Genomic DNA, 230,686 nt, shown 5'->3' with positions numbered 1-230,686 from the left:
CTACTACTACTAAAGTCAAATTTCAATGCTGGTGTTAGATATTTAATGAACTGACTTTTTTCAGAAATCTTTTCTTTTAAAAGGATTCTTCTTAATAAATCAAAAAGAGCTTGAATACCAACTGTCTTAAATATATATGATTTTGAATCAAAATCCTCCCACAAAGTTTCTTTTACAGCTGAAAGATAGTTATTTATAATTTCGTAAATATAATCATCCTTTTTATTTAAATACTCATTTCTTAGAGGGGATTTATCAGATTTGAATTTTTCAACCATACTTCTTGAGCGTTTTCCCCAAATATTTTCTTGAGCCATTTCAACCCTGTCTCTTTTTGGATTTGAAGTAATTAGACTAAGAATACCATCAACTATAGTTGCTGTTGATATTGTCCATTCAATTTCTTTTTGGAAAATTTGTTTTTTTAAATCCTTATCAATTTTTGGTGCAATTTTGATATGACCTGAAATAGGACTCTCTTTAAAATTTAATTTACGAGTATAGTATACTGCAAGTTTCTCAGGAGTCCATGTATGTTGAGGCTCATCATCAACATTAAAACCAAATTGTTCCAATGCTAAACTCTTATCAACTCTTTTTTGATTACCATTAATTGTTGCAAATAAAAATGCCTGATAGGAATTAGGTAAATCGAAAAAAATAGAGCAAGGTAAATCAACATTTAATCTAGATTTATTTGTTAAATACTTATCTTCAAAACCTTTTAATCTATGTTGACCATCTATTATTGATGCTAACTTAGCATCCGAGGGTATTATTATTTTAAATAAATTCCCTTCGACTTGTTCGAAGGACCATCTAATTTCTTCATTTTCTATTATCTCGCCATCCTCATTATAATTTGCACCTAAAATTATTGCATTTGGAAAAGACATTTCAACTGAATCTATATATCTACCTATCTCTTTCAGTCTTTTATCATCGACTTTTCTTTGATTCCCTTGAAGTTTACCTTTTTCATCAACATATTGTAACTGCTCAGAAAATGAAATTTTAAGCAAATCTGTAGCTGATATTGAAGTTACATAAAAATCACAAAGTGGCTGTGAAACTCTAATTGCGTATAATTCTTTAAAACTCATAGTATACCTCCTATTGGTGAAAAATTATTCGATTTTGACGCTTGAAGTTTTACATAAAACCATGCTGCCCAAGCTATAACAGTAATATATTTAGCATACTTAAGTGCTTCATCTATACTTGAATTTTTTATCGATTTTAATGATACAAAAACTAGGAATCCTGTTCCACAAATCAAAAATAATATTGCAAAAAATTCAAGTATATTATTACTATATTCACCTGTTCTGAAAAATAAAAATAAAACTCTATCTATAGTAGCTATTAAAAAAATTCCTAAAGAATAAGTCAATAAATTACTTGGTAATGTTTTGAAAGTTTCATCTGAAATTCCATCTAAATTGTAATTGTCAATTGCCATAGGTAACCAAATCCCCAAAGAACTTAAAAAGGCAATTGCAAAAATGAAATACGCTATTGTAATAAATATATTTTTAGTTTTATCTCCCATCTCATTATGCTTTAAAAAGCTCCCCAACCTTAAATTCTTTAAGATTAGAAACCAATTGATATTTTTGAATTTTTTCCATACTCGATTTAAGCTTCAACGCTTCTTTGTCACCAATTCCTAAGAACTTTTGCATCATTTTTAAGTTGGTTTTGTCTTTAATGTCAAACAAAAAGGCTGTTTCACACATACTACTAAAGTCAAATGAAGGCTGATTGAATTCTTCAATTCCTTGTGACAATAAAACTACAGAAACTCCTTTTGAACGAATTTCACGCAATATCTTTTCTAATAAATCTTGTGATTTCTTTTCTTTGAAAATAGTATGAGCTTCGTCTATTAACAATACATAACGCATCCCTTGATAGTTGCCTTCAATTGGGGCATTATCCATATTCATAAACGTATTATAGATATAATTGATGATTAAAAACACCGATGTAAATCGAACATTTTTTGGCAAGTCTCCAGAAAGACTTAAATAATAATTAGAGTTCAAGAAACTATTTTTACTGTCTGCTTTAGTTTCAAATAAATCCAATTCACTTAAACTTTCTAATATTTCACGTAAGGTACTTGCTTTATCTCCTTCGTATTCTAATACCTTTTCATAAATCTCTTTGAATGAAGGATATTCATTCCCTTTTTTGCTATTGAAAACATCACGGGTGGCATCTTTTAAAGTTTGTTGTTGGTTTTTACCAATGTTACTATAACTAGTGATAATATCTACAAACTTGTTAATCCCCATAATTTTATTCTTTTCATTGATGTTGTCAATAAAAGATAATGGGTTTACTGGAAAAGGTTTGTGTGGTGCTTTAATCAATTCACAGTTAGTTGAATTAAAAAACTCACTGTTCTTTTTCTCATCCTCTTCAGTTATTCCTTTGAAATCAAGAAATATAAAGTTCACCTGTCCTTTACTTTCCTTAACTACTTGTTTTAAAAGAGAATTTGCAAAATATGTTTTTCCTGTTCCTGAATTTCCTGCTACTGCTATATGCGCATTATTATGAATTGAAGTGTCGTTTAAATAGAAATTAATTTCTTCCTCTTCAAATGATTTACCAACTAAAATTTTGATGCTTTCAGCAAAGTAATCCTTGTTAACGATTCTGTTTTTTCTCGTATGTTCATCAAAAATGATGGCATCATTTGAAACTTGACTCTCTTCTAATTTTTCAATTCCTGTTTCAATATGTTCTAATAGAAAATCTAAACCTGAATAGTTTTTATTGTCTTCAAAAAGTTTATTCATCAAAGTTAAACCATGATCAATATGCATTTTGATATATTTTCCAATATCCTTATCTGTTTTGTAAAGTCCGTAATGCTGACAAATTAAAGCAATGTAATACTCTCTATATTTTCCAAATAAAATATCATCTTTATATTCTTTCCCTTTACTATCAAATAGATCTTTTTCTAAATCTAATTTAATATTTTTTGAGATAGAGTATGAGAAAGCGATTCTAGAAACAACATTTTCAGTTCCTAAATTAAGTCTTCTTGTAAGTTCTTGGACAACTGCTTTATTTGCCTCTGATGTTCTAATATTAATTAGCATTGTTATACATTTTATTGTATGTTGAAATAAAATCTTTTGGTTCTAGAGGTAAGAATTCACTCTTATCTTCATGAATGTTATTGATTAAGAAAGTTTTTGCAATATTATTCGATAAAATATTGTATTCTTTCTCAGTAAGCTCTTTGTTAATCAATGGGAAAATAACAACTTGATCTGAAATGTTAGGATAAAAATACTTAACAATATTTTCCGCATGTTGTTCATCAAATTTCTGCATTGGGGAGTCAATAAATACTGGGAATTGAATATCACTTTCTTCAACTAGAGCGCGTAGTAAAGCAGTTGCATACATCTGCTGTTCACCTTTACTTAAAGACTCTTTTTTAATCTCTTCACCACGAACATTTTTTAAAACGATATCAATAGTGTCACCAATGATTTCAACTTCAACTTTCTTAACAAATCCTTTTTTGTGTAATAAGGTTTCTAATCCTTCTAAAATCTGTTTTTCAAGAGATTCTTTTTTCTTCGATTTGAATTTTTCAATAAAATCCTTAAGCTGACCAATATTCCTTGTAATCAACTCATCTTTAGCTTTATTCTTTTCAGAAACATTTAGTTTTTTAGAAAGTTCTTCGATTCGTTTTCCTTTCTGAGTTCGTTCATTAATAAATTCACCAATTTCTCTATTTAATGAATCTATTGTAGCATCAATTCCAATAATTTCTTTATCCAACAACTCTTTTTGATTTCTAAACTCAGTAATCATTGGACTTTCTTGATTGGTCTCCGCATCTCTAATTTTTTTACGAATCGAATTCAAATCATTTCTGGTTTGGTTGTATTCAGAAGTGATACGTTTAAACGATTCTTTGAAAGAGTACTTAATGTTATTTAGTAATGCTTGTAATTCATTTTTTTCTGAATCAGAAAATTCTAAAAGCATTTTAAAATCTGTCGGTAAATCAGGAGTATCAGAGAAAAAGTGTTTTCGAATTAATTTTTCGAAAGCATCTGCGAAATAACGTTCAACCTTGTAATCAATTACCAAATCTTCAGGCTTAGGTTCTTTGGTCAGATCGGTTAATATTTTATTAGTAACTCCTTTTACGTTTTCATCTTTAAATTTTGCAGCCTTAAAGTTTGTTTCATTTTCTAATTGGTCATTAACTTCAAGGAACTTTTCTCCTGCAATAGCAAAAGGAATGATATCATAGGATTCCTTTAATTGATTTTGAAGTTCGTTTTGTCTTTTAGTTAATTCTTCCTCTTGATTTCTTAATTCATGAAGTTCCTCTACAGTTATTAAACTTCCTGATTTAATTAGCTTTTCTTGAATATCTCTTGACTCTTTATTTTTTTCACTACGCTTTTCACGTAATTCAGCTATTTTAGTCTCGTTATCTTTAATTTTATCATCGCAATTTTGATGTTCTGCTTCTAAAATACGAAGTTGACTTTTTTCAGTAGCACTTGCAGTATCTTGTCTTAACTTCAGTTGTAAACCCTCTAGTTCCCCTTTCAAATCCTCATATTTCTTTATTCCTAAAACTTCAGAATAAGCTTTGCTCAACTTTCTTTTTTGTTCTGGAGTATTTACTTCTGCAAGACTTACAATTTTTTCTGCATCAAAAAAGAAAAATTTTGCAATTTCAATTGGCATAATAAATTCACGAATAAAAATTTCAGGTCCTACTTCCTTAGCAATTTCACTTGGATAACCATCAATTAAAACTTCAACATCTTCTGATGAACTTGTTTTAGCATTATAGCTTCTTTTTATTCTAATTTCTTTACAAGGTACTTCTGGTATGTTGACATTTGTGAATGTAATAGATACATGAAAGTTATAGTCGTCCTCAGATTTAGCTAATCTATTAAGAGAATTTCCAATGTATTTTCCATAACCACCTTGGTCGTCGATTTCTTTTTTGTATATATCATCAACATCTTGCATTTGTCTACCATACAAACACCATACCAACGACATTAAAAAAGTCGTTTTACCAAACCCATTCCTTCCGCTTACAACGAAAATATTTTTATCATCTATGTTAGATAAATCAATAAGATTAGACCCTTTATAGATTCTAAAATTATTTAATTCTATTTCTTTAATTGTCATTTTAATTATTAGATTTTTTATCCGATTCAAGATACTGGTCAAGTCTATTTTCGATATCAGCTTGTAAACCTCGTTTACGAATCATTAAGGTTTTTGTTTTTTGTAATGCCAACAAATCTTGAATTAAGTCAACATCTTTCTGTTCATTTTTACAAGATTCTTTCAATAAGTCAGATTCTTGTTTGAATTTTTCTTCTTGTTTACTCATATCGATTTTAGTTTTGTAAATAGAATTATAAATATCCGATACCCTTGTTTTAAAGAAACAGTCTCTATACCAATAATACTGTATTAAAACCATTTCCTGATGTGTAATTAATTCTACACCTTCTTCTTTTTGAATGTTTTTCTGCGCTTTTAAAATTCTGGTCAATATTTCAACCCTTGTATTAAAAGTATAAGGCCCCCAAAGGTTTTCAGATATTGTTTTGTTTCTTCTCTCTTTTTGTCTATATTTTTCTGGATTGTCTCTAGTTTCAACTAAAAAATTTCTAATTTCCATTAATGGAGACATCCACTCCTCTCCATTTTCAATTAGTCCTTCCATACTTTTATCTTTATTGACAACAGTACATGTCCAACATCCAAATCTACTATTACCACAACTAGGAGTTGATTCATCAATAACTAATGGACAATCTCCAGCATTAGCATTCCTATACAAAGTGATTAACTCTTTGTTCGTTCCTCCCCATGGTGGTGGCACTTGATTTAAATATTGCCATAATTCATTTGTTGTAACATCTTTTATTGGAGCATAAACATAAGAATTTGGTAATTGATGTTTTCTTAAACGTTGACCTTTTACCTCGTGTTTTTTTATAGAAGCAGCTCTAGCAGAACTTTCAGCACTTCTAGTTCCTAACAAAATTATCGCTTCACCATTTTCATTAATCTTTTCAGTGATAAATTTTGTTGTTGGGTTAATTTTTAATCTTTCGGTACACCATCTATAAAATTTATTCGGTGCAGGATATCCTAATCCAATTAATTTAACCCAGAAACTATTTTCTAATTCAGGTGTAGTTTGATGCACTGTTATTGGCAATTCATAATGAACTGCAGCTTCTTGTATTTTGGATAAAGTCGAATTGATAAATTTTACAATTCTTGGATTTTCAACTAAAGTATCATTACATACAATATAAATTCTTCTAGTTTGCCTTAAAAAAGGATCAATCTTTAACAGAGATCTCCAAACAACCTGAAGCAACATTGTACTATCTTTCCCTCCACTAAAGCCAATAATCCATGGTCTTTTTGAATCATCAAATAGAAATTGATCAATTATTTCATTCTCTAAGTAATTTAGGTCTAATGCCATTTATTTTAATTGAGATAAATTTATTTGTATGTTGTTATTTTTTAAATCATCACTTTAATATGAAAGTATAATATTAAAATAAATGATAAAATTCTTATATTAGTTTTAAAAGAAAAATTTATTCAAAAATATGAAAAAAAATATAGTTTAAGCTATTAAAAACAATGTTTTTTCTTATGTTTTCAATACTTATTGTCAATTCCTCCTCAAAAATTCAAATTTATAGATAAATTAAAATCTAATTTTACGGATAACCGTAAAGTGTAAAAATAATAGTCATTCCCTAAAAAATCAAAACCCCAACAATAAACGTGTTAGGGTTTTCTATACAATGAAATTGAATTAGTATCAGTTATAGAGGTAAATTAATAAATGAGTAGATTTTTTATTTCCCGATACAGAAATTCGCGAAAATATTCCCAAGCAACTCATCATTCGTGACTTCACCTGTAATTTCCCCAAAGAAGTGTAGGGCCGAGCGGATGTCAATCGCAATTAAATCAGACGATAAGTGCGATTCCAAGCCCCATTTTACCTTCTGAATTTCTTCCAAAGCCTTTAATAACGAATCATAATGACGCGTATTGGTAACAATCGTCTCGTTGTTTCGTAACGCACCCGTGTTGACAAAAGAAAGTAACGTGTTTTTAAGTTCGTCAATACCAATTTTTTGTTTCGCAGAAATAAAAATAGTCGAAAGTTGCACGTCAAAAGTCGAAAGTTGTTCTTGAATACTTTTCACATCTTCCTCAGACAATAAATCTACTTTATTGATAATAGCGACGATGGCTTTAGTAGGATATTTGTTTTTTACCTTTTCAATTTCAATTTTCAGATTTTCTATACTGTCAGCAGTGAACTGTGAACTATCAACTAAAAACAGCACCACCTGCGCCTGTTCCATTTTTTCAAACGTCTTCTGGATTCCAATACTTTCCACCACATCCTTCGTTTCACGAATCCCGGCCGTATCAATAAAACGGAAGCCAATACCGTTAATCACCAATTCGTCTTCAATAGTGTCTCGTGTCGTACCCGCAATGTCCGAAACAATCGCACGTTCTTCGTTCAATAAGGCATTCAATAAGGTCGATTTCCCCACATTTGGTTCGCCTACAATCGCAACCGGAATCCCGTTTTTAATCACGTTCCCCACCGCAAAACTGTCAATTAAACGTTTTAACACAAACTCAATGCGGTTTAGCAATTCATGAAACGCCGAACGATCCGCAAACTCCACATCTTCTTCTGCAAAGTCTAATTCCAGTTCAATCAACGAAGCAAAATTCAACAATTCCTCACGCAATTTGGCAATTTCATTACTGAACCCACCGCGCATTTGTTGCATGGCAATTTGGTGACTCGCCTCATTGTCGGAAGCAATTAAATCGGCTACCGCTTCCGCCTGAGATAAATCGAGTTTACCGTTTAAGAAAGCACGTAACGTAAATTCACCCGCCTGAGCCATTTTCGCACCTTTACGAAGTAAAAGTTGAATAATTTGTTGCTGAATAAAAGTAGAACCGTGGCAAGAAATTTCCACCACATGTTCACCCGTATAAGAATTCGGTCCTTTAAAAATTGAAAGCAACACTTGGTCATAAATTTTACCTTCCGAAACAATATGCCCCAAATGAATAGTATGCGTACGTTGCTTGCTTATGTCTTTACCTGAAACCGATTGAAAAACTTCCGCAGCAATAGAAATTGCCTCTTTTCCAGACAAACGAATAACCGCAATGGCACCTGCACCCGAAGGCGTCGCTAACGCAACAATAGTATCTTGTGGAATCATAATGACCAATTTTTTTGCAAAGATACTTCTTTAGTTAGTAGTATAGAATAATTCGGGAATCAATTTTTTTTAGGAGCAGGAGAGTGGTGCTTCAAAGAAGTCCAGTCCCGCTTTTCGCTTTTACACGGTAACCGCTTCAATCGGGGCTATAGTTGGAAAGTAGTTTATTAGTATGAATTTTTAACTTATGAATTAACCAAAATATTTTAAACTAAATTTTACTGAAAATGATTTGCATTTTGGGCAAAATAAAGGTTTATTTCGTTCTAATTCTCCTCCACAATTACAAGTTGGAAGTTCTACACTTCTTTCTATGTTATGAAACTTTCCACATGATTGACATTGGTAGCCTTCACTTAATCTTGTATAAGAAGCAACCATTTCTGTATGATAACATTTTAAACAACTAAATTCTCCAATTGAACCCATTTTAGAAAATGTTAATCTATGGTCAACTAAAACCAATTCATTAACATAAGGTTTATTGTTTTCTATTGTTGGTGTCCAATCTAGTTCTTGTTCAATCAGATTTCTGTATTTGGTTTTAACTTGTTTAGGTGCATTTCTAATATATTTTTCTGCAAGTTCTTTTTTTTTACCTGCTAAATTTTTCAAATATTCGATTCTTTCGTTTGGATTTACATTTACAGTTTCATCCTTTTCGTTATTAAAACTCCATTTCTCAGGTAAATCTGTCCATATGATATTTTTAATTTTCTTTTCGCTTGACCAGTTTCTGATTTCTTCTTTAAACTTGAAATCTTCACAGTGAAATTCATCGGTTTCCGCTTTGTAAAAACCAATATCTTTTTTGTTACATCCTTCTCTTTTTCTTAAATTTTCAATAGCCTCTTCAAAGGTTAATTTCATATTAGCAAATGTGTAGAAAGTTTTATTGAAAGTACCATTTTCAGTAATAACTAATGTCAATCTACCATTTTTTGAAATCCTTGCAAATTCAATGGGTAAAACTGGACCGTCATAAACCCAACCTAATTGTTTATTATATTCTAAATCTTTAGGGTCCCAAATTAAAGAACCCCATGCTAAAATTGCGGTTAGTTTTGACATTGTTATGATTGTTTACAAATGTGGTTGAATTTTGAAATGAAGTTCTCTCTTAATACGCATGCTGGAATCCCATCGAAATTACCTCCATTTACTATTGTTTTTTTGTAATTTTCAATTAATAATTTTAAATCTCTTTGGAAATTTTCTCTGTAAATAATTTTTTCCTCTTTCTTTTCTAAATATGATAATCCTGTTTTATCTATGTCTTTTCTGATTTTCCACTTATTTTTTGTTTGTGTTTCGTGTAATAAAGCGCAACGAACATTCCAAAAAAACTTATCACCTTCAATATTATATTTTTGAAAAACACTTCTATTTTTGAAAAATGAAATAAAGACGCCGACATTTTTTATAGGGTCTTTTGTTTTTTTTAACAGCCCAATATCTGAATTTGTTATTACAACATTATTTCTCTTCCACTTATTCTCTTCATTTATCCAGCCATTTACAAAACTTTCAATCATTTCAATAAGTGAACATTGTAAATTAACTACAGCAAAACCTTCTCCATTGTTAGATTTTATATTTAAAATAGTATCTATAGGCTTTAAATATCTTGTGCAAATTCGTAATTCAAAAAAATCGTATGCCTGATCCCAATAATGATTGTAATTGGGTTTGAGTTTTTTCTTAGTTTTTTCCCAATGTTTAATAGTTAAGTTCCCTGCAATTTTTATGTCACTCATTTTTAATTTCTTTTAAAACTTCTTCAATTAAAACATCATCAACATATTCTTTTATCGTATCCCATATATATGGTGATGATTCTATTTTTTCTGCAAATTGATGAATTATATCAATAGTCCATGTTACACTTTTGTTATTACTTAAAGCCGGCCAATCCCAATATTTATCAAATATTTCAATTTCATTACTTGATAAAATTATCCCTGAATTACTTGATAAACCTTCAAAACCTCCAGGCCAGTAACCCCAAAACCATTTATCTAAATATCTCTCAATTAACACTTTAGTTAATGGAAGTTTAGTGTTTCTTGATATTGTGGAACTAAATGGAGTATTAGGGTGGAAGTGCCAGTTTTCTCGATATTTTTCTATTAAACTTTCTGACCAAGGTAAAGATTCATTGGAACTTAAATAACCCCAATCCCATTTGTCATAATATTTTTCAATTAATTCAACTGTCCATGGTAACGACTCATTTCCGCTTAAACTCTTCCAATCCCATTTGTCAATATAAGTTTCAATTAACTCTATTGACCAAGGTAAAGACTCATTTCTACTTAACCAATACCAATCCCATTTATCAATAAATATTTCTATAAGATGTGATGACCATGGAAGATTTTCATTTAAACTTAACCAATATGAATCCCATATGGTTATATATTTTCTGATTAGCCCTATGGACCACGGAAGATTTCTATTTCTACTTAAATTGAAGTTCCAATCCCATTTGTCTTCATATTTTTCAATTAAATTAATTGTCCAAGGTATGCTTTCACAACAACTCAAAAAGCCCCAATCCCATTTGTCTTTATATTTTTCTATTAAATTAATTGTCCAAGGTAAACTTTCATTCCAACTTAAATTTTGCCAATCCCATTTATCTGTAAAGTTTGAAATTAATTCAAGCGACCATGGTAAGTTTTTATTTCTACTTAATTCTTCCCAATTCCATTTGTTTTCAAATTTTTGTATTAATTCAATTGCCCATGGAATACTATTATTTTTACTCAATTTATCCCAATTCCATTTATTTTCAAATTCTTCTATTAATTCAATCGACCAAGAAATTTTTTCATTTTCACTTAAGTAATTCCAATCCCAGTGATTATCAAATTTTTGTATTAATTCAATTGACCAAGGAAAATTCTCATTAAAGTTTAAAGTATGCCAATTCCAACTTTTAACATATTTTTCCAGAAATTTTATATTTAGTGGATAATAATAACTTATGAGATTGATAAAAAGACTTGGGTTTTTATTAAATATTTCCTTTACCAATTTTCTATTTTGATTAAGAGTAAGTTTTTTGGTAATATCAAGAACTATTCCTGTTTGGTTTAGAGCTAAACTATTGTTTAAAGGTATTAATCTGTTGTTCTCCATCTTTCAAATCTTTTAGTTCTTTTTGTAATAATTCTTTATTTTGTTCAAAATAAATATCCCAGTCGTTAATGTTTATTATGCTTTGGTATGTTTTACTTTCTTTTAGATCTTTTAAATTTTTCTCTAATTGAGTCAGTTTGTTTTTTAGTTGAATCAAAGTTTTTCTTAACCGTTCTTTATCACTGATTTTACCACTTACATTTGGCTGTAAAATTCCTTTTTTTAAATTTTCTAAAATTTCAGTTACCCGTTTAATATCGTTTTTACTGTTGGCTTCATTAAGTTCTTTAAATAATTCCTCTGCTTGTTGCTGTATTTCAATAGGTTCATTAATGAACTTGTCAGGATGACATAAAATAGAAGCATTTTTGTAAATCCTTTTTAACTCTTTTTTTTCCTCAATAGTTATTTCAAAAACTTCTTTTTGTATTTCGTTTTTATAATAATTATTATAATTGTTGAAATCTTCTTCTGCTTCTTTAAATTTTTCTTTTTGGTCTTTAAAAAGTGTCTTTTTTAAATTTAATATTTCTAAAATAAGGTCTCCTAATTCTAAGGTATGACGATGATTGAATACATTAATTGTTTTTTCTATATCAAATTTTTCATTTTCAAAAGCATTTATTTCATGCTCCAAAAGTTTTATTTCTAACTTTAAACTTGAAATTTCGGGATCATCCCAAATTATTAATTGTTGAAAGTTTGAGATATATTTTTGAATTAATTCAATTGCTGTTGAGTATTCTTTATTGGTTAAACTATAAAAAATAGATTCTAAGTCTTCATTAATTGAAAGCTCTTTTAATTTTTTTGTGTTAGTATCTATTTCTTCAACTTCCTCTAAAACAATTAAATTTTTGATTATTTCTAATCGTTTGATAATTTTATCAATGGATAAATCAAAATTTATATTTTCAGTTTTTGGGTAATATTTTTTTACAATTTGCTTAAATTCATTTACAAATTGATTTGCAAGTTCATAATCTTGAGAGTGAATAATGATGTTTTCAAAATTATTTTCTGCCTTGTAGCTCCAATTGTAAGATCCTGTAATAACCGTGTTGTAATCAATTACACAGAATTTATTGTGCATTAATTCAGTGTCTCCGTTTCCTACTTTGTAAATCGATGCTTTCTTATTAGTTAATAAATCAAAATCTACGTATGAATTATTATTGATTTCATCATTTGAAATGATAATTTGAATTTTGCATTTTTCAGATTTAATAAGCAGTTTGTTAAATATATTTTTGTTAGTAAACCACGCAACAGCTATGTAGATAGAATCTTCTGCTTTATCTATTTCTTTGATTATTCTTTCTGCAATGTTTTCAAAAATAGCTTCTGTTTGCATAAATTCATTTGTAATAATTTTCTAAAAATAAAAAATAATTGAATATAATTTAAATAAAAAAACCACAATTACGCAATTCGTTCTTGTGGCTTTTTAAGTAAGGGTTGGTTTAGTTCTTTATCTATTTAAAGATTTAAAGTATCCTAGAAACAAAGTTCCAATGATACAGAAAATTAAAGATTAATTGTTAAGCATTACAGGCATAACAAGCATAGTAACTGTTTCGCCTTCGTCTAATCCATCAATAGGGGTTAAAATACCCGCACGGTTAGGTAACGACATTTCTAATTGAATTTCATCGCTGCTTAAGTTGTTTAACATCTCTTGTAAAAAACGTGAGTTGAATCCAATTTGCATGTCATCGCCTTGGTAATCACACGTTAAACGCTCATCTGCTTTGTTTGAGTAGTCGATATCTTCGGCAGAAATGTTTAATTCTGTTCCAGCAATTTTTAAACGGATTTGGTGTGTTGTTTTATTAGCAAAAATTGCCACACGACGTACTGAGTTTAAAAACTGAGTTCTACCTATAATTAATTTATTCGGGTTTTCTTTAGGGATTACCGCTTCATAATTTGGGTATTTACCATCGATTAAACGACACGTTAATACATAATTATCAAACGAGAAAGTCGCATTCGAATCGTTGTATTCTACTTTTACTTCTGCATCAGAAGCTGCTAAAATTCCTTTTAAGATATTCAATGGTTTTTTAGGCATAATGAACTCAGCCGATTGCGACGCTTTTACATCGGTTCTAGCATATTTCACTAATTTATGTGCATCAGTTGCAACAAAAATTAATCCTTCTGTTGAGAATTGGAAGAAAACGCCACTCATTACCGGTCTTAAATCGTCGTTTCCTGTAGCAAATATGGTTTTTCCAACCGCGTTAGCTAACACTTCAGCCGGAATAATAGTTGATGAAGGGTCTTCTAAAACTACAGCCTTAGGAAATTCTTCTCCAGCAGCATACGCAATGGCATATTTACCTGAGTTAGAACTGATTTCGACAGTATTGTTATCTTCTACAGTGAACGTTAAAGGTTGCTCAGGGAAAGTTTTTAAAATGTCTAATAATAATTTAGCTGGTATAGCTACACTTCCCGTGCTATTCGATTCAATTTCTAACGTGGCCGACATTGTCGTTTCTAAGTCAGAAGCCGAAACTTTTAACTGATTATTATCTAATTCAAATAAGAAATTATCAAGAATAGGTAAGGTATTACTTGAGTTAATCACACTTCCTAAAACTTGTAATTGTTTTAGTAAATAAGAGCTAGATACAATAAAATTCATCATCTTCATAATTTTAGACTTCACAAATATATTCGTTTACAACAATATCTGAAAAAATAGTTATTAACATCTATTTGCTGTATTTTTTCTTTCTTAAATAGGTAAATACAAATCCGAATGCGGCTAAGATAACTATTGGTAATGCAACAGTTAGCATTTGAGTAAAGGTATAATTGTCATATACTTTTTGCTTGTCTAGCATAGGCAAACGAATTTCTTTACTTCTAATGTTAATAAGTCCGGTATCATCTAACAAGTAATTTACACTGTTTAGCATAAATTCTTTGTTTCCAAACATTAAATTCGTCCATTTATCAAAACCTAATTCCAACGGCATTCCTCTATCTAATTGGTTTTTAATAACATCTCCATCCGAAATAACAATCATTTTCGTAGGTGCACTGTGGTCTTTGTAATCGGCTTCTTTAAAAGGTAAAACCCGATTTTTATACATAGACGTAAATGAACCTTCTAATAAAACGGCTAAAGGAATAAATCCGCCATTTGTATAGTCTTTTGGAGACGTTTCTTCGGTAACCATTCCTAAATTAATTGGGAAAGGCAATCCAATGGTTTTAGAAAATTGAGAACTTTCTAATAGAACTGTTTTTTTAACCCCTCCATTAAGCAATTCAATAGGAGAAGCAAATTCAAATTTCACGCCTTCAATGTTTTTAGCAATGGGATGGGTTGACGTAGAATAAACAAAAGGAGAAAAACGCCATGGATATTGTTCTTTTTGGGATTCACTTCCTTGATTTCCTGAGTATAAAACAATCGGAGCACCTTGTTCGTCTTTGATGATTTGTGGGTTAATTCTCAATCCGTATTTAAAGAACATATCGGTTAAATTCAAATCACGATTCACGGCTAAAGTACTTCCCGAAGCGTTGTATAAACTGTCCAATTCCGCTTGTACCGGTTCTACCAACCATAAAGTTTTACCCCCTTTCATGATGAATTGATCCAACACTTGTTTTTCTTCATCAGAGAATTTCTCCGTAGGTTTAGCAATAATCGCTAAGTCGTATTCTTTTAAGGCTTTTAGTGTTTCATTCGGTTGTTTGGCAACCGAATCTAATGTGATGGGTCCGATGTAATAATTCTCACGTACCGATTTTAAGAAATCAGCAATAAACATATCTTCCAGCTCACCATTACCTTTAATAACTGCAATTTTCTTTTGCTTTTCTTTGGATACTTTATTAATGGCGTCTGCAAACGCATATTCTAAATGTTGCACGGAACTCACCACTTTTTGTTCCGTAGAAGCCCCCATCATGTTTTTCAACAGTTGTACTTTAGCACCTTTGTCGCCATAATTCGCCAAGGCCCATGGGAAAACCACTTCTTGGGTTTGTTTTCCTTTTTCTTCTAAAGTTACGTTAATTGGTAACATACCTTTGTCGTAGAACTTTTTCATGGTAGCTACGCGTTCTTCTTCTTTTTCAATCGGATTGACAAATTGAAAAGTGATGTTGGAGTTGTAGGCACTAAATTCTTCTAACAACTGTCGTGTTTCGGCTTGTAGTTTTTTGAATTCACCAGGGAAATTACCTTCTAAAAACACATCAATGATTAAAGGACTGTCCACGCCATCAATAATGTTTTTGGTCGTTTCAGATAAGGTATAGCGTTGGTCTTGCGTTAAATCAAAACGTTTGTAAATATAATGGCTAGCGAAGTTTAAAAGGAATAATCCAGCCGCTAAAAGTCCTAATTGTTTTAAATTATTTTTCTTTGACTGTTTCATTATGCTTTTAAAGATTTTAATTGATATACTGTAGCGGCCATAAACAATACGGTAATACTAATAAAATATACAATATCACGGGTGTCAATTACCCCGCGGCTCATACTTTTAAAGTGAAAATCCATTCCAAATGAAGCTACAAATGAATTGAAGTTTCCAAATAAATTGGCCAATCCATCAAACCCAAAATAGAAAAAGAAACACAAAAATACGGCTACAATAAACGCCACAATTTGATTGTCTGATAAGGTTGAAGTAAATATTCCAATAGCGGTATAACCTGCAATTAAAAACAATAATCCAAAATACGAACCAATGGTACTTCCGTAATCAAATTCACTTTGTGCTAAGGTAAAATCAGAAATAATAAACACATATACTAAAGTAGGAATAATGGCAATGATGATTAATAAAAATGCCCCAAAGAATTTACCGTTTACAATTTCCCATAAACTCAAAGGTTTGGTAAAAAGGATTTCTAAAGTTCCTTGTTTTTTCTCATCCGAAAAACTTTTCATGGTTACCGCCGGAATTAAGAAAATTAAAATCCAAGGCGCCAATTTGAAAAACGGACTCATATCGGCAAACCCCGAGTTAAGTATATTGAATTCGCCTTCAAAAACCCAAAGAAATAGTCCGTTTAACAACAGGAAAATAGCAATCACTAAATACCCTATTGGAGAACCAAAGAATGATTTTATTTCACGTAATAAAAGTGCTTTCATTTAGTAAAGTATAATTTGCGTAAAAGTATAAAAAAGATTCATATAAGTTGGTGTTTACAACCAGACGATTCGTTATAAAAATCTTAAATTCAACATGGAGGTAAAAAATTAGTCTAACGTAACCAATTTATCTACACTCCAAGCCTCTGGTTTGTCGCTAAACAAAGCTTTGGTAAAGGCCCAAACTTCTTTGAATAAATCGGAATTTCTATAGTTTTCCAAGCTTTCTTCTTTATCCCAATAACTGTAGGTAAAAAATATTCTTGGGTCCTCTTTATCACGATACAATTCTAAGAATTGATTGCCTTCAAATCCTCTAATGTGATTTTTTACTTCGTGAAAATTTTCTAAAAACGCCTCAATTTTATCCTCTTGAAAACGCATTTTAACGATTCGTACAAACATAGTTTTTCTTTAAGTCTACTACTTCAATTTAATTAATTCTTTCTTTCTATTCAAATTCAACCGTTACCACATCTCTAAAACGAAGACCTAAAAGCGAAGAAGCAGAACCAATTGATTCGGGATTACTTTTGTAAATGGCGATTTCTAAAAATCCGGCTTCATTGAAGATGGCTAAAGCATTTCCTTCGTGAGATTTCAATGAAATTTGGTCGTTTTTCTTAAAATCGGTATAGCTTTTCCTGATTTTATCAATTTTTTTATTGAAAAATCGAAGGCTTGCATTTCTTCCTTTTGCTAGTTCTTCTACTTGTTTTTGAGAAATATTGGTCACACAATTTCCAAAATCATCAATATACACCACATTACCTTTGATGAATTGTTGGTTTTCATCTACAATTACATTCAAACGATACAATTGTTTCACTTCCTCAATTTCTTTTCCAATAACGGTTAAGGCGCCACCTTTAGCCAAATGTGCCGCTACAGCAGCAAAAACATCCAAATCACTAGAGCCATTGGGAATGCGGTCGTGAATGTTAATTTGAACCATTTTATCTGCCTTCATTTTACTCGTTAAATGTCCAAAAACCCCATTATCTGCCCCAATAAAATAATGTCCGTCATACAACAGTGCCACATGATTCGTGTCTTGTGTTTGGGCCGCATCTACTGCCATAACATGTACTGTACCTTTTGGAAAATGATGGTACGAAACCTCTAGCAGATAACTGGCATCAAAAATATTGAATTTGGAAACGAAGTGCGAAATGTCAACGATGTTCACTTCTGGGAATTGGGAATAGATTTTACCTTTTAAAATCCCAACATAATGGTCTTTTAATCCAAAATCAGAAATAAGCGTAATTATTGACATCGTATTGTTTATAACTTCTTTTAAAACGAAACTTTGTTTTTGTTATATTTGAGTGATACAAAACTACTCTTTTTTTTATAGATATAAAACAATTAAAATTATTGCCTTTGAACGAAAGAATTATTGAATTAGAAAACATTGCACCTAAAGAGTTTTGGGGCGCACATGATAGTCACTTAGAATCGATAAAAAAATACTATCCTAAATTAAAAATTGTGGCACGCGGAACCACGTTAAAAGCTTTTGGTGAAGAAGAAATATTAGATGAATTTGAAACCCGTTTCCGTCGATTAATGACGCATTTTTCTCGATTTAATCAAATTGACGATAATGTAATTATGCGTGTTATTGAAGGCGATGCCCAACAAACAGGTGTAATGGATTCCAAAGATGAAATTTTGGTTCATGGTCTAGGAGGTAAATTAATCAAAGCCATGACGCCGAATCAACAAAAATTAGTTGAATATGTGCGTAAAAACGATATGGTGTTTGCAGTGGGGCCTGCGGGTACAGGGAAAACCTATACTGGTGTGGCTTTAGCCGTAAAAGCATTAAAAGAAAAACAAGTTAAACGAATCATTTTAACCAGACCTGCCGTTGAAGCAGGGGAGAACTTAGGTTTTTTACCGGGTGATATGAAAGAAAAATTAGATCCGTATATGCAACCATTATATGATGCGTTACGCGACATGATTCCGCCACAAACACTTGAAGATTATATTTTAAAAGGAATTATTCAAATTGCTCCGTTGGCTTTCATGCGTGGGCGTACGCTCGATAATGCTTTTGTGATTTTAGATGAAGCTCAAAATACCACCCATTCGCAAATGAAAATGTTCTTAACGCGTATGGGAAAAAATGCCAAATTCATAATCACCGGTGATCCCGGTCAGGTGGATTTACCAAGACGAACCATTTCAGGGTTAAAAGAAGCTTTATTGGTGTTAAAAGATGTGGACGGAATTGGAATTATTTATTTAGATGATAAAGATATTGTGCGTCACCGTTTAGTGAAGAAAATTATTGATGCATATAAAAGTATAGAGAATCAAGATTAATGAAAAAGTTTTGTTTAGTTGCTTTTGTAGTAGCTCAATCGTTCTGGGGTCAAAGTCAACAATTAAAGTTAGAAGATATCATGAAAGGTGATGCCTTTGTTGGGTTTCAACCTGAAAATCACCGATGGTCGGTTGATGGTGAAAAAGTTTATTTTGAATGGAATCCGAATAAAGAGTGGGGGAACAGTACTTATTTCTGGAAAAAGGGAATGAAAAAACCCGAGTTGGCTTCCAATGAAGAAGCGTATTTTTCGAAAATGCGTTTTCAAAAAGGATGGGATGCCACTACCTTTTATTATTTGGATAAAGGAATTTTGTTTTCTTACGATAGTAAATCTAAAGTAAAAAAGAAACTCTTTCAACACCCAGATGGAATAGCAAGTTTTGTTCTAGGTATTGAAAAAGGTGTGTTTTTTTTAGAGCAAAAAGGCAATTTTATTCAGTTCAATAGTAAAGAAGGAAGCGTATTGCAATTGACTAATTTCTTTAAAATTAAAGAGCCCAAAAAAGAAGAGGCGTCGACTTCATTTTTAAAAGACCAACAAAAAGAGTTGTTTCAATACATCAACGACCAAGAAGCAAAAAAAATATGGCAGGAAAGTAAAACGAAAGACTTGCCTAAATTAGCACCAAAACCACAGTATTTCAATAAGTTACAATTGGTGAATTGGGCGATACATCCAAAAGGTAAATTCGTTACTTTTTCTTCTTATAAAGAACCAGAAGTAGCGGCAGAAAAGATGGAAGTTTTTATTACGGCCGATGGCTATAATGCTTCGCGTGATACTAAGGAGAAGGTTTCTACCGAAAATATTTTTGAAATGAAATATGGAATTTACAATGTAGCTAAAGATACCTTGTATTATATGGATTTTTCAAAATTATCGGGGGTAACCAAATTTCCCGAATACTATAAGGAATATGAGAACTTAAAACAGGAAAAAGAGAAGGTTAAAGAATTGTATATAGACGAAACCTTGTTTAATGAAACAGGAACGTATGCTGTACTTTCTTTAAGAAGTATGGACAATAAAGACCGATGGCTGATTTCTGTTGATTTATCCAATAATACTTTTACTGAAATTGATCACCAGCACGACGAAGCTTGGATTGCCGGGCCGGGCATCCCTTCGTATTCGTTTTCAAATGGAACGTTAGGTTTTTTAGGTGATAACGAAACGGTTTATTTTCAATCGGAAAAGACAGGCTATTCGCATTTGTATACCTATCAGTTGTCAACTAAAACGAGTAAAGCCTTGACTTCAGGGAATTGGGAAGTACGCCAAGTTGTGTTATCGGCAGATAAAAAAAACTTTTACATCTCAGCAAATAAAAACCATCCAGGTAACCGAGAATTCTATAAATTGGCAATTGCAGAAGGTAAGCTTCAACCTATCTTGACTCAAGACGGAGCGCATGAAGTTAAATTGAGTCCCAATGAACAATCCCTTGTAGTTCGTTATTCGTATAAAAACCAACCGTGGGATTTGTATTGGAGTTCCAATGTAACGAATGCCAAATTACAACCGATTACACAATCACAATCAGCAGAATTTAAGCAATACAATTGGAGAACTCCTGAGGTAATTTCCTTTAAAGCACAAGATGGAAAAGACGTGTATGCGCGAATTTACCAACCCAAAGCGGAAGTAAAAAATGGAGCAGCAGTTATTTTTGTTCATGGAGCGGGTTATTTGCAAAATGCACATAACTTTTGGAGTAACTATGTGAGAGAATATATGTTCCATAATTTATTAGCTGATAAAGGTTATACTGTCTTAGATATTGATTATCGTGCGAGTGATGGGTATGGAAGAGACCACAGAACGGGAATTTACCGATTCATGGGTGGAAAAGATTTGTCGGATCAAATTGATGGTAAAAAGCTATTGGTTTCTAATTACGGAATTGATTCGAAACGAGTTGGAATTTATGGTGGTTCGTATGGCGGATTCATTACCTTAATGGCTCTATTGACTCAACCCGACGAATTTAAGGCCGGAGCAGCCTTGCGTTCGGTAACCGATTGGGCACATTACAACCATGGCTATACAGGTAATATTTTGAATTTCCCTGAAACCGATCCGGAGGCGTATAAAAAAAGTTCTCCTATTTATTATGCTGAAAACTTAAAAGGAAATTTATTGATGTTGCACGGTATGGTCGACGACAATGTGGAATATAAAGATATTGTTCGATTGAGTCAACGCTTCATTGAATTAGGGAAAAAGAATTGGAGTTTGGCTTCGTATCCTATAGAAGCCCATGGGTTTAAAGAAACTTATTCGTGGATTGATGAATACGGACGCATTTTAGAACATTTTGAAACGTATTTAAAAAAATAATATAAAATAAGTTAAGGGTTGCAATTCTCTAAAAAGAGGCTACCTTTGCAAAAACAACAACAACACAACATAATGAATACAATTACGACGACCCAATTCAATTTCACTGGTCAAAAATCCGTTTATAGAGGAAAAGTTCGCGAAGTATACAACATCAATGACGATTTATTGGTAATGATTGCTACTGATCGTTTGTCGGCTTTTGATGTGGTGATGCCTAAAGGAATTCCCTATAAAGGTCAAATCTTAAACCAAATTGCCACTCGTTTCATGCAATTAACGGAAGATATTGTTCCGAATTGGTTAATCGCAACACCCGATCCAAACGTGGCAGTCGGACATTTATGTACGCCTTTTAAAGTGGAAATGGTGATTCGTGGTTATGTTTCTGGGCATGCCGCACGTGAATATGCTGCTGGTAAACGTGTATTATGTGGTGTTACACTTCCTGAAGGATTAAAAGAAAACGATAAATTCCCTACGCCAATCATTACGCCAACGACTAAAGCAGACAATGGGGAACATGATATGGATATTTCAAGAGAAGATATCTTAGCCAAAGGGATTGTTTCTGAAGAAGATTATAGTGTATTAGAAAATTATACGAGAGCGTTATTCCAACGTGGAACCGAAATTGCCGCTTCAAGAGGCTTGATTTTAGTAGATACGAAATATGAATTTGGTAAAACTAAAGACGGAAAAATCGTGTTGATTGACGAAATTCATACACCGGATTCTTCGCGCTATTTTTATGCTGAAGGCTACCAAGAAAGACAAGATAGAGGAGAAGCACAAAAGCAATTGTCTAAAGAATTTGTACGTCAATGGTTAATTGCTAACGGATTCCAAGGTAAAGAAGGACAACAAATCCCTGAAATGACCGACGAATACATTGCAACGGTTTCTGAACGTTACATAGAATTATACGAAAACATCATTGGTGAAGCTTTTGTGAAAAGTGACATCACGAATATAGAAGCCCGCATTTTAGAAAATGTAGAAAACTATTTAAAGAATAGATAAAATAAAAAGCCTAACGTGAGTTAGGCTTTTTTGTTTAATTATTTTGATAAATTATTTTTTTAAATGATTGTATTACAGTTGCTGTTGTTATGCTATGTGTTATTTTTCTTCTAAATTATCAATTGACATTTGGAAGTATTTCGATGAATCATCTTTACTTTCAATTCCATAAGAATATAAACCAAAACCTTTTACATAATATGATTTTTTGTTTAACGTTTCATTTCCATATTCAATTCCATTTTTTTTATAAAGAGTTTTAATTTTTGTTTCAGTTACAAGTGCTTTATGTTCTAAACCATCAATATTTATTATTGTATCGTATAGAAATTTTTCTTCTTGATCGACCAAAACCTCTCTATACTTACCATTATATAAAATCTTGGAAATCCTTTTCCCTAGTTCGCTTCCATCATCAATTATTTTGTTTTCGATGATTTTACCTTTAAGTATTTCATATTGTGTTTTATAAAGTAGATTAAAATTATAGATTTCTAATAATCCACCTTTAAGAGTTGTTTTGATAGAGTCTGTTTTAATGCCATTGCAATACTCTGATTTTACCAGAAATTGCTCTTTTGAATTATTTATAATACTTAAATTAACAACTGAATTTTTTTTATGAAGTGAGCCAACTCTATAATAGTTGAATTGTTTTCCATTTCCAATATTTTCAATTGGATAAAGATATTCGATTGGAATAAAATTTTCCTTTTCTTTTTTGCTACAACTTAACAATACAAAAAATAATATGTAAATAAAATAATTTCTCATAATTGGTTCTTTGTAGAGTTTCTTTACATGTTGTATAATGTTCCCAGGCTTAGCGAGGTGGCGAAATTTGGAATCTATTATTTTATTTCATCCGTTCGCCTTTCAGCCTCCGGGCTATCAAAGATAAAATTTCTTGCGGAAAATAAACAAGAATTTACGACAAATTCATACACGAGTGAAGCAAATGCTAGAGGAATCATGCCAAAGGCCTGTTGTGTTCATTTTTATTTCCACTGCTTGTTTTTTAAATTCGTTTTTTTATGAATATAATTGGTATTTAGTATAAGTTTATTTCCTTTTACTACGATTTTGTAATCAGTCAGAAATTCTGGAATTGCATTAATGTTTAAATCTTTTATCAAAATTTCTATATCATTATAATTCGAGTTATCAATTTTGATTGTTTCATTTTGTCCTAAAAACTTGTAATGAACATTTTTTAAAGATTTAGTTTCAAATTCAGCAATTCCATACTCATTCGTCGCAATTCCAGATACTTTGTCATTAATTTCTACACTTGCAAATCCAAGAGCACCATTTTTGTCAGATATCTTTATTCTAACCTTTCCATTTAAATCTGGATTTATTTTTCCTTTATAGGTTGTTTTTAAAATTTCTGGTTGGTTATATGTATTTAAAACAATTGTATCATTCGAAATAGTATTCCAAGTACCTTTTATAACATTTCCGCCACCAACATCCATAAAAATGAAGTACTCAAAAGTATTGTCTGCTTTTAATTCTATTTGAGTGCAAGCAAAGTAACTTTTTCTGCACTTTCCATATAAACCAACAAATGATTTATTCGTTGTACACGAACTTAAAAAAGTTAATAATAAAATCAGTTTAATATATTTCACGATTTGTTTTTCAAAATGACGCACAACCTTACAGCGATTAGTTCAGTAGCGGCTGTGTGAATGATTGTTTCTTGCCAAGTTAAGATTTTCCAGCGGAAAATCGAAAGTGATTTTAAAAGTAAAAGTTGCTATTGTGTCAAACCGTTGTTAGGGACAGTTTTTAATATAATCGTTGAAAGTGAAATATCTTTCTATATTTCCATTAGAATCAATTTTAATGTATTTGTTTTGGTTGTTGATTAATTCCGATAAGATTTTGTCTTGATATTCAATAGGAGCAGCTTTTTTGATTAATTCAAATGTCATTTCTTTAGAATCTAAAGTAAAACAACATTCACCATCATCATGAGTAGATAATTTTCCGATTCCAATAATTTCAATTTCACACTGAATTATATCAATGTAATCTCCGTTTTCTAAAAAATTAACGAATTCCACAATACTTTCAAGTTTAGGAATGTCATTTTCTGTTGCGAATCCAATTTTTTTATAGTTTGTTGCTCCAAATTCCTCAAACTTTATTTTTAAATTTTTGTCAAGCAATTTTATTCCATCCAAAGTTGAAAACTCACCAAAATATATTTCATATTTATTGTCTTTTTTGGTGAGCAAATATACTTTTGGGTGTTTCATAATCATATTTGTGTTTCGTAGAGTAAAATTCCCTATAACGTTTCGCTGCTAGCCGATTGTGGCGATTCTAGCGAACTGCGTACTGTCTGCTAAGATAAACTTTTTACATGAAAAAAGAAGTACAACTCAAGAAAAACCAGCCATAGCGGCTAACAGCTGTTAGCGGTAGTATTTTTAAAAAGGTAAATCTTTATTTTTGTCTTTTCCAACAATTTTCGGACTATCTAATTCATCAAAAATTGTCTTCAATGTTTCATCAACCTTATAATAGCTGTTTTTTGCAAGTAAATAAACTTCATAAAGAGTTTTATAATCCTCTTCATTAACGTTGAAAAAATCTCTTTCAATTATTTCTCCATTTTCATTTAAAATTGCTAAGTCAACAAAGAAACCTTGTCCGTCTTCCCAATTGTCAGTAACAATAGCTCCTTTCTGCAACTCTAATTTAAATTCAGTATCTCGACTTGTTTTTGTCCAAATAGCTTGACCTGATTCAGTTTTCTTTTTGAGCTTGTCAATTAATATTTTAATATTTTCTGATATCATTTTACTTCAAATTTAAGTTTGTTTTCGAATTCAGTTATAGTTGTTGATAATTCTTCTAAATTACTGTTCAATTTAGAGAAATTTAGTCCTTTTTTCCTTCCTATTAAAAAATCATTTAAATTATTAATGTCTATGCTAATATCGGTAATGTTTTGATTATAAATGTTAGTTTCTGTATAAATATTTAATTCAGAATTATATTTTATTTGAATTAATATAGACTTTAAATCTTTCATTCTAATGAGCGCAACTTCATGTTTGCCATTTATATTTGAAGTCTGAATTTCTTGAATAATCTTAATTGCTTTTGAAAGTTCAGAAATTGAGAGTAATTGATTTATTTTATTTAGAGAATTTTCGACAGCGATTTTTGTCTGTTCGTTTGTTAATTTCAAACTGATGATTTGTATGTAAGCAATCCATAATCCAAAAATTGATGCAAATGTTCCAAATAGTGTAAAGAAGTTTACAATTGTTTTGTCTTTATCTTCTAAGGAAAACATAAATAATGATACAATTATTACGGTTCCTATGATAAAGTAAAGTATTGTTTTCTTCTGATTTTCTGTTAATTTCATCTATTTATACTTTGGTTGTCTAAATATTACCGCTAACTAGTTTATATGCGAAATAAATCCATCCCTTTTGTTCTAAATCAGTAAGATAAACGATGATTTGTAATTTATTTTGCTTCACATTATCCCAAAAATACAAAAAAAACAAACAAAAAATTATTTCTTGTAGTAAATTATTAACAAAGATTTCAATATCAATTTCAACTACAATGTCAATGTCAATTGCAATTTCAAAAGCAATAGTAAATTCAATAACTAACGAGCATAAAAAAGCCTGAAGTAGTTCTAATCCAGGCTTGTTTTTATTTTTAGATGGGTTTCAAGTTTCGACTTTCAACTTTTAACTTTCGACTTTCGACTTTCGACTTTCGACTGCTTACATTACTTACGTAACAACTCTTTCACTACAGTTTCGGCTGCGTGTAAACCAAATAGGGCAGGCATCCAACTGTTGGTACCGTAGAATGATTTTTTAAAGTTGGTGCCGTCCGTAGTTTTTAAACTGGTTTCATCAGGATGTTCCAACGAGTATACGGCTTTTACACCACTAGAAATACCTTCTTTCTTTAAACGCTTGCGTATGTTTTTAGCTAACGGACAAACTTCGGTTTTACTAATGTCGCGCACCACAATTTTTTGAGACAATAATTTGCCTCCTGCGCCCATATTACTAATTACCTTCACCTTTTTGCGTTTGGCTGCTACAATCAGGTTTAATTTAGGTGTAATGCTGTCAATACAGTCCAAAACGTAATCAAACTCAGGGGTAACAATTTCAATAGCACGTTCAGGGGATAAAAACTCTTCTACACGCGTCAAATTCAATTCTGGGTTAATATCCATTAAACGATCACCTACAATTTTTACTTTTGGTTGCCCCACCGTACTGTGTAACGCAGGTAATTGACGGTTAATATTGGTAATGTCAACAATATCGCCATCAACTATCGTCATGTTGCCCACGCCAGCACGTGCTAAAAATTCAGCCGCAAACGAACCTACACCACCTAATCCAACAACCAATACTTTTGCGTTTCTTAATTTCTCTAATCCTTCCGGCTTGAATAATAATTCAGCTCTTTCTTGCCACTTTGCCATTTTTCATCTTATTAGTAATTAGTAACTAGTGAATGTTAATTAGTTTTGTTTTTCTAATATCAATCACAGGTTCCTAAATAATTTTTCTATTTTCTTTAAACTTCAACATCCAACATCCAACATCTAACATCCAACATCCAACATCTAACATCCAACATCTAACATCCAACATCTAACATCCAACATCTAACATCCAACATCTAACATCCAGCATTTAACTAAACACTCGAACATAATTCTCCCAAACAATCGCTTGCATTTCTTCTACAGATATGTTTTTGCATTGTGCTGCAAAAGTATAAACTTCTTCCAAACTTTCCGCAATTGTATCCGTTTCTAAAAATATTTTTTCATTTGGAATTTGAGCAAATACTTCTCGTAAATCAGGGTTACGTAATAAGTATTTTCCAAACGACAAATAGAAATCCTGCTTCAATAATTGTTTGGCAACTTGTTCATTTTTTGAAAACCCATGAATGATAAAAGGGCAGGTGAGACCACTGTTTTTTTTGCTCGAAATGACTTCATCAAACGAAGCGACACAGTGCAAGATGACCGGCTTCGAAAACGACTTGTTGAGGTCTAATTGTGCCTCAAAAACCGCTATTTGGCTACTATAGATTTTTTCTATACGTTTATCTAATCCACACTCTCCCAATGCAATACATTCATTTGTTGAAAGTTTTGATTTAATTATTTTTAAATCTTCCTCTAAACGACTTTCTTCTAAATACCAAGGGTGAATTCCGATAGAATAAGTCGAAAATCCTTCCTGAAAATCGTGCGGATATTGATTGACGATTTCAATTGTGTTGGATAAATTTCTAGAAGTATGTGTGTGTAAATTGACGTATTTCATAGGGTCGGATTTTTAACAAAAATATATAATTTTTAATTGATGATAAGTTGCCTTGGCTTTTGTAAATTTGTAACTCAAACTATACTATGATTTTAAAAGCACTACAAGCCTATTTGAACAACTTTAGAGGGTTCTCTAGAGAAATCTGGATTCTTACCTTAATTACCTTTATCAACCGCGCAGGAACGATGGTTTTACCGTTCTTGTCGAAGTATTTGCATGAAGATTTGCATTTTTCATTGTCGCAAGTGGGGACTATTATGGTGTTTTTTGGTATCGGATCAATGTTGGGCTCTTGGCTAGGTGGAAAATTATCCGACACGATTGGTTTTTATAAAATCATGATATTTAGCTTGTTGACTAGTGGCGTGTTGTTTTTTGCTTTGCAATACGTAACCTCGTTTGAGGGTATGTGCATCAGTATGTTTGTGATCATGACCATTGCCGATATGTTCCGACCTGCTATGTTCGTTTCGTTAGGTGCGTATGCGAAACCTGAGAACCGAACTCGAGCGTTAACTTTGGTGCGATTGGCGATTAATTTAGGTTTTGCTGCGGGTCCCGCCTTAGGTGGTTTAATCATTATGAATATCGGTTACAAAGGACTTTTTTGGGTAGACGGAACTACCTGTATTATAGCTATTTTGATATTCTGGCTTAAAGTAAAGGAGAAAAAGAAATCGACCTATCAAGATACCGAACATCCGGGTGAAATTTTAGTTGATTCGGTGTTTAAAGATAAAGTGTATTGGATCTTTTTAGTTTCGACATTGATTGTTGGAATCATGTTTTTTCAATTGTTTACAACCGTGCCTGTGTACCATAAAATGCAATTTAATTTAACCGAATTACAAACCGGTTTATTGTTGACCTTAAATGGGGTTTTGGTTTTTTTCTTAGAAATGCCGATTGTGAATTATATTGAAAAAAATAAAGTCGATAAAATCAAAGTCATCATTTTTGGATGTTTGTTCATGACCATTAGTGTCTTTTTATTGCTTATCAATTTTTGGTCGGGCGTTCTTGTGGTTATGATGTTGTTCATGACCTTTGCTGAAATGTTTTCTTTTCCGTTTTCCAATAGTTTTGCTATGAGTCGCGCTCCAAAACACCATCAGGGAAGGTATATGGCTATTTTTACAATGACCTATAGTTTGGCACATATAGTAAGTGCTAAAGTCGGATTTACAATAGTAGAATGGTATGGTTATCAAGCCAATTGGATGTTTATGGGTGTACTTGGAATCATTGGCACTTTATTAGGGATTTGGGTGCTTAAATTGGTCGACAACGAATTCAAACTAAAAAATTAGTTGAAAAACTATAAAAATAGTTTGTTAACTAAAAATATAGTTGTATGTTTGTATAACTAAAAAAGTAGTTATGCAAAAATTGACCAACAAAGAAGAAGAAGTAATGCATATTTTATGGCGATTAAAAAAAGCCTTTGTAAAAGATGTATTAGCAGAAATAACGGAAGACAAACCGCACTACAATACTTTGTCGACTATCATTAGAAATTTAGAAGAAAAAGGATATGTGTCTTATGAGGCTTATGGGAATTCGCATCAATATTATCCCATCATAGCCATTGAAGATTACAGAAAGACCTTTATGAAAACGGCGATACAGAATTATTTTGATAATTCGTATAAAAACTTGGTTTCTTATTTTGCTGAAGAGGAAAAAATTTCAGCTGAAGAACTACGCGAGATACTTTCCATCATTGAGCAAAAGAAGTAAGTATGCATCCGCTGTTTGAATATCTATTGAAGGCTAACGGACTATTGATCTGTTTTTACCTGTTGTATAAGTTTTTATTGGCTAAGGATACCTTTTTCCAATTTTCTAGATATTATTTGCTAGGAGGGATTGTTGTGTCGGTTGTTTTGCCTTTTATTACATTTACAAAAATCCAATACATAGAAGTAAAAGAGGTTTTGATGCCTAAATCCGCTTCAACTGAAACAGTAAATTTTGTTCCAGTGACTTCAGTAGAACCTGTTCATTCCATCAATTGGGAAACCATTATGCTGTTCGCTTATGGGGTAATTGCCTCAATTTTAATACTTAAACTCCTAATAGGTTTAGGAAAGCTTTTTTCGGTAATTAATCAATCTGAACGAATCGAAAAGCAACGCAAAACCTATTTACAATCGCACTTGGTGCAATCGCCATTTTCATTTTTTAATTACATCGTGTACAATCCTGAACTGATCAATCAGGACGAATTAGAAGCGATTTTATTGCATGAAGAGGCGCATTCGAACCAAAACCACAGTGTCGATACCTTATTAGTTCAATTCATTACAATTTTCTTTTGGTTCAATCCAGTGGTTTGGCTGTATCAAAAGAGTGTGGTTCAAAATTTAGAGTTTTTAGCCGATGAAGCTGCCATTGCACAAGTAAAAGACCGAATCGTCTATCAAAAAGCGATGTTAAAATTCAACACTAAAACAGCTAGTTTTGTTGCCAGCAATTCATTCAATCAATCATTAATCAAAAAACGAATCGTTATGTTAAACAAAAAGCAAACCAGCAAGAAAAATGTTTGGAAATACGGATTAATTCTTCCCGTATTAGTTGGATTTATGTTATTATTTCAAGTAAAAACAGTTGCGCAAGAAGTAAAATCAAAAGGGAAATCGAAAAAAACGATTACCAAAGAAGCACAACATGAGAAAGAAATTGAAACAAAAATTATCATTAATGAAGAAGGGAATACAGAAATGGATTCTGTAAAGAAAACAAAAACAGTAATTTACAAAACCAATTCAGATGAAAAACTGTTAATTGAAGGTAAAACACCAGTTATAATTGTGGATGGAAAAGAAATTCAAGAAAGTGAATTGAAAAAAGTATCTCCAGAAAAAATTGTGACTGTAGATGTAATAAAAGGTAATCAAGCTGTGAACAGATTTGGAGAAAAAGGTAAAGACGGCATTGTAGTTATTGAAACGGTGAAAAACATTCAAGGAAATGAAGTAAAAGTACGCTCAGAAAACAAAGTTATTCAATTAGATAATGGAGATGGAGTAGTAATTTATGATAAAAATAAATTGAAATTACCAGGTCAACCTACAATAGTTGTTGATGTTTCCAATGTTGAATTATTTGTTAATGATGTAAAAAAGGAAGCATCAGAAATTAGTAAAATCACTCCAGAATCGATTAAAAACATAAATGTATATAAGAATACAGATAGTAAATCTAAAATATTTATTACAACTAAATAATTCTTATAAATAACAAAAAAACTGCTTTTAAAGCAGTTTTTTTGTTAAAACACGTTAATTAACATTTTTTTTATTTTTGTATTCCAAAAGAACAATAAATTTGAATCGTAATCAAAAATCAAAAAATATGAACATGAAATCATTACTAATCAGAAGTTTATTTGTGTTTTCATTGAGTTTATTTATCCCAACAACTACTCAGGCACAAAACGACAATTTACAAAAATTAGCCGTTAAACGTAATAACGGTTTTGAATTGCGTATCGATAAAAATATGACAGATGAAGACTTGAAGAAAGATGAAGCCGATGCTAAAAAATTTGACTTTGAGGTTTCTTTTTCTGGTGTAAAAAGAAACGATAAAAAAGAAATTACGGCGATTAAAATTGCGTACAAAGATAAAAATGGCAATTCTGGAAACTACAATGTAGCCGATGAAACCCCAATTGCTCCCATTTCAATTAAAAAACAAGTGGATGCTCGTGGTAAAGGCTTAATCAATATTACTTCAGGAGCAATGAATGGTCCATTTGGTGATGCTTTTGCATGGAATGGCAATGGAATGGGGAACATGTTTAATGATGATATGTTTCAAAATTTAGATAACGATGTAATAAAAAATCTTTTAGATAAACAACAATTTCAATTTAACGAAGATTTTAATTTTGAAAAATTAGAAGAGTTACAAAAAGGTCTAGGCGAAGGAAATGGTATGTCGCGTTCATTTATTTTTAAAGATGGAAAAATGATGGGTGATAATCCAGATATGAAGTTAGAAGAGGAGCAAATTGAAGATGATGGTACGGTGACTAAGAAATATTCTGATGGAAAAGGCGGTACTATGATTATTAAAGAGAAAAACTTTAGTAGCGATAAAGAAGGCGATTTGAATGAATTGGATAAAATGAAGAAAGAGAATAAAATTCAAATTGAAAAAACCATCAAAATAGGTGATGATACTAAATCAGAACTTGAAAAATTAAAATCGGAATTAGAAAAAACAAAAACCGATTTAGAAAAATTAAAAACGGATTTGAATTCAGATAAAGGTTCTAAAGGACCAAAAGGAAAAAAATAAGCTGCTTTACTAGCTGAAATAAAAGGCTGTCCAAAAAGTTATGAAATTGTCATTCCGAATTCATTTCGGAATCTATAAAAATAATGAATACATGTTTTTATAGAAACTGAAACAAGTTCAGTTTGACAATAGCATTTCTTTCTGGACAGCTTTATTTTATAAATCTTCTCTTAATTTAAGGATTGTACCGGTTTTAAAGCGGATGGCATCAGCTAATTCAGGATTGGCATTTAGAGATTGTCCAAAGGAAGGAATCATTTCTTTTATTTTATGTTGCCATTCAGGCGAATCCATTTGTGTTGGAAAACAACGATGAAGTAAATCAAGCATAATAGAAACAGCAGTTGAAGCGCCAGGAGAGGCTCCTAACAATACGGCTAACGAACCGTCTGTGGCATTCACTACTTCCGTCCCAAATTCTAATTTGCCTTTACCGTTTTTGTCTTTCTTAATCACTTGAACTCGTTGACCTGCCGTTTCTAAAGTCCAATCTTCCGCTTTAGCACTCGGAACATAGTCACGCAAAGCTTTCATTCGGTCATCAGAAGATTGAAAAACTTGTTCAATTAAATATTTTGTCAATGGAATATTATTAATGCCTGCAGAAACCATCGGTTTAATATTGTCTAATTGAATGGATTTTGCCAAATCGAAATACGAACCTTTTTTTAAGAATTTAGTTGAAAATCCGGCATAAGGTCCAAATAAAAGCGCTTTTTTTCCATCAATAATTCGAGTGTCAATATGAGGAACCGACATAGGTGGTGCGCCTACAGCCGCTTTTCCGTAGACTTTAACCCGATGTTTTTCAATTACTTCGGGATTGTTACATTTTAGCCATTGACCGCTTACAGGGAATCCACCAAAACCTTCACCTTCAGGTATATTCGCTTTTTCTAAAAGTAGAATAGAGCCTCCGCCGGCCCCAATGAAAACAAATTTTGTTTTTATCCTTTTTTTATGGCCTGTGGCTACATCTTTCACTTTTACCCGCCACTGGTTGTCATCTTTCTTTTTCAATCCTTTCACTTCATGGTTAAAGTGTAATGTAACACCTTCTAATTGTTCTAGGTATTTAAAAATACTACGGGTTAAAGCACCAAAATTCACATCAGTCCCATATTTCATAGAAGTAGCCGCTACTTTTTTAGTACTTTTTCGTTCTTCCATTAGTAGAGGTGCCCATTCTTTGATCAGATTGCAGTCTTCAGTATATTCCATTTCCTTAAAAAGATGGAATTTTTGTAAAGCATCAAACCGTTTTTTAAGGTATTTTACGTCTTTTTCACCCCAAACAAAACTCATGTGAGGTACATGTTTGATGAAACTTTCAGGATGTTGTAAAATTCCATTTTCGACTAAATAAGCCCAAAATTGACGGGAAACTTCAAAAGATTCTACAATTTTCTCCGCTTTAGAAGTATCAATCGTTCCATCGGCCAATTCAGGAGTGTAATTTAATTCACAAAACGCAGCGTGGCCGGTACCAGCATTATTCCATGCGTCTGAACTCTCAGCTGCTGCGATGTCTAATCGTTCAAAAATTTCAATTTTTAAATCGGGTTGCAATTCTTTTAATAAGAGTCCCAATGTGGCGCTCATGATTCCGGCACCAATTAAAACAACATCCGCTTCTGATCTTTGAATATCTTTTGTCATACCTAAAAACGTTTCTTTTGCAAATTTACGATGTAATTGTCTTAAAAAAACCTTAATATTCAGGTGGTTAGTTGCTTATTTGTATTTTTATGATTTTCTAAAAAAGCGGTGAAGATTATTTTAGGATGTAAAATATTTAGCGACAAAAGGTATTAATATTGTAAAGGGAATTATAATAAGTTAAAAAAAAATCATTCTGTTTTAGAATGATTTTTTGATACGGTCTAAATCGCGTTTGGTATCACGTTCTTTCATGGTTTCACGTTTGTCGAAGTTCTTTTTACCTCTACAAAGTGCAATTTCCAATTTTGCTAACCCTTTGTCTGTTGTAAAAAGTCGTAACGGAACAATAGTTAAACCTTTATTTTGAACGTCTTTTTCCAGTTTTTTTAGCTCTTTTCTGTTTAAAAGTAACTTTCGTTCACTTTTGGCTCTATGGTTATAATGTGTTCCATAGGCATATTCTTCCACAGTTGAATTGATGACAAACAATTCACTACGGTCGTTAAATTCACAAAAAGCCTCGGCGATAGATGCCTTTCCTAAACGAATTGATTTGATTTCGGTACCAGATAATACAATACCGGCATCGTATTTATCTAGGATTTCAAAATCAAATTTGGCTCTTTTATTTAATATGTTTACATTTTTTTGCATAACGAAGCAAATTTAGAATTTATTTTTTATTTCAATTGCATTATTTTTTTGAATTTATTTGTTAAAATTGGAATGAATTTTGTAATTTTAGTACACTTAACCATTAAACTAATTAGTATTACGTATGAGCGATTTCCAATTAATTGAAAAAGAAGTAGTTGAAGGATTGAAATTTCCTGCTGAAGAAGTATTAACAGAAAAAGAAGATATTTTACAAAGAAAATCAGATTTAGATCGTGCCATGACACTTGGAAATTTGGAACATGTAAAAATGAAAATCTATTTTGAAGACGATGCTTCAAAGAAAATGGTGGAAACTACAGTTTGGGGAATTACAAATGAACGAGTAATTCTTAAAAAAGGAGTGGTGATTCCTATTCACCGTGTTCATAAGATTGTATAACTTTAAATAAAATAAAATGAGAAAAGTATTAGTAGTTTGTTTGACCATGTTGTTGTCATTAGGAATGATGGCTCAAGAAACACAAACGAAGAAGAAAGCTACAAAGAAAGTTGAAAAAGCTGAAAAAACGAAAGCTGAAGTAAAAGAAAAAGCTAAAAAAGAGGCGACTTCAACCAAAGAAAAAGCTAAAAAAGAAACAGATAAGGCTAAAACGAAAGCTAAAGAATCTAAAACAAAAGCAGAAGCTAAAGTAAAAGATAACAAAGCTTCAGCAACTGGAGAAGCCAAATCCACAGCAGGAAAGACTAAAGCTGATGCTAATAAAGCTAAGGCGAAAGTTAAAAAAACAGCTGCTGAAGAAAAAGAGGATATGAAAGAAACTGCAGCTTCAAAAGCAGCAGAAAAAACAGTAAAAGATAAGGTTACTGGAGAATACAAAGGTAAAAAAGTATTTACAGGACCTAGAGGCGGTAAGTATTATATCAACAAAAATGGTAATAAAACTTATATTAGCGATAATAAATAGTAGAAAGCACCTCATTGAGGTGCTTTTTTATTATTTAATTTTTTGTTGATGAAAAAATAATGATAAATGCAACTTAAAATTGTAATTTTGGCACTTTTAAAATTTGTGTATCAATCATGTATAGATTACTAGCCAAGATTAATAAGTTACTTTTACCTAGCTTTACCAAGCAAAGATTAGATTTAGCTAAAGCACCTAAATGGAAAAAAGCCATCATTGCCTATCGTTATTTTGTAACCTGTAAAGCTCTAGATGAATCTAATAAGTAACAGCAGCAAAAATATCTTTTTCTGCTAATTTTTCTCTTCCATTTAAAAAAGATAGTTCCATTAAGAAATTAACCTGAACTATTTCGCCTCCTAATTGTTCAACTAATTTACAAACTGCTTCAGCGGTGCCTCCGGTAGCTAAAACATCATCGTGAATGAGTACTTTATCTCCAGGCTGAATAGCGTCTACATGAATTTCAAGACTGTCAGTGCCATATTCTAGGGCATAAGATGCAGATATGGTTTTATAGGGCAGTTTTTTGGGTTTACGAACTGGTACAAAACCAGCATTTAATTTCTGAGCCATTAATATTCCAAAAAAGAAACCACGGCTTTCTACACCAATAACTTTATCTATTTTTTTTTCAATTAAGGAATTTGTTAATGAGTCTAAACAAAATTGTGTTGCTTTTGGATTTAATAATAAAGGCGTAATGTCTTTAAATAAGATTCCTTCTTTAGGAAAATTAGGTACATCTCTGAAAAAATCTTCAATTTTCATTCTTATAAAGTTATTTTTATTGAAAGGTTAAATATACATAATGTTGATTTACAATAGGATGATTAAGGGTAAATATTTTTATTTAATTTTTTATATAGAAATTTTTGGATTGAATGTATTTATTCCTATATTTGCACCCACAAAACAAAGGCCTCGTGGCGCAACTGAATAGCGCATCTGATTACGGCTCAGAAGGTTACAGGTTTGAATCCTGTCGAGGTCACGACTACTTCAAAGCTCGAATAACTATTCGAGCTTTTTTTATGTTTATTTTTGATGTTTTCGCGCTTGTTGTAGTATTTTGAACTTAACGTCATCATAAATTGCGCCAATAAAAAGTAGAGATGCGGCTAGAGTTAGCGTGTATAATTTAATTTTTGAATATAGTATACCGCTTAAAAGACCTCCAAAAAAGAAAAAACTAATAATGGTTAATCTTAGTTTTATAGTTGATATTAACACATTTTGCTGCTCTTTCTGTTTATAAAAGATCATTTGTGACAGTTCAATTCCTAAATCAGTAAATAAACCCGTTAAATGTGTAGTTCTCACTGTAGCATTTGAAATTTTGGTAACAAGTGAATTTTGTAACCCCATGGAAAATAATAATAAAAAAACTAAAATTTCTGGGTTATAACTCATTAAATTAGAGCCAAATAATGACACAAACAATAAAATCATACTCTCAAAAACTACAGGTACTAAATAAGAAACATGTACATGATGCCTTTTTTTAGTCATGTATTCTATTAAAAAGCTTGAGGTAAATGATCCAAGAAAAAAACAAAAAATGTAGATGAAATAAATAAAACTTTTCAAGAAGTTCAGTTTGAAAACCTCATCTACAAAAAAGGCAAAATGCCCAGTAATATTTGTTGTTAATCGTTGAACAGCTAAGAACCCACTAACATTTACAATTCCAGCCACGAAAGATAGTAATGAGGCTATTTGTAAATTATGTTTTAATGTTCTAGATTTTCCTTGATGTCTAAACACAAAAATGATTTTTTAATTTCATACTTAAATGTAAGCAAAAATGATGAAATAAAAAAACACCTTTCGGTTTTAGATATTAAGTGAGGTTAAAGAACGCAAAATTGCTTGTTAAAGATGTTTTAAAAAAAAACAAAGTTCTATATAATCAAACCTTTAATTTTTTACATTTCTTATAACGATTTACATTTCATAAAATTCTATAGGTAAGGCATCGGGATCTGCAATAAACGTAAATCGTTTTCCTGTAAATTCATCAATACGAATGGGTTCTGAATGAATATTATTTGAATTTAAATGATTGATTATGTCGTCTAAATTTGAAACTTCAAATGCCAAATGTCGTAATCCACAAGCTTCGGGTCTAGAAATACGTTTCGGTGGATTTGGAAATGAAAATAATTCAATACAATAATTTCCATTCAATGCTAAGTCTAATTTGTATGATTGTCTTTCCTTACGATATACTTCTTGAAGGATTGTTAAGCCTAGAATTTTTGTATAAAAGTGTTTTGATTTTTCATAATCAGAACAAATGATGGCTATATGATGTACTTTATGGAACATGTTTTTACAGAATTTATTCGATCAAAACTAGTTTAAAGTGATGGAATAGTTTTACAATGTTTTGTTAAACTTTTGCTATTTAATTTGTACCTTAGTTCATGCAATTAATTAAAAGAATATGTCACAAAATACAATTGAAACTACAACTGAAAAGCCAACAGATAAGAATCAAAAATTATTTTTAAGTCTTTTATTAGATGGAATTGGAATGATTTCTTACAGTGTTCCTGTTTTTGGAGAATTTTCAGATGTAATATGGGCTCCCTTATCTGGAATACTATTACTTTTAATGTATAAAGGTACTGCAGGAAAAGTTGCAGCATTATTTGGTACTGTTGAAGAAATGATTCCGTTGACAGATGTTATACCAACTTTTACACTAACCTGGTTCTATACTTATATCATTAAAAAAGGTGAAGGACAATAAACAAAAAAGGCGATTTGTAAAAATCGCCTTTTTTTATTTTAATTATTAGGATATACTTTTAAAGCTTCTTTTAAAATTTGAACGGATTTAATTAAATCTTCTTTTTTCAAAACGTAAGCTATTCGCACTTCATCAAGTCCAACTCCTGGAGTAGAGTAGAAGCCTGCAGCTGGAGCTACCATTACCGTTTCACCATTGAAATTATATTCTTCTAACAACCATTGAGCAAAATCATCAGCATTTTTTACAGGTAATTTAGCAATACAATAGAAAGCACCTTTTGGAGTTGCAATGGTAACCCCTTCAATTTTATTCATTTCTTCAACTAATGTGTCTCTACGGTCTTTATATTCTGTAATCACTTCATCAAAATAACTTTGTGGTGTGTCTAAAGCAGCTTCACTAGCAACTTGAGCATAGGTTGGCGGACTTAAACGTGCTTGAGCAAATTTCATTGCTGTTGCCATAAATTCTTTGTTTTTAGAAACAACACATCCAATTCGTGCACCACACATACTGTAACGTTTTGAAACTGAATCAATCATAATCGCATGTTGTTCTAAACCTGGAATATTCAATACAGAATAATGTTTTAATCCATCATAGGCAAATTCTCTATATACTTCATCGGCAATTAAGAATAAGTCGTGTTTTTTAACAATTTCAGCTAATTTTTCAATTTCTTCCTTTGAATATAAATATCCAGTTGGATTTCCAGGATTACAAATTAAAATGGCTTTTGTTTTAGGTGTAATTAATTTTTCAAAAGCTTCAATTGGAGGTAATGCAAAACCAGTTTCTATACCAGACATTACTGGAACCACCGTAACACCACTCGCTGTAGCAAATCCATTATAATTAGCATAAAACGGCTCAGGAATAATTACTTCATCTCCTTGATCTAATGTTGAACCTAAAGCAAATAATAACGCTTCTGAACCACCTGTTGTAATGATAATATCTTCAGTATTTACAGGTAATCCATGGCTTTTATAATAGTTAGATAATTTTGTTCTATAACTTTCAAAACCTGCACTATGGCTGTATTCTAAAACTTTAATGTCAAAGTTTTTTACCGCTTCTAGTGCTACTTCAGGTGTTTTAATGTCAGGTTGACCAATATTTAGATGATAAACTTTTGTTCCTCTTTTTTTAGCTCCTTCAGCATAAGGAACTAATTTTCTAATTGGCGACTCAGGCATTTGTTGCCCTTTGTTTGATATTTTTGGCATAGCTATGTTAATTTGAATTGCAAATTTACAATTTATTTTCTTTAAAAAACACTACTTAAAACTAAGAATTTATTAAAAATCAGTTCCTTTTTTGTTAGTTTTTTGTAGAGTATCTGATATGATTTGTCAATCACCTTGTTTGTTTTAAGATGGAAAGAAAATGCTTTAATGAATATTTTATCAATACGTTAATTTTTGGTTTAATTATTGTGGTTAATTTATTCTTGTTAAATAAGTAGTCAATGTAGTTATATAAAACCTAGAAGACTTAAAATAAAATTTTAATTTTCTTCGAATACTATTTAAACTTCGATGTAGATTTTATCTTAAATGATGTGTTAAATTTAACAAAATAGTGATTTAATTGTTGTAATTTTAATAAAAAGGATTCGTTATGAAACGACTATTAACATTGATGTTTACTTGTTTTTTTTCTTTAGTTAACTTTTCTCAAGTAAAATGGGAATTTGCTAAAAATAAAGACAAGGTTTCAATTCCATTTACATTGGTAAACAATTTAATAGTTGTGAAAGCTAATCTAAATAATACAGAATTAAATCTTATAGTCGATACAGGCTCAGGTTTAAATATTTTATTTAGTTTCCCTGAAAAAGATAGTATCACTTTTAAAAACACATCAAAAATTAGAATTACAGGTCCAGGTATCAAAGAACCTATGGATGCTTACATTTCTAAAACAAATAAACTTCAATTGAAAAATTTATCTACTCAAAATTTAGATGTTATCTTATTATTGCAAGAAGATTTTCAATTGTCTACTTCTGTCGGAATTCCTATTCATGGTATATTAGGAGCAGATTTTTTTAAAGAAAATATAGTTGAAATTCAATACGATCAAAAAAAAATTAATGTTTTTAAAAAAGAAACAAAAAGAGTTACTGCAATAAAAAATGAGTACAAACAATTACCCATTAAAATTAAAGTAGACAAACCCTATTTACCTATTGAAATTTCATTAGATGTCACACAAAAACAAAGTTTAGAATTACTTGTAGATACAGGACTTTCTGATGGAATGTGGATTGTTGAAAATAAATTCAATTTTATTGGAATCACAACCATAGCGGATTATTTAGGAACGGGGTTGGGAGGCGATATTTACGGTAAAAGAGCTAGATTCAATTCCTTAACCATAGCAGATTTTATTTTAGAAAAGCCAATAATTTCATTTCCAGATTCAATTGCTTTTGCAAATAAAAATTTATTAATTGAAAGAAATGGATCTTTAGGAGGTGGGATTTTAAATCGTTTTTCAGTATTGTTCGATTATAAAGATGAAAAAATGTATTTGAAAGCGAATAGTAAAATTTCAAACCCATTTTATTATAATATGAGTGGGATAAACATCCATCATGCCGGTTATGATGTGGTTGAAGAAAAAATAAGAATTGAAGGAAGTGTACAAGTAGTAAACTTAAATGAAAATATTTTTATAGATTCGGCTCATAGATTTAATTACGTCTTAAAACCTGGATTTGAAATTTCTCATATTCGTTTAAATTCTATTGCAGATCAACTAGGGTTAAAAGTAGGAGATAAGCTGGTAAGCGTAAATAATAAATTGGCTTCAGCCTATACGATGAATCAATTGACAGAATTGTTTGAAACCGCTTTCGATCAAGAAATAACAATTGAAATCGATAGAAAAGGACTAAAAAAAATAGTAAAATTTATTCTTAAAGAAGAGATATAAAAAATCCCGAATACATCGGGATTTAAATATTATAATCTTGGACCTTCTTTTTTCTTTTCCAGTACACTTTTTTCTTCTTTCACAATAACTAAACCTTTAATTCGCAAGGCAATCATCCCACTTTCTTTATTAATTGCATTGGTAGTAACAGTTATGGTTTTGCTGATTGGACCAGGATTCATATTGTATTGTACTTCTATAGTACTTGTAGCTCCTGGTGCAATAGGTTCTTTTGGAAAACTTGGAACAGTACATCCGCAACTACTTTTAGCATCTTTTATAACCAAAGGTTCATTGCCTGTATTTGTAAATTCAAAAATACGTTTTCCACTGTCTTCTCCTTTAACTACGGTTCCATAATTAATAGTTTCTTCCTTAAATTCAATTTTTGCTCCATTTTGCGCAAAAGAAAGCATTCCAGTGATGAAGAAAATTAATAAAAGTATATTTTTTTTCATTTTTTGTTAATTTGAGTTTGGTAAAAATAATTTTTTTTGAGTTACCAACAAAACCTAAATTCATTTTTTTTATTCTGTTGATATAACTACTTTTGCATAAATAAATACAAAAAGTGTACCAAAGTAATCGACATATAAAAAGCAATTTTTTCTTGATTCTTCAAGAGCGAGTCAACAATGTCTGTTTGTAATCCATCTATTTGCTTTGTAATGATTAGAATGGATTTCTCTTATTACGTTTAAGTAGATAAGTTAATTTTTGTAAGCATTTTTAATAACATACTAGAGTTTAAAATACAATTAAACTTCTAACTTCAAATTTCAAACTTTTATATGATACCAGCACAATTCGATGCCAAACAAGTAGAAAAAAAATGGTATGACTATTGGATGAAAAACAAGTATTTCCATTCAACTCCAGATCATAGAACTCCCTATACTATAGTAATTCCGCCACCGAACGTAACAGGAGTGTTACACATGGGGCATATGTTAAATAATACGATTCAAGATGTATTAATACGTCGTGCTCGTTTAAAAGGCTTCAACGCTTGTTGGGTGCCTGGAACCGATCATGCTTCCATTGCAACTGAGGCTAAAGTAGTAGCTAAATTAAAATCGGAAGGAATTAATAAAGCAGATTTAACTCGTGAGGAGTTTTTAAAGCATGCGTTTGATTGGACCGAAAAATACGGTGGAACCATTTTAGAACAATTAAAACAATTGGGTTGTTCTTGCGATTGGGATAGAACTAAATTTACTATGGATGACGATATGTCGGCTTCTGTTATTAAATCGTTCGTTGATTTATATAACAAAGGCATGATTTATCGCGGTTACCGTATGGTAAATTGGGATCCTGAAGCAAAAACGACTTTGTCTGATGAAGAAGTAATATACGAAGAAAGACAAGGTAAATTATACCATTTAAAGTATCAAATCGATGGAAGTGAAGAGTTTGTAACCATCGCAACTACTCGTCCTGAAACTATTTTAGGTGATACTGCAATTTGTATTCATCCTGAAGATGAACGTTATTTCCATTTAAAAGGGAAAAAAGCGATTGTTCCTATTTGTAACCGTGTAATTCCTATTATTTTCGACGAATATGTGGATAGGGAATTTGGTACGGGTTGTTTAAAAGTTACACCAGCTCATGATGTAAACGATAAAACACTAGGAGATAAACATGGATTAGAAATTATTGATATTTTCAATGAAGACGCGACTTTAAATTCATTCGGCTTGCATTATGAAGGTAAAGATCGTTTCGAAGTTCGTACAGCCATTGAAAAAGAATTAGAATCAATTGGTGCTTTAGCAAAAGTTGAATTGCATACTAACAATGTGGGGACGTCTGAAAGAACAAAAGCAGTAATCGAACCAAGATTGTCGGATCAATGGTTCTTGAAAATGGACGAGTTAGTGAAACCTGCTATTAAAGCTGTTTTAGAATCCGATGAGATTAAGTTACATCCCTCTCGTTTCAATAACACCTATGCACATTGGTTAAATAATATCCGCGATTGGAATATTTCTCGTCAATTGTGGTGGGGCCAACAAATTCCTGCTTACTATTATGGTGATGGAAAAGAAGATTTTGTTGTTGCTGAGACTATTGAAGACGCTTTGGTTTTAGCTAAAGAAAAAACGAACAACCAAGAACTAACAACCAATAACCTAAAACAAGATCCAGATGCATTAGATACTTGGTTTTCCTCTTGGTTATGGCCAATTTCTGTTTTTGGAGGTATGATGGATCCAGAAAATGAAGAATTCAAGTATTATTATCCAACTAATGATTTGGTTACAGGTCCGGATATTTTATTCTTCTGGGTAGCCCGAATGATTATTGCAGGATATGAATATACCGGTGAAAAACCGTTTTCAAATGTATATTTAACTGGATTGGTACGTGATAAACAAGGCCGTAAAATGTCAAAATCCTTAGGAAATTCACCAGAACCACTAGGATTAATTGAGAAGTTTGGTGCTGATGGAGTTCGTGTTGGATTGTTATTGAGTTCATCTGCAGGAAATGACATTTTATTTGATGAGGAATTATGTAATCAAGGTAAAGGTTTTGCGAATAAAATTTGGAATGCTTTCCGTTTAATTAAAGGATGGGAAGTAGCGGATATAGCGCAACCAGAATCCTCTAAAGTTGCCATTGAATGGTACGAAGCTAAATTGCAAAAGACGTTAGTTGAAATTGAAGATAACTTTGACAAATATCGAATTTCAGATGCTTTAATGGGAATTTATAAATTGGTATGGGATGATTTCTGTTCTTGGTTTTTAGAAATGATTAAGCCAGGATATCAACAACCTATTGATACAACAACATTCAATAAAGCAATTGAAATGTTAGAAGCTAATTTGAAATTATTACATCCTTTTATGCCGTTCTTAACGGAGGAAATTTGGCAGTATATTGCCGAAAGAACTCCAGAAGAAGCTTTAATTATAGCCTCTTGGCCTGAAATGAAATCTTTTGATGAGAAAATAATTTCGGATTTTGAATTGGCAACTGAAGTAATTTCAGGAATTCGAACTATAAGAAAAGACAAAAATATTCCGTTTAAAGAAACTATTGAATTAAAAGTAGTTAATAATGAAAAAGCATCAACTCATTTTGATGCAGTAATTATGAAATTAGGAAATATTGTTGATTTAGAATATGTAGGTGAAAAAGTAAATGGTGCTTTATCGTATCGTGTAAAATCAAATGAATATTTTATTCCTGTTGGTGGAAACGTAGATTTAGAAGCTGAAATTGCTAAATTAACGGAAGAATTAAATTATACGAAAGGTTTCTTACGCTCAGTTCAAGGAAAGTTATCGAATGAAAAATTTGTTAGCGGAGCTCCAGAGCAAGTAATTGCAAATGAGCGTAAAAAAGAAGCTGATGCATTAGCTAAAATAGCCACTCTAGAACAAAGTTTAGCAAGTTTACAATAAATAAAAAATCCCGAGTGTAATCTCGGGATTTTTTTTACTCATTTTTTATAATTAATGTTGAAGGGATATCGGATAACCAAAGACTTTTGGTGTCAATTAAGTTTTTCCAACTTTCAATTCCAATTAACATTAAATCTTGTTTTTTTAAAAAGGTTTTGTCAATGGTTTTGTCTTCAATTAAAGCAACATGATTGGGTGCAATTTGTTCTATCAAGCGGATTTGTTCTTTTATTTGAGGATTACTCTTAATATGTCCGCCTATATCATGAAAAATTACTTGTGAATCATTGTTTTTGATGAATTTTTGAGCAAATTGAATTAAAAATACATCATTTTGATTAAAAATAGGAATATATATAGATTCGGTTTTTTCTAAATTTTTATCTACTAATATTCCAACAGGTACTTTACTTTTGGCAATAATATCTTGAGTACGTTCATCAAAGGGCGAATTCTCAAATAGGTTTTCTTTACCTGTAACTTGATTTAATAATTTTTCCGGATTGATTATTCGGGTTGTAAAACCTAATATTTTACCCAATAAACTTCCGTCAAAAATAGATTGTCCAACTCCAATTAATAATAAATCATATTCGCCTCTGTTGGCTACTTCAATAATATCACCTTCAATATCGTTAGATGCCTTGAAGAAAGTTGTTATTTTTTGATTCTCTTTTTCAGACTCTTCTAAAAGTGGAGCAAAATTATCGTGTTCATATTGCTCAATATTGTATTGATGAATTTCATTTGTTGGTGCCAAATGCATTACTGTTATATCAGCATTATTACTCATTTTCTTTGTGAGGCTGTGCGTTAGTTTTAGTAATGATTTCCCTAAATTCGGGGAACCAAATGAAATTAAAACTTTATATTTACTCACATTTGCAATTTCAACAGGTAAATCCGTTGATTTTGTTTTAAAAATCCATTGGATTAAATCCAATGCAGGTCCGGTCATGAACGTTGTTGCTAACGCCATAATGACCATCATAGCAAAAATTTTCGGACTCAAAACCCCCAGATCATACCCAATATTAAGTACCACCAATTCCATTAAACCTCTAGTATTCATGAGGGCGCCAATTACTAAACTGTCTTTCCAACTTTGTCCAACAAATTTTGCCGCTAACGAGCTTCCGATGAACTTTCCGGTTACAGCCACCAATATAATTAAACCGGTCACTTTCCATAGATAAGGATCATTTAATAAACCAATTTCGGTTCGTAATCCTGTAAATACAAAGAATAAAGGCAATAATAATACTAAAGCGACATCTTCAATTTTTTCAATAAAAATATTTCTAAAGCTAATATTTTCAGGCATAATTGCACCTGCCATAAACGCACCAAATAAGGCATGAATTCCGATTACTTCTGTCATATACGCAGAAATAATTAATGTTAAAAAGAAAATAGCGACAATGGGTTTACTAATTTTTTCTTTAGTCTGATGTAAATCACCTACGCGCTTCAAAAATGGTTTTACAATTTTAATCATGAAAAGTACATAAAGGGCCGCTAAGGCAATAATGTACAAGGCACTTGTAAATGAACCTGCTTTTACAATAGCAATAACAGCAGCCAAAATGCACCAAGCAGTAATGTCATCAGCAGCGGCACAGGTAATTACAATAGTACCTAATCTTGTTTTCTGTAACCCGCGTTCTTGAACAATTCGGGCCAAAACAGGAAAGGCAGTAATACTCATGGCAATTCCTAGAAACAAGCCAAAGGAAGTGAATTTAACTCCTTCTGGTGCAAAATTTAAATAAATATAGTATGCTAATCCAATACCTAATGTGAATGGTATAATAATACTGGCATGACTAATAACAACGGCATCGTGAGCTTTATTTTTAAGGACATTGAGATCGAGTTCCATACCGATTACAAACATGAAAAGAATTAAACCTATTTGACTTAAAAATTGAAGATTTGCTAATGATTCTACTGGAAATAGGGTAGCGGTAAATTCCGGAAAATACAGACCAATCACTGAAGGACCCAATACAATTCCAGCAAGGATTTCTCCAATTACTGAAGGTTGCCCTATTTTTTTACAGATCCAACCAAATATTCTTGCGGCTAAAATAATGGTAACAATTTGCGCCAATAAAATGGCTAGAGGGTGGGTTAAATTATGAATCATAGAATCGATAAATTCCATGAAATTGGATTTTTTACTTTCTGGTTGGATAATATTTCTACCTTTTTCAAGTGCAACACCAATGGTTAAATACCAATAAATAATTGCAGAAAAAAAACTTACTAAAACAAAGTAAAATACACTTTTCTTAAAATTTAACATTGTACTATAATTTATAATTCAATGTAAAAATGAATATAATTTGTATAGTAAAATCAAAGGCGTAATTAATTAGCGGTCTAATGTAATAAGACCTGAAAACTTTGTAATGAAATTTTTTAGGTATTGATCTTATTTAAAAAATCGTGTTTGTAGGCCTCACTCAATTGAAATCGGATAAGATCGCCTTTCTGATTTTTTAAGTTCGAAGTTATTTCATCAAAAGTGAAAACATGTACTATTTTTATTGAAATTAATTCTCTTTTATTTACTCTAATAAAGTTAGAAGAAGGTAGTATTTCCAATAATTTGTCAAAAGTAATATTTTTTAATGTCAATTGTATACCATCTTTAAGAAATGCTATTTTATTACGACTATCAACCTCTGCTATTTTTATGTAATCAATTGCATCGAAAAAGAGTAATGATTTGCCTTTATCGGTGTTCAATTGAACAAAGTTTTTTTCTTCTTTAGGAGTTCCTAATCTTAGTTTAGCTTTTTCAATGGCCTGTTCTAAACGTTCTCTTTTTATGGGTTTTTGAACATAGTCAATCGCATTTAAATCAAAAGCTTCTGCTGCATATTCTTTATAAGCAGTTGTGAAAATCACCGGTTTTCCATGTAAAAGATTAGCTACTTGAAGCCCATTCATTGTAGGCATTTCAATATCCATTATACAGAAATCAAAATCGAGAGAAGAACTCTCTTTTAAAAATAACTCCGGATTATTAAATGCTTTTACAACTTCAACATCTGAAATTTGCTCACAAAGCATTTTTAGGTAAGTTAATCCCGGAATTTCATCATCAAGAAGCAAGCATTTTAGTTTTGTATTCAAGTAAATCTATTTTTAGTTGGGCAATATAATTATCGTTTTCAATGTACCGATCCAATTTAAAACAATTGGGATAAATGATTTTTAGACGTTGTTCCAGAGTTTCAGAACCAATACCGCTTTTCTCTTTTTTAAAAGGAGTTTTGGCCGAAATTTTATTGGCGACCGACAAAGATAATTGGTTGTTTTTATATTCAAAAGTGATTGAAATAAAAGCATCCGGACTTTGTAAATCAGCATGTTTAAATGCATTTTCAATTAAATCAATGGTAATTAAAGGCGCAAGTATTTCCTGATGGTAGAGCGAATCTTGTTCGTCAATTTTAGTTTTTACTTTTAATTCAAACAACGGACTTATTTTAATTTTATAAATCTCTATTAAATTCAATGCGAATTCAATTTCATGTTTGGGAGTTACCAATTTATTATGACTTTCATATAAAATATAATCCAAAACATTTGACATTTTATCTAAGGCATAATACGTTTGGTACGCATGTGACTGTATGGAATTTAAGGTATTTTTAAATAAATGAGGATTTAAACGCGACTCTAAATTTTGAAGTTTTAATGTATTGATATTGTTTTCTAAACGGTTGAAATTTTCTTCCATATTTTTTTTTCGTAGTTCTGCCTGTTGCCACTTATTATAAAAATAAAGGGCCACCAACATAAAAATGAAGCAAACTATAAATGCTGAAATTAAAATAGTTGTATGCATAATACGAATTAATAGAAGCAAAAGCGATTAAAATACACTACACTTTTACACCAAATAAATACCCCACAAAGGCAGATAATCCCATAGCCAAAGTGCCCCAAATTGTAACTCTTAAAATGGCTTTGGAAATACTTGCCCCTCCAGTTTTTGCTGAAACACCTCCTAACACAATTAATGATAAAATGGTAAAACCATAAAGAAAATATTCCATTTGTTTAACCGGAGCAAATAAAGTAACTAACATTGGTAATAAGCCTCCAACAGTAAATGCTGCTCCCGAAGCAAGAGCTGCCTGAATGGGATTGGCTTGTGAAATTTCATTAAGTCCGAGTTCATCTCGAATATGTGCGCCTAATGCATCGTGTGCTGTTAATTCTTGTGCGACTTGTAACGCTGTTTCTTTTTTTAATCCCCTTCGTTCATAGATTTGGGCTAAAATTTGCAATTCGCCTTCTGGATTTTCAATTAACTCTTGTTTTTCTCTTGCAATATCAGCCTTCTCAGTGTCTGTTTGTGAACTTACCGATACATATTCACCTGCAGCCATAGACAATGCACCAGCAACCAAACCAGCAACTGCAGCTAATACAATTGGTTCTCTTGTTGAACTTGCTGCTGCAACTCCAATGGCTAAACTTGATATTGAAATGATTCCATCATTTGCGCCTAAAACTGCTGCACGCAACCAATTACTTCTATGTATGTAATGCGTATCTAAATAATTGTCTATTGTAATCATATGATTTTAAATTCATTCTAGATTCATATCTTCAAATTTAAGATTATATTCTATTATACCTATAATTTAAATCGTAAAATTTCTTATTCTTTTATTACTTTTTTTATAAAAAAAAATCTTAAATCATTTTATCAGGTCATTTTTATTAATACCTTTGCTCTTGTTTAGAATTAATATAAATAAAAATAACGTAATAATGAAAAATATAACTTTGGTACTTTCTTTAGTGGTTACAGGTTTGCTTTCTGCTCAAAAAGGGAATACTTTATTGGATCAAGGATTTTGGAAAAAAAATCCGGATGTGGCTTCAGTTAAAGCAGAAATTGAAAAGGGAAATAATCCTGCCGAGCTTAATCCTTCGGCTTTTGACCCAACAGTTTTGGCAATTAATAACAATGCTTCAAATGAGGTAATTAAATTTTTATTAGATCAAAATGATAATGATGTAAATAAGATTACGCATGATGGTCGTATCTATTTACACTGGGCTGCTAGTAAAGGAAATGTTGAATTGGTAGAGTATTTAATTCAAAAAGGAGCAAATATAAATTTAGAAGATTCTCATGATGCAACACCGCTTGTATTTGCTGCGAATGGAGGACAAAACAACACAGCACTATATGATTTATTTTTCAAATCGGGATTAGATCCGAAGAAAAAATATAAAAACAATGCAACTTTGTTAATGTTGGCTATTGCAAATGATAAAGATTTAAGTTTAACTAATTATTTGGTGACTAAAGGGCTTTCGTTAAAAGATGTTGATGCAGAGGGGAATACAGTTTTTGATTATGCTGCTCGATCAGGTAATGTTTCTAATTTACGTACATTACTTTCTAAAGGAGTAAAATTTACACCTATTTCTTTAATTAATGCTGCAGAAGCATCAAGAAGAACGGCTAATACTATTGAAGTATATCAATATTTGGTGGATGAATTAAAAATTAAACCAACAAAATTGTCAAAAAACGGAGAATCAGTTTTACATATATTAGCTAAAAAGGAAAATCAATCGGATATCGTTTTGTATTTTATTTCTAAAGGAGTGAATGTAAATAGTGCTGATAATGATGGAAATACAGCTTTGATGAATGCAGCATCTGGAAGAGATATTTCTTTAATTAAATTGTTACTTGATTTAGGAGCAAAAGTAAATACTGTAAATGCTAAAGGCGAATCGGCTTTGACTCAAGCGGTTAAATCGAGTTCAGTTGAGGTAATAAATGAATTAATAAATAAAGGAGCTTCTATTTCAATTGAAGATAAAGAAAATCATAATTTAGCGTATCATTTAGTTCAAAATTATCGAACTCCAAGAGGGGGTAATGATGATTTTCTTGATAAAATGAATTTGTTAAAAGCAAAAGGTATTGCAGTACAAGTTCCACAACAAGATGGTTCGACTTTGTATCATATTGCAGTTATTAAAAATGACTTAAATTTGATCAAAAAATTAGAAGGTTTTGGAATTGATATCAATGCTAAAAATGCAGAAGGATTAACGGCTTTACAAAAAGCGGCGATGATTGCCAAAGATGATAGTGTTTTAAAATACTTACTAACTTTAAATGCGGATAAAACATTAAAAACAGAATTCGATGAAACAGCTTATGATTTAGCCAAAGCGAATGAAGTTTTAACTAAAAATCAAATTAATATCGACTTTTTAAAATAACATGAAAAAATATATAAAATACACAGTACTAGTACTAGTTCTTGGTCTATTTGCAAACCAAGCCATAGCACAAACATCAAAATACAAATGCATGTTGCAAATGTCAAATTATGTGGGAGAAGGAGCTTATATAGTAGTATCATTAATCAATCCGAAAGGGCAATATGAAAAAACGTTGTATGTTATGGGTGATGATAAAAAATGGTACAAAGACATTAAAGAATGGTATAAATTCTACAATAAAAAGAAGAAAGTTGATGCTAAAACAGGTGCTTCAGTGGCAGGTGGTGATAGAAGTGTTACGGTTTTAGAAATTGATGATAGTAAACTAAATGCTGGTTATAAAATCCGATTTGAGTCGGCCGTGGAAAACCAAAAATACCACGTTACGGATGTTGAAATTCCTTTAACAACTGAAGGTTTAGCAGAAAAAGCGGAAGGGAAAGGATATATTCGATTTGTGAAATTAAGTAAAATGTAAGTCGGATTCATGACATTATCCATTTGGCGCTACGCACACTTTACATTGGCAGTAGTTTCTTCTCTATTTTTAGTATTGGCAGCTGGTACAGGAATAATTCTAGCCACCGATGCAGTAGGGCAGAAATTACCGACTTATAAAGTGGAAAATTTTGAAGAATTAACACTTTCTGATGTTATTCCTGTTGTAAAGGATTCATTTTTAGAAATTTCTGAATTACAAGTTACTCATAACCAATTTGTAATTGTGAAAGGTTTAGATGAAAATGGGGATGAAATTGTGGCTATTGTCAATCCAAACACTGGTAAAGTGATTGGGAAACCAGAAAAAGAAAGTGAATTTATTCAATGGGTCACGTCCCTGCATCGCTCCTTGTTTTTACATGATACCGGTCGAATTTTTATCGGGATAAACGCATTTTTATTACTATTAATTGCTATATCTGGTTTTTTCTTAGTGGTGCAACGTCAACATGGAATTAAACGGTTCTTTGCCACAATTCCTAATGAAGGTTGGAATCAATTTATTCATGTCTTTACAGGAAGATGGATGTTGGTTCCAATCTTTATCATTGCCATTTCTGGAACGTATTTGTCTTTAAATCGTTTTAAATGGTTCGATGAATTTAAAATCAATCACCAAGAATTAAGCTTTCCAAAAGAAGCACCCGAGCAACAAGAAATTAAAAGTTTTAAATCGTTTCAATCCATTAAACTTAGTGAGGTTCAAAAAATTGAGTTTCCATTTACAGACGATGTTGAAGAATTTTATAAAGTCAAATTAACTACTAAAGAAATTTTAGTAAATCAATTCGATGGAACAATTTTAAGTGAAGTTACTTATCCAAAAACGGTACTTTTAGAGATTTTAAGTTTAGATTTGCATACGGGTAGAAGTAGTGCCATTTGGGCTGTAGTTTTAGGAATTGCTTCCATCAGTATTTTGATTTTTATTTATACAGGTTTTGCTTTGTCATTCAAAAGAATGAAGAACAAAATTAAGAATACGTTTAAAGCGGAAGAAAGTACGATAATTATTCTTGTTGGTTCAGAAAATGGAAGTACACTCGGATTTGCCAATGCTTTTTTTACACAGTTAATTCAATCAGGTAAAAAAGTATTCTTGACCGAAATGAATCAATTGAACCATTTTCCAAAAGCGGAACAAATTGTAATTTTTACAGCTACCCACGGTTTAGGTGAAGCGCCTTCAAATGCTTCTAATTTTGAAAAATTAATTCAAAAAACGACTTTTAATAATAAAGTCCAAACGTGTGTTGTTGGATTTGGTTCTACCAATTATCCCGATTTTTGTGGATTTGCCAAAAAAGTGGAAAAGCTTGTAAAACAACAATCTTGGAATGAAACGTTAGTTGAATTACATACCATAAACGATAAATCAGTTGCTGATTTTATTTCTTGGATAAAAGCTTATAATGCAATAAATCAATCGGAAATAAGTACCACCCCAGCACTCTATATCAATCAACCTAAGGAATTACAAGAATTTAGTGTTATTGCTAAAACAACCATTTTAGATGATTGTCAAACATATGTTTTGAGTTTAAAACCGAAAAAGAAACTTAAGTTTCAATCGGGAGATTTATTAGCCATTTATCCAGGAAATGAAGGTAAAGAACGCTTGTATTCTATTGGGAAAGTTGATGAAAACATTCAACTAGTAATTAAGTTACACGAAAAGGGATTGGGGTCAGGATTTATGTATGATTTAAATATCGGTTCTGTTTTTAAAGCACGAATCATTGAAAATAAAACGTTTCATCCACCTGTAAATAAGGAACTGATATTAATTGGAAACGGAACAGGAATTGCCCCTTTTTTAGGTTTGATTCATTCTAATAGCAAAAAAATACCAATTCATTTATTTATTGGGTATAGAAAAGAAACCGCTTTAGTTTCGGAGTTTAAAGCTAAAGCAAGAGATTATATTTCTTTTGGTTATTTAAGTCAGTTTCATTTAGCCTTATCTCGTGAAGGAAATTCGTGTTACGTTACTCACTTAGTTGCAAAAGAAGCTAATACAATTGCAACTTCCCTACAAAATGGAGGAACTGTCATGATTTGTGGCTCAATTGCAATGCAAAATGATGTACTTGAGGAATTGAAGAAAATTTGTGAAGTGAGAACAAAACATAATTTTGATTTCTATTTAAAAAAGGGACAAATTTTAACCGATTGTTACTAATGAAGTATTTCTCATTTCTTTTGTTGTTACTTTCTGTTACTGTAAATGCACAAGTACAACGACATCGCGCAGTGACTTTAATGGGAAGTCGTTTTGATATAACTATTGTTGCAAATGATTCATTAAGTGCTGAAAATTATATTGATGAAGCAATTGCTGAGATTGAACGAATTGAGAATTTAATTTCGGAATGGCGACCACAAACACAAATTTCAGAAGTGAATCGAAATGCTGGAATTAAACCAGTTAAAGTAGACCAAGAAGTGCTTCGATTGACTCAATCGGCTCTGCATTTTTCAACTATTACGCAAGGGGCTTTTGATATTAGCATTGTTGCTATGGATAAAATTTGGAAATTTGACGGAACAATGACAGCTTTGCCTTCTGAAGAAGCAATACAAAAGTCTGTTGAAAAAGTAGATTACAGAAACATAGAGATTGATACTATTAATTCAACTCTTTTTTTGAAAAAAACGGGTATGAAAATTGGTTTTGGTTCAATAGGGAAAGGGTATGCAGCAGATCAAGCCAGAAAATTACTTGAATTAAAAGGAGTTAAAGCCGGAATCATAAATGCTTCGGGCGATTTAACAACTTGGGGAAAACAAGTCGATCATTCGTATTGGACTATCGGAATTACGAATCCATTTGAAACAGAAGATTTTGTAAAAATCGTAAAATTAAAGCGCTATGCCGTTACTACTTCAGGGAATTATGAGAAATTTGCCGAAATAAACGGACAGCGTTATTCACATATTATCAATCCCAAAACAGGGTATCCTTCGACCGGTATTTGTAGTGCCACGGTTTTTGGTCCAAGTGCTGAAATAGCCAATGGGTACAGTACTTCTATTATGGTGTTGGGCGTGGAGGAAGGACTAAAATTACTAGAATTAAATCCTGAGTATTGTGCCTTAATTATAACGGATAAAGGAAAAATTATTTATTCTAAAAATTTTAAAAAAAGTAAATTTACTAAGAATTAAAACTTTTAATTAATGTAAAAATTCCGGTCGCTAAAATTAAAAAGAGGACAGTCGTTTTAAATTGCTTTTCAGTTAGTAAATTGACAATTCTTTTTCCAATATACGTCCCAACAATACTGATAACTATTAAAATTGGGATGAGATATATGTATTTTTTTTGTAAAAATCCATTTGAGGTATAAACGATACTTCGGCTTACATCAATTCCTAAATCGATCATTGCTGAGGTAGCGATAAATAAATTAGGTTTTAAACTATATGAACTTAATACAATTCCGCGAATTGCACCACCCGTCCCCAATAATCCAGCAATAAATCCAGATAAAGCTCCACCAATAACTGAATTTGATGTTGTAGGTTTTATGATGAAATTTTTGAAAATTAAGAGCAAAACACTCAGTAGAATGAGGAAAATGGCTAAAATAAATTCTAAGGTTTTGCCAGAAACAAATTTGCTTAAAAAGGCACCAATCAACACAAAAAGAACGGAGGGAATACCTACTTCTAAAAGTAATTTTTTATCAAATCCTTCTTTGAAAAAATATATTTTTGACAAATTACTCGAAACATGATAAATAGCCGTTATGCCTAAAACTACATGAAAATCAAGAAAATAACTAGCTATTGGAATAAACAACATGGAAGAACCAAATCCACCAACCGTTCCAATTATTTCTGCTAATAAGGCTAATACAATAAAATAAATTAAAAATTCCATTATAACTAATTTGGCTAAATATAATGAATAGTTATAAGTAAGAATATTTTAAATGAATTTTTTTATAATTTCTGCTATCGGTTCTATTGCATGGGTCGTTTCAATACTGGGTCCGGCCACCCACACCGTTTTATAGGTCACTTCTGTAGCGGCTTTTTCAGTGGCTTTCATACCAACATAAAAGCGAAACATTTTAACCCATTTTTTTAATTTCTTATTCTTGTTTAGAATGCGTTCAATCCAAGGTTGTTTCGTCCCAACTTTTTGAACATAGGGAGTGTTAATCACAGTACATGGAGTGCCAGAAATGCGTTCGGTTACGACAATATCTTTTGCTCCATAATCTACACAAGCTTGTTTGTATTCTTTAGAGACACCAGATTCCTCCGAAGCAATAAACGGACTTCCTACTGAAACACCAATAGCTCCAAAATTTAACATTTTATCTATATCGGCTTTGTTTCCAACACCACCTGCTGAAATAACAGGTAGGGAAGTACCTTCATTTAACATTTTAATTAATTGCTCTGGATCGATCTCCCCTCTGTGCCCGCCAGCCTGATTGTTTACTGCAATTAATGCATCAGCACCACAACTTTCTACTTTTTTAGCAAAATTTAAGTCGGTCACATCACAAAAAACTTTTACACCATGTTTATGAGCTTCTTTAATGGTCTCTTCTGGACTTCCAAGTGAAGTAATGATGAAATCTACTTTTTCCTCACAAAGAACACGTAATTGCTCTTTGTATTTTATGTTTGATTTGTTTACAATTAGATTAAATCCATAACTGCCACCCTCAACTTTTGCCGCTTTTAATTCCTTAATAGCCATTTGAAGTTCTTCAATTGTTCTATAATTTAAGGCAGGTATACAACCAGCAACGCCATTCTTCATGCCTTCAATAACCATTTTCGTATTGGAAACTAAAAACATAGGAGCCATTATTATAGGATGTTTTATCTGTAATAGTTCAGTTAAAGTAGCTTTTTTCATTTTTCTAAATATTTTCTCAAATATAAAAAAAAATACTATGCATGCATAAAAAAAAGAGCAACAATTACTTGCTACTCTTTTTTCAAAATTAAGTATGAAGTTTTATTTTTTAGGGTCGTATCTTCTAGTTTGAGGGTTGAATTTATATTTATTTAATTGATTTTTTGTTGATAAATGTACCTCGTAATCTTTAGTTAATGTAAATTCAAAACCTTCTCTTCTTGTTTTTTCAACAGTTTCTGTAGCAGCAGATTTTCCTAATTGTTTAATTTCTTTGATGTTAGATACTGTTTGAATGTTACCTAATATTTTTACTTTAGTAGATGAAAAATCCCAAATTTCATTAGTTGTAACTAACGCATTCTCTTTTTTTAATTTGGTTTCTGTTTTAATGTTTTCTGTATACGTAAAATGATACAATTTAACACCAGACACTGTAAAACTTGAGATTTTAAAATTAGTGGGTTGTTGGGCTTTATCTTTTGTAGTTAACTCTTTAAGAATTACATTTTCTTTTTTTCCTGCATTATCAATAATTATAGCTAATTTTTGTTTTCCCCCTTCAGATATTATTTCTGCTTTTAAATTTTCAAATGAAGCTAAAGAGGAAGAACTAGTAGCTGTTTTTCCTTTTTGTGCAAAAGTTGTAGTAGAGACTAATGCAATTAGTAATGCAATTACTAGGTTTTTCATATCTTTTATAGTTGTAAATTGGTTTCTCAATATACAAATTATTTTAAAATAAAAAACCGAGTTAAAAAATTTAACTCGGTTTTTTGAAATATATTTTGTGATATATTATTTTACTTCCTCAAAATCAACATCTTGTGTAGTGTCTCCACTTTCATTTGTTGGTTCTGCTTGAGGAGCACCTTGTCCTTCAGCTTGTGCTTTATACATTTCTTCAGATGCAGCTTTCCAAGCTTCATTGATTTTATCCAATGCTGGTTGAATTGTTGCCACATCTTTTGTTTCGTAAGCTTTTTTCAATTCTTCTAAAGCAGCAGATATATTTGATTTATTACCTTCTGATAATTTATCACCAAATTCAGATAATTGTTTTTCAGTTTGGAAAATCATGCTATCCGCTTCATTTAATTTAGAAGCTTTTTCCATAGCGGCTTTATCTGCTTCAGCATTCATCTCAGCTTCTTTTCTCATTTTTTCAATTTCTTCTTGTGTTAATCCAGAAGAAGCTTCAATTCTAATGTCATGAGATTTTCCAGTACCTTTATCTGTTGCCGAAACTTTAATGATTCCGTTAGCGTCAATATCAAAAGTAACTTCAATTTGAGGAACTCCTCTTTGTGCTGGTGGAATACCGTCTAAATGGAAACGTCCAATTGTTTTGTTATCGTTTGCCATAGGTCTTTCTCCTTGTAACACGTGAATTTCTACTGATGGCTGGTTATCTGCAGCTGTTGAGAATACTTGTGATTTTTTAGTAGGAATCGTTGTATTAGCTTCGATTAATTTAGTCATAACACCACCCATAGTTTCAATTCCTAAAGATAAAGGCGTTACGTCTAATAATAATACATCTTTTACATCTCCTGTTAAAACACCTCCTTGAATGGCAGCTCCAATAGCAACTACTTCATCAGGGTTAACTCCTTTTGATGGTTTTTTTCCAAAGAATTTCTCAACTTCTTCCTGAATTACAGGAATACGTGTTGAACCACCCACTAAGATTACTTCATCAATATCTGAAGTTGATAATCCAGCATCTTTTAATGCTTTAGCCACAGGGTCCATAGAACGTTTTACTAATTCGTGCGCTAATTGCTCAAACTTAGAACGAGTTAACGTTTGTACTAAGTGTTTAGGACCTGAAGCAGTAGCTGTTACATAAGGTAAGTTAATTTCTGTTTGAGCAGAAGAAGATAACTCAATTTTAGCTTTTTCAGCAGCTTCTTTTAAACGTTGTAAAGCCATTGGGTCTTTACGTAAATCTACACCTTCAGCAGCATTGAATTCATTTGCCAACCAATCAATTATCACTTGGTCAAAATCATCACCTCCTAAGTGTGTATCCCCGTTAGTTGATAATACTTCAAATACACCGTCTCCTAATTCTAAGATAGAGATATCAAATGTACCACCACCTAAGTCATAAACTGCGATTTTTTGATCTTTACCAGCTTTGTCTAATCCATAAGCTAATGCAGCAGCTGTAGGTTCGTTAATTATACGCATTACTTCTAAACCTGCAATTTGTCCTGCTTCTTTAGTAGCCTGACGTTGTGCGTCATTAAAATAAGCCGGAACAGTAATAACGGCTTGTGTTACTGTAGTTCCTAAATAATCTTCAGCAGTTTTCTTCATTTTTTGAAGTGTCATTGCTGATAATTCTTGTGGTGTATACAAACGACCATCGATATCTACTCTTGGTGTATCGTTGTCACCTTTTACCACTTTATAGGCAACAGTTGATGCTTCTTTCGCGCTTTCAGAGTATTTGTTACCCATGAAACGTTTAATTGAAGCAATAGTTTTTGTAGGGTTGGTTACTGCTTGTCTTTTTGCAGGATCACCTACTTTAATTTCTCCACCTTCAACAAATGCGATTACTGATGGTGTTGTACGTTTTCCTTCTGCGTTGGCAATTACTACTGGTTCTCCACCTTCCATTACTGCCACACATGAGTTGGTTGTACCTAAGTCAATTCCAATAATTTTACTCATAATATTTTCTCCTTTTAATTCTTTTTTGATAGTTCCTCTAGGAGTGAACTGTGCGATGCACGATTCGATATAGTCAATAGTTGTGCCAAGTGAAAAAAAACTTTAAATTGTCATATTTTAATAAATTAGTTTTAAAAATAACTGACAAACTGACATTTTTTATTTTTTATGACAGCGAGATTTAATTAAATACAACGAAATTCCGGCCAAAGTATAAATAATCAAATCTTCATAAGAAAAAGTGTTTCCTATTACTATTCGAAGTATTTTATTTTTAATTTGAAAATAATCAACAATATTCAAATATTGAAGTATTTCGATTAAATAGGAGAAAAGCAGAATTCCAATAATGATATAGGTTGGCTTTGTTTTTACAAAACTTGCCGTAAAATAATATAGTAAAAAAACAACCAAATAATCACCTAAATAGGGTCTAATAAATTGGTCATGAATAAATAAGGCAATAGCAACTTCGGTTATAAATAGAATAGAAAAAATGAAAAAATGAATGTGGTTGTAGTTAAACATTACTTCTCTTTCTAAAATTGAATACAACAATAGATAATGCAATTAAACTATAAGCTACCAATTGAGAAATTTGCACTTCTTCTTTAAAATAAAATAAGGCTAAAAAGAAATGAATCAATGGATTGGTATACATCAAAATACCCACAGCAGAAGAATTCATCCCTTTTAAAGCAAATAAATTTAAATACAATGGAATGATGGTAAACAAAACCACAATTAAACTCATCATAGTATAAAACAAAGTTTCAGTAGGAATTGGTCCACCGTATACAGGATAAAAAGGCAATAAAACAATAGATGCAATTACCAATTGAATAGTCAGTATGATGAACTTGTCAAAATTACCATTTTTACGTTGCGATATTAAGTATAATGCAAATGAAACGGCAATGATTAGACTGTAAATTAAATCTTTTACATGACCATAAGATAATATAGCACAACTGATTATACACAATAAAACAGCAACCCATTGCCAATTTTTTAAGCGTTCTTTTAATAAGAAAAAAGCAAGTACGGTCGTAATAATTGGACAAATTAAATAGGCAAAAGAAGCCGATTGTAAACTGACATGATTTACGGCATACATAAATAAAAACCAGTTCAATACCAATAAAAAGCCTCCTCCAATTGTTAAGGTTAAAAACTGTTTTTTTTCTTTTTTAGTGAAGGAAAGATAAGCTTGCCAACTGTTTAAAACTATATCTTTTCTAAGTGTAAAATTTAATACCAGAAGTAAAGTAGTCGAAAAAAATACCCTGTAAAATAAAATATCAAGCGAAGCATATTCATGTAAAGGTTTTAACGCTAAACTGAAAAATCCCCATATAATAAATGAAAGTAAGGCGTAAACGAAATATTTGTTGAATTGCATCGCTATTTTTTTGCAAAGATAGCTATTAATTTACCAATAAAGTTAGGGTAGACGATGTCAATCTTTTGTTAAAAATGCACATCTAGTAAAAATAGATTATCTTTGCTCAACAAAATTAAAATATGACATTCGAAGATTTAAAATTACATCGCAATATTACAGAAGTATTAAAAGAAGAAAACTATGTAGCGCCTACACCCATTCAACAACAAGCAATTCCTATCATATTAGAAGAACATGACTTGGTGGGTTGTGCACAAACTGGTACAGGTAAAACCGCTGCATTTGCGATTCCTATTTTAAATTATTTGCATCCAATTGTTGGATCAAAGAATAAACGAAAAGTCATTAGAACCTTGGTTCTTGCACCAACGCGTGAATTGGCTCATCAAATTTTAGATAGCTTTGACACTTATGGTCGTTACATGAATACAAAAGCTATGGTGATATATGGTGGTGTCAATCAGGTACCCCAAGTAAATAAAATAAAAGAAGGAGTAGATATTTTGATTGCTACACCAGGACGATTATTGGATTTACACAAACAAGGATTTATTGATTTAAATCATTTGCATCATTTGGTAATCGACGAAGCAGATCAAATGTTAGACATGGGTTTTATAAATGATGTAAAGAAAATAATTAAACTTACTCCAGATAACCGTCAGACACTATTGTTTTCTGCAACCATGCCTGCTGCTATTCGGGAATTAGCCGATCAGTTTTTGAAAAAACCAAAATTTGTTTCAGTTACTCCAGTTTCAAGTACGGCTGAAAAAGTGAACCAGAAAGTTTATATGGTTCAAAAAGAAGATAAACGAAAACTGTTGATTCATTTACTTCAAGAGGAAAAAATATCGAATGTGTTGGTTTTTGTTCGAACTAAACACAGTGCAGATAATGTGGTTAAAGCATTAAAAAAGAATGAAATTACAGCTGAAGCGATACATGGGGATAAATCGCAGACGGCTCGTTTACGTGTGTTGGATGAATTTAAAAATAAAAAAATATCGGTTTTAGTTGCCACAGATATTGCTGCTCGAGGGATCGATATTGATTTGTTACCCTACGTGATTAATTTTGATATTCCCAATGTGCCTGAAACGTACGTTCACCGTATTGGAAGAACAGGTAGAGCAGGAAACGAAGGATTGGCCATTTCTTTTTGTGGAAAAGATGAAGTTACTTATTGGAAGGACATCGAAAAATTAACGCGTCAACAAATTAAAGTAGTTAAAGACAATCCCTTTCCATTTAGAGAATATACAGAAGAAGAAAAAACAGCCAAGCAAAACGATAGAAGAAATCCCAAAAAACAAAATACTGGACAAAAACCAGCAGGAACAAGCAATGCTAAAAAAGCTTCTAATTCCAAAAAGTCCGATGCGTCTAAGAAAAACAAAAAACGTTGGTATTAATTGATTTAAGAGCGAAGTAAAAATACCACAGTTTATAATCATATTAGAAGGAACAGGTTCAGTGTTGAATTTGTTCCTTTTTTTGTGTTTTAAGTATTCTATTATTTCCGAAACAGTATAACAATTGAAAGTAAAAAAAACTATGATTGTTAAAGAAAATAAAATTTATTCATTGCAATAATTGGAAAGAATTAATTTCAGTTTTAGTAAGTTGTTTTTTTGTTTTTTCACAAATTTCTCCATTCTACACTTAAAAATTCCACATCTAAATTCTGAATTCTAAATTCTAAATTTTACCTTTGCTACTCTAACGATTTAGTATATGGAATGTATTTCAGTTTTTGATATGTTAAAAATAGGGGTTGGACCTTCAAGTTCACACACTTTAGGACCTTGGCGTGCTGCAGAAAAATTTTTAGCAGAAGTTAGAAGCAAAAATTTAATGGATAATATCAATCGTGTTAAGGTTGATTTATATGGTTCTTTATCATTGACTGGAAAAGGACACGCTACCGATTTAGCAGTAATGCTTGGTTTAAGCGGTGCTGATCCAGAGTACATTCCAGTAGAAAGTATCGATGTGATTATTTCGGCTATAAATAATAAAAACGAAATCTTCCTTGGAAACGAAATTTTAATTCCGTTTCATGTAAATACAGACATCGTATTCAATCGTAATTTTTTACCTTTTCATGCCAATGGATTAACTTTTACAGCCTATACCGATAAGGTTGAATATACTTCTACTTTTTATTCTATTGGTGGTGGATTTGTTGTTAAGGAAGAAGAGGATTCTAACAAAAGTCAAATTAAATGTGCTTTTCCTTTTCCTATAGATAAAGCTACAGAACTATTGGAATATTGCCAAAAAGAAAACAAAAAGATTTCAGAAATCGTTTTTGAAAATGAAAAATCGATGCGTTCTGAAGAAGAAATTCATAACGAATTACTTCGTATTTGGGATACTATGTTGGAATGTATGTACATTGGTTGTCATACTGAAGGAACGTTGCCAGGAGGTTTAAATGTAAGACGTCGTGCTTATGATATGCATAAAAATTTGATAGGGGTGTTGCCTTATGATAACCCCTATTCTTGGTTGCAAATTATTCGTCAGACGGAAGTGAAATTTAGACAAATTTTGAAATGGGTTTCTTGTTTTGCATTGGCTGTGAATGAAGTAAATGCGTCTTTAGGTCGTGTGGTTACGGCGCCTACAAACGGAAGTGCAGGGGTAATTCCTGCGGTGCTAATGTATTATATGGTCATTGAAAACCACGAAGCAAACGAGAATCAAATTAAACAATTTTTGATGGTGGCTGGTGAAATTGGCAGTATCTTTAAAAAAGGGGCAACTATTTCTGCGGCTATGGGTGGTTGTCAGGCTGAAATTGGAGTTTCAAGTGCAATGGCTGCTGGTGCTTTATGTGAATTGATGGGCGGAACACCAGAACAAGTTTTAATGGCGGCAGAAATTGCTATGGAACATCATTTAGGTTTAACATGTGATCCTATTGGTGGATTAGTTCAAGTACCTTGTATTGAAAGAAATACTATGGGCGCAATTAAAGCGATTAATGCGGCGGAATTGGCCTTAGAGACCGATGCTAAAAACGCTAAAGTACCTCTAGATAAAGTGGTAAATACCATGTGGGAAACGGCAAAAGATATGAATAACAAATACAAAGAAACATCTGAAGGAGGGTTAGCGGTTGCCGTTGGATTAGCAGATTGTTAATTTTTTGACTTTTTCAATTGTTTGATTTCTACTTGTAATTTCTTGATTTCTTTTACCAAGTCGAGATTTTCTTCTATGTTTTGATGAACAACAACATCATGACATTTGAGGTTGTTTTGCATAAAATATTGGGTTATTTGGGCATCTATACTGCCGTTGAATGAAGTTGTTGAAACATCCAGTTCAATTATTTTATTTTTTGAATCAATAGAATAATTAATAACATGAAAATGCGGCTCAATTTTATCGTTTATCACTCGTTCTACACGGTATTGAAACATATTTTGAATGGCTAATTCATAGGCAAAGTAAAGCGCTGGAAGTAGGGTAAGTAAACCTAGAACCACAAACCATCCGTTGACACTTTTAATGGATCTGTCAGACTGTTGTTTAAATTTTAAATATTTAGTCATCATTAAGGTTCCTAAACCAATAAAAATAGAATTGATGGAATAGGTATACAGACCGCCTAGTAAATATTCTATATTCCAATTGGCAATACCAAATCCTGCTGTACATAACGGTGGAATACAAGATGTTGCCACAGCCACAGCAATAATAACTTGTGTGCCACTTTCTCTTGAAATAGCAAGCATAGCAGCTAAACCGCCAATAAAGGCTAATAATACATCGAAAAAAGTAGGTTTAGAAAAACTAATTAGTTCTTCCGTTTCTATAGAATAGGGATTAACTACATAATATAAAGTAGAAAAGAAAACACTAACAATGATAATTTTAAGGGCATTTTGCAAACTGTTTTTGAATAAGACAACATCAGCGGTTCCTACTGAAAAACCAATACCAAAAATAGGTCCCATTACAGGCGAAAGTATCATGGCACCAATAACGGCACTTTTTGAATTAATATTCAAACCAATACAGGCAATTAAAATAGCAAATGCTAAAAGCCATAAATTTTTACCTCTAAATTCAACCCCTTCTTTAATTTCAAGATAGGTTTTTTCTTCAGCTTCCTGAGAAGATTTTAGGTCAAATAATTGTCGGATGTAACGTTTAAATAGGGCTATTTTAGCAATCATAGTTAGAATTCAAAACTCAAAGTCGAAGTTACAGAAAAATTATCTTTTTGTGTATTTTCATCAAAAATATTTTGGGTAGCGTGGTACCATTTACCTTCCGTTCTCAATTTAAATTTTGAATTTACTAGAAAATCAAAATTTATTGAATTACCAATAGTCTTAAAGGGTAAGTTATAGCTTGTAAGTAGTACATTTTGAGTGTCTTGATAATATTCAATCCGATGTGTTATTTGCCATTTAGAATGAATTGAGTATTGGTTAATTAGTACAGGACTAAACCAATTGACTAATTTTGTACCATTGGGAGCTACATCTTGTAATCCATAATCAAATCCGATAACAGCATGCCACTTAGGATGCCATTTGCTGTCCCAATAGAAATTACTGAAATAGCGAAAGCCTAAATCGGTTCCATAATACTCTTTTCCTATGAAGGTACTCCAATTTAAAAGATTGTTTTCATTAGGTTTGTATACAATTTGCGTTCCAAATGCTGGTGGAATAGAAGCAGCTACTTTTTCAATATGCTGCCAGCCGTTAGTTATTAAACCTGCAATACTCCATTGATTGTTGAGTTGATGATTTAATTTAACACCAGTCATGTAATAGGGAGAGTTTTCCGCCAAAATAGAACGTGTTAAAGTCAGATTACTGTGGGTTGTAGCGGATTCAAATCCAATATAACTGGGTAAGATACCCGCTTCAAGTGACGTTTTTTTATTTTTATCTAAAAACACTCCAACACAAGCTTCGTTTATATATTTTATGGATTCTGTAGCATAATTATCTTCTACATAAGTACCCGCATGAACGGATAATTTTGCATACACATTCTCATAGCTAATATTGGCTCTTAACAAAGCAATATTTAAATTAAAACTGTTTTGTCTGTTGTAATTGTATTGAAAAGGTTGTTTGTAATTCGTCTCTGGTTGGTCAAAATCATATGAATAATAGGAATCAATGTATCCAGAAAAATTAATTGCAACTTTAGAGATACTGTCTTGTCCAAAAAGCAGTACAGGTGTAAAAAAAATTAGGTAAAAGAGTTTTGATTTCACTATTTCTTTCTTCTCGTATCAATCAAATGTACAATTTTCCATTGATTATTTTCAAAAAATAAAGTAAATGAGTTGACACCAGAATGACTAAAACTGCCATTGACATAAAATTCATAAGGTGTCCAAACATGAGCCATGGCTCCATCAATTTGAATTTTGTAGTCTAAAAGGCGTTCTTCAAACTGTAACTCTTTTGGGAACTTAGCAAAGGATTGAATGAATTCTTTAGCTGATTCTTCACTGAATTTGGTTCCTTTTTTGCTTTCAGCAATAGACTGTAAAAGCATTTTTTCATGACAAACCGATTTTATTTTTAGTGTATCTCTGGAATGAAATCCTTCAAAAAAAGTTGCTACTACCTTTTTAGCCTCCGCTTCTTGCGCGTTACTAAATAAGGAAAAACTAAAAATAACGAAGTAAATAATTTTTTTCATATTCAATTTGCTTTGATTATAAGTAGATGTTAAATAAAAATTGTTACAAGAAAATAACTTTAGTACTTTTGTAGTTCAAATTATTTAGATTTAAATTTTCATAAGACTTTTACATCTATATAGAAAATAAATTATTATGTCTGTAGCAAAAAGCGATTATAAAAGAGTTACCACCAAGTCATTAATTGATATGAAAGCCAAAGGGGAAAAAATATCAATGTTAACGGCTTACGATTATACTATGGCTAAAATTGTTGATACAGCAGGTGTTGACGTAATTTTAGTGGGCGATTCTGCGAGTAATGTAATGGCCGGACATGAAACTACTTTGCCTATAACATTAGACCAAATGATTTATCATGCCTCTTCAGTGGTGCGTGCAGCAGAAAGAGCTTTGGTAGTGGTAGATTTACCATTTGGTAGTTACCAATCGGATTCTAAAGAAGCGCTTCGATCGGCTATTCGAGTGATGAAAGAAAGTGGGGGACATGCCGTTAAATTAGAAGGCGGAAAAGAAATTAAAGAATCAATCAAGAAAATTCTTCAAGCTGGTATTCCTGTTATGGGACATTTAGGATTAACGCCGCAATCGATTTATAAATTTGGTACTTATACCGTTCGAGCAAAAGAAGAGGCTGAAGCCGAAAAATTAATTGAAGACGCTCAATTATTAGAAAAATTGGGTTGTTTTGCTTTGGTTTTAGAAAAAATTCCGGCAAAATTAGCACAACGAGTGGCCGAAAGTATTTCAATTCCTGTTATAGGTATTGGAGCAGGTGGTGGTGTTGATGGACAAGTATTGGTTTTGCATGATATGGTAGGTATGACACACGAGTTTAGTCCACGTTTTTTGCGTCGTTACATGAATTTATTTGAAGATATGACAAAGGCAATCGGACAATATGCTGCAGATGTTAAATCGAAAGATTTTCCAAATGCAAACGAACAATATTAATTGGATATAATAGATTTTTAGACTGATTAGATTTTATATAGTAAATATAATTTTTAAGAAATAAATGCATAAATTTAAAGAACTTGAAATTTGGAAAAAAAGTAGGTTGTATTGTTCTAAAATATATTCAGAAACAGCAATTTTTCCACTAGAAGAAAAATTTGGTTTGACAAATCAGTTAAGACGTGCGTCGGTTTCAATTGCATCAAATATAGCAGAAGGGTCTTCAAGAAGTTCAAATAAAGATTTTTCAAGATTTTTAGAAATTGCAATTGGTTCTGCATATGAAGTTGAAACACAATTGTTAATTTCCAATGATTTAGGATTTTTAAATGAAGATAAAGTTGTCGAATTAACGAATGAATTGAATGAAATAATAAAAATGATTTCACGATTTCGTTCTACATTAAAATTAAATGATGTTTAATGTATAATAAATCTAAACATCTAAATTGTCTAAATAATCTAAATGAAATTAGTTTCAAATAAAGATAATCTTCAAGTTTTATTTGAGGATAATCATATTATAGTTATTAATAAACGCGTGGGCGATCTTGTACAAGGTGATAAAACAGGTGATGTTCCCTTATCGGATATTGTAAAAGCGTATATCAAAGAGAAGTACAACAAACCTGGTGCTGTTTTTTTAGGCGTTATACATCGTTTAGACCGACCTACAACAGGTATTGTAGTTTTCGCCAAAACGTCAAAAGCATTAACACGTTTAAACGAAACTTTTAAAAATAGAGAAACACAAAAAACCTATTGGGCCATTGTTAAAAATCAACCCCCACAAACGGAGGATATATTAATTCATTACATCAAAAGAAATCCCAAAAATAATACTTCAAAAGCGCACGTAAATGAAGTGCCAGAGAGTAAAAAAGCAAGCTTAGCATACAAGATTATCAAGAAATTAGATAATTATTATGCCTTAGAAGTAGATTTACATACCGGGAGACATCATCAAATTAGAGCGCAATTAGCAGCAATAGGTTGTCCAATTAAAGGAGATTTAAAATATGGGTTTGATAGAAGCAACGCGGACGGGGGAATCCATCTTCATGCTCGAAAACTAAATCTTATTCATCCAGTTACCAAAGAAAACTTAGAATTTATTGCGCCAACTCCAGAGGAAACAATTTGGAAATTAGTGTAAATTTTAGTAAAATATTGTGACGAGTAAACTAATTTAATTTTGTATTTTTGACCACAAAAAAATTGATATGGCAACAGTAACATTAGGAGGAAATCCAACGCATACAAATGGTGAATTACCAACAATTGGTTCTAAAGCACCTGAATTTAAATTAGTTGATGCTAATTTAGGAGAAATTACTTTAGGTAGTTTCGCTGGACAAAATGTAATTTTAAATATTTTTCCAAGTGTTGATACAGCTACTTGTGCAACATCTGTAAGAACATTTAATAAATTAGCTTCTGAACTACCTAATACTAAAGTATTATGTATTTCAAGAGATTTGCCTTTTGCTCAAAAACGTTTTTGTGGAGCTGAAGGTATTGAAAATGTTATTAATTTATCTGATTTCAGAGATGCTTCATTCGCTAAAGATTATGGTGTTTTGTTAACAGATGGTGCTTTAAATGGATTACATGCTAGAGCTATTGTAGTGGTGGATGCTAATGGAGTTGTAAAACATACTGAGTTAGTTTCTGAAATTGCTAATGAACCAAATTATGATAATGCTTTACAAGCACTATAATTTTTAAAATGAAACAAGAAAACGGATTCGTTTCTGGAAGAATAAAAAGTGTAAAATTTGCTGTTTTAGGAGCTTATAAATTAATAACAACCGAACATAGTGTAATGGTGCAGTCTTCTTTGGCTGTATTAATGACAATTGCAGGTTTTTATTTTAAAATTTCAAGAGAAGAATGGATGATGCAAATCCTTGTATTTGGCTTAGTTCTTGCTATTGAAGGATTGAATACTGCTGTTGAAAAAATTGCAGATTTTATACATCCAGATTATCATGAAAAAATAGGATTTATAAAAGATATTGCTGCAGGAGCGGTAATGTTTGCTGCAATGAGTGCAATCGCTGTAGGAACATTAATATATTTACCAAGAATATTATAATTTCTAATTGTTTTGAATGGCTAAAAAAGAAACTCAAAATACCTCTGAAACCAAAGCAGGTCAGTCAATATTAAAAACTTCAAGGGCACAAAAATTTGTCTTTGGGGTCTTTTTAATTTTAGTAGCTGTTGTTTTATTGTTATCTTTTATCTCCTATTATATTTCTGGCTCAAATGATCAAAGTCAAGTTAGTGAATTAGCCAATAGAACTGTAGAAGTAGAAAATTGGTTAGGTAAAGCAGGAGCATGGTTAGCTGACTTATTCTTGTATAAAGGTTTTGGTATTGCCTCTTTTTTTATTGTAAAAATCATTGCTGTGGTAGGAGCCTACTTAATTGTAGATTTACCATTGTCAAAATTAAAGAAAACAATTTTTTGGGATTTATTTTTAACCGTAAATTGTGCAATATTTTTTGGACTAATATGGAATATTATTCCACATTTATCTGGAATTGTAGGCTATGAAATTCATAATTTTATTGCTGATTATACAGGTACCATAGGAACTATTTTACTATTGATTTTTAATTTGACTATTTTCTTAATTTTCAAAATTAAAATGTCGCCTGACAAGGTGAAAGATTATTTGGAGAAAAAAAATCAGCCAACCGAAGAAGAAGTTATTCTAAATGAAATAAATAACGAAGCAGCAATTGTTGAAGAGCCCGTTGAAGACAATGAGAATGTTCCAATTGCAAACCCAATAAATACTACAAACCCAATACTAGTTGAAGCGGAGGAAGATGACGATTCATGGCAGGATATGAAAGTTATTCAGCGTCCTGAAACAACTTCATTTGAAATTAATAAAGAAGAATTAAAACCTACCATTCAACACGCATCTGAAATTCATATTCCAAAAGAACTTCCGCTTGACCCTGTTGTGAAGCAACCGCAAATAATTGAAACCGAAGACTCTTCATTTGTTATCGAAAAGCCAGAAGAAGAGGATATTGTGGAAGAAAGTTTAGCTCAAAAGTTAGTGCAAGATTTTGGAGAGTTTGATCCAACGCTTGAATTATCCAATTATAAATTTCCGTCTATTGAATTGTTAAAGGAATATAGCGGAAGTGGTATTACTATTAATCAAAACGAATTAGAAGAAAATAAAAATAGAATTGTAGATACTTTACGTAATTACAAAATCGATATTGCTCAAATTAAAGCTACGGTAGGACCAACAGTTACATTATATGAAATTGTACCGGAAGCTGGAATTCGAATTTCAAAAATTAAAAGTTTAGAAGATGATATTGCCTTATCATTGGCTGCTTTAGGAATACGTATTATTGCACCAATTCCTGGGAAAGGAACAATTGGTATTGAAGTGCCTAATGCTTCGCCTTCAATGGTGTCTATGAAAGGTGTTATTGCATCACCTAAATTCCAACAAGCCGAAATGGAATTACCTATAGCATTAGGAAAAACCATTTCTAACGAAACATTTGTAGTCGATTTAGCTAAAATGCCACACTTATTGATGGCTGGAGCTACAGGTCAAGGAAAATCTGTAGGCTTAAATGCTGTTTTGACTTCTATTTTATACAAAAAACATCCGGCTGAAGTTAAATTTGTCTTGGTTGATCCTAAGAAAGTAGAATTGACTTTATTCAATAAAATTGAACGACATTATTTAGCTAAATTACCTGATTCTTCTGATGCAATTATTACAGATAATGCTAAGGTTATCAATACATTAAATTCACTATGTGTGGAAATGGATAATCGTTACAATTTATTAAAAGATGCTTCGGTAAGAAATATTAAAGAATACAACGAGAAATTTAAAAATAGAAGATTAAATCCAGAAAACGGCCATCGATTTTTACCTTATATTGTTTTGGTTGTGGATGAATTTGCCGATTTAATTATGACGGCAGGTAAAGAAGTTGAAACTCCTATTGCGCGTTTGGCTCAATTAGCTCGTGCTATTGGAATTCACTTAATTATTGCCACACAACGACCGTCTGTAAATGTAATTACGGGTATTATTAAGGCAAACTTCCCAGCAAGAATTGCCTTCCGTGTAACATCAAAAATAGATTCAAGAACTATTTTAGATAGTCAAGGTGCCGACCAATTAATTGGACGTGGTGATTTGTTATATACACAAGGAAACGATTTAACACGTGTACAGTGTGCTTTTGTTGATACACCTGAAGTTGAAAAGATATGTGAATTTATTGGTTCTCAAAAAGCCTATCCAAATGCTTATTTATTACCTGAATATGTTGGGGAAGAAGGAAATGGTGTTAATCTGGATATTGATATTGCCGATCGAGATGCTTTGTTTAGAGATGCAGCTGAAGTAGTGGTTACAGCTCAACAAGGATCTGCTTCTTTAATTCAAAGAAAATTAAAATTAGGTTACAATAGAGCAGGACGTTTAATTGATCAGTTAGAAGCAGCTGGAATTGTAGGTCCTTTTGAAGGAAGTAAAGCAAGAGCTGTTTTAATTCCTGATTTAGTTTCTTTGGAACAATTTTTGAATAACGAACAAAATAATTTATAATAGAAAAATGAAAAATTTTTTAAAGATTACCGCTTTATTGTTGTTATTTGTAGTAAGTACACAAGCACAGGAAAAAAATAAAGCAAAAGCATTATTAGATCAAGTAGTAGCAAAAACAAAATCATATAAGAATATTGTTATTGACTTTAAATATTCGATTTATAACGCTAAAGAAAAAATTAATCAAGAGAGCAAAGGTAATGTTGCTATGGAAGGAAACAAATATGTGTTAAATTTCATGGGAATGACAAAACTATTTGACGGAAAAAAAGTATATACGATTGTTCCAGAAGATGAAGAAATTACAATTTCTAATTATGATGAAGCCGATGCTAACTCGGTTTCTCCTAACAAGATATTTTCTTTTTTTCAAAAAGGATTTAGTTATACTATGGATATAAAGCAAAAAGTAGCTGGAAAAAACATTCAATATGTTAAATTAACGCCTACTAATGGTAAAGATCAACGTAAAGAAATTTTAATAGGTATCGATACCAAAACAAAGCATATCTACAATTTAATTGAAGTTGGAAAAAATGGTACAAAGACTACATTAACCGTAGCATCTTTTAAATTTAATCAAGCATTATCTAAAACACATTTCACATTTGATAAAGCAAAATATCCTAAGTATTATATCAACAAAGCCGATTAATTACTGTGAAGATAATTGACAAATATTTATTAAAATCATTTTTGATTACGTTTGCTTCTGTATTCGTAATCCTTTTTTTTATATTCGTATTACAAAGTATTTGGCTTTTCATTGCTGAATTAGCAGGTAAGGATTTAGATTTTATTACAATATCTAAATTTATTTTGTATTTCATGCCTACTATGGTTCCATTAGTATTGCCTTTGTCTATTTTATTGGCATCAATTATGACTTTTGGTAGTATGGCTGAAAACTATGAATTTGCTGCCATGAAATCGGGTGGAATTTCATTAAAAAGAGCCATGAAAGTTCTGGTGTATTGTACTTTGGTTATGAGTTTAATTGGTTTTTTATTCTCAAACAACATTATACCTGAAGCACAATATCGTTTTATCAATCTTCGTAAATCTATTTTACAAACAAAACCTGCAATGGCAATTGGTGAAGGCCAGTTCAATAAAATAGGTTCTGCATTCAACATTAAAGTTGAAAAAAAATCTGGTGAAAATGGAGAGTTTTTAGAAGGTGTTACCATGCATATTAAAAAAAATGAATACGCTCCTGTTTCAACTGTTATTAGAGCAAAAAAAGGCGTATTGAAAAGTGACGATACTACCAATCTATTGCAATTAGATTTATTGGATGGTTATTATTATGAAGATGTGCAAACTCAAAAGCTAGAAGATAAACAGAAAATGCCTTTTGCTAAAAGCAGTTTTAAAAAATATACAATTAATATTGATTTAGCTAAATTAAATAATGCAGGTTCTGACAATGCAGAGATTATTAATGCACACAACATGTTGACCATGTCGGAGCTTAATATTATGCTTGATTCCATGGAAAAAAGTTTTAAAAAAGATGTTATTTCATATAGCGAAAATTTAGACTCTAAATCCAATCCTTTTTCCGATCAGCCTGTTAATAATCAATTAAATAAGATAAAGACAGTTGTAAATAAAACACAAGATAATAATTTACTTGACTTATTTTCTGCAGATCGAAAACCAATAATTAAGGACATTGCTATGAGTCAGGTAAATAACGCAATTTTTACTTTAGATGGCTACTCGTTTGATTTACAAACAAAAAGAAATTTTATTAATGATTATTGGATTTCCTTTTATGATAAAATCATTGTTGCTTATGCGTGTTTATTAATGTTTTTTATAGGGGCTCCATTAGGCGCAATTATTAGAAAAGGAGGATTAGGTTTACCAATTGTTTTTGCAATATTAATTTTTATTACGTTTAACTTTGCTAATACTTTTGGAAAAAAACTAGCGGGTCAAGACGGAATTCATCCTTTTTTAGGAGTGGCTGCTGGCTCACTGATTTTAACCCCTTTAGCTATTTTCTTAACCAAAAGAGCCACTAACGACCAAAACGTTACTATTAATTTAGATTGGTTATTTGAACCAATTAAAAATTTGTTTGTAAAATCAAGCCTAGACAATCTAAAAGCAAACTATGCAATTGCATCACTAGATGCCATGAGTATTAATACAGATGATATAGATTACAAAGACTTACTTCAAAAAGAGACCAATGTTTTAATAGAAATTGTGAAAAATGCTTTGCAATTTGGATATCCAGAATTATATAGAAAAAAGGCTTTAAAAATTCTTGAAACCAGAGGAATTACTCAAGATGAATTGTTGTTAGAAAATAATTTAATTGATCTAGAATACATTGAAATTTATTATCAAACGCAAGAATATAAAAGAACTTCCAAAGTAGCCTTGTTGTTATTTATACTAACTTTTATATTCGCAGTTTTAGTTAAAGTTAAAATATTCTTTGGTTTATTGGCAGGTATTTTATTGATAATGACGTATTTGTTTATTTATAAATCTACAGAGCATGCCTCTGAAATTGAAAGAATAAACAATAAAAATACATTTATTAATAAGGTATTGACTTTAGTAGGAGGTTTTCCTTTTTACATATTCTTTTACTTTTATAACCAATCAAAGATTAAAGAAATTTTAGCAGAATACAAAAAATAAACATAACCCAAACACACAACATTCCATTATGAGTACAACAATACAACTCAATACTATAGAAGAAGCAATTGAAGATATACGTCAAGGAAAAGTTATTATAGTAGTTGATGATGAAGATAGGGAGAATGAAGGCGATTTCTTAGCAGCAGCAGATAAAGTAACCCCAGAGATGATTAATTTCATGGCTACTCATGGAAAAGGATTAATTTGTGCTCCTTTAACCGAATCGCGATGTAAAGAATTAGAACTCTACGCCATGGTTTCTAACAATACCGATAATATGGAAACAGCTTTTACAGTTTCAGTTGATTTGAAAGGTAATGGCGTTACTACTGGTATTTCTGCCTCAGATCGTTCTAAAACTATTGAAGCCTTAGTTAATCCAGAAACAAAACCCTATGAATTAGGGCGCCCTGGACATATTTTTCCTTTAATTGCTAAACAAGGTGGTGTATTAAGAAGAACCGGACATACAGAAGCAGCTATAGATTTTGCTCGTTTGGCAGGATTTTCACCAGCGGGAGTAATTTGTGAAATCATGAATGATGACGGAACAATGGCACGCTTACCACAATTAGTAGAAGTTGCAAAAAGATTTGATTTGAAATTAGTTTCTATTGAAGATTTGGTGCGTTACCGTATGCAACACGATAGTTTAATCAAAAAGAAAGAAGATTTCGAAATAAAAACAAAATTTGGTACATTTAGATTACGTGCTTATTTGCAGGTTACTAATAAAAAAGTACATATCGCTTTAACTAAAGGAAGTTGGAAAAAAGGAGAGGAGATTTTAACCCGAATCAATTCTACTCAAATTACAAATGATATTTTAGGTAATTTAACTTCAAAAGAAGATAAACATTTAGAAAATATATTTGAAAAAATAAACGAATACGATAAAGCAGCTATCTTGTTTATTAATCAAGAATTACAATCTACCGATTTATTAGACCGTATTTCTGAATTAAGAAAATTACAAGAAGAAGGCGTTTTTGAAGCACCAAAAATTAAAATTGATACCAAAGACTTTGGAATTGGAGCTCAAATCTTACATGATATTGATATTACACGTATTAAGTTAATGACAAATTCGTTTCAAAGTAAACGTGTAGGAATGATAGGTTATGGCCTAGAAATTACAGATTATATTAGTTTTTAATTTATAAATAAAATATAAGAGTTGGATTATCAACGAATTAAAAAATAATCAAAAAAAAGTTATTTAATTCGTTTGGAGATTATAAAAAAGGGGCTATATTTGCACCCGTAATAATCGAAACGGATTATAGGAGAAATGGCAGAGTGGTCGAATGCGGCAGTCTTGAAAACTGTTGACTGTAACAGGTCCGGGGGTTCGAATCCCTCTTTCTCCGCTGAAAAAAATCCTAAATGGTGTCAAAACCCCGGAAATCCTATGATTTTCGGGGTTTTTTGCTTTTGTCAATATATCAAATTATTCATTGAATCTTATCGCTAAAGGGACTAAATCGAGACCCTAGAAAAAACTAGAAATCTAGGGTCTCGCTAAAATCCTTTAACCCTTGCAAACACAGGGTTCAACGATGAATTAAATAGCTAGTTCACTCATTAAACATCTTGTTTGGCTTGGATTGAGAATTTAAATTGATAAATAATTAATCAGTCAATAAAATGAAAGCGAAAGTAAACCTGCATTTCTATGCAAAATCAACTAAAGCTAATTCCAAAGGGCAATTTCCAATTTATGTTCGCCTTACTGTAAATGGAATTAGAACAGAATACAGTACTAAAAAGTTCATAGAACCTAACCGATGGTTATCGGAAGTGGGTAAAATGAAGGGCACTACAGAAGAAGCCCGTTCAATAAATAGTTATCTTGATTTAATAAAATCGAAAGTATTAGATATTCAAATGGAATTAATTCATAAGAATCAAGAATTGAGTATTGATAACTTTAAAGAATTGCTTTTTGGCTCTGATGAAAAGCAGCGCATGCTCGTTCCTATCTTCCAAGACCACAACAATAAGATAAAAGAATTAGTGGGAAAAGAATATGCTCACGGAACGTTAGAACGTTATACCACTTCCCTAAAGCATACAATTGAATTCTTGGAATGGAAATACAATGTCTCAGATATTGAGATTTCTAAAATAAACCATGCTTTTATTACCGATTACGAATTCTATTTAAGAAGCGTTAGAAACTGCTCTAATAATACGGCTGTTAAATACATCAAGAACTTCAGTAAAATAATCAAAATTTGTTTGGCTAATGATTGGCTTGAGAAGAACCCATTTGCAAACTACAAAGCAAAAGTTAAAGAGGTTGAACGTGTTTATTTAACTGAAGAAGAAGTCCAGAATATAATTGAAAAAGATTTAAAGAATCATAGACTTTCACATGTTCGTGATATATTTCTTTTTAGCTGTTTTACAGGACTGGCGTACATTGATGTCAAAAACTTGACAAAATCACACATAAGCATCGGAATTGATGGTGAGAAATGGATTTTCACCCATCGTCAAAAAACTGAAAGTGCTTCAAAGATTCCAATACTACCAGTTACACAAATGATAATTGATAAATATGAAAATCATCCTCAATGCGTCGGAGAAAATAAACTGCTCCCAATTCTGTCAAATCAAAAAATGAATGCTTATTTAAAAGAAATTGCAGGAGTTTGTAAAATAGACAAAGAGCTAACATTTCATATTGCCCGACATACTTTTGCAACTACAGTAACACTTACTAATGGAGTTCCAATTGAAAGTGTGAGTAAAATGTTAGGTCATAAAAATTTGAGAACGACTCAACACTATGCAAAAGTATTGGATAGAAAAGTAAGTGAGGATATGCAGATTTTAAGGAATAAATTTAGCAATTATTTAAATTCAAAAAATGATTCAAGTGCTACAGGCACTTAATATTTTAAATTTAAATCACATAAAAGCTAACTTGATTGTGTTTAATAGTTGCTTAATTCAATAGCGATTTAGAAAAATAAAATGTCAGGAATTCAAAATGTTTTCGTCTATATTAGATAAAAATGTAATTATGCGACATTTCTTCCTTATTCTTTTACTTTTTTCTACCATAATTTATGGCCAGAATTCTATTCCTGAAGTATTAAAAAAATACAATTCAGAGCGTGTTTCGTATATAAATGTTAAACAAGCCTCGATTAAGTCACCTGTAGTCTTTTTAGATGCAAGAGAATTGATTGAGTATAATACGAGCCATATTAAGGGAGCTATACATGTAGGCTATAACAAGTTCAATCAAAAATTAGTTTTAGAAAAAATAAAAGATAAGAATACAACAATTATAGTTTATTGTTCTATTGGAGTAAGAAGTGAAAAAATTGGAGAAAAATTATTGAAGTTAGGTTATTCTAATGTTTTTAATCTTTATGGAGGCATTTTTGAATGGAAAAATAATGGTTATAAAGTATTTAATCATTTAGAGCAAGAAACAGAATATATACATACGTATAGTAAAGAATGGAGTAAATATCTAAAAAAAGGAATTCAAACTTATTAATATATAGCATCATGGAAAAAACATACTACGATCCATCAGATTTGAAAAAATTTGGAAAAATATCAGAATGGAATGAGGAATTAGGTTCAAAATTCTTCGAATACTATGGAAAAGTTTTTGAAGAAGGGAATTTAACAGCAAGAGAAAAATCATTAATCGCATTGGCAGTTGCTCATACTGTTCAATGTCCTTATTGTATAGATGCTTATACGGGCGATGGCTTAAAAAGAGGTATAACTAAAGAAGAAATGATGGAAGCTTTGCATGTAGCTGCTGCTATTAGAGGTGGAGCATCTTTAGTTCATGGTGTGCAAATGATGAACAAATATGACAAATTATCAATGTAATTTAATTAGAGCGAATGTTAGCAAAATCATTACAAGCAAAAAAAAGTGAGCTTTCAAAAACGGAAAAACAATTAGAAATTTTATCTAATGGTTTTTTTAAAGACGGATCTTTACCCACTTTTGCCAATAAACTTAAAGGAATAAATCAATTTCCTTTACGCCCGAAGAAGATTGAAATTTTACAAATTAATGTTGGGTACATGTGCAATCAAGTTTGTGCACATTGTCATGTAGATGCTGGCCCTGATAGAAAAGAAATCATGACAGTTGACACCATGGAGCACATTTTAAATGTTCTTAAAACAACCTCTGTACATACTTTAGATTTAACTGGTGGTGCTCCTGAAATGAATCCAAATTTTCGATGGTTTGTTGAAGAAGCTTCTAAATTAGGCGTAAAAGATTTTATAGTACGTTCTAACCTAACAATTATTTTAGCGAATAAAAAATACCATGACTTACCTGATTTTTTCGCTAAACATAATATTCATGTCATTTCTTCCTTACCCTTTTACAAGAGGGAAAAAACGGATAAGCAAAGAGGTGATGGAGTTTTTGATAAATCAATAAAAGCATTACAAATGCTTAATGATGTTGGTTATGGAAAAGAAGGAAGTCCACTTAAATTAGATTTAGTATATAATCCTTCCGGAGCATTTCTTCCTACTGATCAAATGGCTTTAGAAAAAGATTTCAAAAAAGCATTAAAGGAAGATTTTGATATTGATTTCAATAATTTATTTGCCATTACTAATATTCCAATTAGTAGATTTTTAGATTATTTAATTGCTTCAGATAATTACGAAGATTATATGTATGCTTTAGTAGAAGCATTTAATCCAAAAGCAGTTGCAAATGTAATGTGTACCAACACGATTTCTGTTAGTTGGGATGGTTATCTGTATGACTGCGATTTTAATCAAATGTTAGGTCTAAAAGTAGCTTCAAAAGAAAAACATATTTCAGAATATAATGAAGAATCTTTAAATGATCGAGACATTGTAATTTCTCAGCATTGTTATGGATGTACTGCTGGAGCAGGAAGTAGTTGTCAAGGTACGGTAGCTTAATTATGGAAAAGAAATTAGTTTTAGTTTTTACTAGAAATCCTGAATTAGGAAAAGTAAAAACCCGATTAGCAGTAACAATTGGAAAAAAAAATGCTCTTAAAGTTTATGTTCATTTGTTAGCTCATACTAAACAATGTATCGCTCAAGTAAATGCTTTTAAGCGTGTATTGTATTCCAATGATATTGTTTTAAATGATATTTGGGACACTGCTACTTTTGAAAAAGATATTCAACAAGGAACCGATTTAGGATTGAGAATGAAAAATGCTTTTGAAAAAGGATTTAAAAATGGTTTCGATAAAATTGTTATTGTAGGTTCTGATTTGCCAACTCTTGAATCAAAAGATATTGAAGATGCTTTTAAACTATTAGATGAAAATGAAGTTGTTATCGGCCCTGCTGAAGATGGAGGCTATTATCTATTAGGCTTGAAAACAATTCCAAATGGGATATTCGAAAATAAAAATTGGGGAACTAACACGGTTTTATCAGATACATTAACCAATTTATCGAATATCAATACAGCATTTTTAAGAATGCAAAACGATATCGACACCATCGACGACATTAAAAATATTCCAGAATTTCAAAAATATCTATAGAAATGAATATAAAAACAATAGAAATAACTACAAGTTTTCTTAAAGAGAAAGGTTTTGTTAATCCTGAAATTGGTATTGTATTAGGAACAGGACTTGGACAATTAGTAAATCATTTGACCATTGAATGCGAAATAAATTATGCTGATATTCCAAATTTTCCTTTGTCAACTGTAGAGTTTCACTCAGGGAAATTACTTTTTGGAACTCTAGAAGGTAAAAAAGTTATTTTAATGCAAGGACGATTTCACTTGTATGAAGGGTATAGTTTGCAAGAAATAACTTTTCCTATACGAATATTGAGTGCTTTAGGTATAAAAAAACTGCTAATTTCAAATGCAGCAGGAGCTATTAATTTGAATTACAAAAAAGGCGATTTGATGTTGCTTGATGATCATATTAATTTGCAAGGAGGTTCACCATTGGCATTTGCTAATGTTTCTGATTTTGGGGAACGATTTACCGATATGTGTGCGCCCTATGATGAAGATATGAATACCAAAATTACAGCAATAGCAAAACAGAATGCTATTGTGCTTCGCAAAGGGGTTTATGCTGCTGTTGTAGGTCCACAATTGGAAACAAGAGCAGAATATCGCTATTTAAAAATTATTGGCGCAGATGCTGTTGGTATGAGTACAGTTCCTGAAGTAATCGTTGCAAATCATTTACAACTGCCTGTTTTGGCCGTTTCAGTTTTAACTGATGAATGTAATCCTGATGATTTAAAACCAGTAAACATTCCTGAAATTATAGCCATTGCTGGAGAAGCAGAACCTAAAATGATTACACTATTTAAAGCATTAATTAAAAATATTTAAAATTTTACTACTATGAGTTATTTAAACGCAACAAACGATTTATATAAAAATGCCGCATTAACACCCGATGTTGGTTTATGTTGTACAACAACACCTATCTGGAAATTTCCTGGTTTAGAAATTCCAAAAATTATGCAAGAAATGAATTATGGTTGTGGTAGTACTATTTCGGCACAAGATTTAATTAATAATCCAAAGATTTTATATGTAGGTGTTGGCGGTGGAATGGAATTGTTACAATTCTCATATTTTTCTAGACAAAAAGCAGGAGTTATTGGTGTAGATGTTGTAGATGAGATGTTAGAAGCTTCTAGAAAGAACTTCCTTATTGCTGAACAAGAGAACGAATGGTTTAAAAGTGAATTTGTTGAGTTAAGAAAAGGCGATGCATTGAATTTACCTATTGAAAATGAAAGTATTGATGTTGCTGCACAAAACTGTCTTTTTAATATTTTTAAAGCCGAAGATTTAAAAAAAGCATTGCAGGAAATGTATCGAGTTTTAAAGCCTCACGGACGTTTAGTTATGAGTGATCCTACATGCGAACAAGAAATGAACGAAACTTTAAGAAACGATGATCATTTACGAGCATTATGTTTAAGTGGTAGTATTCCTATTGCTGATTATATTAAAGCTTTAACGGATGTTGGGTTTGGTACTATTGAGATAAGAGGTAGAAGACCTTATAGAATTTTAGATACAGAAAATTACCCAACAGATGAATTAATTTATATTGAAAGTATAGAGGTTTGTGCGATAAAAGACCCTATGCCAGCAGATGGTCCATGCGTTTTTACTGGTAAAGCTGCAATTTATTTTGGTAAGGAAGATTATTTTGATGATGATAAAGGTCATGTCTTGATGAAAAATCAACCATTAGCAATTTGCGATAAAACAGCAACTGCAATAGCATCATTAAATAGAAGTGATATTTTCATTAGTGAAAGTACCTATCATTATAACGGAGGAGGATGTTGTTAATTCATGAATATGACAAATTTAATTTTAATTTTAGCAGTAGTTTTTTTATCATTTAATAATGGTGCTAATGACATTTTTAAAGGTGTAGCAACTCTTTATAGCAGTAAAACTATATCATATAAAAGTGCACTTGTTTGGGCTGTTTTAACTACAATTTCAGGTTCTATTTGTTCTATTTTTTTAGTTAAAAGTCTTTTGAAAAATTTTTCAGGTAAAGGATTAGTCCCTGATGAACTATTATTAAATCCCATATTTGCAATTTCAGTAGTTATTGGTGCTGCATTGACAATTTTTTTTGCAACTAAAATCGGAATGCCTGTATCTACTACACATGCATTGGTTGGAAGTTTGTTTGGAGTTGGAATATTGTCTGTTGGACTAGGATTTAATTTTCAGAAACTTGCGGATGCCTTTGTAGTTCCATTATTAGCAAGCCCTCTTTTAGCTTCAATTTTTGCTGTGTTTTTTTATTATTCATTTTCTTCAATTAGGAAAAAACTTGGAATCACAAAACAATCTTGCATTTGCTTGATTGAGGATTATAACGCCAAAGTAACTCATAATGATTTTGTATCTGAAATTAAAATTGAAAATGAACTAATTGTATCATCTTGTGATTCAACTTCAGAAATATATTCTAAAAGTATTTTTGGTATTTCAAGTCAAAAAATTGTTGATTTTTTTCATTTTATTAGTGCAGGTGCAGTTGGATTTGCTAGAGGATTAAATGATACACCAAAAATCGCTGGAATATTATTATTAATTACTTCTGTTAATTCAAGTTATTTCCTTTATGTTGTAGCCATTGCAATGGCTGTCGGAGGAATTCTAAATGCAAGAAAGGTTGCAAATACCATGAGTAATAAAATTACAACAATGAATACAGGACAAGGATTTACTGCAAATTTAGTTACAAGTATATTAGTTACTACGGCAAGTTTTAATAATTTACCTGTTTCTACTACTCATGTTTCTGTAGGTTCTATTTTTGGAATTGGATTAGTAAATAAATCAGCAGATTTCAAAATGATATTAAGAATAGTTTTGTCTTGGATACTAACATTACCAATAGCTGCAATTATAAGTGCAATTATTTTTTTCGTTCTTAAATAAATGCTATGAAAGATCAGTATATAGAACTTATAATAAACTCTTATAGTGGATATTTTAACTACTTGATAAATGAAATTCTTTATTGGAAATGGGACAACTATTTCTATGGTTTACTATTTATATCAGTAGTAGTTTGGCTATTAGAAATTGCCTTTTCTTGGCGAAAAAATCAACCCATATTTAGAAAAGATTTTTGGTTGGATTTGTTTTATATGTTTTTCAATTTCTTCCTATTGAATTTGCTTTTACTCATTGCTTTATCCAACGTAACCGAAGCATTATTTAATGACTTTTTAAACCTTTTTGGTTTTCAGATAAATTCAATTCAATTTTTTTCTTTATCAGAATTACCAAAGCCTTTTGGATTAATAATATTCTTTATTTTAAGTGATTTTGTGCAATGGAATACACACCGATTATTGCATCGCGTTCCGTTTTTGTGGCAAATTCACAAAACGCATCATTCGCCTAAGCAAATGGGTTTTGCCACTCAATTTCGATACAATTGGTTAGAAGCGGTGGTGTACAAATCAATACAATATATTCCATTAATATTAATTGGTGGTTTTGCTCTTGAAGATGTATTTGTTGTGCATTTTATTGCTATAGCCATTGGTCATTTGAATCATGCTAATATTGGTTGGGATTACAGTTTTTTAAAATATATTTTCAATAACCCAAAAATGCATATTTGGCATCATAGTAAAGCTTTACCTTCTAAATATGGGGCTAACTTCGGAATTTCATTGAGTATTTGGGATTATTTATTCAAAACCAATCATGTACCAAGAGATGGAAGAGATATAGAATTAGGTTTTTCAGACGAAGATGAATTTCCTCAAGATTTTTTGGAACAAGAACTTTATCCTTTTAAAAAATAGTTTGTCAGGAATTCATAAATGTTTCGACAATTCTAAAAATTAAATAAAATAGAAATGAGAAAAATATTTTTTATAATAGCCTTATTCCCTCTTTTGTCGTGTGCAAAGTCAAATGAAAATAGTATTCCTGAAATGGCTTATGCGGTAGAAAATCAAAATTCAACGAAAGCATTAGATCATCAAAAGTGGAACACATTATTGCAAAAATATGTTACAGACAAGGGGAATGTAGATTACAAAGGATTTAAGAAAGATGCAAAAGCATTACAAGTTTATTTAGATGAATTAACCACAAATGCACCTCAAAAATCATGGTCTCGTAATGCGATTTTAGCTTATTGGATAAACACATATAATGCGTTTACAGTAAAACTTATTTTAGATAATTATCCTGTAAAAAGTATAAAAGATATTAAAGATCCTTGGGGTAAAAAAAATTTTACAATAGGAACAAAAAAGTATAGCTTAGAAGAAATAGAGCACGAAATATTAAGAAAAATGAATGAACCAAGAATTCATTTTGCCATAAACTGTGCTTCTTTTTCTTGTCCAAACTTATCCAATCAAGCTTATACAGAAGCTAAATTAGAAATTCAATTAGAGGCTGGAGCAAAAGCATTTGTAAATGATAAAACTAAAAACACAATTTCTGCTAATACCGTAGAAATATCAAAAATATTTGATTGGTTTTCAGGAGATTTTAAAACAAATGGAACTATAATAGATTTTTTAAATAAGTATAGTTCCATAAAAATCAATAAAAGTGCAAAAGTAAAATACAAAGAATATAACTGGAGTTTAAATGATTAAAGTTTCTATAATAATTCCAATTCTTAATGAAGTCGATGCAATACATCGACTTTTGTTGCATATAGAAAAAACTATTTCTAAAGATAATTCATATGAAGTAATTGTTGTTGATGGTGGAAGTTCTGATGGCTCACAAGAATTAATTCAAGACTTCCAAGACGTAATTTTAATAGAGGCTCAAAAAGGAAGAGCAAAACAAATGAATGCCGGAGCAAAAATTGCAAAAGGAACAATTCTATATTTTTTACATTGTGATAGTTTTCCACCTAAAGATTTTGATTTAGAAATAATAAAACATGTTGATAAAGGTAATTTAGCAGGTTGCTTTCGTATGAAATTTGATTACAAACATCCAGTACTTTTAGTATCGCAGTGGTTTACAAGATTTAATCATATTTCTTGTCGTGGTGGGGATCAATCTTTATTTGTTACTAAGTATTTATTTGATAAAATTGATGGTTTTAATGAAAGCTATATTATTTATGAAGACAATGAAATTATCAAGCGACTCTATCAAGAAAAACAATTTGTTGTTATCCCTAAATATCTTATAACTTCAGCAAGAAGGTATCGTATTAATGGTGCTTGGAAGTTACAATACCATTTTACAATTATTCATTTAAAACGAAAGTTAGGGCATTCCGTAAAAAGTTTATTGAACTATTACAGTAAAAACGTAAAGTAAATTGTCAGGAATTTCATTTTATTTCGTCTAAACACTAAACAGATTAACTTATGGAACATATTGTTATAATAGGAAATGGAGTTTCGGGAGTTACTTTGGCTCGTCATATTCGAAAAAAATCCAATCATAAAATCACTATTATTTCTGAAGAGTCTAAATATTTCTTTTCAAGAACGGCTTTAATGTATGTTTTTATGGGGCATATGAAATTTGAGCATATACAGCCTTATGAAGATAATTTTTGGGAAAAGAATAAGATTGATATACTCAACAAAAAGGTAGAAGAGGTTTTTGTAAAAGAAAAAGCATTACTTTTAAATGACAATACTACTTTGCGTTTTGATAAATTGGTTATAGCCACAGGATCTAAACCTAATAAGTTCGGCTGGCCAGGACAAGATTTAAAAGGTGTAACAGGTTTATATCATAAACAAGATTTAGAAAACTTAGAAACACTTTCTACTCATGCTAAACATGCAGTAATTGTTGGTGGAGGTTTAATTGGAATTGAATTAGCGGAAATGTTACATTCAAGAAATATTGGTGTTACTTTTTTGGTTCGAGAAAGTAGTTTTTGGAATGGTGTACTGCCAGAAGGTGAAAGTGTGTTAATTAACAAACATATAAAAGAACATCATATTGATTTACGATTAGATACCGGTTTAAAAGAAATTATTTCTGATGAAAATGGATATGCCAAAGCGGTAATAACAGATAAAGACGAAATTATTGAATGTCAGATTGTTGGTTTAACAGCTGGTGTTTCACCTAATATTGACTTTCTTAAAAACTCGGGGATCGAGTTGGGTCGTGGTGTTAAAGTAAATCGTTTTTTAGAAACTAATATCAAAAATATTTATGCCATTGGTGATTGTGCCGAACAACACGAAAACATTGGTTTACGTCGCCCAATAGAAGCAGTTTGGTATACTGGAAGAATGATGGGCGAAGCATTGGCTCAAACATTAACAGGAAAACCAACGCAATACAATCCTGGACATTGGTTTAATTCAGCAAAATTTCTTGATATTGAATACCAAACGTATGGTTGGGTTTGGGCTGTAAAAAAAGACTACGAAGAACAATTTTATTGGGAACATAAATTGGGTAAAAAAGCAATTAGGATTTCATTTGATAAGCAAACAGGAATTTTTTTAGGCATAAATACATTCGGTATTAGATTGCGACACGAGTTTTTTGATAAAGTTCTAACTGAAAAACGAACAATAGATTTTGTAATTCAAAATTTGAAACAAGCCAATTTTGACCCAGAGTTTTTTACTTCTTATGAAGACGAAATACAAAATGCGTTTAACAACCAATTTTCAACTTTAAAAGCCAATTAGTTATGAATAAGTCTAATAACTTATCAATTGCTTCACATCAAAATAATACGTTAAATAGTTTACAAAAATTAGGTTTAACAGTTGGATTTGTTGGTGTTTTTATTTTGTTACTTACTCTTTTCAATGTTTCATTTCCTAATCAATCTATTTGGCTGAGCATTTCTATTGTTTCTATTTTAGTTGGTACAATTATTTATGCGAGAGCTACGTATTTAAGCAAACCAGAAGGGATTAGTAATACAGGCTTATTTCATAAATCATTAACGAATAAAGGTGTTATTGCTTGGATAATTGGTGTTGTGCTTACTGCATTTTATGTTGCATTATATTGGTTTCCTTCTTATTTAGGTTTAGGTGAAAATGGCACTGCAAATTCTGGAATTGTTGGTTTTTTTGATCCCTTAAGTTATTTAATAAACGGACATGCAGCCAGTCAATGGTTTGTATATGGAACGCTTTATACAGTTGCAATTCTTGGATTAGGTTATAAATTTATTTTAAAATATCGTCATAATAAGTACCAATTTGTGCGCACAATTTCTGTGATGTTTTTTCAATTAGGATTTGCTTTTTTAATTCCAGAAATGTTAACCAAGTTAAATCCAGAGCTTCCCTATTTTGCAAAAGATTTAAAAAATATGTGGCCACTAAACTATTATTTCTTTGAAGATTGGCATTTAACCAATATGCTTCAAGGAGGCAATTTAGGTATGTTTATGTTGATTTTTGGGATTGCAATGATATTTATTATTTCTCCAATACTTACTTATTTTTATGGCAAACGTTGGTATTGTTCTTGGGTTTGTGGCTGTGGTGGATTAGCAGAAACCGCTGGAGACAGTTTCCGTCATTTATCAATATCTACTCAAAAAGCATGGAAAATTGAGCGATGGATGATACACTCAGTTTTGGTTTTAGTTTTTGTTACAACTATTGCGGTTATTTTTACTTTTCTTTCTAATAATCCTCAAATGAGTTTTATTACAAAAGACCAATTTATATATGGTGTTGTAGCTTTTTTGATAATCTTCGTAGTGGCTTTATACATTTTTAAAAGAGATGATATGGATACTGATGCTATTTTTACTATGGTTTCATTATCTGTAATTATTTTCATTTCTTTATTAATCAACTTTTTTTCTAATAGTCAAAATATACTTTTTTTTGATAGTTACGAACTTCGTAAATGGTATGGATTTGGCATTGGAGCAGCTTTTAGCGGAGTAATTGGTGTTGGATTTTACCCATTATTAGGTAATAGAGTTTGGTGCCGTTTTGGTTGTCCAATGGCTGCAATACTAGGATTGCAACAGAGATTGTTTTCAAAATTTAGAATTACTACCAATGGAGGACAATGTATTTCTTGTGGAAATTGTACCACACATTGCGAAATGGGAATTGATGTTCGTAGCTATGCTCAAAAAGGAGAAAATATTGTTCGTTCTTCATGTGTTGGTTGTGGGATTTGTTCTGCGGTTTGTCCACGAGGTGTTTTAAAATTAGAAAATGCTTCAGAAAAAAATAGAATAAAAAGTAATGAAATTTTACTTGGTAATGATATCGATTTAATGAATTTACTAAACAATAAATAATTTTAAAATTATACAAGCTCAATAATTTATAACCCAAAATTTTGCAATTATGAAAAAAACTATAATTCTATTTACTTTTTTATTCTCTAGTTTTATTTCTAACTCACAAACTATTGATGCCTTTTTTGAACAAACCAATGAATTTTTTAAAAAATACGTTTCCGAAGACGGAAAAATTGATTACAAAACAATTAAAAAAAGCCCAGGAGAACTTATATATATACTTGATAATGCTTCAAAGTTAAAAGTACTTGCAATGGATAATAAAAATGTTGCTAAAGCATTTTGGATTAACGCATATAATTTACTTGTAATAAAGAGTGCAATAGATAATTATCCTACAAAATCGGTAAACGATATACCTGGCTTTTTTAATGAAAACATACACAGAATAGCCACTCAACAACTTACTTTAGATGATATTGAAAATGTTATTTTAAGAGAAATTTTCTTTGAGCCGGGAATACATTTTGTATTATCTAGTGCATCAAATGGAGGTTCTCCTTTTATAAAAGGTGCTTATTTACCCTCAAATGTAGATGAATTAATTAAAAAGCAAGCAATATTTTTAATTAACAAAGATCAATATGTAAGAGTTAATAAAAATACTAAAACTATCGAATTGTCAAAAATATTCGATTGGTATAAAAAAGATTTTGTGACTAACTATTTTGATGAAATTGACTTTTTAAATCTTTTTTTGAATAAAAAAATCGATAAAGGCTTTACAATAAAATATTATGATTTTGATTGGACATTAAACCAAAAATAGGATGAATATTTATGCTTAATTCTTTTAAAATTATGTCAATTATATTAAATGCATTGCAGTTTTTATCATTTCTTCCTAATGATTCCAAAATTTATTTTAAACAGTATTATGAAAATGGAATATTAAAAGAGGAAGGATGGTTAAAAAATAATAAAAAAACTGATTATTGGTACTATTATTATGAAAAAGGAAATAAAAAAGAAGAAGGACATTATTTTAATAATAAAAAAATAAAATGGTGGATATTCTATGATGAAAAACAAGTTGTTTTAAAAAAAAGTGAATATAAAAATGATGAATTGAATGGTTTAACAATTATATACAAAAAGGGTAAAATTGTGAGTGCTGAAAAATATAGTTCTGGTATTAAGATAAAACAATGGAATACTTTAGAAGAATTTAAAAAAGATAATTAATGACTAAAATTTATGTAATAATTCCTGCATATAATGAAGAAAAAGCAATTTCAAATGTAATAACCGAAATCCCAAAAATAGTTTCAAAAATAATAGTCATTAATAACAATTCAACTGATAACACTGCTCAAATAGCTTTTGCAAATGGGGCAATTGTACTTTCTGAAAAAAGAAGAGGATATGGATACGCTTGTCTCAAAGGATTGGATTATATTTCAAAACAGAAAACTAAGCCTGATATTGTAGTTTTTCTAGATGGTGATTATTCAGATTATCCTGAAGAATTAACAAAATTAGTAGCTCCTATTCTAAACGATAATGTTGATTTTGTAATTGGAGCAAGAGTTAATAAGTTTAGAGAAAAAGGTGCGATGACTCCGCAACAAATTTTCGGAAATTGGTTAGCTACTTTTTTAATGAAGCTTTTTTTTAATGCAAAATATACCGATTTGGGGCCATTTAGAGCAATTAAATATGAAAAGTTGTTAGCTTTAAAAATGCAGGACAAAACATACGGTTGGACAGTAGAAATGCAGCTCAAAGCGCTAAAACAAAAAATGACTTATATAGAAATTCCTGTGAAATATAAAAACAGAATTGGGGTTTCTAAAGTTTCTGGAACAGTAAAAGGAACTATAATGGCAGGAATTAAAATTATAGGTTGGATTTTTAAATATACTTTTAAATAATTTAATGGAAATACTATCATACATTATACTTTTTTTATACACACTCTCTATCTTAATAATCTTTTTCTATGGGTTAGCTCAATTTAATTTACTTATTAATTATTTAAAAAGTAAAAAACAAATTCCTACCAACGAAAAATTTGATTTTAATTTTGAAAATGAAATTCCATTAGTTACAGTTCAATTACCTATTTATAACGAAAAATATGTGGTTAAACGTTTGCTTTTAACTATTGCTGAACTTGAATATCCAAAAGACAAATTAGAAATTCAAGTTTTAGATGATAGCACCGATGAAAGTGTTATCGAAACCAAAAAAATAATTTCTGATTTATATCAATCTGGTTTAGACATTAAACATATTACAAGAAGTAACAGAGTTGGATTTAAAGCTGGAGCATTAAAAGAAGGTTTAGCTGTTGCCAAAGGAGAATTTATTGCCATTTTTGATGCTGATTTTGTACCGCAAAAGGATTGGTTATTGCAAACGATTCCTTATTTCAAAGATAATGGAATTGGAGTTGTACAAACACGTTGGGGGCATATGAATAGAAATTATTCTATTCTAACAAAAATACAAGCCTTTGCTCTTGATGCTCACTTTACATTGGAGCAAGTGGGTCGTAATTCACAATCCCATTTTATCAACTTTAATGGAACTGCTGGAGTTTGGAGAAAAGATTGTATTCTTGATGCAGGAAACTGGGAAAGTGATACATTAACCGAAGATTTAGATTTAAGTTACAGAGCACAATTAAAAAATTGGAAATTCAAGTATTTAGAAAATGTAGAAACTCCAGCCGAGCTACCTGTAATTATAAGTGCGGCTCGATCTCAACAATTTAGATGGAATAAAGGCGGTGCCGAAAATTTTATTAAAATGGGTGCAAGAGTTTTATTTTCAAAATCTATTTCATTACAAACGAAAATTCATGGCATATTGCATCTTTTAAATAGTTCCATGTTTTTGGGCATTTTTATTATGTCAATATTAAGTGTGCCAATGCTATTTATAAAAAATAAGAACCCTAATTTGTACTATATTTTTGATGTATTATTATTGTTTTTTGTAACCACATTGTTATTTTTTGTAAGCTATTGGTTTACTTATAAAAACATACATGGTGGTGGATTTAAAAAGTTTATAAACTATATAGGAATGTTTTTTACTTTCTATACTATTGCCTTGGGATTTACATTTCACAATACCATTGCTGTTTTAGAAGCTTTTATTGGGAAAAAAAGTGAGTTCGTTAGAACACCTAAATTTAATATGGAAACACTAAATGATAAATGGAGACAGAATGTATATATTTCAGATAAAATTTCTAAAAACATATTTTTTGAAGGAATCTTAATTTTGTATTTTCTTTTTGGATTATATTCTGGTTTTCAAATTAATGATTTTGGGTTATTTCCTTTGCACTTGATGCTTATCATAGGCTATTCTTATGTTTTTTTCAGATCAATAAAGGATGCTTAAAATGAATGTACATTCTAAATATACGTTAGTACTTAGCTTATTTAGTATCATTTTTTATGCATTATTTGCTTATTTTTTTGAACGAAGTGACTTTTATATATTACTTACTTTGTTCACTTTTCTTTTCATGTTTTTTTACAAAATTACTGTGCTTGAAAAGAATAATTTTTCTTTTTTGATAGGAATTGCAATAACATTTAGAATACTTTTTTTATTTAGTTTACCCAACTTATCGCAAGACTATTTTCGATTCATTTGGGATGGAAGATTAATTTTAGAAGGATTAAATCCGTACATTTATTTACCTAATAATTTAATACAAAATTCAAATTTTAATTTACCTCAAGCAGATACATTATATCAAGGAATGGGAAGTTTAAGTGCCTCGCACTATTCAAATTATCCACCAGTAAACCAGTTTTTATTTACAATTACAGCGTTTTTCAGTTCCAATTCAATTTTGGGTTCTGTAATAATTTTTCGTTTAATAATTATTGCTGCTGATATAGGAATTTATTATTTTGGTAGTAAATTATTAAAAAATCTAGGTTTTGAAAAATCACGTATTTTTTTCTATATTTTAAATCCTTTAGTTATAATTGAACTAACAGGAAACCTCCATTTTGAGGGTGTGATGCTTTTGTTTTTTGTTTGGAGTATGTATTTGTTACAACAAAAAAAGTGGATATTTGCCGCACTTGTTTTGTCTATTTCTATTTCTGTAAAACTACTTCCATTGCTGTTGTTACCTCTATTTTTTCAGAAGCTGAGTTGGAAAAAAAGCATCAGTTTTTACAGCATTGTAATTGGAGTAAATACATTATTGTTCTTGCCTTTTATTTCGACAGATTTAGTAAATAAATATACCGAAACCATTGGTTTGTGGTTTACAAATTTTGAATTTAATGCAAGTATTTACTATTTAATTCGTGAAATTGGTTTTTGGATTAAAGGTTATAATATCATTCATATCACAGGAAAAATTATTCCGATAGTTATCATTTTATTTGTCTTGTTTCAAACCTTTTTCAAGAAAAACAAAACCATCAAAGAGTTATTTAGCAGCTTTTTAATCATATTAACTACCTATTTTCTAACCGCTACAACAGTTCATCCTTGGTATATTATCAACTTGGTTTTGGTTGCATTATTTACAAAATACAATTTTGCACATATTTGGAGCTTTGCCATATTTTTGAGTTATAGTGCATATCAAAATACAGTATTTAAAGAAAACTATTGGTTGATTGGTTTGGAATACTTGTTAGTTTTAATTTATATAATGTTAGATTTTAGAACTATCAAAAAAAGCATAAATTAATTATGCTTTTTTTGATTTACATCTATCGCTAGTTTATATGTTGGATCTTCTATAATATTTACATCAATAATAGCTTCGGCTTTGTTAAGTAAATTTATACAATCTTGACTTAAATGGCGTAAATGTACTTTTTTACCTTGTTTGAAATAACGATGCGTTATCGAGTTTAATGCTTCTATAGCTGACATGTCAGCTACACGACTTTCTTTAAAATCAATAATTACTTCTTCTGGATCATTTATAATATCAAATTTTTCTGAAAAGCCTTGTACAGAACCAAAAAACAAAGGTCCATAAATTTCATAATGTTTAATACCGTTTTCGTCCACATATTTCCTTGCACGTATTCTTTTAGCATTTTCCCATGAATAAGCCAAAGCAGATAAAACTACACCAATTATTACTGCGATAGCTAAATTGTGAGTAATTGCAGTAATTAACGTTACCAAGACCATAACAATTACATCAGACCAAGGCATTTTTCTGAAAGTTTTAAAGCTTGCCCACTCAAAAGTTCCAATAGCAACCATAAACATTAAGCCAACTAAAGCAGCCATTGGTAATTTTTCAATTAAGTTTGATCCAAACATTATAAAAACTAACAACATTACTGAAGCAACAATTCCTGATAATCTTGCTCTTGCACCTGCTGAAGTATTTATTAAACTTTGGCCAATCATTGCGCAACCACCCATTCCAGATAATAATCCTGAAGCAATATTGGCAGTTCCTTGAGCAATACACTCTCTGTTACCATTACCACGAGTCTCAGTAATTTCATCAATAAGATTTAAAGTTAATAAGCTTTCAATTAAACCAACACCTGCAACAATTGCTCCATATGGAAATATAATTTTGAATGTTTCGAATGTTAAAGGTATTGATGGAAATGAAAATGGTGGAAAACCACCTTTTATAGTTTCACCTTGATTTAGTGTATCAGCAACCGTCATAGTATCAATATTAAATCCAATTACAATTGCCGAAACAGTAATAATAGCTACTAATGATGAAGGCACAACTTTAGTTAATTTTGGTAAACCCCAAATAATTAACATTGTAAGTAATGTTAAAACTAACATAATAAACATAGAAGAACCTTCTAGTAAATTTGAAGTTCCTTTTTGATAAAAATTAGGAAACTGCGCCATAAAAATTATAATCGCTAATCCGTTAACAAAACCAAACATAACAGGATGTGGTACTAATCGGATAAATTTGCCTAATCGTAAGACACCAGCTAAAATTTGAAGCAATCCTCCAATTATAACAGTTGCAAAAACATAATGTAAAATTGTTTCCGAACTTATTTCTGGAAAAGTACTTTTTAATTCTAAAATAAGTCCCACGAAAATTACTGCTACTGCTCCTGTTGCTCCAGAAATCATACCTGGCCTCCCTCCTAATATTGAAGTTACTAATCCCATAACAAAAGCTGCATACAAACCTGTAAGTGGAGAAAATCCTGCTATCATTGCAAAAGCAATAGCTTCTGGAACTAATGCTAAGGCGACTGTTAATCCAGATAATATTTCAGTTTTGTAATTTACTTTTTGTTTTAAATCAAATAAATTGAATACTTTTTGCATAATAATATAAATATTAGTTTGGGTAAGTATTATATGAATACTCACCGAATTATTTTTCGATAAAAATTAAATGTTGAATCCTTGATTAAAATTTTTAAATCAAGGCGGAGTAATTTTAATAAAAGAAGTAATGTTTTTCATAATGATTACAAATATATGTATTTTAAAGATTTTATCCTTTAAATTTATATTTTTTTGATTGATTATGTTACTTTTTTTAATTAAAAAATGTATTTTTGAAAAAATAAGACTTTTAAAAATTTATGGAGATCATAAAACAAAATAGACAAAAAGAATTTGAAATTTGGGTTACTAAATTTAGTGATGAGCTTTTTTCTTGGGCCTTATATAAAACATCTTCAAAAGAAATAGCAGAAGATTTAGTTCAGGAAACTTTTTTAGCAGCTTTTCATAAAATTGAGAGTTTTAAAGGTGATAGTCAACCTAAGACTTGGCTTTTTTCAATATTAAAGAATAAAATAATTGATTATTATAGATTAGATGCAAAAACTTCTAAATTTAATCGTTCTTTATCAGAAAATATTGGAAATGAAGTAACAGACGGATTATTCAATACAAATGAAAATTGGGTGTCAAATGAAATCAACGCAATTTGGAATAATGATGAAGAAGAGTTGCTAGATAATCCTGAATTTAATCATGTACTTAAAGAGTGTATGGATGATTTACCTAGTAAATGGAAAAATGCATTCACTTCCAAATATTTAACAAATAAAAAAGCTGAGGAAATTTGTCAGGATTTGGATATATCAGTGACTAATTATTGGCAGATTGTTCATAGGTCAAAATTACTTATGAAAAAATGTTTGGAATTAAAATGGATTTAAGTCTATAATTTACCTAAAATGATAGTACAAAAATTAATGAATATATTAGTAAACTCTTGTAAAAGGACAACAGAATTAATTGACAAACAGTCAATAGTGCCTTTATCTATAAAAGAAAAAATGCAATTACAAATGCACAAATCAATGTGTAAAACTTGTAATGCTTATGAACATCAATCTAAGTTTATTGATAAAATAATAACTAATTGGTTTAATAAAGATAGTTCTAGTAAGAAAGTTAAATTATCTAATGAAAAAAAGGTTAAAATCATTGAAGAAATAAATAAGTTATAATTCAATTTTATTTATTAGTTCATTTAAGCATCACAAGATTTGTGGTGCTTTTTTTATGAAAATAAAAATAAAATGTCAGGAATGATAAAAAATGATGTCTATACCAACAATAAAACAAAATTTAAAATTTAAATAAATGACTAAAAAGAGAATTTTAATTACACTAATCGTTGGAGTTGCAATTGCAATTGGAGTTGTTCTATATATGTTCAATAAACCAGCTAGAGATGTACAAGCGACTGACACAGATTTTACTTTTAATTCAAGTGAAATTGTAAATGAGTATTTATCAAATGCTAAAAAAGCAAATGAAAAATACCTTGATGAAAATGGTAATTCTAAGATATTAGAAATTACAGGAACTGTTGCACAAATCGATGAAGATTTTAATAATAACAAAGTTATATTATTAAAAAATGCAACAGATAAAGCAGGTGTGAGCGCAACGTTTACAACGGAAACAAACGCTAATGCTTCAAAAGTAAAAATTGGTGACAAAATAACCATTAAGGGAGTAATTCAATCAGGAGCTACTTATGATGCAGATTTAGAAATGTATGAAAATGTCATCATTGATAAATCAGATATTATTACTAAAAACTAAATTATAAATCAATAAATTAAAAATTCAAATCATGAAAAAATTTCTTTTAACAATCGTAGCATTAGTAACAGTTTCATTAACGGCTTTTGCCCAAAAGCAAACTAGTTCAAAAACACACATTAAATTCTTTTCTTCAACACCGGCAGAAAACATTGAAGCAAACAACTACAAATCAATCAGTACTTTAGATACAAAAACTGGAGATATTGTGTTTTCGGTACCGATGCAAAGTTTTGAATTCGAAAAAGCTTTAATGCAAGAACACTTTAACAGTAAAAAGTTTTTGGATACTAAAACCAATCCAAAAGCAAAATTAACGGGAAAAATTGCTAATCTTGATAAAATTAATTTTGAGAAAGATGGTTCTTATACTGCTGTTGTTGAAGGAGAATTAACGATAAATGGTGTAACTAATCATATTAAGGAGAAAGCTACATTTACAGTTAAGTCAGGTAAAATTAGTTTATCTTCAAAATTTAATGTTACACTTGCAGATTATAAAGTAGCATTTACTAAAGGAAAGCCTTCCACTAATATTGCTAAAACAGTGGAAGTTACAGTAGAAGCAAATTATTAATTCTAATATCTCCTGAAAAAGCTATACTTCATTTTCTAATAAAGAGAATGATATATGGCTTTTTCCATTTTTTATGATTTCAGAAAGAAAACAATACCAGCTATTCGGAAAAATAATTTTTGAAAAAGTAACTATAAAGGCTCCTTTCAAAATTCCAAATCCTATGCCTAATGAGGCTTGTTTTTTATATATGCTTGAAGGACAAATAGATTACAAAACACAACTGCAAAATATCTCTATACCTGTAAATGAAGCAGTATTACTTAAATGTGGTAATTATTTTAGCCAAATGAAAAGCAGTACACTTTCAAAAAATAATCAGATAGTTATCGTTCATTTTCATCCCGAAATATTGAAAAAAATATACGATACAGATTTACCAAAGATTTTTCAAAAACCTTCAAAAGTACCTAATTTAGAACTTGATTTAACTCAAATCAATAATGATTTTTTAATCCAAAAATATATTGAAAGTTTGTTGTTTTATTTTGACAATCCAACACTGATTAATGAAGATTTACTGGTCATCAAGTTAAAAGAAATTATTCTCTTATTGTGTCAAACCAAAAATGCTCCGGTTATTCAACAAATTTTATCACAACTTTTTTCGCCAACAAGTTTTACATTCAAACAAATTGTGGAAAGTTATTTTTACCAACATATAACTATTGAAGAACTAGCACAAATAGCCAATTTAAGCCTTTCCTCCTTCAAAAGAGAATTCAAAAAAAGTTACAACGACAGTCCAGCGAATTATTTTAGAAATAAAAAACTAGAAAAAGCAGCTGAGCTTTTATTAATTTCTAATGAACGTATTACAGACATTGCTTTTGATTGTGGTTTCAATGACTTAGCTAATTTTTCTACACTATTTCATGAAAAATACAATCAAACACCATCAAATTTCCGTTTGAACCAAATCTCCAAATAGTTGAACTATTTACAAAAGTTTGTCTTTCTAATTCTTGCCAACTTTGCATTAGTAATATAATACTAATTAAAAAAAACAATTAAAATGGCACATTTAAAATTAGAGAACAACTCAGTTTCTCCACTATCGCAAGAACTTTTTGATAAAACCCAAAAAGGATTAGGATTTGTACCCAATATGTATAAAAGTATGGGTAACAATCCAGCTTTGTTAGACGCTTATACTTATTCTTATAACACATTTAGAGCAAATTCTGGATTTTCTCCTGTTGAGCAAGAAGTAGTTTTCCTATCTGTAGCTTATGAGAATAATTGCGAATATTGTATGGCTGCACATAGTTTTGTGGGCGATATGATGACTAAAGTTCCTGCCGAAGTAACAAATGCTATCCGTGATGGCAAACAAATTCCTGATGCAAAATTAGCGGCACTATCAAAATTAACACGTTCTCTTACTGCCACTCGTGGCAATGTTTCTCAATCTGAAGTCGAAGAATTTTTGGCAGCAGGTTATACAGAAGTTCACGTTTTAGGTATTATTGCAGGGATTGGTGCAAAAACATTGAGTAATTATTCCAATCATATCACTAATCCTGAAATCGATACTGCTTTCGCTGGAAGAGTATGGAAAAAATAGGTTCTTTGTTAAAGACTTTTCAAAAGCCAACATCGATCAAAATCTTTGTTGGTTTTTTTCTTTTTGTATGTCAGGAATAAAAAAGATTTTCGTCTATAAATTAAAATTAAATATAATGGCACGCATTAAAGTTATTGATCAAATTGAGGCAACTGGAAGATTAAAAGAAATCTATGATGATTTAATTCAAAAAAGAGGGCAACTAGCTGAGGTTCATAAAATTCAAAGTTTACGCCCAGAAAGCATTGTAAAACATATTGATTTATATATGGAAATTATGTTTTCAAAATCAGAATTGTCAAGAGCTGAACGAGAAATGATGGCAATTGTAACTTCAGTTTCCAATAATTGTCATTACTGTCAAATTCACCATTCGCAAGCTTTAAATAATTATTGGAAAGATGAAGAGCGACTTCTGAAATTGCGAAATAATTATTTTAATGCTAATTTATCTGATAGAGAACTTTTGCTTTGTCGATTTGCAGAGAATTTAACTATTAAACCAGACGATTTTAAAGAGCCTGATATAATTGATAACTTAAAAAAAACAGGGTTGTCAGATGAAGCCATTTTGGATGCTACTTTAGTTGTTGCTTATTTCAATTTTGTAAATAGAATTGTCCTGAGTTTAGGTGTTAATTTAGAGAATAATCAAGGAACAGGTTACAAATATTAATATTTATAAGAAATGAAAACCTTCTGTCAAGAAAATTTAAACGAAATTAAAAGTGTATTGGTTCAACTTACTAATGAGCAATACTCCAATCCTTCAAATACACTTTTTGGAGCAACGATTGGACAACATGTTCGTCATATACTCGAATTTTACCAAAGTGTTTTTAATGGATTAGATACTAAAATCGTGAACTATGACAATCGAGAAAGAAACCTTTTGATTGAAACAGACTGCAATTATGCTATTCAAGTTATTAATGATATTAATTTCAGTTTAGCAATTGATAGTTCTGATGAAATTCTTGTTTTAGAAGGTAATTTTTGTGCAAAGGAAGGTAATGAAATGAGAATTCAAACTTCTTTTTTTAGAGAATTAGCCTATTGCTTAGAACATAGCATTCACCATCAAGCTTTAATTAAAGTTGGTTTACTTGAATTAAATTGTTTATCTCTTATAGATGAAACCTTTGGCTTAGCACCAGCAACCATTCGATTTAGAAAAAAATGTGTACAGTAAGTTTTATTCCACTAAAGGATGGATACATTTTAACATCAAATAGAGATGAAAAAATCTACCGTCAAACAGCTGCCCCACAAGTATTTACTGAAAATGGCATAAAACTACTTTATCCAAAAGATGAAAAAGCCGGTGGATCTTGGATTGTAGCAAGGGAAGATGGAGTTACAATTGTTTTGCTTAACGGTGCTTTTGTAAATCACCACAAAAAAACAAATTACAGTAAAAGCAGAGGTATCATTTTAATGGAAATCATACAAGCAAAATTTCCATTACTTCACTTTTTGGAGATGAATTTAGACAATGTAGAACCCTTTACACTGGTTATCTTTCAATACAAAATTTTAACAGAAGTAAAATGGGATGGATTAGAAAAACACACTTTTGATAAATCAATAAAAAAACCACACATTTGGTCCTCTGCTACTTTATATAATCGCAACCAAAAGATTAAGAGAAAACAATGGTTTGAAGATTTTTGCAAATACAATAATCCACTATCAACAGATAAAGTACTTTCGTTTCACACTAATACTCAAATAACAAATACTGAATATGGTTTGGTTATCAATCGTGAAGATAAAACTAGAACAGTAAGTATTACACAATTGTTGTTAAAAAATAACAAACTTGAAATGACTTATATTGATAGATTAACCAATACAATAATTGAAAAAATAACGTTTTGAGAAAGTTTAAAAACAGTATTCATAAACTCTTAAATTGGGAATATTGGAATACCAATGTGGTTTATTTTCCAATATTTTTCTATTGGATTTATTTAAGTATCAAAGCCCGTTCTTTAGGTTTTTTTAATGCCAGTAATTTCAGAATTAAAAATGGTGGTTTTGCTTTAGAAAGCAAAAAAGAAATTTACAATCTCATTCCTAAACAATATTATCCTGAAACTCTATTCTTTAAGGCGGATTCAACTTGGGATAATTTGCTTTCTGTATTAGAAAATGCCACAATAGATTTTCCTTTTATCATAAAGCCAGATGTTGGATTACAAGGTTTACGAGTTGAAAAAATTAATTCTATTGGAGAATTAAAAAAGTACTTCAAATTTATAGATTATGATTTCTTAATTCAAGAATGTATTACTTATCCCCAAGAAATAGGTTTGTTTTATTGCAGAATGCCAAACGAAAATAGAGGCACAATTACTGGAATTGTTCATAAAGAATTTCTAATCGTTATTGGTAACGGAAAAAACACTATAAAAGAACTTATTGAGCAAAATCCTCGATTTGCCTTACAATTGGAGTCTTTAAAACGAAAATTTGGAGAAAAATTAAATACAGTTTTACTCAATGGGGAAGCGCTCAATTTAGTGCCTTTTGGCAATCATGTTAGAGGTAGTAAATTTACTGATGTAAGCCATTGGATTAATGAAAAATTGACCAATACATTTAATGAAGTTTGTTTGCAAATTCCCGACTTCTATTTTGGAAGATTAGATATAATGTTCAAATCTCAGGAAGATTTAGAACAGGGAAAAAACTTTTCCATCATTGAGTTAAATGGAGCTGGAAGTGAACCAACACATATATATGACCCAAAACATTCTATCTTTTTTGCTTGGAAGGAGATTATAAGACACTATGATATTTTATATAAAATAAGCACTTTTAATAATAAAAAAGGACATTCTTATTTGAATATGAAACAATCTAGACAATTAATAATCGACAATAAAAAATTAACCAATCATTTAAAATCGATTTCATAAAATGAGAGTAGTAGAAAAATTTGCGCCTAAAAATAATCCTTTCCTTTTAGGATTTGTCATCAGTTTAATGGGTGCCTTACCTTTGGGTTACATCAATGTTATAAGTTTACAAATTTTATTAGAACAAGGAAATTGGGCAACAATAGCTTTCATTTCTGGTATTGTGTTTATTGAGTTTTTTGTATTAAAAGCAGTAAGTTTTGGGGCGAAATGGCTAGTTGAACAAAAGAAATTATTACTATTTATTGATGTTTTTACCATCGCTTTCTTTTTAGGAATTGCAATGTATTTTATAATGAACATTGACAATGATAAAAACTTTAGTTTAAAGCAACTTCAATTAGCACAATTCCCTTTTATTTTAGGTCTACTTTTAAATAGTTTAAATTTTATTCAATGGCCTTATTGGTCAGGGATATATATTTATTTATTCCGAACCGAAAAATTAGATCCTCGTTGTAATGATAATAGTCTATTTATTATAGGTGCAATGATTGGGACATTACTTGGTATGTTGATTTTTGCTCATTCCGGTAAATATATTTTAGTCGAAAGTAAAATTGAAATAAGTACTTACCTTAACTCAATTTTTGCTATCCTTTTTTTGGCTTTGGCTGTTATTCAGATTGGAAAATTATTTTGGAGAAAAAAAAAGTTTCAAAGATTATCACTTTAGATCACAAATAACAATAATGCAATAATTTACAAAGAAAATACCTAATGGAAACTTGGCAAATAAATTTGAGTTTAATCCCCAGCATAGCAGTTATTTTGACTAGTGCAAATAGAATGGCTTTAGGATTAACAGACGAAATTAACGTAAGGTTATTGTCTAATGTTGAACAATATGCAGAAATCTTACCATTAAAAATTAAACAATTAAAACGTTTAAGTATTTCAATATTACTCATGTATTTAAGTCTAGGATTATTAGTTTTAAATGCCTTACTAGTTGGTTGCGAAATTATTCCAATTGATGCTGAAAAAACATTAATTTTTATTGCAATTATTATTTTCTTTATTGCAATTTATTTTAAAATTCAATTTTCTTGGAACGCTTATTTTATTAGACAAAAACAATTTAAAAAATTTTTAAGCAAGAATATTTCTTAAATTTTTTTTAAACTGTTTATAAATCATCAAATAAATTTCAAATAATTATATTCAAAAATTTCATAAAAAAATGAGCAAAGAATTACTCATAAATTACATTCAAAACAATTTGCCAACTTCAAGAAAAACTCTTGACGAAATTGTTGAACATTTTGAAGAAAGAACTTTCAGTAAAAATGATTATTTTCTGAAAGAAGGTCAGATAAGTAATGATTATTTCTTTTTAGCAAATGGTTTTATGCGCTCGTTTACTTATGATATTGAAGGTGATGAAGTAACAACAGCTTTTTATTCAGCAAACCGATTTGTATTTGAGTGTTCATCATTTTTTTTGAGAACCACATCAACAGAAAACATACAAGCAGTAACCGATTGCGTTGGTTATACCATTTCGTTTGAAGATTTGAATAAATTGTTTCATTCTATTCCAGAATTTAGAGAATTTGGAAGATCTGTTTTAGTAAAAGAATTTTCTGCCTTTAAGCAGCGTACACTATCTATGATAAATCGTAGTGCCGAAGAAAGATATGCAAATCTAATTACCACTAACAAAGAAATATTCCAATATGCTCAACTCAAGCATATTGCTTCATTTCTTGGAATGACAGACACTTCGTTGAGCCGAATTAGAAAAGAGTTTTTGAAAAAATAAGAATAGAAATGTTAGAGATTAAAACGATAAATTATCAGGGCAAAAGAGTTTTTGAAAAATTGGTTATGACTGCCGATTTTAAAAGAGCTCCAAAGTTTTTCACAGAAGATGAGGCTTGTTTTTTGTTTATTACCGAAGGTTCATTTCAATTTAGAACACCCACTAATTTATTGTCATACAGTAAAAATGAAGCAATGTTGGCAAAATGCGGTAACTATTTTTTAGAAGATATCTCAATAAATGAAGTAGATAATAAATTAGCTGCAATTGGAGCTTTCTTTTATCCTGAAATGGTAAAAGAATTTTTTGAAACCGATTTATCCATCAAACACTTCAATAAAAACTTCGATGTTATAAAAGTAAATATTGAACCTCTAATGAAATCGTTTATAGATAGTATCGATTTTTTATTAGACAACCAAGCCATTGTTGATGATAACATAATAGTAAACAAACTAAAAGAGTTACTCATAATTTTAAGTAAAAGTGAAAATTCAAATTCAATTAATGATTTTGTGGCTTCACTATTTGTTCCTTATGAATATAATTTTAATGAAATAATTCAAAAAAATCTTTTCGCTAATTTATCTCTTCCAGATTTAGCAATGTTATGCAATTGTAGCTTATCTACTTTCAAACGAAAATTTGTAGAGCATTATAAAGAAAGTCCAACAAAATACATCACTCACAAAAAATTAGAAAAAGCCACACAACTTCTTCAAATAAAATCAATGCCAATTGCAGATATTGCCTACGATTGTGGTTTTGAGACTGTTTCACACTTTAATAAAACTTTCAAAAAAGAATTCAATAAAACTCCATCTGAATTTCGTTTGAGCCAATAAGACTATTTATTGAGCCAATAGGAAAATTAACTCCTTATTGTCATTACCATCTTTGTATTGTTAAATAACAACAATTAAAAAGATATAAAAATGGCACATTTAAAATTAGAGAACAATACTGTTTCTTCTATCACTTCCAGCATATTAGATGCAACAAAATCAAAATTGGGGTTTGCTCCCAATATGTATGTAAAAATGGGAAATAACCCTGCTTTACTAGACGCTTACACCTATTCTTATAATAGTTTTAGAGCAAATTCTGGCTTTAACTACATAGAACAGGAAGTTATTTTTCTTTCTATCGCTTTTGAAAACAACTGCGAATACTGTGTAGCTGCACATAGTTTTGTAGCAGATATGATGAGCAAAGTTCCTACTGAAGTTACAGATGCAATACGCAACAATCAACAAATTCCAGACTTAAAACTCGGTGCTTTATCAAAGCTAACACGTTCATTAACGGTTAATCGTGGTATGGCTTCACAAACAGAAATTGACGATTTTATTGCAGTTGGTTATACCGAAGCGCACGTTTTAGGAATAATTGCTGGTATTGGTGTAAAAGCATTGAGTAATTATTCTAATCATTTAACAAACCCAGAAGTAGATGCTGCATTTGCAGGTAGAAAATGGGAAAAAAGAATTTAATAAATAAAATGACAAATTTTAAACAAAAATATAAGGATTATACACTAATAACTGGTGCATCAGCCGGAATAGGGAAAGGATTTGCAGAGCAACTAGCTACCAAAGGATTAAATCTAGTGCTAATTGCAAGAAGAGCTGACAAGTTAAGTGAGTTAGCTTCTAATCTTGAAGCTAAACATAATATAAAAGTAAAAACCCTTGCATTAGATTTACTTGCGGACAATGCAATTAGCGAAATTACTAACGCAACAGAAAATCTTGAGGTTGGTCTAATTGTTCTTAACGCCGCTGTAGAAGTACACGGCGATTTTACTAATAACAATTTGCAAAGCGAATTAGATTTAGTAAAACTTAATGTAACAAGACCTTTACAATTAGCGCATCATTTTGGTAATAAAATGAAACAAAGAAAACGTGGAGGCATCATATTTTTAAGTTCCACTTTTGGACATCAGTCGGTACCGTACTTTGCTAATTATGCTGCTTCAAAAGCTTATATTCTTTCATTAGGTCAAGCATTAAATTACGAATTAAAGAAATTTAATGTAGATGTAACGGTGCTTTCTCCTGGTCCAACAAAAACGGATATGATAGCCAGTATGACTGATGTAGATTTTAAGAAAATGCCTGTAACTTTTCAAGAAGTAACACCAGTTGTAAAAACTGCACTCAATGCTTTAGGTAGTAAACAAGCAGTAATACCAGGTGCTTGGAACAACTTTATGGACATAATGGGAAAATTTACCACGCCACGGTGGATATTAACAAATATGTATGGCTTTTTAGTGGCAAGAGCTATGAAATAATAAATTAATTAAAACAAATAAAAAATGAAAGCAACAATCAAAATTTTAAGCATTGCTATTTTAGCAATATTTGTGTCTAGTACTTCTGCTTTTGCAAAAGAAAAAACACCAACAGTAGTAAAACAAGAACTTATTATTAACGCACCAATAAGTAAAGCTTGGCAAGTACTTGGGCCAGAGTTTGCAGATGCTTACAAATGGGCATCAAGCGTTAAGCATTCTGAAGCTAGAGACAATACCAGTTTTAATGGTTCTAAGTGTTCAGAGCGAGGATGTAGCATTAAAGGTATGGGTAATACTAAAGAAAAACTATTAATTTATTCGGAAGCAGACCACAAAATTTCATATCACGTTTACGAAGGAATGCCAAAAATGGTAAAATATGCAACAAATACTTGGACATTGACTGATCTTGGCAATGGTAAAACCAAAGTAGAAATAAACTTGATAATGAAAACCGGAGGTATGATGGGTGCTATGATGAAAGGAATGATGAAAAAGAAAATGACAAAAATGGCAAAAGGTATTATTCAAGAATTTGGGTACTATGTAGAAAATGGAACACCACACCCAAATAAAATTAAAGCAAGTAAATAAAATTATAAATTATGAAAATCTATTTAATTATTAATGCAATTCCTAACCCAAGTAATATGCAAGACGTTCAGGAATATTTAGGTAAAATAATGCCTTTGTTTATGCAATATAGTGGTTCAAAAATTGAGAGATTTCAAATAGCTGAACAACTAATAGGAAACAGCGGGATTAAAATGGTAGGTATTTTTGAATTTCCTGATACACAAAACATTAAAGATATGCTAGAAAGCGATGCTTTTAAATCGTTATCCGAATTAAGAGCAAAAGCATTTACTCAATTAGATTTATTTATCGGTAACCCTTTTTAAAAAACAAAATATGAACATTAGAAAAGAATTAATAATTAATGCCAATATAGATAAGGCTTGGCAAGTTTTAGGGCACGATTTTGCAGGTGCATATAAGTGGGCATCTGTAGTAAATCATTCCGAATCAAGAGGTGGTAGCTTAAACGGTTCGTCTTGTGGCGAAAGAGGATGTGACATTGCTGGTATGGGCAAAACAAGAGAAAAATTAATTAAATATTCAGATGCAGATCATTTGCTTTCATACACTGTACCGCAAGGTATGCCATCTATGGTGAGATATGCCACTAATACTTGGCAACTTCTTCCACTAAATGACCCTAATAAATCAAAATTAGTAATGGAAATGAATGTTACTTTAGGCGGATTTATGGGAATAATAATGCAACCAATGATGAAAATGATGATGGGAAAAATGGCAAAAGTAACAACAGATGATTTCAAATATTATGTTGAAACAGGTCGCCCAAGTGAAGCAAAAATAAAGGCTGCAAAAAAATATAAAGGATAATTCCAAATACCCATTTTTTTTTTGAAAGTACAATCTGAAAAGGTTGTATTTTTTTTCTTGCCAAATGGCAAGTATTTTTCATTTTTCAAATCTCAACTTTGTAGTATAAAGAATTTTCAGTAATCTGAATTGCTTTAATAAAAAATAATCCATTCAAAAGCATAAATAGTCCATTCTGTAGGATTTATGATCAAAGTAAGTTTGTAATATCAATTTTGATGCAAAACTTAACTAATCAAAAAAATGGATTTAACTTACTATTCAAATACAACTACTTGGACTATGGTTGTAAATGTTGCTTTTCTTTTGGCAACTTTAAACTTACTAAAAAAAGGGAATACTTCAGGAGCAACAAAATCAATCTTTGGGATATTCTCTTTCATTTGGCTTGCATTTATTTATTATGTAATTAACTCCGAGATTCTTATTCCAAAAGAAGTTTCAGGTATTTCCTTTTACATTTTCACACTTGTAGCCGCAACACTTGTTTTGACATTTTTCTATTTCTCATCACTTAGAAAAATATTTAACAATCTCAAACAAGAAGATATTCAATGGGTTCAAGGTTTGAGAGTATTTGTTGCTTCAGGTTTTTTAATGGAAGGTGTTTTAAATGTTATTCCAGGATGGTTTTCAATTATGGATGGTTTCTTGCACGTATCATCGGGCTTTCTTGCATTAATTGCCGCAATTGCAGTACTAAAAAATAGTCCTAATCAAAAATCATTATTATGGTTGGCAAATATTGTCGGGCTAGCAGATATAGTAATAATTGTATCAAGTATAAACCTTGTTGTTTGGAAAGATTTAGGCCCGTTTCACAATATGCAAACTGTAGTCTTTTACACAGGCGTATTATTACTTTGGTTTCACTTCATCTCAATTTCTAAACTTCTAAAATCTAAATAAAAAATGGAAAATTTCATAGTTCCCACAAGAGAAAATGTTTCAGAGAATAATCAAGTATTATTCGATAATTTACAAAAAATGGTAGGATTTGTTCCTAATATGTATGCTTTCTTTGCGCATTCTTCATCTGCTTTAGGTGATTATCTTACACTTCAAAATCGTAAAAACTCCTTAAATAATAAAGAAAAGGAAGTAATCAATTTAGTTGTAAGCCAATTAAATGATTGCAACTATTGTAAAGCAGCACATACTGCAATAGGAAAAATGGTAGGTTTTACGGAAGAGCAAACATTGGAAATTAGAAGAGCAACTATTTCGTTTAATTCCAAATTAAATGCGCTTGTAAATCTTACCAAAGAAATTGTAGAACATAAAGGAGAAACTTCTCAAGAAGCAAAAGAAAATTTCTTTAACGAGGGATACACTACTGAAAATTTAATTGATGTTGTGATGACAGTTGGCGATAAAATTATTACCAATTACTTATTTGCAATAGTAAAAGTACCTATAGATTTCCCAGAACCACAAGCAATATAAATTATGGAAATAGCAAACGGAGTACATCATTTTGATTGTGGTCCATTCAATTGGTATTTAATTGAAGAAGAAGGACGATTAACATTAGTAGATGCAGGTTTTCCTGGACATTATAGTGTTTATAAAAAAGGACTTGAATTACTTGGAAAATCAAGCAAAGACATTGAAGCGATTATTCTTACTCACGCTCACGCTGACCACATAGGTTTTGCAGAAAAAGTTAGAAAAGAAACAGGAGCACCTGTTTATGTGCATAGTGGAGATGCAAAAATGGCTTGTAAACCATTGCAATTGCCTTGGTTTGGGTTATTGTCTAATGCTTGGAGAACATACACTGCAAAAATGTTAGGTGTTGCCATTGTAAACGGAGTATTTACATTGCCACATTTAACTAAAGTGCAAACTGTTTCAGATGGACAATTATTAGATGTGCCAGGTAAACCAAAAATACTGCACACACCAGGTCATACCGATGGAGAAATAGCCTTATTATTAGAGGATAGAAAAATTTTAATTTCAGGTGATACAATTGTTACTCGAAATCTATTAACAGGTGAATTAGGACAACCACAACTAACCAATCCTATTTTAAACCACAATTATAAACAAGCAATGCGATCATTAGATTTACTTCGTGAAATTGGAGAAGTAACAATGCTATCAGGTCACGGCACACCTTGGATTGGCGATATGAATGAGGCGGTAAATATTGCTTTGGAAAACTCTAAAAGAACAAATTAATTAATTTCTTAATTCAAAAAAATACAATGAAAAAACAAATATTAATAATTTTACTATTTTCTGTATCATTAAATGTTTTTGCACAAGAAAAAAATACTCAAAAGACATCTTTTAACTTTCTTTCAAACCAAATAAGTATCCTTGCTAATAACAATGCCACATTTTTAACAATGGGTGGTCCAGGTATTACTTATACAAATACTAAAACAGAAATTTCTTTACGTTTCTTGGCTTCTTTACGTTTTGATTTAGAAAAAAACTTAACTAAACCAAATGAATCTATTAGGCCATTAATGGGATTTGGAACACAAATTCGGTATAAAAAAATTGTAATAACTCCTGCCGCATTTTATTTTTATAATAACAAATGGGAATATGCCACAGGTTTTGGGTTTCTACTCGGTAAAAATAATAAATAGTATATGAACAAAACATTCGCTTTAACAATTTCAATATTATCTTCATTAACTATGAATGCACAAAACAAAATTCAGTTTGTATATGAAATTAAACTTTATGAGCAATTTCAACATAAATCAAGATGGTCAGAAAAAGAACATCAAATACAAGAAAAACATTTAGTCTATTTAGATAGCTTATCTAAAGCTGGAACTATTGAAATGGCTGGAATTCAAAATCAAGGGTTTGCAGATCACAAAGGAATTATATTATTAAATGTAAATGATTTTGAAGAAGCAAAAAGCATTGCCTTAAACGACCCGTCTGTAAAAGAAGGTATGATGACAATGAGTATTTACACATTTACAACCTATTATAAAAGCAATAAAAAAAAGTAGCAATGATAACAGAAATGCAGCCCATAAATGGAGAAGAAAATATAGACCAAATTTCAAATCCGGAAACTTTAGCTTTGTCATTATTCTACAATGCTTTCAACAAAAGAAGTATGTCATTAATGCAACAATCTTGGTTAAATACAGATGAAATTTCTATGGATAACCCAATTGGTGGAATAAGACGAGGTTGGGAAGAAATTGGAAATGGCTACCATAAAATTTTCAACGGAAAAGCCCAAGTATATGTTGAGTTTTATGATTATTCCATTCATAAAACTTCAAATATGTTCTTTGCAACAGGTCGTGAACGAGGTTATTTCAAAACAGATGATACTGAAATTGCTCTAGCAATTAGAACCACACGAATATTCATTTTACAAAATGGCGATTGGAAACAAATACACCATCACGGTTCTATAGATAATCCCGATTTATTAAAAACCTATCAAGAAACAATAATAAAATGATGAACAAGTCTGCTTTGAAATTTGCCTTTATTATGGCATTAATAGTAACAAGTTATATAAGTTTTATTTTAGTTAGCGTTAATGCAGGATTTAATAATAACTTTATTTTCATTTGGTTGCGTAGTTGGTTCATTGCTTTTTTATTGGCTTTTCCATCATTGCTTTTTGTGGCTCCACTAGTTAGAAAAAAATTGAAATTATAATTATGCCTTACGTTAATATTAAAATCACAAAAGATGGTGCTACTTCTGAACAAAAGGCTTTGTTAATAGAAGGAGTAACTTCATTGTTGCAAAATGTTTTAAACAAAAATCGAGCAACAACATTTGTTATTATTGATGAAGTTGAAACGGATAATTGGGGGATTGCAGGAGAACAAGTAACTAAAATCAGAAATAGGAAAAAGTAAAATCAATACATTTGTATTATGGACAAGAAAAATGTTTTTACACTTATAAATCAACAAGATGGAAACCTTGCGTTCAAAATGTTTGACTTTAATGATAATAGCTATTTTGATTATCTGCAACGAAATAATTTTTACACTATAGTTTGGATAAATAACGGAAGTGGTTTGTTAAAAGTTGATTTTTCAGAATATCTTTTGAGGAAAATACGATGTTTAGTTTTGCTCCTTACCAACCATTTATGTTTTCTACTGATAAGAAAATTAGTGGAATTGCAATTCAATTTCACTCCGATTTCTATTGCATTCATCGCAATCCTAAAGAAACAAATTGCGACACTGTTCTTTTCAATAATATCTACCAGCCACCTTTTATAAAAGTTGATAAAGAATCAGAAGAATCATTCTCATTAATTTTGGAGAAATTGAAATCAGAACTAAAAAATGTTTCAGAAAATGATTATGAACTATTGGTGCCTTATCTTAAAATATTTTTGGTAACAGCATCACGTATAAAATCACAATCAAAAAAGAATGAACCAAAAATAACAGACTCTAAAACGCCCTATATTTTAAGAAGTCTAAAAAATGTTATTGAAGAAAATTTTAAAGAAAAACATTCTGCAAGTGATTATGCCACATTGTTGAATATTTCTCCTAATGCTTTAGCTAAAATTGTAAAAACGCATTTCAATAAAACCTTAACAGATTTAATTACAGAAAGAATAATAGTTGAAGCCAAAAGAGAATTGTATATGACTAGTAAACCTATAAAAGAAATAGCATTCTCTTTAGGTTATAACGATGAGTTTTATTTCAGTAGAATGTTTAAATCTAATACTGATATTTCACCTCAAACATATCGAGACACTGTTGGTTTTGCAAAAGCAGAATTAAATTAATTTAAATTCCACTCTATTTCTTGTCAAATGGCAAGTCATTTTCATTTTTCTAATCTCAACTTTGTACAATAATTAATTTTATAAAAATGAAAAGAAAAATAACACTTGGTCTGTCAATTTGGTTGTTAATTACTCTATTACTAGGAGGATTTGAAGTATTTTCTATACTTCCTAGGCAGTTTTTTGGAATTTCAGTTTTTGTAACTGTAACAACAGTAACCTTACTTTATTTTAAAAACAAAAATAGTAAAGAATTTGTAGATAGCATTTCTTTAAAACAGATTGCACTTGTTCATATTTTTAGAATAATAGCAGGTTTACTTTTTCTATATTATAGTGATAATTTACCAGAAGCATTTGTATCAAAAGCATCATATGGAGACATAATTTCAGGCTTACTTGCAATACTTGCATTACTCTTTAACCGAAAATTTTTACACTACATTTTCCATCTATTTGGATTAATAGACTTGATAACCGCCTTGAGTATAGGTACTTATTTTAATATCATTGGAAATTCCAAGATGGCAACAATTTTTTATTTACCCTTAATTTTAATACCCTTATTTATTGTACCTATATTGTTGGTTACTCATATATCCTCACTAAAAAAACTAAACCAAAAAAACTATAATGAAAACATATAATTACTCAAAATTCGCAAACAAAGAGTATGACCTTATTCATTCTAGTGGGATAAAAGTTGGAGAAACAATTCCTGATTTTTCATTCCTTACATTAAATGATGGGAATAAAAACTTTTCAGAATATCTAGATAAACCAATTATTCTAGAAACAGGCAGCATTACTTGTGGGATGTTTGCTGGACAAGGAAAAGCTATGAATAATTTAGCAAATCAAAATCCTGATTTTAACTTTTTGCTATTGTATGTAAGAGAAGCTCATCCTGGCAAAATAATACCCGCTCATAATTCGATAGAAGAAAAATGCTATTTGGCTAACAGACTAAAAACAGAGGATAAAATCGAAAATCGCACTATTATAATAGATGATATAAACGGCAATATTCATACTATTTTAGGAGCTTTACCAAATATGATATTAATAATTGACACCAATGGAAAAGTTATTTATAAGGAAGATTGGAACAATGCAAAATCTTTACAAAAAGCAATTCAAGAATTTAAAAGAACCCAAAAGCCGCAACAGCAAAAATGGGCAATGCTTCCATTGCCAAATATTCCTGTAGAATATAGAATATTTAAGCGTGCAGGTTGGGATGCTGCGACCGATTTTATTATTGCTCTGCCAAAACTAATTTACTTACATATACTTGGTGGACTTTGTTTTAAGTTTTCAAAAAAATGTTAAAAAACACAATTACATTTATTATTAATAAATGTAATTATCACTTTATTTGTCAGTTAAGTACATATATAGCGTCTATTTCTAAAATAGACTAAATGAAAGCGTTAATTATATCAGGAGGTGGAAGCAAAGGAGCTTTTGCAGGTGGAATTGCAGAGTATCTAATTAAGGATTGCTGTAAAAACTACGATTTATTTGTTGGTTGTTCTACAGGAAGTTTGCTTTTACCACATTTGGCATTGGGAAAAATTGATAAAATTAAAAACATTTATACAACTGTTACCCAAGAGGCTGTTTTTAATATCAATCCGTTTCTAATAAAAAAAACAAAAAAAGGTTTTCAAACCAATATTAACCATTTTAACACTATTAGAGCATTTATAAAAGGTTGCCCAACTTTTGGAGAAAGCAATAATTTAAGAAAACTTATAAAAAACAGTATAACCGAAACAGAGTTTAACTCAATTCGAGACAATCAAAAAAAAGTAATTTTAACGGTTTCAAATTTAACGCTAGATACTATTGAGTACTATAACTCTTCTGATTCCTGCTATGAAGATTTTTGTGATTGGGCTTGGGCTTCGGCTAATTTTATACCATTTATGAGTGTTTTAAACAAAAATGGTTATCAATATGCAGATGGTGGTTTTGGCAATTTTATTCCAATATTAACTGCATTAGATAATGGAGCAACAGAGATAGATGTAATTATTTTGGAAAGCGAATCTAAAGATAAAAAGCATCCAATATATAACAATCCTTTTGCTTTGCTCTTTAGAACATTTAAGTTCATGAATAATCAAAGCAGTTCAAAAGATATTGTTATTGGAAGGTTAATGGGTATGAACAAAGAAGTTATAATTAATTTTTATTATACTCCAAGAAATTTAACTGATAATCCTTTGATTTTTGATAGCGAACAAATGAAAGTATGGTGGATAGAAGGCTATGAATTTGCAAAATCAAAAAATCCAGTAAGCTTTTGTAACATTCCTAATAGAAAGTATTATGAAAATTAGTTTGAATTGCATTATAATAGTAACTGTTTTTTTGAATTTAATATCTTGTAATGATGTAGAAAAAGATAGTGATATACATCCTTTTTGTGCTTCACAAAGTTGTTCAGTTAAAGGAAAAAAAGAATTGATAGAAACGTATGAAGAAGACTCAAATCAAAAAGATACTTTAGTCATTACAGTTGGAATAGTTGTTACGACAGAAAAGCAGCCAAAATATTATCATGTTACTTCAAAAATTAAAGAGTTAAATGAAGTTTTTGCTCCAGCTTTAATAAAATTTCAATTAAGTCAAAAAATATACACACACACTTCAAATCATACAATTGATGAAATAGAGTCTTCTTTCAAAATTAGAAATAAAGTTACTGAAGGTTTAGAAAAGGAGAATATTATCAATCTATTTATTGTCCCGAAAGGTAAATTTTTAAATGGATTTACCTATGTAGTTCCAGATACTTTTGCTAATTATTTTAATTTAAAGTGCAATACCATTTTTATCAATGAAGTAGCTTGGTTTAATCAATCTACACTACAGCACGAACTTGGACATTTTTTTGGATTACAGCACACCTTTGGAAACAATCCCAAAGAAAATACAACAAAAGAGTTAGCTAATGGTACAAATTGTAAAACCGAAGGCGATTTTATTTGCGATACACCTGCCGATCCTAATGGATTGATAGATAAAAATTGTCAATTTATTGGATTGTCAGATAAGCAAAAACATAATTTCACCCCATTCGTTAATAACTATATGAGTTATTATAAAAACTCGTGTAAAAATGAATTTACCAATAGACAATATATTGCAATGAATCAATTTGCTAATAAATATCGAATGTATTTAAAGGTAAAACAATGAAAGAAGTATTAAATATTATCCAATTGTCTGAAAAATTATTAATAGCAGTTAAAATGCAAGAGAATACATTTATATATGAGCAAAAACTTTCAGAATTAACACTAGATGAACTTCAAAAACAATTAGTAAATGATGATGATAAAAAAGTTTTTTGGATTAATTGTTACAATGCTTTTTTTCAATTATTAGCAAAAAGAAATGAACTAGTCAAAAAATCGATTTTTAAATCAAAGTTAATCACAATAGCTAACACAAAGTTTAGCTTAGACAACATAGAACACGGGATTTTAAGAAAGTATCGATGGAAATTAAGCTTTGGTTATTTGCCCAATATTTTTGCATCAAAAATCATTAAATCACTAGCCGTTTCAAAGCTCGATTTCCGCATTCATTTTGCCTTGAATTGCGGTGCCAAAAGTTGCCCACCAATAGCTTTTTATACACTTGAAAAAATTGATAATCAATTACAAATGGCAATGATTTCATTTTTAGAATCTGAAACATTTGTTGATTATGAAAACAAAAAAATAACCACTTCAAAATTGATCTATTGGTATCAAGGTGATTTTGGTGGAAGAACAAAAATCCTTACACTTTTAAAACAAGTTTTAAACCTTAAGGAAAAAGAATATAAGCTTTTATTTAGTAAATACAGTTGGGAAACTCAATTAGAAAATTACTCCTCTTAATAAAAATTAATTTCAATGAAATCTTTATTACAAAACAAAAAGATACTCATCACTGCCGGACCAACAAGAGAATATCTCGATCCTGTTCGATTTATATCGAATGAATCGTCTGGAAAAATGGGTTATGCAATAGCAGAAGCATTACATCAATTCGGAGCTGATGTTTATTTAGTTAGTGGTCCTGTTACTATTTCGTATTCATTTCCTGAAGAAAAAATTATTCACGCAAAATCGGCTAAACAAATGTATGATGCTTGTTTACCATTTTTTGACACCTTAGACATTGCTGTTTTTTGTGCAGCTGTTGCCGATTATACGCCAAAAACAAATTATAATCAAAAAATAAAGAAAATTGAAAATGAAATTGCAATTGAATTTGTAAAGAACATTGACATTGCATTTGAGTTTGGAAAGATAAAAAAGCAACATCAAAAATCTGTTGGTTTTGCCTTAGAAACAAACAATGTTTTAGACAATACCAAGGCAAAATTAAAAAAGAAAAACTTTGATTTAATTGTTTCCAACTCGCCAAATAAAGATGAAGGATTTGGTTATGACACAAACAAAATATGCATTATCGACCAAAAATTATCACTAAAATCCTTTCAGTTAAAAAGTAAGCAAGAAGTAGCTCAAGATATTGTAAATGCAATTATTGAAATGTATAATCCTGTTGAAATAGCTTCAATTTAACCTATTTAACTGTTATGCAAAAAGGGTTTACAATAGTTTTATTTTTTTCACTAGCAGTTTTATTTTCTAATAGTTTGAATGCCCAAGAAATAATAAAAACTTTTCATCAAAACACCTTTGGTAAAGAAAAATTAGCAAGTTTGAAAGCAAAATTTGGAAAACATAAAACATTGCTAGCTGACTATGAAAATCAAATGCTAATTGCATTATCCTATTTCCCAGAACTTGAAAACATCAAAATTAAATTCAGATTAAAAAACAGAGAAACGCCACTTGCTACAAGGCCAGCTTTTTTTAGTATGTTCCGTTCTCCAAAAAAAAGAACCTATATTATTACAATTAGTAAAAAAAGTACCCTTATTTTAGACACTATTACTTTTAAAAATTTACGTTTTAATGCTCAAATTGGTGTTTTAGGACACGAGTTGTCGCATATTTCTGATTATACTAAAAAGGGGTTTGCTAAAATTTTTCATATTGGGTTTATTCAACTTTTTTCAAAAAACAAATTAGATCGTTTTGAATTTAACACCGATTTAGACTGCATAAATCACGGTTTGGGTTATCAACTTTTAGATTGGAGTTGTAATGTAAGAGAAAGCCTTGAAAGAAAAAATTGGCTTGGAGCAGTAAATTTATCAACTGATCAAGAAAGTGAAAGATATATGAATCCCGCTACTATTCTAGAAATAATTTCTAAACATCCACTATATCAGGAAAATCAGAAAATGATCAGTAATTGTCAGGATTTGCAATAGTATGTGACTAATTTTAAAAATAATGTAGAAATGAAAGAATCTGGAAAATTAGCTTTAACAAGCATTTTATCAGCAATAACTGCTTCATTGTGCTGTATTACACCAGTATTGGCTCTAATTTCGGGAGCATCTGGAGTTGCATCTACTTTTTCGTGGTTGGAATCTTTTCGCCCTTTTTTATTAGGTATAACTATTTTAGTTTTAGTTTTTGCTTGGTATCAAAGACTAGAACCTAGAAAAACTGAAAGAATACAATGCAATTGTGATGAAGTTGAAAATCAATCATTTATACAAACCAAAATGTTTTTAGGTATTGTAACTGTATTTTCATTGATAATGATGGCATTTCCTTATTACGGGCATATTTTTTATCCAAAAGTTGAAAAAAATCCAGTTGTAGTTTCTTCTGAAAACATAAAAGAGGCAAAATTTAATGTAAACGGAATGACTTGCTCTAGTTGTGAAGAACACATTAAAAATGAAGTAAATAAATTACCTGGAATTGTAACTGTTTCTGCCAATAGTAAAGAAGGAAGTGTGAATGTAAAATTTGACAACAGCAAAACTTCCATTTCAGAATTAGAAAAATCGATTAATATTACAGGTTATACAATAATTGATAAAAAACAAACAAAATGAAAACACAATTAATATCAATCATAACTTGCCCAGAATGTAGACATAAAAAAGACGAAATAATGCCTACTGATGCTTGTCAATTCTTTTATGAGTGCGAAAATTGTAAAAAAATTTTACGCCCATTAGATGGTGATTGCTGTGTCTTTTGTAGTTATGGTAGCGTTGATTGTCCTTCCATTCAAGAGAAAAAAGATTGTTGTAAAAGTAAATAAATTAGTTTAACGTGATCTAATAGGTAAATTTACAAAATAAATTTAGTTATGTTGAAAATTGCTTCAATTGGAAGAGCACCACAAGAAATTGTGGTGTTTTTTTTTGTCAGGAATTAATTTAAATATCGACTATAGAAAAAACTAATTTAAAAGAATGAAAAGAATTATTTGCTATTGTTTGTTTTTAATTACATTCCAGAATTTTGCACAAGAGACTACTGGTATTCTAAAAGGAAAGATTAAAGATGAACAGAATGCTCCAATTGCATTTGCACATGTAGAAGTTATACAAGAAAATACAGGAAATAAATTCCATACAATAAGTCAAGAAAATGGTTTTTTCTTTTTTAATCAACTGCCTCCTGATGCAAATTATAAAGTCAAAATATCTTACATAGGTTTTAATGATTTCATACAGAATAATTTAACAATTTTATTGGGTCAAGCCTTAACTTTAGAAATACAATTAATTGAAAAATCAGAAATCTTGAATGAAGTCATTGTAACTTCCACTATTGGTCAAAAAAAAGGAAATGAGCAAAAGTTAAAGATGGAATTACTCAATAATTTACCTACGATAAACAGAAGTATTCAAGATGCAACTCGTTTATTACCAGATGCAAATTTAAATTCATTTGGCGGCGCTAATTATAGATTTAATAATTTAAGTATTGATGGTAGTGCAACAAATGATGTTTTAGGATTCCAAGAACCTTCAAGTGGTGCCGCAGGTTCTGTAGCTTCTGGAACGCCTGGAGGACTTGCAGGAACTCAACCGATAGGTTTTGGTGCTATAAGTGCTTTGTCTATTAAAACAGCACCATTTGATGTTACACTTGGTAATTTTACAGGAGCAAGTATAAATGCTGTAACCAAGTATGGCAAGAATAAAACAGAAGGAAATGCATATAATTTTATGAAAAATAGATGGATGACCGGAAGATATGCAGATGGAGTAAAACAACCTGAATCTACTTTTTTTGACAACCAAATTGGTGCTTCTATAGGTGGTCCTATACTAAAAGACAAACTTTTCTATTTTTTCAACGCAGAATTCTCATATAGAAAAGAGCCTGTTTTAAATGCTCCAGGTTCAACCAATTCAAATATATCCTTATCAACGATAAATTCTATTAGAGATAAATTAATGTCACAATACAATTATGACCCAGGAGCTTTTCAAAATGTTGATCTAGAGCGCAAAAACACTAAACTATTCTTACGTTTTGATTATTCCATTTCTGAGAAGCATAAGTTAACGCTGCGAAATAATTTTGTAACAGCATATGCTGATAATTTAGAGTGGACTACTAATGTATTTAATTTTGGTAATCAAGGATATCGACACAATTCAACAACAAATAGTTTGGTTGGCGAATTGAAAAGTAATTTTAATTCTAATTGGAATAATAAACTCATTCTATCTTACTCAACCGTTAATGATGACAGAACTTTTAATGGTCGTGTTTTTCCTCATTTAGAAATTATTGATAATACATCAAATACCATTTTTGCAGGTACTTATAGGGAAGCTGCTATATATGGTTTAAATTTAAAAACAACTCAAATAACTGACAATGTTACTTATGTAAAAAACAATCATACTTTTACATTAGGAACTTCTACAGAAATTAATGCAATTGAATATAGATTTTTAACAGCATTTAATGGAAGATGGCAATACAAATCGGTTGATGATTTTTTAAATGATAAGCCAAATCGAGTTCGAGGTGTTTACAATATTGAGAATAATGACTTTAACTTTAATAAAAATAATCCATCTGCCGATTATAGTGTTATTCTATCAGGAATCTATTTTCAAGATGATTTAAAAATTTCGGATAAATTTAGTGTATTAGCAGGTTTAAGAATTGATACTCAATTTCACCCTGGTGATTTTCCAATAAGTAATGAAGTAAAAAACACACCTGAATTTGCTAAATATGAAAATAAAATCAATAGCAAACCTCAAATTAATCCAAGAGTTGGTTTTATCTATAACATAAATAGTAAATTAACTTTGAAAGGCGGTTCAGGACTATTTACAGGTCGAATGCCTTTTGTATGGTATGCTTATTCGCACTACATTTCAGGAACAAAATATTTTAATATTGATTACCGACCAACTTCAAATCTTCCAATTACCGAAAATCTTAGTGATTTAGAAAGTCTACAGTCGAGACCGTTAACTGAAATTAATTTAGTTGATAATGGTTTTAATTTACCCCGAGATTGGAAGACCAATTTAAATTTTGATCTAAAACTTAAAAATAATACAATCTTATCACTTGATTTAAATTATTCTAAAGTTGTACAAGGATTATATTTTCAATCTATAAATAGAAAAGAATCAACGTTATCAAATTTTAACGGAGCTGATAATCGCCCTTATTATACTCAAACTGGAGATAATGTAAAAGTTAATCCAAATTTTACAAATGTGTTCCTATTAACGAATACGGATAAAGGGTATAGATATAATGGTACACTAAGCATTTCTAAATCAAATAGTTTTTATACAGGATTTTTAGGATATACATTTGGAATGAGTAAAGATATAAGCAGTACGGTAAGGAACTCTCATGCAGCTAATTATGAGTGGAATCAAGCATTAGTAGCTAATAACCCTAAATTGTCTTTTTCAAATTTTGATTTAAGGCATAAAATTAGTTCATATCATTTTTTTGAAATCCCTTTTAAAGAATCAAAATTTAAGTTAGGATTTATTTATAATGGAAAATCGGGCAGTCCTTTTTCTTATGTTTATGAAGGGGATATGAATAGAGATGGTTCTGCAAAGAATGATATAATTTATGTTCCAAATAACCAATCTGAAATTGTTTTGCAAGATTTCATCAATAGTAATGGAATTCTGATTACAGCTCAAGAACAATGGAATCAATTAGATAATTATATCAATAATGATAATTATTTAAAATCAAGAAGAGGAAAATATGCTGAAAGAAATGGAGCAAGAACACCTTGGAATCATCAAGTAGATGCAAAATTTATTTTTGAAAAAAAGCTCAAAAATAATCGATTAGAAATTTCACTTGACATTTTTAATGTTGCTAATTTAATTAATAAAGAATTTGGCACACAATATTATGTTCCAAACATTAATAATTCTGGTTATGCGATACTGGATTTCATCAAAATTGAAAATGAAAAACCAGTTTATCAATTCCATAATCCAAATAGCAAACCATGGTTAGTAGATACTATAAATTCTAAATGGCAAGCACAACTTGGATTGAGTTTTTATTTTTAGAAATTTAAATGATGAATATAAAATGAATTTTAATCAAACAACTATAAAATAAAATTAATGTAATGTTGTCAGGAAAAGAATTTACTTACGACTATAACATAAATTAATAACTGCAAATAATAAATTATGCCCACAAAAATTAAACTAATAAACTTGCCTACAGGATATCAAACTGTAATAAATAATGGAAGACATAGTATTTTAGGAGACGAGCCAACAAATAGTAAAGGAACTGATTTAGGATTTTCACCTACTGATTTAATACTCTCGAGTATTGGAATGTGCAAAGTAGCAACTGTTCGTTTTATTGCACGTAAAAATAACTGGGAAATTGGAAATGTAGAGGCCGAATTAGATCAAGTTGTGAAAAGAGGAGAAGATGGTAAATTATCAACAACAATTAAAGTGGCCATTTCAATTGAAGGTAATATTAACGATGAACAACGTCAAGAATTACTTAATCAAGCAGATGCATGTTATGTTCATAGAATGATTGAGGGAGATTGGAACATTGAAAAAGCAAAAAATCTAAATCAAGTTGAATTTGTATAAATTAAAAAAATTGACATTATGAAAACACTAATTTTCACCATTTTGACTATTGCTGTAATTTTTGGAATTTATAGTTTCAAAAAACCTAAAACTGAAGATATTTCAGTAGATAAAGGGATACAATTTTTTGATGGAAATTTTCATCAAGCTTTACTAAAATCTCAAGAGCTTAAAAAACCAATTTTTCTTGATGTATATGCTACTTGGTGTGGACCTTGTAAACAGCTTAAAAAAACAACCTTTAAAGATGAAGAAGTAGGTAACTATTTTAATGCCAACTTTATAAATATAGCCATAGATGGAGAAACTTCAGAAGGTCAAGAATTAATTAGAAAATATAATATTCGTTCCTACCCATCTTTACTAATAATTGATGGTCATGGGGAAGTAAAAACTAGAACAACAGGATTTCAAAAACCACATATTTTAATAAATTTTGGGAAAAGAATTATTCCCTAATCAAATTTACCTTTTTTGCCCCAAACTAGTTAGTATTTGATATTAAAGCATTAGTTAATTAACTAATGCTTTAAGTTTTTATCATTAAAAAAATTGAACATGGAAAAAAAATCATTTTTGGCAATCTCAAAATCACTTATTTTTTTTGGGTTGCTATTTTCATCTTTTTCACAAGCACAAAATAATTTGGAAAATGATGAAATAAGTAGTAAAAACAAAGTCGAGTTAGGTACAGAATTACAATTATATCCAGCTGGAATAATGACAATGATTACATCCAATATTTTTCTAAATGACAATTGGGCATTACGTTTAAGAGTTGGAGGCAATTTTGCAGACCGTAAAGATTTTAGTGAGTATAATGATAATGAAGTGGCTACAGGTTTTGGAGGTACTTTAGGAATTGTTCGTTATTTTCCTTCTGGAAAAGGAAACTTTATAATTGGAGCTTCTGTTGATACTTGGAACATGTGGACAGATTGGAAAGATGGTTTAAATACAGTAAATCCAACAGAGGGTAAAACATATAATTTAGTTATTCAGCCTTGGGTTAACGGAGGTTATTTATTCAATTTAAATGAAAAATGGAATGCTGGAGCATCATTAGGTTTTGGAAGAGAATTCAATGTTATAACTCGTGGTGAAAATGTAGGTGAAGGATGGATGGGATTAGCCACACTATCCGTAAATTATAAAATTAATTAATTTGAAAGCTGACATATAAAAACAATATCAAAGAGATATTAGAAAAGAGAATTATTGAACACTTGTTATTTATAACCCTTTGAATTCAAAATATACTACCTTACTAAATAACCTCAATGAACAACTCAACTTCATTGATTTAGAGATTGATGATCAAATAAAGAAATGTGAGCAAGCTATTGCAATAATTCTAAAATCAATTAAAGAACTTAAAAAAGTTACATCTAAAATAAATTTTAAATCTCAAACTGAAGAAATTAAGTTTTTCAAAGAAATAAAACCACAGTTCACTTCAAAATTGATTTATTTCAATCGAGTTTATAAAATTGAAATGAAAAAACCAAATGGAGGGAATAGAATACTTAAGAAGTATAACAACAACGAACTTTTAAAACTAAAAGCATTCTTTGATAGTGAATTAGAATTTTATCAATATTATAGATCAGGAAGTACTTATCTTGATTATAAATATTTCCTTAGAGGAAAATTTGATATTAAACTTGCTTTAGATTCATACTATTTTGAAACGGATACATCATTTTCAACCTCACATGATTTCAAAGTAGCAACAATTTTAGCAAATGACTTAATTCAATTATATTTAGAAAACCAGTTAATTATGATTGATAACAAAGATATAAGTGAAAAATCACAACGCAAACCGAACATTAAATTGATGTGGACTGGCTCAAAAGTTGCTCTTACAGAGCTATTATATGCATTACATTCTGAAGGTGTTTTTAATAATGGAGCCGTTGACTTAAAAGATATTGCAGAATATTTTGAACATACTTTTGAAATTGACTTAGGCCAATATCGCCGCGCATTCCTTGAAATAAGAGCCAGAAAGAGCGAAAGAACAAAATTCATTACCTCTTTAAATGAAACTCTTCTAAAAAGAATGGACAATGCAGATGATATAGCTTAGCTAAAAATCGTTCACAGCACATACCCCGTTGTGAAATAAAATACTCCAAACAATTCAATTTTGTACCATAACAATCTAAAACATACGTTATGGCAATCGAAGTTATCACACGTGAAGACTTAATCGAATTCAGAAGTCTTCTTTTGAATGATTTAAAACAACTCATTCAACCTCAATCACAACAAATAAAGCAATGGCTCAAATCCAATGAAGTCCGAAAATTGCTTAACATTTCCCCTGGCACATTACAAAATCTACGTGTTAACGGAACACTTTCATTTACCAAAGTTGGTGGTATAATGTACTATAGCTATTCAGACATTGAAAAAGTTCTAAGTGGTAATATACAAAATAAAGATACTAGACTTTTCAAATAATGTAATACTAACTAATGAATTACATTAAGCACCTGACTGGTTTTTTTAGTTGCATAGGCAATGAAGAACTTATTTACCCAACTCACATTAGTTTGTATTTGGCACTGTTTCAAAGTTGGAATGTAAATCGATTTAAAAACCCGATTACTATTTCTAGAGATGAAATGATGAAAGCCAGTAGGATTGCCTCAAAAGCAACCTATCATAAATGTATAAAAGAATTGCAATTGTTAGGATTCATAGAATATTTACCATCCTATAATCCGTACCATGGTACAGAGGTAATTATGTATAATCTTTCTGATGGTAAAAAGCCTCAAAGCAGTTCAATGAATGAACAAACAAAACCAATAATTGAACAAGTTAATGGTCAGGTAACTGAACAGGTTATTGAACCCCATATATATAATAATAAACAAACATTTAAAAACAATAAAAACATATGTATTGAAGGAAATTTAGAGACTTCAGTTGAGAAAGGTTTTTTAGAGACCGTTGAAAAAGAAAAAAAAAGTTCCGCGAAAAAAAAAGAAAGTCCGAGTTTGGATTTGGTAAAGGAATATTTCAAACATCTGGATTACCCAGAAATTGAAGCGGAACGTTTTTTAATTATTATACAAGTACTGGTTGGTTAATTGGAGGAAAAACCAAAATGAAAGACTGGAATGCTGCGGCCAGAAACTGGATGCTCACGACTTCCAAATTTTCAATCAACTTGCCTCAGAATAAAGAGCAATCAAGAGCCAATAATTTACACATCCAAGAAGATAAAGACTATGCAGAACCATTGTAAGAGAATCAATTATGAATTTACAATACAACTATCCGGAAATTCTAGCTTGGTTGGAACAGAAAGGAAAACAAGATTATGGAGAGAGATTTTATTTCCTTGAGCAGGATACACTTAACATTACAAAACTTGTAGCCTATTTTCTGAAGGATGAAACAAAATCAAATGAGTTTGGTCTCGATTTAACGAAAGGTGTTTTATTGTCAGGACCAGTAGGTTGTGGTAAAACAACGTTAATGACATTGATGAAATATATTGCGAAACAAAACAACAGATTTTATCTGAAGACTTGCAGAGATATAAGTTTTGAATTTATCAAAGAAGGTTATGAAATTATACATCGTTACAGTCGTGGAAGTTATTCTCAAACTGAGTATAAGAATTATTGCTTTGACGATTTAGGAGTTGAGCAAAACTTAAAATACTACGGCAATGAGTGTAATGTAATGGCTGAAATTATTCTTTCAAGATATGATCTATTCATTGCAAGAAAAGTAATAACACATCTAACAACTAATCTTTCTGCTTCTGAAATAGAAACAGCTTACGGAAATCGAATCAGGTCAAGATTAAGAGGAATGCTGAATCTTATTGCTTTTGATAAAAATACAGCAGACAAACGCTAACAAAAAACAGTATGAAAATAACTTTAAAGAAAATCAAAATAGCGGATATTGAGATAATACAATCCGAACTGCTAAAATTCATCCGAAACAAGGTTGATAATATTCATCATTGCAAAGATTATGAAAAGTATTGCAATGATATTATTGTTATTGACACACTACAAAGTATGTTCTACATTTTTAGAACGAAAATTGAGAGTAAAAAAGTTCCTTCAAATATCATTCTTACTCCAACACAATCTGTTATCCTACTCTATTGCTGTCAATGGGAAAGAAAAGAACGAACTCAAGAACAGGAAATTGTAATGCAATCCATCTCTGATATAATTTACGAAAGACTTGTCAATATTTAAAACTAAGAATTATGAAAATTAAAAACCGCTTTAAAATAATTTATCTGAATGTATTGGCAATAGCAATATGTTTTGCAATCATCATTACCTCACCATTGCAATTTTTTGATTTCATCTTTAAGGGTAAAAATCGAATACTGAAGTATCTGGAAGATAAGGTTTTCAGAATCTTATTCCTAATCAACGATTTAAGAAAGGAAATTTAACTTGTAAAGATTCTAAAATGAGTAAGCAAAATAAAAAACCACTTCCGCATTCTGTTACTAAATCAGAATTAATCGAGATGTATTGCAATCAGTTTAGTGAAACTAAAATCAGGAATCAAATTAATGAAATCTTAAAAGAAAAGAAAATCTCAAAGGATGTTAAAATGATTCCACATTTGGAATTCGTGGAGTTTGTTGAGACTTATGGATTACCAAAAGGATACTATTACGATGATGATTGATTACAATAAAAGCACAATGATACCTGATAATACTTTATAATACCTAACAAATCTTTACAATACTTCACCATACCTCGCCTTACCTCAAGGCGAGGTATTTTTATTTTAAACATTTGCATATGAAAGTTTGTAAATGAAAATGACTAAAAATGAAATAAACCTAATTCTAAAGCGCAGGATAAAAAACGGTGATGAGTTTAACCATTTGATTGAAAAACCTAAAGGACAAAAAGTAAAACTTAAAAAAGGTGATACTTTTTATTCGGTTTCCATGATGAAAGTTTGGGTCGAGACTTTTTACAAACAGGTTGCCAAATTATCGCAAATGCTGAAAGGAAAAACGATTCAAGAGACCTGTGATAAGATTCATTACTTCCTGTATTACGATATACAATATCAGGCAGACGGTATGACTCAGAATTTAAGAAGTCCTGCTAATAGTTGGTTTAACCGCCGTGAAGGAATTGATTGCAAAAGCTATTCAATTTTCGCAAGTTCGGTTTTAATGAATTTAGGAATTAAGCATTACATCAGACAAATCAAACAGCCTAAGTTCAATCCAAAGCAGTACACTCATGTTTATGTGATTGTGCCATTTAATCAAGTGAGCGGAAAGCTAGACAAAGGTCATGCAATTATTGACGGAACTATTCAAAGCAACAAAGAACCAAGTTATACGGATAAAAAAGATGTTTTTATGGATCAAAAATTACCACACATAGGACTCAATTGTCCTGCTCCTAAAAAGAGAGGCTGGTATGTAACCAAAAAGCCTTGCAAAAAGGTTTATGAACTATATGATTTTGCCAGAAGTGCTGAACAAGCGAAAAACATGTTAAAATCATTAGGCAATGATGCGATTGTTCATAAGTCAACAAGTGAAGGAGGAGCTTATAATATTTATGTCAAGATTAATAGTGTTTATGGAAGTAAAAGAGGACTTAAAGGAGTTGTAAAAAAAACAACTCAACCTCGTAGAAGATTTCCATTTTAAATAACAGCGTATGATAATATTAGAAGAACAAATAGGTCTTAATGCAGGATTAAACAGAAGTTTTTTAAAAAGACTAAGATTCAAGAACCTCGTTAAAATGGCAGTTGCTCCACATCTGCTAATTCCTAAAAACAAAAGACGAACGCTCATTAGAGGAGCTTTTGCGCCCCATACTTTGATTAAAAAAAATCAAAGAAAGCGATTAATCAAAGGAGTTTTAGCACCGCATACACTTTTAAAAAGATAAGAATATGTTGATTTTAGAAGAACAAACAGGACTGAATGCAGGTTTAAACCGAGGCCTTAAAATCGGTAAAATGCTCAAAAAGAATGTCCGATTAAAAAACGTTAGCATTAAAAATGCTGTTAAAGTCGGAAAAAAGTTAGTTCCAATTGCCTCTATGGCAATGAATATTATTCCTGGAGGAGGCATCGCAAGCAAAGTGCTTGACAGCAAAGTAGGTAAAATACTTACGAAGGTTAAAAGTGGTAAAGCCATAAAATTAGCTACAAAATTAGGCAAAAGTAAAGTTGGCAAATTTGCGATAAATAATGTTGTGAAACCGACAATTAAAAATGCCTTTACAGGTAATCAGCCACAGTCTATTTACAACGAATCACAACAAATTGAAGCTTCCGAACCAGTTGAAGTTATGCCAAATGCGACTCCGACACCTGCACAATTGGAAACCATTGCAGAAGTAAAAGGAGTTCCGGCGGAATCCTTAACTACCGGCACAACAGATACTGGTGAGGCAGTTCCGAATGATGCTCAGCTTGAAACTATTTCCAAAGTCAAGGATATTCCTATGCAGAATTTAAAAGAAGAAGTTCAAACACAAAAAGAAGCATCACAACTCGAAAGTGGAATTACATCCACAGAAAAGCCTAATTATACGATTCCCATTGTTATTGGTGTAGGAGCTGTGGGAGCGATTCTTTTAGTAACAAGTTCAAAAAGTAATTAATAAACATAGAAATGAAACAAGAATTAATAACAATCAGTTCTGCCGTTGTTGTAGGTGCTCTTTCAAGAGGTCTTACAGGCACTATGACCGAGACATCTTCCAACACGGTTAAAGGTGTTGTTAATGTTGCAGTTGCCGTTGGTGCTGGATTTTTAGCGGTAAAAGTAAATGGAAGCGATACCAAAAGTTCGCTTTTAAGAGGTTCGGCAATTGGTGTTTCCATTGCTCATGGTCTGGAATTAGTAAAAAATATTTTCTCGTCTGAGAAAATTGCCGCTAAGCTAAATCCTGAAACAACAATCGGAAGATTTATGCAAAAGACAGCAGGTCTTTCGGGGGCGGTAAATGGATTGCAAGGTTATATCGATGCTTACGGCAACTATCACGAAGATGGTTTAGGCGGTTACATTGATATCAATGGTAACTATGTAGAAAATGGTTTAAATGCTTATGATGGTGGTGATGGTTTAGGTGCTTATGAAGAAGAAGGCTTGAACGGGTATTTTGATGATGCAGGAAACTATCATGAAGATGGTTTAGGTGGTTACATCGATGTAAATGGAAACTATGTTGAAGATGGTTTAAGCGGTTATGAAGACGATGGTTTAGGAGCCTATGAAGATGAAGGCTTAGGCGCATATATCGACGAAAATGGGAACTATGTTCTGTAACCTACAACAAAAAATTAAAATTTAATTCATTAAAGAAACATGGAAAATAGAAATTCACAATTGCAGAGAGCAATTAAAGTTTTAGGAGCTAGACAACGTCAAACGAATCATACTGTAAGGCCACAAGCAACAAAATTAGTTGATAAAACCTTTTATTTAAATGTAAAGGTTGATGGGATGAGTGGAATCAACCAACTTGTGGATGCAAATACTAAAAAAATTGTCGGAATTACAAATTTTGATGGAAATCAATTAAACTCAGGACGTGATGTGGTAATTGATGCTATCCGTATACAGTTTACCACAAAAGGGATGAAAATGGAGAGTGCCGACTGGCAAAGTAGAGATGTATTGCCGGCTGAATTGCAAAACGCTGATTTGAGATTGATTCAAACCAATGATATGCTTATTGATTTACCCCTTACAGATATTCAAAATTTCAAATTCGATGATTATCGTCCCATTGCAACCACACCGCTTTTAAGAGCCAAAGAGGAGTTTAAATTAGAATTGGAATTTCCTAAAGGGGTAAATGTCCCTATAAAAGAAGGTGTTTCAATGTTTTTACGATTGGAATTTAGAGTAACAGAGGCTAAAAAGTAAGAGAATTAATAAAGCCGAAGTCTTAACAGCTAAGGCTTTTAAATCTTAAAAAGTATGCGACAAATTCAACACGTAGTAAAGGCAATCATAAAGCCAGGAGAAAGTAATACTTCAGAGAATTTTAAACTTCCAATTGGTTTTACCACTGGTGTAGCAGTCTACACTAATGGAGTTGAAAAAAAAATCAGTGCAATGACATCCATTGAAATGAAAGACGATAACAGTATTGCTATCATTCCATCTGTTCATATTGATAATTGGAGACAATCAAACGGTGGCGAATACGAAAAGAGTTTTAAACCCTTGAATTTCGATACAGGTAATAAGGATTACTCACTCATTTTCGCTTTGGACGAGCCATTGAAAAGTGATGTGCCTTTAAAATTTCACGTAGTGTTTTTATATAACAATAACATTAAAAAAGTATAGCATGTTTGCAGAATCTGCTTTTATAACAAGAGAGTTTAGGGAAGAACAAATTCCCATTTTAGAGGGAGTTACCTGCCTTTCGGTTGTAAATACAGGTACTACAATTGCAATTATCAACGGTGTTACTATTTATCCAACACAAAAACAGATTTTGATTCCTCCTGATGGCACTTTTTCAAAGGTAAAATTGGAGGTCAATTATATGACAAGTGAATCAACTTTCGCCCCAACGCTGGTAAAGAAAATGATTACTGGGAAAGAGCATAACAGGATTTTACTTATCTACAAAAAACTAATTTAAAATGGAGCAATTAGATGATTTGATGGATAAACTGGCAAGCGATAAATTTTGCGCTGTAACAGTTTACGACAGAACTACCTCAAAGCCAATTTTTCGAAATATTACCCACGAGCAGATAAAAAATGATTATGGTACGAGTGAAGAATTTTTTGAAAAACTCTACAATGATGGTTTTACCAAACTTACCATTCAGGAGAAACGCAAAAATGGGGTAAATGCTTTCAAAATTGAAGGAGATCCTTTTGATGTAACTTTTGGTGAGATTATTTCTAATTCAAGTCATATAGAGGATGAACCAAAACAAGTCCTTAAAAAGAAGAAAAAAAAGAAAAAAAGTGCAGGTCTAATGGGTTTGGGAATTGCCGACATTTTTGATTTGAAATTACAAGCGCGTGATCGAGATGAACTCGCTAAAAAGTTAGAAGAATCTGAAAAATATAATCGGGAACTCAAAGCGAAAAACGAAGAACTCGCTGAGGAAAAATTGCAGCGGAAGTACACCAAAGAAAGCAATGACAGTTTGAATAACATGCTTTTAGGAGTGGTTAAACAAGCTCCATTAATTCTAAAAGGATTAGGGTTTAATGTTCCGGTTGAAAATAGTGGTTTAGCTATGGCTTCTCCTGAAGATTTGGATGATGAGAATTGTTCAGATGCTAAAAAAGCATTCTTGGATATTATCCGAACCCTTGATGACGATACTATAACGTTGCTTTCAGTCATTTATCAAAAAATCAACGAAAAGTCCGAAAACAATCTCTTTTCACAAGAGCTATTTGGACTATTACAAAAACATCAAATGGTAGTATGAGCACAATAACTATAAAAACAAAGGAAACCAACCCATTCAAGTTACAGAAAAAGACAAAACTGATTCAGGAATTATCGGATTTGGATAATGAAGTTTTGGAAAAACTAGTGGAACTGAAAAAATCCAAAAAAGCCATTGCAATGGTTACCGATGCCCAGAGTTGGCAAACAATCAAAGAGTTCATAATGTAGAAAGTTGGAGTAACCTGTCTGCATGCTCCATTTGCAGGCGGGTGAAACAATGATAAAACACAGGTGTAGACATTGCTCCAGGTTAAGAGAGTAAAAATGAAACGGGAAGAGTAAAATGAACCAACTACTGGGACAACTCTTTAGAATGCTTAAAATGAAATTCTCGGAGTAAAATTGAAATTGGGAGCAATACTACAGCCAAGAAATGAATATGAAAAGACAAGGTTTACATAATCCCGCAGTGCTTACCGCAGTAGCTTCATCTCCACAAGGACAAAAAGCTATTGCAACAACTCTTGAGAATACAAGTGCAGGAGTAAATGCCACGGTCTCGATTGTGAAAGGGGTTTTGAAAATGGGGCTTTTTTTAGGTGTGGGTTACTTTGCTTACAAGAAAATTTTTAACGGTTTTTCACCTTTAAAAGAAAACAAAAGAGACAGACCAAGCAATATTTCAACTGGGATGGCAAAGAATAAAGCTGAAGCAATTTATAGTGCAATGTATGGTGTTGGAAATGGTTTTAAATCTGTAAAGCAAAATCTTATGGGAGTTAATCCTAACGGATTTGTGAGGATTCATAATGCTTTCGGGCTTAGAAAAGGGATCAATCCTTTATCAAAAAAAATGACTCTGATAGAATGGTTTGGTGACCAGTTCAGTCAAAATGAACTAATGGAATTACGCTTTATAATCCCAAACTTTTTTTAATCATGGACAGTTCAAAAATAGTGCCTATCTCTGTTGGAATAGCGGGATTGGGAATTCTGCTTTTTTCCATAGCTCAAGCAAAAAAGGATAAAAACGGGAACGTTTATTTGAATCAAGGAACGGTAGAAAATAACTTCAACGCTAAAGAAATAGCTACAGTGCTTTATGATGCAATGAAAGAAGCTAATTTCACTAATACTGAAAAGCGTAAGACCATTTTTACCACGCTCACTGGAGTTAGCCCAGCACAGTTTTCATGGGTGATAAAAGCCTTTGGAAGTAGGTATTACAATACACTTACAGGCAACACTTATTTCGCTTTATGGCAAACTCCAGTAAGGCATCCTTTAAAGGTTTGGCTCAAAGAGGAATTAAGTGACAGCGATTATAAATTATTGAAATCAAATTATTCAAAATACTTATAAGAATGACCACAGAAGATAAAATATGGATTGGTGGCGGTATCGCTCTTGCTATAGGTGGTGGCATTTATTATTTCGTTCAAAAAAATAAGAATGATAATGAAATCAGTCAAGAAATTGAAGCGGATTTAAGCAATGAAACTTTACCTGTTGCGACACCGAAGCCTATACGAACACCAACATTAGCAACAGCTCCAATTATTCCTGTAAAAACAATTTCAGAACCACCTGTCAGAAGTGCTGATGCATTTAGATACAGCATAGGTCAGGAAGTGATGGCTTCAGGCTTTAATGGGACAAAGACTTACGATGCACGAAAAATGGCTGATGGGAATTATACCAGCGAAGGAATTAGAAAGGCTACTTTCAAAAAAGGAGATAAAATCGGTAAAATCATTTGGGTTGGCAAAAGACCTGATGGCACTTATCGTTATGTTGCTCAAAGAGATGGAACTTTTTTGAATGACATTTATTGGATTCCTGATCATACAGTAATAAAACCTGTTGGAAAGATTTTACCAACTATTCAAGCCGTAGCGGAAACTTCAGGAATTGATAAAGCAATACTTTTAAAAAAAGGTAGTAAAGGCATGGAAGTAAGAACACTACAAACTTTATTAAAAGTTAAAGTTGATGGTGATTTTGGAAGAAATACGGAGAATGCTCTTTTCACTCAAAAAGGAATAAAACAAATCAGACTTAAAGACTGGAGATAATGAATACAAGTACAGGAATATGGATTGGTTTAGGTGTGCTGGGCGCAATTATTATCGCTTCGATGAGTGATGAAACTAAACCTAAAATCGAATCCAAATCAAATGAAAAGCCCAATGTTGAACCTAAAAAAGTACAGTTGTAATGGAATTTTTATTATCAAATAGTACACCTTTTTTGAAGGTTTTTAAGAAGTATGCTATTAATACCCCCAAGAGAGTTGCACATTTTTTGGCACAGCTTCACGAAGAAACAGGAGGATTTATTAAGCTTTCTGAGAACTTGAATTATACTCCCGCCGGACTGATTGAAACTTTTGGAACGAACCAGATTTCGGTTGCTCAGGCAAATCTGTACGGAAGAACTGCTAAACGAAAAGCTAATCAGGAGGCCATCGCTAATATTGTGTATGGTGGAAAATGGGGAAAAGTAAATTTAGGAAATACACAAGTTGGTGATGGTTGGCGTTTTAGAGGACGTGGATTAATCCAATTAACAGGAAGGGTTAATTATCAAGCCTATAAAGATTATTCAGGATTAGATGTGATTGCTAACCCAGATTTGGCCTCACGTCCCGATATAGCTATTGATATTGCTGGTTGGTTTTGGAGTGTAAGATTCAAGCTTAATCCAATTGCCGATACTAACAACATAACATCAATTACCAAGAAAATTAACGGAGGGCTAACTAATTTTTCTGAAAGAGTCAAACAACTTAAGTATTATACGAGCATTGACACACTTGGAATATTAAAAAAAAAAGCGAGTCCGAAACCGGGCAAACCGAAGAATAAATCTGCTTATAGCTACTACAACCCTTTTACTAGGGTGCTCGATTTTGGTTCTAAAACTAAATAAAGGATAAAAATATGTTACCAATAGAAACGATACTGAACTATTTCTTGGGTTCCACCACCTTGATTTCAATATACATAGCTTGGAGGTCGAGAAACTCTGAACTAAAAAAAACGGAAGCTTCAGCACTAGAGGCCATCGATTCAATTTATACCAAAATGTCAGTTGTAACGGATAAGAAATTTGAAGAGATGCAGCGGATTATCGATGAAAATACCATTGAAATTAGAAACCTTAAAGAACAATTGCAGGAATATCAAAAGCGATGTTCTGGCTGTTTGAATAACAAGGGAAATGAAAAGAAAAACCTTTGATAAAATTATTGGAATCCTCAGTGTTTATTATGAAATCGATTTGATTCAAGCAATAGAGGTTTCTGAGCTACTACTTTTTGTTATAAAAGTCTATTTAAAAAAATCAAAACCATGAAAAAGTTAATCTACTATATCATCTTGTTTGTCATTTCCAGTATGGTTTTTACAAGTTGTTCTTCAGCTAAAAAATTAAAGCAGGAAAACACGTTGCTTAAAAATGAAATTCAGAAAAGAGACAGTATAAAAAATACAGTTATTAATCGGGCAATTGATGATAAGTTAGTTACCCCGATTACACAAAGTCAAACAGGAAATATAGTTTTTGATAGTTTGGTTAATGCCAAGGTAGATGAAATTTTATCCAAGTTAAATACCTCAAAAAAATCTGGAGATAACAGCTATAAACTCATTTACGACAAACTTAAAAAACAATTAGAGTTTTATGCTCAAATCGCTCAAACCAAAAATGAAAATACAGCGGTAAAAAATGAAAAAGTAAAGACAATTATCCAGGTTAAAAAGATTCCTATTGCAGTTGAAAAAAACTTATCAAAATTGGAGAAATTTTTAATGGGATTAGGGATTTTGGCATTATTCTATATCGGATTTAAGATAGTATTTCTAATCAGAAAAAAGACTACTGTATGGGAATAAGAGCAAAACATATTGTAATCACTGGGGCATTATTAGGCATTGGAGCATTATGGTACAAGAATAAACTCAATAAATGGAAAGAAACAATGAAAAAATTAAAAGCATTACCTACTGGAATTAGAAATTTCGATATTAATTTCAAACGGATGCGCTTTAATTTGGATGTTACCATTTACAATCCTACAAGCGATAATTTCAACCCTGATGGTGTAGTTGCCACCGTTAAGCGAATTATCCTCAAAGATAAAACAGCCAAGCGAATAGCTACCATCACAGTAAATAAATGCTTTTTATCCATTCCTGCTAAAGGAAAACATGTACTAAAGGATCTGATTGTGGAAGTTCCAATACTAGAGAACATTTCCAACTGGCAAAACCTTTCTCAGATTAAAAGCATAAATGATATCCAGACTGAAACGATTCTAGGAGTTTTAGGCAAAGAGTATTCAATAATAAAATAAACATGGATTTAATAACTTCATTCAATAATCTTAACGGTAAAACTGTAAAACGCTCCGTTTTAAAATCCCTTTTAAAAAGAGCTAAAAAGCAGAAACATTCGATTATTACAAGTCGCATTAGCAAAGTTTTGGAGCAAAACAATGATATTCTTTTCACTATTGAAATAATGGATTTTATTGAATCTACTGGACTTAGTGGAGCAGAGCAAAGAATCATTCTTCCAACATTAGAATACATATCTGAAGAAGATACAGAAGGTGGGCTAAATGGCGTTTCTCCTGATGATATTTACAGTTATATCACGGATTTAATTATTAATACGATTGAGAAAGTTGGGCATTTGCCATGGCAAAAAGACTGGGTAGGCTCAGGTTCTGATGGTGCAGCTAAAAATTATGTTAGCAAGAAAGAATATACCGGAGCAAACTTCCTACTCAATTTTGATATAAAATTTGATAAAGATGGTAAAGGCTATTTGGTACCGATTAAATTCATCCAGCCGTATTACTTAACGTTCAATCAGATTAAAGAAACTGGTGCAAGCCTAAAGAAAGACAGCAAAGCAAGACGTGTGATTTATTACACAATGATTTTTAGTTTCGATAATGGTGTTTTGCAATTCAAAACTACGGACAGAGAAAAGTTCACAGAGTTTGTAAAATCTAATGGTCTAACCAAGGAAGATTTAAGAGAACATCTTACTAAAATTCCCGTAATTAAGTATTACAATGTTTTTAGAGCAGACGATTGCACAGGATTGAAATTCCCTGAACCGACAGGCAATAAAGATGTGAACCCAATTGAACAGGCTCAAAATCTTATTGATGGTTATAAAGACCCGCCTACTTACACTTTTGTTGGAGATAGAGCCTATTATCAGCCTTCTACCGATAAACTCAATATGCCTAATATTAAAGCGTTCAAAAAAGAGGCTTCGTATTACTGTACTTTTTTCCACGAGTTAACCCATTCAACTGGAGCAAAAAAAAGATTGAACAGGGATATGACAGGAACTTTTGGAAGTAAACCTTATGCTTATGAGGAACTCATTGCAGAACTCGGAGCGGTTTTCATGTGTTCTGAATCTGGAATACTATTTCAGACCAAAGAAAATTCAGCTAAGTATCTTAAAAATTGGAACACTGTTTTGGTGAGTGAATTAGAAAATGATAATCGCTTTTTCTTGAAAGCTTCAGCACAATCTCAAAAAGCAGTGAATTACATATTAGGTAGAAATACTGAAAGTGAAGAAACAGAAATAGTGAAAGAAGAGGTTAAAAAAGTAGCATCAAAAAGACCAGGAAAGAAAAAGGTAAAAGCGAAAGTTACCAGAACTAAAAAAGCAGGACTTTCGGCTTCAATTGAAGTAATCAAAAATACTGAATCAAATAGAAAAAGAACTGTGCCAACTGTTGTAAAAAGAAGAGAAAAGCCTAATATTTCTAATCAAGATAAAAGCCTTAATGAGCTTGAAAAACTTGGCTTTATTTCAGCTAATTCTGCTCCACAGGAGGCTAAAGATGTCTTTGTTCTAGGTGGAGAAATTGGTAAGTTTTTACAAAAACAACAGCCTCATAAAGCTTTAATCCTGATAAAAGGTAACAAGCACAGTTCTAAATCACAGTTGGCCATGCAGATTGCAAATGCTTTTGGAGAACAACAAACGCCAGTAGCCTACATTGATTATGAGCAAGGCGGAATTGAAAGCAAAGACACAGTGGATAGTATCAACAGAAATACTACTGAAGCTGGGAGAAAGTACATAGCTATAAAAGGTTATTTAGAAAATCCTTTTGAAGAATTGCAAGGATTCTGCAAGGTGGTTAAAGTCATTATTGCCGATTCGGTAACTGATTTGAAAATCACAGCAGACCAATTAAATTATTTACGAACAAAATACCCGAAAATTATTTGGTGTTTTATCTCTCAAGTCAAAGAAAATGGAGCGATGTACGGCGGTAATAAGATGGCACATAATCCGACTTCAGTGATTCATTGTTCATCTCATCAAGATCCAAAACAACGATTTGCTACACTAGAGAAAAATAGAGGAAATGACCTCACTTTAAAATATTCGATGTACTATAAGAAAGTAGTGAATAAACCTAAAAAGAACAAATTATCATTTAAAGTCAAATAACTTAAAATCAGAAATCATGGTAGCGAAAAAAACAAAATCGAAATCGAAAAAAAAGAAAACTATCTCTGCAAAGAAAATGTGCAGTAGAATTATCCAAAGAGAGGGTGTTAAAAAAGACGGAACTCTTAAAAAAGGTTATCGTTATGTCAAAGGAGGCAGAGTTGTGAAAGCTAAAGCAAAGAAATAGTTTTTGATTTGGTTGATTGGTAAAGCCGTGTTGCAGAGATGTAACATGGCTTTTAATTTGGTGGAAAATACATTTTTACCAAATTATTTTACTAATTTTGAATAAATACTTTCTTTATAACAAAATAACTTTAAATAGGATAAAATTTAATGAAAATATTATTAGCAAAATACATTATAATTTTCTTTGGTTTATTTTTTATACTAGTAGGATTTCTAATGCTTTTCAAGCCTGAAAAAGCAAGAGAAACATTAAGGAAAGCAGGAAGTACAAATTTAATAAACTACGCTGAAATAACTATACGAATTATACCAGCTGCGGCATTAATTACCTATTCTGACTTTTCTAAGTTCCCCGAAGTATTCAGGATTTTTGGTTGCTTTATGCTTTTTACTTCGTTGGTTCTTTATTTTGTTCCTAGGCAACTTCATCATAATTTCTCCAATAAATCTGCCGATATATTAAAACCACTTTATTTTCAATTTATTTCTTCATTATCTTTTATAATAGGATTGTTGATAATTTATAGTGTTAGCTGAAATTTTACGCCAATGATATTCGCAATTACATTTTTGAGTCTTATTTTTTTAGGATTAGCATTTTTAGTTACTGAAAATAACGCTAAATATTTGCTTTCAGGATATAACACAATGTCTGAAGAAGAAAGACAAAAATTTGATATTAAATCTTATATAGCTTATATTAAAAATTTCCACATTTTCTTAGGAATATCAATATTTATTATTGGTTCAATTTTATATTATTTTATATTATTTTATAAATCCTGATTGGAGCGGAATTTTTATAGCAACTTATCCCATAATTTCTTATGTTTATTTCATTTGGAAAGGGAATCGATTTTCAAAAATAAACGACAAAAAAAAGAATCTGAAAACTATAATTACGATGAGTTTTATGTTCGTTGTTTTTATAGCAATTGTTGCAATGTTTTATTATAGTCTACAGGATAATCAAATTGAGATCAATGATAATTTGGTTAGAATTAAAGGTGATTATGGAATAGACATAAGAACAAATGAAATTAAGTCAATTGAACTCGTGAATGAATTACCCGAAATATCAATAAAGACAAATGGTTTTGCATTACAAACTATAAGAAAAGGAAATTTTAAAACCAAAAATGGTGAAAATGTAAATTTGTTTATTAATTCTGTTGAACAACCTATAATATATATTACAACTAATACCAATCAGAAAATTTATTATTCATCTAAAGAAAAATCAAAAAATCTTCGACCAACTAATAAATGTAATAAAAAAATAAAACTTCTGCTAAGGCGGTTTTATAAAAGCTAGGGTTCAGTTTGTATCAGGAAGAGCACGCCAGAAGATAAGTAAGTTTATAAAAATTGATGATTAAAAAGCATATATCAAAAGTAGATATCTTTTTAAATCATTAAGAAAATTATTAACATTTTTCATTCCTTCAATTACTTAAAAAATTCTATAATCTCTTTCCATCCAATAATAACTGAGATGATTATTCCAATAACTGTTACCCAAAAAGCATATTTGGCCAAATTATCTTTTGGTGATTTATGTGAGACTTTTTGATTTTTAATTTTACTTCCATTGTTAATAATGACATTTTCAGCATTATTTATCTGTGTATTGTAATCGATTTCTTTTTTCATTTTTGAATTGACCCAATCAGTCACTATTACTTCTAGATTATTGTAATCACTTTCAGCATCATTGTTCTCTTCTTTCCTCTTTCTTATTATTGAGAGTATTTCATATTTGATATGTTTAATAAAATCTTCGTCATTACCTTTATAGAAATGTAAATGATATTCAATAAAGCTTGTTGATTTATACAACGGACTAAATCTTGTTAGAAAATCTACAAAAGAATGGTCAAGATAGTTATTGATGAACTGAAATTTTTCATTTTCAGAGTGTTTCAGTTTATTAGCTGCATATAAGATTGAAGGGTAAAGACTAATTTCAAATTTATCATCCTTTGGATTGATTGAGGTATAACTTTCCGTAAGTTTTCCATCTGAAAGCAAATAGAATTCTTCCATAAGAATTTCAGTAAGTTCATTATCATTTTCACCTTTATATTCTTTTTTAGGTAGATGTACTTTAAAATAATTATGATGTTCTATCATTATGTGAATCTATTTAATAATTTCTACTTCGTTATCAATAAACCAACCATAATTAATTATATTTTTCTTCAATTCTTCTGGTGTATCTGTATAGGAGACAATTGCTAAGCTTTCTTTAGCTCTACTACATGCAACATAAAACAGTCTCAATGTTCTATCGATTCCAGTTTCTTTACCTTCATCAATGTTCTTTTGATCGGTTGAAGTTAAAGGTTTTATTCCAAACAATTTATCATAACTGAACATAAATCCTTTTGATTCTTCATCATCTATAATTACCATTACTCGGTCAAATTCTAATCCTTTAACTCCTTGGTGTGTACCAAAAGTAGATTCTTCATTTATGTATTTGCTATATTCTATTATCTCAGAAAACTTTGCAGTTAGGGCAACTTCCCAAGCTCCTAAAATATCACCATCCTCATCTAATTCTTCCTCATTTTCAATCACTTCAGCACCTGTTCTTGCTAAGACTAATTTTAAGGTTGATGGAGTTTTAAATAGATTAGCTTCATTAATCTTTTCTAATATTTCTAGTAAAGTAGGTTGGTTTCCCTCGATCCATAAAGATAGTAATTCATTTACTTTTTCATTTGTTGAATGGAATGTGCTTAATTTATTTTCTTCTTTTAAAAGCGCTTGTTTATTAACTAATTCTGAATGCTTTTTTACGATGTTTGCAATTTCAAATTTATTGTTTTTTATATGTGCTTGATATAAAGGTAAAACTATTTTAGAAAATAAATTAATCGACGTTGAAGTTCCGTCTAATAAACTTGTTTTAATCTTATCAACAGCATAAAGAGGGTCAAAAAATGTAGAAAATCCCATCCTTCTTGCTGCCATATGATGTTCTAAAGTAAGTGTCATTACATCAGTATCGTCATTCTCCCATTTTTCATCATCTGTACATTCCTTCATTTTTTGACAAATAAGTTTTTCTACTTCTGATTTGTTTTTCGCCCTAGATACGGCAAATAATCTAACTACACCATCTGTTTTTTCTGTCCTAGGGAGTTGTTCTTGACCGTCAATTTCACTTCTGATTTTATTTATTAAATCAATTATTCTTTTTTTAGAACGATGATTCATTTTTTTTGCAGGTTGTATCCAATCAGCTGGCAGTCCAACACCTAAATTCTCTTTCCCGTCAACATAAATCCTTTGCATAGTATCTCCAAACAAACCCAATGATAATTTTTCTTTATACTGGTTCTGAAGTTCAAACAGCGCATCAATTAACTCTTTCTTGGTATCTTGGCTTTCGTCAATAAGAATAACGGGGAACTTATTTAACAATATCTGTTTAAACAAAGTCTTTGACTTGATAAAATTAGCAGTAATTGAAATAACCTCGCTATGATTTAGAGAATCCTTTGTTATATTATCACCATTAGGATTATAGATGAATTTTTTAATTTTACTTAATGAAGCTAATCTTTCCCTCTTTGATTCAATTTTCTTAGCCCTACCTATAGATGTTTTATTTACTCCTCTGCTTTTAGATTGTTGTTCTTCTAGATCAGCAATTTCCACAATTAAGTTATTATTAATCCATACCTTAATATCGGGAGTGAAATTTTTAATTAAATCCCAAGAAAAACTATGGATTGTACTTACGCTAAAAATACTATTGTGTTCTAATCTTCGAGTAATTTCATCTGCTGCTGCATTAGTATAAGTTATAATCGCGATTTTTTTATTCCGAAATTTAAAATTTGCTCCATGTTGTTCTTTAAAACGTGAAAGTACATTGATTAAAGTCTTTGTCTTTCCAGATCCCGCACCAGCAAATAAAAAAAAACTTTTAGGAGAATTTGGATCAATACATTCGTAAATCTCATTATCTACATGAATATCTATGTCGTTGTTATATTGAGTCATACTTATGAGTTTAGTCCTTGTTTATTACTTTTAAGTTGCTCTTCAACCCATTCTAATCCCTCTTTAATGTATACTGGAGTATTTATGTTTTTGGGGTCTTCGAAATACAATACATCTAATGCAAATTCAGCCTTTTTGCTTTGAGGTTCAGTTATAATTGAATATGTCTCTTTAACAAATTCTTGTAAATTATCCTTTTTTGAAGCATCAACCATTTTTCTTAAAAGACCTGTTGGCTTATCGATTGATTTAAATCCTTCTTTATTCTCGATTACCAATGAATCCTCAAATGTGTAAGGATTTGCATAAATACTACTTCCCTCATTAACAAGCTCTACGTCAATTTGATATGCCACTCGAATTGGTAAGTCAGATTTTACCTTCTTATCAAAAGTTAAGTTCAATAAGTCGTCTAAAAGTTCTTTTTGAGGATGCCATGTTTTTAGAGTATCATTATTTGTTTTATAATTTTTACCTAATTCTGGTTGACATTTTTTTCCATTATTACTTGGGTCAACTGAATCAATATCTGTTATAACCAAACATATTATTCCTAATGTTTCAATTAAAGGTTTCAATCTATGGGCATGACTTCCTCCAATTTCTAAAATGGTAATATAACAATTATCCAATAACGGATGAAAGTTTTTTATAAAGTGGGGAATGAGCATTCTTTCAGCCGGCCCCTCAACTAAAATAACAGCATCAGCAAAAAATATATCGTTATGTGTAGTGTTTAAGTATCTTTTTGTGAATTTAGTAGATTCATCTTCTGTTCCAAAAGTTGTGGATAGATTTATTACTTCAGAAGTAGATAAAGTGTTAGAGACATTTCTTTTAAAATATCTCAAACTAATAAACTTATGATGGGCGAGATAGCTTGAATGAGTACTTATAACCAATTGAGTCGTAAAATCTTTCTTGTCTTCTAAATTTCCGTTATTCCTTAAAACACTATATGCTTTTTTTATAAAAACTTGTTGGACTTGGGTATGTAGATGTGCCTCTGGTTCTTCAATCAAAACTAAATGTAATGGTTCAATTATTTCATCTTCACTTATAGAATTTTTACCCACTCTCATCCAATCATCTCTAAATCTGATTAATTTAAATATGATAGATATTAAATTTTGATAACCTAATCCATTATATTTTTCTGGTAGAGATAATCCCTCGTCAAGATAATATTGAACTGCTGAATCGTGTTGAAGACCATCTGAAGTAGAAACTTGAGTCGAAAGTTGAATTTGTGGGTTTCCAAATCCAGGGTAATTTAAACTTTCGAGTTCAGAAAGAGATGTTTTAAAACTTTCCTTTAAATTTTTATCAAAAGCATCTTGTGCAGTATTAATGGATTCTAAAGCATCTATATCACTTTCTGTTGGTTCTAATGTTGGATTTAAGTGTTTATCATAATATGCTCTTAATTGAGATGATAATTTTTTATCATTTTTGTTTTCAGAAGGCTCTGAATTTGCATCGCTGAATCCACGCTGCGCATTTATAATATCAATTCTGATTAGGCCTTTCAAAACATCACCATCTAAAGCTATACTGTTTTCAGATAATTCTTGTCTTTCAGTAGATTTTTCTGGGTCAAGTAAATATGTTTTTACTGTAAAATGTGAACTTAGTTTCCTCTCACAAAAATCCCAAAATGTTTTTGGCCATAATTTAAATTTTTTGCCTTTTTCACTTAGTAATGAATTTGCTTTATTATATGTAGTGGAAAATTCCTGAATCAAATCTATCATTTCTTTTGGTTCATATCGTAATCGTATCCCAAGTAATCCTCCTTTCCAATCTAACGTCGGTATAATGTGGCTAACATAGTGTAGCTCGCTATCTTCGACTTGAATCCAAACGTCTAATGTAGGTAGATAGTTTTCTAATATTTTAATTGATTGTTTTTCTTCTGTCAATTCTTCATCACTAACCCAATTTTCGGCAATTTTATTTAACTCTTTCCAATTGTTTAATGTGAAGTCTTGAGTTTTGAAAATTTTTGTTTTCAGGAATATAATTAATGCATCCATAGCAGTTGTTTTACCACTATTATTAGCGCCTACAAAAATTGTCTCTTCTTCTGAGAAATCAATTTTACAAGATTGAAGCTTTCTGAAATTTCTAATTTCAATGAAGTCGATTTTCATATATAGATGTTGTTTTTTTAGATAGTTAGGTAATAATATTAACTTTAAGAAAATATCATACAATTTCTGATTCATTTAAGAGAAAATGATGAGAATTATTATGTGCAAGATAAGGAAACGATTTCTGTTTGTAAAGAATTTCCGCTCATAATAAACTTGGAGTATTTTTTTAAAAAAAACTTATTCAAATTTAAGATATCTAATCTTAATCATTTTTTATTTTATATCACCACAAGATAATAAGTCTAAAAAGAACTATAATAAATAATATTGCATGAATTTTCAATAAAAATATATGCAATTAAATATTATTTGCTAACTTTGTACTTATGAATAAATTACAGGAATTAAAAAAACATTTAAAAAGAGGAAAAGTATACCGTAGGGCTGATTTATCTAAGTGGTCAAAATCCGTTGACCGTCACTTGGATGAGTTAGTACAGGAAGGCACTTTACAAAAACTGTCTCAAGGGTTATACTATTATCCTGAAGTAACTGTCTTTGGCGAGACACCTCCTGAAGAAGAAGTATTGGTGCGCTCTTTTCTTAAAGACAAACGTTTTTTGGTAACTTCCTTAAATGCATATAATACATTGGGAGTAGGAACTACTCAATTATATAATGGTAAAACGGTTTATAACCATAAACGTCATGGAGATTTTAATCTTGGTGGTATGATGTTTTCATTTAGGGTCAAACCACATTTCCCGTTAAAAGCAACTCCCGAATTTTTATTAGTTGACCTATTGAATAACCTTGATCAATTGGCTGAAGACTCTAATGAAGTAGTATTAAAAGTGCGTTCCAAAGCAAGAACAATGGATGTTCGTAAACTAAAAAAATCACTTCAAGAATATGGTAGTGTTAAAGCAAAAAAAATGTTAGAGCCTGTTTTCACAGTATAATATGCCTGATTACTTACATAACCATAAAAACTTCCGTGATTTGCTTCGTATTGTAGGAGCAGGATTAAGTATTGAGCCTGGTCTTGTTGAAAAAGACTATTGGATTATGCATGTTTTATACGGTCTAAAAAAACAAGGGTTTCAATTTGAACTTAAAGGAGGGACTTCATTATCCAAAGGACATGGGATCATACACCGTTTTTCCGAAGACATAGACATCCATATTAAGCCACCTGTTGAAATGGAAATAAATGAAAATCCAAACAACAATAAGCCTAAAAATATTCAAAAAAGGAAAGACTTTTACGATGGGTTGGCAAAAGAAATAAAAGTAGATGGAATCATATCTATAATAAGAGATGAAGAATTTGATGATAAAAGACAATACCGTAGTGGCGGTATACGGTTGCATTATGAAACTTTGACAGAACCCGTTGATGGAGCTAAAGAAGGAATATTATTGGAAGTTGGATTTGACACTGTAACACCCAACAATCCAAAAACAATATCATCTTGGGCGTATGAAAAAGCAATACAACAAAAAGTAGATATAATTGATAATAGGGCTGTAGATATTGCTTGTTATCACATTGGCTATACTTTTGTTGAAAAATTACAGACTATTGCAACCAAGTTCAGACAAGAACAAGAGGATAATACAGAAAGACAAAATTTGATGCGCCAATACTATGATGTCTATAGCTTGTTAAAAAATGATGCGGTAAAAGCATTTATTGGTAAAGAAGAATATCAAACACACAAAGCAAATCGTTTTCCTCTCAAAGACTATGAAATACCTATTGCTGAAAATGAAGCTTTTTTACTCAGTAACCCTGAACTTAGGGAACGATTCATAGAACGCTATAAAAAAACGAAAAAATTATATTATAAAGGTCAACCTGATTTTAATGATTTGCTTACTGAAATCGGAAAATGGGTTGAAAAATTATGATAAGAAAAAAGATGTTCAATAATTGAACATCTTTTTTTAAATTATACTTGTATGTAAGTTTTATTTGATTATATTTGCACTCGTAAGATTTCGAAAATTTGCTAGTCAAAATAGAGGAGCAAAAGCGAGACCCTAAAAAAGGAAAAAAGTATATAATCCTTATATATCAACGCATAAGAGAAGAGTTACAATTCCCTCTTTCTCCGCAAAATTTACTTATTGAACGACTTATTTAATATCGCAACGATATTGGAGGAATGGCAGAGTGGTCGAATGCGGCAGTCTTGAAAACTGTTGACTGTAACAGGTCCGGGGGTTCGAATCCCTCTTCCTCCGCCAGCTGGAAAGCAAATTGAATCAAAACCCTTTAAATCTTTGTATTTAAAGGGTTTTTTGTTTAACCACCTAAGTATTTGTTTTTTTTTGCATCACATGTAGGAGAACAAATATGACACTTTTGAATATACGGAAAATTTTACTGTTAACAAAGGACTAAAAACAACTTTTACCCTCTACTTTTAAATACACAGAGAAAGTAATTTTCTATTATTGTCCAGATTTTTTAAATGTATGAATAGTGTTATCGAAATAATGTATTTATATTTGAAAAACAACAAAATAGCGTATATGCACTCAAATTAGAGCGATTACACTACTTTCAAACATAAATAAATACGTTGTGTGTCACTTTTGTGTGACAAATAACAATAAGAAAATAGAAAATAATGAAAAATAATTTGCTTTAAATTTCAATTATCATTTTTGTTTAAACTTGTTACAAAAAAACAGATGAGAACTATCTTTTAAACTAAAATGATTCAATTAAAGGAGACTCAACAAAAAGCATCAATATTAAAAATAGAATTGAAATAAAAGAACCTGAATGGGAGAAAATTGAAATTCTAAATCGTGTTTAACATTTGAAGAAATAATTGATTTTCAATCTACATTAAAAGGATGGACTTATCTACCAGATAATGTAAATATTGATGTTCAAGATTTAGCTGAAAGCTGCTTACTAAAACTACCACCAACCAGTATTCAAGTTTCAAGTTCAACATTCAAACTTCTGATTTCAGGTTTCAAGTTTAAAGTTTAACATGCAACATTCTACCTTCTAAATTCTACTTCTAAATTCTAAATTAAGAAACCATCAACCACCAACCAACAACCAACAACCAACAACCAAAAGTCAGGTTTCAAGTTTAACATTCAATTTTTCAATTTTTCAATCTTTCTATCTTTCAAAATTCTAATTTCTAAATTCTACTTCTAAATTCTAAATTCTAAATTCTGCCTTCTAAATTCTAAATTAAGAAACCATCAACCACCAACCAACAACCAACAACCAAAAGCCAGGTTTCAGTTTCTAACTTCTAATTTCAAATCCTCAAATCCCTTATTGTTTTATCAATTTTTCTTGAATTATTATTTTGCTTTTGTTTTGTATGGTTACTAGGTATATTCCTTCTTGAAGCTGTTCTAAAGGTATTTCTCTGTTTCCGGTGAGTCCGTGTACGTTACGTTGGTAAACGGTTCTACCAAAGAGGTCGTAAACGATTAAGTCGGTGGGTTGTTCGTTTAAATCGTAAGCAATGGTTACGGTTTGTTTTGCCGGGTTAGGGTAGAGGTCTAAGGCGGTTATTTTATTAAACCCTTGTGTGGTTAAGGGCACAGCACAAACGCCTGGAGTGAGTTGCGGAGTTAAATAATAGGTAGCATCATAATCCATTCCATTGCCAAACTCACCATAATAGTTTATCCCCCAGTACCACACGGTTCCGTCTGTTTTAGTAGCCATGAATGTTTGAAAATCACGCGCTTGTACGGTGTCCCAATTGGTAGCCGAGCCGAGTTGTACGGGATAATAGCGATCAATGGTGGTTCCATCACCAACTTGCCCGTTGTAATTGCGTCCCCAGCCCCATAGGGTGCCGTCGCTTTTGATTCCAAAAGAGGTATTGACCCCAGTAGTGAAATACTTCCACGTATCGGTGCTGATTTGTTGGGCGGTAGTAGTAGTGGGGATGCTGGTACCAATTCCCATTGCCGGTCCTGCTCCCCAGGACCATAGGGTGCCATCACTTTTTTGTGCTAAAATTTGGGTACCCCCCGAACTGATTTTCACCCAATCGGTTTGACTGTTAACAAGTGTAGGTGTAGTATAATACGTTACATCAGAACCAAAGTGTAATAGATTATGTAAATTTGAACCCCAACCCCAAATGGTTCCGTCTGCTTTGATGGCAAAATTGGTTCCACTGGTTCCACTAGAAAGGTCTACCCAATCGGTATCGGTTCCAATTTGTACAGGAGTCATTTGTTGTTCTATGGCTGGGGCAAAGCCCAATTGGTAGTAATTGTTCATGCCCCATCCCCAAAGGGTCCCATCGGTTTTTAAAGCAAGGGTATAATATTGGGTAGGTGAAATTTTTAACCAATTGGTTGCGGCAGTGATGGGTTGAAAAGTACTAAAGGTTTGTGTGGAGGTATTAAGACCTAAAATTCCTTTGTAATTGCTACCACAGCCCCACAAAGTGCCGTTGTCTTTAATAGCAAAAGTAGTTTTGCCTCCTAGGTAGAAGCGGTTCCAATCGGTAGCGGTACTCACTTGCACAGGTAAAGGTTCTGTATCATTGGTGGTACCTAATTCTCCATATCCTCCATATCCCCAACCCCATAAGGTGCCGTTGCTACTTTCGCCTATAGTATGTCCACCTCCAAATTGTAGGTTTTGGTAACATTGTGCAGTGGTGGTTAGACCAAAACTTAAACTGCCTAAAAAAAGTAAAAGTTGTTTCATATGTTGGTTGTTGGTTGTTGGTTGATGGTTGATGGTTGTTGGTTTCAAGTTCAACATTCTAATTTCTAATTTCTAATTTCTAATTTCTATCTTCTAAATTCTACCTTCCAAATTCCAAATTCAAATCTTCAAATCTTCAAATCTTCAAATCCTCAAATCCTCAAATCCCTTATTGTTTTATCAATTTTTCTTGAATTATTATTTTGCTTTTGTTTTGTATGGTTACTAGGTATATTCCTTCTTGAAGCTGTTCTAAAGGTATTTCTCTGTTTCCTATTAGTCCGTGTACGTTACGTTGGTAAACGGTTCTACCAAAGAGGTCGTAAACGATTAAGTCGGTGGGTTGTTCGTTTAAGTCGTAAGCAATGGTTACGGTTTGTTTTGCCGGGTTAGGGTAAAGGTCTAAGGCGGTTATCTTATTAAACCCTTGTGTGGTTAAGGGCACAGCACAAACGCCAGGAGTGAGTTGCGGAGTTAAATAATAGGTAGCATCATAATCCATTCCATTGCCAAATTCACCATAATAGTTTATCCCCCAGTACCACACGGTTCCGTCTGTTTTAGTAGCCATGAATGTTTCAAATTCTCCAGCTTGAACGGTATCCCAATTGGTAGCCGAGCCTAGTTGTACGGGATAATAGCGATCAATGGTGGTTCCATCACCAACTTGCCCGTTGTAATTGAGCCCCCAGCCCCATAGGGTGCCGTCGCTTTTAATACCAAAGGAGGTATTCAACCCAGTAGTAAAATACTTCCACGTATCGGGGCTGATTTGTTGGGCAGTAGTAGTAGTGGGGATGCTGGTACCTATTCCCATAGGGGCACCTTCTCCCCAAGACCACAGAGTGCCATCACTTTTTTGCGCCAAGATGTGTAATCCTCCTGAACTGATTTTCACCCAATCGGTTTGACTGTTAACAAGTGTGGGTGTAGTGTAATACGTTACACTTGATCCGGGATACAGTTGACTATGTAAATTTGAACCCCATCCCCAAATGGTACCGTCTGCTTTTATGGCAAAATTGGTTCCACTGGTTCCACTGGAAAGCTCTACCCAATCGGTATCGGTTCCAATTTGCACAGGAGTCATTTGTTGTTCTATGGCCGGGGCAAAGCCCAATTGGTAGTAATTGTTCATGCCCCATCCCCAAAGGGTACCGTCGGTTTTTAAAGCAAGCGTATAAAGTTGGGCAGGTGAAATTTTCAGCCAATTGGTGGCAGCAGTGATGGGTTGAAAGGTACTAAAGGTTTGTGTGGTAGTATTAAGGCCTAATACCCCTTTGTAATTACTGCCGCACCCCCACAAGGTGCCGTTGTCTTTAATAGCAAAAGTAGTTTTGGCTCCTAGGTAGAATCGGTTCCAATCGGTAGCGGTATTCACTTGTACAGGTAAGGGCTCTGATTCATTGGTGGTGCCTAATTGTTCCCAAAAACTAACACCCCAGCCCCATAAAGTACCGTTGCTACTTTCTCCAATAGTGTGAGTACCTCCAAATTGTAGGTTTTGGTAGCACTGGGCTGTAGTGGTTAGACCAAAACTTAAACTGCCTAAAAAAAGTAAAAGTTGTTTCATATGTTGGTTGTTGGTTGATGGTTGTTGGTTTCAAGTTCAACATTCTAATTTCTAATTTCTATCTTCTAAATTCTACCTTCCAAATTCCAAATTCAAATCTTCAAATCTTCAAATCTTCAAATCCTCAAATCCTCAAATCCCTTATTGTTTTATCAATTTTTCTTGAATTATTATTTTGCTTTTGTTTTGTACAGTTACTAGGTATATTCCTTCTTGAAGCTGTTCTAAAGGTATTTCTCTGTTTCCTATTAGTCCGTGTACGTTACGTTGGTAAACGGTTCTACCAAAGAGGTCGTATATAATTAAGTCGGTGGGTTGTTCGTTTAAGTCGTAAGCAATGGTTACAGTTTGTTTTGCTGGATTCGGGTAGAGGTCTAAGGCGGTTATCTTATTAAACCCTTGTGTAGTTAAGGGCACAGCACAAACGCCAGGAGTGAGTTGGGGAGTTAAAAAAAAGGTGGTATCATAATCCATACCATTGCCAAATTCACCGTAGTAATTGGAACCCCAATACCATACGGTTCCGTCTGTTTTAGTAGCCATGAATGTTTGATAATCTCGGGCTTGCACGGTATCCCAATTGGTAGCCGAGCCGAGTTGTACGGGATAATAGCGATCAATGGTGGTACCATCACCGACTTGCCCGTTATTATTGAGCCCCCAGCCCCAAAGGGTGCCGTCGCTTTTGATTCCAAAGGAGGTATTGACCCCAGTTGTGAAATACTTCCACGTATCGGTGCTGATTTGTTGGGCGGTAGTAGTAGTGGGGATGCTGGTACCTATTCCCATAGGGGCACCTGATCCCCAGGACCACAGGGTGCCATCACTTTTTTGTGCTAAGATGTGTAATCCTCCTGAACTGATTTTAACCCAATCGGTTTGGCTGTTGACAAGTGTGGGTGTAGTATAATACGTTACATCAGAACCAAAGTGTAATTGATTATGTAAATTTGAACCCCATCCCCAAATGGTGCCGTCTGCTTTTATGGCAAAATTGGTTCCACTGGTTCCACTGGAAAGGTCTACCCAATCAGTATCGGTTCCAATTTGTACGGGAGTCATTTGTTGTTCTATGGCTGGGGCAAAGCCCAGTTGGTAGTAGTTGTTCATGCCCCATCCCCAAAGGGTACCGTCGGTTTTTAAAGCAAGGGTATAATATTGGGTAGGTGAAATCTTCAGCCAATTGGTGGCAGCAGTGATGGGTTGAAAAGTACTAAAGGTTTGTGTGGAGGTATTAAGGCCCAATACCCCTTTGTAATTACTACCACAGCCCCACAAGGTGCCGTTGTCTTTTATAGCAAAAGTGGTTGTAGCACTTAAGTAGTAGCGGTTCCAATCAGTAGCGGTACTCACTTGCACAGGTAAGGGTTCCGTTTCATTGGTGGTACCTAATTGGGAATAGGAACCAAATCCCCAACCCCATAAAGTACCGTTGCTACTTTCACCTATAGTATGCTCACCTCCAAATTGTAGGTTTTGGTAGCACTGGGCTGTAGTGGTTAGACCAAAACTTAAACTGCCTAAAAAAAGTAAAAGTTGTTTCATAGGATGTTGTATTAAATAAAAGAGGCAGGCAGCTGCCTGCCTCTTTAGATATTAGTTTTTAATTAATTTCTGTTGCCATAGAAGCTGATTGCCCTCTTTAACTACCACCAGGTATAACCCACTTGGGTAATGCTGGGTGCTAAGTGCAAGTTGCCCTTGAGACGAAGATAAGGTTTTTCTATCAATTATTCGTCCAGATAAATCGTAAATTTCTAATTGACATGAAGGATTTGGTACAGAATACGTAAAAGTTACCACATCATGTGTAGGATTCGGATATAGATTTAATTCAACCGTATTCTTTTCTGATTGAGCAAATGTTTTAAGTGGACTCACTTTACTGTTGGTATTATCTCCACATTCCGGAATGAATACTTCAAATTCATTGATACAATCTATGAAGCCCTCTTTGTAAGGCACAGTTGCTTGTAAGTTCCAAAATGTAGTGCCACTGACAAACGGACTTTGTGGAATGATGGTTATTGTAAATGTATTGGTCGTTCCGGGAACTATAGTAAAGGTAGACGGAATAATAATCACATTGTTAAAAGTATCACTCAATGTAGCCTGAATCGGTACGGTATAATTACTTGAAACGTTGAATGTTGCTGTATAGGCACAATACGGTCCTTCTTGAACATGAATTTTTTCTATATCAACACGTTCCCATTTACATTTGTCGCAATTGGTTGTTGAATACACCAAGGGATCCGATTCTAAAGAACAACTACCCGTATCAATAGTCAGGGTGTATGTACCATCTTTAACAAGCGGGAAAGGATCAGCCAATCCAGGTCCTCCTGAAGCGACAGACGATCCGTCTTGATTCCAACTCCACTGGTTTAAGGATACATTAGGTCCAATTAAATAATTGGCTTCGGTCGTACAATCTTGGTAACAACCCGTAGGGAAAATCCAAATGTAATCTTCCGGACTCTTAGGAACTACGATTTGCGCAGTTGTGCTGCAGCCTCCCACAGTTGCGGTAACTTCAAAAGGCCCTCCATTTGGAACAACGATAGTTTGCCCCGTAGCGCCTGTACTCCAATTGTAGAAGATGTTAGTCCCGTTAGAAGGCAAGGCTTTAATGGTAACTTCATAAGGGTTGCAATGGATTTGAACATCAAAAGCAATGCTTTGAACGGCCTCTTCTACCACTATGTTTTGGGTAAACGTAGCCGAACAACCTTGGAATGAAGTGGCAGTTACGCTCACGGTATGGGATCCTACGCCAAGTAAACCTGTAAAGTCAGCTTCATATAAATTTGCAAACTGCGGATAGGTTGTTCCGTCCACCGCCCATTGCACCAAGGCATTTGAACTGATGCTTAGTTTGATGTTGCTGTTGGCACAAAAACTCGTCTCTCCTGTAAATTTCACACTCGGCAGGACATTAAATACCGGTTTGATTTGGTTAGGTGTAAAATATTTACATCCATTAATAGTATTAATTTTTAGCCAATAGAATCCAGTATCATAAACGGTCAATGTAGGATTGGTCGCCCCCGGTATTGGCGTATTGCCTTTCATCCATATATATTGACTGATGGCACATTCGTTGCTGCCCGCTTGGTAACTAAGTGTTACTCCTTGACCTTCACATACAGTTGCATTGGCCGGATTGGCTACTAAAGTACCCGAGAAACAGGCTTTTGGAATGAATACCGTTGTTGTTAACACCTTACTACATCCCAAAGCATTGGTAATAGTACAAGTTACGGTATAATTTTGATTTGGGGTGTTGAAGACTTTATCAACGGTAGTATTTGTATTTGATGAATTGTCGCCAAAATCCCAAATCACTGAAGAGCTTGTAGATAAAGGGAATGATAAGTTGAATCTTACAGGATTATCATGACAAAATATTGGAGCACCTCCATTCACCACAATGGCAATTGCAGGACTAATACCTTGTAAATTCACATTGAATTGTTTGGTGCACACATACGTTGGTGTTCCGCTTAAAGTGCCTTCTATTTCTAATTTAAAAGTGTAGTTACCAGCGGCCAGGTTATTCATTTCAAATACGCTCAAACTCGGGTTGTAGGCAATTGGTCCAATAAAAGAACTTGCACTAGTCGGTTTGTAGTAAAAACGCAGTTGTTTATTGGTCACCGGATCATAGAAAATAGAATTATCAATAAAATTAACGTTAAAGGTATTGTTTCCATTACACTGAACTGGATATACTAATTTAGCTTCCAGTATGAGTTAAGAATAAAATCTTATTTTTAACATATGAAACGAGAAAGAAAAATCTATGATCCAGCTTTTAAGACAAAAGCAGTTCAATTAAGTAATGAAAGAGATAATATTTCAGAACTGGCAAGAGAACTAGGAATAAAAGTTAGTTTACTTTATAAATGGCGAAAAGAATACGAAGAATTTGGCGAAGGCAGTTTTCCTGGAAAAGGAAATCTTAAACTAACACCAGAACAAGAAAAGATTGTTGAGCTTGAGAAAAAGCTAAAAGATGCAGAACTAGAACGTGATATATTAAAAAAAGCAATCGGCATTTTTTCCAAGAGCGGTCGATGAAATATAAATTCATTAAACATCATGAATATCTATTTTCGATTGAAAAAATGTGTAAAGTGTTAGAAGTTGGTTCTAGTAGTTATTATAAATGGAAAAGCAAAACGCTTTCTAAAAGAACAATTAGAAAAAACGAAATAAAACAACAAATAACAACCATTTATTTTGCCTCAAAACAACGCTATGGAAGTCCAAGAATCACTATTGAGTTAAATACATTGGGCTACAAAATATCAAGAATAACAGTTGCAAAATATATGAATGAACTTGGTTTAAAAAGTAAATTAAGTAAGAAATTCAAAGTTACCACCGATTCAAAGCATAATTATTTAGTGGTAGAAAATGTGTTGAATAGAAACTTTATGGTTGCTAATCCATCAAAAGTTTGGGTATCAGACATCACTTATATTCAAACCAAAGAAGGATTTTTATATCTAACAACAATCATCGATTTGTACGACCGTAAAATGATTGGTTGGAGTTTAAGCAACACAATGAATACTGAAGATACAACTCTCTCAGCGTGGAAAATGGCTATAAAAAATAGAATCGTTGAGAAAGGATTGATTTTTCATTCTGACAGAGGAGTTCAATATGCAAACAAAAAATTTGCAAATACAATTGAATCTTACGGAGTAATTAGAAGTATGAGTAGAAAAGGAAATTGTTGGGATAATGCAGTAGCAGAAAGCTTTTTTAAATCATTGAAGACCGAATTAATTTATGGCAATAAACTAATAACTAAAAAGCAAATGGAACTGGAAATCTTTGAATACATCGAAATTTGGTATAATAAAAAAAGACGCCACAGTTCATTGAATTATAAAACAATCGAAGAATTTAATAATCAAAAAAACATTTACAAAAATGTAGCTTAACTTAAACTGTAATTTTTATTTGCATATCCAAAACCCAGTATCGCCAGTTTAGTGGAAATCAATAGAGGGTCAAAAAACGAGTACGACGTGGCCGATTTTATTGATTTACCGGCTTGGGCCATTTTAATTCGCGTACTTGTTGATTATGAAACGGATTCTTTTGTGTCGATCCTCCTCGCAGGGTCGGTCGCTTTAGTAGCAATTTGTATTTTTCTATTTGTTACCCATGAAAAAATTAGGCAGTCCAACAAGGACAAATGGTGGATTTATAGTTCTATTTTCTTTAGCTTTTTTGTGTATAGTTTTAGTGCCGTAATTGCCGTGAATTGTTCTTTTGATACTTCGGAACCTCAAGTGTATGAAACAACGGTTATTGATAAGTACATTAGTCGCGGGAAGCATACAAACTATTACATTAAAGTGAAGCCATGGGGACATCATTACGATGTTGAGAGTATACGAGTTCCTTCAAGTGACTATTCGAATTATCAGGTAAATCAGAAAACAATGATTGATTATAAGGAAGGTTTATTGGGAATTCCGTGGTATTATTTGGAGTAATAGGGAATAGTTTGTAAATAACATATATTTGCAACGTTTGTCCACAACGTTTGTCCGCACAGTTTGTCCACAATGTTTGTCAACCTGAACTCGTTTCAGGTTCTTGTGAATGGATGCTGACTCGAGCATAGCGAACAGGCGAAAGCAAACGAGTTCAGTATGACAAGGAGGGGCGCATAGAATAGGGGTAAGCAAACGAATTCAGTAGGTTTATTGACGAGATGCTGAAACGAGTTCAGCATGACAAGGATTACGTATAGAACAGGCGTTAGCAAACGAGTTCAGTAGGTGAATAGGCGAGATGCTGAAATAAATTCAGCATGACAAAGAGGGGCGCATAGAACAGGCGTTAGCAAACGAGTGTACAAGAACAAATAAAAAAGAAACATAAAAAAATCAAATATAAAAAAAATGAAAGCAACGATTACTTCAGTCTTATTAGTAGCTGTGTTTACGCTAAGTGCGCAGCAAAAGAAAACTACGACATTACCTGCTTACCGTTCGGTGTATGAGTTACAAGCCTTGCAACAATTGGAGTCTTCCATTAAAGATCCCGTAGAGCAAAATGAATTTTTTGAGCATGTTTATGTAGTTCAACAACTGCATCAATTAAAAACAATGGAAAGTCAAGATTTTGAATTGGGTGTGCTTCAACAATTGCCTACACCCGTATTGTATCAGTTTGTACGTGATTTTTTGGTAGAATATACGGCTGTAGATGCGCGTAAATTGTCGGTTAAAGAGATAAATGAAAAAGCAGAAAGCGATTCCATTACTCGAAGAGAAAGGCTTGCTGTATTAGCGCAACAGTTTCGTTCCAATGATTCTACTTTTGAGGCTAGTTTACATGCGTATATAGCACCAAGTTCTGGAATGTGTAATTCGATGATTAGCGATTATAAAGCACCAATTTATACCATTGAAGGTAGTTGTGGTACCGGAGCAAGTTTACATTATAACTATGTATTAATAAAGTCTAATTCTTATAAAGATTTGGGAGATGGCGTGAGTAAATTGAATAAAGCCGAGTTGGCTAAACTTGAAAAAGCCATAAAAGCCAAATTCAAAACGTATGCCTTTTTAGCCGCTCGTTCAGGTGCTATTATAGAACCACATGAAGATGGAACGTATAGTGTAACGGTGATGGGGTATCAAAAAGAAGAAGCCATGGCAACCGGTGGTTCTCTTGAAGTGATGTATAAAACAAAAGACTTTAAAACCATACTTCCTAATTCTATAAGCGTTAAGAAATTAGCTGAGATTGAATATTAGTAAACGACGTGCTGGTTCTCATGATGAGGTAAACAGATTAGATGCTGAAATCGAAGATTCAACGTAGTTAAATGAATTCAGTAGGTCAAAGAGGGGCGTATAGTTTGTACATAACGTATGTCCGCACAGTTTGTCCACCTGAACTTGGTTACTTCGTCCGTTCGCAAGCTCGGGTCAGGTTCTCTTGTATGTATGCTGACTCGAGCGAATAGAACAGGCGTAAGCAAACGAGTTTAATAGGTTTATTGACGAGATGCTGACTCGAGCGTAGCGAACAGGCGAAAGCAAACGAGTTCAGCATGACAAGGATTGCGTATAGTTTGTACATAACGTTTGTCCGCACAGTTTGTCAACCTGAACTTGGTTCAGGTTCTCTTGTATGGATGCAGACTCGAGCGAATAGAACAGGCGTAAGCAAACGAGTTCAGTAGGTTTATTGACGAGATGCTGAAACGAGTTCAGCATGACAAAGAGGGGCGCATAGAATAGGGGTAAGCAAACGAGTTTAATAGGTTTATTGACGAGATGCTGGCTCGAGCATAGCGAACAGGCGTAAGCAAACGAGTTCAGCATGACAAAGAGGATGCATATAACTGGTGTAAGTAAATAATTTTTGTAGGTAAAAGATTGCGTATGGTTAGTGCGTTACATATATTTGCAACGATTGTCCGCACAGTTTGTACATAACGTATATCCGCACAGTTTGTCAACCTGAACTCGTTTCAGGTTCTAAAGAGAGATGCTGACTTTAATGAGATGAACAGGCGTAAGCAAACGAGTTTAATAGGTTTATTGACGAGATGCTGAAATAAATTCAGCATGACAAGGAGGGGCGCATAGAATTGGCGTAAGCAGACAAGTTCGGAATGATATCATATGGCAAAAAGAAGTTACCACAACTATTGGGTCTATATTTTAACCAACAAACCAAAAGGAACCTTGTACATAGGAGTTACGGGAGGGATAGATGATCGTATGGAACGGCATTTGAAAGGTGAAGGCTCAAAGTTTACTGCGAAATACAAGCTAAAGATGTTGGTGTATTATGAAGAATTTCAATACATCCATGATGCTATTGCTCGTGAAAAACAATTGAAAAATTGGCACAGACAGTGGAAGATTAATTTGATTGAAGCGGATAATCCTAATTGGGAGAACCTTTGGAAGGGGGATGTAGAAGTGTAGCGGTAGATTGTCCACAACGTTTGTCCGTAATGTTTGTCCGTAATGTTTATCTGAAGTGTTTGTCCGCACTGTTTGTCAACCTGAACTTGGTTCAGGTTCTCATGATGAGGTAAACAGGCGTAAGCAAACAAGTTCAGTAGGTTTATTGACGAGATGCTGAAACGAGTTCAGCATGACAAAGAGGGGCGCTTAGAACAGGCGTTAGCAAACGAGTTAGGAATGACAAGGATTGCGGATAGTTTTTACATAACGTATGTCCGAACAGTTTGTCAACCTGAACTTGGTTCAGGTTCTAAAATAACTGTCGAGATGCTGAAACGAGTTCAGCATGACAAGGATTACGTAGCGAACAGGCGTTAGCAAACGAGAGATTCCGAAACGAGTTCGGAATGACAAGGATTGCGTACAGTTTGTCCGCAACGTTTGTCCGCAACGTTTGTCAACCTGAACTTGGTTCAGGTTCTCTTGTATGGATGCTGACTCGAGTGAAGCGAACAGGCGAAAGCAAACGAGTTCAGCATGACAAAGAGGGGCGCTTAGAACAGGCGTAAGCAAACGAGAGATTCCGAAACAAGTTCGGAATGACAAAGAGGGGCGCATAGAATTGGCGTTAGCAAACGAGTTAGGAATGACAAGGATTGCGGATAGTTTGTACGCAACGTTTGTCCACAACGTTTGTTATTAGGTGGGGCTTTGTTTTTATAAAAGCTTGTGAAAGTTGTAAATTAAAACTCAAAGATTTAAGCCTCTGTTGAAGCTTCGGGAATTTCTAATACAATTTGAGTTCCACAAGCCGTACCATTAGAATCGTATAAGTTTATTGTTTTTAGGGTGTAGGTGTTATTATAATAGCTTTGGAGTCTTTCTTTGGTTAACTTTAATCCAAATGATTCACGATTTGTTGCGCGTTGTTTTTTTAATTCTTGTGCTTTAACAATACCTATTCCGTTGTCTTGGATAGTAATCACAATTTTTTCATTAGATTTTGACACGTTAATCATTAATTTTTTTTCTCCTTTCATGGAGTTCAATCCATGCCAAATTGCGTTCTCTACATAAGGTTGTAGTAGTAACGACGGTATTTTTATTTGTTGAAGTTGGATGTCATTGTCTATTGTTAATGAAAACTGAATACTGTTATCGAATCGAATGTTTTCTAATTTTATATAAATTTCAATAATTTTAAGTTCTTCTGCTAACGTAACCTCTCTTTCATTGATTCCAGATAGGATTACGTTAAATAGTTTAGAAAATTTATTGAGATAATATACAGCCTTATCTTTTTCGTTTTTGATAATATAACTTTTAATGGAATTTAAAGCGTTGAATATAAAATGTGGATTAAGTTGTGCTCTAAACATTTTTTGCTCAATTAAAAGCAATTTCTTTTCGCTGGTAAGTTGTTTTTGTCTTTGATAGATGTAGATTATCCCTATAACAAGTAGCGCTAATAAAATTACAACAAAGTAATTTAAATAGGTGTTTTTGAGTCGCTCTTTTACAAAATTGTTTTCTTGTTTTAGAAATTTTAACTCAGCTTGTCTTTTTTGTGTATTGTATTTTGTATTGAGTTCGTTGATGTATTTTAAGTTTTTTTCATTAATTATATCTTCTTTTACTTTCTGATAGTTCTTATAATAAGTTAATGCTTGTTGGTTATTCCCTTCTTTTTCTTCAATCTGAGATAAAATTTTGTAAGCATCTATTAAAATTGATTGAAGTTTTTTTTCTTTAGCAATTTTGATGCATTTTAAAAGATGTTCTTTGGCTAAGTTAAAGTTTGATTTTTTTAAATTGAGCCAGCCAACATTCAAGTAGGAACTGGATATGTAAAAATCGTCTTCTGTTTTAAGCGAGCTACTAATGACATCTTTTAAGTAGTATTCAGCTTTATTGATTTTATTCTGTTTAAGAAAAACTTGACCTAAGCTGTTGTAACAAATTAGTTTTCCTACATCTGAGTTAATAATTTCGTTATATTTTAAGGAAAGATAGTAGGCAGCAAGTGCTTTATCTAACTCATTCTTTTTCTCATAGATTCCACCTATATTTTGATGATTTATGGCTAAACCTAAGTTGTTACCAATTTTCTTTTCAATAACTAAAGCTTTTTCAAATTTCTCTTTGGCTAAATCAAACTGATCCAATGTTAGATAAATATTTCCAATACTATTGCATGAAATGGCTATATTTCTTAGAATGGTTTCGTTTTTGTGTTTTCTGTTTTCGGCGAGTTCTAGTGCTTTTTGATGATAGTTGGTAGCTAACCGTATAGAATCGAGTCTTCTATAAACAACACCTTGCATATTAAGGGCCACAATTTCAAATTCTAAATTGTGATTTTTTTTTGCTGCTTTTAAAACATCTGCGTTTATTTTTAGAGCTTCTTGATAGTAGGCTTTATCACGAAGTAAAACCCCTTGTTTTAATTTAGAATAAAGTTCAATTTCTAGCGCATTATATTTTTTTGCTTCTGCAATAATGGTGTTGAGTTTATTGATGTCTAATGTATAATCTTTGAAAAAAACATCAATCTTTTGATAGGAGGTTTCCTTAGATTGTGCAAATTTAATAATGGGTTTGTAAAAACTACTCTGAGCTTTTGTAGAAAAGATAAATAGGGTTAGAAATATATAGAGAAGACGTTTTTTCATATCCTATAATTTATCGAGTAATATTGCTTTCTTCTGACGGGAAACAGGTATTTTGGCACTATTGCATAAAATTACATATCCATCAGCTTTTATGTATTCTGTTATCTTATTAAGATTTACGATATATGAATTATGAATTCTGAAAAATTCATCAGATAATTTATCTTCAATCTGTTTCAATTGCTGTGTAACCAGTAAAGATTTTCCTGTGTTAAGATGGATAGTTGTATAATTTCCATCACTTTCACAATACACTATTTCTTCTGGTTCAAGATATATGATTTTTCCATCAAGATTAATGTTGATTTTCTTAGGTGTGTTTTTATATGAATTATTTAAATTCGAATTTTCTAATAAGTTAATCAGTTGTTGGTCTTTCTTGAACTTTTGAATTTTTTGTAATGCTACTGTTAAATCATCTGAATCTATAGGTTTTTGAAGATAGTCCAAACATTCAGATTTAATAGCGTTAATCCCATATTGATTATAAGCTGAGGTGATAATAACTGCAAAATTTCGTGGTTCAAAATGGGCTAGAAATTGGAAACCATCCATTTCAGGCATTTCAATATCTAGAAAAATGGCATCAACAGAATTGCTTTTTAGAAATTTTATAGCCTCAGTTGGACTTAAAAAAGTTGCCAAAATATCCACTGGAATATTGGTGTTCTTAAGTTCCCATATTAGGTTTTCAATGGCATTAGATTCATCATCAATAATAAGTAGTCTTATCATAACCTGTTGTTTTGTCAAATTTATAATTTTTTAAAATTATTTTTACTTTTTATATAAAAAAATACTCTTTAAATAGTTTAAGGAACCATTTGTTCCATTTAGTACTAAATAAATTACTTGTATAAGTTGTTTTATAGGGTACTAATAAATTAAGGTTGGTTATAAAACTACCAACTATACAGAAAAACTTACCATTTATACATTTTGTATTAAAAAGTCAGTAATATATAATGAGATTTGCCTAAAGAAAAAATACTTATTCAAACAAAAATTATTCATTATGAAACAAAATTTATTAAAATTAGGATTGTTGTTTTTTTTATTAACATTAGGAACAATTTCATGTAGTTCAAGTGATGATTCAGATCCAGCGCCTACACCTGTTACCTATAATGTTAAGGGGTATTATAAAATGACTAGTAGCTTGGGTAATTTTATATTATTAATAGAAGATGGAGGAAAATTTACTTTTGTAAATGGATCAAATTTTTATTCAACAATTAGTGCAAACATTGGGTATGGTACCGATTATACGTTTGTAAACAATGTGTTTACAGGTAGTTTTAAGTTAAATTTAGGAACTGGTTCACAATACAGTCTTACCGCTACTTATAATCCAACTACAGGTGCCTTTAGCGCTGGAACGATTGGAGCCAATACTTCAACTTCAGGATATGGTACTTGGACGGCACAAAGAGTAATTAATAATAATTCTGATTCTATTGGCTTATGGTATGGACAATACAATACGACACCATCAAATACTACAACTTTTAATGCTCCTTATACCATGTTAGTTGAAGATGATACACATGTAGTTGTAGCAGATGGAAACAGCATTACTGGGCGTTCGTCTTTAGCTTACGGTACTTATACAGTATCTGGAAACACCTTTACTTCTACTTACAAATATGCATTTGGAACAGGATCTCAATTTAGTAATGGTGCAAACTTCAACAAAACCGATGGTAAAATGATTGCTGGTACTTGGGGTAGTAATACTGCAACTTCTGGTTCAGGAAATTGGTATATGGATAAGCTTAAATAATAAAATAAGCTGTATTACTTGTATGGGAAGTGACTACATTATGTGGTCACTTTTTTTATTTTCTTTTTGTATTAAAGACAACTAATTGAGGAATGATGACTACTTCGTTTGTTCGCAAGCTCGTGACAGGTTCTTGTGAATGGATGCTGAGATAGGATGCTCACTCGTGCGAAGCGAACAGGCGAGATTCCGACTCAAGCGAAGCGAACAGGCGTTAGCAAACGAGTTCGGAATGACAAAGAGGGGCGCATAGAATAGGGGTAAGCAAACAAGTTCGGAATGACAAGGAGAGGCTGATAGGTATTGAGGATAGTTTGTACGCACAGTTTGTACGCAACGTTTGTACGCAACGTTTGTCAACCTGAACTTGGTTCAGGTTCTAAAATAACTGTCGAGATGCTGAAACGAGTTCAGCATGACAAAAATTACGTGGCGAACAGGCGTAAGCAAACGAGATACTGAAATCGAAGATGCAACGTAGTTAAACGAGTTCGGAATGATAAAGAGGAGAGCACGGTTTGTACACAACGAATATCTGCAATTAAAGATGCAGCCTGCGTTAGATGGAAAACCCTGTATGATTCAATACATACAGGGTTTTTTGTGTTTACGTATTTTGAACAATTAAAAAATAGAGGGGCATTCCAAGGGTGATGTTAACGGGAAAAGTAATAGCTAGTGCCATAGGTAAAAACAAACCAGGGTTGGCTTTTGGTACGGTTATTTTCATGGCAGCTGGTACGGCGATATAAGAAGCACTGGCCGCTAAAATAGCAAAAATGAATCGGTTTGAAACATCCGAAGTGATGGCGCCACTTAACCAAGCAAATATACTTCCGTTAATTAACGGAGTTGCGATGGCAAATACAATGGGAAACCAGCCTTGGTCAAAAAACGATTTCAGTTTTTGTCCGCTTGTTATTCCCATGTCTAAAAGGAAAATGGCTAAAAATCCTTTGAATATATCGTTGGTAAACGGTTGAATTCCTTGAGCAGCTTTAGCGTTGGTTAAGAAACCAATGACCAAACTTCCAACAATTAACAGTACACTACCGTTGGTCAAGGAGTGCTTAAGTAGCCCTAATGTATTTATTTTTCCTGTATTTTCTTTGTTATACATGGAGATAAGAATGAGCCCAACAATAATGGCAGGAGATTCCATAAGTGCCATAATAGCCACCATGTGTCCGTGTAGTGCTAATTGTTGGGATTCTAAGAAGTTGGAAGCCGTTACAAAAGTGACCGCACTGATGGAACCGTAGGCGGCGGCGATGGCTCCCGCATCAAATACATTTAATTTCCTTTTTAAAATAAAGAAGGTGTAAAGCGGTATTAATGTAGCAATTAATATTCCGAATAACATAGATAGTACAATTTCACTCGTAATGGTTTCGTGAGAAAGTTCTTGACCGCCTTTAAAACCAATAGCAAATAAAAGATAAAGGGATATAAATTTGGAAGAGTTTTTAGGAATTTCTAAGTCACTTTTTAAATAGACCGATACGATTCCTAGGATGAAATAGAGTAGGGCTGGATTGGTGATGTTTTCTATTAATAAATCTAAATTCATGTGTTACGAGTTAAGGTTTAGTTATTTTTCGCGGCTCTTTCTAAGCGGTCGTTTATGGTCCGACCCAGTCCATAATCCGGAAGGCGTTCGGCTATGATACCATCCAAATTGAGTTGGTCCAATTCATGAAGTGCTTGGTATAAATTAGCTGCAGCTTCCTTTAAATCCTGTTTGGGAGAAAGTACCCGTTGTTGCAACGGTTGTATTTGTGTGTGAAAAGTAGAGAATCGGAGTAATCCTATGTTTTTTGATTCCTGGTTTTTTAGTTCCTCATCTGTCCAATGCGTTAGTACTACTTTGGTTTTGGGGGCATAATGCTTTAAAGTCATACCGGGTGCTACTGGCGATTTTTCGTTGTGGTTTTTAATTTCAATTTTCCCGGTAAGTGCTTCAATAGCTTCCAACGGAATGGAACCTAATCGGTATAAAATGACTTTATTCCCTTCAAAACCAATGATGGTCGACTCAATACCTGCCGTGCAAGGACCTCCATCCAAGATTAGTGGTATTTTATCTTGAAAATAATTTTGCACATGAATGGCTTGGGTGGGACTGATTGCCGTATAGGGATTGGCACTGGGCGCCACTAAAGGAAAAGATAATTGGTTTAACAATTCTAGCGCTACGGGATGTTGTGGCATTCGCACCGCTACGGTATCTCGATTTGCAGTAATCAGGTTAGAAATATGCGGCTGTTTTTTTAGAATGAGTGTTAAAGGTCCAGGCCAAAACTGGTGTATGAGTTCATAGGCAAGATCTGGAATGGCCATAGCTACTTCATGAATTTGTTCTTTGTTTTTAACATGAACAATTAAGGGATTAAAAGAAGGTCTTTCTTTGATTTTAAATATTTTAGCTATGGCATTTTCATTGAAAGCATTCCCCGCTAAACCATAAACTGTTTCAGTTGGGAAGCCAATGACTTCCTCTTCATTTAAGAGCTGAACGGCTTTAGAAATATCGTTACTTATCATATTATTTAAGGATTACAAAAATCACAATACATAGGATCTTCGGTTGTTTTACCATTAGGGAAGGCTACTTTTTCTTCAAAACCACACTGCTGGCATTGGTATATATGAGCGGCTGTAGAACGTGTGGGCATACGACACGACTCACATTTTAAACCTGCTTCAACTTGGGTGACACCAAATCCAGGAAAATGGCAATGAGGACAAGTAGACTGTATTTTTTTGACCAATTTTTCACAAGACTCTTTGATGATTTGCATTCGCGTTGGGTTCATATGGGCACGCATATCCGTTTCTATCCAAACCGATTCGTTTTCTTGCTTTAGTGCATTAAAAACTGCAAATACTTCTTTTCTACTTTGCAGCCCTTTTTTGATGAAGGTCCAATTCTTCTCTTTATTTTTTATTATGACCCCGTGTGAAGGAAATTTTACTTGAGTAAGAAATTCATGTAATGCGTCTTCAGAATCTAATTTTTCCGATTTAAAATTGGTCTCTAAACTAAGTACCCGCTCCACGATTTCAAGCTTATTTTTTTTATCCATCAGCAGAATTAATTCATCATTTGCTGGAGCAAAAAAAACAGTGGGGTGATTCCCAAAAGAACCTTCCGTAGCAAGCGCTAAATCATATCCTTCCAATTCCATGGCTAAACGACATTTGTCTCTCAGGGTTTGAAAGGCGTCTTTTTTTCGTTCAATTTCCCCACTAAATGTACCTAGAGAATCGGTGTCAAATTGTTTAGAAACCAAGCAATGTACACCCAACTCTTTTTCAAGAATTGGGGCCATTACTTTATTTTTATCATGTTTAGTGACTATTAACAAAGGTCTATTGTGAAATAAATGAGAATTACTCTTCATATTTTATTTCAATATAAGAATGAATTTGTAAGTTCTTATTTTTGGTTTTCGCCTCTTCAATTAGGTTTGAAATTTGCTCCGTATTATTCTTTAATTCTTCAATTTGATTGAGAGCCATCGGGTCGTTTTCTCCAAATCTGATTTGAGAACTAAAATTCTTAATTTTATTGAAATTGATGTTTTTGTGATACAATTCAGATAAAATTTCTTTTGCTTCCAAAGGATTATATTGTCCGTTTATAAAAAGGAATTTTTCAGTTTTCATATTTTTTTTCAGTTAGAATTGAAATTAATTTGATGAGGATTAGTAAATTAAAAATTGCTAAAGCACTAAAAAATTGTTGGTAAATTTCCTCTTGTGTATCCAATATTTTATAGGTCATTACCAGTGCCGTACTTCCACAAATACCGCAAAGCCATTGTAGCGTTTTTCTTTTCATACGAAACATTTATTGTCCTTGTCCCATGGAATAGGCTTTTACCCCATCAAATTGATACAGATTTTCAGTTTTAATCACATCTAATCCCGCTTCTAGTGCTGCACCTAATAAGTGAATGATGTCTGCATTAGTTAAAGGGGTTGGCGCTTGAAAACGACATCTCCAGTGGTCGGTACAAAAAGTTTCAGAAAAACCCTCAGGCCATACTTTAACACCACGATTAGAAATCATGATTAATTCTAAAGCCGAATGGTTTATATTCTTTAGTTGTTCCGCTAACAGATTGGCGTCGTATCCATTCCAGTGGATAAAAAGATCAACTCCTACTAATTCTTTTTGTGACGCTTGTTTACGAATGTATTTTGGTAACTCAATGACAGAGTTTTTAGGAGGTAAAACCGGTTTTAGTAATGTTGGTACCTTATTGAAGTTGGCAATTACTGCCTCTGCAAATTCGGCAGTACCCACTAGCTGATTACTCGTTTTTTCGTTATAAATATCAGCCGTATGGATTCCGTCTTCCAATGTTTTTAACCAAGCATTTTGAATCATTGTAGCGGTTTCGGAATGCCCTAAATGGTACAACATGGCCACTGCTGCTTGCAGTAAACCCGATGGATTCGCAACATTTAATCCGGCAATATCAGGTGCCGAACCATGAATGGCTTCAAACATGGCACATTCGTTACCGATATTCACAGAACCGGCTAAGCCTACAGACCCGGCAATTTGAGCTGCTACATCAGAAATGATATCACCATATAAATTCGACGTTACAATCACATCAAATTTTTCTGGACGTTCGGCTAAATAAGCCGTACCAATATCGATAATCATGTGGTTCGATTCAATGTTTGGATATTCCATGGCAATTTCTTTGAATACTTGATGAAATAACCCATCCGTTTGTTTCATGATGTTGTCTTTGCTGAAGCAAGTCACTTTTTTTCGGCCATAATTTTGCGCATATTCAAAAGCATAACGGATAATTTTTTCACAACCAGGACGACTTATCAATTTTAAGCATTGCACCACTTCGTCGGTTTGTTGGTGTTCAATTCCGGCATACAAATCTTCTTCATTTTCACGGATTATGACCACATCCAAATTAGGAAAGTTCGTTTTAACAAATGGATGTAAAGCCACACACGGTCTAATATTAGCAAAAAGGCCCAATGCTTTTCGCATGGTTACATTTAAACTCTTGTAACCGCCCCCTTGTGGCGTAGTGATGGGTGCTTTTAGTAAGACTTTGTTTTTTCTGATGCTGTCCCAAGAGGATTCAGAAATACCCGAAGTATTGCCACTTAAGTATACTTTTTCTCCGATTTCAATTTCTTCAAATTCAATGGGAGCATTCGATTTTTTAATAATTTTTAGTACCGCTTCCATGATTTCTGGTCCGATACCGTCTCCTTTTGCAATCGTTACTTTTTTCATAATGGTTTTTTATTTGCTGCAAATCTCTACACATTATTTGATATATTTTTATTTATATTTGCTATGTTAATCATTAATTATTTTTATGAATTACACCTTAAACCAACTCCGTATCTTTCTTAAGGTTGTTGAATTAGAGAGCGTTACAAAGGCTTCAGAAGCGTTGCATTTGACCCAACCGGCGGTATCCATTCAGTTGAAAAATTTTCAAGATCAATTTGAAATTCCGTTGACCGAGGTCGTGGGTAGAAAAATTTATGTGACCGATTTTGGTAAAGAGATTGCAGATGCAGCCCAACAAATATTAGAACAAGTCAACGCCATTAATTACAAGACATTAGCCTACAAAGGACAGTTGTTTGGAAAGTTAAAGTTATCGGTTGTTTCTACAGGAAAATATGTGATGCCGTATTTTTTATCGGAATTTTTAAATGAACACAGTGGTGTAGAATTAGAAATGGATGTGACCAATAAAAGGAGTGTTTTGCAAAGTATAGAGCAAAATGAGGTTGATTTTGCCTTGGTGTCCATTATTCCAGACAATCTGAATGTAGAGCAAGTGGATTTGATGCAGAATAAATTGTATTTTGTGGGACATACGAATGTTAAAATTACTTCGGGTAAGAAAAAAATTGAGTCTATTTTTAATTCTCGTCCGTTGTTGTTTCGTGAAATGGGGTCGGGAACCCGACAAACTTTAGAACGCTTTATTGAAAAAAATAATATAAGTATCAATAAGAAAATGGAATTGACCTCCAATGAGGCCGTAAAACAAGCCATTTTAGCTGGGTTAGGCAATTCTTTAATGCCCTTAATTGGTATAAGAAAAGAAATTCAAAACAATGATTTACAGATTATTCCTGTAGCAGGTTTACCCATTCGAACCAATTGGAGTTTAATTTGGAATAAAGGGAAAAAGCACAGTCCCCAAGCACAAGCGTTTTTAGAATATTTAATTAAAAATAAAGAAGAAATTATTAAAACACATTTCAGTTGGTATGAAACACTCTAGCCGAAATACAATGCTATTTTAGGATCTCGGTTTATTAATGCCTCGGTCGTACAAAACAATGCTACCCGCAACCGCAACATTTAAGCTTTTCTCTGATTTGAACTTGACCAAGTAGTGGCATTTTTCCATCGCAGCCTTAGATAAACCATGGTCTTCAGCACCTAAAAGATAGACACATCTACGGGGATGATGAAACGTTTCCAATTCTTCGGCTTTATCATCCAATTCCACGCCTACCAATCGAGCCCCTTTAGGCAGATTGTTGAAAAAATCATCGAAGTTTTCGTAGTGAAAATAAGGCATGGCTTTCACCGCATTGTGTGTATCACAACCTTGTTTGGCGTAGCGATTGCCAATGGTAAAAATAAAACTAGCTCCCATGTTTTGAGCGGTACGCCATAATACCCCTAAGTTTTCGGGTGTTTTTCCGTTTTGGATACCAATACCAAAATATTCGTTGATAAAATTGTCGTTCATAGGGCAAAAGTACAAAAGGATGGGCGAATTAAAAATTTGTGAATCGATAAAGTAGTAAAACAATAAATCCTCTAAGGAAATAGAGGATTTATAGTGGAGTCGGAGGGATTCGAACCCTCGTCCAAACAAGCCATCAAAGAGCTTTCTACATGTTTAGTTTTGGATTGGATTTTCGATTAGAAGCTTGGCCCAAAACCGCCACTCCTAACTTAGCTTTATTAGTGTCAGAAAGGATTTAAAGCTTTACCTTTCCTAGGTTTACTTTTACGGTTCCCCTAATCCAAACGCCATAAACCAAGGCTTTTGAGGAGAATCTAGCTTCTCGTCCTTGACGAGACTAGGCGTATCTTACTATGATTCAGATTATGCAGCTAAAGCGTAATTATTTTCGCCGTTTATAAGTTCGTATCCTTGATATTTACGAGCCAAAAATACAATGCTCGACATGCTTACTAATCAATGCCACTCGCTGTCAAAACCAGTCGACCCCAATTATTGTTTGCAAAGACTGAATTGCTAAATTCGTGCCAAAGATACTAATATTTATTAATAATAAAAGTGTTTGACATCTTGTCACCTTCAATCAACTAATTTTATTACTTAAAGTGTTAAAGTTTTAAATTAATTATTAAAAAAGTAAGAAAAGTACAAAGTATTTGATAAAAAATAAAGTATTTGTTTTGTCTTGTTTTTTATATTCATTAATTTTTTTGTTAAATAATTAATGAGTTTTAAATAAAAAATAAAATAATTAATAAATGTAACGGTTGATTGCGTTAAATAGACATTTAATGTTTAAAAAAATATAACATTTTAGTACTGAAAATGCTATATTTGTAACGCAAACAAACTAATTATTTAAAAAAATTGTAGTAAAATGAAGTTCGGAATCATAAAAGAAAGAAAAAATCCACCGGACCGAAGAGTGGTTTTTACGCCTGATGAAATCCTTACCTTTAAAAGTTTATTTCCAAAAGCCGAAATTGTAGTAGAGTCATCGGATATTCGTGTTTTTTCAGATGAAAGTTATATTGAAAAAGGGATTGTTGTTACTGAAGATGTAACAGATTGTGATGTTTTGATTGGAGTAAAAGAAGTTCCTGTTGAGGCATTAATTCCCAATAAAAAATATTTTTTCTTTTCACATACTATTAAAAAACAAGCCTATAACAGAAAATTACTTCAAGCAATTTTAGCTAAAAACATTGAATTATTAGACCACGAGACTATTGTAAATGCATCGAACCATCGTTTAATTGGATTCGGTCGTTATGCGGGTATCGTTGGTGCTTATAATGGTATACGTGCTTTTGGTTTAAAATTCGAATTGTTTAATTTGCCTAAAGCTGAAACATTATCTGATCAGCAGGCGTTAATTTCTCAATTGAAAAAAGCTATTATCCCACCAATTAAAATTGTTTTAACAGGTTCCGGTAAAGTAGCTTATGGTGCAAAAGAGATGTTAGATGCTATGAAAGTTAAGCAAGTGAGTGTTGAAGATTATTTATCTAAAACTTATACTCAACCTGTTTATACTTTTATAGACGTATTGGATTATAACAAGCGTAAAGACGGACAAGCTGTAGCAGATAAAAAAGATTTTTATGCGCATCCAGAAGATTACGTGAGTAATTTTGAACGATTTGCTGAAGTTTCTGATATTTTTATGGCGGGTCATTTTTACGGTAATGGGGCACCTATTATTTTATCTAAAGAAATGTTGGCCTCACCTAAATGTAAATTAAAAGTAGTAGCAGATATTTCTTGTGATATTGATGGACCTGTTGCGTGTACGTTACGTTCAAGTACTATTGCAGATCCTTTGTATGGTTATTTGCCTAATGAACATAAAGAAGTAGATATGTATCATCCAGGTGCCATAGTGGTTATGGCAGTTGATAATTTACCTTGTGAATTACCGAAAGATGCTAGCGAAGGTTTTGGAGAAATGTTTTTAAAACATGTTGTGCCTGCATTTTATAATAATGATGCTGATGGTATTTTAGAAAGAGCAAAAATTACCGAAAATGGTAAATTAACGCCACGTTTTGCCTATTTACAAGATTATGTAGACGGTAAAGAATAATACATTTTTATAAGTTTTCAATTGCTGTCGTGTACGAAGTATTTGATTAATCAGAAACAAATGTTTCTTCTTGATAATTTAGAGAGATACTTGATTTACTTATATATCCCGAGAAATCGGGATATTTTTTTTTAAATACAATAAATAAAGGTTTATATTTGTTTTTCAACTAATCAAAAACTTAAATAAACAAATGAATTCCAATCAACAAACGAATTATCCAGCATTGTATACTTTAATTACGGTTTTCTTCTTTTGGGGTTTTATTGCTGCAGGAAACAGTATTTTTATACCCTTTTGTAAAAGTTATTTCTCTTTAGACCAATTTCAGTCGCAATTAGTCGATTTTGCTTTTTATACTGCTTATTATATTGGTGCCTTATTACTCTTTGCTTTAGGAGATCGTTCTGGAAAAGACATCGTAGGAACTTGGGGATATAAGAAAAGTATTGTTTACGGCTTATTATTTTCTGCATTAGGTGCAGGCGCAATGATTGTTGCGGTTGAAGCAAGTGTGTATTATGGTATGTTAGTCGGCTTGTTTATTGTGGCATTAGGTTTTTCATTACAACAAACAGCAGCGAACCCTTTCGCTATTTTATTAGGCGATCCCAAAACAGGTGCAAGTCGTGTGAATTTAGGTGGAGGAATTAACTCTTTTGGTACTACTATAGGCCCAATCGTAGTAGCTTTGGCCTTATTCGGAACTGCTGCAACTGTTTCTGATGAGCAAATCAAAGCTTTAGCATTGAATAAAGTAGTGACATTATATATTTGTGTAGGTTTATTATTTGTGGCGGCCGCAGCTTTATTTTATTTTTCTAAAAAAGTACCTGCTGGTGTAGTAACAGAACCAATTGAAAAAGCTAATAAAGCATTACGTACATTAGTTATAATGACCCTATTATTGGCTGCTTGTTTTGTACCTATTTTCAGAACCTATCAAAATGATGTTATTAATTTAGATGTACAAGCGGTAGCTGATTTAGAGGCTTATCGTATGCGATTTTTATTATTAGCCTTGGCTGTAGTAATTTTTGGAGTGTTATTTTCTTACCGATCAGCTAAAGTTAATGCTAATGGTTGGGGTGCTATGCAATACCCACAATTAGTATTAGGGATGTTAGCTATATTTGTATATGTAGGGGTAGAAGTAGCCATAGGAAGCAATTTAGGTGAATTATTAAAATTAGAAGAATTTGGTAAATTACAATCTTCTGATATTGCTCCTTATATTTCTATGTATTGGGGAAGTTTAATGATTGGCCGTTGGGCAGGTGCCATTAGTGTATTTAATTTAAAAGGAATGGCTAAAACAATGGCATTAATCTTTATTCCTTTAGTTGCTTTTGGGATTATTTTAGGGGTGAATATTATTTCTGGTAAAGATATGAAACCGTTGTATTGGTATGTTGTTTGTGTGTTGCTACAAGTTATTGCATTTTTTATAAGTAAAGACAAACCCGCTCGTACTCTAATGGTTTTTGGATTATTTGGATTAAGCGCCATGCTTATAGGTTTATTTTCAACTGGAACTGTCGCTATCTATGCATTCTTATCGGGCGGATTAGCTTGTAGTATCATGTGGCCCGCTATTTTTAGTTTATCTATTATTGGATTAGGAAAATACACCTCACAAGGTTCTGCATTCTTAATTATGATGATATTAGGCGGGGGAATTATTCCACCTATTCAAGGAAAATTATCAGACATTATCGGAATTCATCAATCTTATATTGTTTCAGTACTTTGTTTTGCTTATTTAACTTTATTTGCTGTATTAGTAAAAGGATTGTTGAAAAAGCAACATATCGATGTGGATAGTATTGAAGTTGAAGGAAGTCATTAAAAAAATATTGAAAAAATAGAAAAATAACCCCTAATTTTGAAACTTGAAATTAGGGGTTTCTCATTAAATATAGAACGAAATGAATAACGAAGTAAAATTGATTATATATACCGAAGAGGCTTTACATGTTGGACAAACAACGAGTATTGATTCAGAAGCAGATAATGGAAATTGTGTGGTGTTTCAGGATAATGGAGAAACAGGTTACTTTTATGCTATTGATAAAGTAAATGAAGAATTAGTTGTTTTAGATGCTTTACATATTTATAATGTGAAAGATGTAGTAAATACAGACGAACAATGTTTAGTTAAAATTTTATGGACTGAAGATCATTCAATAGCCATTTTATCAATAAATAATTATTACCACGCCCTTTTTGATTTTGCGAATCATAGAGGATGTAGCCGTACTGGTTTTCCAGAAGCGAGTAAAGTGTGGAATAATCAAACCAATCGTCAATTGACTGATGCTGTTTTGGATGAGTTGTTTTTTTAGGTAGATTCGATTCTAATTAATAGAAAAGAGCTAAATAGTTAACTGTTTAGCTCTTTTTTATAAAATTCAATTTTAATTGCTTCAATTAATTCATTTAAATCTATAGCTTCAAGTTTATTAAATTTAATACAATACCCTGTAATTTTTGCTTTTCCAATTATATTACCGTAAGTATTATTTAAATAGTTTTTGTCTTTAATTCCCATGATATAAACCGATATTCCCGTCGAATTGGCGCTTAAACCAATTTTATAAAAGGCTCTAGTTTTCCCTCCTGCTAATTGAAGTGTACAATTGCCGTAGCCTATATTTGGATTAGTCACAACTTTACCTGATGCATTTGTGCCCTCTAAAAACCATAGTTGTGCCGTTGGAATTGTTTCTATAATTGCTTGATGTATTCTTGTAATTTCAGTTTTTTTGGGTTCAGGTAAATTATTTATATAATTAGAGATAGCTAATTTTATTTCCATCTTTACTTTAAATTAGAAAATAATGAATCTAAGTTTTCTAACGTCATTGTAAATCCGATTTTAAATCCTTCTAATAAACTTTCCATTCGCTCAAAAGATTCATTATAAATTTCTATATGAACTTGAGTTTTATCATCTATAGAGTTGAAAGTGTATTCCCAATCGGAGCCTGTAGGATCTGGATTTTCATCCGCATCTGTAAAAGTATTATATAAAGAGAAAAAGGTTTTTGGTTGAATACTTTTATACTGTTGTAGAGCCCATCGTTCGTTTCCTTCTGGACTTACCATGGCATAAAAACGTTTACCGCCTTCTACAAAATTCATGTATTTGGTTTTGGCTGTAAATGGCGTGGGAGCTACCCATTGATCTAACAAATCTGCATTTGTAAAAGCTTCCCACACTAAATCTATATGTGCGTTAAAATCGCGAGTGATAAACACTTTCTTAGCGGCTTTGTCTACTGTGAAATCAAAAAATAAATCAGACATAAATAGCTTATTTTAATTGTAATAATAACGTATCTAATTGATTGAGGCCCATATCGAATCCTTCTTTAAAACCTAAAGCAATAATTTGCTCCATATCTTCAATAGTTGCATAGGTTAAAGTAGCTTGATAAATTGTATTTTCTCCTTCGGCTTTAAACGCATTATTCCAATGTGTAGAAGGGAAATCTGTATTGATTACCAAATTTTCATCACAAAATGCATCATTTGCTGTATAATTTTGATAACTATTGATGGTTAAATATTCGGCCATACACCAATGTTTGTCACCTTCAGGACTCAACATGTAATAATGAATTTTGCCTCCTTCCACAAAATCCATTGTTTTAATCACGCATTGGTAGGGCTTAGGCGCCCACCATTGTTCCATAAGCTCTTTTGTAGTGAACGCATCCCATACTAATTCCAAAGGAGCATTGAATTTTCGTGTAATGATTAACTGTTTTTCAGCATCATTTCTCTTTAATTCGGTTTCATTTCTCATATGTTTTTGTTTTTCATTGTTTCTAAAAGTTGGTCTAATTGATTGAATTTAGACTCCCAGTGTTTTCGAAATTGGGCTAACCATTGATCAATTTCTTTCATTTTTTCAACTTGTAAGGAATAATATATTTCCCTTCCTTGTTGTGTAGATTGAATTAAATCACATTCATTTAATATTTTTAAATGTTTTGAAATGGCTTGTCGTGTTGTATTAAAATTTTCGGCGATAGAATTAGGAGTTAAAGCCTGTGTTGCAATAAGTGTAAGTATGGCTCTGCGGGTAGGGTCAGCTATGGCCTGATAAACATCTCTTCTCATAAATTTCAGTATATAATGAAACCATTCAGTTGCAAATGTAATGAAGCTATTTGGTTGCGCAAATTAATTTTAAAAAAAAACACAACATTGTTTGGATTTAACCTTGCAATGCTGTGTTCAACTAAAAACTAAAATTTAAACGCTTTTATTTCCAATCTATTTTTCTTGAGAAGTACATTACGGCTGCAAGAATGAAGAATAAACCAATACTTCCTACTAATAAGGCATAATCTTCCAATTGAATAATTACATAAATGAAAGTGTATAAAACGGTTAATGAGGCCGCAATAAAAGCAGGGAATTTTTTGTTTTTTAAAATAGATATTGAATACAAGCTAATTAAGGTTACAACACTACTACCTGCTACGGCATAAGCAAAACTAAAACTACTGTGTTCGGTTATGGCAATTTGCAAGGTATAAAACATAATTAAAGCAATACCAATCATACAATACTGAAAAATATGAATAGAAATTTTACTAATAGATTGAATTAGAAAGAAGATTAAAAAGGTTAATCCAATCACTAAAAAGCCATATTTGCTAGCACGTTCGTTTTGTAGATATTCATCAACAGGATTGATAAAATCTACAGATAAGCAGTAATTTGTAAGTTCAGGAAGCGCATCAAAATACTGTTGCGCAAAAGGTCGGTTAAAGTGTAAAACTTTCCAATCGGCTTGAAATCCGCCTGAAGTTACATTACGATTACTTGGAGAGAAGAAGCCATTGAAATTTGGAGATTGCCAATCCGATTGCATTTTTACCGAAGTAGTTTTTCCTATTGGCACCATTTTTATTTGTTTGCTTCCATTGAAACTGATGTCAAATTTAAAGTTCGAATTTTGTAGACTTTTATAATCAAATGGAAGCGTTTCCAAAGATTCCACACTGTCGCGTTCTGATCCATTTACAGGTTCAAAAGTCAAGACTTGATTTCCGATGTTCAGTTTTACTTCATCTTTTAAACTTTTTAAATTCGTTGTTCGAATAATTATTTTGGCTTGGTTCCAATAAACATCCTCGGCACGAATACCATGAGAAGCAAAATTGGTCTCTTTATAATTTCCAGAAAAATTCATTTGAGTAGTAAAAACATTTGATTTAAAAATACCTCTTTCAAGTGGTTTTTCCATTTTAACTTGTGTGTTGTTTTTTAATTCATTTGGAAAAAAATAAGCATATTCTCTGCTTTTGGTGGAAGTATTGTAGTAAGGTATTTTTAAAATGGGTCCATTAAAATAGATATTGCCGCCCCATTTTGAAGTAGTTTCAGATACTACTTCTTTTTGACGAATACTGCGTTCGGTTATTAATTCTTGAACAAAAACAAGAGGAATTAATAAGACAAGAGTTAACATTCCAACCATAATCATTTTGGCTGTTGAAGACTGAAAAAAAGATTTATTTTCAGGCATTGTTGAAGGTGTGTGAAGTTCCATATTAGTGACGTTTTTAATTATAATTTGATATTAGATTTATTATTTTTATTTAAATGTTGGATTATTTTTAATGTGATATAAACCAATGAACCATAAGAAAAAGCAAATCCAATAGTTTGATATTGTGTAAGTTCAATTGCTAAGTCAGCTATTAATGCTATTGGTTTATGTAGAATATCCCATGAATTATAGCGTAATTCACGACCTATATAAACTCCAAATCCAATTAAAAAGCAGATGAATGGTAATCCCAAATTCATAAGCTTATGGTTTAAATAAGTATTAGCGCTTGTTAACATTTGTTGGAAAGAAATGATTCCGATTGTAAAACCCAAAGAAGCGTAAACTGCAATAATTAGTAAGTCGTAATAAAATATAGTAGATTCCGTATGTTTTAAGTGAACAAAATCGGTTAATATGTAAAATGAGTTTGGAATATAAAGCAACCAAATAGAGTAGAGGATTCCTTTTTTTAGACTTGTTGTGGGTGAATTAAAATAGAGATAAGTAGAAATGACATAAGGAATACAAGCTAAAAATAAATTCCAGATTAAGAAAAACAAAAAAATTGAATGCGTAATTTTTGCGCGAAGCAATAATAAAACGAATGCATAAAAACTACACATGATAAGAATGAAGTTTAATTTTCTATTGGAAAAATAGAAGCGAGAAAGAGTTGTTATCATATTTAAAGTTTTAATTGAATTAAATGTTTTTAAGATTTAAATTTTAGTATTTTAATATTTGAAAAACACAGCTAAAATAAAATGCTGAAATGGGTATATTTATTAAAAGAAGTCCGATTAATTTAAATATATTTTTTTGGTATTTAGTAGTGCCAAGAACTAAAATGCTTAAATAAATACACATGAGTAGATTGACAATTATTGCACCGATTACATAAAAAAATCCGAAAAAGATGAATACCTCTTTTTGGGTTAATAAGAATAAGCTAAATAGAAGTGTACCTATTCCAAATGAAGTATAGAATATTAATTTGGTACTAGTTTCGATCCAATAATAATTAGATTTAATGTATTGATCCATGTTGGGATTATTTAATATTGAAAGAAAATTGTATGTCTTTTAAAGGAATATGCAACATTTTTAAAAAGTTTAAATGATAAAATTGATGTGCATTTTTTCCTTTTCTATAGGAGTTTATAAAACTTTTATATTCGAAAGGGTAGAATAATATACCCGTAAGCAAAACAATTAAAACAAAAGGGCTTCTTTTACCATTTCCAAATAGATAAAACTGCATATCAATTTCATCTTTCACTGTAATTCCAGTATTAGTTAATACATGATACACATCATGTTCTTCCAATTGAGGTTGCACTTGAAAGTTATATTTTAATAAAAAACAACCCAGGTGAAATCCTAGTGAATTTTCATCATATTGCAAAAATTCAGAAATGCTTACATTCCATGCGTCAACGGTTTTTTTAAATGCCATTTGATAAGGTTTTTTAATTGATTTGTATAAAGTTTCTATTATTAGTTCTTTCATCTTTTTAATATTTAAAGTACTTTGTATTTCAAAGTAAAAAAACAAAAAAATTTAATTTCCTTGTATCAATTTTTCTAAAGCATTGATGTGCTCTTGAAAAGCTTTTCTACCAAAAGGAGTAATGCTGTATTTTGTATTTGGTTTTTTACCAATAAATTGTTTTTCTACAGTTATAAATGTTTCGGTTTCTAATGCCTTGATGTGACTAGCTAAATTACCATCGGTTACTCCTAAAATTTCTTTCATTGAATTAAAATCCACGCTTTCATTCACCATTAGAACAGACATAATACCTAGTCTTATTCTATGATCAAAAGCTTTATTAATATGTTGGATGATGTTTTTCAATGGAATTTATGTTCAAATAACAAATGTACTATTCAAATTTAATTTTTTTCGTATTTATACCACATTAATGTTCCATAAAAGATATGACAAAATCCAAATCCAATAGCCCAAAAATACAATCCATATCCAGAAAGTTTAACTGCAATTAAACCTAAAATAATTTGCGTTATTCCAAGGAATCGAACATCTCTAAAAGTATATTTACTTGCGTTAACACATGCCAAACCATAAAATATAAGTGACAAAGGAGCCACTAAGCCATAAACTTCCTCGTTTAATAATAGTAGTATCAAAATTCCTCCAGTCCCGAGTGGAATTATAAAATTAATTAGTAGACGTATAGAAGTAGTATTCCAAAGTTTTTCATTATTCTTCTTAGCTTTATTATGCGATAATATGATCCCAGTAATTATAGATGCTATTAAAATACAAAGTGCATCCATAATTAAAAATTTAAAAGTACTGCTTTCTAGAGTCACATAAACATAACCATTTTCTCTAATCACTACATGTGCAATTATAGCACCAACTAGAGCATATATTCCTGCTAATACTCCAGATAATCCACTTAATGATAAGAAAGTAGATGATTTACTCATCATGTTCTTAATTTCTTTGATATCGTCTAAATAGTTTTTAGTGTCCATAGTAAAGTACTTTGAAATACAAAGTTAAATATAAATTTCAATTCTGCAACAAAAAATGTAATTTTATAAAAAATAATTTCATGAAGCCTTCTGAAGTCTATATTTTACGTCAATCTTCTGCATTTCAAGAGATAATATTTTATGTAATCTCCGTGATTGAACAAGAGATAGAAGGAGTAGAGTTACTTTTTAAATGGGGTATTCCTTATTTTTATTATCACAAAAAGCCGTTTATTTACATTGCGCCAAATAAAACGAAAGGGTTTGTTGATGTTGGTTTTGCTCGAGGTTTTCAGTTGCATTTGCATCAATCTATTTTAATTGATGAAAACCGAAATACAGTAAAATCTTTGCGTTATTTTAACATAGATTCCGTTGATGATTCAGTGTTAAGGGATTTAATCCAAGAAGCTAAATTGTTGTATAAAAAAATAGCGTGATTGTTTTAATCACGCTATTAAATATTATTTTAAAAGAAAATTAAATTCTAAATATTCCTCCAAAGCTTACAATACTTTGTAAAAACCAAAAATGTTGTTGTGCACTATCGGCTGAATTTTTAGTCGTTCTTATGTCATTCATATTAATATAACCACCTTTTAATTCGGTTTGTATAAAGTAATGTTTGAAAAAAGTAAAGTTTAAACCTGCTTTAGCAGAAAGACCATATCCTGCAACATGAAATTCATCATAACGTTCTTTTCCTAAAAGTCTTGTATTGGTTTTAGGGAATAAAAGTCCGGCCCCTAAACCTTCTGTTACATTAATTTGAACTTTATCGCTATTCCAAGTTTTAAATAGTTTAGAAGAGATATCATCCACCCGAGAAAATTCGGTATTAATATAGTTTAAACCATCGGTATGTTCAAAAGTTAAAAATGGAGGCGGTGATGAATCAGTATCTGGATTAAAGTTATTACTAAAATCTACAGGAGTATTATTGTAAGATCCATTATACATTGCACCTTCTTCAGTTGCTGGTAAATTAACATATCCAGAAACATTAGCAGTTTGGTTTTGAGTAAATACATATTTCATATGGTCTACACCAATAGAGATATTGTAATGATCAGTAATGAAATATCCAAAGCGTAAATTAGTTTGAGGTATAGTCATTCTTGAAGGATTGAAATAATCCATGTGCCAACCTTTTGGTTTGTCATGAGCTTGAGCATCATAAACCGTAAAATCATAGTTTTCTCCTTTAAAGTGAATATCTGATTTTGAATAAGATTCACGATTTCCTCCCCAAAAAACATAAAATTTACCTTTATTGTGAGCCGTGTATTTTTCAGGTGTTTCAACTGTTTCTTGTGAAAAGGTGTACTGTGAAAAAACACAAAAAGATAGTACAACCATTAAAAATGATTGTTTCATATTAAAATAAAAAAGTTAGTGGTCAAATATATATTTTCGCCTAATTATTGGTACTGCTTTTGCCAATGTGATTTACAGGCGATTTATTTGAAAATTAAAATAATTAAAATTGGTTTATAGTTTTACGTATAGCAACTAAACGGGTCATTAATCCTTCAAAATAGTCTAAGTGCAACATATTAGCACCGTCACTTTTAGCATTTGCAGGATCAAAATGCGTTTCAATAAAAATTCCATCTACTCCAACAGCAATACCTGCTTTAGCAATTGTTTCAATCATATCAGGTCTACCTCCAGTAACGCCGCTTGTTTGATTGGGTTGTTGTAGAGAATGTGTAACGTCTAATACAGTTGTGCCAAATTGTTTCATTGTTGGAATACCTCTAAAATCAACAATCATATCTTGGTAACCAAACATAGTTCCTCTATCAGTAATCATGAAATTTTCATTTCCTGAATCGATTACTTTTTGTGCCGCATGTTGCATACTTTCCGGACTCATGAATTGACCTTTTTTAAGGTTAACTGTTTTGCCTGTTTGAGCCGCCGCTACTACTAAGTCTGTCTGACGCACTAAGAAAGCAGGAATTTGTAATACATCTACATATTCAGCAGCTAACGCAGCATCTTCATTGGTATGAATATCGGTTACAGTAGGTACACCAAATTCTTTCGATACTTTTTGTAGAATTTTCAAAGCTTTTTCATCACCAATTCCTGTAAAACTATCTACACGAGAACGGTTTGCTTTTTTGAAAGAGCCTTTAAAAACGTATGGAATTTCTAATTTATTGGTAATAGTAACTAATTTTTCTGCAATACGCATGGCCATTTCTTCACCTTCAATAGCACAAGGTCCTGCTAAAACAAAAAAGTTACCGCTTGTAGTATGTTTAATTTGAGGTATGTTGTTTAAATTCATTGCTTTAAAATTTTGTTGTGCAAAGATAAAATAAAACCTTTAAAACGAATGTTCTAAAGGTTACATAATTTGATTATTTTTTAGGTAAGAATCCTTTGGGGCATAAGACATCACCTTTATCGGTTAAATTAATATAAAGTAGCCATTTATCGGTTTTGCCATCAATCCAAACTTCATAAATTTCTAATGTTCCTACACCAACAGCATTATTTTTTGAAGGATAAGGACAGCAAGTGTCTATTTTTTTATAGGATAATTTCTCTCCATTAGCGGCAGTGATTCCGTTAAAAAATCGCTTTACATTATTTAAATTGCTCGCTTCTGTTTTATAAAATCCTAAATTTATTGGGTAATCTTGATGGAAACCGTATTTTCCGTCATTTGCCATCTGTTTTATTTCAAAATGATCTCCAACAACTTTTGGCATTAGTGCTTTATCATTAATATTTTGAATAGTAGACTTTGTACTAATACATGAAGTAACTAAAGAAACTAAAGCTAGTAATATTATCTTTTTCATTTTACTTTTTTTTGGTTGCATTTTTTTTCGACACTATATATCCAATAATTATACCAATTGGTAACAATGAGGAATAATTCATTAATAATAAACTTTTAAAACTATAATACGATTGTGCCTCTTCTAAAGTAGTCTTTCCTGTTTTGATTGTAGCTGAAACGAAATTATCTATTAAGTCAGGAGATATGTATTTTAATGAAAAATATAAAGCTGCAGGTAAGAAAAGTGCAAATACCCCAGTTATTAATAAACTTGATAGGAAAGATTGCTGAAAAGTAATTACTTTTTTATAGTCTTTTTCTTTTTTTAAGTGCAATGCTAAGTAATAAAGAACAGAAAAAGGAATTGAAATTAAAATAGAAAAAATTGGTTGTAAAAATAGTTTTTCGCTGTGAAATCCTAACCATTTTTCAATTTGCATCCATAAAATAAACGTAAAAGCTAGATAAAAGCCCCAATAAATTTCTAATTTAATTTTTCCCATTTTTTAGTTTAATGTTAATTCTTTTGTAACAAAAGTTACATTTGACCGTTTGAATTTATATTTTTGTACAAAAATAGTAAATATGGATGTATTTTTTGGTACTTGGCATTGGTCAATATCAGGTTTATTGATAGGATTAATCATGTTAGCGTTAACTTATTTTGGAAAAACATTCGGAATGTCTTCTAATTTAAGAACTTTATGTAGTATGACACCTGCAAAAAATCAAAGTTCTTATTTTAATTTTGATTGGAGAGAACAACGTTGGAATTTAGCCATTGTTTTAGGTGCAATAGTTGGTGGATTTATTGCGTATCATTTTATGATGGACGTTAATCAGGTTGTACAGTTAAATCCAAAAACGATTCAACAATTACAAGATTTAGCTATTGATGCTCCAAATGGTAAGTTAGGACCAGATGCGATTTTTAGTTTCGATACTATGTTTACTTTAAAAGGGTTCTTGTTATTAGTAGGAGGAGGTTTTTTGATTGGTTTTGGTACACCATATGCTGGAGGATGTACTTCAGGACATGCTATATCTGGATTAAGTAATTTACAAATACCTTCATTAATTGCAGTAATAGGTTTTTTTATTGGTGGTTTAATTTCTGCACATTTTTTAATCCCTTTAATTTTTGGATAATATGAAGTTACTTAAGTTTTTTATAGTAGGAATAATTTTTGGTATTGTATTGACTAAAGCCGAAGCCATTTCTTGGTATCGTATTTATGAAATGTTTCAATTCCAATCATTTCACATGTATGGAATTATAGGGACTGCTATTTTTGTTGGAGTTACAGGTATCTATTTAATTAAAAAGAAAGAAGTAAAGGATATTAAAGGCGCTCCTATTGAAATTATGGAAAAAGACCGTGTGTTTTTTAGATATATTGTTGGCGGAACTATGTTTGGTTTAGGTTGGGGATTAGTTGGTTGTTGTCCTGGTCCCATTTTTATATTGTTAGGTACAGGTATTCAGTCTATTGGATTAATTTTGTTAGGTGCTCTGTTGGGGACTTATGTTTATGGAGTGATAAAAGATAAATTACCTCATTAAAATTGAATTTTATAAAATTTAGTTTTCTTTTTATATTTTTTGTAACTTTAGGGTAACAAAAATAAATAGAAAATGAAAACAACAGTTCATATACAAAACTTAAAGTGCGGTGGATGCGCTTCAACGATTACCAAAAATTTAACTGCATTAGACGATGTTTCTGATGTTATAGTTGAAGTTGAAGATGAATCTGTAACTTTTGATTATAGTGATGAAAACACATTGCATCTTGTTAAAGATACTCTAGCTGATTTAGGTTATCCCGAAGATGGTGAAAGAAACAGTTTAACTGATAAAGCTAAATCCTATATCAGTTGTGCCATAGGTAAAATAACAAAATAAAAAAGTCCCAAATATATTGGGACTTTTTTATATAATTTCAGCACTCAATCCAGCCTCTAATAATGCCGAACACTGTGGTTTAAGTTTAGGTAATTCCCCAGTTTTAACGGTACATTTACCTTTATAGTGGACTAAAATAGCACATTGTTCTGCTTGCTCCCAAGTATGATCACAAACACGAACTAAAGTTTCAATTACATGATCAAATGTATTTACATCATCATTGTATAAAACAATTTCATTGTTGATTCCAACTGCTTCCTCTACTAATACTTCTTCTTGAACTTGTTCTAATGTACTCATAATTAATTGATTAAAATTAATAATGCAAAAATACTATTTTTTTTCAAATTTTAATGCGACCCAATTGTTGCGTTCTTTTTTTGAAACAAATGTTAACCCTAAAGCTTCACAACATTCTTGAATTGCAGGAATATCTTCTGTATAAAATCCGCTAAGTAATAAAGTAGCATTAACATTCATGCAATTTACATAGCTTGCCATGTCATTTAATAAAATGTTTCTATTAATATTAGCAATAAACAAGTCGTATTTTTGACCTTGATTCAACCAAGAAGCATCTCCTTCATATACAGTAATATGTTTACAATTGTTACGTTCAGCATTTTCAATTGAGTTTAAATAACACCAGTTGTCAATGTCAACGGCATCAATAGGTTTTGCTCCTTTCATTTCAGCTAAAATAGCCAAAATAGCAGTGCCACAACCCATGTCCATAGTCTTTTTATCGGTAACATCTAACTCTAGTAAATGTTGAATAACCATGTGTGTGGTTTCATGATGACCCGTTCCAAAGCTCATTTTTGGTTCAATTACAATTTCATAAGTGGCATTTGTTGCTTCATGAAATGGTGCGCGAACATGACAAATTCCATCAACATCAATAGGAGAGAAGTTCTTTTCCCATTCTTCATTCCAATTGACTTGTTCAATTTCTTCAAACGTATACTTGATTTTAAATTCAGGGTTTTCAAGAATATAGATATCATTTAAAATATCTTCAGTCCATAAATCTTTTTGAACAAAAGCAGATACGCCCGTTTCTGTTTCAATAAAGCTTTCAAAGGCAGTTTCTCCTAATTCAGCAATTAATATTTCTGAACCAAGTTCAAGAGGTTCAATGGTAAAATGATATCCTATATAAATATTTGACATGTTATTTCGGTTTAAAACATAAAAAAATAGGAAGCAAAATTACTACTTCCTATTTTAATATTTCTATTTTAATTAATATAATTTTGGAAACTTAGCAGGAAATGCTTCGTGCATGATTTCATATACTTTTTCATAAATATCTTCTGCACTTGGTTTTGAGAAATAATCCCCATCCGTTCCATAGGCTGGTCTGTGTGCTTTTGCTGTTAATGTTTGAGGAGCACTATCTAAATATTTATAAGCATTTTGATTTTCTACTATTTCTTGTAATATATACGCACTTGCTCCACCAGGTACATCTTCGTCAATTACTAATAAACGATTAGTTTTAGCAACTGATTTAACAATATCTTTATTGATGTCAAATGGTAACAACGATTGAATATCAATAATTTCAGCATCTATTCCAATTTCTTGTAATTCTTTAGCCGCTTGTTCTACGATACGTAATGTTGAACCATAAGAAACTAAGGTTATATCTTTTCCTTCTTTAATCGTTTCTACTACACCAATTGGTGTTTTGAATTCACCTAAATTGGTTGGCATTTTCTCTTTTAAACGGTATCCATTTAAACATTCAACAAGTAAAGCAGGTTCGTCAGTTTCTAATAAAGTGTTATAGAATCCGGCTGCTTTAGTCATACTTCTTGGAACTAAAACATGAATTCCTCGAATTGCATTAATAATCATTCCCATAGGCGAGCCTGAATGCCAAATTCCTTCTAAACGGTGTCCACGCGTTCTGATAATTAATGGTGCTTTTTGACGACCTTGAGTTCTGTATTGTAAAGTTGCTAAATCATCACTCATGATTTGAATAGCATACAATAAATAATCTAAATATTGAATTTCTGCAATTGGTCGTAATCCACGCATGGCCATTCCAATTCCTTGACCTAAAATGGTAGCTTCACGAATACCAGCATCTGAAACACGTAAATCACCATATTTCTCTTGCATACCTTCTAATCCTTGATTAACATCTCCAATATTACCAGAATCTTCTCCAAATATTAAAACTTCAGGATATTTAGCAAATATTTTATCAAAGTTATCTCTAATGATTAAACGTGCATCAACTTCTTCAGCAGTTTCGTCATAAGTCGGTTTAACTTCTGTAGTTGAAGCTAAATTTTTAGAGGATTCAGAGAATAAATGAGAACTGTATTTTGGTTGTATCCGTTTAGTAAATTCCGTTATCCATTGGGCTAAAGTAGCTCTGTCATTTCCAGAAAGCATTCTCAATACTTTGCGTGCTGTTACTAAAATATCTTTTCGAATAGGTTCTTTAATTCCAGCTAAATCTGCACTGTATTTTTCAATAAAAACTTTGTTCTCAGAATTTTGTGCTACTTGATTTAAAACAGCAACTGCTTCAGCAACATCATTTTTAATTGCAGTTATGAAATTGTTCCAGGCTACTTTTTTACCCTCTAAAACCTCTTTTTTAGATGATTTTTCAATTTCTTCAATTTCTTCTGCTGTGGAAATATTATTTTCTAACATCCATTTTTTCATTTGAGCTAAACAGTCAAATTCAGTTTCCCAAGCTAAACGTTCAGCATTTTTATAACGTTCATGCGAGCCAGATGTTGAGTGGCCTTGCGGTTGTGTTAATTCTTGTACGTGAATTAGAACAGGTACATGTTCTTTTCTAGCAATTGCAGCCGCTTTTTGGTACGTATCCACTAATGCAGGATAATCCCACCCTTTTACGCGGAAAATTTCATATCCATTATTTTCTTCATCACGTTGAAATCCTTTTAAGATTTCAGAAATGTTTTCTTTAGTTGTTTGGTATTTGGCATGAACTGAAATTCCGTATTCATCGTCCCACACACTCATTACCATTGGAACTTGAAGAACTCCAGCAGCATTGATGGTTTCAAAGAATAAGCCTTCAGAAGTGGAAGCATTTCCAATAGTTCCCCAAGCAATTTCGTTTCCATTTACAGAAAAATTATTTTCAGATGGAATTTCTTTTACATTTCTATAAATTTTTGAAGCTTGAGCCAATCCTAACAAACGTGGCATTTGACCAGCAGTAGGAGAGATGTCAGAGCTTGAATTTTTTTGTTGTGTTAAATTTTTCCAATTGCCATTTTCGTCTAACGAATGTGTAGCAAAATGCCCGCCCATTTGACGACCTGCACTCATTGGATCAAAATTTATATCTGCATGACCATACAATCCGGCAAAAAACTGTTCGATATTTAATGCTCCAATAGCCATCATAAAAGTTTGGTCACGGTAATATCCAGAACGAAAATCTCCATTTTGGAAAGCTTTGGCTAATGCTAGTTGTGGCACCTCTTTTCCGTCTCCAAAAATACCGAATTTAGCTTTACCAGTTAGAACTTCTTTTCTACCTAATAAACTACATTCTCTACTAATGGTTGCGATTTTAAAATCGTTTAAAACTTCTTTTTTAAAATCTTCAAAAGTTAAAGTTTCTGTGTTTGCCATTTTGTTCATGTTGAATATGCTTTGCTACAAATTTAAAAATTTTGACTATATGTTGTTAATTTGAATTTAATTTTTATGAAAAAACAGATTAAAATACTTTAAAATATTGTAATAATATCAGTTAAAAACAATTTTATTGAATTATTAATAAAATATTTTGAAATAATTGAGAATTTAAAACCATCTTCTCGTAAATAAAGAAGTAAGTATTTTTGGACTTAGCGTTACCACAAAGCGAATTTTTTCACCGTAGTTTTTATCATTTAATTCAAATCCATTAGAAGAATATACAGGAAAAAATAGTTCGAAATAATCTTGTACTAGGTTTAAGTGTATTCCGCTATCGTATACGTATTTTGGTGCTAAGTTGCGGCTTTTATAAGTTCCAATATCACCATAAATTTCAATCCAATTCCAAATATTTAAACTGGCATTTAATGTGAATATATATTGATTGGCAAAGCGTTGATTCAATTTTGATTTAAATCCGCCTTCTCCATATACAAATTGTTGGCTATATAATCCTGTGCTTTCACTTCTTCCTAAAAGAGGATAATCAAATAAATAATCAGAGGGTCTGTCTACACCAAAACTGAAAAAATTTGAAGATTTATTGTCATTATACATAAAAAAACCTCCAAATCCTCTTAATGTGATGTATCGGTTATTTTCAAATAATTTTCGATATCCGATACTTCCTGAAAGTTTACTAAATGAATTTGCAATTTGTAAATCGGTATTGTATGAAAATTGATTTACCAATTCACTTTTAAAATAGTTATATCTTAAATTGAATACGGAATAATTCTCATTTTGTTGTTTTACAAAGGCCGATTTCTCTTGATAGACATAAACTTGTCTGATTAAAATATTTTCACCTTCGTTTTTTCTTAAATCTTTATTTCTAAAATTAAAGGAAATGGAAGGCGTTATTTTAGTGTAAAAAGCATCAGGTAAATAATGCATTCTGGTTAATCCTAAACCGTATCGTGTATTAAAAAATCCTGAATTTTTATAGTTTTTTGTATAGGTAAATCCAGTAGAACCCGCTAAAGTATTCGTTTTTGTAGAATAATTAGGAGTTAAACTAAACGTAAAAGGTTTGTCAATTACTGAGCGGTTATTAATTCTCATACCTAGTAAAATACCATCATAAAAATTAAATTCGCCTGTAGGAACAAAGAAAATTTGACTGTATTTTGGATTTTCTATATCTTTAAAAAAAGTAAATTTTAAGGGTTTATTACCCGTTAAATTGGTTTTAAATTTTTTAAAATTATTTTTATTATCCCACTCAGGTAATAAATTTTGGTCGTTTAGTTCAATATAATCGTATTGTTTTTGATTGAAACTTAATTTTTTACTTTTAATTATAGTATCCTGTACTCTTTCAATTAATTTTTTATCTTTATAGAGTGCGTACGTAAAAGGTAATTTGTAATCATGAGAACTAGTTATTTCAAATTCAATTACTTCATTTTTTCGTTTTCTTTTTTTGAATTTTAAATCGGTTATTTCGTCTTTTTCAACTAAATTTTTTAGCCAAAAATTAGCTGTTGAATCAGAACTGAAAAGCTGATAAAAATTTTCTCTTGTAACATGTTTTGAAACTTGATTTAATGCAATAAATTCTTTTAATTTTGAATCAAATTCTCCTTCTTTAAGTAAGGATGAAGTGTAATTTAATAGTAAGCCAGCTTTGAATTTTCCTGCTATTTTTTCATTGAATTTTATTAGTAAATCTTTATCATAGCCAATAGGTTGATCTAAATTTTTTCGGGCCATTAATAAAAAGTTATATAAAAATTGTTCAGAAAAAGGCATGTTAATAATTTTATATCCTTTAAGGATTTTAAAGTCAGCCAATTTTCCAAAAGCCTTCATGTCGGGATAAAATTCATCAATATATTTTTTAATAAAATAGTGTTGAATTCCTTCTAAAATCCAATGATCCTTTCTGAAATTGATGTGTAATTGGGAATATAGATAATTATTTAAGTACGTTTTTAGAAACTTTAATTCAAAGATAAAATCTTCATTAAATGGAGAAATAAATGCAGGTAATTCGTTTAAGCCATAAAATGGTTCACGTTCATAATCTTCATTAGAAACGACTATTTTTTCTTGTTTAGATTGACCTAAATTTTGAGCAACAAAAGTTGTAATTCTATCGATTAAAATTACTCTAGAATACTCATTTAAATTTTTACTTTTTATGTTAGTAATTGCTTTTACATGTTCATTATTAAAGCTTTCATAGCTATTCTCTGTTTCAAGAACAATACTGAAAGTATTTCTATTTATACCTTTTAATGTGAGTTGATTATCAGTTTTTGTTAATTCATCTAAATCGGTTGTTATAAAATAAGGCTTTTCGGTAGAAATTTTAATAAAGTAGTCGGCATAATTAGTTGTACAATCGTCTAAATTATTTTCACTCTGATTCGTGAATTTTCCATCAACAAAAGAACAAACACTTAAAAAACAATTTTTTAGAATTATTTTATTTTCATTGTACCATCCAAATTTTGTGAATTTAGCATCAGGCAAAGTTACCGTATAGCTAAAAGTATAGGTTCCCATTTGGTTTGGTTTTAGCGGATTTTTTAATTTTAAATGAAGAATATCAGGTTGAGATTCTCTCCTGTAATATTCTAAAACTGAATTTTCAGAATCACTAATTTGATGAATTTCAGTAGTAGAACGCTCTTTTTTAGATGACAAATGAAAACTTCTGTTGTATTCATCAGAAAATTTATTAGCAATAGCAGATTTTTTTGTTGAAAGGGCATAATTCCAATCATTAAAATCTAACTCTAATAAGTCGTTGGTTGTAGTGTTTAAAAACTGTATATGTTGAACAACTTCAATAGTTTTCCCCTGATTTGAAATTTTGGCCTCTATTTGATTCTGTTGTTGAGAAAACCCTTGTACTGTTAGTAGTAAAAACAGGTATATAATTAAATTCTTCATTTATTCTTTTCTAGCAGCTCAATATTAGTGAAAAAATAATAAATTTTATAATCATATACGAAAAAAGACTATTTTTGGTATAAAATCCCAAAATAAATGAAAATAAAATTACTAATTCTGTTTTTTGTAAGTATTTTTTCTAATGCTCAAGTGGTGATTAATGAAATTGATCCTGACACTCCGTCGACTGATGTTAAAGAATTTATAGAACTTCATTCCATTTCGCCTAATTATTCATTAAACGGTTTAGTACTTGTTATGTATAACGCGGGGAGTACGCCTTTTACTGGAGTATTGAGTTATTATGCAATCGATTTAGATGGATATACTACAGATGCAAATGGCAACTTTTTAATTGGAAATTCACAAGTTTCTCCAACTCCGGCTTTAAATTTACCAGAAACAACTTTACAAAATGGTCCGGATGTTATTGCACTTTATACAGGAAATGGATCTGATTTTCCGGTTGGTACATCGGCTACTTCAACTAATTTAATGGATGCAATTGCCTATTCTAACGCAGCAACAACACAACCTACAGCATTAATGACTGCTTTGAATTTAACCGTATGTGTCAATGAAAATGCGACTTCAAATGCTGCCAATCATTCCATTCAACGAAAAGTTGACGGAACTTATGAAGTTAAAGCGCCAACACCAGGTATGAATAATGATGGTTCGGGAATTGTATTTAATTACATGACAACTACCTTAAATAATACAATTTATACAGAAGGTCAAAATGTAGACATAACTTTTACAACTTCAACAAATGTAACAGTTGATACTGCTTTTTCAATTACATTAGTAAATGGCAGTTTTGTTACTGCAGATTATTCAGGGACAACATCAATTGTAATTCCTGCAGGAACCAATACCGCTTCAACCACTTTAAATTTAGTTGATGATTCATTGGATGAAGGTGATGAAGAATTTATTGTTTATATTTCAGGATTACCAACAACAGTTGTTGCAAGTAATAATTCAGTTTTAAGAAGGGTAGAAGATAACGATTTTCAAATTTCAAACTTTGGTACACCTTTAGCGCCAACGTTTGGCAATGTTTTACCGACAACACCTGCAGGGTATTATGCTAGTTTAGAAGGCTTATCTGGGGCAACACTAAAACAAGCAATTCAAGATATTATTGCTAATCCTTCTGTTGTTCATTTACACAGTTATGCTGATATTTGGGATATTATTAGAATTGCCGATCAAAATCCTGCGAATCATTCAAAAGTATGGTGTATGTATATCGAACAACCCATGTCGAAAATTGATCAACAACAAGGTTCAAGTATTATAGGAAAATGGAATAGAGAACACATCTTTTGTCAATCAAGAGGAGGATTTGAAGTAGCGTTGGGAGACACTGCAGATGGAATTTCAATTTGGAATACCACAAGTGCGGCTAGCGTTGTGGATGGAGTTTCTGATGCGCATCACATCCGAGTAGAGAACGGACAAGAAAACTCTTCTAGAAATAATAAAAATTACGGGAATATAAATTCTGCAACTGTTTATGCGGGGCCTACAGGTACGTTTGGTTCATGGAAAGGAGATGTTGCTCGTTCCTTGTTTTATATGGCAGTACGTTTTAATGGTTTAAATGTGGTTAATGGCGATCCTAGTGAATATAACGGTGCTAATCCATCAGGAAATATTGGAGATTTAGCGACACTATTAGCTTGGAATACACAAGATCCTAGAGATGATTATGAAATGAATAGAAATAACTATGTTTACACTTGGCAAAACAATAGAAATCCGTTTATTGATTATCCGCAGTTGGTAGACTACGTTTTTGGTATAAAATATGGAGAACCATGGTTTTCTAGTTTAGCCTCATCAACATTTGAATTTGAATCAGTAAAAGTATTTCCCAATCCAGCATCCGAATATTTATATGTTTCAGGAATAGAAAACAATACAAATGTAGCAATATATACCATTTCAGGTCAAAAAGTATATGGTTCTTTAGTTCAAAACAATGATCAAATTTCAATAAATTTCCCTGCTGGAGTTTATTTTGTTAATGTAACAACTAGCGGAAAATCAATTACAAAAAAAATAATTGTGAAATAAATATACATTTGTCATAAAACAATAATTAATTCTTTATTTTTGTAGAAATAACAACCAATATTTTTAATTAATATAAAATGAAAGTAACAATAGTAGGTGCTGGTAATGTAGGTGCAACTTGTGCTGACGTGATTTCGTATAGAGGAATTGCTAGTGAAGTGGTTTTACTAGACATCAAAGAAGGATTTGCTGAAGGAAAGGCAATGGACATTATGCAATGTGCAACAACTACTGGTTTTAATACAAGAGTTTCTGGTAGTACAAATGATTATTCTAAAACTGCTAATTCTGATGTAGTAGTAATTACATCTGGTATTCCAAGAAAACCAGGTATGACTCGTGAAGAATTAATTGGTATCAATGCAGGTATCGTAAAAACAGTTGCAGATAATGTTTTAAAATTTTCTCCTGATGCTATTATTGTTGTAGTTTCTAATCCTATGGATACTATGACATATTTAACATTAAAAGCAACAGGATTACCAAAAAACAGAATTATTGGAATGGGAGGTGCTTTAGACAGTTCTCGTTTTAAATATTATTTATCTCAAGCTTTAGCTAAGCCATCTAACGATGTTCAAGGTATGGTTATAGGTGGACATGGAGATACAACGATGATTCCGTTAACGCGTTTAGCTTCTTACAATGGTTCGCCTGTTTCTAATTTCTTATCTCAAGAAGTTTTAGATAAAGTAGCGGCTGATACAATGGTTGGTGGCGCTACATTGACTGGATTGTTAGGAACTTCTGCTTGGTACGCACCTGGAGCATCGGTTGCTTATTTAGTAGATTCTATTTTAAATGATCAAAAGAAAATGATTCCATGTTCTGTGTTTTTAGAAGGGGAGTACGGACAATCTGATATTTGTTTAGGTGTTCCTTGTATCATAGGTAAAAATGGAATTGAAGAAATTGTAGATATTCAATTAAATGATGCAGAGAAAGCATTATTTGCAAAATCTGCTGATGCTGTAAGAGCAATGAATGGAGATTTAAAAGCAGTTTTAAGTTAATCCTTTCGTAATTAAATAGTATAAAAAACGCCTAGTATTTTTCTAGGCGTTTTTTTATTCTTGTTTAATCGAACACGTGTTGATACCTAAAAGTGTGTATAGTGGACAAAACTTAATTAAGCTTGTTAAGACAAACACACCTGCAAAAATTAATAAAATTGTACCTAAAGTTCCTGAAATCGTTCCATTATAATATAAATAAGCAATTAGGGCAGCAATAATTACTCGAATTAATCTGTCTGCATTTCCCATGTTTTTTTTCATAAATATGATTTTTTAAAATTGATATTTTAAATTTACAAAAAAAGATTGAGATATTGAAGTAGTTGAAATATTTAAAAATGGAGAATTAAAAAACCCTAACTGTTTGATTAGTTAGGGTTTGTGTTTTGTAGCGAAGACGGGATTTTATTTTAAAACATTCCGTTTCTATTGACATTGTAAATCAGATACTTACCGAACAAAAAAACACGTAATTACACACTATTTTGCCACAAATTTGGCACACACAAATATATGAAAGTCCATCTATTTTAAAGCGTTTTAAGCCGTTCTTTTTTTTGCCCCTACATTTGTTGCCTTAGCAACAAATAAATTAAACCAATGAAGCGACAGCTTCATTACCTAATAACTTATTCCGCAAGTAATACTACACACATGCAAAACTTGTTTTACACACCATATAAATTAACCCGATTTTTAGAGCTCGGTTTTCTTCCCCCAACCCCAACACTATATTTATATTTGATTTTTTTGGAAACTTGGAAACCAAACCGAAAAATACTTGATTTTATTGGGTTTTAGCAGTTTTTATTGGTTTCTATATTGTTTCTATTTTCTTTTTTGTTTCTAAATTTTTGGAAACTATAATAAATTAAAAAGAAAAAAAGAGAAAAAAAGGAAATTTTAGGCATAAAAAAACCGCTAAAAAGCGATTTAATTGATATATTTTTTGATTTTAAATTATAAAAACACCTTAATATCGTCTTCAAAAATAATATTATTATTAATATTAACGTTCAAATTTAGTTCTGTATTCTAATCTGCACTACACTCAACATTCATTATATATGTTTTATTTTTTTAGGAATATTTAAATTATGATTATCGTCAGTTTTTAATCTAGTTTTATATCCAAATATACCAGAATTTTATTGTTAAAAATTTGATTTTTTTATTTTCAACATCAATTGTTGCAAAATTTATATTTTCATAATTTTCTACTTCTTTTTTGTTTAGTTTATCAAAAAGTACTTAATTTTCTTTAGATGTTACAGTTTTTATAAAATATTTTTTCCAGTTATCAACTAATCATGATTTATATTTAAAATTAATTTAGAATTTTGCTTAATATTTCTCCCGACACATTAGAGTTTTTTTTATAATTATTCTTAACATCTATTTTTTTCTCAAATGAAGAAATATTGTATTTTTTCAATTTAATTTACTCTTTGATTCTTAATGTAAATATATTTTTAAAAAATTATTTTCTAAAAATTATAGAAATTTGCTTCTGTATCTACTACATCAAATACAAAGTTAAAACGAATTTCAATGTTTGAATAACTATTAACAATATTACAATAGAAAAAGTAACCTGTATTTATTTTGGGTGTAATGAATGATTTAGTTTTTCAATATTGGTTGCAATAATTATTTTTTTATGAAGATACATCAATCATAAATTTACAGTTATTACAAATTCTAATTTAAAAGAATTAAGTTTATATAGAACCAACCAATAATTAAAATATTTGTACTGTAATCATATGGAATTCAGATTTATTACTAATGAAATTAATTAAATAATTCAAGTAAATAGAGGCTTGCGAAAAGGAATGATTTTTCAATGCAAAAAATAACAAGCAAAGATTTTTTGTTGTTTGTAAAATTCAATGGATTGCCAAACAGATATATCCTTTCATAAGAATTGCAATTAAAACTAAAAGAACTTAATGATGGAAAAAAAAATTAAAAAATAGTCTACATTAGTTTTGCTACTAACCATTATTATAAACAGTTAATTATAAATTATTTAGTAAAAGTATTAACAAATATTTATTGAGAGCCAAGAGAAAAAGATTTGTAGTTTTGGTATTATGTAGTTAACAAAGGTGAGAATCAAGTTTTTTGCGAAATAGAATTTTTCGGAGAGGGTAAAAAGTGGTTGCGAATATGAAGTAAAAAAACGTTGCTAGTAGTGGTATTTCTTGCCCTAATTGTTTGCAACAAATAAAAAAATTAAAGCTATTAAACTATAATACATTATAACGTTCCGTAGTCTTTATGTCAGTCATGGATTTTTATTACTGACGTTTACAAATATACCGTAAAGTTAAAAAGAAATACCTTACTTCAGAGAAGAAAGAAAAACACCAGCTCTTACAAATACACACTAAAACCCCACTTATATAAAATTGATGTTATAAACCATTACTAGTTTATTTTTAATTTTTAAGAATATTTCTTTTTTATTAGTTTTATAATTAATTCCGTTTGGATGTATTTTATAAATTGATTTAATTAAAAAGGCTATCTTATAAAGATAGCCTTTTTGAATGATAAAAAATTATACTACAAAAGTGAAATATAATAATAAGCATATAATACTCACTAAAAAAGCAGATATGATATGCTTTTTAGTGAATTTTTGATATAAATATTCTCGCTCTTTTAAACCTATTAAAATATAACCAACTATTAATACTGATAAAACCAATATTGATAATTTAGCAGTGCCAAATTCATAAATAGAATTTGATATATTCTTTGGAAGAATAAAATCATAAGTAATTATAAAAAAAGTAAAGGCGTAAACTGAATATTCAATTAGTTTCAGTAAAGTAATATTATTTTTCTTCATAGTAATTAATTTAATTGCCCATACAAGAATCAAAAGCGTCCGAACAAGCTTCAAGTGCATTTGACAAATATATACTTGTTGCTAAAGCACCTGCTGCACCAACGATTGGATTAAACCAAGCTGAAACTGCTGAAACTGCTAAACCTGTAGCCGCATTATTTCTTGCCCTTCTTATGCATCTAACGTTTGAATCATAACAACCACTTCCACCTCCTTGTGCTTTACTAGCTTCGTCAGCAACATGTTGAATCTCCTCAGTAAAAATTTGTAAATCGACATCTGATTTAATATTAAATTCAAAATCTGATTCAAATTTACTGATAAAAATAGATTTTAAATAAAGACATTCAGCTTTCATATTTTGAAATTCTGATATAGAGCTAAAACTGGTTTTTTCAATGTTATTTTCAATCCAATTAAACAATTCATCATCTGATTTTAATATTACAATTTCATTATAGTTTTCCTTAGTTACTATTTTCTCTTCAAACTCAAAGTATTTATTTGTGTAATTTGTAAAATCATCATCGTAAAAAACTTTATTAGCTAATTCTGAAATAGTTGATGTGCTTCTTTGTGTAATATTGTTATTAATATGTGTAATACTGTTATTAAATGGAGTTACTTTTCCATCATTACTTTCTGAATTTTCATCGCTATTACACGAAATTGTAGCTATAAGTGCTAAAAGTAAAATACCAAATACGATTTTTTTCATAAATTTGTTTTTTAATTTAATTGCAGTCTTACTTTATGTCTCCAAACATTTTTTCAGTAAGGCTGCTTTTACTAATTGATTGGTAACTAGAGGTATTTGAAAATCCAATCTTTTATTTATCAAATCCTTTTTTAAGGTTAGCTAGATCTTATAATTGTAATTACAAAAATGATAGTAAGATTAATCTTGTTTTATTATTATGCAATATTATAAAAATAAAAATAATTTTCAAAAAACATTTTTTATTTTTTTGTTACATAATTCTTACGTCAATTAGTTTTTATTGAAGAGTATTTTGTTAATATTAATTAAAAATATACTCTTTTATATTATTAAACATATAAATTATAACATTTAGGTTCTTGAATTCCCAGCTCCCGCGCGAATCCTTTCGCGTGGTAAGTATCAAATAACCACAAAAACCAACTTGTATAAAAGTTGGTTTTATATTTTTACATTTTAATTTGTCTAAAATCATTTTTGAGACAGATTAAACTGTATCAAAAAGTTTAAATAAATGCTCTAATTATACCGTTTTTTTACAATAATCTTTTCACCATTTGTAAATAAAACTACCGAATCTTTATAATTTTTTTTAATTAAATAATCTTCCTGTTTTACACCAAGATAAAGATGTTTAATTTCATTATTTATCCTTAATATTACCATTTCACCTTTACTTTGATTTTTTATTGTACCAATAAATTGAAAACTTTGGTTTGAGTTACAGATTTTTTGGGAACAGAAGGTTTTTTAAATAAAGATGTGGTAACAGGTGATACTACTGTAGCTTTTTTTGAAGCTTTGTTTATTCGATTACTTTTATTGACTCCTTCATTTATTACAACTATTTTATTTGTAAATGGGTTTCTTAGTAAAGGGCGTAAAGCAAAACTATCTTTTTCATGTTTTTTTAATGAAAAACCCACCATATTAGATGATGTAGCAATTGTATTTGAGGTAAAAAAATAATTATTCAAACTTCTATACAAAACAACTCTGGATATGCAAATAAAAATTACAGTTTAAGTTAAGCTACATTTTTGTAAATGTTTTTTTGATTATTAAATTCTTCGATTGTTTTATAATTCAATGAACTGTGGCGTCTTTTTTTATTATACCAAATTTCGATGTATTCAAAGATTTCCAGTTCCATTTGCTTTTTAGTTATTAGTTTATTGCCATAAATTAATTCGGTCTTCAATGATTTAAAAAAGCTTTCTGCTACTGCATTATCCCAACAATTTCCTTTTCTACTCATACTTCTAATTACTCCGTAAGATTCAATTGTATTTGCAAATTTTTTGTTTGCATATTGAACTCCTCTGTCAGAATGAAAAATCAATCCTTTCTCAACGATTCTATTTTTTATAGCCATTTTCCACGCTGAGAGAGTTGTATCTTCAGTATTCATTGTGTTGCTTAAACTCCAACCAATCATTTTACGGTCGTACAAATCGATGATTGTTGTTAGATATAAAAATCCTTCTTTGGTTTGAATATAAGTGATGTCTGATACCCAAACTTTTGATGGATTAGCAACCATAAAGTTTCTATTCAACACATTTTCTACCACTAAATAATTATGCTTTGAATCGGTGGTAACTTTGAATTTCTTACTTAATTTACTTTTTAAACCAAGTTCATTCATATATTTTGCAACTGTTATTCTTGATATTTTGTAGCCCAATGTATTTAACTCAATAGTGATTCTTGGACTTCCATAGCGTTGTTTTGAGGCAAAATAAATGGTTGTTATTTGTTGTTTTATTTCGTTTTTTCTAATTGTTCTTTTAGAAAGCGTTTTGCTTTTCCATTTATAATAACTACTAGAACCAACTTCTAACACTTTACACATTTTTTCAATCGAAAATAGATATTCATGATGTTTAATGAATTTATATTTCATCGACCGCTCTTGGAAAAAATGCCGATTGCTTTTTTTAATATATCACGTTCTAGTTCTGCATCTTTTAGCTTTTTCTCAAGCTCAACAATCTTTTCTTGTTCTGGTGTTAGTTTAAGATTTCCTTTTCCAGGAAAACTGCCTTCGCCAAATTCTTCGTATTCTTTTCGCCATTTATAAAGTAAACTAACTTTTATTCCTAGTTCTCTTGCCAGTTCTGAAATATTATCTCTTTCATTACTTAATTGAACTGCTTTTGTCTTAAAAGCTGGATCATAGATTTTTCTTTCTCGTTTCATATGTTAAAAATAAGATTTTATTCTTAACTCATACTGGAAGCTAAATTAGTATATCCAGAACTCAGTGGGTAGGATTAGATGGAGCACCAGTAACTAACACTCTTTCTGTGAATACTCCTATTAATAATTCTAACTTTGGATTAGGAATATCTTTTGTTAATGATAGAATAGGTCCTTCTGACGAAAACGCTGTTTCAGCAGATATTTCGTATACTATTAAAACTTCTACAATTTATAAATTATCATTTGGTTTAAAAGGAACGGCCAATTTACTTAATGTAGATTACACTAAATTAGATCGATATGATTTAACCGATACACAATTTCAAAATAACATTGATAACCGATTTTCTCCAAATATTGGAGCTGGTATTTACTTTCATTCAGATAAATTATATGCTGGATTATCGGTTCCAAACTTTTTAGAAACCAATCACTTTGATGATAACATTTCTGCTACGGCAAAAGAAAGAATGCACTATTATTTAATTGGTGGATATGTTTTTGACTTGTCTCCAATAGTAAAATTCAAACCAGCCTTTTTATCAAAAATGGTAACTGGTGCCCCGTTACAATTGGATGTAACTGCCAATTTTATGTTTAATGAAAAATTTGTTTTAGGTGCGGCTTGGCGTTGGGATGCTGCATTAAGTGGCTTAGTTGGCTTTCAAGTTTCTGATTGTTGGTTCATAGGTTATGGTTATGATGCTGAAACTACTAAACTAGCTAACTATAATTCGGGTTCGCACGAAATATTCTTGCGCTACGAGTTCAAAAGCAAATCAGAAAAAGTTGTTTCACCAAGATTCTTCTAAAAAACACAATATGAAAACAAAAACAATAGTTATAGTAGCATCGTTACTTAAGAGTTTTTTAGTAGATGCACAAGAAGTTAAAATTAAAAATGCTGATAAAGATTTTGAAAAATTTGCTTATGTCGATGCTATCAAAACTTATGAAAAAGTTGCTGGAAAAGGTTATAAATCAGTTGAATTATTTCAAAAACTAGCAAATTCTTATTACTATAATGGTAAACTACAAGATGCTAACAAATGGTATTCTGAGCTTTTCGCTATGAATCAACCTGTAGATAATGAATATTATTTTAGATATGCACAAACTTTAAAAGCAATTGGCGATTATAAAAAGGCTGATCAAATGATGGCGCAATTTAATGCAAAAAACGGAACCGATTTAAGAGGAAAATTAGCCAAATCGCAAAGCAATTATTTAGCTGAAATTAAGAAAAACTCTGGACGTTATAAAATTGAAAATGCTGGAATCAATTCACAATTTTCAGATTATGGAACTGCTTTTTATAAAGATGAAATTGTTTTCACTTCTGCTAAGGATACTGGAGGGATTGTTGATAAAAAACACAATTGGACCAATCAATCATTTACTAATTTGTACAGCGCTTCTAAATCGGAAGAAGATAATTTAGGAACTCCTGAGAAATTCTCTAAAAGTGTAGCTTCAAAGTACCATGAGTCTACTCCTGTTTTTACAAAAGATGGAAATACCATGTATTTTACCCGAAACAATTATCTCAATGGAAAAAAGGGTAAAAATGCAGAACAAACCATTCTTCTAAAAATTTACAGAGCTAAAAAAGAAGGCGATAAATGGACAAACATTGAAGAACTTCCATTTAACAATAATAATTACAGTGTAGCACATCCCGCTTTAAGTGCTGATGAAAAAACGTTGTACTTTGCCTCTGATATGCCAGGTACTCTTGGTGCTTCCGATATTTTTAAAGTAAATATTAATACTGATGGAAGCTTTGGAACTCCTATGAATTTAGGAAACAAAATCAATACCGAAGCTAGAGAAACATTCCCTTTTATATCAAAGGATAACGAATTATACTTTGCCTCAGACGGACATCCTGGACTTGGAGGATTAGACGTGTTTGTAACCGAATTGAAAGATGATGGAACTGTTGGAAGCATTAAAAATGTGGGAGAACCTGTAAATAGTTCGATGGATGATTTTGCTTTTATTATTGATACTAAATCTAAAAGAGGGTTTGTATCCTCTAATAGAAAAGAAGATAATTTAGGATACGATGATATTTACAAATTTTTAGAAATAGCAGCAATCCCTAAAGATTGTGAAAAACAATTAAAAGGAATTATTGTAGATTTTGATTCTCAAGAACCTATTTCATCAGCCACTGTAACTTTATTTGACAATAGTGAAAATAAAATTAAAACCGTAACTTCTGACGCTAATGGAAAGTACGATTTTGGAATAGTAGAATGTGATACCAAATTTAAAATTAGGGTAGAAAAACCAGAGTTTAACACCAATGAAATTTTAGCTATCATTCCAAACAAACCAGGAATAACAGAATCTAGAATCACTTTGGAACTTACCGAAAAACCTATGAAACCAGGTGATGATTTAAGAAATGCTTTAGGAATTGATATTATTTACTTCGATTTAGACAAATCAAATATTCGACCAGATGCAGCAGTAGAATTAGCAAAAATTGTAGAAGTAATGAAACAATATCCAAACATGCACATTGATGTTCGTTCTCATACCGATTGTCGTCAAACCGCTAAATACAATGAAGCTTTATCTGACAGAAGAGCAAAATCAACAATCGCATGGTTAGTGAAAAACGGTATCGAAAAAGATAGATTAACAGGTAAAGGTTATGGTGAAACACTACTAGTAAACGATTGTGGTTGCGAACCAACAAACCATTCTAACTGTAGCGAAGAACAGCATAAAAAAAATAGACGAAGTGAATTTATAATTGTTAAATTATAATTAAAGTAGAAGAGAGGATATATTAGTTTACATTTTGATTTTCAATATTATAGAAAGATATTTTTATGTCTAAAATTAATATTCTTTTTATGTCATATTGTTTTGAAAAACTAAATTGGGGTAATAGTTTGTAAATTAATTCCTCTCTTTCTCTTGTTAAAATAAAATATTTAAAGAATATATCTTTCTCATTAGTAAAAATGAATAAATTTTATATTATTAATACTAATTTAATAATATGTAATAAAATAAATATGAAAAAAAACAATCAACTTTTTTTGCTAGCATTTTTTTGTTGTTCATACATATGTGCATAAGTTGGAATTGGTACAGTAGATCCAAAAAAGGATTTACATTTGGCTGGAGCTGATTCTACAATTAGAATTGAATGTGGAAAAAACGGTCAAATTGACCACCACTTTCCAGTCTAAATTGACTATCGATTTCGGTGCAAACTGACCACCTAATTCCAGTCCAAATTGACCACCTAAATTTTAGGGTAAATTAGCCATTAAAAACAGTTACTTTTTTTCATGTTGTTAGCACATACATTCGTACAAAAAATACGGATTATGGCAAACAAAGTAACAGACATGAGTAAGATTAGAAAAGTAATTAAATTTCACTGTAGTGGTAAGAGTAAGTTATTTATTAGCAATTACTTATCGCTTTCAAGAAATAAGGTAAAGAAATATATTTCTTTATTTGAACTTCTAGGCTTAAGTTTTGAAGCTATTGATGCCAAAACAGATGCAGAACTTGAAGTTTTATTTTCACAAAATACAGTTGAAACCATAGATCCCAGACTACAAAAGCTTCATGATTTTTTTCCACAAATGGAACGCGAACTCAAGAAAGTTGGAGTTACCGTCCAGCACATGTGGGAGCAATATATTACTATACATCCTGATGGTTTTAAGAGTTCTCAATTTAGACATCACTTTAAAATATGGAGTAAACGCGTTAATCTAGTAATGCATATGAATCACAAAGCAGGTGATAAAATGTATGTGGATTATGCTGGAAAAACACTTTCTATTATTGCAAAAGATACGGGAGAGATTAAAGAAGTTCAGTTTTTTGTTGCCATACTAGGCGCAAGTCAACACACGTATGCTGAAGCTTCTATGAGCCAACAGAAAGAAGATTTTGTAACTTCGGTAGAGAATGCTATGCGTTTTTTTGAAGGTGTTCCTGCGACAATTGTTCCCGATAATCTAAAGTCAGCCGTAATTAAAAGCCAGGTCGTTTTGAACCAACAATTAATGAAACCTTGGCTGATAGCAGAGCATTACGAAACTACCATATTGCCGAGCTTACAAACCAAGAGATAAATCATTGGCAGAAGGTGCTGTAAAAATCTTATACCGAAGAATTTATGTGCATCTAAAACAAAAACAGTTTTATAACTTAGATGAATTAAACCAACAAATATGGGATTTATTAGATGCCCATAATCACAAAAAACTCACAGGAAGACCCTATTCTCGCTATGAATTATTTATAGAAGATGGGAAACAAAAACTACGTCCATTACCTCAAGAACGCTTTGAAATCAGATACCAATCCTTTGCAACAGTTATGCAAAACGGTCATGTATTACTGAGTCAAGACAAGAGTTATTATAGTGTTCCGTACCAATACGTGAGGAAAAAAGTAAAACTTTTGTATCCCAAAACTACGGTTGAAATCTTCTACAAATACAACCGAATCGCCATACATCCAAGAAATTATAAGCCTTACGATTATACTACTATTGCCGAACATTTATCCAGCACACATCAGTTTGTTGCTGATTGGAGTGCTAGTCGGTTTATTGATTGGGCAAATAGTATTGACCAAGCCGTAGCAGATTATATTATCCAAATTATTGAAAGTAGAAATCACCCCGAACAAGCTTATAAAAGTTGTTTAGGCATATTGAACTTTGAGAAAAAAGTCGGAAAACAAAGATTAATCAATGCTTGTAAACGCGCACTCGATTTTAGGATTTACAGTTTTAAAGCCATCCAAAACATTTTAGAAAACAACTTAGACAACGCTGATAATGAGCAAGAAGAAGAATTTGAATTGCTTAATCACAACAACATCAGAGGAAAAAATTATTACAAATAAATTAAAATCAAACACTTATGAATGAAATCACCACAACCAAAATGAAACAAATGAAGCTTTATGGCATGCATAATGCTTTTAAAATCGCCATCGAAAGCGGAAAAACAGACCACTACACGCTAGATCAATTTATCGCAATGCTCATTGATGCTGAATGGAATGAACGTCACAATCGTCGCATTGAACGAAGCATAAAAAACGCTCGATTCCATTACAAATCTAATATTGAAAATATCAATTTTGATGCTTCACGCAATCTGGATAGAAACGTGGTGTTGAGATTAGCTGCATGCGATTTTGTTGAGAAAAATCAGAATGTATTAATCACAGGAAGTACAGGAGTAGGTAAAAGTTTTTTGGAACCGCATTAGGTTATCAAGCTTGTATTCAAGGATATAAAGTTAGTTATTACAACACATCTAAGTTGTTCACTAAGCTAAAAATGGCAAAAGCAGATGGTTCTTATGTCAATTACAAAAGAAAATGAGAATCTACAAGAGTAAATGAGAAAATTACAAAAGAAAATGAGAAAAAAAATTAAATATTAGAATTAGTTTTATAATTTAGGTTATAATAAACTTAAGATTATGATAGCTATTCACCATAAAAGAACAATAAATTTCAAAAATTTCGCGAATAATGTAGAAGGTAATATCTGGTCATTATTTTGGTATGGTAGAGTCTTCTTTAATTATAGGGAGTCTAGATTTTACATTGAAGCATATTTAGCTCTAATGAGAAATGATGAATATTTTTTGAATAATATTAATAAAAATAGAATTGAAAAAGTTGAAATACCTTTTTCTAAATCCATTTTATTTCCTTTAAGTTCTCAATTTGATTATCAAGGAAGGTTTCTCAGGATGTCAAGTCTTTACAACACTGATGGAAAAGTATTGCGGAATGGACTTTATTAAATCAATAAATTAAAAATAAGTAATGATTACAATTTTAGAATCAAAGAATTGGATACTATTTTTTCAAATACTTTATTCCCGGATGTTATCGAAAATGGAGTTTCAATTTATAGGGATTCTTCATATTTTACAAGAAAAATTGAATCAGTTATAAAGAGAGAAGGAGAGGATGATAAAACAATAACTTATCAATATATAATTCCAATTGATGTAATATTAAAGTTTTTTATTGGATATTCTTCTTTGATTTTAGATCTTTTAATTACAAATAGAATGCGTTATGTCATTTTTAATAAATCATTTGATTCAAAAACAAGAAAGGGAAAATTATATTATGATAGCAATTATATAACTAGATCAGATGCAAGTTTAATTGCAAAATATTTTTTTACAAAAAATAACTATGCCGAAAAGTTATTTTACAATATAGGATCATATTTTTCGATGTTAAGATTAAATAATATAAAAGAAGGTTCCTTTATTAAGTATAAGATTCCGTTTGATTTTCCATGTGACTTTGTATTTGTTGGACAATATTTTACAAAAAATAATTCTGAAATATCTTTAAAAAAAATTATTGTAAATCAAATACTAGAGATATCAGCTGATGAAGATTTTTTTTAGTAGATGGTGATATTGATTTAATAGATACTAATAGTTCGCAAAATCAAAGTGATGAACAAAACATAACAAATGGTCAGGATGTTAGAACTAATAACGAAACAAAACCTACAAATGGAAATCCAAATGAATCCGAAGATTTGCCATTAAATTTAAATAATAATGATAGAATAATTGATAATCCAATTGCTTTAAGAAATAGATTTGCTGAATCTCCAGGAATTAATCATTTGGTCATGTCTAAGGATAATGAAGGAAACCCAATTTATGTGAATGACGAAAGACCTGACGAACATCAAGATTTCTCTAATTATGATGAGCCTAACGGCAGGAATATCAATAACTTCAAAGATTTTGAATGGATTGAAATTATTGAAAAAGCATTGGAATATTTAGAAAAAGAATATCACTATAAAAACGAACGTTTATCTGATATAATTAGTGAAAAGTTAACAAAAAAGATAATATTTGGTTTATCTTATGAAGGTATAATTTATTATATTGTAGACTCTGGTGGGAATAATTATTTTCCATTATTTAGAAATAGAGATAAGTTTAAATCAATTGACATTAATGTAATTTATGATATAATTAATGTAATAAAAAAGGACTACAAATCAAGTTGGTCTATTGTTTCAACTAAGAAATTTCTAAAAAGTATTGATAAGTTTTCAAGCATTGATTTTTTTAAGGATAATGACATTTCTTTTTTAAGAAACAATACTCATGAAATTATAGGTGAATTTGGAAAAGACGATGTAAGAACAAAAACAATAGAAAATTTAGCTAATAAAATTCATAAAAAAATAATTGCTGACTTAAGGGAATCATCTGAAAATTAATTCTTTTTCAAACCAATATGGTAGCTGCCCAAATTCCTTTTTAAGATTATATTTCTTTGGAAATACCTCTTTTATCCGATTCGGGAAATTATCAAGTAAATAATAAGCAATTGGCAGTAAGTATTGCCTTTCTGAAAGCGTCCATTTATTTGTAGGTACTTCGATGTCAATAATTAGATCAGGATATATTTTATTTAACTTTTTCTTATACTTTGGCGATTTTATAATTTTTTTAATCATTGAAGCCGTGAACATTAGCGTATTTAAATACGTGAATGAGTATTGGGTATGGTTATTAAATCCATTTTCAATTGTGAAATCAATATATTTTTGATAGTCAATTTCTAATTGAGTAGGGCTTAATGGAAAAGAAAATTTTGAAATATCTAAACCACATCTACAAGATGTTATAGAGTTATTAACTAGTTCTGATTTTTTTGTTGTGTCCCAATACGAAAAATGTTTGAAACAATTAGGGCAATAATCCATTAAATATGAGTTACATTCACAACATACAATAGATGAAGTCAATAACCACTTTCTTTTAAAATAGGCTATTCCTTTAGATAAACAGTTTGGACAAAAAACAATTCCATTTTTCTTGTTTTTAGGATCGTTAACTTTTAAAAAGTGTAGTGAATTGATTATTTCTTCAAGAATGTTAGAGTTATAATGATTTAAAAATAGTTTCTCAAATTGTTCAGAGCTCAAAGGTGTATTTTGAGTTATTAGATCAATATGAATTGAATCAGGTTCAATATCAAGGCTGTTAATCTTAATAAGCAATTTTTTATTCAAAGATTCATTTATTAATGTCTCTGGGCTAATTCGATGATTATTTGCTAATCTGTATATCCATGATGAAAATAGCTCGTCTGGAAGAGGAGGAACGTGTAATGGCCAAATATTTTTTTCAATTTTTTTATGTAAACCATTTACTATAAATTTTAAATTATAATACTTTTACAAGTAATTCTTCGTTAAAATACAAAATTTATTAAAATGAATAAAGATTTAAATCTACTTATTGTAGATGACCACCCGATGATTGTTGATGGATATTGTACAATTTTCAATAATTTAGTTGAAGGTTATAACTTTAATATTTATTGTGCGTATAATTCAGAAGAAGCTTTTAAAATTATTGAACAGAATTCTAAATTAAAGAATAAAATCGATATAGCTTTACTAGATGTTAGTTTGCCAGCATATAAAGAAGAAAAAATTTTTTGTGGTGGTGACCTAGCAAAAGTATTTAAAGAAAAATATCCTACATCTAAAGTGATAATGATCACGATGCATCATGAAGGTATAATAATTGATAAAATTATTTCAAAAGTAAATCCAGAAGGTTTTATTAATAAGTCAGATGTAGGTTTTGAAACTTTCAGTGAAGTTTTTAAAGTAATTTTAGGAGGAGAGAAGTTTATTTCAAAAACAATATATAATTCAATTAATGAGCTAAATAATAAAAAATTTGGTTTTGATAATATTGATTATGAAATAATTAGTTTAATTGAAAAAGGAATTAAAACGAAAGACTTGCCTAATTATATTCCGATAACTTTAAGTGCAATTGAAAAGAGAAAAGTTAAGATTAAATTTCAAGTTTTAAATCAATCTGGAAATGATAATGAATTAATTGAAAGGGTTAGAAAACTTAATTTAATCTAAAAAACTTTTTTTAGATTAGCAACCATTTATTACACAAAAATCCACTTATTACATTTGTTATAAAGATTGGATTAGATTTACTATTTTTAAGATAAATACAAAATAGAAAAACCGCAACACTTTTAACAAAAAACCGCAATTAAGTTTAAAAACAATAATTTAATATTGTAAAACAAAATAATGAAATGAGAAATTGTTTTCTAATAGTCGTGTTTTTATTTTTATGTCTAATTTCTTGTAAAAGTAATTATACAAGAATTGGTGATAAAAATGCAAATTATTTACCTTATTATCTAAAAATAAATGAAGCTGATAGTTTGTATATTGTAGGAAACTATCAACGCTCATTTGAAATTTTAGACAGTTTGTTTAAAAAGTTTGAACCAATAAACCTAGAAGGGTATTCTGAATATAAAACTTATATTAGAACTTCTGTTGCTTCTAATAATTTTAATGGATTAAAAAAGAAAGTTAAAAAATCTTTTGTCAATTATGGTGCTGTAATTTCAAATTATGAACAAGATTCGATTTTAAATATTGCATTAAAAAAAACTGGTTTTACCAGAAAGGACTTGGATTCATTTCTTGAAATGCATAAAAAGAAAATTAATTTGACTTTGAGAGATACAATTGAAAAAATGATTGAAAAAGATAAGTCTGTCAGAGGTAAAGGGTATATTTCAGATGATAAATTAAGAGAAGTAAACGAAGAAAATATGGCTTTAATAAAAATAATTTTTGATAAATATGGTTATCCTTCTCATTCGTTAATAGGCTATTCGCTTTTTAATGATAAAGATATTGATTTGGGTGCTGTTTTTTTACATACCTCAGTAAAATTTAAGAGAGAATATTTATTGCCTAAGTTAAAAGATTATTCACAAAGAGGTTTTTGTTTGCCACAAATCTATGCAGGTGTTTATGATAGATTGCTTCTTGATGAAACAAATTTTGATGGAAGTCAATTGTATGGAGAAATTAAATTTAAAAAATTAAAATTAATCAATGAATCAAAAGTTGATTCAATTAGGAAGTCTATAGGTTTGCCTAGTCTTAACTATAACAAATGGAGAAATGAAGAATTATTTGGAGATTTTTATAAAAAATTAAACAATTAAATTAATATATTATGAGAAATTTAAAATCTTTAACAGAATTTAGAGAAGAGAACAAAAATTTAGATGCTCTATCAATGAAAAACGTAAATGGTGGAATAGCAATTGCTGATGATTCTTCTTTTGTTTGTGAAAGCCGTCCAACCCAAGCTGATTGGAATTGTGCTGATTCTGAATCAAGAACAAAAAGAGATGGAGGTGATTGGGGTAATTGGGCAAAAACAGGTACAGAACAGCCAGACGGCTCGTGGTCAACAGAATACCAAATGCCGTGTTAATTTTATTTTAATTTATAATTTATGGCAATCCTTGTGATTGCCTTTTTTTTTTATGATTTTAATTCTTTCTAACGAATACGATACTTCAACAACATTGGTAATAGATTGGTTAAATGCCAAAAATAAAAAGTGGATAAGAGTAAATGGAAATGAATTAGTAAAAGTTTCTTTTATTGGTGACGACATTAATTTCGTACTCGAAACAGAAGAGTTTAAACTAAGTGAACTTACTGGGTATTGGTATAGAAGAGGTAGTTTAAATATATCTTGTGACGGTTTAAATGTAAATGATGCATTTGCAGGTTTCAGAAGAGTTGAGATTAGTAAAATATTAGAGTTTATTCATTTTTCATTAAATAAATTGAAAAGTATTAATGGAATTGAAAATTCGGATTTAAACAAACTTATTGTTACCGATATTGCTAGGCAGTTAAAAATTTTGACTCCATTAGATTTTATTTATTCTAGTAAAAAAGAATTAGAAAAAAAACTAAATTCCAATTTAAAATATATTAGTAAGTCAATTAGTGGAGATTCTATGTTTGAATTAAACAATTATATATTATTCAATTATAGTAGTATTGTTGATTTAAAATTAATTAATAGTGACTTTTTTTTTCCTTCATTAATTCAAAACTATATAGAAAAAAAATTCGAACTGCGTGTTTTTTATTTTAAAATGAAATTTTATTCAATGGCTATTTTCTCTCAAAAAGATAATATGACAAATGTCGATTTTAGAAATTATAATAAAGAAAATCCAAACAGATGTGTTCCATATAAATTACCTCTAAAAGTTGAAAAGAAAATAATAAAGTTAATGAATGTACTAAACTTAGATTGTGGTTCGATTGATTTGATTTTAACACCTAAAAATGAATACGTTTTTTTAGAAGTTAATCCAATTGGTCAATTCGGGATGGTTTCATATCCGTGTAATTATAATTTAGAAAAATTAATTGCAGATTATTATGATTGATAAAGAAGAAATTAAACAAGTACTAAAAAGAGATGAAGAAATTTTGCCAATTTCTTTTAATCAAACTATTGTAAGAGATAAAGTAGATTTTTCAAAAAAAAACTTAAAGTCTGTTAAATCTATCTATTACAAAGACGGAGATTATCAAATTTTTCCATACTATAAACAAATTACTCAATTTTGATGAACTACTTTAAATTATTTTCAAATTGTATATTAACTAAAGGATTTAATAATAGTATAATCCTTGATATACAAAGAAATAAATCATTTGCAATTCCGAATTCAATGGTTGATGTAATAGATTTATTAAATAGCAAAAAAAGTTTAGATTCGGTATATAATCAATATGGCAAAGAAAATAAATTAATAATTGATGAATATATAGAATTTTTAGAAATTAATGAATTGGGTCATTTTTTAAATTTAAATGAATTTAAAAATTTTCCTGAACTTTCTAAAGAATTTGAAACATCAAATCAAATATCAAATACAGTTTTAGTATTTTCTGACACTTTGTTATTAAAAGCTGAAAAAATAGCTCTTGAACTTCAAAAAATGCAGTGTAAATTTTTACAAATCATTTTTTTTGAAGAAATTGTAGAAGATAAATTCTATTCACTTTTAAAAGATTTTAATAATAAAGATTTTCGTTCAATTGAAATTATTATGAAATTTAATGAAAAGATTTTTAACTCATTATTAGATATCCAAAATTTAAATTTTTCAATTACCAAATTAATTTTTCATTCTTCAAATGAAAATAAGATATATGAATTTTCTGAACTTGTTTTATTTGAGGTAATTTTAACAAATGAAAAAATTGATACTTTTAAGAGTTGTGGGAAAATTAATTTTTCAAATTTCAAGACTAATCAAAAGAAAGTATTAGAATCATTTAACTATAATACATGTTTACACAAAAAAATATCTATTGATGAAGAAGGCTTTATTCGTAATTGTCCAGCAATACCAAAACATTTTGGCAACATAAAAGACACTTCATTAGAAAACCCTTTAAATCACCCAGATTTTAAAAAATATTGGAATGTAACTAAAGATATGATAGACGTTTGTAAAGATTGTGAATTTCGTCATATTTGTACTGATTGTAGAGCTTATACAGAACGTACTCATTTTGAAGGAGACATTGACTTATCCAAACCTTTGAAATGCGGTTATAATCCTTATAAAAATGAATGGGCAGAATGGAGTACCAATCCATTAAAACAAAAAGCAATTGAATATTACGGCATGCAAGAATTAATAAAAAAAGATGCTTAATAAATTCCCATTCTTCAAACAACCCGACAGCAAAGACTGTGGTCCAACATGCCTAAAAATCATTGCTAAGTTTTATGGTAAAACTTTGAACATTCAAACTTTACGAAGTTTATCAGAAACTACTCGTGAGGGTAGTAATTTATTATCACTCAGTGATGCAGCAGAAAAGATTGGATTTAGAACACTTGGGGTTAAATTATCAATTAAAAAGTTAGAAGAAGCTCCGTTGCCTTGTATTTTACATTGGAATAATAACCATTATGTTATTCTTTATAAAATCAAGAAAAATAAATTTTATGTTTCTGATCCTGCACATGGTATGTTGGAATACAATGAAGAAGATTTTTTGAAATTATGGGTAGGCAATAATGCAACTTCCGAAACAGAAGAAGGAATTGCGCTGCTATTAGAACCTACTCCAACTTTTTATAAAAATGAGTGGGATAATGAAGATAGTAAAGTATTTGGTTTCGCTTTGTTAACTAAATATATTATTCCTTATAAATCTTTTGTTGTTCAGTTAGCTATTGGTTTATTAGCTGGTAGTTTATTGCAACTAATTTTTCCATTTCTTACACAAAGTATAGTAGATGTTGGTATTCAAAACCAAAATCTGCATTTTATATATTTAGTATTGTTTGCTCAACTTTTTTTGTTCTTAGGTAAAACGGCTTTAGAACTAATTAGAAGTTGGATATTATTGCATTTATCTACTCGAATCAATATTTCACTTATTTCTGATTTCTTCATTAAATTAATGAATTTACCGATTTCATTTTTTGATGTCAGAATGACTGGAGATATCATGCAACGGATTAATGACCATAAAAGAATTGAGCGAATTTTAACTACATCTTCATTAAGTGTATTGTTTTCTACAATAAATATGTTTATCATGGGTGGTGTTTTGGCTTACTACAATTTAAAAATATTTGCAGTTTTCTTTATTGGAAGTATTTTATACTTTGGCTGGGTAGTTTTGTTTTTAAAACGAAGAGAAGCTTTAGATTACAAGCGTTTTGCTGAAGTTTCACAAGAGCAAAGTAAGGTAATTGAACTTATCAATGGAATGCAAGAAATCAAGCTTCATAATGCAGAAAAACAAAAGCGCTGGGGTTGGGAATATGTCCAAGCAAGATTATTCAGAGTTTCAATGAAAAGTTTAGTATTAGAACAAACGCAAAGTATTGGTTCTAACTTCATCAACGAATTAAAAAATATCATCATTGTTTTTCTATCAGCAAAATTAGTTATTGATGGGCAAATCACTTTAGGGATGATGATGGCAATTAGTAGTATTGTTGGAAATCTAAATGGTCCAGTTTTGCAATTAATCGGATTCATTAGAGAAGTACAAGATGCTAAAATATCATTAGCTCGATTGTCTGAAATTCACGAAAAAGAGGATGAAGCAAAACAAGAAGAAACACAAACCAATGATATTCCATTAGAAAGTGATATTGCCTTAAATGAAGTTTCTTTTAGATATGTAGGTTCAGATACTAATGTGTTAGATAATTTGAATTTGAATATCCCTACTAATAAAATAACCGCAATTGTTGGAACCAGTGGAAGTGGTAAAACAACATTAATGAAACTATTATTAAAGTTCTACGAACCGAATAAAGGTCAAATTACAATTGGTAAAACGGACTTAAATAATATCAAACAAAAATCCTGGCGTTCTCATATTGGAACAGTAATGCAAGAAGGATATATCTTCAATGATACAATTGCCAATAATATTGCGGTTGGTGTTGATATAATTGATAAAGAACGTTTAGTTTATGCCGCTGATGTGGCTAATATTTTAAGCTTCATTCAAGAATATCCTTTAGGATTCAATACCAAAATTGGGCAAGAAGGTGTCGGTATGAGTACAGGACAAAAGCAACGTTTATTAATAGCTAGAGCTGTTTACAAAAATCCGGAAATGTTATTTTTTGATGAAGCTACTTCTGCCTTAGATGCTAATAACGAAAAAGAAATTATGGAGAAGCTAAATATCTTTTTCAAAAACAAAACTGTTGTGGTCATTGCACATCGATTAAGTACAGTTATGAATGCTGATCAAATTGTGGTTTTGGAAAAAGGAAAAATTATTGAAATGGGTAACCATAGTGAATTGGTAGCCAAGAAAGGAAACTATTACGAGTTAGTAAAAAATCAATTGCAATTAGGAAATTAATATGCCAAATCATAACGAAATAGAACTCAGAAGCGAGGAAGTTCAGGATATATTAACTAAAATTCCACATTGGATTATTCGATGGGGCTCTTTGGTAGTTTTAGTTATTTTACTGCTTTTATTTTTGGTATCTTGGATGGTTAAATATCCAGATATAATAACTACTGAAATCACTATTACAACCCAAATCCCACCTGAAAAACTAGTTGCTAAAACATCTGGTAAAATTCAAGCTATTTTAATTGATGATAAAGCAATAGTTAATGAAAATACACCATTAGCAGTAATAGAAAATGCGGCCAATTATAAAGATGTATTTCTTTTAAAAGTCATCACAGATACGATTTCTTTAAGTAATTCAAAATTCCCTTTTGAAAAATTACAAGCGGCACAATTGGGAGAAATTGAAAATAGTTTTGCTATGTTTCAAAAAGAGTATATCGCAAGCGAATTAAACAAACAATTACAACCTTATAAAGTTGAATCTAGTGCGCAAAATTTTGAAGCCAAACAACTAAGAGATCGATTAGAACTTTTGGAGGGACAAAAAGATATTAATCAATCAGAACTTCAGTTATTAAAAACTGATGTTGAGCGTTATGAGAAATTGTTTAAAAAAGGTGTCATTTCAGTTCAAGAAATCGAAAAGCAACGATTGGTTTATTTGCAAGCAGAAAAGAACTACAAAAGTTTATTAAGTTCGATTTCACAATTGAAATCTTCCATTAACGAATTGAATAGAAGTAGTAAAACAACCGTAATAAATGAAAGTACCACTTCAATTAATTTAGAAAGAAGTGTAATGCAATCGTTTTACCAACTTAAAAAAGCAATTAAAGATTGGGAGTTAAATTATGTCTTTCGTTCATCAGTTAAAGGTACTGTTTCCTTTTTACAAATTTGGTCAGAAAATCAAACCATAAACGCAGGAGAAAACATGTTTGCCATTATACCTTCAACTGAAAAAGGCTACATTGGAAAAGTTAAAGCCGTAGCTCAAAACTCAGGAAAATTACAAATCGGTCAAAAAGTAAACATTCGATTAGCCAATTATCCAGATAGAGAATTTGGAGTAATCGAGGGAAAATTAAAAACAATATCATTAACTCCTGATAAAGAAGGCAATTTACTTTTAGATATAGAACTTCCAAACGGACTCCAAACTTCATATAAAAAGCAAGTCAACTTTCAACAGGAAATGACTGGAACAGCTGATATTATAACAGAAGATTTACGTTTATTGGAAAGGTTGTTATATCAGTTTAGAGATGTTTTTAGGAGGTAATTTTTTTTTTTTTTAATACTTACTTTAACATATGATTTATTCAAAATCATATGTTAGAGTAAGGTTTACGAATTTATCTTTTTTAATCAAGTTGTTGTATCTTTTTCTGATTTTTTCAACCTCTTTATCTTCCTCATTAACATCATCTCTTGTAATTGTATAATGTTTTAGAAAAGATAAAATATCTGGATTTTTAGTTTTATCCTCTAAATTTTTAAAATCACTATTTTCAATAATTATTTTAACTTCATCCCAAAAGTTACTTTCTTTTATTGCTCTAAATTCACTTTTCCAAATATCAGTTAATCCTGTTTCTTCAAATAAACTTCTGTAAACGATATAAGTTTCAGGCATGTGTAATATTTCATAAAATTCATTTACATCTTTACCGAACGCTCTCTCAAAGAAATTTCTTCCAGAAGCAACAATGCCTTTTGTTACATTTAAAATTGATTGAATTGCTCTAATATATTTTTTATTCCAATGATTTCCAACATATTCTCTATGTTTAGCATCTTCACCAAATAAAGGAATATATTTCATAGGGAACGAAAATATGTGTAAATTTAATTCTTCTGCCAATTCAATATTTATTTCCATTCTTCTATATAATTCTTCTGGTTTATCCTTGAAATTATATAGTAGATAATTTGACAATTCTTTAATGTCATATTTAGCTGCTAATCTAACAGCATTAACATATTGTTTTTCCATACCAAGATAATCAAATGCTACTCGAAGTGGTCTTATTGGAATCTCACTCATCTTGTTCATTAATTCATCAGTAACATACCTAGCATCTGTTCCTTGGTTAAAATCGACATATCTAGCTTTTGCAGTCTTATCTCTATATTTTTCAAACAAAGGATTTAGTTCTGGAAAAGAATTGATTAAATTTTCTTTTGTGGTGGTCTTTATATTTAAAAGGTGGTAACTATCTAAAATGCTTCTAAACTCCTCGGCTTTATCTTTGTTTTTAATTCTTTTAGTTAATAATTCATTTAATAAATAGAAGCATTTTTTTATAAATGCTATATCATTAAATCCTTCTTTTAAGTTTTTAATAGCAATTTCAAATTGGTTGGGTTCAACAAAAGTTGCTCCTTTATAGAAACCCATTGCTTTTATTTCATCAATGATCTCTACAAATTGAGGAGATGCAAGTACATTATTATCCATCAGTAATAAATTCTGTTGTTCTCCAAATCTATCCTTTATTTCCTTAAACTTGTCAATAGTATTAATTTTTGGTTTGTATGTTGGTTCGAGAATAGGAACAGAACAAAATGAACATTTGCGAGTGCACCCTTTAGTCATAAATGTAAAATAAGCACTACCTGTAGGGTATTTATAATCAATTTCATCAAGAATTGAATAATCTAGAGGTAAATCGTCTATTATTAAGTGGAATACGAAATTGGTTTCTTCGAAAATGGTATATTATAAGAGATTTGGTATCAGCCAATAGTCTTGAAGCTAATGTGATGGACGCTTATATTTATTTAATGAATAACTATGAATTCGGCAATCAGTAAATTTTCAACGTATTTACTGGGCTTCCGAGACCAAAATTTACTAGTTTTTTATAAAATCGTGTTCAATTTCGTGTTCAGGAATAGAACTTGATTAATAAATATTTCTGTGTTTTTTCTAATTGTAAAAATAAGAAATAAAAAATTAAAATTTTGATTGTTTTTAAAAGTTCTTAAATTTGAAAATAATGAAAAAAATAGAATTATATAAGATCTGTAAATTGCTCATCCTTTTTAATTGTTTTATTCCTAATTCAATCGTGAAGTACTGCGGTTTTTTCTTCTTCGCTTACTTTTCAGTGCAATTAAAAGTGTAGCTTATGAATAAATATTTTGTATCAAAATTAGTTTAGTTGTTTGCAATTTAATAAAACTAATTCAAATGGTTATTTAAATCTACTTCAATTAACATTGAAATTTTTTATAATAATATTATAGAATAATATTTTTTTAAATAATGTAGGTTATGTAAAATATTTATACAAATAACGTATGTAAATAAAAATTTTAGTTAAGCGACATTTTTTTAAATGCTGCAATTCAAAATTAGCATATCTTTTTTAATTAAATATATCTAAAAAATCTATATCACTATTCAAATTATAGAATTACTTTATAATATGTTTATATATTTAACTATTTTTTTAATATTAAGTCTTAAATTTTTATAATTGCAGAGAATAATTTAACAAAATTAAATATCATGGTTTATAATGTTTTAAAGACTAATGAATTTGTACATATCAATTTTCATGATATTGGTAGAAAATATCTAGCTAATTATAATGAAAATGATAAAGTTTTATTTACCGATAACGAACTCAAATCAATTTTATCATTAATTTTTGCTTACCAACTTCACTTGCCTGAATTAGAAAAAAATAGTAAAGAAGAAAGATTAAAATTTTTAAGTGAACAAAATTACTATTATAAAATTTCCAAAGAATTTGGTAGGTTGTTATTAGAAAATTTAGAAGACTATAAATTAGAATGGTTTAATGGACTTAAAAAGCAATCATTTAGCCTAGTAAAAGTTGGAAGTGATAAAAACTTGAATGAGTTTGTTGAGGAAGCTTTAATAGATCAAATGAATATAAGACAATGGGAATATGGGAAATATTTTTTTCAATCCTATTCAAATATTTTAGATTCTTGTATATCACATATAAAGATCAAAGTAAATCAAAGTAATAAAAATTCAGCAAAATTTTGGGACAACTTATATGATAAAATGGAAAGCATCAAAGAACCTATTGAAAATTATGAAGCTGTTCTATTGGGATTTTACATCAAAAGCAAAATAGAAAAACAAGATTTAAATATGCAAAATTATTTCTTATTGGGAAGAATTTCAAGTCAAAAGATGTACTATTTATTCAAAAGAGAACAAAACTTAAAACAAGCTCTGAATGAATTACTATCACTAGATCAAAAATTGAAAATCAAAAAAGGAAGAAGACCATGATAAAAACAAATCTTAAATTAGTTTTTGACATATTAAAACGAACAGACATAAGTATTGAACAAATTTATGTTGAAGGCGAATTATTTACTGTTGAGCAATTGAAAAAAATACATGAATGGGTTGATAAAAACAAAGAACTTTACATTAATATTAATATCAAATATAAATATTTTGCATCACGAAGAATTGCTCTAATTGTACTTTTAGAAGAGGATTTCTATGATAAAAAAAATTATGATTTTCAAGATTTAACTAGATATGAAAGAATAGCATCTATTCGATTTGAAGTTACTAACAAGAACAAAAAGGATTTAGATACACCAGAAAAAGTACATCCTAAAAACCCATGTCTATATTATGAAAATTTTGAATCAAATCAAAGTAAAAGACAATATAGAGCAGCTCTTAGAAAAATATTAGAAACTCCTTTTCATTTTTTTTGAGAAAGAGGAGGCTATAAAATCACTTTCAAATACGTTTGAAGATTTACAAAATTGTTAATTTTTTTAATCAAAATCTGATTAAATTTTGGTTCTATTTTGTAATAACTTTTTAAAAAATTTTATAAAAATTCAGATGTTTTTTTATTAAAAATGTATTTTTATATTAACTGTTTTAATCAAATAAAGTTTTCTCTCAAATCAAATCCAAAGCGGGGTGTGGGGTGCAACCCTGCCAAGCCATGCGACCAAAGGGAGGTTTTTGCTATCAAAAACATGGCTTGCTTCATGACAACTTATATTTTTTTAAAAAGTATAGTCACTTGAAAATATAAAATGTGGATATACTAATTTAGCTTCCAGTATGAGTTAAGAATAAAATCTTATTTTTAACATATGAAACGAGAAAGAAAAATCTATGATCCAGCTTTTAAGACAAAAGCAGTTCAATTAAGTAATGAAAGAGATAATATTTCAGAACTGGCAAGAGAACTAGGAATAAAAGTTAGTTTACTTTATAAATGGCGAAAAGAATACGAAGAATTTGGCGAAGGCAGTTTTCCTGGAAAAGGAAATCTTAAACTAACACCAGAACAAGAAAAGATTGTTGAGCTTGAGAAAAAGCTAAAAGATGCAGAACTAGAACGTGATATATTAAAAAAAGCAATCGGCATTTTTTCCAAGAGCGGTCGATGAAATATAAATTCATTAAACATCATGAATATCTATTTTCGATTGAAAAAATGTGTAAAGTGTTAGAAGTTGGTTCTAGTAGTTATTATAAATGGAAAAGCAAAACGCTTTCTAAAAGAACAATTAGAAAAAACGAAATAAAACAACAAATAACAACCATTTATTTTGCCTCAAAACAACGCTATGGAAGTCCAAGAATCACTATTGAGTTAAATACATTGGGCTACAAAATATCAAGAATAACAGTTGCAAAATATATGAATGAACTTGGTTTAAAAAGTAAATTAAGTAAGAAATTCAAAGTTACCACCGATTCAAAGCATAATTATTTAGTGGTAGAAAATGTGTTGAATAGAAACTTTATGGTTGCTAATCCATCAAAAGTTTGGGTATCAGACATCACTTATATTCAAACCAAAGAAGGATTTTTATATCTAACAACAATCATCGATTTGTACGACCGTAAAATGATTGGTTGGAGTTTAAGCAACACAATGAATACTGAAGATACAACTCTCTCAGCGTGGAAAATGGCTATAAAAAATAGAATCGTTGAGAAAGGATTGATTTTTCATTCTGACAGAGGAGTTCAATATGCAAACAAAAAATTTGCAAATACAATTGAATCTTACGGAGTAATTAGAAGTATGAGTAGAAAAGGAAATTGTTGGGATAATGCAGTAGCAGAAAGCTTTTTTAAATCATTGAAGACCGAATTAATTTATGGCAATAAACTAATAACTAAAAAGCAAATGGAACTGGAAATCTTTGAATACATCGAAATTTGGTATAATAAAAAAAGACGCCACAGTTCATTGAATTATAAAACAATCGAAGAATTTAATAATCAAAAAAACATTTACAAAAATGTAGCTTAACTTAAACTGTAATTTTTATTTGCATATCCAATAAGTTTAATTTAAATAAATTAATACTAAAGTACATTAATACAAAAGTATATTAATACAAAAGTATATTAATACAAAAGTATATTAATACAAAAGTACATTAATGCAAAAGTAAATTAATAAAAAAGTATATTAATACATAAGTACATTAATACATAAGTACATTAATACATAAGTACATTAATACATAAGTACATTAATACATAAGTACATTAATACAAAAGTATATATATACAAATATATTTATATGTATATATACAAAAATACATTATTGTATTTTTTACGTTGAACAAGTTAAGAGTGTTGATTGTTAAAATAGTTAGAGAGAACGATTAGCAAAATATCATTTAATATTGACTTTTAGCCGTAATGTTTTTTTGAATACGGTTAACCGTTTTTTTTATTTTTTACCCACTTAAATTTGTCCTATTAAACAAGTTTAAGTGGGTTTATTATTTTGGATTTGACCCAATAATTATTCAAATTAGAAATAAAAAGTATGGCACGACCAAGAAAGAAATTAGATGAAATCAAGTTATTTCAAATAAATCTAAGAGTTACTTTAAATGAGCAAGTTCAATTAGAGGAAGTTGCTAAAAATTATGGTTTAACTGTAGTTCAATATATTAGACGAAGAGTTTTACAAAAACAGTTGCCAAAATTCACAATGTCAGGATTACAAAGAGATTTGCTTATTGAACTTTCTCGAATTGGGAACAACATCAATCAAATGTCAAAAAGAGTAAATCAAGGAAATCCTAATTTAAAAGGATTAGAAAGTGAATTATCGAGTTTACACAAACAATTAAACGAAATTAAAAATCAATTATTGATATAACTATATGATAGCCAAGCAGATAAAGGGTATTGATTTCTGTAATGTTTTGAAATACAATCAAAATAAAGTAGATAAAGGTGAGGCTATTATATTGGATTCCAATTTAGCATCTAGTTCGGTTATAAAACAAACCAAAGAGTTAAACGTGGTTCGGCAGCTTAAGCCCAACTTATCAAAAGCAGTTTATCATGTGAGTTTGAACTTACCCTATGAGGACGCAAATAAATTATCTGATGAGAAATTCGCAAACTTAGCAAGAGATTACCTTGAAGGAATGGGTTTCAAAGATAGTCAATACGTAATATATAAACACTTTGACAGGTATCATTCTCATATCCATATAGTTGCGAATCGTGTCAAGTATTCTGGTGATGTAGTAAGCGATTCAAATGATTATAAACGTAGTGAAGCAATAATTAGAAAATTAGAGCAGAAATATAATTTAACCGAATTCGTTCGAAAGGAACAATCTAATGTTTTATCAAAAGGTGAAATAGAAAAATGTTTACGAACTGGTGATGTGCCAGAGCGTTTAGAATTGCAAAATATTTTATTAGAAATTCTAAATCAAGATTTGCTGATGAAAGATTTTATTGTTAAGCTGAAGTTAAAAGACGTTAATGTCAAAATCAATCAAAGTTTAACAACAGGATTTATATCAGGAATATCATTTGAATATAAAGGAATTTTCTACAAAGGAAGTAAAATACATAAAAACTTTTCTTGGAATAATATTAAAACTAAAATTATAACAGATGAACAAAACAGAGACCATTCTATTATTCCAGAAGTTAATGCTGGAAATAGAACAACTAAAAAAGAATCAAATGGTTTTAATGGAAGCAGTTCAGAATTTTCATCAAAAGAACGTCCAAAACCAAATGATACTAGACAAGAAATTAACACTACTGTTAAAAGTGTAAATAACAAACCAAGATTTAGATTTAAAAGTTAATCAATAGTGAAAGCCGAGACTGCATTAAGTGTAATTCAAGCCCTTCCAGAATCGGAAGTAGCTCGCTTGTATAAAATGCTGGGTGTGCAGTCTCCTTTACATACTAAAACAAATAAATCAAAAAAGAAAGCTCTTATTACTGATGCAGAAGCAACAGAATATTTGCTTAAAAAGTTAAAAAGATATCCATAGAAAATAAACTTTAATTTTAATTAAACAAAAATTTTATTTCAAAAGAATGTCTTAATTTTACAGTAATAAATTAATATTAATCGCGTAAGCTATTAATTTGGCCAAAGAAAACTCGGAATCTTCTTAAAAACCAAAATTAATAGGCTTATGCCCGTGTATAATACTTGCGTGGGCGTAGTCTTCTGGTTTTTGGGTATCCGAGTACCTCTTTGGCTGTTGATTATTGTCTCACGCATTTTTTTTACATACATGAAAGACAACAAGTCAAAACCGGCGCATAAGTACGAAGTCCTTATTCCATTTGTTAATTTATTATTATTTGATAAATTTGATTCTCTAGATTCAGATTCTAAAAAATTATCTGATTTTTTTATTGAAGCTGTTAAAACAAGTAATCCAACTAAAATAGAGGATAACTTCTTTACAAAAAGAGTTTGTTTTTATTTAAAAGAATTGTCTCCCAAAGGAAGAAAACATTTATTTAATGTTATTTTTAATAATGATATTTTTATTAATACTTTGACTATTGGTAATTTGTTAGAAAATGGATTGTCACCAGATGAAAAAAATACATTATCAATTCAAAATAAAATTCTAATTGATTTATTGAGTTATAAAGAAGAAGCAAAATTTAGTAGATCCTTAGTCTTGTATTTTATTTTACAATTTGAGTTTATTTTTTATTTTGAATTTTCAGACTCTAAAATTATAACAAAATCAGAATATATTGATATAATTAACAAATTAGGTAGTTTTAAATAACTAACTTTTAAATTAAATTTAATATGGAAATAGAAAAAAAAGATGTGCTAAATTGGTTTTGGAACTTTAGACCAGATTTAACAGTTGATGAAGAATATGTTGAAAATTTATATAAAGAATTTCTTCAAGCTAACAATAAATTATCTTTGGATGAAATTACTTTTTATGGATTTGTAGTTACAAATTATAAATCAGAAATAATAGACTTTATTTATTCGACTTTAGAAGAAAATTGGTCAGAAGTTTATGAGAAATGGGAAAATGAAAATACAATAACTTTTCATGTCAAAAAATTAAAGGAATTAATTGATTCTAAAGACCCATTGGAAAATCAAGAAGAATACCCTCATTTAGAGTTTAATGAGGATAATATTAAAGGTATTTATTTGAAAATAATTAGTAATTACATTGAATAATATGATTATTGCTTAATAAATTAAAAATATTTCTTTTAAAAAGTTTAACTTTTTACATTCTGATATTAGTAAAGATAACTTTCCCAGACTTGTTATATTGATACGTCTGAGGGCTGGCTAATTATTGATAATTATTTATCTCTATTTTATTGTATTTTTTTCTATTTACATTCTTTTTGAATTATGGAGTAGAAATTCAAACTTCTTTTTAATGTAAAATAGGTAGAATTACTTATTTTAATAAACAGGAAATTCTACCTGTTTTTTTAGTGAGAATTTTTATATATTTTTGCGCAAAAAAAAATATTTTATGTTAAAAAAATTCTCTATAGTTTTTATCTTTCTTCTAAGTTTGAATTCTTATAGTCAAACAGATTTTATTAAAAACAATGCAACTTTATGGCTGAAAAACGATACTGTTTCAAATTGTTTAAATTATAATTACAATTGTTCTTTGGCTCAATTGGAAAGTAATTATAATATTTATAGTAATCAATTTTCGTTTTTTATTGCATTTAAATCAAACACTGAAATTGAGAAGAATGTTGTTTCATTAAAGTATGGTAACAAAACTATAAAAATCACAAATAAAAATGTCATTAAACAAGCAGATAATGTTGCCGTTTTAGATAATAATAAAAGTACTAAAATAGTTAGTTATCTGCATAATGATGCGAGTTTTAATAAAAAAGGAAAGCTAATTTTAGATTTGTTAAATAATCAGGTTCAAGGTGATGATATCTTGGAAATTATTTTCATTCCTAAAGTAGTAAATAAATTCCATAAGGAAAAAATAGAGACTTATTTATCTTTAAAATATGGTTTTTCTTTAGAAGAGAATCAATACTATAGAAATTTCAAAAATGATACTTTATGGAATCCTAGTTCTTTAGCATCTTTTTCAAAGGATGTTACTGGTTTGGGAAATGATAGTGATAATTTTTATAATAGTAAAAAGAGTTATAATCATAATCTTAAAGGATTAGAAATTTCTACTGATAGTATTTCTTCTAATAATAATTATGTTTTATGGGGGCATAATGGGAAATCTAAAATGATTGCGAATCATAATGAATTGTCTATAGAAAATTACAAGATTTGGCATTTTAAAAAATATTTAGATTCTACTAATAACAAACTATTTAAGATAAAAATAAGTAAAGAATTATTGGATAGTGTTATTGATACATTATTAGTAAACGAAAGAATTTATTTATACGTATCACATATTAATTCTCAAGAATCAATTGATTTGTTTTCGGGGCAACACTATGTTGGAGTATTTAATTCTAATAATGATGTTATATTTAATAATATTAATTTTTTAAATGACTCCAGATTTATTTTTATTAAAGCTCCAGTAATGAATCTTTTTTCAAGAACATTAAGTAAATGTGGAGAAACTACCCAACTTCATTTAGATTTTGTAGAAGGAAAATATCCTTTTAATATTTTAGTAAGTAATGAAAAGTTTAGTAAAAATTATTTTGTTGAGAATTCTAATTATATCATTAATGATTTACCTGAAGGGAAATATAATGTTGAAGTAACAGATAATTATAAAAATACTAAAAAGATTCAAGTTGATTTGAAAAATGAAAATAAATTTCAAGTAATATTAAAAGAAACTTGGAATTTAAATGAAAATAATTTAGTTACTATCGTTCCAGAAATTGTAAAATCTGATAAAAAACTACAGTATACTTGGAAGAAAGATGACTTAACTCTAGGAATAGAAAAAACAATTCAACTTGAGACAGAAGGTGATTATGTTTTGGAAGTTACTAATGGTGTTTGTAATGAAAAATTCAATTTTAAAGTAGTTTCAAATAAAAATAGTAGTATTTCGTTGTATCCGAATCCTTGTAAAACAAATCAAGAAATAACAGTCCAACTTGCAGAGAAAAATAATGAATTTGTTGAAGTTAAGATTAATGATATCAAAGGAAAGCTAATTCAACTATTAAACTACAAAGATTTAAATACTGATATAATAAAACTACGCTTTGATTTTTCAGGTGTTTATTTCGTTCAGTTGAAAACAAAAGATGATAATAAAGTATTTAAAGTCATTATTAATTAAAAAAATCAAATATAGTTCTTATTTATTAATAAAAATATATCCTATAGTTTATGTATCAATTTTTCAAAAATAATAGAACAAATAAATTTTTTATTTATTTCTTATTGTTAAGTTTCTTTAATTCTGGATACTTTGCATATTCAAATGAATTAATGAAGAATTATTTCAAAACGAAATTAAACAAAAAAACAGAAAATAAGTATATAGGTTCGAGACAGCCATTTTTTGACTTATCAAATGTTACTTTTAATGAGCCAAAAATGAATGTTAGTGAAGTCGAAAAAGCTAAATCAGGAATTAAGTTTACTACTACTACTACTACTACTACTACTACTACTACTAATAATAATAATAATAATATAGTTTACACATCAGATTTGAAAGAAGGGCTAATTGGAATTAATAAGCAAGGTGATTCCGATATAGTTTATGACAATATTTTTAAAGTTAATATAGACGACAATAATTTTATTGGGAAAGATTTTTATTTAACATACGATATCAAGGGAATTGATAAATCAACACTTCCATCAAGATGTTTTAACTTTAATCAAGTTGTTGGAGGTTATGTTGTGAAATTTTCTAAAGAATGGCAAAATGTAGAAGAGAAAATTGATATTTCTTGGTTAAAAAAAGGTATTAATACCATTTATTTTACTATCCCTAACAAAGCGCAATATAGTTACAGAATTAAAAACCTAAAAATTTTTACAAAAGAACAAAAAGATAATCATATTATTGAGTTAAAAAGTTAGATTGGTTATAAAGAAAAGGATAATAACATTTACCTAAATGGCTTTTTAAATTCACATAATCAATTAGAAAATTCAGGTTATAATTTGTTAGCTAATGATAAGCCAATTAAAATTACTAATAATCAGTTTGAAGAAAAGCTTTTAGATTTTGATGATAAAAATTTAGAATTAAAATTATTTAAAGATAAAGTATTAATTGATAAAATTGAAGTAAAAGTTAATCAGTTTATTGTTGCAGATAGAAATTATGCATTAGAGAATTTAGATTCTAAGATAAATTTGATTAGTAGTTTAACTAAGAATTATGTTGAATATGAAACAAAAAAATATTCTATTAAAGAATTAAGACAAATTGATATTCCTCAGTTCGAATCAAATTTTGTTAATGTTACTAAAAATAAAACAGCCTACCGAGTAAATGATGTTGAAGTAAAAGATTCTTCTGCTTTTAAATTGTTTATAGAGTATGATTCTTTATTAATTCCGAATGGTTATACAAAAAAAGATATTAAAACTTTTCGTTTTGATAGTGATTATAAAAAATGGCTTCCTTTAGAAAAAGATACATTAATAGAAAGTGAGAATATAATTGTTTCATTATCTAATCAATCTGGTGATTATGTAAATGGAATTATTCAGACCCCAGAAAGCCCACAAACAAGTTCATTCACACCAACAATGATGAGTGATATTAAAGCTGCTGATCCAACATCTGGTATGACATTGATAAGTCCGCCGGAAGTTTCTCAAAAAGGTGAAGCAAATATAGGTTATCCAATTAAAATTCCATCAGGAAGAAATGGGATGCAACCAAATGTAAGTATTAATTATAATAGTGATAGTGGAAATGGCTGGTTAGGTGAAGGTTGGGGAATAAGTACACCAGCGATAACATTAGATACAAGATGGGGTGTGCCAACATTTGATTCAACAAACGAGTCAGAAATATATATGATTAATGGGGAACAGTTAATGTATCCGAAAGTTAGGCTTTCAAAAATTGTTTATGAAGATTGGATGCCAAATAGACACATCTTATTTAATGGAGTTTATCAAACTATTCCGCAAGTTAGAGGGACAATTGAAAAACAATTTACTACAAGGAAACAAGGTGGTTTTGCCAAAATTGAAAGAAAAGGACAAAATCCAACAAATTATATTTGGAAAGTTACCTCAACTGATGGAACTGTTAGCTGGTATGGAGGAAAAGATAATGTAGAGCCTAATGCAGTAATTAAAAATGATCAAAATAATATTGTGCATTGGTCTTTATACAGGGTTGAAGATGTTAATGGAAATACTATAAATTATTATTATAATAAACAAATTTATTCAGATGGTAATGGAGTTAATGAAAACTTGAATGGAGGTTTAGTTTATAATCTTAGTAGTATTAAATATACTGGACATAATGGTTCAGATGGTGTATATTGTGTCGATTTTATTAATGAAAGTTCTATTACTAGACCTGATATTTCAGTTTTTACAAAATTAGGGTTAAAACAAATTACACCTTTTAAACTTGACAAAATTAAGGTTTCTTATAACAATAATCAAATTAGAAGTTACAAGCTTGATTATGTTTTAGGTAAATTTGAAAAAACTATATTAAAAAAAATTATAGAGCAAGATAATAATAGTGTCAATCTTTATGAACATACATTTGATTATTATGATGATATAGCTAATGACATTCTTTTTGAAAAGTCAAGGGAAGAATCTTTACCCAATATTAATCCTGATTATTTGATAGATTTTAATCCAAGTTATTTAAATACTAGCCAAAAAACAGAGTTTAGTTGGGATGTAAGACCGGCAATAGGTTTAGAATGGCCGTTTTATAAAACGAACAAACCTAATAGATCATTTACTATTGGTGTGCCTTTTGGAGAATCATATCAAAAAAGTAAAGGAAAGGTAACTTTTTCAGATATCAATGGTGACGGTTTAGATGACATATTGTTTAAAAAAAATAATAAATTATATTATCAACCAAGACTCAGTTCTGAAGTGTTAACATTTGGTAGTGATATAGAATTACAAAATATCAACGAATATTATAAATCAAATGGTAAAACAAAAACTATGTTTGGGGAATCTTTTGATTTCATGTTTTATGGTTTATATGTTGGTAAAAAAAGATTTAAATCAAAGGAAACAACATCAATATATTTAAATGACAGTAATGGTGATAATTTACCTGACATAGTAAGGGATGGTGTAGTTTATTTTAATAATGGTGCAAATACTTTTGAAACTTCTTCTGAAAATACACCAAATATGTTGATTACGGCAGATGTTTATCAACCTGAAGAATTGCCTGATCCAGAACAAGAGTTAAATGATTTTGATTATACAAAGTATGACATTGTAAGAGTTTGGGAAGCACCATTTGATGGTAATATTACAATTTCTGATAATGTAACTTTTAATCCTACTTCAAATAATAGTTCATTATTATATACTATTGAAACGCAATTTTCAGAACCGAACTCAATTCCTTTTAGAGTCTATTTAAAGGAATTTAATAATTCAGTTATATCTGATAATATTGTTATTTTAAATTATTCTGGAAATAATCCACCTTTAGGAAATAATACAAATGGTTTGTTTGTCAAAAAAGGACAAAAGTTCTTTTTTAGAGTTAGAAAAAATACGGATTTTGAAAATGATACTTTACAGACATCTCCAGTAATTAATTATATTGGTAATGATGTGTATTTGGATGCAAATGGATATAGTACTAAAGTATATGACCATTCAGAAGGTTTCAAATTAGATTCAAATGATGGAGAAGTTTTAATTGAAGAAAGTGGAAATGTAAAAATAAGCTGGGGAGATATTCCATTAAATTTAACTGATGATGTTAAATTTAAAATTACATATAGAGAATATAATGAGCAAGGTTCAGTTGTTAATGAATCGGTAATGTATGAATACGATTACTTTGCTAATACAAATATTATAATGTATGGCGAAAATATTATTCAAAATTTTAATATTGGAAATGGTAAATCCAATATTGGTTTTTATTTTGATGTAATTTCTGACTCGAATGTTAATTGGAATAATGAAAATTGGTATCCAAAATTTGAATTTACACCAGTTAATACTTCTTCGCCAAATGGATTTATAAAGTATGCAATACCAACACATACAATATATCAAGAAGCTAATGATATTAATATTAGAAATCTAGGTTCTAGTTTACAGACTCAATATGAGTTTAAATGTACAAGTGTAAATTATCAAGGTACAAGTAGTACTAATACATATTATGTTAAACCAATTTCTCCAAGTAGCGTTTCTAATCCATATTCATTTATATCATCTGATAATGGTTTTTTTACATTTGTTGTAAAGAAAAATGGTATTCTTTTAGGGAAAAGGAAAATTGCAATAGTAAATGGAAATTATATTATTGATGATGAAACACCAATTGCTTTTGTTTTAAATAACTCTACTGAATTGCCTAGTTTGTCTTTTGAGTATTATGTTGATAATAAAACAAATTTGAGTTTATTTTATAAATACACGAATCAAGTATCATATGATTTAAATTGTGCGACAATAACTAGCGGTTTTAATTTTATTCCTAATGCAGCTAATATTATTATTGGTACTTCAACTGCGTTTGCAAATGGAGAGCTCACAAGTTCATTGTCTGATTTTAGAAGAGTTTTAATTTATCCAAATACTAATTTAAATTATAGATTAGGTGGGATGCATAGAAACTGGGGTCAATTTATTTATAATTCTAGCTTTAATTCTAATACAAATATTCCTTCTGATATTCATGGTAAACTTATAGATGTTTTAGACCTTACTATTGATGAGAGTCAATTAAATTTTTTAATATCTGGTTGTGATATTTATGCAGATCCAAATGCTTACGAAAATTGTGTAAATAGTTCAATGAATGGTACTTTAAATTTACCTGCTGATGGTACAATTAATATTGGAAATGTTGAGCAAACTACAGAGGACTTATTAAATAATCCAGTTTTGAGTAATTTAAATTTTAGTCTTGCATTTATGTCAATGTTTGCTAAGATTGAGCTTGATCAAAATAATACTAGAAGATGGGTTTGTGTTTTTGATAATGAATATTCTCAAGTTGATTCTGTTAATTGCGGAAGTGGTGAAAATGGTTATTTTCCTGAGGATTACTTTGGAAGCGAAGGAGATGAAAGTGAACCATTACAACCAAATTTATTTACAGGAATGTTTGGAGTAAATAAAGAGCATCGTAGTGTCGCGGTCTCTTATTCAGCTGGTTATGGTTCTATTAATGCCTCAAAAAGTAATTCAAGATATAGTAATTTATTATCAGATTTTATTGATATAAATGGAGATAGATATCCAGATGTCTTAACTACAAAT

Annotated in this window: 239 protein-coding genes, 3 tRNA genes, 1 other RNA gene and 2 pseudogenes (2 of these 245 running past the window's edge); 162 read left to right on the top strand and 83 right to left on the bottom strand. The window is 30.7% G+C overall.

Annotated features, from left to right (window positions below; all coding sequences use genetic code 11):
• The 15 genes from KQS_RS08815 to KQS_RS08745 form a co-directional block, all read right to left on the bottom strand.
• On the bottom strand, positions 1 to 1,103 hold the 5' portion of the coding sequence (locus KQS_RS08815) for a DNA phosphorothioation-associated DGQHR protein 1 (RefSeq protein WP_014388838.1). It extends 127 nt beyond the left edge of the window; only the first 1,103 of its 1,230 coding nucleotides appear in the window; it begins with the start codon at positions 1,101 to 1,103; its stop codon lies off the left edge, out of view.
• A complete protein-coding gene (locus KQS_RS08810) occupies positions 1,100 to 1,552 on the bottom strand; it encodes a hypothetical protein (RefSeq protein WP_014388837.1) in 453 nt (150 codons plus the stop codon). The genes KQS_RS08815 and KQS_RS08810 overlap by 4 nt, the downstream gene beginning before the upstream one ends.
• A 4-nt stretch (positions 1,553 to 1,556) precedes the next feature.
• Entirely contained in the window at positions 1,557 to 3,119 is a 1,563-nt protein-coding gene (locus KQS_RS08805) for a DndE family protein (protein WP_014388836.1), read from the bottom strand.
• Complete coding sequence (gene dndD, locus KQS_RS08800; RefSeq protein WP_014388835.1) at positions 3,109 to 5,205, bottom strand: DNA sulfur modification protein DndD; 2,097 nt, start codon at positions 5,203 to 5,205, stop codon at positions 3,109 to 3,111. Before dndD ends, KQS_RS08805 begins: the two co-directional genes overlap by 11 nt.
• A 1-nt stretch (position 5,206) precedes the next feature.
• Complete coding sequence (dndC, locus tag KQS_RS08795) at positions 5,207 to 6,529, bottom strand: DNA phosphorothioation system sulfurtransferase DndC (protein WP_014388834.1); 1,323 nt, start codon at positions 6,527 to 6,529, stop codon at positions 5,207 to 5,209.
• 385 nt (positions 6,530 to 6,914) lie between these two features.
• Positions 6,915 to 8,324, bottom strand: coding sequence for a tRNA uridine-5-carboxymethylaminomethyl(34) synthesis GTPase MnmE (gene mnmE / locus KQS_RS08790; RefSeq protein ID WP_014388833.1), 1,410 nt, complete (start codon positions 8,322 to 8,324; stop codon positions 6,915 to 6,917).
• A 192-nt stretch (positions 8,325 to 8,516) separates the two neighbouring features.
• On the bottom strand, positions 8,517 to 9,395 hold the full coding sequence (locus KQS_RS08785; protein ID WP_014388832.1) for a hypothetical protein: 879 nt from the start codon (positions 9,393 to 9,395) through the stop codon (positions 8,517 to 8,519).
• Between the two features lie 2 nt (positions 9,396 to 9,397).
• Entirely contained in the window at positions 9,398 to 10,081 is a 684-nt protein-coding gene (locus tag KQS_RS08780; RefSeq protein WP_014388831.1) for a hypothetical protein, read from the bottom strand.
• Positions 10,074 to 11,468, bottom strand: coding sequence for a hypothetical protein (locus KQS_RS08775; protein WP_014388830.1), 1,395 nt, complete (start codon positions 11,466 to 11,468; stop codon positions 10,074 to 10,076). The genes KQS_RS08780 and KQS_RS08775 overlap by 8 nt, the downstream gene beginning before the upstream one ends.
• A complete protein-coding gene (locus KQS_RS08770; RefSeq protein WP_014388829.1) occupies positions 11,434 to 12,822 on the bottom strand; it encodes a phospholipase D-like domain-containing protein in 1,389 nt (462 codons plus the stop codon). The genes KQS_RS08775 and KQS_RS08770 overlap by 35 nt, the downstream gene beginning before the upstream one ends.
• A gap of 180 nt (positions 12,823 to 13,002) precedes the next feature.
• The gene (gene dnaN, locus KQS_RS08765) at positions 13,003 to 14,121 is read right to left on the bottom strand and encodes a DNA polymerase III subunit beta (protein ID WP_041252066.1); all 1,119 of its coding nucleotides are present in this window, start codon (positions 14,119 to 14,121) and stop codon (positions 13,003 to 13,005) included.
• Between the two features lie 70 nt (positions 14,122 to 14,191).
• The gene (gene gldG, locus KQS_RS08760; protein WP_014388827.1) at positions 14,192 to 15,874 is read right to left on the bottom strand and encodes a gliding motility-associated ABC transporter substrate-binding protein GldG; all 1,683 of its coding nucleotides are present in this window, start codon (positions 15,872 to 15,874) and stop codon (positions 14,192 to 14,194) included.
• Positions 15,874 to 16,599, bottom strand: coding sequence for a gliding motility-associated ABC transporter permease subunit GldF (gene gldF / locus KQS_RS08755; protein ID WP_014388826.1), 726 nt, complete (start codon positions 16,597 to 16,599; stop codon positions 15,874 to 15,876). Before gldF ends, gldG begins: the two co-directional genes overlap by 1 nt.
• A gap of 108 nt (positions 16,600 to 16,707) precedes the next feature.
• The gene (locus KQS_RS08750) at positions 16,708 to 17,004 is read right to left on the bottom strand and encodes a putative quinol monooxygenase (RefSeq protein WP_014388825.1); all 297 of its coding nucleotides are present in this window, start codon (positions 17,002 to 17,004) and stop codon (positions 16,708 to 16,710) included.
• Positions 17,005 to 17,050: 46 nt separating this feature from the next.
• Positions 17,051 to 17,878, bottom strand: coding sequence for an SAM hydrolase/SAM-dependent halogenase family protein (locus KQS_RS08745; protein WP_014388824.1), 828 nt, complete (start codon positions 17,876 to 17,878; stop codon positions 17,051 to 17,053).
• 107 nt (positions 17,879 to 17,985) lie between these two features.
• On the opposite strand from KQS_RS08745, the gene KQS_RS08740 reads away from it, so the two are divergent.
• The 3 genes from KQS_RS08740 (at position 17,986) to KQS_RS08730 (ending at position 22,304) form a co-directional block, all read left to right on the top strand.
• On the top strand, positions 17,986 to 18,936 hold the full coding sequence (locus KQS_RS08740) for a PhoH family protein (RefSeq protein ID WP_014388823.1): 951 nt from the start codon (positions 17,986 to 17,988) through the stop codon (positions 18,934 to 18,936).
• Positions 18,936 to 21,281: a S9 family peptidase gene (locus KQS_RS08735; RefSeq protein WP_014388822.1), complete on the top strand. Its 2,346-nt coding sequence runs from the start codon at positions 18,936 to 18,938 to the stop codon at positions 21,279 to 21,281. The genes KQS_RS08740 and KQS_RS08735 overlap by 1 nt, the downstream gene beginning before the upstream one ends.
• A 69-nt stretch (positions 21,282 to 21,350) precedes the next feature.
• Complete coding sequence (locus KQS_RS08730) at positions 21,351 to 22,304, top strand: phosphoribosylaminoimidazolesuccinocarboxamide synthase (protein WP_041252275.1); 954 nt, start codon at positions 21,351 to 21,353, stop codon at positions 22,302 to 22,304.
• A gap of 99 nt (positions 22,305 to 22,403) precedes the next feature.
• Here the strand turns inward: KQS_RS08730 and KQS_RS08725 are convergent, their stop codons facing one another.
• The 7 genes from KQS_RS08725 to KQS_RS08690 all read right to left on the bottom strand — a co-directional run bounded on the left by KQS_RS08725 (position 22,404) and on the right by KQS_RS08690 (position 27,649).
• The gene (locus KQS_RS08725; protein ID WP_014388820.1) at positions 22,404 to 23,078 is read right to left on the bottom strand and encodes a hypothetical protein; all 675 of its coding nucleotides are present in this window, start codon (positions 23,076 to 23,078) and stop codon (positions 22,404 to 22,406) included.
• 224 nt (positions 23,079 to 23,302) lie between these two features.
• Complete coding sequence (locus KQS_RS08720; protein WP_041252065.1) at positions 23,303 to 23,938, bottom strand: hypothetical protein; 636 nt, start codon at positions 23,936 to 23,938, stop codon at positions 23,303 to 23,305.
• A gap of 147 nt (positions 23,939 to 24,085) precedes the next feature.
• A complete protein-coding gene (locus KQS_RS08715) occupies positions 24,086 to 24,571 on the bottom strand; it encodes a hypothetical protein (protein WP_014388818.1) in 486 nt (161 codons plus the stop codon).
• Positions 24,572 to 24,745: 174 nt separating this feature from the next.
• On the bottom strand, positions 24,746 to 25,117 hold the full coding sequence (locus tag KQS_RS08710) for a hypothetical protein (RefSeq protein WP_014388817.1): 372 nt from the start codon (positions 25,115 to 25,117) through the stop codon (positions 24,746 to 24,748).
• The gene (locus KQS_RS08705) at positions 25,114 to 25,695 is read right to left on the bottom strand and encodes a hypothetical protein (protein WP_014388816.1); all 582 of its coding nucleotides are present in this window, start codon (positions 25,693 to 25,695) and stop codon (positions 25,114 to 25,116) included. Before KQS_RS08705 ends, KQS_RS08710 begins: the two co-directional genes overlap by 4 nt.
• Positions 25,696 to 26,073: 378 nt before the next feature.
• Positions 26,074 to 26,790, bottom strand: a complete 717-nt coding sequence (locus tag KQS_RS08695) for a tRNA threonylcarbamoyladenosine dehydratase (RefSeq protein ID WP_014388815.1) — start codon at positions 26,788 to 26,790, stop codon at positions 26,074 to 26,076.
• 214 nt (positions 26,791 to 27,004) lie between these two features.
• Positions 27,005 to 27,649, bottom strand: a complete 645-nt coding sequence (locus KQS_RS08690; protein WP_014388814.1) for a TatD family hydrolase — start codon at positions 27,647 to 27,649, stop codon at positions 27,005 to 27,007.
• 86 nt (positions 27,650 to 27,735) lie between these two features.
• On the opposite strand from KQS_RS08690, the gene KQS_RS08685 reads away from it, so the two are divergent.
• From KQS_RS08685 to KQS_RS08670, 4 genes are all read left to right on the top strand, one after another.
• The gene (locus tag KQS_RS08685) at positions 27,736 to 28,962 is read left to right on the top strand and encodes an MDR family MFS transporter (RefSeq protein WP_014388813.1); all 1,227 of its coding nucleotides are present in this window, start codon (positions 27,736 to 27,738) and stop codon (positions 28,960 to 28,962) included.
• Positions 28,963 to 29,032: 70 nt separating this feature from the next.
• Positions 29,033 to 29,392: a BlaI/MecI/CopY family transcriptional regulator gene (locus KQS_RS08680; protein ID WP_014388812.1), complete on the top strand. Its 360-nt coding sequence runs from the start codon at positions 29,033 to 29,035 to the stop codon at positions 29,390 to 29,392.
• Positions 29,393 to 29,394: 2 nt separating this feature from the next.
• Positions 29,395 to 30,885, top strand: a complete 1,491-nt coding sequence (locus KQS_RS08675) for a M56 family metallopeptidase (protein ID WP_014388811.1) — start codon at positions 29,395 to 29,397, stop codon at positions 30,883 to 30,885.
• Positions 30,886 to 31,018: 133 nt separating this feature from the next.
• Positions 31,019 to 31,963 carry a hypothetical protein gene (locus KQS_RS08670; RefSeq protein WP_157868415.1) on the top strand — a complete coding sequence of 315 codons (945 nt, stop codon included), beginning with the start codon at positions 31,019 to 31,021 and terminating at the stop codon, positions 31,961 to 31,963.
• 156 nt (positions 31,964 to 32,119) lie between these two features.
• On the opposite strand, the gene KQS_RS08665 is transcribed toward KQS_RS08670, so the two are convergent.
• Positions 32,120 to 33,622: a malate:quinone oxidoreductase gene (locus KQS_RS08665; protein WP_014388809.1), complete on the bottom strand. Its 1,503-nt coding sequence runs from the start codon at positions 33,620 to 33,622 to the stop codon at positions 32,120 to 32,122.
• A 201-nt stretch (positions 33,623 to 33,823) separates the two neighbouring features.
• Positions 33,824 to 34,279 carry an SsrA-binding protein SmpB gene (smpB, locus tag KQS_RS08660; RefSeq protein WP_014388808.1) on the bottom strand — a complete coding sequence of 152 codons (456 nt, stop codon included), beginning with the start codon at positions 34,277 to 34,279 and terminating at the stop codon, positions 33,824 to 33,826.
• A 124-nt stretch (positions 34,280 to 34,403) separates the two neighbouring features.
• Here smpB and KQS_RS08655 point away from each other — a divergent pair, with 124 nt between their 5' ends.
• Complete coding sequence (locus KQS_RS08655) at positions 34,404 to 34,682, top strand: hypothetical protein (protein WP_014388807.1); 279 nt, start codon at positions 34,404 to 34,406, stop codon at positions 34,680 to 34,682.
• 16 nt (positions 34,683 to 34,698) lie between these two features.
• Entirely contained in the window at positions 34,699 to 35,208 is a 510-nt protein-coding gene (locus KQS_RS08650) for a hypothetical protein (protein WP_014388806.1), read from the top strand.
• Between the two features lie 258 nt (positions 35,209 to 35,466).
• Here KQS_RS08650 and KQS_RS08640 read toward each other — a convergent pair whose 3' ends face one another.
• Positions 35,467 to 35,979 carry an adenine phosphoribosyltransferase gene (locus KQS_RS08640; protein WP_014388804.1) on the bottom strand — a complete coding sequence of 171 codons (513 nt, stop codon included), beginning with the start codon at positions 35,977 to 35,979 and terminating at the stop codon, positions 35,467 to 35,469.
• 149 nt (positions 35,980 to 36,128) lie between these two features.
• Here KQS_RS08640 and KQS_RS08635 point away from each other — a divergent pair.
• Positions 36,129 to 36,202, top strand: a tRNA-Arg gene (locus tag KQS_RS08635).
• A 44-nt stretch (positions 36,203 to 36,246) separates the two neighbouring features.
• On the opposite strand, the gene KQS_RS08630 is transcribed toward KQS_RS08635, so the two are convergent.
• Positions 36,247 to 36,975, bottom strand: a complete 729-nt coding sequence (locus KQS_RS08630) for a YoaK family protein (protein WP_014388803.1) — start codon at positions 36,973 to 36,975, stop codon at positions 36,247 to 36,249.
• A gap of 180 nt (positions 36,976 to 37,155) precedes the next feature.
• The gene (gloA2, locus tag KQS_RS08625; protein ID WP_014388802.1) at positions 37,156 to 37,539 is read right to left on the bottom strand and encodes an SMU1112c/YaeR family gloxylase I-like metalloprotein; all 384 of its coding nucleotides are present in this window, start codon (positions 37,537 to 37,539) and stop codon (positions 37,156 to 37,158) included.
• A gap of 118 nt (positions 37,540 to 37,657) precedes the next feature.
• Here gloA2 and KQS_RS08620 point away from each other — a divergent pair, with 118 nt between their 5' ends.
• Positions 37,658 to 37,966 (top strand): hypothetical protein, encoded by a 309-nt coding sequence (locus KQS_RS08620; RefSeq protein WP_014388801.1) that lies wholly within the window; start codon positions 37,658 to 37,660, stop codon positions 37,964 to 37,966.
• Between the two features lie 38 nt (positions 37,967 to 38,004).
• Here KQS_RS08620 and KQS_RS08615 read toward each other — a convergent pair whose 3' ends face one another.
• On the bottom strand, positions 38,005 to 39,198 hold the full coding sequence (locus KQS_RS08615) for a pyridoxal phosphate-dependent aminotransferase (RefSeq protein WP_014388800.1): 1,194 nt from the start codon (positions 39,196 to 39,198) through the stop codon (positions 38,005 to 38,007).
• A 394-nt stretch (positions 39,199 to 39,592) separates the two neighbouring features.
• On the opposite strand from KQS_RS08615, the gene KQS_RS08610 reads away from it, so the two are divergent.
• Entirely contained in the window at positions 39,593 to 40,912 is a 1,320-nt protein-coding gene (locus KQS_RS08610; protein ID WP_014388799.1) for an aspartyl protease family protein, read from the top strand.
• 29 nt (positions 40,913 to 40,941) lie between these two features.
• Here KQS_RS08610 and KQS_RS08605 read toward each other — a convergent pair whose 3' ends face one another.
• A complete protein-coding gene (locus tag KQS_RS08605; protein ID WP_014388798.1) occupies positions 40,942 to 41,370 on the bottom strand; it encodes a DUF1573 domain-containing protein in 429 nt (142 codons plus the stop codon).
• Between the two features lie 333 nt (positions 41,371 to 41,703).
• Between KQS_RS08605 and KQS_RS08600 the strand changes: the two genes are divergently transcribed.
• Positions 41,704 to 44,331 (top strand): valine--tRNA ligase, encoded by a 2,628-nt coding sequence (locus tag KQS_RS08600; RefSeq protein ID WP_014388797.1) that lies wholly within the window; start codon positions 41,704 to 41,706, stop codon positions 44,329 to 44,331.
• 34 nt (positions 44,332 to 44,365) lie between these two features.
• On the opposite strand, the gene KQS_RS08595 is transcribed toward KQS_RS08600, so the two are convergent.
• From KQS_RS08595 to KQS_RS08580, 4 genes are all read right to left on the bottom strand, one after another.
• Positions 44,366 to 46,639 (bottom strand): cation:proton antiporter, encoded by a 2,274-nt coding sequence (locus tag KQS_RS08595; protein ID WP_014388796.1) that lies wholly within the window; start codon positions 46,637 to 46,639, stop codon positions 44,366 to 44,368.
• 116 nt (positions 46,640 to 46,755) lie between these two features.
• Positions 46,756 to 47,475 (bottom strand): LytR/AlgR family response regulator transcription factor, encoded by a 720-nt coding sequence (locus KQS_RS08590; RefSeq protein ID WP_014388795.1) that lies wholly within the window; start codon positions 47,473 to 47,475, stop codon positions 46,756 to 46,758.
• On the bottom strand, positions 47,444 to 48,085 hold the full coding sequence (locus KQS_RS08585) for a sensor histidine kinase (protein ID WP_242400759.1): 642 nt from the start codon (positions 48,083 to 48,085) through the stop codon (positions 47,444 to 47,446). Before KQS_RS08585 ends, KQS_RS08590 begins: the two co-directional genes overlap by 32 nt.
• Before the next feature lie 145 nt (positions 48,086 to 48,230).
• Positions 48,231 to 48,932 (bottom strand): VIT1/CCC1 transporter family protein, encoded by a 702-nt coding sequence (locus tag KQS_RS08580; protein ID WP_014388793.1) that lies wholly within the window; start codon positions 48,930 to 48,932, stop codon positions 48,231 to 48,233.
• A gap of 196 nt (positions 48,933 to 49,128) precedes the next feature.
• Between KQS_RS08580 and KQS_RS08575 the strand changes: the two genes are divergently transcribed.
• The 4 genes from KQS_RS08575 to KQS_RS08560 are packed head-to-tail and all read left to right on the top strand — an operon-like array spanning position 49,129 to position 54,279.
• Positions 49,129 to 50,607, top strand: a complete 1,479-nt coding sequence (locus KQS_RS08575; RefSeq protein ID WP_014388792.1) for an ankyrin repeat domain-containing protein — start codon at positions 49,129 to 49,131, stop codon at positions 50,605 to 50,607.
• Between the two features lies 1 nt (position 50,608).
• The gene (locus tag KQS_RS08570; protein WP_014388791.1) at positions 50,609 to 51,088 is read left to right on the top strand and encodes a DUF2271 domain-containing protein; all 480 of its coding nucleotides are present in this window, start codon (positions 50,609 to 50,611) and stop codon (positions 51,086 to 51,088) included.
• 9 nt (positions 51,089 to 51,097) lie between these two features.
• Positions 51,098 to 53,293: a PepSY domain-containing protein gene (locus KQS_RS08565; RefSeq protein WP_014388790.1), complete on the top strand. Its 2,196-nt coding sequence runs from the start codon at positions 51,098 to 51,100 to the stop codon at positions 53,291 to 53,293.
• Positions 53,293 to 54,279 carry an FAD:protein FMN transferase gene (locus KQS_RS08560; protein ID WP_014388789.1) on the top strand — a complete coding sequence of 329 codons (987 nt, stop codon included), beginning with the start codon at positions 53,293 to 53,295 and terminating at the stop codon, positions 54,277 to 54,279. The genes KQS_RS08565 and KQS_RS08560 overlap by 1 nt, the downstream gene beginning before the upstream one ends.
• Here KQS_RS08560 and KQS_RS08555 read toward each other — a convergent pair.
• The 6 genes from KQS_RS08555 to KQS_RS08530 form a co-directional block, all read right to left on the bottom strand.
• Complete coding sequence (locus KQS_RS08555; protein ID WP_014388788.1) at positions 54,269 to 54,997, bottom strand: sulfite exporter TauE/SafE family protein; 729 nt, start codon at positions 54,995 to 54,997, stop codon at positions 54,269 to 54,271. The two genes, KQS_RS08560 and KQS_RS08555, sit on opposite strands and share 11 nt — an antisense overlap.
• Before the next feature lie 48 nt (positions 54,998 to 55,045).
• On the bottom strand, positions 55,046 to 55,993 hold the full coding sequence (locus KQS_RS08550) for an NAD(P)H-dependent flavin oxidoreductase (protein WP_014388787.1): 948 nt from the start codon (positions 55,991 to 55,993) through the stop codon (positions 55,046 to 55,048).
• A 102-nt stretch (positions 55,994 to 56,095) separates the two neighbouring features.
• Entirely contained in the window at positions 56,096 to 56,686 is a 591-nt protein-coding gene (locus KQS_RS08545; RefSeq protein ID WP_014388786.1) for a hypothetical protein, read from the bottom strand.
• Positions 56,687 to 56,791: 105 nt separating this feature from the next.
• Positions 56,792 to 58,678: a molecular chaperone DnaK gene (dnaK, locus tag KQS_RS08540; protein WP_014388785.1), complete on the bottom strand. Its 1,887-nt coding sequence runs from the start codon at positions 58,676 to 58,678 to the stop codon at positions 56,792 to 56,794.
• Between the two features lie 159 nt (positions 58,679 to 58,837).
• Positions 58,838 to 59,206 (bottom strand): ribosomal maturation YjgA family protein, encoded by a 369-nt coding sequence (locus KQS_RS08535; protein WP_014388784.1) that lies wholly within the window; start codon positions 59,204 to 59,206, stop codon positions 58,838 to 58,840.
• Positions 59,199 to 60,080, bottom strand: a complete 882-nt coding sequence (locus tag KQS_RS08530) for an EamA family transporter (RefSeq protein ID WP_014388783.1) — start codon at positions 60,078 to 60,080, stop codon at positions 59,199 to 59,201. Before KQS_RS08530 ends, KQS_RS08535 begins: the two co-directional genes overlap by 8 nt.
• Before the next feature lie 122 nt (positions 60,081 to 60,202).
• On the opposite strand from KQS_RS08530, the gene KQS_RS08525 reads away from it, so the two are divergent.
• A complete protein-coding gene (locus KQS_RS08525) occupies positions 60,203 to 61,498 on the top strand; it encodes a DEAD/DEAH box helicase (RefSeq protein WP_014388782.1) in 1,296 nt (431 codons plus the stop codon).
• A 322-nt stretch (positions 61,499 to 61,820) separates the two neighbouring features.
• Positions 61,821 to 63,236 carry an L-serine ammonia-lyase gene (locus KQS_RS08520; protein WP_014388781.1) on the top strand — a complete coding sequence of 472 codons (1,416 nt, stop codon included), beginning with the start codon at positions 61,821 to 61,823 and terminating at the stop codon, positions 63,234 to 63,236.
• Here KQS_RS08520 and KQS_RS08515 read toward each other — a convergent pair.
• Genes KQS_RS08515 through KQS_RS08505 form a run of 3 tightly spaced genes read right to left on the bottom strand, consistent with a single transcriptional unit; the run spans position 63,233 to position 65,771 of the window.
• Complete coding sequence (locus tag KQS_RS08515; RefSeq protein ID WP_014388780.1) at positions 63,233 to 64,276, bottom strand: DUF389 domain-containing protein; 1,044 nt, start codon at positions 64,274 to 64,276, stop codon at positions 63,233 to 63,235. The two genes, KQS_RS08520 and KQS_RS08515, sit on opposite strands and share 4 nt — an antisense overlap.
• Positions 64,277 to 64,278: 2 nt before the next feature.
• Positions 64,279 to 65,337 (bottom strand): outer membrane beta-barrel protein, encoded by a 1,059-nt coding sequence (locus KQS_RS08510; RefSeq protein ID WP_014388779.1) that lies wholly within the window; start codon positions 65,335 to 65,337, stop codon positions 64,279 to 64,281.
• The gene (locus tag KQS_RS08505) at positions 65,337 to 65,771 is read right to left on the bottom strand and encodes a nuclear transport factor 2 family protein (RefSeq protein ID WP_014388778.1); all 435 of its coding nucleotides are present in this window, start codon (positions 65,769 to 65,771) and stop codon (positions 65,337 to 65,339) included. The genes KQS_RS08510 and KQS_RS08505 overlap by 1 nt, the downstream gene beginning before the upstream one ends.
• 136 nt (positions 65,772 to 65,907) lie before the next feature.
• On the opposite strand from KQS_RS08505, the gene panB reads away from it, so the two are divergent.
• The 28 genes from panB to mptB all read left to right on the top strand — a co-directional run bounded on the left by panB (position 65,908) and on the right by mptB (position 92,449).
• The gene (gene panB / locus KQS_RS08500) at positions 65,908 to 66,726 is read left to right on the top strand and encodes a 3-methyl-2-oxobutanoate hydroxymethyltransferase (RefSeq protein ID WP_014388777.1); all 819 of its coding nucleotides are present in this window, start codon (positions 65,908 to 65,910) and stop codon (positions 66,724 to 66,726) included.
• A 64-nt stretch (positions 66,727 to 66,790) separates the two neighbouring features.
• On the top strand, positions 66,791 to 67,153 hold the full coding sequence (locus KQS_RS08495; protein ID WP_014388776.1) for a four helix bundle protein: 363 nt from the start codon (positions 66,791 to 66,793) through the stop codon (positions 67,151 to 67,153).
• A 42-nt stretch (positions 67,154 to 67,195) separates the two neighbouring features.
• The gene (locus tag KQS_RS08490; RefSeq protein WP_014388775.1) at positions 67,196 to 67,885 is read left to right on the top strand and encodes an RluA family pseudouridine synthase; all 690 of its coding nucleotides are present in this window, start codon (positions 67,196 to 67,198) and stop codon (positions 67,883 to 67,885) included.
• Positions 67,886 to 67,952: 67 nt separating this feature from the next.
• Positions 67,953 to 68,450 carry a thiol peroxidase gene (tpx, locus tag KQS_RS08485; protein ID WP_014388774.1) on the top strand — a complete coding sequence of 166 codons (498 nt, stop codon included), beginning with the start codon at positions 67,953 to 67,955 and terminating at the stop codon, positions 68,448 to 68,450.
• An 8-nt stretch (positions 68,451 to 68,458) separates the two neighbouring features.
• Positions 68,459 to 68,827: a diacylglycerol kinase family protein gene (locus tag KQS_RS08480; RefSeq protein ID WP_014388773.1), complete on the top strand. Its 369-nt coding sequence runs from the start codon at positions 68,459 to 68,461 to the stop codon at positions 68,825 to 68,827.
• Between the two features lie 16 nt (positions 68,828 to 68,843).
• Positions 68,844 to 71,339 carry a DNA translocase FtsK gene (locus tag KQS_RS08475; RefSeq protein ID WP_014388772.1) on the top strand — a complete coding sequence of 832 codons (2,496 nt, stop codon included), beginning with the start codon at positions 68,844 to 68,846 and terminating at the stop codon, positions 71,337 to 71,339.
• A 7-nt stretch (positions 71,340 to 71,346) separates the two neighbouring features.
• Positions 71,347 to 71,994, top strand: a complete 648-nt coding sequence (locus KQS_RS08470; RefSeq protein WP_014388771.1) for a LolA family protein — start codon at positions 71,347 to 71,349, stop codon at positions 71,992 to 71,994.
• 5 nt (positions 71,995 to 71,999) lie between these two features.
• Entirely contained in the window at positions 72,000 to 74,003 is a 2,004-nt protein-coding gene (locus KQS_RS08465; protein ID WP_014388770.1) for an LptF/LptG family permease, read from the top strand.
• 28 nt (positions 74,004 to 74,031) lie between these two features.
• Positions 74,032 to 75,162, top strand: coding sequence for a 3,4-dihydroxy-2-butanone-4-phosphate synthase (ribB, locus tag KQS_RS08460; protein WP_014388769.1), 1,131 nt, complete (start codon positions 74,032 to 74,034; stop codon positions 75,160 to 75,162).
• A gap of 129 nt (positions 75,163 to 75,291) precedes the next feature.
• A tRNA-Ser gene (locus tag KQS_RS08455) sits at positions 75,292 to 75,376 on the top strand.
• Between the two features lie 277 nt (positions 75,377 to 75,653).
• The gene (locus KQS_RS08450) at positions 75,654 to 76,907 is read left to right on the top strand and encodes a site-specific integrase (RefSeq protein ID WP_014388768.1); all 1,254 of its coding nucleotides are present in this window, start codon (positions 75,654 to 75,656) and stop codon (positions 76,905 to 76,907) included.
• Positions 76,908 to 77,004: 97 nt separating this feature from the next.
• Entirely contained in the window at positions 77,005 to 77,523 is a 519-nt protein-coding gene (locus tag KQS_RS08445; protein WP_014388767.1) for a rhodanese-like domain-containing protein, read from the top strand.
• 11 nt (positions 77,524 to 77,534) lie between these two features.
• A complete protein-coding gene (locus tag KQS_RS08440; RefSeq protein ID WP_014388766.1) occupies positions 77,535 to 77,870 on the top strand; it encodes an arsenosugar biosynthesis-associated peroxidase-like protein in 336 nt (111 codons plus the stop codon).
• A gap of 14 nt (positions 77,871 to 77,884) precedes the next feature.
• Positions 77,885 to 78,940 (top strand): arsenosugar biosynthesis radical SAM (seleno)protein ArsS, encoded by a 1,056-nt coding sequence (arsS, locus tag KQS_RS08435; protein ID WP_014388765.1) that lies wholly within the window; start codon positions 77,885 to 77,887, stop codon positions 78,938 to 78,940.
• A 2-nt stretch (positions 78,941 to 78,942) separates the two neighbouring features.
• The gene (locus KQS_RS08430) at positions 78,943 to 79,542 is read left to right on the top strand and encodes a TIGR04282 family arsenosugar biosynthesis glycosyltransferase (protein WP_014388764.1); all 600 of its coding nucleotides are present in this window, start codon (positions 78,943 to 78,945) and stop codon (positions 79,540 to 79,542) included.
• A gap of 2 nt (positions 79,543 to 79,544) precedes the next feature.
• Positions 79,545 to 80,360 (top strand): purine-nucleoside phosphorylase, encoded by an 816-nt coding sequence (locus KQS_RS08425; protein ID WP_014388763.1) that lies wholly within the window; start codon positions 79,545 to 79,547, stop codon positions 80,358 to 80,360.
• Positions 80,361 to 80,372: 12 nt separating this feature from the next.
• Positions 80,373 to 81,341 (top strand): arsenosugar biosynthesis arsenite methyltransferase ArsM, encoded by a 969-nt coding sequence (gene arsM / locus KQS_RS08420; protein ID WP_014388762.1) that lies wholly within the window; start codon positions 80,373 to 80,375, stop codon positions 81,339 to 81,341.
• A gap of 9 nt (positions 81,342 to 81,350) precedes the next feature.
• Entirely contained in the window at positions 81,351 to 82,454 is a 1,104-nt protein-coding gene (locus tag KQS_RS08415) for an inorganic phosphate transporter (RefSeq protein ID WP_041252060.1), read from the top strand.
• A 5-nt stretch (positions 82,455 to 82,459) separates the two neighbouring features.
• Positions 82,460 to 83,335 carry a sterol desaturase family protein gene (locus KQS_RS08410; protein ID WP_014388760.1) on the top strand — a complete coding sequence of 292 codons (876 nt, stop codon included), beginning with the start codon at positions 82,460 to 82,462 and terminating at the stop codon, positions 83,333 to 83,335.
• Between the two features lie 54 nt (positions 83,336 to 83,389).
• A complete protein-coding gene (locus KQS_RS08405; protein ID WP_014388759.1) occupies positions 83,390 to 84,145 on the top strand; it encodes a DUF547 domain-containing protein in 756 nt (251 codons plus the stop codon).
• Entirely contained in the window at positions 84,138 to 84,830 is a 693-nt protein-coding gene (locus KQS_RS08400; RefSeq protein WP_014388758.1) for a TIGR04283 family arsenosugar biosynthesis glycosyltransferase, read from the top strand. The genes KQS_RS08405 and KQS_RS08400 overlap by 8 nt, the downstream gene beginning before the upstream one ends.
• A gap of 50 nt (positions 84,831 to 84,880) precedes the next feature.
• Positions 84,881 to 86,176, top strand: coding sequence for an NAD(P)/FAD-dependent oxidoreductase (locus KQS_RS08395; RefSeq protein ID WP_014388757.1), 1,296 nt, complete (start codon positions 84,881 to 84,883; stop codon positions 86,174 to 86,176).
• Between the two features lie 2 nt (positions 86,177 to 86,178).
• Positions 86,179 to 87,768 (top strand): 4Fe-4S binding protein, encoded by a 1,590-nt coding sequence (locus tag KQS_RS08390; protein ID WP_014388756.1) that lies wholly within the window; start codon positions 86,179 to 86,181, stop codon positions 87,766 to 87,768.
• A gap of 49 nt (positions 87,769 to 87,817) precedes the next feature.
• Positions 87,818 to 88,540, top strand: coding sequence for a DUF547 domain-containing protein (locus KQS_RS08385; RefSeq protein ID WP_014388755.1), 723 nt, complete (start codon positions 87,818 to 87,820; stop codon positions 88,538 to 88,540).
• 32 nt (positions 88,541 to 88,572) lie between these two features.
• A complete protein-coding gene (locus KQS_RS08380; protein ID WP_014388754.1) occupies positions 88,573 to 88,956 on the top strand; it encodes a toxin-antitoxin system YwqK family antitoxin in 384 nt (127 codons plus the stop codon).
• Complete coding sequence (locus KQS_RS08375; RefSeq protein WP_014388753.1) at positions 88,956 to 89,645, top strand: glycosyltransferase family 2 protein; 690 nt, start codon at positions 88,956 to 88,958, stop codon at positions 89,643 to 89,645. Before KQS_RS08380 ends, KQS_RS08375 begins: the two co-directional genes overlap by 1 nt.
• Before the next feature lie 4 nt (positions 89,646 to 89,649).
• Complete coding sequence (locus tag KQS_RS08370) at positions 89,650 to 91,128, top strand: cellulose synthase family protein (protein WP_014388752.1); 1,479 nt, start codon at positions 89,650 to 89,652, stop codon at positions 91,126 to 91,128.
• Positions 91,129 to 91,255: 127 nt separating this feature from the next.
• A complete protein-coding gene (gene mptB / locus KQS_RS08365; RefSeq protein ID WP_242400758.1) occupies positions 91,256 to 92,449 on the top strand; it encodes a polyprenol phosphomannose-dependent alpha 1,6 mannosyltransferase MptB in 1,194 nt (397 codons plus the stop codon).
• On the opposite strand, the gene KQS_RS08360 is transcribed toward mptB, so the two are convergent.
• Positions 92,446 to 94,038, bottom strand: coding sequence for a SulP family inorganic anion transporter (locus KQS_RS08360; protein ID WP_014388750.1), 1,593 nt, complete (start codon positions 94,036 to 94,038; stop codon positions 92,446 to 92,448). The two genes, mptB and KQS_RS08360, sit on opposite strands and share 4 nt — an antisense overlap.
• A gap of 263 nt (positions 94,039 to 94,301) precedes the next feature.
• Here KQS_RS08360 and KQS_RS08355 point away from each other — a divergent pair, with 263 nt between their 5' ends.
• The 70 genes from KQS_RS08355 (at position 94,302) to KQS_RS08030 (ending at position 138,540) form a co-directional block, all read left to right on the top strand.
• On the top strand, positions 94,302 to 94,886 hold the full coding sequence (locus tag KQS_RS08355) for a sigma-70 family RNA polymerase sigma factor (protein WP_014388749.1): 585 nt from the start codon (positions 94,302 to 94,304) through the stop codon (positions 94,884 to 94,886).
• A gap of 36 nt (positions 94,887 to 94,922) precedes the next feature.
• Complete coding sequence (locus KQS_RS08350) at positions 94,923 to 95,180, top strand: hypothetical protein (protein WP_157868414.1); 258 nt, start codon at positions 94,923 to 94,925, stop codon at positions 95,178 to 95,180.
• Positions 95,181 to 95,316: 136 nt separating this feature from the next.
• On the top strand, positions 95,317 to 95,784 hold the full coding sequence (locus KQS_RS08345; protein ID WP_014388747.1) for an OB-fold protein: 468 nt from the start codon (positions 95,317 to 95,319) through the stop codon (positions 95,782 to 95,784).
• 31 nt (positions 95,785 to 95,815) lie between these two features.
• Complete coding sequence (locus KQS_RS08340) at positions 95,816 to 96,361, top strand: YceI family protein (protein WP_014388746.1); 546 nt, start codon at positions 95,816 to 95,818, stop codon at positions 96,359 to 96,361.
• A gap of 73 nt (positions 96,362 to 96,434) precedes the next feature.
• Complete coding sequence (locus KQS_RS08335) at positions 96,435 to 97,292, top strand: helix-turn-helix domain-containing protein (protein ID WP_014388745.1); 858 nt, start codon at positions 96,435 to 96,437, stop codon at positions 97,290 to 97,292.
• Positions 97,293 to 97,376: 84 nt separating this feature from the next.
• Complete coding sequence (locus KQS_RS08330) at positions 97,377 to 97,928, top strand: carboxymuconolactone decarboxylase family protein (RefSeq protein ID WP_014388744.1); 552 nt, start codon at positions 97,377 to 97,379, stop codon at positions 97,926 to 97,928.
• 115 nt (positions 97,929 to 98,043) lie between these two features.
• Positions 98,044 to 98,604: a peroxidase-related enzyme gene (locus KQS_RS08325; protein WP_014388743.1), complete on the top strand. Its 561-nt coding sequence runs from the start codon at positions 98,044 to 98,046 to the stop codon at positions 98,602 to 98,604.
• A 12-nt stretch (positions 98,605 to 98,616) separates the two neighbouring features.
• Complete coding sequence (locus tag KQS_RS08320; RefSeq protein ID WP_014388742.1) at positions 98,617 to 99,120, top strand: hypothetical protein; 504 nt, start codon at positions 98,617 to 98,619, stop codon at positions 99,118 to 99,120.
• Positions 99,108 to 99,809: an NRDE family protein gene (locus KQS_RS08315; protein WP_014388741.1), complete on the top strand. Its 702-nt coding sequence runs from the start codon at positions 99,108 to 99,110 to the stop codon at positions 99,807 to 99,809. Before KQS_RS08320 ends, KQS_RS08315 begins: the two co-directional genes overlap by 13 nt.
• Positions 99,806 to 100,852 carry an ATP-grasp domain-containing protein gene (locus tag KQS_RS08310; RefSeq protein WP_014388740.1) on the top strand — a complete coding sequence of 349 codons (1,047 nt, stop codon included), beginning with the start codon at positions 99,806 to 99,808 and terminating at the stop codon, positions 100,850 to 100,852. Before KQS_RS08315 ends, KQS_RS08310 begins: the two co-directional genes overlap by 4 nt.
• Before the next feature lies 1 nt (position 100,853).
• On the top strand, positions 100,854 to 101,528 hold the full coding sequence (locus KQS_RS08305) for a hypothetical protein (RefSeq protein WP_014388739.1): 675 nt from the start codon (positions 100,854 to 100,856) through the stop codon (positions 101,526 to 101,528).
• A 44-nt stretch (positions 101,529 to 101,572) separates the two neighbouring features.
• Positions 101,573 to 101,965, top strand: a complete 393-nt coding sequence (locus tag KQS_RS08300) for a hypothetical protein (RefSeq protein WP_014388738.1) — start codon at positions 101,573 to 101,575, stop codon at positions 101,963 to 101,965.
• A gap of 70 nt (positions 101,966 to 102,035) precedes the next feature.
• Entirely contained in the window at positions 102,036 to 102,617 is a 582-nt protein-coding gene (locus tag KQS_RS08295; protein WP_014388737.1) for a Crp/Fnr family transcriptional regulator, read from the top strand.
• Positions 102,618 to 102,625: 8 nt separating this feature from the next.
• A complete protein-coding gene (locus KQS_RS08290) occupies positions 102,626 to 103,462 on the top strand; it encodes a helix-turn-helix domain-containing protein (RefSeq protein WP_014388736.1) in 837 nt (278 codons plus the stop codon).
• A 90-nt stretch (positions 103,463 to 103,552) separates the two neighbouring features.
• The gene (locus KQS_RS08285) at positions 103,553 to 104,110 is read left to right on the top strand and encodes a carboxymuconolactone decarboxylase family protein (RefSeq protein WP_014388735.1); all 558 of its coding nucleotides are present in this window, start codon (positions 103,553 to 103,555) and stop codon (positions 104,108 to 104,110) included.
• Between the two features lie 8 nt (positions 104,111 to 104,118).
• Positions 104,119 to 104,916, top strand: a complete 798-nt coding sequence (locus tag KQS_RS08280; protein ID WP_014388734.1) for an SDR family NAD(P)-dependent oxidoreductase — start codon at positions 104,119 to 104,121, stop codon at positions 104,914 to 104,916.
• 24 nt (positions 104,917 to 104,940) lie between these two features.
• Positions 104,941 to 105,513: an SRPBCC family protein gene (locus tag KQS_RS08275; RefSeq protein ID WP_014388733.1), complete on the top strand. Its 573-nt coding sequence runs from the start codon at positions 104,941 to 104,943 to the stop codon at positions 105,511 to 105,513.
• A gap of 11 nt (positions 105,514 to 105,524) precedes the next feature.
• Complete coding sequence (locus tag KQS_RS08270; protein WP_014388732.1) at positions 105,525 to 105,821, top strand: DUF1330 domain-containing protein; 297 nt, start codon at positions 105,525 to 105,527, stop codon at positions 105,819 to 105,821.
• A gap of 10 nt (positions 105,822 to 105,831) precedes the next feature.
• Complete coding sequence (locus KQS_RS08265; RefSeq protein WP_014388731.1) at positions 105,832 to 106,329, top strand: SRPBCC family protein; 498 nt, start codon at positions 105,832 to 105,834, stop codon at positions 106,327 to 106,329.
• Between the two features lie 243 nt (positions 106,330 to 106,572).
• Positions 106,573 to 107,238: a hypothetical protein gene (locus KQS_RS08260; RefSeq protein ID WP_014388730.1), complete on the top strand. Its 666-nt coding sequence runs from the start codon at positions 106,573 to 106,575 to the stop codon at positions 107,236 to 107,238.
• 3 nt (positions 107,239 to 107,241) lie between these two features.
• Positions 107,242 to 107,775, top strand: coding sequence for a carboxymuconolactone decarboxylase family protein (locus tag KQS_RS08255; RefSeq protein ID WP_014388729.1), 534 nt, complete (start codon positions 107,242 to 107,244; stop codon positions 107,773 to 107,775).
• Between the two features lie 3 nt (positions 107,776 to 107,778).
• Entirely contained in the window at positions 107,779 to 108,516 is a 738-nt protein-coding gene (locus tag KQS_RS08250) for an MBL fold metallo-hydrolase (RefSeq protein ID WP_014388728.1), read from the top strand.
• Between the two features lie 26 nt (positions 108,517 to 108,542).
• Positions 108,543 to 108,935: a hypothetical protein gene (locus tag KQS_RS08245; protein ID WP_014388727.1), complete on the top strand. Its 393-nt coding sequence runs from the start codon at positions 108,543 to 108,545 to the stop codon at positions 108,933 to 108,935.
• Between the two features lie 3 nt (positions 108,936 to 108,938).
• Positions 108,939 to 109,313, top strand: a complete 375-nt coding sequence (locus KQS_RS08240) for a YciI family protein (RefSeq protein WP_014388726.1) — start codon at positions 108,939 to 108,941, stop codon at positions 109,311 to 109,313.
• Positions 109,314 to 109,315: 2 nt separating this feature from the next.
• Positions 109,316 to 109,780, top strand: coding sequence for a YybH family protein (locus tag KQS_RS08235; RefSeq protein WP_014388725.1), 465 nt, complete (start codon positions 109,316 to 109,318; stop codon positions 109,778 to 109,780).
• Entirely contained in the window at positions 109,777 to 109,983 is a 207-nt protein-coding gene (locus tag KQS_RS14735) for a DUF2798 domain-containing protein (RefSeq protein WP_014388724.1), read from the top strand. The genes KQS_RS08235 and KQS_RS14735 overlap by 4 nt, the downstream gene beginning before the upstream one ends.
• Before the next feature lie 2 nt (positions 109,984 to 109,985).
• Positions 109,986 to 110,189: a 2-hydroxymuconate tautomerase family protein gene (locus KQS_RS08225; protein ID WP_014388723.1), complete on the top strand. Its 204-nt coding sequence runs from the start codon at positions 109,986 to 109,988 to the stop codon at positions 110,187 to 110,189.
• Between the two features lie 209 nt (positions 110,190 to 110,398).
• Complete coding sequence (locus KQS_RS08220) at positions 110,399 to 111,088, top strand: helix-turn-helix domain-containing protein (RefSeq protein ID WP_014388722.1); 690 nt, start codon at positions 110,399 to 110,401, stop codon at positions 111,086 to 111,088.
• A gap of 86 nt (positions 111,089 to 111,174) precedes the next feature.
• Positions 111,175 to 111,735, top strand: coding sequence for a hypothetical protein (locus KQS_RS14030; protein WP_014388721.1), 561 nt, complete (start codon positions 111,175 to 111,177; stop codon positions 111,733 to 111,735).
• Positions 111,722 to 112,420 carry a deiodinase-like protein gene (locus tag KQS_RS08210; protein ID WP_014388720.1) on the top strand — a complete coding sequence of 233 codons (699 nt, stop codon included), beginning with the start codon at positions 111,722 to 111,724 and terminating at the stop codon, positions 112,418 to 112,420. The genes KQS_RS14030 and KQS_RS08210 overlap by 14 nt, the downstream gene beginning before the upstream one ends.
• Positions 112,421 to 112,512: 92 nt before the next feature.
• A complete protein-coding gene (locus tag KQS_RS08205; protein WP_014388719.1) occupies positions 112,513 to 113,436 on the top strand; it encodes a patatin-like phospholipase family protein in 924 nt (307 codons plus the stop codon).
• Between the two features lie 31 nt (positions 113,437 to 113,467).
• Positions 113,468 to 114,298, top strand: coding sequence for a M43 family zinc metalloprotease (locus KQS_RS08200; RefSeq protein WP_157868413.1), 831 nt, complete (start codon positions 113,468 to 113,470; stop codon positions 114,296 to 114,298).
• Complete coding sequence (locus KQS_RS08195) at positions 114,295 to 114,987, top strand: DUF547 domain-containing protein (RefSeq protein WP_014388717.1); 693 nt, start codon at positions 114,295 to 114,297, stop codon at positions 114,985 to 114,987. The genes KQS_RS08200 and KQS_RS08195 overlap by 4 nt, the downstream gene beginning before the upstream one ends.
• Before the next feature lie 15 nt (positions 114,988 to 115,002).
• Entirely contained in the window at positions 115,003 to 115,680 is a 678-nt protein-coding gene (locus tag KQS_RS08190) for a phosphopantothenoylcysteine decarboxylase domain-containing protein (RefSeq protein WP_014388716.1), read from the top strand.
• A gap of 14 nt (positions 115,681 to 115,694) precedes the next feature.
• Positions 115,695 to 116,438 carry a hypothetical protein gene (locus KQS_RS08185; protein ID WP_014388715.1) on the top strand — a complete coding sequence of 248 codons (744 nt, stop codon included), beginning with the start codon at positions 115,695 to 115,697 and terminating at the stop codon, positions 116,436 to 116,438.
• 30 nt (positions 116,439 to 116,468) lie between these two features.
• On the top strand, positions 116,469 to 117,077 hold the full coding sequence (merTP, locus tag KQS_RS08180; protein WP_014388714.1) for a mercuric transport protein MerTP: 609 nt from the start codon (positions 116,469 to 116,471) through the stop codon (positions 117,075 to 117,077).
• The gene (locus KQS_RS14220; RefSeq protein ID WP_014388713.1) at positions 117,074 to 117,289 is read left to right on the top strand and encodes a GDCCVxC domain-containing (seleno)protein; all 216 of its coding nucleotides are present in this window, start codon (positions 117,074 to 117,076) and stop codon (positions 117,287 to 117,289) included. Before merTP ends, KQS_RS14220 begins: the two co-directional genes overlap by 4 nt.
• A 154-nt stretch (positions 117,290 to 117,443) precedes the next feature.
• A complete protein-coding gene (locus KQS_RS08175; protein WP_014388712.1) occupies positions 117,444 to 120,560 on the top strand; it encodes a TonB-dependent receptor in 3,117 nt (1,038 codons plus the stop codon).
• 126 nt (positions 120,561 to 120,686) lie between these two features.
• Positions 120,687 to 121,112 carry an OsmC family protein gene (locus KQS_RS08170; RefSeq protein WP_041252058.1) on the top strand — a complete coding sequence of 142 codons (426 nt, stop codon included), beginning with the start codon at positions 120,687 to 120,689 and terminating at the stop codon, positions 121,110 to 121,112.
• Positions 121,113 to 121,130: 18 nt separating this feature from the next.
• Entirely contained in the window at positions 121,131 to 121,571 is a 441-nt protein-coding gene (locus KQS_RS08165; RefSeq protein WP_014388710.1) for a thioredoxin family protein, read from the top strand.
• A 99-nt stretch (positions 121,572 to 121,670) separates the two neighbouring features.
• Entirely contained in the window at positions 121,671 to 122,276 is a 606-nt protein-coding gene (locus tag KQS_RS08160; RefSeq protein WP_014388709.1) for a hypothetical protein, read from the top strand.
• 79 nt (positions 122,277 to 122,355) lie between these two features.
• Complete coding sequence (locus KQS_RS08155) at positions 122,356 to 123,204, top strand: RteC domain-containing protein (RefSeq protein WP_014388708.1); 849 nt, start codon at positions 122,356 to 122,358, stop codon at positions 123,202 to 123,204.
• Between the two features lie 89 nt (positions 123,205 to 123,293).
• Positions 123,294 to 123,581 (top strand): helix-turn-helix domain-containing protein, encoded by a 288-nt coding sequence (locus KQS_RS08150; RefSeq protein ID WP_014388707.1) that lies wholly within the window; start codon positions 123,294 to 123,296, stop codon positions 123,579 to 123,581.
• Between the two features lie 14 nt (positions 123,582 to 123,595).
• Positions 123,596 to 124,216, top strand: coding sequence for a hypothetical protein (locus KQS_RS08145; protein WP_051149672.1), 621 nt, complete (start codon positions 123,596 to 123,598; stop codon positions 124,214 to 124,216).
• Positions 124,217 to 124,233: 17 nt separating this feature from the next.
• On the top strand, positions 124,234 to 124,374 hold the full coding sequence (locus KQS_RS14610; RefSeq protein WP_242400757.1) for a hypothetical protein: 141 nt from the start codon (positions 124,234 to 124,236) through the stop codon (positions 124,372 to 124,374).
• 11 nt (positions 124,375 to 124,385) lie between these two features.
• Positions 124,386 to 124,997, top strand: coding sequence for an ATP-binding protein (locus KQS_RS08140; protein WP_014388706.1), 612 nt, complete (start codon positions 124,386 to 124,388; stop codon positions 124,995 to 124,997).
• A 167-nt stretch (positions 124,998 to 125,164) separates the two neighbouring features.
• Complete coding sequence (locus KQS_RS14480; RefSeq protein WP_162141187.1) at positions 125,165 to 125,350, top strand: hypothetical protein; 186 nt, start codon at positions 125,165 to 125,167, stop codon at positions 125,348 to 125,350.
• 223 nt (positions 125,351 to 125,573) lie between these two features.
• Positions 125,574 to 125,798 (top strand): hypothetical protein, encoded by a 225-nt coding sequence (locus tag KQS_RS08130; protein ID WP_014388704.1) that lies wholly within the window; start codon positions 125,574 to 125,576, stop codon positions 125,796 to 125,798.
• 133 nt (positions 125,799 to 125,931) lie between these two features.
• The gene (locus tag KQS_RS08125; protein ID WP_014388703.1) at positions 125,932 to 126,792 is read left to right on the top strand and encodes a transglutaminase-like domain-containing protein; all 861 of its coding nucleotides are present in this window, start codon (positions 125,932 to 125,934) and stop codon (positions 126,790 to 126,792) included.
• Between the two features lie 10 nt (positions 126,793 to 126,802).
• Positions 126,803 to 127,039 (top strand): hypothetical protein, encoded by a 237-nt coding sequence (locus tag KQS_RS08120; protein ID WP_014388702.1) that lies wholly within the window; start codon positions 126,803 to 126,805, stop codon positions 127,037 to 127,039.
• A 4-nt stretch (positions 127,040 to 127,043) separates the two neighbouring features.
• The gene (locus KQS_RS08115; RefSeq protein ID WP_014388701.1) at positions 127,044 to 127,760 is read left to right on the top strand and encodes a hypothetical protein; all 717 of its coding nucleotides are present in this window, start codon (positions 127,044 to 127,046) and stop codon (positions 127,758 to 127,760) included.
• A gap of 11 nt (positions 127,761 to 127,771) precedes the next feature.
• On the top strand, positions 127,772 to 128,431 hold the full coding sequence (locus tag KQS_RS08110; RefSeq protein ID WP_014388700.1) for a hypothetical protein: 660 nt from the start codon (positions 127,772 to 127,774) through the stop codon (positions 128,429 to 128,431).
• A gap of 39 nt (positions 128,432 to 128,470) precedes the next feature.
• Positions 128,471 to 129,034: a hypothetical protein gene (locus tag KQS_RS08105; RefSeq protein WP_014388699.1), complete on the top strand. Its 564-nt coding sequence runs from the start codon at positions 128,471 to 128,473 to the stop codon at positions 129,032 to 129,034.
• A gap of 54 nt (positions 129,035 to 129,088) precedes the next feature.
• Complete coding sequence (locus tag KQS_RS08100) at positions 129,089 to 129,463, top strand: hypothetical protein (RefSeq protein WP_014388698.1); 375 nt, start codon at positions 129,089 to 129,091, stop codon at positions 129,461 to 129,463.
• 1 nt (position 129,464) lies between these two features.
• Entirely contained in the window at positions 129,465 to 129,764 is a 300-nt protein-coding gene (locus tag KQS_RS08095; RefSeq protein ID WP_014388697.1) for a hypothetical protein, read from the top strand.
• Position 129,765: 1 nt separating this feature from the next.
• A complete protein-coding gene (locus KQS_RS08090) occupies positions 129,766 to 130,575 on the top strand; it encodes a hypothetical protein (RefSeq protein ID WP_014388696.1) in 810 nt (269 codons plus the stop codon).
• Complete coding sequence (locus tag KQS_RS08085; RefSeq protein ID WP_014388695.1) at positions 130,572 to 130,766, top strand: hypothetical protein; 195 nt, start codon at positions 130,572 to 130,574, stop codon at positions 130,764 to 130,766. Before KQS_RS08090 ends, KQS_RS08085 begins: the two co-directional genes overlap by 4 nt.
• A gap of 211 nt (positions 130,767 to 130,977) precedes the next feature.
• Complete coding sequence (locus KQS_RS08080; RefSeq protein ID WP_157868412.1) at positions 130,978 to 131,475, top strand: hypothetical protein; 498 nt, start codon at positions 130,978 to 130,980, stop codon at positions 131,473 to 131,475.
• Positions 131,476 to 131,477: 2 nt separating this feature from the next.
• A complete protein-coding gene (locus KQS_RS08075) occupies positions 131,478 to 131,900 on the top strand; it encodes a hypothetical protein (RefSeq protein WP_014388693.1) in 423 nt (140 codons plus the stop codon).
• A gap of 2 nt (positions 131,901 to 131,902) precedes the next feature.
• Positions 131,903 to 132,613, top strand: coding sequence for a peptidoglycan-binding domain-containing protein (locus KQS_RS08070; protein ID WP_014388692.1), 711 nt, complete (start codon positions 131,903 to 131,905; stop codon positions 132,611 to 132,613).
• Positions 132,613 to 132,756: a hypothetical protein gene (locus KQS_RS14415; RefSeq protein ID WP_014388691.1), complete on the top strand. Its 144-nt coding sequence runs from the start codon at positions 132,613 to 132,615 to the stop codon at positions 132,754 to 132,756. The genes KQS_RS08070 and KQS_RS14415 overlap by 1 nt, the downstream gene beginning before the upstream one ends.
• Positions 132,756 to 133,469 carry a glycoside hydrolase family 19 protein gene (locus KQS_RS08065; protein ID WP_014388690.1) on the top strand — a complete coding sequence of 238 codons (714 nt, stop codon included), beginning with the start codon at positions 132,756 to 132,758 and terminating at the stop codon, positions 133,467 to 133,469. Before KQS_RS14415 ends, KQS_RS08065 begins: the two co-directional genes overlap by 1 nt.
• An 11-nt stretch (positions 133,470 to 133,480) precedes the next feature.
• Complete coding sequence (locus KQS_RS08060) at positions 133,481 to 133,780, top strand: hypothetical protein (protein ID WP_014388689.1); 300 nt, start codon at positions 133,481 to 133,483, stop codon at positions 133,778 to 133,780.
• Positions 133,781 to 133,891: 111 nt separating this feature from the next.
• On the top strand, positions 133,892 to 134,434 hold the full coding sequence (locus tag KQS_RS08055) for a hypothetical protein (protein WP_014388688.1): 543 nt from the start codon (positions 133,892 to 133,894) through the stop codon (positions 134,432 to 134,434).
• On the top strand, positions 134,425 to 134,895 hold the full coding sequence (locus KQS_RS08050; protein WP_014388687.1) for a hypothetical protein: 471 nt from the start codon (positions 134,425 to 134,427) through the stop codon (positions 134,893 to 134,895). Before KQS_RS08055 ends, KQS_RS08050 begins: the two co-directional genes overlap by 10 nt.
• Before the next feature lie 128 nt (positions 134,896 to 135,023).
• A complete protein-coding gene (locus tag KQS_RS14025; protein ID WP_162141186.1) occupies positions 135,024 to 137,036 on the top strand; it encodes an ArdC family protein in 2,013 nt (670 codons plus the stop codon).
• A 16-nt stretch (positions 137,037 to 137,052) separates the two neighbouring features.
• Positions 137,053 to 137,223 (top strand): hypothetical protein, encoded by a 171-nt coding sequence (locus tag KQS_RS14410; RefSeq protein WP_014388685.1) that lies wholly within the window; start codon positions 137,053 to 137,055, stop codon positions 137,221 to 137,223.
• Positions 137,224 to 137,372: 149 nt separating this feature from the next.
• Positions 137,373 to 137,762: a hypothetical protein gene (locus KQS_RS08040; RefSeq protein ID WP_014388684.1), complete on the top strand. Its 390-nt coding sequence runs from the start codon at positions 137,373 to 137,375 to the stop codon at positions 137,760 to 137,762.
• A gap of 12 nt (positions 137,763 to 137,774) precedes the next feature.
• Positions 137,775 to 138,011: a DUF3784 domain-containing protein gene (locus tag KQS_RS14730; RefSeq protein WP_041252056.1), complete on the top strand. Its 237-nt coding sequence runs from the start codon at positions 137,775 to 137,777 to the stop codon at positions 138,009 to 138,011.
• Between the two features lie 118 nt (positions 138,012 to 138,129).
• Positions 138,130 to 138,540 (top strand): PH domain-containing protein, encoded by a 411-nt coding sequence (locus tag KQS_RS08030; protein ID WP_157868411.1) that lies wholly within the window; start codon positions 138,130 to 138,132, stop codon positions 138,538 to 138,540.
• A 134-nt stretch (positions 138,541 to 138,674) separates the two neighbouring features.
• On the opposite strand, the gene KQS_RS08025 is transcribed toward KQS_RS08030, so the two are convergent.
• Genes KQS_RS08025 through KQS_RS08015 form a run of 3 tightly spaced genes read right to left on the bottom strand, consistent with a single transcriptional unit; the run spans position 138,675 to position 143,395 of the window.
• Positions 138,675 to 139,358: a hypothetical protein gene (locus KQS_RS08025; protein WP_014388683.1), complete on the bottom strand. Its 684-nt coding sequence runs from the start codon at positions 139,356 to 139,358 to the stop codon at positions 138,675 to 138,677.
• A 9-nt stretch (positions 139,359 to 139,367) separates the two neighbouring features.
• Positions 139,368 to 141,242: a UvrD-helicase domain-containing protein gene (locus KQS_RS08020; protein WP_014388682.1), complete on the bottom strand. Its 1,875-nt coding sequence runs from the start codon at positions 141,240 to 141,242 to the stop codon at positions 139,368 to 139,370.
• Positions 141,243 to 141,244: 2 nt separating this feature from the next.
• A complete protein-coding gene (locus tag KQS_RS08015) occupies positions 141,245 to 143,395 on the bottom strand; it encodes an ATP-dependent endonuclease (protein WP_041252261.1) in 2,151 nt (716 codons plus the stop codon).
• A 329-nt stretch (positions 143,396 to 143,724) separates the two neighbouring features.
• Here KQS_RS08015 and KQS_RS08010 point away from each other — a divergent pair, with 329 nt between their 5' ends.
• The 3 genes from KQS_RS08010 to KQS_RS08000 all read left to right on the top strand — a co-directional run bounded on the left by KQS_RS08010 (position 143,725) and on the right by KQS_RS08000 (position 145,591).
• Positions 143,725 to 144,300 carry a DUF6088 family protein gene (locus KQS_RS08010; RefSeq protein ID WP_014388680.1) on the top strand — a complete coding sequence of 192 codons (576 nt, stop codon included), beginning with the start codon at positions 143,725 to 143,727 and terminating at the stop codon, positions 144,298 to 144,300.
• Between the two features lies 1 nt (position 144,301).
• Entirely contained in the window at positions 144,302 to 145,252 is a 951-nt protein-coding gene (locus KQS_RS08005; protein WP_014388679.1) for a nucleotidyl transferase AbiEii/AbiGii toxin family protein, read from the top strand.
• A 251-nt stretch (positions 145,253 to 145,503) separates the two neighbouring features.
• Positions 145,504 to 145,591, top strand: a tRNA-Ser gene (locus KQS_RS08000).
• A gap of 1,060 nt (positions 145,592 to 146,651) precedes the next feature.
• Here the strand turns inward: KQS_RS08000 and KQS_RS07995 are convergent.
• The 4 genes from KQS_RS07995 to KQS_RS07980 form a co-directional block, all read right to left on the bottom strand.
• A complete protein-coding gene (locus KQS_RS07995) occupies positions 146,652 to 148,055 on the bottom strand; it encodes a T9SS type A sorting domain-containing protein (RefSeq protein WP_014388678.1) in 1,404 nt (467 codons plus the stop codon).
• A gap of 169 nt (positions 148,056 to 148,224) precedes the next feature.
• Positions 148,225 to 149,628 (bottom strand): T9SS type A sorting domain-containing protein, encoded by a 1,404-nt coding sequence (locus KQS_RS07990; protein ID WP_014388677.1) that lies wholly within the window; start codon positions 149,626 to 149,628, stop codon positions 148,225 to 148,227.
• A 141-nt stretch (positions 149,629 to 149,769) separates the two neighbouring features.
• On the bottom strand, positions 149,770 to 151,173 hold the full coding sequence (locus KQS_RS07985; protein ID WP_014388676.1) for a T9SS type A sorting domain-containing protein: 1,404 nt from the start codon (positions 151,171 to 151,173) through the stop codon (positions 149,770 to 149,772).
• Positions 151,174 to 151,224: 51 nt separating this feature from the next.
• Positions 151,225 to 153,192, bottom strand: coding sequence for a T9SS type A sorting domain-containing protein (locus KQS_RS07980; RefSeq protein ID WP_041252053.1), 1,968 nt, complete (start codon positions 153,190 to 153,192; stop codon positions 151,225 to 151,227).
• A 219-nt stretch (positions 153,193 to 153,411) separates the two neighbouring features.
• Here KQS_RS07980 and KQS_RS07970 point away from each other — a divergent pair.
• The 4 genes from KQS_RS07970 to KQS_RS07955 all read left to right on the top strand — a co-directional run bounded on the left by KQS_RS07970 (position 153,412) and on the right by KQS_RS07955 (position 157,604).
• Positions 153,412 to 154,586 (top strand): IS3 family transposase gene (locus tag KQS_RS07970; RefSeq protein WP_242400756.1). Its coding sequence is split into 2 segments (ribosomal slippage): positions 153,412 to 153,679 and positions 153,679 to 154,586, totalling 1,176 coding nucleotides; the frame shifts between segments, so codons are not numbered across the junction.
• Positions 154,587 to 154,637: 51 nt separating this feature from the next.
• Positions 154,638 to 155,147, top strand: coding sequence for a hypothetical protein (locus tag KQS_RS07965; protein WP_041252052.1), 510 nt, complete (start codon positions 154,638 to 154,640; stop codon positions 155,145 to 155,147).
• Positions 155,148 to 155,558: 411 nt separating this feature from the next.
• On the top strand, positions 155,559 to 156,419 hold the full coding sequence (locus KQS_RS07960; protein ID WP_014388675.1) for a hypothetical protein: 861 nt from the start codon (positions 155,559 to 155,561) through the stop codon (positions 156,417 to 156,419).
• An 876-nt stretch (positions 156,420 to 157,295) separates the two neighbouring features.
• Positions 157,296 to 157,604: a GIY-YIG nuclease family protein gene (locus KQS_RS07955; RefSeq protein WP_014388673.1), complete on the top strand. Its 309-nt coding sequence runs from the start codon at positions 157,296 to 157,298 to the stop codon at positions 157,602 to 157,604.
• A gap of 740 nt (positions 157,605 to 158,344) precedes the next feature.
• On the opposite strand, the gene KQS_RS07945 is transcribed toward KQS_RS07955, so the two are convergent.
• Positions 158,345 to 160,258, bottom strand: coding sequence for a tetratricopeptide repeat-containing sensor histidine kinase (locus KQS_RS07945; protein ID WP_014388671.1), 1,914 nt, complete (start codon positions 160,256 to 160,258; stop codon positions 158,345 to 158,347).
• Positions 160,259 to 160,261: 3 nt separating this feature from the next.
• Positions 160,262 to 160,993, bottom strand: a complete 732-nt coding sequence (locus tag KQS_RS07940; RefSeq protein WP_014388670.1) for a LytR/AlgR family response regulator transcription factor — start codon at positions 160,991 to 160,993, stop codon at positions 160,262 to 160,264.
• 280 nt (positions 160,994 to 161,273) lie between these two features.
• Here KQS_RS07940 and KQS_RS07935 point away from each other — a divergent pair, with 280 nt between their 5' ends.
• A complete protein-coding gene (locus KQS_RS07935) occupies positions 161,274 to 162,041 on the top strand; it encodes a hypothetical protein (protein WP_014388669.1) in 768 nt (255 codons plus the stop codon).
• A 607-nt stretch (positions 162,042 to 162,648) separates the two neighbouring features.
• Here KQS_RS07935 and KQS_RS07930 read toward each other — a convergent pair.
• From KQS_RS07930 to KQS_RS07910, 6 genes are read right to left on the bottom strand one after another with little or no spacing between them, the layout of a single operon-like run.
• Positions 162,649 to 163,611: a sodium-dependent bicarbonate transport family permease gene (locus KQS_RS07930; protein ID WP_014388668.1), complete on the bottom strand. Its 963-nt coding sequence runs from the start codon at positions 163,609 to 163,611 to the stop codon at positions 162,649 to 162,651.
• Between the two features lie 17 nt (positions 163,612 to 163,628).
• A complete protein-coding gene (locus KQS_RS07925; protein WP_014388667.1) occupies positions 163,629 to 164,585 on the bottom strand; it encodes an L-threonylcarbamoyladenylate synthase in 957 nt (318 codons plus the stop codon).
• Between the two features lie 5 nt (positions 164,586 to 164,590).
• Complete coding sequence (locus KQS_RS07920; RefSeq protein ID WP_014388666.1) at positions 164,591 to 165,445, bottom strand: DUF6671 family protein; 855 nt, start codon at positions 165,443 to 165,445, stop codon at positions 164,591 to 164,593.
• Positions 165,435 to 165,710, bottom strand: a complete 276-nt coding sequence (locus tag KQS_RS07915; RefSeq protein ID WP_014388665.1) for a hypothetical protein — start codon at positions 165,708 to 165,710, stop codon at positions 165,435 to 165,437. Before KQS_RS07915 ends, KQS_RS07920 begins: the two co-directional genes overlap by 11 nt.
• The gene (locus KQS_RS14405) at positions 165,700 to 165,885 is read right to left on the bottom strand and encodes a hypothetical protein (RefSeq protein WP_014388664.1); all 186 of its coding nucleotides are present in this window, start codon (positions 165,883 to 165,885) and stop codon (positions 165,700 to 165,702) included. The genes KQS_RS07915 and KQS_RS14405 overlap by 11 nt, the downstream gene beginning before the upstream one ends.
• A 9-nt stretch (positions 165,886 to 165,894) precedes the next feature.
• A complete protein-coding gene (locus tag KQS_RS07910) occupies positions 165,895 to 167,325 on the bottom strand; it encodes an NADP-dependent isocitrate dehydrogenase (RefSeq protein WP_014388663.1) in 1,431 nt (476 codons plus the stop codon).
• Positions 167,326 to 167,410: 85 nt separating this feature from the next.
• Here KQS_RS07910 and KQS_RS07905 point away from each other — a divergent pair, with 85 nt between their 5' ends.
• Entirely contained in the window at positions 167,411 to 168,337 is a 927-nt protein-coding gene (locus tag KQS_RS07905) for a LysR family transcriptional regulator (protein WP_014388662.1), read from the top strand.
• 18 nt (positions 168,338 to 168,355) lie between these two features.
• Here KQS_RS07905 and KQS_RS07900 read toward each other — a convergent pair whose 3' ends face one another.
• Together KQS_RS07900 and ssrA are read right to left on the bottom strand one after the other, a co-directional pair.
• Positions 168,356 to 168,814 carry an RNA methyltransferase gene (locus KQS_RS07900; RefSeq protein ID WP_014388661.1) on the bottom strand — a complete coding sequence of 153 codons (459 nt, stop codon included), beginning with the start codon at positions 168,812 to 168,814 and terminating at the stop codon, positions 168,356 to 168,358.
• A gap of 91 nt (positions 168,815 to 168,905) precedes the next feature.
• Positions 168,906 to 169,304: a transfer-messenger RNA gene (gene ssrA / locus KQS_RS14215) on the bottom strand.
• A gap of 387 nt (positions 169,305 to 169,691) precedes the next feature.
• Between ssrA and KQS_RS07895 the strand changes: the two genes are divergently transcribed.
• The 3 genes from KQS_RS07895 to KQS_RS07885 all read left to right on the top strand — a co-directional run bounded on the left by KQS_RS07895 (position 169,692) and on the right by KQS_RS07885 (position 173,245).
• Positions 169,692 to 170,900: an NAD(P)-dependent oxidoreductase gene (locus tag KQS_RS07895; RefSeq protein WP_014388660.1), complete on the top strand. Its 1,209-nt coding sequence runs from the start codon at positions 169,692 to 169,694 to the stop codon at positions 170,898 to 170,900.
• A gap of 193 nt (positions 170,901 to 171,093) precedes the next feature.
• A complete protein-coding gene (locus KQS_RS07890; protein WP_014388659.1) occupies positions 171,094 to 172,749 on the top strand; it encodes an MFS transporter in 1,656 nt (551 codons plus the stop codon).
• Positions 172,750 to 172,828: 79 nt separating this feature from the next.
• On the top strand, positions 172,829 to 173,245 hold the full coding sequence (locus KQS_RS07885) for a DUF2251 domain-containing protein (protein WP_014388658.1): 417 nt from the start codon (positions 172,829 to 172,831) through the stop codon (positions 173,243 to 173,245).
• A 38-nt stretch (positions 173,246 to 173,283) separates the two neighbouring features.
• Here KQS_RS07885 and KQS_RS07880 read toward each other — a convergent pair whose 3' ends face one another.
• The 9 genes from KQS_RS07880 to KQS_RS07840 all read right to left on the bottom strand — a co-directional run bounded on the left by KQS_RS07880 (position 173,284) and on the right by KQS_RS07840 (position 178,977).
• Positions 173,284 to 173,718, bottom strand: a complete 435-nt coding sequence (locus KQS_RS07880) for a hypothetical protein (protein WP_014388657.1) — start codon at positions 173,716 to 173,718, stop codon at positions 173,284 to 173,286.
• 2 nt (positions 173,719 to 173,720) lie between these two features.
• Positions 173,721 to 174,209, bottom strand: coding sequence for an SRPBCC family protein (locus KQS_RS07875; protein WP_014388656.1), 489 nt, complete (start codon positions 174,207 to 174,209; stop codon positions 173,721 to 173,723).
• A gap of 7 nt (positions 174,210 to 174,216) precedes the next feature.
• Positions 174,217 to 174,711 carry an SRPBCC family protein gene (locus KQS_RS07870; protein ID WP_014388655.1) on the bottom strand — a complete coding sequence of 165 codons (495 nt, stop codon included), beginning with the start codon at positions 174,709 to 174,711 and terminating at the stop codon, positions 174,217 to 174,219.
• Positions 174,708 to 175,028: an ArsR/SmtB family transcription factor gene (locus KQS_RS07865; RefSeq protein WP_014388654.1), complete on the bottom strand. Its 321-nt coding sequence runs from the start codon at positions 175,026 to 175,028 to the stop codon at positions 174,708 to 174,710. Before KQS_RS07865 ends, KQS_RS07870 begins: the two co-directional genes overlap by 4 nt.
• A 145-nt stretch (positions 175,029 to 175,173) precedes the next feature.
• Positions 175,174 to 176,469, bottom strand: a complete 1,296-nt coding sequence (gene creD / locus KQS_RS07860; RefSeq protein ID WP_014388653.1) for a cell envelope integrity protein CreD — start codon at positions 176,467 to 176,469, stop codon at positions 175,174 to 175,176.
• 17 nt (positions 176,470 to 176,486) lie between these two features.
• Entirely contained in the window at positions 176,487 to 177,155 is a 669-nt protein-coding gene (locus tag KQS_RS07855; protein WP_014388652.1) for a DUF1361 domain-containing protein, read from the bottom strand.
• A 368-nt stretch (positions 177,156 to 177,523) separates the two neighbouring features.
• Complete coding sequence (locus tag KQS_RS07850) at positions 177,524 to 177,982, bottom strand: hypothetical protein (RefSeq protein WP_014388651.1); 459 nt, start codon at positions 177,980 to 177,982, stop codon at positions 177,524 to 177,526.
• 51 nt (positions 177,983 to 178,033) lie between these two features.
• Positions 178,034 to 178,330, bottom strand: a complete 297-nt coding sequence (locus tag KQS_RS07845) for a winged helix-turn-helix domain-containing protein (RefSeq protein WP_014388650.1) — start codon at positions 178,328 to 178,330, stop codon at positions 178,034 to 178,036.
• 38 nt (positions 178,331 to 178,368) lie between these two features.
• Positions 178,369 to 178,977, bottom strand: a complete 609-nt coding sequence (locus KQS_RS07840) for a hypothetical protein (protein WP_014388649.1) — start codon at positions 178,975 to 178,977, stop codon at positions 178,369 to 178,371.
• Between the two features lie 80 nt (positions 178,978 to 179,057).
• Here KQS_RS07840 and KQS_RS07835 point away from each other — a divergent pair, with 80 nt between their 5' ends.
• Positions 179,058 to 179,417, top strand: coding sequence for a DUF1801 domain-containing protein (locus KQS_RS07835; protein ID WP_014388648.1), 360 nt, complete (start codon positions 179,058 to 179,060; stop codon positions 179,415 to 179,417).
• A 40-nt stretch (positions 179,418 to 179,457) separates the two neighbouring features.
• Here the strand turns inward: KQS_RS07835 and KQS_RS07830 are convergent, their stop codons facing one another.
• The 4 genes from KQS_RS07830 to KQS_RS07815 all read right to left on the bottom strand — a co-directional run bounded on the left by KQS_RS07830 (position 179,458) and on the right by KQS_RS07815 (position 182,280).
• Positions 179,458 to 180,354 (bottom strand): hypothetical protein, encoded by an 897-nt coding sequence (locus tag KQS_RS07830; protein WP_014388647.1) that lies wholly within the window; start codon positions 180,352 to 180,354, stop codon positions 179,458 to 179,460.
• Between the two features lie 103 nt (positions 180,355 to 180,457).
• Positions 180,458 to 181,276, bottom strand: coding sequence for a 3-deoxy-8-phosphooctulonate synthase (kdsA, locus tag KQS_RS07825; RefSeq protein WP_014388646.1), 819 nt, complete (start codon positions 181,274 to 181,276; stop codon positions 180,458 to 180,460).
• A gap of 73 nt (positions 181,277 to 181,349) precedes the next feature.
• A complete protein-coding gene (locus KQS_RS07820; protein WP_014388645.1) occupies positions 181,350 to 181,796 on the bottom strand; it encodes a hypothetical protein in 447 nt (148 codons plus the stop codon).
• A 1-nt stretch (position 181,797) separates the two neighbouring features.
• A complete protein-coding gene (locus KQS_RS07815) occupies positions 181,798 to 182,280 on the bottom strand; it encodes a DUF4199 domain-containing protein (protein ID WP_014388644.1) in 483 nt (160 codons plus the stop codon).
• An 82-nt stretch (positions 182,281 to 182,362) separates the two neighbouring features.
• On the opposite strand from KQS_RS07815, the gene KQS_RS07810 reads away from it, so the two are divergent.
• The 3 genes from KQS_RS07810 (at position 182,363) to KQS_RS07800 (ending at position 183,683) form a co-directional block, all read left to right on the top strand.
• Positions 182,363 to 182,926, top strand: a complete 564-nt coding sequence (locus KQS_RS07810) for a YeeE/YedE family protein (protein ID WP_014388643.1) — start codon at positions 182,363 to 182,365, stop codon at positions 182,924 to 182,926.
• Between the two features lies 1 nt (position 182,927).
• Complete coding sequence (locus tag KQS_RS07805) at positions 182,928 to 183,341, top strand: DUF6691 family protein (RefSeq protein WP_014388642.1); 414 nt, start codon at positions 182,928 to 182,930, stop codon at positions 183,339 to 183,341.
• Positions 183,342 to 183,413: 72 nt separating this feature from the next.
• Positions 183,414 to 183,683 carry a heavy-metal-associated domain-containing protein gene (locus tag KQS_RS07800; protein ID WP_014388641.1) on the top strand — a complete coding sequence of 90 codons (270 nt, stop codon included), beginning with the start codon at positions 183,414 to 183,416 and terminating at the stop codon, positions 183,681 to 183,683.
• Between the two features lie 27 nt (positions 183,684 to 183,710).
• Here KQS_RS07800 and KQS_RS07795 read toward each other — a convergent pair whose 3' ends face one another.
• The 4 genes from KQS_RS07795 to KQS_RS07780 all read right to left on the bottom strand — a co-directional run bounded on the left by KQS_RS07795 (position 183,711) and on the right by KQS_RS07780 (position 190,298).
• Positions 183,711 to 183,986 carry an ATP-dependent Clp protease adaptor ClpS gene (locus KQS_RS07795; RefSeq protein ID WP_014388640.1) on the bottom strand — a complete coding sequence of 92 codons (276 nt, stop codon included), beginning with the start codon at positions 183,984 to 183,986 and terminating at the stop codon, positions 183,711 to 183,713.
• 33 nt (positions 183,987 to 184,019) lie between these two features.
• On the bottom strand, positions 184,020 to 184,859 hold the full coding sequence (gene prmA, locus KQS_RS07790) for a 50S ribosomal protein L11 methyltransferase (protein ID WP_014388639.1): 840 nt from the start codon (positions 184,857 to 184,859) through the stop codon (positions 184,020 to 184,022).
• Between the two features lie 72 nt (positions 184,860 to 184,931).
• The gene (locus KQS_RS07785; protein WP_394332333.1) at positions 184,932 to 187,325 is read right to left on the bottom strand and encodes an alpha-ketoacid dehydrogenase subunit alpha/beta; all 2,394 of its coding nucleotides are present in this window, start codon (positions 187,323 to 187,325) and stop codon (positions 184,932 to 184,934) included.
• Positions 187,326 to 187,499: 174 nt separating this feature from the next.
• Entirely contained in the window at positions 187,500 to 190,298 is a 2,799-nt protein-coding gene (locus KQS_RS07780) for a hypothetical protein (protein WP_014388637.1), read from the bottom strand.
• A 96-nt stretch (positions 190,299 to 190,394) separates the two neighbouring features.
• On the opposite strand from KQS_RS07780, the gene KQS_RS07775 reads away from it, so the two are divergent.
• Together KQS_RS07775 and mdh are read left to right on the top strand one after the other, a co-directional pair.
• Complete coding sequence (locus KQS_RS07775) at positions 190,395 to 192,383, top strand: endonuclease (protein WP_014388636.1); 1,989 nt, start codon at positions 190,395 to 190,397, stop codon at positions 192,381 to 192,383.
• Positions 192,384 to 192,460: 77 nt separating this feature from the next.
• Entirely contained in the window at positions 192,461 to 193,396 is a 936-nt protein-coding gene (mdh, locus tag KQS_RS07770; protein WP_014388635.1) for a malate dehydrogenase, read from the top strand.
• Between the two features lie 54 nt (positions 193,397 to 193,450).
• Here mdh and KQS_RS07765 read toward each other — a convergent pair whose 3' ends face one another.
• The 3 genes from KQS_RS07765 to KQS_RS07755 all read right to left on the bottom strand — a co-directional run bounded on the left by KQS_RS07765 (position 193,451) and on the right by KQS_RS07755 (position 196,977).
• Positions 193,451 to 193,660, bottom strand: a complete 210-nt coding sequence (locus KQS_RS07765) for a YgaP family membrane protein (RefSeq protein WP_014388634.1) — start codon at positions 193,658 to 193,660, stop codon at positions 193,451 to 193,453.
• Positions 193,661 to 195,965: 2,305 nt separating this feature from the next.
• Entirely contained in the window at positions 195,966 to 196,259 is a 294-nt protein-coding gene (locus KQS_RS07760; protein WP_014388633.1) for a hypothetical protein, read from the bottom strand.
• 10 nt (positions 196,260 to 196,269) lie between these two features.
• On the bottom strand, positions 196,270 to 196,977 hold the full coding sequence (locus KQS_RS07755; protein WP_014388632.1) for a hypothetical protein: 708 nt from the start codon (positions 196,975 to 196,977) through the stop codon (positions 196,270 to 196,272).
• Between the two features lie 735 nt (positions 196,978 to 197,712).
• Between KQS_RS07755 and KQS_RS14400 the strand changes: the two genes are divergently transcribed.
• Positions 197,713 to 197,949: a hypothetical protein gene (locus KQS_RS14400; protein WP_157868410.1), complete on the top strand. Its 237-nt coding sequence runs from the start codon at positions 197,713 to 197,715 to the stop codon at positions 197,947 to 197,949.
• A gap of 58 nt (positions 197,950 to 198,007) precedes the next feature.
• On the opposite strand, the gene KQS_RS07745 is transcribed toward KQS_RS14400, so the two are convergent.
• A protein-coding gene (locus KQS_RS07745) for an IS3 family transposase (RefSeq protein WP_242400756.1) occupies positions 198,008 to 199,182 on the bottom strand; the annotation gives its coding sequence in 2 pieces (ribosomal slippage) (positions 198,008 to 198,915 and positions 198,915 to 199,182; 1,176 coding nt in all).
• Between the two features lie 56 nt (positions 199,183 to 199,238).
• On the opposite strand from KQS_RS07745, the pseudogene KQS_RS07735 reads away from it, so the two are divergent.
• The 7 genes and pseudogenes from KQS_RS07735 to KQS_RS07705 form a co-directional block, all read left to right on the top strand.
• Positions 199,239 to 199,997, top strand: a pseudogene (locus tag KQS_RS07735) (PorP/SprF family type IX secretion system membrane protein); the annotation flags it as partial.
• A gap of 10 nt (positions 199,998 to 200,007) precedes the next feature.
• Entirely contained in the window at positions 200,008 to 201,966 is a 1,959-nt protein-coding gene (locus KQS_RS07730) for an OmpA family protein (RefSeq protein ID WP_014388630.1), read from the top strand.
• 572 nt (positions 201,967 to 202,538) lie between these two features.
• Complete coding sequence (locus KQS_RS14020; protein ID WP_157868409.1) at positions 202,539 to 203,300, top strand: hypothetical protein; 762 nt, start codon at positions 202,539 to 202,541, stop codon at positions 203,298 to 203,300.
• 4 nt (positions 203,301 to 203,304) lie between these two features.
• On the top strand, positions 203,305 to 204,081 hold the full coding sequence (locus KQS_RS14015; RefSeq protein ID WP_051149669.1) for a Mu transposase domain-containing protein: 777 nt from the start codon (positions 203,305 to 203,307) through the stop codon (positions 204,079 to 204,081).
• Positions 204,082 to 204,098: 17 nt separating this feature from the next.
• Positions 204,099 to 204,568 (top strand): annotated as a pseudogene (locus KQS_RS07720) (ATP-binding protein).
• Positions 204,569 to 205,046: 478 nt separating this feature from the next.
• Positions 205,047 to 205,622 carry a hypothetical protein gene (locus KQS_RS07710; protein WP_014388628.1) on the top strand — a complete coding sequence of 192 codons (576 nt, stop codon included), beginning with the start codon at positions 205,047 to 205,049 and terminating at the stop codon, positions 205,620 to 205,622.
• A 137-nt stretch (positions 205,623 to 205,759) separates the two neighbouring features.
• Entirely contained in the window at positions 205,760 to 206,461 is a 702-nt protein-coding gene (locus tag KQS_RS07705) for a hypothetical protein (protein ID WP_014388627.1), read from the top strand.
• Here the strand turns inward: KQS_RS07705 and KQS_RS07700 are convergent.
• The gene (locus KQS_RS07700) at positions 206,447 to 207,367 is read right to left on the bottom strand and encodes a TniQ family protein (protein ID WP_262487937.1); all 921 of its coding nucleotides are present in this window, start codon (positions 207,365 to 207,367) and stop codon (positions 206,447 to 206,449) included. The two genes, KQS_RS07705 and KQS_RS07700, sit on opposite strands and share 15 nt — an antisense overlap.
• Positions 207,368 to 207,463: 96 nt before the next feature.
• Here KQS_RS07700 and KQS_RS07695 point away from each other — a divergent pair, with 96 nt between their 5' ends.
• The 8 genes from KQS_RS07695 to KQS_RS07660 all read left to right on the top strand — a co-directional run bounded on the left by KQS_RS07695 (position 207,464) and on the right by KQS_RS07660 (position 215,264).
• Positions 207,464 to 208,135, top strand: coding sequence for a response regulator (locus KQS_RS07695; RefSeq protein ID WP_014388625.1), 672 nt, complete (start codon positions 207,464 to 207,466; stop codon positions 208,133 to 208,135).
• Positions 208,136 to 208,320: 185 nt separating this feature from the next.
• Positions 208,321 to 209,253, top strand: a complete 933-nt coding sequence (locus tag KQS_RS07690; RefSeq protein ID WP_014388624.1) for a hypothetical protein — start codon at positions 208,321 to 208,323, stop codon at positions 209,251 to 209,253.
• Positions 209,254 to 209,264: 11 nt separating this feature from the next.
• Complete coding sequence (locus KQS_RS07685; protein WP_014388623.1) at positions 209,265 to 209,528, top strand: hypothetical protein; 264 nt, start codon at positions 209,265 to 209,267, stop codon at positions 209,526 to 209,528.
• Between the two features lie 52 nt (positions 209,529 to 209,580).
• Complete coding sequence (gwsG, locus tag KQS_RS07680; protein ID WP_014388622.1) at positions 209,581 to 210,507, top strand: grasp-with-spasm system ATP-grasp peptide maturase; 927 nt, start codon at positions 209,581 to 209,583, stop codon at positions 210,505 to 210,507.
• The gene (locus KQS_RS07675) at positions 210,500 to 210,691 is read left to right on the top strand and encodes a hypothetical protein (protein WP_014388621.1); all 192 of its coding nucleotides are present in this window, start codon (positions 210,500 to 210,502) and stop codon (positions 210,689 to 210,691) included. Before gwsG ends, KQS_RS07675 begins: the two co-directional genes overlap by 8 nt.
• A complete protein-coding gene (gwsS, locus tag KQS_RS07670) occupies positions 210,691 to 211,791 on the top strand; it encodes a grasp-with-spasm system SPASM domain peptide maturase (protein ID WP_014388620.1) in 1,101 nt (366 codons plus the stop codon). The genes KQS_RS07675 and gwsS overlap by 1 nt, the downstream gene beginning before the upstream one ends.
• On the top strand, positions 211,784 to 213,979 hold the full coding sequence (locus KQS_RS07665; RefSeq protein ID WP_014388619.1) for a peptidase domain-containing ABC transporter: 2,196 nt from the start codon (positions 211,784 to 211,786) through the stop codon (positions 213,977 to 213,979). The genes gwsS and KQS_RS07665 overlap by 8 nt, the downstream gene beginning before the upstream one ends.
• 1 nt (position 213,980) lies before the next feature.
• Positions 213,981 to 215,264: an HlyD family secretion protein gene (locus KQS_RS07660; RefSeq protein WP_014388618.1), complete on the top strand. Its 1,284-nt coding sequence runs from the start codon at positions 213,981 to 213,983 to the stop codon at positions 215,262 to 215,264.
• A gap of 36 nt (positions 215,265 to 215,300) precedes the next feature.
• Here KQS_RS07660 and KQS_RS14010 read toward each other — a convergent pair whose 3' ends face one another.
• On the bottom strand, positions 215,301 to 216,443 hold the full coding sequence (locus KQS_RS14010; protein WP_051149667.1) for a hypothetical protein: 1,143 nt from the start codon (positions 216,441 to 216,443) through the stop codon (positions 215,301 to 215,303).
• A gap of 1,056 nt (positions 216,444 to 217,499) precedes the next feature.
• On the opposite strand from KQS_RS14010, the gene KQS_RS07650 reads away from it, so the two are divergent.
• From KQS_RS07650 to KQS_RS07595, 11 genes are all read left to right on the top strand, one after another.
• Positions 217,500 to 218,261, top strand: coding sequence for a hypothetical protein (locus KQS_RS07650; RefSeq protein ID WP_014388615.1), 762 nt, complete (start codon positions 217,500 to 217,502; stop codon positions 218,259 to 218,261).
• The gene (locus KQS_RS07645) at positions 218,258 to 218,704 is read left to right on the top strand and encodes a hypothetical protein (RefSeq protein WP_014388614.1); all 447 of its coding nucleotides are present in this window, start codon (positions 218,258 to 218,260) and stop codon (positions 218,702 to 218,704) included. The genes KQS_RS07650 and KQS_RS07645 overlap by 4 nt, the downstream gene beginning before the upstream one ends.
• Before the next feature lie 393 nt (positions 218,705 to 219,097).
• Positions 219,098 to 220,272 (top strand): IS3 family transposase gene (locus KQS_RS07635; RefSeq protein ID WP_242400756.1). Its coding sequence is split into 2 segments (ribosomal slippage): positions 219,098 to 219,365 and positions 219,365 to 220,272, totalling 1,176 coding nucleotides; the frame shifts between segments, so codons are not numbered across the junction.
• 529 nt (positions 220,273 to 220,801) lie between these two features.
• On the top strand, positions 220,802 to 221,140 hold the full coding sequence (locus KQS_RS07630; protein ID WP_014388613.1) for a MobC family plasmid mobilization relaxosome protein: 339 nt from the start codon (positions 220,802 to 220,804) through the stop codon (positions 221,138 to 221,140).
• Positions 221,141 to 221,144: 4 nt separating this feature from the next.
• Positions 221,145 to 222,095: a relaxase/mobilization nuclease domain-containing protein gene (locus tag KQS_RS07625; protein ID WP_014388612.1), complete on the top strand. Its 951-nt coding sequence runs from the start codon at positions 221,145 to 221,147 to the stop codon at positions 222,093 to 222,095.
• Positions 222,096 to 222,101: 6 nt separating this feature from the next.
• Positions 222,102 to 222,287: a hypothetical protein gene (locus tag KQS_RS07620; RefSeq protein ID WP_014388611.1), complete on the top strand. Its 186-nt coding sequence runs from the start codon at positions 222,102 to 222,104 to the stop codon at positions 222,285 to 222,287.
• A 249-nt stretch (positions 222,288 to 222,536) separates the two neighbouring features.
• Positions 222,537 to 223,049, top strand: a complete 513-nt coding sequence (locus KQS_RS07615) for a hypothetical protein (protein WP_041252047.1) — start codon at positions 222,537 to 222,539, stop codon at positions 223,047 to 223,049.
• 23 nt (positions 223,050 to 223,072) lie between these two features.
• A complete protein-coding gene (locus KQS_RS07610) occupies positions 223,073 to 223,465 on the top strand; it encodes a hypothetical protein (protein WP_014388609.1) in 393 nt (130 codons plus the stop codon).
• Between the two features lie 310 nt (positions 223,466 to 223,775).
• Positions 223,776 to 225,548 carry a T9SS type A sorting domain-containing protein gene (locus KQS_RS07605; RefSeq protein WP_014388608.1) on the top strand — a complete coding sequence of 591 codons (1,773 nt, stop codon included), beginning with the start codon at positions 223,776 to 223,778 and terminating at the stop codon, positions 225,546 to 225,548.
• Between the two features lie 152 nt (positions 225,549 to 225,700).
• Entirely contained in the window at positions 225,701 to 226,303 is a 603-nt protein-coding gene (locus KQS_RS07600; protein WP_157868408.1) for a hypothetical protein, read from the top strand.
• An 84-nt stretch (positions 226,304 to 226,387) separates the two neighbouring features.
• Positions 226,388 to 230,686 carry the 5' portion of a SpvB/TcaC N-terminal domain-containing protein gene (locus tag KQS_RS07595; protein ID WP_041252045.1) on the top strand. 4,092 nt of this gene lie beyond the right edge of the window, so the window shows 4,299 of its 8,391 coding nt (coding positions 1-4,299); it begins with the start codon at positions 226,388 to 226,390; its stop codon lies off the right edge, out of view.

It is taken from the genome of Flavobacterium indicum GPTSA100-9 = DSM 17447 (assembly GCF_000455605.1).
GTDB classification, from domain to species: Bacteria; Bacteroidota; Bacteroidia; order Flavobacteriales; family Flavobacteriaceae; genus Flavobacterium; species Flavobacterium indicum.
Note: the sequence above shows the minus strand (reverse complement) of the source record. Positions and strands in the feature narration are given on the sequence as shown.

Coding starts and splice junctions, on each gene's coding strand:
- KQS_RS08810 (WP_014388837.1), bottom strand. CDS start 1,552: ATGGGAGATAAAACTAAAAATATATTTATTACAATAGCGTATTTCATT.
- KQS_RS08805 (WP_014388836.1), bottom strand. CDS start 3,119: ATGCTAATTAATATTAGAACATCAGAGGCAAATAAAGCAGTTGTCCAA.
- dndD (WP_014388835.1), bottom strand. CDS start 5,205: ATGACAATTAAAGAAATAGAATTAAATAATTTTAGAATCTATAAAGGG.
- dndC (WP_014388834.1), bottom strand. CDS start 6,529: ATGGCATTAGACCTAAATTACTTAGAGAATGAAATAATTGATCAATTT.
- mnmE (WP_014388833.1), bottom strand. CDS start 8,324: ATGATTCCACAAGATACTATTGTTGCGTTAGCGACGCCTTCGGGTGCA.
- KQS_RS08785 (WP_014388832.1), bottom strand. CDS start 9,395: ATGTCAAAACTAACCGCAATTTTAGCATGGGGTTCTTTAATTTGGGAC.
- KQS_RS08780 (WP_014388831.1), bottom strand. CDS start 10,081: ATGAGTGACATAAAAATTGCAGGGAACTTAACTATTAAACATTGGGAA.
- KQS_RS08775 (WP_014388830.1), bottom strand. CDS start 11,468: ATGGAGAACAACAGATTAATACCTTTAAACAATAGTTTAGCTCTAAAC.
- KQS_RS08770 (WP_014388829.1), bottom strand. CDS start 12,822: ATGCAAACAGAAGCTATTTTTGAAAACATTGCAGAAAGAATAATCAAA.
- dnaN (WP_041252066.1), bottom strand. CDS start 14,121: ATGAATTTTATTGTATCTAGCTCTTATTTACTAAAACAATTACAAGTT.
- gldG (WP_014388827.1), bottom strand. CDS start 15,874: ATGAAACAGTCAAAGAAAAATAATTTAAAACAATTAGGACTTTTAGCG.
- gldF (WP_014388826.1), bottom strand. CDS start 16,599: ATGAAAGCACTTTTATTACGTGAAATAAAATCATTCTTTGGTTCTCCA.
- KQS_RS08750 (WP_014388825.1), bottom strand. CDS start 17,004: ATGTTTGTACGAATCGTTAAAATGCGTTTTCAAGAGGATAAAATTGAG.
- KQS_RS08745 (WP_014388824.1), bottom strand. CDS start 17,878: ATGTCAATAATTACGCTTATTTCTGATTTTGGATTAAAAGACCATTAT.
- KQS_RS08735 (WP_014388822.1), top strand. CDS start 18,936: ATGAAAAAGTTTTGTTTAGTTGCTTTTGTAGTAGCTCAATCGTTCTGG.
- KQS_RS08725 (WP_014388820.1), bottom strand. CDS start 23,078: ATGAGAAATTATTTTATTTACATATTATTTTTTGTATTGTTAAGTTGT.
- KQS_RS08715 (WP_014388818.1), bottom strand. CDS start 24,571: ATGAAACACCCAAAAGTATATTTGCTCACCAAAAAAGACAATAAATAT.
- KQS_RS08710 (WP_014388817.1), bottom strand. CDS start 25,117: ATGATATCAGAAAATATTAAAATATTAATTGACAAGCTCAAAAAGAAA.
- KQS_RS08705 (WP_014388816.1), bottom strand. CDS start 25,695: ATGAAATTAACAGAAAATCAGAAGAAAACAATACTTTACTTTATCATA.
- KQS_RS08695 (WP_014388815.1), bottom strand. CDS start 26,790: ATGGCAAAGTGGCAAGAAAGAGCTGAATTATTATTCAAGCCGGAAGGA.
- KQS_RS08690 (WP_014388814.1), bottom strand. CDS start 27,649: ATGAAATACGTCAATTTACACACACATACTTCTAGAAATTTATCCAAC.
- KQS_RS08685 (WP_014388813.1), top strand. CDS start 27,736: ATGATTTTAAAAGCACTACAAGCCTATTTGAACAACTTTAGAGGGTTC.
- KQS_RS08680 (WP_014388812.1), top strand. CDS start 29,033: ATGCAAAAATTGACCAACAAAGAAGAAGAAGTAATGCATATTTTATGG.
- KQS_RS08675 (WP_014388811.1), top strand. CDS start 29,395: ATGCATCCGCTGTTTGAATATCTATTGAAGGCTAACGGACTATTGATC.
- KQS_RS08670 (WP_157868415.1), top strand. CDS start 31,019: ATGAAATCATTACTAATCAGAAGTTTATTTGTGTTTTCATTGAGTTTA.
- KQS_RS08665 (WP_014388809.1), bottom strand. CDS start 33,622: ATGACAAAAGATATTCAAAGATCAGAAGCGGATGTTGTTTTAATTGGT.
- smpB (WP_014388808.1), bottom strand. CDS start 34,279: ATGCAAAAAAATGTAAACATATTAAATAAAAGAGCCAAATTTGATTTT.
- KQS_RS08655 (WP_014388807.1), top strand. CDS start 34,404: ATGAGCGATTTCCAATTAATTGAAAAAGAAGTAGTTGAAGGATTGAAA.
- KQS_RS08650 (WP_014388806.1), top strand. CDS start 34,699: ATGAGAAAAGTATTAGTAGTTTGTTTGACCATGTTGTTGTCATTAGGA.
- KQS_RS08640 (WP_014388804.1), bottom strand. CDS start 35,979: ATGAAAATTGAAGATTTTTTCAGAGATGTACCTAATTTTCCTAAAGAA.
- gloA2 (WP_014388802.1), bottom strand. CDS start 37,539: ATGTTCCATAAAGTACATCATATAGCCATCATTTGTTCTGATTATGAA.
- KQS_RS08620 (WP_014388801.1), top strand. CDS start 37,658: ATGTCACAAAATACAATTGAAACTACAACTGAAAAGCCAACAGATAAG.
- KQS_RS08615 (WP_014388800.1), bottom strand. CDS start 39,198: ATGCCAAAAATATCAAACAAAGGGCAACAAATGCCTGAGTCGCCAATT.
- KQS_RS08610 (WP_014388799.1), top strand. CDS start 39,593: ATGAAACGACTATTAACATTGATGTTTACTTGTTTTTTTTCTTTAGTT.
- KQS_RS08605 (WP_014388798.1), bottom strand. CDS start 41,370: ATGAAAAAAAATATACTTTTATTAATTTTCTTCATCACTGGAATGCTT.
- KQS_RS08600 (WP_014388797.1), top strand. CDS start 41,704: ATGATACCAGCACAATTCGATGCCAAACAAGTAGAAAAAAAATGGTAT.
- KQS_RS08595 (WP_014388796.1), bottom strand. CDS start 46,639: ATGTTAAATTTTAAGAAAAGTGTATTTTACTTTGTTTTAGTAAGTTTT.
- KQS_RS08585 (WP_242400759.1), bottom strand. CDS start 48,085: ATGGAAGAAAATTTCAACCGTTTAGAAAACAATATCAATACATTAAAA.
- KQS_RS08580 (WP_014388793.1), bottom strand. CDS start 48,932: ATGATTACAATAGACAATTATTTAGATACGCATTACATACATAGAAGT.
- KQS_RS08575 (WP_014388792.1), top strand. CDS start 49,129: ATGAAAAATATAACTTTGGTACTTTCTTTAGTGGTTACAGGTTTGCTT.
- KQS_RS08570 (WP_014388791.1), top strand. CDS start 50,609: ATGAAAAAATATATAAAATACACAGTACTAGTACTAGTTCTTGGTCTA.
- KQS_RS08565 (WP_014388790.1), top strand. CDS start 51,098: ATGACATTATCCATTTGGCGCTACGCACACTTTACATTGGCAGTAGTT.
- KQS_RS08560 (WP_014388789.1), top strand. CDS start 53,293: ATGAAGTATTTCTCATTTCTTTTGTTGTTACTTTCTGTTACTGTAAAT.
- KQS_RS08555 (WP_014388788.1), bottom strand. CDS start 54,997: ATGGAATTTTTAATTTATTTTATTGTATTAGCCTTATTAGCAGAAATA.
- KQS_RS08550 (WP_014388787.1), bottom strand. CDS start 55,993: ATGAAAAAAGCTACTTTAACTGAACTATTACAGATAAAACATCCTATA.
- KQS_RS08545 (WP_014388786.1), bottom strand. CDS start 56,686: ATGAAAAACCTAGTAATTGCATTACTAATTGCATTAGTCTCTACTACA.
- dnaK (WP_014388785.1), bottom strand. CDS start 58,678: ATGAGTAAAATTATTGGAATTGACTTAGGTACAACCAACTCATGTGTG.
- KQS_RS08535 (WP_014388784.1), bottom strand. CDS start 59,206: ATGTTTAACTACAACCACATTCATTTTTTCATTTTTTCTATTCTATTT.
- KQS_RS08530 (WP_014388783.1), bottom strand. CDS start 60,080: ATGCAATTCAACAAATATTTCGTTTACGCCTTACTTTCATTTATTATA.
- KQS_RS08525 (WP_014388782.1), top strand. CDS start 60,203: ATGACATTCGAAGATTTAAAATTACATCGCAATATTACAGAAGTATTA.
- KQS_RS08520 (WP_014388781.1), top strand. CDS start 61,821: ATGGAATGTATTTCAGTTTTTGATATGTTAAAAATAGGGGTTGGACCT.
- KQS_RS08515 (WP_014388780.1), bottom strand. CDS start 64,276: ATGATTGCTAAAATAGCCCTATTTAAACGTTACATCCGACAATTATTT.
- KQS_RS08505 (WP_014388778.1), bottom strand. CDS start 65,771: ATGAAAAAAATTATTTACTTCGTTATTTTTAGTTTTTCCTTATTTAGT.
- panB (WP_014388777.1), top strand. CDS start 65,908: ATGTCTGTAGCAAAAAGCGATTATAAAAGAGTTACCACCAAGTCATTA.
- KQS_RS08495 (WP_014388776.1), top strand. CDS start 66,791: ATGCATAAATTTAAAGAACTTGAAATTTGGAAAAAAAGTAGGTTGTAT.
- KQS_RS08490 (WP_014388775.1), top strand. CDS start 67,196: ATGAAATTAGTTTCAAATAAAGATAATCTTCAAGTTTTATTTGAGGAT.
- tpx (WP_014388774.1), top strand. CDS start 67,953: ATGGCAACAGTAACATTAGGAGGAAATCCAACGCATACAAATGGTGAA.
- KQS_RS08480 (WP_014388773.1), top strand. CDS start 68,459: ATGAAACAAGAAAACGGATTCGTTTCTGGAAGAATAAAAAGTGTAAAA.
- KQS_RS08475 (WP_014388772.1), top strand. CDS start 68,844: ATGGCTAAAAAAGAAACTCAAAATACCTCTGAAACCAAAGCAGGTCAG.
- KQS_RS08470 (WP_014388771.1), top strand. CDS start 71,347: ATGAAAAATTTTTTAAAGATTACCGCTTTATTGTTGTTATTTGTAGTA.
- ribB (WP_014388769.1), top strand. CDS start 74,032: ATGAGTACAACAATACAACTCAATACTATAGAAGAAGCAATTGAAGAT.
- KQS_RS08450 (WP_014388768.1), top strand. CDS start 75,654: ATGAAAGCGAAAGTAAACCTGCATTTCTATGCAAAATCAACTAAAGCT.
- KQS_RS08445 (WP_014388767.1), top strand. CDS start 77,005: ATGTTTTCGTCTATATTAGATAAAAATGTAATTATGCGACATTTCTTC.
- KQS_RS08440 (WP_014388766.1), top strand. CDS start 77,535: ATGGAAAAAACATACTACGATCCATCAGATTTGAAAAAATTTGGAAAA.
- arsS (WP_014388765.1), top strand. CDS start 77,885: ATGTTAGCAAAATCATTACAAGCAAAAAAAAGTGAGCTTTCAAAAACG.
- KQS_RS08430 (WP_014388764.1), top strand. CDS start 78,943: ATGGAAAAGAAATTAGTTTTAGTTTTTACTAGAAATCCTGAATTAGGA.
- KQS_RS08425 (WP_014388763.1), top strand. CDS start 79,545: ATGAATATAAAAACAATAGAAATAACTACAAGTTTTCTTAAAGAGAAA.
- arsM (WP_014388762.1), top strand. CDS start 80,373: ATGAGTTATTTAAACGCAACAAACGATTTATATAAAAATGCCGCATTA.
- KQS_RS08415 (WP_041252060.1), top strand. CDS start 81,351: ATGACAAATTTAATTTTAATTTTAGCAGTAGTTTTTTTATCATTTAAT.
- KQS_RS08410 (WP_014388760.1), top strand. CDS start 82,460: ATGAAAGATCAGTATATAGAACTTATAATAAACTCTTATAGTGGATAT.
- KQS_RS08405 (WP_014388759.1), top strand. CDS start 83,390: ATGAGAAAAATATTTTTTATAATAGCCTTATTCCCTCTTTTGTCGTGT.
- KQS_RS08400 (WP_014388758.1), top strand. CDS start 84,138: ATGATTAAAGTTTCTATAATAATTCCAATTCTTAATGAAGTCGATGCA.
- KQS_RS08395 (WP_014388757.1), top strand. CDS start 84,881: ATGGAACATATTGTTATAATAGGAAATGGAGTTTCGGGAGTTACTTTG.
- KQS_RS08390 (WP_014388756.1), top strand. CDS start 86,179: ATGAATAAGTCTAATAACTTATCAATTGCTTCACATCAAAATAATACG.
- KQS_RS08385 (WP_014388755.1), top strand. CDS start 87,818: ATGAAAAAAACTATAATTCTATTTACTTTTTTATTCTCTAGTTTTATT.
- KQS_RS08380 (WP_014388754.1), top strand. CDS start 88,573: ATGTCAATTATATTAAATGCATTGCAGTTTTTATCATTTCTTCCTAAT.
- KQS_RS08375 (WP_014388753.1), top strand. CDS start 88,956: ATGACTAAAATTTATGTAATAATTCCTGCATATAATGAAGAAAAAGCA.
- KQS_RS08370 (WP_014388752.1), top strand. CDS start 89,650: ATGGAAATACTATCATACATTATACTTTTTTTATACACACTCTCTATC.
- mptB (WP_242400758.1), top strand. CDS start 91,256: ATGTTTTTTTACAAAATTACTGTGCTTGAAAAGAATAATTTTTCTTTT.
- KQS_RS08360 (WP_014388750.1), bottom strand. CDS start 94,038: ATGCAAAAAGTATTCAATTTATTTGATTTAAAACAAAAAGTAAATTAC.
- KQS_RS08355 (WP_014388749.1), top strand. CDS start 94,302: ATGGAGATCATAAAACAAAATAGACAAAAAGAATTTGAAATTTGGGTT.
- KQS_RS08350 (WP_157868414.1), top strand. CDS start 94,923: ATGAATATATTAGTAAACTCTTGTAAAAGGACAACAGAATTAATTGAC.
- KQS_RS08345 (WP_014388747.1), top strand. CDS start 95,317: ATGACTAAAAAGAGAATTTTAATTACACTAATCGTTGGAGTTGCAATT.
- KQS_RS08340 (WP_014388746.1), top strand. CDS start 95,816: ATGAAAAAATTTCTTTTAACAATCGTAGCATTAGTAACAGTTTCATTA.
- KQS_RS08335 (WP_014388745.1), top strand. CDS start 96,435: ATGATTTCAGAAAGAAAACAATACCAGCTATTCGGAAAAATAATTTTT.
- KQS_RS08330 (WP_014388744.1), top strand. CDS start 97,377: ATGGCACATTTAAAATTAGAGAACAACTCAGTTTCTCCACTATCGCAA.
- KQS_RS08325 (WP_014388743.1), top strand. CDS start 98,044: ATGGCACGCATTAAAGTTATTGATCAAATTGAGGCAACTGGAAGATTA.
- KQS_RS08320 (WP_014388742.1), top strand. CDS start 98,617: ATGAAAACCTTCTGTCAAGAAAATTTAAACGAAATTAAAAGTGTATTG.
- KQS_RS08315 (WP_014388741.1), top strand. CDS start 99,108: ATGTGTACAGTAAGTTTTATTCCACTAAAGGATGGATACATTTTAACA.
- KQS_RS08305 (WP_014388739.1), top strand. CDS start 100,854: ATGAGAGTAGTAGAAAAATTTGCGCCTAAAAATAATCCTTTCCTTTTA.
- KQS_RS08300 (WP_014388738.1), top strand. CDS start 101,573: ATGGAAACTTGGCAAATAAATTTGAGTTTAATCCCCAGCATAGCAGTT.
- KQS_RS08295 (WP_014388737.1), top strand. CDS start 102,036: ATGAGCAAAGAATTACTCATAAATTACATTCAAAACAATTTGCCAACT.
- KQS_RS08290 (WP_014388736.1), top strand. CDS start 102,626: ATGTTAGAGATTAAAACGATAAATTATCAGGGCAAAAGAGTTTTTGAA.
- KQS_RS08285 (WP_014388735.1), top strand. CDS start 103,553: ATGGCACATTTAAAATTAGAGAACAATACTGTTTCTTCTATCACTTCC.
- KQS_RS08280 (WP_014388734.1), top strand. CDS start 104,119: ATGACAAATTTTAAACAAAAATATAAGGATTATACACTAATAACTGGT.
- KQS_RS08275 (WP_014388733.1), top strand. CDS start 104,941: ATGAAAGCAACAATCAAAATTTTAAGCATTGCTATTTTAGCAATATTT.
- KQS_RS08270 (WP_014388732.1), top strand. CDS start 105,525: ATGAAAATCTATTTAATTATTAATGCAATTCCTAACCCAAGTAATATG.
- KQS_RS08265 (WP_014388731.1), top strand. CDS start 105,832: ATGAACATTAGAAAAGAATTAATAATTAATGCCAATATAGATAAGGCT.
- KQS_RS08260 (WP_014388730.1), top strand. CDS start 106,573: ATGGATTTAACTTACTATTCAAATACAACTACTTGGACTATGGTTGTA.
- KQS_RS08255 (WP_014388729.1), top strand. CDS start 107,242: ATGGAAAATTTCATAGTTCCCACAAGAGAAAATGTTTCAGAGAATAAT.
- KQS_RS08250 (WP_014388728.1), top strand. CDS start 107,779: ATGGAAATAGCAAACGGAGTACATCATTTTGATTGTGGTCCATTCAAT.
- KQS_RS08245 (WP_014388727.1), top strand. CDS start 108,543: ATGAAAAAACAAATATTAATAATTTTACTATTTTCTGTATCATTAAAT.
- KQS_RS08240 (WP_014388726.1), top strand. CDS start 108,939: ATGAACAAAACATTCGCTTTAACAATTTCAATATTATCTTCATTAACT.
- KQS_RS08235 (WP_014388725.1), top strand. CDS start 109,316: ATGATAACAGAAATGCAGCCCATAAATGGAGAAGAAAATATAGACCAA.
- KQS_RS14735 (WP_014388724.1), top strand. CDS start 109,777: ATGATGAACAAGTCTGCTTTGAAATTTGCCTTTATTATGGCATTAATA.
- KQS_RS08225 (WP_014388723.1), top strand. CDS start 109,986: ATGCCTTACGTTAATATTAAAATCACAAAAGATGGTGCTACTTCTGAA.
- KQS_RS08220 (WP_014388722.1), top strand. CDS start 110,399: ATGTTTAGTTTTGCTCCTTACCAACCATTTATGTTTTCTACTGATAAG.
- KQS_RS14030 (WP_014388721.1), top strand. CDS start 111,175: ATGAAAAGAAAAATAACACTTGGTCTGTCAATTTGGTTGTTAATTACT.
- KQS_RS08210 (WP_014388720.1), top strand. CDS start 111,722: ATGAAAACATATAATTACTCAAAATTCGCAAACAAAGAGTATGACCTT.
- KQS_RS08205 (WP_014388719.1), top strand. CDS start 112,513: ATGAAAGCGTTAATTATATCAGGAGGTGGAAGCAAAGGAGCTTTTGCA.
- KQS_RS08195 (WP_014388717.1), top strand. CDS start 114,295: ATGAAAGAAGTATTAAATATTATCCAATTGTCTGAAAAATTATTAATA.
- KQS_RS08190 (WP_014388716.1), top strand. CDS start 115,003: ATGAAATCTTTATTACAAAACAAAAAGATACTCATCACTGCCGGACCA.
- KQS_RS08185 (WP_014388715.1), top strand. CDS start 115,695: ATGCAAAAAGGGTTTACAATAGTTTTATTTTTTTCACTAGCAGTTTTA.
- merTP (WP_014388714.1), top strand. CDS start 116,469: ATGAAAGAATCTGGAAAATTAGCTTTAACAAGCATTTTATCAGCAATA.
- KQS_RS14220 (WP_014388713.1), top strand. CDS start 117,074: ATGAAAACACAATTAATATCAATCATAACTTGCCCAGAATGTAGACAT.
- KQS_RS08175 (WP_014388712.1), top strand. CDS start 117,444: ATGAAAAGAATTATTTGCTATTGTTTGTTTTTAATTACATTCCAGAAT.
- KQS_RS08170 (WP_041252058.1), top strand. CDS start 120,687: ATGCCCACAAAAATTAAACTAATAAACTTGCCTACAGGATATCAAACT.
- KQS_RS08165 (WP_014388710.1), top strand. CDS start 121,131: ATGAAAACACTAATTTTCACCATTTTGACTATTGCTGTAATTTTTGGA.
- KQS_RS08160 (WP_014388709.1), top strand. CDS start 121,671: ATGGAAAAAAAATCATTTTTGGCAATCTCAAAATCACTTATTTTTTTT.
- KQS_RS08150 (WP_014388707.1), top strand. CDS start 123,294: ATGGCAATCGAAGTTATCACACGTGAAGACTTAATCGAATTCAGAAGT.
- KQS_RS08145 (WP_051149672.1), top strand. CDS start 123,596: ATGAATTACATTAAGCACCTGACTGGTTTTTTTAGTTGCATAGGCAAT.
- KQS_RS14610 (WP_242400757.1), top strand. CDS start 124,234: ATGAAAGACTGGAATGCTGCGGCCAGAAACTGGATGCTCACGACTTCC.
- KQS_RS08140 (WP_014388706.1), top strand. CDS start 124,386: ATGAATTTACAATACAACTATCCGGAAATTCTAGCTTGGTTGGAACAG.
- KQS_RS14480 (WP_162141187.1), top strand. CDS start 125,165: ATGTTCTACATTTTTAGAACGAAAATTGAGAGTAAAAAAGTTCCTTCA.
- KQS_RS08130 (WP_014388704.1), top strand. CDS start 125,574: ATGAGTAAGCAAAATAAAAAACCACTTCCGCATTCTGTTACTAAATCA.
- KQS_RS08125 (WP_014388703.1), top strand. CDS start 125,932: ATGAAAATGACTAAAAATGAAATAAACCTAATTCTAAAGCGCAGGATA.
- KQS_RS08120 (WP_014388702.1), top strand. CDS start 126,803: ATGATAATATTAGAAGAACAAATAGGTCTTAATGCAGGATTAAACAGA.
- KQS_RS08115 (WP_014388701.1), top strand. CDS start 127,044: ATGTTGATTTTAGAAGAACAAACAGGACTGAATGCAGGTTTAAACCGA.
- KQS_RS08110 (WP_014388700.1), top strand. CDS start 127,772: ATGAAACAAGAATTAATAACAATCAGTTCTGCCGTTGTTGTAGGTGCT.
- KQS_RS08105 (WP_014388699.1), top strand. CDS start 128,471: ATGGAAAATAGAAATTCACAATTGCAGAGAGCAATTAAAGTTTTAGGA.
- KQS_RS08100 (WP_014388698.1), top strand. CDS start 129,089: ATGCGACAAATTCAACACGTAGTAAAGGCAATCATAAAGCCAGGAGAA.
- KQS_RS08095 (WP_014388697.1), top strand. CDS start 129,465: ATGTTTGCAGAATCTGCTTTTATAACAAGAGAGTTTAGGGAAGAACAA.
- KQS_RS08090 (WP_014388696.1), top strand. CDS start 129,766: ATGGAGCAATTAGATGATTTGATGGATAAACTGGCAAGCGATAAATTT.
- KQS_RS08085 (WP_014388695.1), top strand. CDS start 130,572: ATGAGCACAATAACTATAAAAACAAAGGAAACCAACCCATTCAAGTTA.
- KQS_RS08080 (WP_157868412.1), top strand. CDS start 130,978: ATGAAAAGACAAGGTTTACATAATCCCGCAGTGCTTACCGCAGTAGCT.
- KQS_RS08075 (WP_014388693.1), top strand. CDS start 131,478: ATGGACAGTTCAAAAATAGTGCCTATCTCTGTTGGAATAGCGGGATTG.
- KQS_RS08070 (WP_014388692.1), top strand. CDS start 131,903: ATGACCACAGAAGATAAAATATGGATTGGTGGCGGTATCGCTCTTGCT.
- KQS_RS14415 (WP_014388691.1), top strand. CDS start 132,613: ATGAATACAAGTACAGGAATATGGATTGGTTTAGGTGTGCTGGGCGCA.
- KQS_RS08065 (WP_014388690.1), top strand. CDS start 132,756: ATGGAATTTTTATTATCAAATAGTACACCTTTTTTGAAGGTTTTTAAG.
- KQS_RS08060 (WP_014388689.1), top strand. CDS start 133,481: ATGTTACCAATAGAAACGATACTGAACTATTTCTTGGGTTCCACCACC.
- KQS_RS08055 (WP_014388688.1), top strand. CDS start 133,892: ATGAAAAAGTTAATCTACTATATCATCTTGTTTGTCATTTCCAGTATG.
- KQS_RS08050 (WP_014388687.1), top strand. CDS start 134,425: ATGGGAATAAGAGCAAAACATATTGTAATCACTGGGGCATTATTAGGC.
- KQS_RS14410 (WP_014388685.1), top strand. CDS start 137,053: ATGGTAGCGAAAAAAACAAAATCGAAATCGAAAAAAAAGAAAACTATC.
- KQS_RS08040 (WP_014388684.1), top strand. CDS start 137,373: ATGAAAATATTATTAGCAAAATACATTATAATTTTCTTTGGTTTATTT.
- KQS_RS14730 (WP_041252056.1), top strand. CDS start 137,775: ATGATATTCGCAATTACATTTTTGAGTCTTATTTTTTTAGGATTAGCA.
- KQS_RS08030 (WP_157868411.1), top strand. CDS start 138,130: ATGAGTTTTATGTTCGTTGTTTTTATAGCAATTGTTGCAATGTTTTAT.
- KQS_RS08025 (WP_014388683.1), bottom strand. CDS start 139,358: ATGATAGAACATCATAATTATTTTAAAGTACATCTACCTAAAAAAGAA.
- KQS_RS08020 (WP_014388682.1), bottom strand. CDS start 141,242: ATGACTCAATATAACAACGACATAGATATTCATGTAGATAATGAGATT.
- KQS_RS08015 (WP_041252261.1), bottom strand. CDS start 143,395: ATGAAAATCGACTTCATTGAAATTAGAAATTTCAGAAAGCTTCAATCT.
- KQS_RS08010 (WP_014388680.1), top strand. CDS start 143,725: ATGAATAAATTACAGGAATTAAAAAAACATTTAAAAAGAGGAAAAGTA.
- KQS_RS08005 (WP_014388679.1), top strand. CDS start 144,302: ATGCCTGATTACTTACATAACCATAAAAACTTCCGTGATTTGCTTCGT.
- KQS_RS07995 (WP_014388678.1), bottom strand. CDS start 148,055: ATGAAACAACTTTTACTTTTTTTAGGCAGTTTAAGTTTTGGTCTAACC.
- KQS_RS07990 (WP_014388677.1), bottom strand. CDS start 149,628: ATGAAACAACTTTTACTTTTTTTAGGCAGTTTAAGTTTTGGTCTAACC.
- KQS_RS07985 (WP_014388676.1), bottom strand. CDS start 151,173: ATGAAACAACTTTTACTTTTTTTAGGCAGTTTAAGTTTTGGTCTAACC.
- KQS_RS07980 (WP_041252053.1), bottom strand. CDS start 153,192: ATGAATAACCTGGCCGCTGGTAACTACACTTTTAAATTAGAAATAGAA.
- KQS_RS07960 (WP_014388675.1), top strand. CDS start 155,559: ATGAAAGCAACGATTACTTCAGTCTTATTAGTAGCTGTGTTTACGCTA.
- KQS_RS07955 (WP_014388673.1), top strand. CDS start 157,296: ATGGCAAAAAGAAGTTACCACAACTATTGGGTCTATATTTTAACCAAC.
- KQS_RS07945 (WP_014388671.1), bottom strand. CDS start 160,258: ATGAAAAAACGTCTTCTCTATATATTTCTAACCCTATTTATCTTTTCT.
- KQS_RS07940 (WP_014388670.1), bottom strand. CDS start 160,993: ATGATAAGACTACTTATTATTGATGATGAATCTAATGCCATTGAAAAC.
- KQS_RS07935 (WP_014388669.1), top strand. CDS start 161,274: ATGAAACAAAATTTATTAAAATTAGGATTGTTGTTTTTTTTATTAACA.
- KQS_RS07930 (WP_014388668.1), bottom strand. CDS start 163,611: ATGAATTTAGATTTATTAATAGAAAACATCACCAATCCAGCCCTACTC.
- KQS_RS07925 (WP_014388667.1), bottom strand. CDS start 164,585: ATGATAAGTAACGATATTTCTAAAGCCGTTCAGCTCTTAAATGAAGAG.
- KQS_RS07920 (WP_014388666.1), bottom strand. CDS start 165,445: ATGAAGAGTAATTCTCATTTATTTCACAATAGACCTTTGTTAATAGTC.
- KQS_RS07915 (WP_014388665.1), bottom strand. CDS start 165,710: ATGAAAACTGAAAAATTCCTTTTTATAAACGGACAATATAATCCTTTG.
- KQS_RS14405 (WP_014388664.1), bottom strand. CDS start 165,885: ATGAAAAGAAAAACGCTACAATGGCTTTGCGGTATTTGTGGAAGTACG.
- KQS_RS07910 (WP_014388663.1), bottom strand. CDS start 167,325: ATGAAAAAAGTAACGATTGCAAAAGGAGACGGTATCGGACCAGAAATC.
- KQS_RS07905 (WP_014388662.1), top strand. CDS start 167,411: ATGAATTACACCTTAAACCAACTCCGTATCTTTCTTAAGGTTGTTGAA.
- KQS_RS07900 (WP_014388661.1), bottom strand. CDS start 168,814: ATGAACGACAATTTTATCAACGAATATTTTGGTATTGGTATCCAAAAC.
- KQS_RS07895 (WP_014388660.1), top strand. CDS start 169,692: ATGAAGTTCGGAATCATAAAAGAAAGAAAAAATCCACCGGACCGAAGA.
- KQS_RS07890 (WP_014388659.1), top strand. CDS start 171,094: ATGAATTCCAATCAACAAACGAATTATCCAGCATTGTATACTTTAATT.
- KQS_RS07885 (WP_014388658.1), top strand. CDS start 172,829: ATGAATAACGAAGTAAAATTGATTATATATACCGAAGAGGCTTTACAT.
- KQS_RS07880 (WP_014388657.1), bottom strand. CDS start 173,718: ATGGAAATAAAATTAGCTATCTCTAATTATATAAATAATTTACCTGAA.
- KQS_RS07875 (WP_014388656.1), bottom strand. CDS start 174,209: ATGTCTGATTTATTTTTTGATTTCACAGTAGACAAAGCCGCTAAGAAA.
- KQS_RS07870 (WP_014388655.1), bottom strand. CDS start 174,711: ATGAGAAATGAAACCGAATTAAAGAGAAATGATGCTGAAAAACAGTTA.
- KQS_RS07865 (WP_014388654.1), bottom strand. CDS start 175,028: ATGAGAAGAGATGTTTATCAGGCCATAGCTGACCCTACCCGCAGAGCC.
- creD (WP_014388653.1), bottom strand. CDS start 176,469: ATGGAACTTCACACACCTTCAACAATGCCTGAAAATAAATCTTTTTTT.
- KQS_RS07855 (WP_014388652.1), bottom strand. CDS start 177,155: ATGATAACAACTCTTTCTCGCTTCTATTTTTCCAATAGAAAATTAAAC.
- KQS_RS07850 (WP_014388651.1), bottom strand. CDS start 177,982: ATGAAAGAACTAATAATAGAAACTTTATACAAATCAATTAAAAAACCT.
- KQS_RS07840 (WP_014388649.1), bottom strand. CDS start 178,977: ATGGACACTAAAAACTATTTAGACGATATCAAAGAAATTAAGAACATG.
- KQS_RS07835 (WP_014388648.1), top strand. CDS start 179,058: ATGAAGCCTTCTGAAGTCTATATTTTACGTCAATCTTCTGCATTTCAA.
- KQS_RS07830 (WP_014388647.1), bottom strand. CDS start 180,354: ATGAAACAATCATTTTTAATGGTTGTACTATCTTTTTGTGTTTTTTCA.
- kdsA (WP_014388646.1), bottom strand. CDS start 181,276: ATGAATTTAAACAACATACCTCAAATTAAACATACTACAAGCGGTAAC.
- KQS_RS07820 (WP_014388645.1), bottom strand. CDS start 181,796: ATGAAAAAGATAATATTACTAGCTTTAGTTTCTTTAGTTACTTCATGT.
- KQS_RS07815 (WP_014388644.1), bottom strand. CDS start 182,280: ATGGGAAAAATTAAATTAGAAATTTATTGGGGCTTTTATCTAGCTTTT.
- KQS_RS07810 (WP_014388643.1), top strand. CDS start 182,363: ATGGATGTATTTTTTGGTACTTGGCATTGGTCAATATCAGGTTTATTG.
- KQS_RS07805 (WP_014388642.1), top strand. CDS start 182,928: ATGAAGTTACTTAAGTTTTTTATAGTAGGAATAATTTTTGGTATTGTA.
- KQS_RS07800 (WP_014388641.1), top strand. CDS start 183,414: ATGAAAACAACAGTTCATATACAAAACTTAAAGTGCGGTGGATGCGCT.
- KQS_RS07795 (WP_014388640.1), bottom strand. CDS start 183,986: ATGAGTACATTAGAACAAGTTCAAGAAGAAGTATTAGTAGAGGAAGCA.
- prmA (WP_014388639.1), bottom strand. CDS start 184,859: ATGTCAAATATTTATATAGGATATCATTTTACCATTGAACCTCTTGAA.
- KQS_RS07785 (WP_394332333.1), bottom strand. CDS start 187,325: ATGGCAAACACAGAAACTTTAACTTTTGAAGATTTTAAAAAAGAAGTT.
- KQS_RS07780 (WP_014388637.1), bottom strand. CDS start 190,298: ATGAAGAATTTAATTATATACCTGTTTTTACTACTAACAGTACAAGGG.
- KQS_RS07775 (WP_014388636.1), top strand. CDS start 190,395: ATGAAAATAAAATTACTAATTCTGTTTTTTGTAAGTATTTTTTCTAAT.
- mdh (WP_014388635.1), top strand. CDS start 192,461: ATGAAAGTAACAATAGTAGGTGCTGGTAATGTAGGTGCAACTTGTGCT.
- KQS_RS07765 (WP_014388634.1), bottom strand. CDS start 193,660: ATGAAAAAAAACATGGGAAATGCAGACAGATTAATTCGAGTAATTATT.
- KQS_RS07760 (WP_014388633.1), bottom strand. CDS start 196,259: ATGAAGAAAAATAATATTACTTTACTGAAACTAATTGAATATTCAGTT.
- KQS_RS07755 (WP_014388632.1), bottom strand. CDS start 196,977: ATGAAAAAAATCGTATTTGGTATTTTACTTTTAGCACTTATAGCTACA.
- KQS_RS07730 (WP_014388630.1), top strand. CDS start 200,008: ATGAAAACAAAAACAATAGTTATAGTAGCATCGTTACTTAAGAGTTTT.
- KQS_RS14020 (WP_157868409.1), top strand. CDS start 202,539: ATGGCAAACAAAGTAACAGACATGAGTAAGATTAGAAAAGTAATTAAA.
- KQS_RS07695 (WP_014388625.1), top strand. CDS start 207,464: ATGAATAAAGATTTAAATCTACTTATTGTAGATGACCACCCGATGATT.
- KQS_RS07690 (WP_014388624.1), top strand. CDS start 208,321: ATGAGAAATTGTTTTCTAATAGTCGTGTTTTTATTTTTATGTCTAATT.
- KQS_RS07685 (WP_014388623.1), top strand. CDS start 209,265: ATGAGAAATTTAAAATCTTTAACAGAATTTAGAGAAGAGAACAAAAAT.
- gwsG (WP_014388622.1), top strand. CDS start 209,581: ATGATTTTAATTCTTTCTAACGAATACGATACTTCAACAACATTGGTA.
- KQS_RS07675 (WP_014388621.1), top strand. CDS start 210,500: ATGATTGATAAAGAAGAAATTAAACAAGTACTAAAAAGAGATGAAGAA.
- gwsS (WP_014388620.1), top strand. CDS start 210,691: ATGAACTACTTTAAATTATTTTCAAATTGTATATTAACTAAAGGATTT.
- KQS_RS07665 (WP_014388619.1), top strand. CDS start 211,784: ATGCTTAATAAATTCCCATTCTTCAAACAACCCGACAGCAAAGACTGT.
- KQS_RS07660 (WP_014388618.1), top strand. CDS start 213,981: ATGCCAAATCATAACGAAATAGAACTCAGAAGCGAGGAAGTTCAGGAT.
- KQS_RS14010 (WP_051149667.1), bottom strand. CDS start 216,443: ATGGATAATAATGTACTTGCATCTCCTCAATTTGTAGAGATCATTGAT.
- KQS_RS07650 (WP_014388615.1), top strand. CDS start 217,500: ATGGTTTATAATGTTTTAAAGACTAATGAATTTGTACATATCAATTTT.
- KQS_RS07645 (WP_014388614.1), top strand. CDS start 218,258: ATGATAAAAACAAATCTTAAATTAGTTTTTGACATATTAAAACGAACA.
- KQS_RS07630 (WP_014388613.1), top strand. CDS start 220,802: ATGGCACGACCAAGAAAGAAATTAGATGAAATCAAGTTATTTCAAATA.
- KQS_RS07625 (WP_014388612.1), top strand. CDS start 221,145: ATGATAGCCAAGCAGATAAAGGGTATTGATTTCTGTAATGTTTTGAAA.
- KQS_RS07615 (WP_041252047.1), top strand. CDS start 222,537: ATGAAAGACAACAAGTCAAAACCGGCGCATAAGTACGAAGTCCTTATT.
- KQS_RS07610 (WP_014388609.1), top strand. CDS start 223,073: ATGGAAATAGAAAAAAAAGATGTGCTAAATTGGTTTTGGAACTTTAGA.
- KQS_RS07605 (WP_014388608.1), top strand. CDS start 223,776: ATGTTAAAAAAATTCTCTATAGTTTTTATCTTTCTTCTAAGTTTGAAT.
- KQS_RS07600 (WP_157868408.1), top strand. CDS start 225,701: ATGAAGAATTATTTCAAAACGAAATTAAACAAAAAAACAGAAAATAAG.